Source organism: Micromonospora sp. NPDC047467, from assembly GCF_040643095.1.
Taxonomy (GTDB): domain Bacteria; phylum Actinomycetota; class Actinomycetes; order Mycobacteriales; family Micromonosporaceae; genus Micromonospora.
On sequence record NZ_JBEYTO010000003.1, the window covers coordinates 1 to 230686 of the forward strand.

196 protein-coding genes, 1 tRNA gene and 2 pseudogenes (1 of these 199 cut by a window edge) are annotated in these 230686 nt (G+C 70.4%); 88 read left to right on the forward strand and 111 right to left on the reverse strand.

Annotation, left to right across the window (positions count from 1 at the left end; genetic code table 11):
* Positions 1 to 123 precede the first annotated feature (123 nt).
* The 15 genes from chvE to ABZ780_RS08825 all read right to left on the reverse strand — a co-directional run bounded on the left by chvE (position 124) and on the right by ABZ780_RS08825 (position 19277).
* Positions 124 to 1269 (reverse strand): multiple monosaccharide ABC transporter substrate-binding protein, encoded by a 1146-nt coding sequence (gene chvE, locus ABZ780_RS08755; RefSeq protein WP_357005682.1) that lies wholly within the window; start codon positions 1267 to 1269, stop codon positions 124 to 126.
* A 260-nt stretch (positions 1270 to 1529) separates the two neighbouring features.
* A complete protein-coding gene (locus ABZ780_RS08760; RefSeq protein WP_357005679.1) occupies positions 1530 to 2519 on the reverse strand; it encodes a LacI family DNA-binding transcriptional regulator in 990 nt (329 codons plus the stop codon).
* 412 nt (positions 2520 to 2931) lie between these two features.
* On the reverse strand, positions 2932 to 5058 hold the full coding sequence (locus tag ABZ780_RS08765; protein ID WP_357485349.1) for an RICIN domain-containing protein: 2127 nt from the start codon (positions 5056 to 5058) through the stop codon (positions 2932 to 2934).
* 343 nt (positions 5059 to 5401) lie between these two features.
* Positions 5402 to 6904 carry an L-arabinose isomerase gene (gene araA, locus ABZ780_RS08770; protein ID WP_357485351.1) on the reverse strand — a complete coding sequence of 501 codons (1503 nt, stop codon included), beginning with the start codon at positions 6902 to 6904 and terminating at the stop codon, positions 5402 to 5404.
* A gap of 26 nt (positions 6905 to 6930) precedes the next feature.
* Positions 6931 to 7920, reverse strand: a complete 990-nt coding sequence (yjfF, locus tag ABZ780_RS08775; protein ID WP_357005669.1) for a galactofuranose ABC transporter, permease protein YjfF — start codon at positions 7918 to 7920, stop codon at positions 6931 to 6933.
* Positions 7917 to 8987 (reverse strand): ABC transporter permease, encoded by a 1071-nt coding sequence (locus ABZ780_RS08780; protein WP_357005666.1) that lies wholly within the window; start codon positions 8985 to 8987, stop codon positions 7917 to 7919. Before ABZ780_RS08780 ends, yjfF begins: the two co-directional genes overlap by 4 nt.
* Entirely contained in the window at positions 8984 to 10525 is a 1542-nt protein-coding gene (locus tag ABZ780_RS08785) for a sugar ABC transporter ATP-binding protein (RefSeq protein ID WP_357005663.1), read from the reverse strand. The genes ABZ780_RS08780 and ABZ780_RS08785 overlap by 4 nt, the downstream gene beginning before the upstream one ends.
* A 192-nt stretch (positions 10526 to 10717) precedes the next feature.
* Positions 10718 to 11710 (reverse strand): ABC transporter substrate-binding protein, encoded by a 993-nt coding sequence (locus ABZ780_RS08790; protein ID WP_357006775.1) that lies wholly within the window; start codon positions 11708 to 11710, stop codon positions 10718 to 10720.
* A 136-nt stretch (positions 11711 to 11846) separates the two neighbouring features.
* A complete protein-coding gene (locus ABZ780_RS08795; protein ID WP_357005660.1) occupies positions 11847 to 12539 on the reverse strand; it encodes an L-ribulose-5-phosphate 4-epimerase in 693 nt (230 codons plus the stop codon).
* Entirely contained in the window at positions 12536 to 14242 is a 1707-nt protein-coding gene (gene araB, locus ABZ780_RS08800; protein WP_357005657.1) for a ribulokinase, read from the reverse strand. Before araB ends, ABZ780_RS08795 begins: the two co-directional genes overlap by 4 nt.
* 538 nt (positions 14243 to 14780) lie before the next feature.
* Entirely contained in the window at positions 14781 to 15569 is a 789-nt protein-coding gene (locus ABZ780_RS08805) for an ABC transporter permease (RefSeq protein WP_357005654.1), read from the reverse strand.
* Positions 15566 to 16522 (reverse strand): ATP-binding cassette domain-containing protein, encoded by a 957-nt coding sequence (locus tag ABZ780_RS08810; RefSeq protein ID WP_357485352.1) that lies wholly within the window; start codon positions 16520 to 16522, stop codon positions 15566 to 15568. The genes ABZ780_RS08805 and ABZ780_RS08810 overlap by 4 nt, the downstream gene beginning before the upstream one ends.
* A gap of 33 nt (positions 16523 to 16555) precedes the next feature.
* Complete coding sequence (locus ABZ780_RS08815) at positions 16556 to 17398, reverse strand: DUF4097 family beta strand repeat-containing protein (protein ID WP_357005648.1); 843 nt, start codon at positions 17396 to 17398, stop codon at positions 16556 to 16558.
* Between the two features lie 74 nt (positions 17399 to 17472).
* Positions 17473 to 17997, reverse strand: coding sequence for a hypothetical protein (locus tag ABZ780_RS08820; protein ID WP_357005645.1), 525 nt, complete (start codon positions 17995 to 17997; stop codon positions 17473 to 17475).
* A 62-nt stretch (positions 17998 to 18059) separates the two neighbouring features.
* Positions 18060 to 19277 (reverse strand): FUSC family protein, encoded by a 1218-nt coding sequence (locus ABZ780_RS08825; protein ID WP_357485353.1) that lies wholly within the window; start codon positions 19275 to 19277, stop codon positions 18060 to 18062.
* Between the two features lie 233 nt (positions 19278 to 19510).
* Between ABZ780_RS08825 and ABZ780_RS08830 the strand changes: the two genes are divergently transcribed.
* Entirely contained in the window at positions 19511 to 21718 is a 2208-nt protein-coding gene (locus tag ABZ780_RS08830; RefSeq protein WP_357485354.1) for a hypothetical protein, read from the forward strand.
* Positions 21719 to 21726: 8 nt separating this feature from the next.
* Here ABZ780_RS08830 and ABZ780_RS08835 read toward each other — a convergent pair whose 3' ends face one another.
* Entirely contained in the window at positions 21727 to 22482 is a 756-nt protein-coding gene (locus tag ABZ780_RS08835) for an SDR family oxidoreductase (RefSeq protein WP_357485355.1), read from the reverse strand.
* A 181-nt stretch (positions 22483 to 22663) separates the two neighbouring features.
* Here ABZ780_RS08835 and ABZ780_RS08840 point away from each other — a divergent pair, with 181 nt between their 5' ends.
* On the forward strand, positions 22664 to 23314 hold the full coding sequence (locus ABZ780_RS08840; RefSeq protein WP_357005633.1) for a methyltransferase domain-containing protein: 651 nt from the start codon (positions 22664 to 22666) through the stop codon (positions 23312 to 23314).
* Here the strand turns inward: ABZ780_RS08840 and ABZ780_RS08845 are convergent.
* On the reverse strand, positions 23264 to 23836 hold the full coding sequence (locus tag ABZ780_RS08845) for an adenylate kinase (RefSeq protein WP_357485357.1): 573 nt from the start codon (positions 23834 to 23836) through the stop codon (positions 23264 to 23266). The two genes, ABZ780_RS08840 and ABZ780_RS08845, sit on opposite strands and share 51 nt — an antisense overlap.
* A 183-nt stretch (positions 23837 to 24019) precedes the next feature.
* On the opposite strand from ABZ780_RS08845, the pseudogene ABZ780_RS08850 reads away from it, so the two are divergent.
* Both ABZ780_RS08850 and ABZ780_RS08855 read left to right on the forward strand, forming a co-directional pair.
* Positions 24020 to 24115, forward strand: a pseudogene (locus tag ABZ780_RS08850) (peptide chain release factor-like protein); the annotation flags it as partial.
* Between the two features lie 106 nt (positions 24116 to 24221).
* Complete coding sequence (locus ABZ780_RS08855; RefSeq protein ID WP_357005627.1) at positions 24222 to 25049, forward strand: PIG-L family deacetylase; 828 nt, start codon at positions 24222 to 24224, stop codon at positions 25047 to 25049.
* A 54-nt stretch (positions 25050 to 25103) separates the two neighbouring features.
* Here ABZ780_RS08855 and ABZ780_RS08860 read toward each other — a convergent pair whose 3' ends face one another.
* On the reverse strand, positions 25104 to 26222 hold the full coding sequence (locus ABZ780_RS08860; protein WP_357485359.1) for a hypothetical protein: 1119 nt from the start codon (positions 26220 to 26222) through the stop codon (positions 25104 to 25106).
* A 197-nt stretch (positions 26223 to 26419) separates the two neighbouring features.
* On the opposite strand from ABZ780_RS08860, the gene ABZ780_RS08865 reads away from it, so the two are divergent.
* On the forward strand, positions 26420 to 26752 hold the full coding sequence (locus ABZ780_RS08865) for a putative quinol monooxygenase (protein ID WP_357005622.1): 333 nt from the start codon (positions 26420 to 26422) through the stop codon (positions 26750 to 26752).
* Positions 26753 to 26993: 241 nt separating this feature from the next.
* Here the strand turns inward: ABZ780_RS08865 and ABZ780_RS08870 are convergent, their stop codons facing one another.
* Positions 26994 to 28361, reverse strand: coding sequence for an endo-1,4-beta-xylanase (locus tag ABZ780_RS08870; RefSeq protein WP_357485360.1), 1368 nt, complete (start codon positions 28359 to 28361; stop codon positions 26994 to 26996).
* A 469-nt stretch (positions 28362 to 28830) separates the two neighbouring features.
* Between ABZ780_RS08870 and ABZ780_RS08875 the strand changes: the two genes are divergently transcribed.
* Complete coding sequence (locus ABZ780_RS08875) at positions 28831 to 29400, forward strand: hypothetical protein (protein ID WP_357005615.1); 570 nt, start codon at positions 28831 to 28833, stop codon at positions 29398 to 29400.
* A gap of 124 nt (positions 29401 to 29524) precedes the next feature.
* Here ABZ780_RS08875 and rox read toward each other — a convergent pair whose 3' ends face one another.
* The 3 genes from rox to ABZ780_RS08890 all read right to left on the reverse strand — a co-directional run bounded on the left by rox (position 29525) and on the right by ABZ780_RS08890 (position 33979).
* On the reverse strand, positions 29525 to 30952 hold the full coding sequence (gene rox / locus ABZ780_RS08880) for a rifampin monooxygenase (RefSeq protein WP_357485362.1): 1428 nt from the start codon (positions 30950 to 30952) through the stop codon (positions 29525 to 29527).
* 919 nt (positions 30953 to 31871) lie between these two features.
* The gene (locus ABZ780_RS08885) at positions 31872 to 33515 is read right to left on the reverse strand and encodes an MDR family MFS transporter (protein ID WP_357485363.1); all 1644 of its coding nucleotides are present in this window, start codon (positions 33513 to 33515) and stop codon (positions 31872 to 31874) included.
* Complete coding sequence (locus ABZ780_RS08890; protein WP_357485365.1) at positions 33512 to 33979, reverse strand: MarR family winged helix-turn-helix transcriptional regulator; 468 nt, start codon at positions 33977 to 33979, stop codon at positions 33512 to 33514. The genes ABZ780_RS08885 and ABZ780_RS08890 overlap by 4 nt, the downstream gene beginning before the upstream one ends.
* 107 nt (positions 33980 to 34086) lie before the next feature.
* Here ABZ780_RS08890 and ABZ780_RS08895 point away from each other — a divergent pair, with 107 nt between their 5' ends.
* Positions 34087 to 34695, forward strand: a complete 609-nt coding sequence (locus tag ABZ780_RS08895) for a TetR family transcriptional regulator (RefSeq protein ID WP_357485366.1) — start codon at positions 34087 to 34089, stop codon at positions 34693 to 34695.
* 57 nt (positions 34696 to 34752) lie between these two features.
* Here ABZ780_RS08895 and ABZ780_RS08900 read toward each other — a convergent pair whose 3' ends face one another.
* Together ABZ780_RS08900 and ABZ780_RS08905 are read right to left on the reverse strand one after the other, a co-directional pair.
* A complete protein-coding gene (locus ABZ780_RS08900; protein ID WP_357485367.1) occupies positions 34753 to 36303 on the reverse strand; it encodes an arabinofuranosidase catalytic domain-containing protein in 1551 nt (516 codons plus the stop codon).
* Between the two features lie 86 nt (positions 36304 to 36389).
* Positions 36390 to 38225 carry an RICIN domain-containing protein gene (locus tag ABZ780_RS08905; protein ID WP_357485369.1) on the reverse strand — a complete coding sequence of 612 codons (1836 nt, stop codon included), beginning with the start codon at positions 38223 to 38225 and terminating at the stop codon, positions 36390 to 36392.
* Positions 38226 to 38524: 299 nt separating this feature from the next.
* Between ABZ780_RS08905 and ABZ780_RS08910 the strand changes: the two genes are divergently transcribed.
* The 4 genes from ABZ780_RS08910 (at position 38525) to ABZ780_RS08925 (ending at position 43319) form a co-directional block, all read left to right on the forward strand.
* Complete coding sequence (locus ABZ780_RS08910) at positions 38525 to 39763, forward strand: extracellular solute-binding protein (RefSeq protein ID WP_357485370.1); 1239 nt, start codon at positions 38525 to 38527, stop codon at positions 39761 to 39763.
* 150 nt (positions 39764 to 39913) lie between these two features.
* Positions 39914 to 40753, forward strand: a complete 840-nt coding sequence (locus ABZ780_RS08915) for a sugar ABC transporter permease (protein WP_357485372.1) — start codon at positions 39914 to 39916, stop codon at positions 40751 to 40753.
* A complete protein-coding gene (locus tag ABZ780_RS08920) occupies positions 40750 to 41574 on the forward strand; it encodes a carbohydrate ABC transporter permease (protein ID WP_357485373.1) in 825 nt (274 codons plus the stop codon). The genes ABZ780_RS08915 and ABZ780_RS08920 overlap by 4 nt, the downstream gene beginning before the upstream one ends.
* A gap of 32 nt (positions 41575 to 41606) precedes the next feature.
* Positions 41607 to 43319, forward strand: coding sequence for a trehalase family glycosidase (locus ABZ780_RS08925; RefSeq protein WP_357485375.1), 1713 nt, complete (start codon positions 41607 to 41609; stop codon positions 43317 to 43319).
* 53 nt (positions 43320 to 43372) lie between these two features.
* On the opposite strand, the gene ABZ780_RS08930 is transcribed toward ABZ780_RS08925, so the two are convergent.
* Entirely contained in the window at positions 43373 to 44386 is a 1014-nt protein-coding gene (locus tag ABZ780_RS08930) for a LacI family DNA-binding transcriptional regulator (RefSeq protein WP_357485376.1), read from the reverse strand.
* Between the two features lie 211 nt (positions 44387 to 44597).
* Between ABZ780_RS08930 and ABZ780_RS08935 the strand changes: the two genes are divergently transcribed.
* Positions 44598 to 45047, forward strand: a complete 450-nt coding sequence (locus ABZ780_RS08935; RefSeq protein WP_357005584.1) for a hypothetical protein — start codon at positions 44598 to 44600, stop codon at positions 45045 to 45047.
* A 51-nt stretch (positions 45048 to 45098) separates the two neighbouring features.
* On the opposite strand, the gene ABZ780_RS08940 is transcribed toward ABZ780_RS08935, so the two are convergent.
* Entirely contained in the window at positions 45099 to 46079 is a 981-nt protein-coding gene (locus tag ABZ780_RS08940) for a DUF2804 domain-containing protein (RefSeq protein ID WP_357485377.1), read from the reverse strand.
* 152 nt (positions 46080 to 46231) lie between these two features.
* Between ABZ780_RS08940 and ABZ780_RS08945 the strand changes: the two genes are divergently transcribed.
* A complete protein-coding gene (locus ABZ780_RS08945) occupies positions 46232 to 47143 on the forward strand; it encodes a CDP-diacylglycerol diphosphatase (RefSeq protein ID WP_357485379.1) in 912 nt (303 codons plus the stop codon).
* Between the two features lie 18 nt (positions 47144 to 47161).
* On the opposite strand, the gene ABZ780_RS08950 is transcribed toward ABZ780_RS08945, so the two are convergent.
* The 4 genes from ABZ780_RS08950 to argG form a co-directional block, all read right to left on the reverse strand.
* Positions 47162 to 48301, reverse strand: coding sequence for a DUF6596 domain-containing protein (locus tag ABZ780_RS08950; RefSeq protein ID WP_357485381.1), 1140 nt, complete (start codon positions 48299 to 48301; stop codon positions 47162 to 47164).
* Between the two features lie 7 nt (positions 48302 to 48308).
* Positions 48309 to 48716 (reverse strand): YciI family protein, encoded by a 408-nt coding sequence (locus ABZ780_RS08955; RefSeq protein ID WP_357005576.1) that lies wholly within the window; start codon positions 48714 to 48716, stop codon positions 48309 to 48311.
* A gap of 178 nt (positions 48717 to 48894) precedes the next feature.
* A complete protein-coding gene (locus tag ABZ780_RS08960; RefSeq protein WP_357485383.1) occupies positions 48895 to 50475 on the reverse strand; it encodes a polysaccharide lyase family 1 protein in 1581 nt (526 codons plus the stop codon).
* A gap of 367 nt (positions 50476 to 50842) precedes the next feature.
* Complete coding sequence (gene argG / locus ABZ780_RS08965; protein ID WP_357005570.1) at positions 50843 to 52294, reverse strand: argininosuccinate synthase; 1452 nt, start codon at positions 52292 to 52294, stop codon at positions 50843 to 50845.
* A 155-nt stretch (positions 52295 to 52449) separates the two neighbouring features.
* Between argG and ABZ780_RS08970 the strand changes: the two genes are divergently transcribed.
* Both ABZ780_RS08970 and ABZ780_RS08975 read left to right on the forward strand, forming a co-directional pair.
* Positions 52450 to 53325 (forward strand): alpha/beta hydrolase, encoded by an 876-nt coding sequence (locus ABZ780_RS08970; RefSeq protein ID WP_357485385.1) that lies wholly within the window; start codon positions 52450 to 52452, stop codon positions 53323 to 53325.
* A 95-nt stretch (positions 53326 to 53420) separates the two neighbouring features.
* Positions 53421 to 54134, forward strand: coding sequence for a hypothetical protein (locus tag ABZ780_RS08975; RefSeq protein ID WP_357485386.1), 714 nt, complete (start codon positions 53421 to 53423; stop codon positions 54132 to 54134).
* Between the two features lie 77 nt (positions 54135 to 54211).
* On the opposite strand, the gene ABZ780_RS08980 is transcribed toward ABZ780_RS08975, so the two are convergent.
* From ABZ780_RS08980 to ABZ780_RS09035, 12 genes are all read right to left on the reverse strand, one after another.
* A complete protein-coding gene (locus ABZ780_RS08980; RefSeq protein WP_357005563.1) occupies positions 54212 to 54847 on the reverse strand; it encodes a GntR family transcriptional regulator in 636 nt (211 codons plus the stop codon).
* A 29-nt stretch (positions 54848 to 54876) separates the two neighbouring features.
* On the reverse strand, positions 54877 to 55626 hold the full coding sequence (locus ABZ780_RS08985) for an SDR family oxidoreductase (RefSeq protein WP_357485388.1): 750 nt from the start codon (positions 55624 to 55626) through the stop codon (positions 54877 to 54879).
* A 28-nt stretch (positions 55627 to 55654) separates the two neighbouring features.
* A complete protein-coding gene (locus tag ABZ780_RS08990; protein WP_357485389.1) occupies positions 55655 to 56815 on the reverse strand; it encodes a CoA transferase in 1161 nt (386 codons plus the stop codon).
* Positions 56812 to 57696, reverse strand: coding sequence for a hydroxymethylglutaryl-CoA lyase (locus ABZ780_RS08995; protein WP_357485391.1), 885 nt, complete (start codon positions 57694 to 57696; stop codon positions 56812 to 56814). Before ABZ780_RS08995 ends, ABZ780_RS08990 begins: the two co-directional genes overlap by 4 nt.
* Positions 57693 to 58124: a heme-binding protein gene (locus ABZ780_RS09000; protein WP_357485392.1), complete on the reverse strand. Its 432-nt coding sequence runs from the start codon at positions 58122 to 58124 to the stop codon at positions 57693 to 57695. The genes ABZ780_RS08995 and ABZ780_RS09000 overlap by 4 nt, the downstream gene beginning before the upstream one ends.
* A gap of 10 nt (positions 58125 to 58134) precedes the next feature.
* On the reverse strand, positions 58135 to 58455 hold the full coding sequence (locus ABZ780_RS09005) for a NifU family protein (protein ID WP_357005551.1): 321 nt from the start codon (positions 58453 to 58455) through the stop codon (positions 58135 to 58137).
* Positions 58445 to 59485: an amidohydrolase family protein gene (locus ABZ780_RS09010; RefSeq protein ID WP_357005549.1), complete on the reverse strand. Its 1041-nt coding sequence runs from the start codon at positions 59483 to 59485 to the stop codon at positions 58445 to 58447. The genes ABZ780_RS09005 and ABZ780_RS09010 overlap by 11 nt, the downstream gene beginning before the upstream one ends.
* Positions 59482 to 60585, reverse strand: a complete 1104-nt coding sequence (locus ABZ780_RS09015; protein ID WP_357005546.1) for an ABC transporter permease — start codon at positions 60583 to 60585, stop codon at positions 59482 to 59484. The genes ABZ780_RS09010 and ABZ780_RS09015 overlap by 4 nt, the downstream gene beginning before the upstream one ends.
* The gene (locus tag ABZ780_RS09020; RefSeq protein ID WP_357005543.1) at positions 60582 to 61361 is read right to left on the reverse strand and encodes an ATP-binding cassette domain-containing protein; all 780 of its coding nucleotides are present in this window, start codon (positions 61359 to 61361) and stop codon (positions 60582 to 60584) included. Before ABZ780_RS09020 ends, ABZ780_RS09015 begins: the two co-directional genes overlap by 4 nt.
* The gene (locus ABZ780_RS09025; protein ID WP_357005541.1) at positions 61358 to 62563 is read right to left on the reverse strand and encodes a substrate-binding domain-containing protein; all 1206 of its coding nucleotides are present in this window, start codon (positions 62561 to 62563) and stop codon (positions 61358 to 61360) included. Before ABZ780_RS09025 ends, ABZ780_RS09020 begins: the two co-directional genes overlap by 4 nt.
* A gap of 323 nt (positions 62564 to 62886) precedes the next feature.
* Positions 62887 to 63270 carry a hypothetical protein gene (locus ABZ780_RS09030; protein WP_357005539.1) on the reverse strand — a complete coding sequence of 128 codons (384 nt, stop codon included), beginning with the start codon at positions 63268 to 63270 and terminating at the stop codon, positions 62887 to 62889.
* Entirely contained in the window at positions 63267 to 64376 is a 1110-nt protein-coding gene (locus ABZ780_RS09035) for an amidohydrolase family protein (RefSeq protein WP_357005537.1), read from the reverse strand. The genes ABZ780_RS09030 and ABZ780_RS09035 overlap by 4 nt, the downstream gene beginning before the upstream one ends.
* A 477-nt stretch (positions 64377 to 64853) precedes the next feature.
* Between ABZ780_RS09035 and ABZ780_RS09040 the strand changes: the two genes are divergently transcribed.
* Genes ABZ780_RS09040 through ABZ780_RS09065 form a run of 6 tightly spaced genes read left to right on the forward strand, consistent with a single transcriptional unit; the run spans position 64854 to position 70445 of the window.
* Positions 64854 to 65597 carry an ATP-binding cassette domain-containing protein gene (locus tag ABZ780_RS09040; RefSeq protein ID WP_357485394.1) on the forward strand — a complete coding sequence of 248 codons (744 nt, stop codon included), beginning with the start codon at positions 64854 to 64856 and terminating at the stop codon, positions 65595 to 65597.
* Between the two features lie 36 nt (positions 65598 to 65633).
* The gene (locus ABZ780_RS09045; protein ID WP_357485396.1) at positions 65634 to 66743 is read left to right on the forward strand and encodes a substrate-binding domain-containing protein; all 1110 of its coding nucleotides are present in this window, start codon (positions 65634 to 65636) and stop codon (positions 66741 to 66743) included.
* A gap of 39 nt (positions 66744 to 66782) precedes the next feature.
* Complete coding sequence (locus tag ABZ780_RS09050) at positions 66783 to 67730, forward strand: ABC transporter permease (protein WP_357005528.1); 948 nt, start codon at positions 66783 to 66785, stop codon at positions 67728 to 67730.
* Positions 67727 to 68740 (forward strand): ABC transporter permease, encoded by a 1014-nt coding sequence (locus ABZ780_RS09055; RefSeq protein ID WP_357485398.1) that lies wholly within the window; start codon positions 67727 to 67729, stop codon positions 68738 to 68740. Before ABZ780_RS09050 ends, ABZ780_RS09055 begins: the two co-directional genes overlap by 4 nt.
* A 45-nt stretch (positions 68741 to 68785) precedes the next feature.
* Positions 68786 to 69991, forward strand: a complete 1206-nt coding sequence (locus tag ABZ780_RS09060; RefSeq protein WP_357005523.1) for a CaiB/BaiF CoA-transferase family protein — start codon at positions 68786 to 68788, stop codon at positions 69989 to 69991.
* A gap of 34 nt (positions 69992 to 70025) precedes the next feature.
* Complete coding sequence (locus ABZ780_RS09065) at positions 70026 to 70445, forward strand: heme-binding protein (protein WP_357005521.1); 420 nt, start codon at positions 70026 to 70028, stop codon at positions 70443 to 70445.
* Positions 70446 to 70516: 71 nt separating this feature from the next.
* Here ABZ780_RS09065 and ABZ780_RS09070 read toward each other — a convergent pair whose 3' ends face one another.
* On the reverse strand, positions 70517 to 71146 hold the full coding sequence (locus tag ABZ780_RS09070) for an enoyl-CoA hydratase-related protein (protein ID WP_357485399.1): 630 nt from the start codon (positions 71144 to 71146) through the stop codon (positions 70517 to 70519).
* 9 nt (positions 71147 to 71155) lie between these two features.
* Positions 71156 to 71923 (reverse strand): enoyl-CoA hydratase-related protein, encoded by a 768-nt coding sequence (locus ABZ780_RS09075; RefSeq protein ID WP_357485400.1) that lies wholly within the window; start codon positions 71921 to 71923, stop codon positions 71156 to 71158.
* A gap of 284 nt (positions 71924 to 72207) precedes the next feature.
* On the opposite strand from ABZ780_RS09075, the gene ABZ780_RS09080 reads away from it, so the two are divergent.
* Genes ABZ780_RS09080 through ABZ780_RS09130 form a run of 11 tightly spaced genes read left to right on the forward strand, consistent with a single transcriptional unit; the run spans position 72208 to position 83919 of the window.
* Entirely contained in the window at positions 72208 to 73362 is a 1155-nt protein-coding gene (locus tag ABZ780_RS09080) for an acyl-CoA dehydrogenase family protein (RefSeq protein ID WP_357485402.1), read from the forward strand.
* Complete coding sequence (locus tag ABZ780_RS09085) at positions 73359 to 74192, forward strand: cyclase family protein (protein WP_357485404.1); 834 nt, start codon at positions 73359 to 73361, stop codon at positions 74190 to 74192. The genes ABZ780_RS09080 and ABZ780_RS09085 overlap by 4 nt, the downstream gene beginning before the upstream one ends.
* Complete coding sequence (locus ABZ780_RS09090) at positions 74189 to 74827, forward strand: TetR/AcrR family transcriptional regulator (protein WP_357485405.1); 639 nt, start codon at positions 74189 to 74191, stop codon at positions 74825 to 74827. The genes ABZ780_RS09085 and ABZ780_RS09090 overlap by 4 nt, the downstream gene beginning before the upstream one ends.
* Positions 74824 to 76146 carry an AMP-binding protein gene (locus tag ABZ780_RS09095; RefSeq protein WP_357485406.1) on the forward strand — a complete coding sequence of 441 codons (1323 nt, stop codon included), beginning with the start codon at positions 74824 to 74826 and terminating at the stop codon, positions 76144 to 76146. Before ABZ780_RS09090 ends, ABZ780_RS09095 begins: the two co-directional genes overlap by 4 nt.
* 12 nt (positions 76147 to 76158) lie before the next feature.
* Positions 76159 to 77325 carry a thiolase family protein gene (locus ABZ780_RS09100; protein WP_357005502.1) on the forward strand — a complete coding sequence of 389 codons (1167 nt, stop codon included), beginning with the start codon at positions 76159 to 76161 and terminating at the stop codon, positions 77323 to 77325.
* On the forward strand, positions 77322 to 78725 hold the full coding sequence (locus ABZ780_RS09105) for a 3-hydroxyacyl-CoA dehydrogenase NAD-binding domain-containing protein (RefSeq protein ID WP_357485408.1): 1404 nt from the start codon (positions 77322 to 77324) through the stop codon (positions 78723 to 78725). The genes ABZ780_RS09100 and ABZ780_RS09105 overlap by 4 nt, the downstream gene beginning before the upstream one ends.
* On the forward strand, positions 78722 to 79537 hold the full coding sequence (locus ABZ780_RS09110) for an SDR family oxidoreductase (protein ID WP_357485409.1): 816 nt from the start codon (positions 78722 to 78724) through the stop codon (positions 79535 to 79537). Before ABZ780_RS09105 ends, ABZ780_RS09110 begins: the two co-directional genes overlap by 4 nt.
* Positions 79534 to 80337 (forward strand): CoA-transferase, encoded by an 804-nt coding sequence (locus ABZ780_RS09115; protein ID WP_357485411.1) that lies wholly within the window; start codon positions 79534 to 79536, stop codon positions 80335 to 80337. Before ABZ780_RS09110 ends, ABZ780_RS09115 begins: the two co-directional genes overlap by 4 nt.
* Positions 80334 to 81062, forward strand: a complete 729-nt coding sequence (locus ABZ780_RS09120) for a co-chaperone HscB (RefSeq protein WP_357005490.1) — start codon at positions 80334 to 80336, stop codon at positions 81060 to 81062. Before ABZ780_RS09115 ends, ABZ780_RS09120 begins: the two co-directional genes overlap by 4 nt.
* Complete coding sequence (locus tag ABZ780_RS09125) at positions 81059 to 83173, forward strand: acyl-CoA dehydrogenase family protein (RefSeq protein WP_357485412.1); 2115 nt, start codon at positions 81059 to 81061, stop codon at positions 83171 to 83173. Before ABZ780_RS09120 ends, ABZ780_RS09125 begins: the two co-directional genes overlap by 4 nt.
* The gene (locus ABZ780_RS09130) at positions 83170 to 83919 is read left to right on the forward strand and encodes an enoyl-CoA hydratase (protein ID WP_357005483.1); all 750 of its coding nucleotides are present in this window, start codon (positions 83170 to 83172) and stop codon (positions 83917 to 83919) included. Before ABZ780_RS09125 ends, ABZ780_RS09130 begins: the two co-directional genes overlap by 4 nt.
* 55 nt (positions 83920 to 83974) lie before the next feature.
* Here ABZ780_RS09130 and ABZ780_RS09135 read toward each other — a convergent pair whose 3' ends face one another.
* Positions 83975 to 85513 carry a non-reducing end alpha-L-arabinofuranosidase family hydrolase gene (locus tag ABZ780_RS09135; RefSeq protein ID WP_357485414.1) on the reverse strand — a complete coding sequence of 513 codons (1539 nt, stop codon included), beginning with the start codon at positions 85511 to 85513 and terminating at the stop codon, positions 83975 to 83977.
* A gap of 1137 nt (positions 85514 to 86650) precedes the next feature.
* Between ABZ780_RS09135 and ABZ780_RS09140 the strand changes: the two genes are divergently transcribed.
* Positions 86651 to 86980: a TraR/DksA C4-type zinc finger protein gene (locus ABZ780_RS09140; RefSeq protein ID WP_357005477.1), complete on the forward strand. Its 330-nt coding sequence runs from the start codon at positions 86651 to 86653 to the stop codon at positions 86978 to 86980.
* A gap of 103 nt (positions 86981 to 87083) precedes the next feature.
* Here ABZ780_RS09140 and ABZ780_RS09145 read toward each other — a convergent pair whose 3' ends face one another.
* Entirely contained in the window at positions 87084 to 87476 is a 393-nt protein-coding gene (locus ABZ780_RS09145; protein ID WP_357485416.1) for a nuclear transport factor 2 family protein, read from the reverse strand.
* A gap of 526 nt (positions 87477 to 88002) precedes the next feature.
* On the opposite strand from ABZ780_RS09145, the gene ABZ780_RS09150 reads away from it, so the two are divergent.
* Both ABZ780_RS09150 and ABZ780_RS09155 read left to right on the forward strand, forming a co-directional pair.
* A complete protein-coding gene (locus ABZ780_RS09150) occupies positions 88003 to 90036 on the forward strand; it encodes a nuclear transport factor 2 family protein (protein WP_357485417.1) in 2034 nt (677 codons plus the stop codon).
* 234 nt (positions 90037 to 90270) lie between these two features.
* A complete protein-coding gene (locus ABZ780_RS09155; RefSeq protein WP_357006773.1) occupies positions 90271 to 90906 on the forward strand; it encodes an XRE family transcriptional regulator in 636 nt (211 codons plus the stop codon).
* A gap of 88 nt (positions 90907 to 90994) precedes the next feature.
* Here the strand turns inward: ABZ780_RS09155 and ABZ780_RS09160 are convergent, their stop codons facing one another.
* Genes ABZ780_RS09160 through ABZ780_RS09220 form a run of 13 tightly spaced genes read right to left on the reverse strand, consistent with a single transcriptional unit; the run spans position 90995 to position 107104 of the window.
* Positions 90995 to 92089 carry an alpha/beta hydrolase gene (locus ABZ780_RS09160; protein WP_357485419.1) on the reverse strand — a complete coding sequence of 365 codons (1095 nt, stop codon included), beginning with the start codon at positions 92087 to 92089 and terminating at the stop codon, positions 90995 to 90997.
* A gap of 14 nt (positions 92090 to 92103) precedes the next feature.
* Positions 92104 to 93102, reverse strand: a complete 999-nt coding sequence (locus ABZ780_RS09165) for an LLM class flavin-dependent oxidoreductase (RefSeq protein WP_357485420.1) — start codon at positions 93100 to 93102, stop codon at positions 92104 to 92106.
* The gene (locus tag ABZ780_RS09170) at positions 93102 to 93431 is read right to left on the reverse strand and encodes a TIGR04076 family protein (protein ID WP_357005463.1); all 330 of its coding nucleotides are present in this window, start codon (positions 93429 to 93431) and stop codon (positions 93102 to 93104) included. The genes ABZ780_RS09165 and ABZ780_RS09170 overlap by 1 nt, the downstream gene beginning before the upstream one ends.
* On the reverse strand, positions 93428 to 94432 hold the full coding sequence (locus ABZ780_RS09175) for an NADPH:quinone oxidoreductase family protein (protein WP_357005461.1): 1005 nt from the start codon (positions 94430 to 94432) through the stop codon (positions 93428 to 93430). The genes ABZ780_RS09170 and ABZ780_RS09175 overlap by 4 nt, the downstream gene beginning before the upstream one ends.
* Positions 94429 to 94842 carry a nuclear transport factor 2 family protein gene (locus tag ABZ780_RS09180; protein WP_357005459.1) on the reverse strand — a complete coding sequence of 138 codons (414 nt, stop codon included), beginning with the start codon at positions 94840 to 94842 and terminating at the stop codon, positions 94429 to 94431. The genes ABZ780_RS09175 and ABZ780_RS09180 overlap by 4 nt, the downstream gene beginning before the upstream one ends.
* Complete coding sequence (locus ABZ780_RS09185) at positions 94839 to 96104, reverse strand: amidohydrolase family protein (RefSeq protein ID WP_357485421.1); 1266 nt, start codon at positions 96102 to 96104, stop codon at positions 94839 to 94841. Before ABZ780_RS09185 ends, ABZ780_RS09180 begins: the two co-directional genes overlap by 4 nt.
* On the reverse strand, positions 96101 to 97771 hold the full coding sequence (locus tag ABZ780_RS09190) for a hydantoinase B/oxoprolinase family protein (protein WP_357005455.1): 1671 nt from the start codon (positions 97769 to 97771) through the stop codon (positions 96101 to 96103). The genes ABZ780_RS09185 and ABZ780_RS09190 overlap by 4 nt, the downstream gene beginning before the upstream one ends.
* A complete protein-coding gene (locus tag ABZ780_RS09195; RefSeq protein WP_357485423.1) occupies positions 97764 to 99452 on the reverse strand; it encodes a hydantoinase B/oxoprolinase family protein in 1689 nt (562 codons plus the stop codon). The genes ABZ780_RS09190 and ABZ780_RS09195 overlap by 8 nt, the downstream gene beginning before the upstream one ends.
* Positions 99449 to 101500 (reverse strand): hydantoinase/oxoprolinase family protein, encoded by a 2052-nt coding sequence (locus tag ABZ780_RS09200; RefSeq protein ID WP_357485424.1) that lies wholly within the window; start codon positions 101498 to 101500, stop codon positions 99449 to 99451. The genes ABZ780_RS09195 and ABZ780_RS09200 overlap by 4 nt, the downstream gene beginning before the upstream one ends.
* A complete protein-coding gene (locus tag ABZ780_RS09205; RefSeq protein WP_357485864.1) occupies positions 101497 to 103533 on the reverse strand; it encodes a dipeptide ABC transporter ATP-binding protein in 2037 nt (678 codons plus the stop codon). The genes ABZ780_RS09200 and ABZ780_RS09205 overlap by 4 nt, the downstream gene beginning before the upstream one ends.
* A 2-nt stretch (positions 103534 to 103535) precedes the next feature.
* The gene (locus ABZ780_RS09210; RefSeq protein ID WP_357005446.1) at positions 103536 to 104423 is read right to left on the reverse strand and encodes an ABC transporter permease; all 888 of its coding nucleotides are present in this window, start codon (positions 104421 to 104423) and stop codon (positions 103536 to 103538) included.
* Positions 104423 to 105433 carry an ABC transporter permease gene (locus ABZ780_RS09215; protein ID WP_357005444.1) on the reverse strand — a complete coding sequence of 337 codons (1011 nt, stop codon included), beginning with the start codon at positions 105431 to 105433 and terminating at the stop codon, positions 104423 to 104425. Before ABZ780_RS09215 ends, ABZ780_RS09210 begins: the two co-directional genes overlap by 1 nt.
* Before the next feature lie 15 nt (positions 105434 to 105448).
* Positions 105449 to 107104 carry an ABC transporter substrate-binding protein gene (locus ABZ780_RS09220; protein ID WP_357005441.1) on the reverse strand — a complete coding sequence of 552 codons (1656 nt, stop codon included), beginning with the start codon at positions 107102 to 107104 and terminating at the stop codon, positions 105449 to 105451.
* An 825-nt stretch (positions 107105 to 107929) separates the two neighbouring features.
* Here ABZ780_RS09220 and ABZ780_RS09225 point away from each other — a divergent pair.
* From ABZ780_RS09225 to ABZ780_RS09240, 4 genes are all read left to right on the forward strand, one after another.
* Entirely contained in the window at positions 107930 to 109249 is a 1320-nt protein-coding gene (locus ABZ780_RS09225; protein WP_357485426.1) for a cellulose binding domain-containing protein, read from the forward strand.
* A 333-nt stretch (positions 109250 to 109582) separates the two neighbouring features.
* Positions 109583 to 110728, forward strand: a complete 1146-nt coding sequence (locus ABZ780_RS09230) for an SPFH domain-containing protein (protein WP_357005435.1) — start codon at positions 109583 to 109585, stop codon at positions 110726 to 110728.
* Between the two features lie 43 nt (positions 110729 to 110771).
* Entirely contained in the window at positions 110772 to 111860 is a 1089-nt protein-coding gene (locus ABZ780_RS09235) for a hypothetical protein (protein ID WP_357485427.1), read from the forward strand.
* A 198-nt stretch (positions 111861 to 112058) separates the two neighbouring features.
* Positions 112059 to 112763 carry a DUF4386 domain-containing protein gene (locus ABZ780_RS09240; protein WP_357485428.1) on the forward strand — a complete coding sequence of 235 codons (705 nt, stop codon included), beginning with the start codon at positions 112059 to 112061 and terminating at the stop codon, positions 112761 to 112763.
* 62 nt (positions 112764 to 112825) lie between these two features.
* On the opposite strand, the gene ABZ780_RS09245 is transcribed toward ABZ780_RS09240, so the two are convergent.
* From ABZ780_RS09245 to ABZ780_RS09280, 8 genes are read right to left on the reverse strand one after another with little or no spacing between them, the layout of a single operon-like run.
* Positions 112826 to 113683: an IclR family transcriptional regulator C-terminal domain-containing protein gene (locus ABZ780_RS09245; protein ID WP_357485430.1), complete on the reverse strand. Its 858-nt coding sequence runs from the start codon at positions 113681 to 113683 to the stop codon at positions 112826 to 112828.
* The gene (gene pcaC / locus ABZ780_RS09250) at positions 113680 to 114060 is read right to left on the reverse strand and encodes a 4-carboxymuconolactone decarboxylase (protein WP_357485431.1); all 381 of its coding nucleotides are present in this window, start codon (positions 114058 to 114060) and stop codon (positions 113680 to 113682) included. Before pcaC ends, ABZ780_RS09245 begins: the two co-directional genes overlap by 4 nt.
* Positions 114057 to 114836 carry a 3-oxoadipate enol-lactonase gene (gene pcaD, locus ABZ780_RS09255; RefSeq protein WP_357485432.1) on the reverse strand — a complete coding sequence of 260 codons (780 nt, stop codon included), beginning with the start codon at positions 114834 to 114836 and terminating at the stop codon, positions 114057 to 114059. Before pcaD ends, pcaC begins: the two co-directional genes overlap by 4 nt.
* Positions 114833 to 116173 (reverse strand): 3-carboxy-cis,cis-muconate cycloisomerase, encoded by a 1341-nt coding sequence (gene pcaB, locus ABZ780_RS09260; protein ID WP_357485433.1) that lies wholly within the window; start codon positions 116171 to 116173, stop codon positions 114833 to 114835. Before pcaB ends, pcaD begins: the two co-directional genes overlap by 4 nt.
* Positions 116148 to 116720: a protocatechuate 3,4-dioxygenase subunit alpha gene (gene pcaG, locus ABZ780_RS09265; RefSeq protein ID WP_357485435.1), complete on the reverse strand. Its 573-nt coding sequence runs from the start codon at positions 116718 to 116720 to the stop codon at positions 116148 to 116150. The genes pcaB and pcaG overlap by 26 nt, the downstream gene beginning before the upstream one ends.
* Complete coding sequence (gene pcaH / locus ABZ780_RS09270; protein ID WP_357485436.1) at positions 116713 to 117465, reverse strand: protocatechuate 3,4-dioxygenase subunit beta; 753 nt, start codon at positions 117463 to 117465, stop codon at positions 116713 to 116715. The genes pcaG and pcaH overlap by 8 nt, the downstream gene beginning before the upstream one ends.
* Before the next feature lie 12 nt (positions 117466 to 117477).
* On the reverse strand, positions 117478 to 118245 hold the full coding sequence (locus tag ABZ780_RS09275; protein ID WP_357485866.1) for a CoA-transferase subunit beta: 768 nt from the start codon (positions 118243 to 118245) through the stop codon (positions 117478 to 117480).
* Positions 118246 to 118283: 38 nt separating this feature from the next.
* A complete protein-coding gene (locus ABZ780_RS09280; protein ID WP_357485437.1) occupies positions 118284 to 119102 on the reverse strand; it encodes a CoA-transferase in 819 nt (272 codons plus the stop codon).
* 312 nt (positions 119103 to 119414) lie between these two features.
* On the opposite strand from ABZ780_RS09280, the gene ABZ780_RS09285 reads away from it, so the two are divergent.
* The 7 genes from ABZ780_RS09285 to ABZ780_RS09315 all read left to right on the forward strand — a co-directional run bounded on the left by ABZ780_RS09285 (position 119415) and on the right by ABZ780_RS09315 (position 126675).
* Positions 119415 to 120875, forward strand: coding sequence for a benzaldehyde dehydrogenase (locus ABZ780_RS09285; protein WP_357485439.1), 1461 nt, complete (start codon positions 119415 to 119417; stop codon positions 120873 to 120875).
* A gap of 23 nt (positions 120876 to 120898) precedes the next feature.
* Positions 120899 to 122071: a 4-hydroxybenzoate 3-monooxygenase gene (pobA, locus tag ABZ780_RS09290; RefSeq protein ID WP_357485440.1), complete on the forward strand. Its 1173-nt coding sequence runs from the start codon at positions 120899 to 120901 to the stop codon at positions 122069 to 122071.
* A 205-nt stretch (positions 122072 to 122276) separates the two neighbouring features.
* Entirely contained in the window at positions 122277 to 123251 is a 975-nt protein-coding gene (locus ABZ780_RS09295) for an ABC transporter substrate-binding protein (RefSeq protein WP_357005402.1), read from the forward strand.
* 73 nt (positions 123252 to 123324) lie between these two features.
* Positions 123325 to 124125 carry an ABC transporter permease gene (locus tag ABZ780_RS09300; protein WP_357005399.1) on the forward strand — a complete coding sequence of 267 codons (801 nt, stop codon included), beginning with the start codon at positions 123325 to 123327 and terminating at the stop codon, positions 124123 to 124125.
* The gene (locus ABZ780_RS09305; RefSeq protein WP_357005395.1) at positions 124122 to 124946 is read left to right on the forward strand and encodes an ABC transporter permease; all 825 of its coding nucleotides are present in this window, start codon (positions 124122 to 124124) and stop codon (positions 124944 to 124946) included. Before ABZ780_RS09300 ends, ABZ780_RS09305 begins: the two co-directional genes overlap by 4 nt.
* The gene (locus ABZ780_RS09310) at positions 124939 to 125751 is read left to right on the forward strand and encodes an ABC transporter ATP-binding protein (protein ID WP_357485442.1); all 813 of its coding nucleotides are present in this window, start codon (positions 124939 to 124941) and stop codon (positions 125749 to 125751) included. The genes ABZ780_RS09305 and ABZ780_RS09310 overlap by 8 nt, the downstream gene beginning before the upstream one ends.
* 36 nt (positions 125752 to 125787) lie before the next feature.
* The gene (locus tag ABZ780_RS09315) at positions 125788 to 126675 is read left to right on the forward strand and encodes a PaaX family transcriptional regulator C-terminal domain-containing protein (RefSeq protein WP_357005387.1); all 888 of its coding nucleotides are present in this window, start codon (positions 125788 to 125790) and stop codon (positions 126673 to 126675) included.
* On the opposite strand, the gene ABZ780_RS09320 is transcribed toward ABZ780_RS09315, so the two are convergent.
* The 8 genes from ABZ780_RS09320 to ABZ780_RS09355 are packed head-to-tail and all read right to left on the reverse strand — an operon-like array spanning position 126599 to position 133562.
* Positions 126599 to 128122 carry a long-chain fatty acid--CoA ligase gene (locus ABZ780_RS09320; RefSeq protein WP_357005385.1) on the reverse strand — a complete coding sequence of 508 codons (1524 nt, stop codon included), beginning with the start codon at positions 128120 to 128122 and terminating at the stop codon, positions 126599 to 126601. The two genes, ABZ780_RS09315 and ABZ780_RS09320, sit on opposite strands and share 77 nt — an antisense overlap.
* A gap of 58 nt (positions 128123 to 128180) precedes the next feature.
* Complete coding sequence (locus tag ABZ780_RS09325) at positions 128181 to 128633, reverse strand: MaoC family dehydratase (protein ID WP_357005383.1); 453 nt, start codon at positions 128631 to 128633, stop codon at positions 128181 to 128183.
* Positions 128630 to 129532: an amidohydrolase family protein gene (locus ABZ780_RS09330; protein ID WP_357005381.1), complete on the reverse strand. Its 903-nt coding sequence runs from the start codon at positions 129530 to 129532 to the stop codon at positions 128630 to 128632. The genes ABZ780_RS09325 and ABZ780_RS09330 overlap by 4 nt, the downstream gene beginning before the upstream one ends.
* A 51-nt stretch (positions 129533 to 129583) precedes the next feature.
* Entirely contained in the window at positions 129584 to 130510 is a 927-nt protein-coding gene (locus ABZ780_RS09335; protein ID WP_357005379.1) for an SDR family NAD(P)-dependent oxidoreductase, read from the reverse strand.
* Between the two features lie 51 nt (positions 130511 to 130561).
* On the reverse strand, positions 130562 to 131323 hold the full coding sequence (locus ABZ780_RS09340; RefSeq protein ID WP_357005376.1) for an IclR family transcriptional regulator: 762 nt from the start codon (positions 131321 to 131323) through the stop codon (positions 130562 to 130564).
* Between the two features lie 30 nt (positions 131324 to 131353).
* On the reverse strand, positions 131354 to 132307 hold the full coding sequence (locus ABZ780_RS09345) for a PDR/VanB family oxidoreductase (protein ID WP_357485443.1): 954 nt from the start codon (positions 132305 to 132307) through the stop codon (positions 131354 to 131356).
* A complete protein-coding gene (locus tag ABZ780_RS09350; RefSeq protein WP_357005370.1) occupies positions 132304 to 132522 on the reverse strand; it encodes a hypothetical protein in 219 nt (72 codons plus the stop codon). Before ABZ780_RS09350 ends, ABZ780_RS09345 begins: the two co-directional genes overlap by 4 nt.
* Entirely contained in the window at positions 132519 to 133562 is a 1044-nt protein-coding gene (locus ABZ780_RS09355; RefSeq protein ID WP_357485445.1) for an aromatic ring-hydroxylating dioxygenase subunit alpha, read from the reverse strand. Before ABZ780_RS09355 ends, ABZ780_RS09350 begins: the two co-directional genes overlap by 4 nt.
* A gap of 541 nt (positions 133563 to 134103) precedes the next feature.
* On the opposite strand from ABZ780_RS09355, the gene ABZ780_RS09360 reads away from it, so the two are divergent.
* A complete protein-coding gene (locus ABZ780_RS09360) occupies positions 134104 to 135522 on the forward strand; it encodes an FAD-binding oxidoreductase (RefSeq protein ID WP_357485446.1) in 1419 nt (472 codons plus the stop codon).
* Between the two features lie 327 nt (positions 135523 to 135849).
* Here ABZ780_RS09360 and ABZ780_RS09365 read toward each other — a convergent pair whose 3' ends face one another.
* Positions 135850 to 136767, reverse strand: coding sequence for an SDR family NAD(P)-dependent oxidoreductase (locus ABZ780_RS09365; protein ID WP_357005360.1), 918 nt, complete (start codon positions 136765 to 136767; stop codon positions 135850 to 135852).
* 109 nt (positions 136768 to 136876) lie between these two features.
* Here ABZ780_RS09365 and ABZ780_RS09370 point away from each other — a divergent pair, with 109 nt between their 5' ends.
* Positions 136877 to 137542 carry a TetR/AcrR family transcriptional regulator gene (locus ABZ780_RS09370; protein WP_357485448.1) on the forward strand — a complete coding sequence of 222 codons (666 nt, stop codon included), beginning with the start codon at positions 136877 to 136879 and terminating at the stop codon, positions 137540 to 137542.
* 640 nt (positions 137543 to 138182) lie between these two features.
* Positions 138183 to 139265, forward strand: a complete 1083-nt coding sequence (locus ABZ780_RS09375; RefSeq protein WP_357005354.1) for a hypothetical protein — start codon at positions 138183 to 138185, stop codon at positions 139263 to 139265.
* A 28-nt stretch (positions 139266 to 139293) separates the two neighbouring features.
* Here the strand turns inward: ABZ780_RS09375 and ABZ780_RS09380 are convergent, their stop codons facing one another.
* Positions 139294 to 139902 carry a phosphopantetheine-binding protein gene (locus tag ABZ780_RS09380; protein ID WP_357005352.1) on the reverse strand — a complete coding sequence of 203 codons (609 nt, stop codon included), beginning with the start codon at positions 139900 to 139902 and terminating at the stop codon, positions 139294 to 139296.
* Between the two features lie 191 nt (positions 139903 to 140093).
* Between ABZ780_RS09380 and ABZ780_RS09385 the strand changes: the two genes are divergently transcribed.
* Both ABZ780_RS09385 and ABZ780_RS09390 read left to right on the forward strand, forming a co-directional pair.
* Positions 140094 to 140405, forward strand: a complete 312-nt coding sequence (locus ABZ780_RS09385) for a phosphopantetheine-binding protein (protein WP_357005349.1) — start codon at positions 140094 to 140096, stop codon at positions 140403 to 140405.
* A 279-nt stretch (positions 140406 to 140684) separates the two neighbouring features.
* Entirely contained in the window at positions 140685 to 143654 is a 2970-nt protein-coding gene (locus ABZ780_RS09390) for a BTAD domain-containing putative transcriptional regulator (protein ID WP_357485449.1), read from the forward strand.
* Positions 143655 to 143666: 12 nt separating this feature from the next.
* On the opposite strand, the gene ABZ780_RS09395 is transcribed toward ABZ780_RS09390, so the two are convergent.
* A complete protein-coding gene (locus ABZ780_RS09395; RefSeq protein ID WP_357005342.1) occupies positions 143667 to 145124 on the reverse strand; it encodes an AMP-binding protein in 1458 nt (485 codons plus the stop codon).
* Positions 145125 to 145484: 360 nt separating this feature from the next.
* On the opposite strand from ABZ780_RS09395, the gene ABZ780_RS09400 reads away from it, so the two are divergent.
* The 3 genes from ABZ780_RS09400 (at position 145485) to ABZ780_RS09410 (ending at position 149435) form a co-directional block, all read left to right on the forward strand.
* Positions 145485 to 147263: a condensation domain-containing protein gene (locus ABZ780_RS09400; RefSeq protein WP_357485451.1), complete on the forward strand. Its 1779-nt coding sequence runs from the start codon at positions 145485 to 145487 to the stop codon at positions 147261 to 147263.
* Positions 147264 to 147336: 73 nt separating this feature from the next.
* Positions 147337 to 148290, forward strand: coding sequence for a TauD/TfdA family dioxygenase (locus tag ABZ780_RS09405; RefSeq protein WP_357485868.1), 954 nt, complete (start codon positions 147337 to 147339; stop codon positions 148288 to 148290).
* A 362-nt stretch (positions 148291 to 148652) separates the two neighbouring features.
* A complete protein-coding gene (locus ABZ780_RS09410) occupies positions 148653 to 149435 on the forward strand; it encodes a thioesterase domain-containing protein (protein ID WP_357005335.1) in 783 nt (260 codons plus the stop codon).
* Positions 149436 to 149514: 79 nt separating this feature from the next.
* Here the strand turns inward: ABZ780_RS09410 and ABZ780_RS09415 are convergent, their stop codons facing one another.
* Complete coding sequence (locus ABZ780_RS09415) at positions 149515 to 150105, reverse strand: helix-turn-helix transcriptional regulator (RefSeq protein ID WP_357485452.1); 591 nt, start codon at positions 150103 to 150105, stop codon at positions 149515 to 149517.
* Between the two features lie 44 nt (positions 150106 to 150149).
* A complete protein-coding gene (locus tag ABZ780_RS09420; RefSeq protein WP_357005329.1) occupies positions 150150 to 150752 on the reverse strand; it encodes a LuxR C-terminal-related transcriptional regulator in 603 nt (200 codons plus the stop codon).
* Between the two features lie 642 nt (positions 150753 to 151394).
* On the opposite strand from ABZ780_RS09420, the gene ABZ780_RS09425 reads away from it, so the two are divergent.
* From ABZ780_RS09425 to ABZ780_RS09455, 7 genes are read left to right on the forward strand one after another with little or no spacing between them, the layout of a single operon-like run.
* Positions 151395 to 152381 carry a class I SAM-dependent methyltransferase gene (locus ABZ780_RS09425; protein ID WP_357485453.1) on the forward strand — a complete coding sequence of 329 codons (987 nt, stop codon included), beginning with the start codon at positions 151395 to 151397 and terminating at the stop codon, positions 152379 to 152381.
* A complete protein-coding gene (locus tag ABZ780_RS09430; protein WP_357485455.1) occupies positions 152378 to 153193 on the forward strand; it encodes a fumarylacetoacetate hydrolase family protein in 816 nt (271 codons plus the stop codon). The genes ABZ780_RS09425 and ABZ780_RS09430 overlap by 4 nt, the downstream gene beginning before the upstream one ends.
* A gap of 31 nt (positions 153194 to 153224) precedes the next feature.
* The gene (locus tag ABZ780_RS09435) at positions 153225 to 154121 is read left to right on the forward strand and encodes an acetaldehyde dehydrogenase (acetylating) (RefSeq protein WP_357005320.1); all 897 of its coding nucleotides are present in this window, start codon (positions 153225 to 153227) and stop codon (positions 154119 to 154121) included.
* Positions 154118 to 155182 carry a 4-hydroxy-2-oxovalerate aldolase gene (gene dmpG / locus ABZ780_RS09440; RefSeq protein ID WP_357485457.1) on the forward strand — a complete coding sequence of 355 codons (1065 nt, stop codon included), beginning with the start codon at positions 154118 to 154120 and terminating at the stop codon, positions 155180 to 155182. Before ABZ780_RS09435 ends, dmpG begins: the two co-directional genes overlap by 4 nt.
* Positions 155175 to 155402 carry an acyl carrier protein gene (locus ABZ780_RS09445; RefSeq protein ID WP_357005317.1) on the forward strand — a complete coding sequence of 76 codons (228 nt, stop codon included), beginning with the start codon at positions 155175 to 155177 and terminating at the stop codon, positions 155400 to 155402. Before dmpG ends, ABZ780_RS09445 begins: the two co-directional genes overlap by 8 nt.
* A complete protein-coding gene (locus tag ABZ780_RS09450) occupies positions 155395 to 156450 on the forward strand; it encodes a histidinol-phosphate transaminase (RefSeq protein ID WP_357485458.1) in 1056 nt (351 codons plus the stop codon). Before ABZ780_RS09445 ends, ABZ780_RS09450 begins: the two co-directional genes overlap by 8 nt.
* Complete coding sequence (locus ABZ780_RS09455; RefSeq protein ID WP_357485460.1) at positions 156450 to 157379, forward strand: LnmK family bifunctional acyltransferase/decarboxylase; 930 nt, start codon at positions 156450 to 156452, stop codon at positions 157377 to 157379. The genes ABZ780_RS09450 and ABZ780_RS09455 overlap by 1 nt, the downstream gene beginning before the upstream one ends.
* A gap of 343 nt (positions 157380 to 157722) precedes the next feature.
* Here ABZ780_RS09455 and ABZ780_RS09460 read toward each other — a convergent pair whose 3' ends face one another.
* The 8 genes and pseudogenes from ABZ780_RS09460 to ABZ780_RS09495 all read right to left on the reverse strand — a co-directional run bounded on the left by ABZ780_RS09460 (position 157723) and on the right by ABZ780_RS09495 (position 178096).
* Positions 157723 to 159018, reverse strand: a complete 1296-nt coding sequence (locus tag ABZ780_RS09460; protein ID WP_357485461.1) for an MFS transporter — start codon at positions 159016 to 159018, stop codon at positions 157723 to 157725.
* Between the two features lie 5 nt (positions 159019 to 159023).
* On the reverse strand, positions 159024 to 166181 hold the full coding sequence (locus ABZ780_RS09465) for an amino acid adenylation domain-containing protein (RefSeq protein ID WP_357485463.1): 7158 nt from the start codon (positions 166179 to 166181) through the stop codon (positions 159024 to 159026).
* Positions 166178 to 172618: an amino acid adenylation domain-containing protein gene (locus ABZ780_RS09470; RefSeq protein WP_357485464.1), complete on the reverse strand. Its 6441-nt coding sequence runs from the start codon at positions 172616 to 172618 to the stop codon at positions 166178 to 166180. Before ABZ780_RS09470 ends, ABZ780_RS09465 begins: the two co-directional genes overlap by 4 nt.
* Positions 172615 to 173625: a 2,3-diaminopropionate biosynthesis protein SbnB gene (gene sbnB, locus ABZ780_RS09475; protein ID WP_357005301.1), complete on the reverse strand. Its 1011-nt coding sequence runs from the start codon at positions 173623 to 173625 to the stop codon at positions 172615 to 172617. Before sbnB ends, ABZ780_RS09470 begins: the two co-directional genes overlap by 4 nt.
* Complete coding sequence (gene sbnA, locus ABZ780_RS09480; protein WP_357485465.1) at positions 173619 to 174629, reverse strand: 2,3-diaminopropionate biosynthesis protein SbnA; 1011 nt, start codon at positions 174627 to 174629, stop codon at positions 173619 to 173621. Before sbnA ends, sbnB begins: the two co-directional genes overlap by 7 nt.
* 166 nt (positions 174630 to 174795) lie before the next feature.
* Positions 174796 to 175683: pseudogene (locus tag ABZ780_RS09485) on the reverse strand (pyridoxal-phosphate dependent enzyme); the annotation flags it as partial.
* Positions 175680 to 177152, reverse strand: a complete 1473-nt coding sequence (locus ABZ780_RS09490) for an amino acid adenylation domain-containing protein (protein ID WP_357485466.1) — start codon at positions 177150 to 177152, stop codon at positions 175680 to 175682. The pseudogene ABZ780_RS09485 and the gene ABZ780_RS09490, both read right to left, overlap by 4 nt.
* On the reverse strand, positions 177149 to 178096 hold the full coding sequence (locus ABZ780_RS09495) for an ornithine carbamoyltransferase (protein WP_357485467.1): 948 nt from the start codon (positions 178094 to 178096) through the stop codon (positions 177149 to 177151). Before ABZ780_RS09495 ends, ABZ780_RS09490 begins: the two co-directional genes overlap by 4 nt.
* 178 nt (positions 178097 to 178274) lie before the next feature.
* On the opposite strand from ABZ780_RS09495, the gene ABZ780_RS09500 reads away from it, so the two are divergent.
* The 5 genes from ABZ780_RS09500 (at position 178275) to ABZ780_RS09520 (ending at position 189735) form a co-directional block, all read left to right on the forward strand.
* Entirely contained in the window at positions 178275 to 178472 is a 198-nt protein-coding gene (locus ABZ780_RS09500; RefSeq protein ID WP_357485468.1) for an MbtH family protein, read from the forward strand.
* 181 nt (positions 178473 to 178653) lie between these two features.
* Positions 178654 to 179904, forward strand: coding sequence for a diaminobutyrate--2-oxoglutarate transaminase (gene ectB / locus ABZ780_RS09505; RefSeq protein ID WP_357005286.1), 1251 nt, complete (start codon positions 178654 to 178656; stop codon positions 179902 to 179904).
* 429 nt (positions 179905 to 180333) lie between these two features.
* Entirely contained in the window at positions 180334 to 183288 is a 2955-nt protein-coding gene (locus ABZ780_RS09510; protein WP_357485469.1) for an AAA family ATPase, read from the forward strand.
* Positions 183289 to 183369: 81 nt separating this feature from the next.
* Positions 183370 to 183531 (forward strand): hypothetical protein, encoded by a 162-nt coding sequence (locus ABZ780_RS09515; RefSeq protein ID WP_357005280.1) that lies wholly within the window; start codon positions 183370 to 183372, stop codon positions 183529 to 183531.
* A 15-nt stretch (positions 183532 to 183546) separates the two neighbouring features.
* On the forward strand, positions 183547 to 189735 hold the full coding sequence (locus ABZ780_RS09520; protein ID WP_357485471.1) for a carboxypeptidase regulatory-like domain-containing protein: 6189 nt from the start codon (positions 183547 to 183549) through the stop codon (positions 189733 to 189735).
* Between the two features lie 256 nt (positions 189736 to 189991).
* On the opposite strand, the gene ABZ780_RS09525 is transcribed toward ABZ780_RS09520, so the two are convergent.
* On the reverse strand, positions 189992 to 190354 hold the full coding sequence (locus ABZ780_RS09525) for a YciI family protein (RefSeq protein WP_357485472.1): 363 nt from the start codon (positions 190352 to 190354) through the stop codon (positions 189992 to 189994).
* 375 nt (positions 190355 to 190729) lie between these two features.
* Here ABZ780_RS09525 and ABZ780_RS09530 point away from each other — a divergent pair, with 375 nt between their 5' ends.
* The 3 genes from ABZ780_RS09530 to ABZ780_RS09540 all read left to right on the forward strand — a co-directional run bounded on the left by ABZ780_RS09530 (position 190730) and on the right by ABZ780_RS09540 (position 193417).
* Positions 190730 to 191683 carry an AEC family transporter gene (locus tag ABZ780_RS09530; RefSeq protein WP_357485473.1) on the forward strand — a complete coding sequence of 318 codons (954 nt, stop codon included), beginning with the start codon at positions 190730 to 190732 and terminating at the stop codon, positions 191681 to 191683.
* A 143-nt stretch (positions 191684 to 191826) separates the two neighbouring features.
* Entirely contained in the window at positions 191827 to 192504 is a 678-nt protein-coding gene (locus ABZ780_RS09535; RefSeq protein ID WP_357485474.1) for an HAD-IA family hydrolase, read from the forward strand.
* Between the two features lie 139 nt (positions 192505 to 192643).
* Positions 192644 to 193417 carry a maleylpyruvate isomerase N-terminal domain-containing protein gene (locus ABZ780_RS09540; RefSeq protein ID WP_357485476.1) on the forward strand — a complete coding sequence of 258 codons (774 nt, stop codon included), beginning with the start codon at positions 192644 to 192646 and terminating at the stop codon, positions 193415 to 193417.
* 104 nt (positions 193418 to 193521) lie between these two features.
* Here ABZ780_RS09540 and ABZ780_RS09545 read toward each other — a convergent pair whose 3' ends face one another.
* The 9 genes from ABZ780_RS09545 to ABZ780_RS09585 form a co-directional block, all read right to left on the reverse strand.
* Complete coding sequence (locus tag ABZ780_RS09545; RefSeq protein ID WP_357485477.1) at positions 193522 to 193695, reverse strand: hypothetical protein; 174 nt, start codon at positions 193693 to 193695, stop codon at positions 193522 to 193524.
* Positions 193692 to 193910 carry a hypothetical protein gene (locus ABZ780_RS09550; RefSeq protein WP_357005258.1) on the reverse strand — a complete coding sequence of 73 codons (219 nt, stop codon included), beginning with the start codon at positions 193908 to 193910 and terminating at the stop codon, positions 193692 to 193694. Before ABZ780_RS09550 ends, ABZ780_RS09545 begins: the two co-directional genes overlap by 4 nt.
* Complete coding sequence (locus ABZ780_RS09555) at positions 193907 to 194086, reverse strand: hypothetical protein (RefSeq protein WP_357005254.1); 180 nt, start codon at positions 194084 to 194086, stop codon at positions 193907 to 193909. Before ABZ780_RS09555 ends, ABZ780_RS09550 begins: the two co-directional genes overlap by 4 nt.
* Positions 194087 to 194419: 333 nt before the next feature.
* Complete coding sequence (locus ABZ780_RS09560; RefSeq protein WP_357485479.1) at positions 194420 to 195631, reverse strand: transcriptional regulator; 1212 nt, start codon at positions 195629 to 195631, stop codon at positions 194420 to 194422.
* 105 nt (positions 195632 to 195736) lie between these two features.
* Complete coding sequence (locus ABZ780_RS09565; protein ID WP_357485480.1) at positions 195737 to 195970, reverse strand: hypothetical protein; 234 nt, start codon at positions 195968 to 195970, stop codon at positions 195737 to 195739.
* Positions 195971 to 196154: 184 nt separating this feature from the next.
* Positions 196155 to 197039, reverse strand: coding sequence for an SdrD B-like domain-containing protein (locus ABZ780_RS09570; RefSeq protein WP_357485481.1), 885 nt, complete (start codon positions 197037 to 197039; stop codon positions 196155 to 196157).
* Positions 197040 to 197301: 262 nt separating this feature from the next.
* The gene (locus ABZ780_RS09575) at positions 197302 to 197616 is read right to left on the reverse strand and encodes a hypothetical protein (protein WP_357485483.1); all 315 of its coding nucleotides are present in this window, start codon (positions 197614 to 197616) and stop codon (positions 197302 to 197304) included.
* Positions 197613 to 198365: an AzlC family ABC transporter permease gene (locus tag ABZ780_RS09580; protein ID WP_357485484.1), complete on the reverse strand. Its 753-nt coding sequence runs from the start codon at positions 198363 to 198365 to the stop codon at positions 197613 to 197615. Before ABZ780_RS09580 ends, ABZ780_RS09575 begins: the two co-directional genes overlap by 4 nt.
* Positions 198366 to 198406: 41 nt before the next feature.
* Entirely contained in the window at positions 198407 to 199141 is a 735-nt protein-coding gene (locus tag ABZ780_RS09585; protein ID WP_357485485.1) for a PIG-L family deacetylase, read from the reverse strand.
* A 605-nt stretch (positions 199142 to 199746) separates the two neighbouring features.
* Between ABZ780_RS09585 and ABZ780_RS09590 the strand changes: the two genes are divergently transcribed.
* The 5 genes from ABZ780_RS09590 to ABZ780_RS09610 all read left to right on the forward strand — a co-directional run bounded on the left by ABZ780_RS09590 (position 199747) and on the right by ABZ780_RS09610 (position 206186).
* Positions 199747 to 200319: an OsmC family protein gene (locus ABZ780_RS09590; protein WP_357485487.1), complete on the forward strand. Its 573-nt coding sequence runs from the start codon at positions 199747 to 199749 to the stop codon at positions 200317 to 200319.
* Positions 200320 to 200323: 4 nt separating this feature from the next.
* Entirely contained in the window at positions 200324 to 201535 is a 1212-nt protein-coding gene (locus ABZ780_RS09595; RefSeq protein ID WP_357005229.1) for an NAD(P)-binding domain-containing protein, read from the forward strand.
* Positions 201536 to 201557: 22 nt separating this feature from the next.
* Positions 201558 to 202730 carry an NAD(P)/FAD-dependent oxidoreductase gene (locus ABZ780_RS09600; protein ID WP_357485488.1) on the forward strand — a complete coding sequence of 391 codons (1173 nt, stop codon included), beginning with the start codon at positions 201558 to 201560 and terminating at the stop codon, positions 202728 to 202730.
* Positions 202727 to 205834, forward strand: coding sequence for an AAA family ATPase (locus ABZ780_RS09605; RefSeq protein ID WP_357485489.1), 3108 nt, complete (start codon positions 202727 to 202729; stop codon positions 205832 to 205834). Before ABZ780_RS09600 ends, ABZ780_RS09605 begins: the two co-directional genes overlap by 4 nt.
* Before the next feature lie 187 nt (positions 205835 to 206021).
* Complete coding sequence (locus ABZ780_RS09610; RefSeq protein ID WP_357485490.1) at positions 206022 to 206186, forward strand: hypothetical protein; 165 nt, start codon at positions 206022 to 206024, stop codon at positions 206184 to 206186.
* A 159-nt stretch (positions 206187 to 206345) separates the two neighbouring features.
* On the opposite strand, the gene ABZ780_RS09615 is transcribed toward ABZ780_RS09610, so the two are convergent.
* The gene (locus ABZ780_RS09615; protein WP_357485491.1) at positions 206346 to 206519 is read right to left on the reverse strand and encodes a hypothetical protein; all 174 of its coding nucleotides are present in this window, start codon (positions 206517 to 206519) and stop codon (positions 206346 to 206348) included.
* Positions 206516 to 206734 (reverse strand): flavin reductase, encoded by a 219-nt coding sequence (locus ABZ780_RS09620; RefSeq protein WP_357485493.1) that lies wholly within the window; start codon positions 206732 to 206734, stop codon positions 206516 to 206518. Before ABZ780_RS09620 ends, ABZ780_RS09615 begins: the two co-directional genes overlap by 4 nt.
* 415 nt (positions 206735 to 207149) lie before the next feature.
* Between ABZ780_RS09620 and ABZ780_RS09625 the strand changes: the two genes are divergently transcribed.
* Positions 207150 to 207389, forward strand: a complete 240-nt coding sequence (locus tag ABZ780_RS09625) for a GntR family transcriptional regulator (RefSeq protein ID WP_088948848.1) — start codon at positions 207150 to 207152, stop codon at positions 207387 to 207389.
* 197 nt (positions 207390 to 207586) lie between these two features.
* Here ABZ780_RS09625 and ABZ780_RS09630 read toward each other — a convergent pair whose 3' ends face one another.
* Entirely contained in the window at positions 207587 to 208078 is a 492-nt protein-coding gene (locus ABZ780_RS09630; protein WP_357485494.1) for a hypothetical protein, read from the reverse strand.
* Between the two features lie 369 nt (positions 208079 to 208447).
* Between ABZ780_RS09630 and ABZ780_RS09635 the strand changes: the two genes are divergently transcribed.
* The gene (locus ABZ780_RS09635) at positions 208448 to 209215 is read left to right on the forward strand and encodes a hypothetical protein (RefSeq protein ID WP_357485496.1); all 768 of its coding nucleotides are present in this window, start codon (positions 208448 to 208450) and stop codon (positions 209213 to 209215) included.
* A 237-nt stretch (positions 209216 to 209452) separates the two neighbouring features.
* On the opposite strand, the gene ABZ780_RS09640 is transcribed toward ABZ780_RS09635, so the two are convergent.
* A complete protein-coding gene (locus tag ABZ780_RS09640; protein ID WP_357485497.1) occupies positions 209453 to 210355 on the reverse strand; it encodes a hypothetical protein in 903 nt (300 codons plus the stop codon).
* 1131 nt (positions 210356 to 211486) lie between these two features.
* Between ABZ780_RS09640 and ABZ780_RS09645 the strand changes: the two genes are divergently transcribed.
* The 3 genes from ABZ780_RS09645 to ABZ780_RS09655 are packed head-to-tail and all read left to right on the forward strand — an operon-like array spanning position 211487 to position 214466.
* Positions 211487 to 213052, forward strand: coding sequence for a replication initiator (locus tag ABZ780_RS09645; RefSeq protein ID WP_357485498.1), 1566 nt, complete (start codon positions 211487 to 211489; stop codon positions 213050 to 213052).
* The gene (locus ABZ780_RS09650; protein WP_357485500.1) at positions 213049 to 213246 is read left to right on the forward strand and encodes an excisionase family DNA-binding protein; all 198 of its coding nucleotides are present in this window, start codon (positions 213049 to 213051) and stop codon (positions 213244 to 213246) included. Before ABZ780_RS09645 ends, ABZ780_RS09650 begins: the two co-directional genes overlap by 4 nt.
* A complete protein-coding gene (locus ABZ780_RS09655; RefSeq protein WP_357485501.1) occupies positions 213246 to 214466 on the forward strand; it encodes a site-specific integrase in 1221 nt (406 codons plus the stop codon). The genes ABZ780_RS09650 and ABZ780_RS09655 overlap by 1 nt, the downstream gene beginning before the upstream one ends.
* Positions 214467 to 214553: 87 nt before the next feature.
* On the opposite strand, the gene ABZ780_RS09660 is transcribed toward ABZ780_RS09655, so the two are convergent.
* Positions 214554 to 214625 (reverse strand) — tRNA-Val (locus ABZ780_RS09660).
* Positions 214626 to 214675: 50 nt separating this feature from the next.
* Complete coding sequence (locus ABZ780_RS09665; RefSeq protein ID WP_357485503.1) at positions 214676 to 215290, reverse strand: TIGR02611 family protein; 615 nt, start codon at positions 215288 to 215290, stop codon at positions 214676 to 214678.
* A 273-nt stretch (positions 215291 to 215563) separates the two neighbouring features.
* Between ABZ780_RS09665 and ABZ780_RS09670 the strand changes: the two genes are divergently transcribed.
* Positions 215564 to 215995, forward strand: coding sequence for an SsgA family sporulation/cell division regulator (locus ABZ780_RS09670; RefSeq protein ID WP_007457244.1), 432 nt, complete (start codon positions 215564 to 215566; stop codon positions 215993 to 215995).
* Between the two features lie 116 nt (positions 215996 to 216111).
* Here ABZ780_RS09670 and ABZ780_RS09675 read toward each other — a convergent pair whose 3' ends face one another.
* Complete coding sequence (locus tag ABZ780_RS09675) at positions 216112 to 216888, reverse strand: SDR family oxidoreductase (RefSeq protein ID WP_357485504.1); 777 nt, start codon at positions 216886 to 216888, stop codon at positions 216112 to 216114.
* A gap of 203 nt (positions 216889 to 217091) precedes the next feature.
* Between ABZ780_RS09675 and ABZ780_RS09680 the strand changes: the two genes are divergently transcribed.
* Both ABZ780_RS09680 and ABZ780_RS09685 read left to right on the forward strand, forming a co-directional pair.
* Positions 217092 to 218087: an AraC family transcriptional regulator gene (locus ABZ780_RS09680; RefSeq protein ID WP_357005201.1), complete on the forward strand. Its 996-nt coding sequence runs from the start codon at positions 217092 to 217094 to the stop codon at positions 218085 to 218087.
* A 7-nt stretch (positions 218088 to 218094) separates the two neighbouring features.
* Positions 218095 to 218550, forward strand: coding sequence for an Rrf2 family transcriptional regulator (locus ABZ780_RS09685; RefSeq protein WP_357485505.1), 456 nt, complete (start codon positions 218095 to 218097; stop codon positions 218548 to 218550).
* Between the two features lie 108 nt (positions 218551 to 218658).
* Here the strand turns inward: ABZ780_RS09685 and ABZ780_RS09690 are convergent, their stop codons facing one another.
* Complete coding sequence (locus ABZ780_RS09690; RefSeq protein ID WP_357485506.1) at positions 218659 to 219219, reverse strand: flavin reductase family protein; 561 nt, start codon at positions 219217 to 219219, stop codon at positions 218659 to 218661.
* 249 nt (positions 219220 to 219468) lie between these two features.
* Here ABZ780_RS09690 and ABZ780_RS09695 point away from each other — a divergent pair, with 249 nt between their 5' ends.
* On the forward strand, positions 219469 to 219648 hold the full coding sequence (locus ABZ780_RS09695; protein ID WP_320064829.1) for a DUF4236 domain-containing protein: 180 nt from the start codon (positions 219469 to 219471) through the stop codon (positions 219646 to 219648).
* Between the two features lie 66 nt (positions 219649 to 219714).
* On the opposite strand, the gene ABZ780_RS09700 is transcribed toward ABZ780_RS09695, so the two are convergent.
* Both ABZ780_RS09700 and ABZ780_RS09705 read right to left on the reverse strand, forming a co-directional pair.
* A complete protein-coding gene (locus ABZ780_RS09700; RefSeq protein WP_357485508.1) occupies positions 219715 to 220605 on the reverse strand; it encodes a hypothetical protein in 891 nt (296 codons plus the stop codon).
* Between the two features lie 24 nt (positions 220606 to 220629).
* Positions 220630 to 221151 carry a VOC family protein gene (locus tag ABZ780_RS09705; RefSeq protein ID WP_357485509.1) on the reverse strand — a complete coding sequence of 174 codons (522 nt, stop codon included), beginning with the start codon at positions 221149 to 221151 and terminating at the stop codon, positions 220630 to 220632.
* Between the two features lie 49 nt (positions 221152 to 221200).
* Between ABZ780_RS09705 and ABZ780_RS09710 the strand changes: the two genes are divergently transcribed.
* Complete coding sequence (locus ABZ780_RS09710; RefSeq protein ID WP_357005188.1) at positions 221201 to 221662, forward strand: MarR family transcriptional regulator; 462 nt, start codon at positions 221201 to 221203, stop codon at positions 221660 to 221662.
* Positions 221663 to 221719: 57 nt separating this feature from the next.
* Positions 221720 to 223567 (forward strand): tetratricopeptide repeat protein, encoded by a 1848-nt coding sequence (locus tag ABZ780_RS09715; protein WP_357485511.1) that lies wholly within the window; start codon positions 221720 to 221722, stop codon positions 223565 to 223567.
* Between the two features lie 323 nt (positions 223568 to 223890).
* Here ABZ780_RS09715 and ABZ780_RS09720 read toward each other — a convergent pair whose 3' ends face one another.
* Together ABZ780_RS09720 and ABZ780_RS09725 are read right to left on the reverse strand one after the other, a co-directional pair.
* Positions 223891 to 225390, reverse strand: coding sequence for an ATP-binding protein (locus tag ABZ780_RS09720; protein WP_357485869.1), 1500 nt, complete (start codon positions 225388 to 225390; stop codon positions 223891 to 223893).
* A 74-nt stretch (positions 225391 to 225464) separates the two neighbouring features.
* Complete coding sequence (locus ABZ780_RS09725) at positions 225465 to 226121, reverse strand: response regulator transcription factor (protein WP_357005181.1); 657 nt, start codon at positions 226119 to 226121, stop codon at positions 225465 to 225467.
* An 89-nt stretch (positions 226122 to 226210) separates the two neighbouring features.
* Between ABZ780_RS09725 and ABZ780_RS09730 the strand changes: the two genes are divergently transcribed.
* Together ABZ780_RS09730 and ABZ780_RS09735 are read left to right on the forward strand one after the other, a co-directional pair.
* Entirely contained in the window at positions 226211 to 227347 is a 1137-nt protein-coding gene (locus ABZ780_RS09730) for a sigma-E factor regulatory protein RseB domain-containing protein (RefSeq protein ID WP_357485512.1), read from the forward strand.
* Positions 227348 to 227532: 185 nt separating this feature from the next.
* A complete protein-coding gene (locus ABZ780_RS09735) occupies positions 227533 to 229830 on the forward strand; it encodes an ATP-binding domain-containing protein (RefSeq protein ID WP_357485514.1) in 2298 nt (765 codons plus the stop codon).
* Positions 229831 to 229931: 101 nt separating this feature from the next.
* On the opposite strand, the gene ABZ780_RS09740 is transcribed toward ABZ780_RS09735, so the two are convergent.
* Entirely contained in the window at positions 229932 to 230339 is a 408-nt protein-coding gene (locus ABZ780_RS09740) for a hypothetical protein (RefSeq protein ID WP_357485516.1), read from the reverse strand.
* A gap of 194 nt (positions 230340 to 230533) precedes the next feature.
* Between ABZ780_RS09740 and ABZ780_RS09745 the strand changes: the two genes are divergently transcribed.
* On the forward strand, positions 230534 to 230686 hold the 5' portion of the coding sequence (locus ABZ780_RS09745; RefSeq protein ID WP_357485517.1) for a glycerophosphodiester phosphodiesterase family protein. The gene runs 141 nt beyond the window's last position; 153 of the gene's 294 nt are visible here — the first part of the coding sequence; it begins with the start codon at positions 230534 to 230536; the stop codon falls past the right edge of the window.

The following is a 230686-nucleotide window of genomic DNA, read 5'->3' on the forward strand; positions in this document are numbered from 1 at the left end:
CTGTTTTTTTCTCTTCTGTTTTTTTTTTGGTGGGGACGTCGGTCGCGGCGGGGGGGGGGGGGGGGGGCGGGGCGGGGCCGGGGCGGGGGGGGGGGGGGCCCCCCCCCCCCCCCCCCCGACGGCTTACTTCTTGGCCTGACCGGCGGCGACCTCTTCCGCCGTCCAGTACCCGGAGTCGATCAGCGCGGTCTTGATGTTGTCCTTGTAGACCGTCACGAACGGCAGCAGGTACGCCGGGACGACCTTGACACCGTTGTTGTACGTCTGGGTGTCGTTGGCCTGCGGCTGCTTGTCCTGCAGGAAGGCCTCGGCGGCGTTGACGGCCTGGTCGGCCAGCAGACGGGTGTCCTTGAAGACGGTGCAGGTCTGCACGCCGTCGTTGATCAGCTTGATCGAGGCGATCTCCGCGTCCTGGCCGGTCACCGCCGGGAGCTTCTTCGCGCCGGTACCGCTGTAGCCGGCGTTCTGCAGGGCGGTGATGATGCCCCGGGAGATGCCGTCGTACGGCGACAGCACGCCGTCGACCCGCGAGCCGTCGTTGTAGCTGGAGGTGAGCAGGTCCTCCATCCGCTTCTGCGCGGTCTCCTGCTGCCACCGCAGGATCGCCACCTGCTCGATGGTGGTCTGGCGCGACTTCACCTTCAGCGTGCCGGCGTCGATGAACGGCTTCAGCGTGTCCATGGCCCCGCCGAAGAAGTACTGGGTGTTGTTGTCGTCGAGCGAACCCGCGAACAGTTCGATGTTGAACGGGCCAGTCGCCGTGCCCTTCGAGCCGTCCTGGTTCTGCAGGCCGAGACCGACGAGCAGCCCGGTGGCCTGGGCGACGCCGACCTTGTAGTTGTCGAAGCTCACGTAGAAGTCGACGTTCTTGCTGCCGCGGATGAGCCGGTCGTACGAGATGACCGGGATCTTCGCGTCGGCGGCGGCCTGTAGCTGGCCGCTGAGCGCCGTTCCGTCGATCGCCGCGATGACCAGGACGTCCGCGCCCTGGGTGATCATCTGGTCGACCTGCTGCGACTGGGTGGGGATGTCGTCGCCCGCGTACTGGAGGTCGACCTTGTAGCCCTTGGCCTCCAGCTTCTGCTTCACGGCGTTGCCGTCGGCGATCCACCGCTCGGAGGTCTGGGTCGGCATCGAAACGCCGATGGTCAGGTCACCGGGCTTCTTGTCACTGGTGTCTCCGCCGCTGCCGGCACCCCCACCACTGCATGCCGTCAAACTCAGCGCCAGCATCGCGCTACCCAGAGCAACCAGGAATTTCCTGCTCACGGGCCTCTCCTCTCCGGATTTCCCCGCCGACCGCCGCGGGCGCACGTGTCACTTTGGGGTAGTGTTAGCGCTCACATAAGGCACGTCAACACTTGATCTGAAATACCGGTGTCACGGTCTCGTAACGAGAGGCTGCCCAGCCGCGCGGCCTGGGATATCACCATCCACAGTGGATCGACGGCGTCCACGCGTGCGCTCCATGGCAGGACGGCGGCCGCTACCGACAGTGATCGTGGTCGGCTGTCAGCGCGACCCGATCGTCAGCGGGAAGGCGGTGGGGCGACGCTGTCGCGGGCGACCAGGGTCGGGGCGATGGTCTGCCGCAGCGCCCCGCCGCTGCCCGACTCGATCTGGGTCAACAGCATCTGCAGACTCGCCCGCGCCACCGCGTCGAAATCGGGCCGGACGGTGGTCAGCGGCGGAATGAAGTACGCGGCCTCCGGCACGTCGTCGAAGCCCACCACGCTGATCTCGGCCGGCACCCGCCGGCCGAACTCGTGCAACGCCCGCAGCACGCCCAGCGCGAGATGGTCGTTGGCCGTGAAGATGGCGGTGACCTCCGGCATCCGCGCCAGCATCTGCCCGCACCGGTAACCCGATGCCGCCGACCAGTCCCCCGGCATCAGCGGCGGCGGGCTCACCCCGGCGGCCAGCAGAGCCTCCCGCCAGCCCTCGATGCGACCGGCGCCGTCGAACCAGTCGGACGGCCCCGACACGTGCCAGACGGTGCGGTGTCCGGCGTCGAGGAGGTGCTGGGTCGCGGCCCGGGCGCCAGCCACCTGATCGACCGTCACCAGCGGCATCGGCCGATGCGGATCGCCGTCGACGGTGACCAGCGGGACGTCCTTGGGCAGCCGTTCCAACGCCTCGCCGGCCGACTCGACCGGCGCGATGACGACGATGCCGGCGACCCGGTGCGCCAGGTGCCGCTCCACCGCGGCCGAGATCGACCGGTGGTCGAGGTCGCGCACGCTGCCCACGCTGACCGCGAAGCCCTCTTCCGCGGCGGTCTGCTCCAGCGCGGCCAGCAGCGAGGCGGGGCCGTAGAGGGTGGTGTTCTGTGCGACCACGCCGATCACCTGCGACCGGCCGGTCACCAGGGCGCGCGCCGCGCCGTTCGGGCGGTAGCCCAGCTCGGCGATCGCGGCCCGCACCCGCAACCGGGTCTGCTCACGAACGTTGGGGTGCCCGTTGAGTACCCGCGACACCGTCTGGTGGGAGACACCGGCGAGACGAGCGACATCAGTCATCGCGGGACCGTGGACGGCCATTTCACTCCCCCCGCCTCATCCGGCCCGCAGCCCGTCGACGTCGACTGGAGCGGCCCGGCCCGATCCCCCTCGCTCAGTCACCACGCCGGTGCTGAATCCCAGGTGACCAGCGCTGGATCGCCGACAGTCTACGCCAGCCAGCGGCCCGGAAAGGGCACGGCTATGGGGGAACGACACGACGGGTGACAGGTCGGCGAGCCGGCCCTGCCGCCACCCACACCCACACCGCCGAACGGTCCGGACCGGGACAGCGACGCCGCCCTGCTCCACGCTCCCGGAACGGGCGCGGAGCAGGGCGGCGACGGGCGTGAACAGTGGCGCGGGCTTCCCCATCCGAGATTCGGACCCGTCGTCCGCGCCACCGCTCAAGCCGACAACTCTGTGACAGGTGTCACGGAGTCGTCAGATCGAACCGGCGCACCGTGACCGCACCCCCGAGCGCCTGGGTGGCGTGGTTGAAGATGGCGAACCGGTAACCCATGAAGAACTGCCAGTTGTTGGCGAGGGTCAGGGCGTTGCCGAACGAGGTGAAGGTGACCCCGTCCGTGCTGTAGGAGAAACGGGCCTGCCGGCCGGACCCCGGTCTGATGTCGGCGTTTGCGCGCAACCAGATCCGGCCACCGGAGACGGCGGTGCTCGCCACCTCGCTGCCGGTGCTGGTGGTGTTCCAGTTGCCGTCCATCGTGAGGCCGTTCTGCATGACCAGACGGGTGGAGCCGTTGTCCCGTCGGACACCGATCCAGGCCGACGAGTTCCGCAGCACCGCCAGGCCCGTGCGATCACCGTCGCGCATCGTGGAGTAGTCCAGCTCGATGGTGGCGGTGGAGGTGGGGCCCTGGATGCGGTGTGTCAGCGTGTTGCGCGCGGCGTACAGGTCTCCGGTCACGGTGGCGGTCTGCAGGCGTAGCCCGTTGTTGACCGAATACCTGCTGGTGTCCGGGTTGTGGTTCCACTCCCACTGCGGGCCGAGGGTGGTGCCGGCGAACGTGTCGGTGCCGGTGAGCGGCTTCACCGCCCGGGGCGCCGCGGGCAGGTTCGGCCTCGGGTACGAACTGCCCCAGGCGCCGTTGACCGTCTGCAGGACGGGCCAACCGTCGCCGGTCCAGGTGATCGGCGCCAGGGCCGGCATCCGACCACCGGGGTACGCGTCGACGAACGCCATGTAGTACCAGTCGCCGTTCTGGGTCTGCACCAGTCCACCCTGGTGCGGCACGCCGCCGCCAGAGATCGGGCCCGGCAGGTTGAGCAGCACCTGCCGCTGCTCGTACGGGCCGAACGGGCCGTTGGTGGACTTCAGCACGTACTGGCCGTTGGCCGGGCGGGTGAGCCAGATGTAGTAGGCGCCGTTGCGCTTGTAGAAGCGGGCACCCTCGAGCGTGCCGATGCTCGACGGTGTCTGGTACACCTGCTGGGCGCGGACCTGGGATTTCCCGTCAGCGGACAGCTGGGCGACGCTGATGGTGCCGTTGCCGTACGCCACGTACATGGTGTCGTTGTCGTCGACCAGCATGCCGGCGTCGTAGTAGCAGTTGGGGATGGTGGTGTGCTTGCTCCACGTGCCGTCGACGGCGGACGCGGTGTAGATGTGGGTCTGCGCGAAGTCGATGCACCCGGCCCAGTAGTAGGTGCGGTTGCTCGGCCGGTAGTTCAGCGTCGACGCCCAGATCCCGTCGACGTACGCGTTACCGCCACTCATGTCGTACTTCGACCCGAACTCCAGGCGTGGCACCGAGTGCCCGGCGAACTCCCAGTTGACCAGGTCGTACGAGCGCAGGACGGGAGCGCCCGGCGAGTAGTGCATGGTGGACGCCGACAGGTAGTAGGCGTTGTCCACCCGGATGATGTCGACGTCGGCGAAGTCCTGCCAGATGGCCGGGTTCGTGTACGTGCCGCCCGTGGGCGGCGGAGTCGTCGGCGGCGGCGTGGTGGGGTTGCCTCCGCCCCCGACCTGGACGAGCTGCCACTGCTGGTTGTTGCCGCCCCAGTCGTCGTACTGCACGATGTTGCCGCCGTCGGCGGTCGAGGCGTTCTGCACCTCGACCGCCTTGTTGCTGTTGCGGTTGATCAGCCGTACGTAGCCTCCGGCGGAGTCCGCCAGTCGGAACTGCTGGTTCACCCCGTTGCCGTCGGCCCACTGCACCACCGCCGCGCCGTTCGCGGTGGAGAAGTTGTAGACGTCGAGCACCTTGCCCGAGTGCCGCGACTTCAGCCGGTAGTAGCCGCCGCCGGAGTCGACGAACTGCCACTGCTGCCAGGCGCCGTCGTTGCGCGCCCACTGGGTGATCCGCGCGCCGTCGTTCGTCGCCTGGTTGTACACGTCCAGTGCCTTGCCACTGTTGCGGTTCACCAACACGTACCAGGCGTTGGTGTCCACCGTCGCCGCCGACGCGGATGACGCGGCCACCGCCGTCAGCGCGCCGCCCACCAGCACCGCCGCCGCGACGGCGGTGAGCCGCCGCAACCACCCACGCCGCCGCGCTGGTGGCGCAGCCCAGGGAACCCGACCGATGGCAACCATGATCCTCCTTCGATGACGCGAACCGAGCGGCCTGGACCGGCATCCGCGGCACCGGGCGGGGCACCGTACTGGCCACGGCCCGACCTATGTGATCGCTAACATCGCTCCCGCGCCGCCACGACAGCATTTCGTCGAGACGGGGGGTGGACACGATCGCGGCCGGGCCAGCCGCAGACATTGATTGTCTTGGCTATAGACTGTGAGCGATAACACGCTCTTAGTCAAGACGTAACACAACCGGCTCCTGGTCGTGCTGGGCACCCACGCAAACGGGTGGCCCGTCCCCGGCCGGCAGTCGCAGGCAGGGGCGGGCCACCCGTCCGGGGGCGCGCGGCGCGAGGGGTCAGAAGCCGCGGGCCAACCGGTAGTAGGCCTGGTTCCACCGGATCTCGTCGGCGAAGCGGCGGGGCTTCGTGTCCGCGTCGATGACGACGAGTTCGGTGCGGCTCATCTCGGCCAGGTCGTGCAACTCCTCCACGCCGACGGCCTGGGACAGCACGGTGTGGTGGGGAGCGCCCGCGGTGATCCACGCCTCGGCCGAGCCGGGCAGGTCGGGTTGCGGACGCCAGACGGCCCGAGCCACCGGCAGCCGGCGCAGCGGCTGGGGCGGCGTCACGACGTCGATCGTGTTGGCCACCAGCCGGAACCGCTCCCCCATGTCCGCCAGCCCCAGCACCACGGCCGGGCCGGGCGCGGCGTCGAAGACGAGACGGACCGGATCCTCCCGGCCGCCGATGCTCAGCGGGTGGATCTCCACATTGGGTACGCCGGACGCGATGGTCGGGCAGACCTCCAGCATGTGGGCGCCGAGCACCAGCTCCTCACCCGGAGTGAGGTCGTAGGTGTAGTCCTCCATGAACGACGTGCCGCCGTCCACCCCCACCGACATCGACTTGAGGGTGTGGACCAGGACGGAGGTCTTCCAGTCGCCCTCCCCGCCGAAGCCGTAGCCGTCGGCCATCAACCGCTGCACGGCGATGCCGGGCAGCTGACGCAGACCGCCAAGGTCCTCGAAGTTCGTGGTGAAGGCCCGGAAACCGCCCGCGTCCAGGAAGGCGCGCATGCCGAGTTCCAGTCGGGCGGCGTACCGCAGGGAGTCGTGCCGCTCACCCCCGGAGACCAGCGCCGGAACGACGCGGTAGGTGGCCTCGTACTCCTTCACGAGGTCGTCCACCTGCGCGTCGGTGACCTCGCCGACCACCTGGACCAGGTCGTTGACGCCGTAGGTGTTGACCGACACCCCGAAGCGCAGCTCCGCCTCGACCTTGTCGCCCTCGGTCACCGCGACGTCGCGCATGTTGTCACCGAAGCGGGCCAGGCGCAGCGACCGCATCGCCGACCAGCCGAGCGCCGCGCGGGCCCACGCGCCGACCCGGGCGGCCACCCGCGGGTCGCTGACGTGCCCGGCGACGGTCTTGCGGGCCACACCGAGCCGGGTCTGGATGTACCCGAACTCGCGGTCGCCGTGCGCGGCCTGGTTCAGGTTCATGAAGTCCATGTCGATGTCGTTCCACGGCAACACGACGTTGGCCTGGGTGTGCAGGTGCAGCAGCGGCGTCTGCAGCGCGTCCAGACCGGCGATCCACATCTTCGCCGGAGAGAACGTGTGCATCCACGCGACGACCCCGATGGCGCCCTGGGCGGCGGCGTCCCGGCAGACCCGCAGGATCTCGCTGCTGTTGGTCAGGACGGGCTTCCAGACCACGCGGGCGGGAATCTGCGGCGAGTCGTCGAGCGCGGCCGCGATCTGGCGGGACTGCTCGGCCACCTGCCGGAGCGTCTCCTCGCCGTACATGCCTTGGCTGCCGGTGAGGAACCAGATCTCGGGTTCGGTGTGTGGTGCCATGGGGTTGCCTTCCGCGAGAGGGGCGGTCACTTGTAACGGATTCCGATGAGGCGCTGTAGGAGGATGAACGCGAAGAGCAGACCGCCAATCACGATCTTGGTCCACCAGGAGTTGAGGCTCCCGTCGAAGGTGATGAGGGTCTGGATCACGCCCAGGACCAGCACGCCGAGCACCGTGCCGAAGACGTATCCCGCGCCACCGGTGAGCACGGTGCCCCCGATCACGACGGCGGCGATGACGTCCAACTCCATCCCGACGGCGATCAGCGGCGCGCCGGAGAGCGTGTAGAAGGACAGCAGGATCCCGCCGATCGCGGAGCACAGGCCGCTGATCGTGTAGACCGCGATCCGGGTACGCCCCACCGGCAGGCCCATCAGCAGCGCCGACTGCGGGTTGCCGCCGATGGCGTACACGTTGCGCCCCAACCGGGTGTAGGCCAGCGTGTACGCGGCGACGGCGACCACGACGAAGGCGATCAGCACACTGATCGACACGAAGTTGCCCCGTGGGTCGCCGATCCGCTCCTGCGACATCCTGGTCCAGAACCCGTCGGTGATCGGGATGGACGAGCCGGAGATGAACGTGCACATGCCCCGGGCGAAGAACATCCCGGCGAGCGTCACGATGAACGGCTGGATCTCGAAGAAGTGGATGGCGCAGCCCATCAGCAGGCCGAGCGTCGGGCCGATGAGCAGGGCGATGACGAGCACCAGCGCAGCCGGCAGGCCCTCCTGGAGCAGCCAGGCCGACACCATCGCCGTCATGGCGACGACCGACCCGACCGACAGGTCGATACCGCCGGTGAGGATCACGAACGTCATCCCCACCGCGACGACGAGCAGGAAGCCGTTGTCGATGAAGACGTTGAAGATGACCTGCACGTTGGAGAACGCCGTGTACTGCGACACCCCGATGCCGTACATGACCAGGAGGAGGGCGAGCGTCGCCAGGACCGGTATCTGCCGCCTCGGCAGCCGGAACCGGGGACGACCAGTGGTGAGCGATCCAGTGGTCATGCCGGCACCTGCTCCTTCGGCTTGTCGGCGATGGGGCTGGGCGGCGGCGCGTTTCTCCTGCGGCGGCTGAACCGGGCTCGGAAGGCCGGCGCCTGGACGAGGCAGACGGCGATGACGACGACCGCCTTGAACAGCAGCGAGGTCTGCGGGGAGATGTTCATGGCGTACACCGTGGTGGTCAGGGTCTGGATGATCAGCGCGCCGAGGATCGTGCCGCTGAGGAAGAACCGGCCGCCCGCGAGGGACGTGCCGCCGATGACCACCGCGAGAATGGCGTCCAGCTCCACCCAGAGGCCGGCGGCGTTGCCGTCGGCGCTGGAGACGTTGGCCGTCATCATGAAGCCGGCGATCGCGGCACAGCCCGCGCTGAGCACGTACGCGAGGAAGATGACCCGGCCGGACCGGATGCCGGCGAGCCGACTCGCCACGGCGTTGCCGCCCACCGACTCGATGATCATGCCGAGCGCGGTACGGCGGGTGAACGCGGCGACGAGCAGGGCCGCCGCCAGGGCGATGAAGATGGCCAGCGGCAGCGTCAGCACGTGCCCCAGGCCGATCGCCCGGTACGGCTCGGAGTTGATGGTGATGATCTGGCCCTCGGTGACCAGTTGGGCGAGGCCCCGACCGGCCACCATCAGGATCAGCGTGGCGATGATCGGCTGAATACCGATCACCGCCACCAGCACCCCGTTCCAGGCGCCGAGCACCAGCGAGACCCCCATCGCCATCGCGAGGGCGGTCAGCACCACGGTCAGGCTGTTCTGGTCGGGTTGCTTGCTGATGTACATGCAGGCGATCGCGCCACTGATCGCGCAGACCGAGCCGACCGACAGGTCGATGCCGCCGGTCGAGATGACCAGGGTCATGCCCAGCGCGACGAGGATCAGCGGTGCGCTCAGTCGCAGGATGTCGATCGGCGTGCCGTACAGGTGCCCGTCCTTGAGCTCGATGGACAGGAACCCGGGCCGGTAGATCGTGTTCGCGGCGAGCATGACGACCAGCACGGCAGCGGGCCAGAACAGCCGGTGACCGATCATCGCCCGGTAGCGGCCCATGGTGTCGTTCATCGGTCTGCCTCCTCCCGCTGGGATCCACTCGCGATGGTCTGCATGACGCGGTCGGCGTCGAGGCTCTCGTCGTTGGCGAGCTGCGCGACCATCTGCCGGTCCCGCATCACGGCCACCTTGTGGCTGAGGCGCAGCACCTCCTCCAGCTCGGCGGAGATGAACAGCACCGCCATGCCGCCGTCGGACAACTGCGTCACGAGCTTCTGGATCTCGGTCTTCGCGCCGATGTCGATGCCCCGGGTCGGCTCGTCGAGGATCAACAGTCGTGGCTCGGTGATCAGCCACCGGGCCAGGAGCACCTTCTGCTGGTTGCCGCCCGAGAGGTTGCGGACCGGCACCTCCGGGTCCGCCGGGCGGATGTTGAGAGCCTTGACGTACTTGTCGACCAGCTCGTCCTGGCGACGGCGCGGGATGGGCCGCAGCCAGCCCCGGGCGGCCTGCATGGCGAGGATGATGTTCTCGCGGACCGACAGGTCGGCGACGATGCCCTCCGCGCGGCGGTTCTCCGAGCAGAAGCCGACGCCGTGGTCGATGGCCTGCGCGGGGGTACGCAGGCTGCTCGACGTGCCGTCGACCGCGACCTGGCCACCGTCGGCCCGGTCGGCCCCGAACAGCAACCGCGCCACCTCGGTACGCCCGGAGCCCAGCAGGCCGGCCAGGCCCACCACCTCGCCGGCGTGGATGGTGAGGCTGAACGGCTCGACCGCGCCCGCCCGGCCGAAGTTCGACACCGCCACCATGGGGGTGCCCTCCTCCAGGGCGGCCAGGTCCCGTCGGGAGTGCTCCTCGATGCCCTCCAGGACATCGAGCTCCTTGCCGATCATCTTCTCGACGAGGCTGAGCTGGGGCAGCTCGGTGGTCGGGTACTCGCCGACGAGCCCGCCGTTGCGCAGCACGGTGATGCGGTCGGCGATCTCGTAGACCTGGTCGAGGAAGTGGGTGACGAACAGGATCGCGATGCCCTCGTCGCGCAGTTGCCGCATGATGCGGAACAGCTGCGCCACCTCGCCCGCGTCGAGGCTGGACGTCGGCTCGTCCAGGATCAGCACCCGGGCCTTGATGTCGATGGCGCGGGCGATGGCGACCATCTGCTGGATCGCGAGGGAGTACGAGCCGAGCGGCGCGCTGACGTCGAGGTCGAGGTCGAGGCGGGTCAGCAGCGCGCGGGCGCGGCGGCGCACCTCACCCCAGCGGACCGCGCCGAGGAGCCGGGGCTCGCGTCCGATGAAGATGTTCTCCGCCACCGAGAGGTTGGTGCAGAGGTTGACCTCCTGGTAGACGGTGCTCACCCCGGCGGCCGTCGCCTGCATCGGCCCGCTGAAGGACACCGGCTCACCGTCGAGGGTGATCGCGCCCGCGTCGGTGTCGTAGACACCGGTCAGCACCTTGATCAGGGTGGACTTGCCGGCGCCGTTCTCGCCCATCAGGGCGTGCACCTCGCCGGGGAAGAGCCGGAAGTTGACGTCGTGGAGTGCGCGCACCCCGGGGAAGGACTTGCTGATCCCGGCCATCGTCACGACCGGACGGCTATCCGTCATCCCATCAGACCTCTTCTGGGGGTTGTCGACGCGGAAGGGCCGTCACGCTCCCGCCGATCCCGCCCGGGCCACCCTCGCGGGGTGGCTCGGGCGGGCGGGTCACGGGGTTGTCGCGGGCCATGCCCAGTCCGTTGGGGGTTGGGGGCGACGCGGCGGGGCCGCCACGCGAGCGCGGCGACCCCCCGGCGTCGATCAGTACTTGCGGTTGGGCAGGGCCTCCTTGGCCTGCTCCGTCGTGAAGGTGGTCTCCTCGGTCTCGATCCGAGGCGGCACCTCCTCGCCCGCGTGGACCTTCTTGGCCAGGTCCATCAGCTGCGGGCCGAGCAGCGGGCTGCACTCCGCGATGAAGTTGAACTTCCCGTCGGCGAGAGCCTGCATGCCGTCCTTCACCGCGTCGACCGTGATGATGGTGATGTCCTTGCCGGGCACCTTGCCGGCCGCGGTGATCGCCTCGAGCGCGCCCAGACCCATGTCGTCGTTGTGCGCGAACAGCACGTCGATCTTCGGGTTGGCCTTGAGGAACTGCTCCATGACCTGCTTGCCACCTGCCCGGGTGAAGTCCCCGGACTGCGACGCGATGACCTTCAGGTTGGGGTTGGCGGCGATCGCCTCGGCGAAGCCCTTCTTGCGGTCGTTGGCCGGGGCGGCGCCGGTCGTACCCTGCAACTCGACGATGTTCACCGGGCCTGAGGCGGCCTTCTTCTGCTCGACCAGCCACTCACCGGCGAGTCGGCCCTCCTTGACGAAGTCCGAGCCGAGGAACGTCTTGTACAGGGTCTTGTCGGCCGAGTCGACCGAGCGGTCGGTCAGGATGACCGGGATGCCGGCGTCCTTGGCCTCCTTGAGGACGGTGTCCCAACCCGACTCCACCACCGGCGAGAAGGCGATCACGTCGACCTTCTGCTGGATGTAGTTGCGGATCGCCTTGATCTGGTTTTCCTGCTTCTGCTGCGCGTCGTCGAACTTCAGCTCGATGCCCGCGGCGGCCGCCGCGTCCTTGATCGAGGTGGTGTTCGCGGTACGCCACCCGCTCTCCGCGCCGACCTGGGAGAAGCCCATCGTGATCTTGCCGTCGTCCGTGGACCCGCCGCCGGTGTCGCTGTTGCCGCAGGCCGCCACGCCGCCGACGAGTAGCACGCTGGCGAGGACCGCGACAGCGCGCCACGGAGCGGACTGCGTTCGCATCTTTCTCATCAGTTCTCCTTGGCTGGGTGTGGTGGTTGACCACGTCAACCGCCGAGGTGCCGAGGCGGCCTACGCGGGTGGTGCGTGCTGGTGCGTCGTGGTGCAGACCGGCGGGTTCCAGTTCCACTCTGGATGGTCAGGAGCCCGCCGGTGCGACTGGTTGTTGACCGTAGACGTTCTGGTAGCGGTGATACAGGGCATCGATGTCGGCCTGTGCGATCGGGAGGGGTTGACCGAGCGCGCGGGCCAGGTGCGCGGTGCGCGCGACGTCCTCACACATGACCGCGGCCTTGACCGCCGCGCGGGCGTCCCGGCCGATCGTGAAGACGCCGTGGTTGCGCATCAGCACCGCGGGCGAGCGGTGCCCGGCGAGGGTGGTGACGATGCCCTTGCCGATGTCGTCGCCGCCGATCAGCGCGAACGGACCCACCGGAATCTCCCCGCCGAACTCGTCGGCCTGCGCGGTGAGGTGGCAGGGGATGGCCTCGCCACGGGCCGCCCAGGCGGTGGCGTACGAGCTGTGGGTGTGCACCACCCCGCCCACCTCGGGCATGGCCCGGTAGACGTAGGCGTGGGCGGCGGTGTCGCTGGACGGGGCGAGGTCGCCCTCGACGAGGACGCCGTCGAGGTCGCAGACCACCATGGTGTCGGCCGTGAGATCGTCGTAGCCGATCCCGCTCGGCTTGATCACCATGAGGTCGCGCCCCGGGACGCGGGCGGAGATGTTGCCGGCCGTCCAGGCAACCAACTGGTACCGCGTGAGCTCGGAGTGCAGACGGGCGACCGTCTCGCGCAGCTCGTGGATCTGTCGGGTCACCTCGGCGGTCATGCGACGACCTCCAGCGTGGTCTCGGGCGTGCTGTCGAGGGTGGTCTCGGCCGGGGCCGCGACGGTGCCCACCGCCGCGTTGCGGATCGCCCGCAGGCGGAGCATGACGTCGTTGCCGCCACGGCCGAAGTGGTCGTGCAGCGCCCGGTACTCGGCGTAGAGGGCGTCGTAGGCGCGGGCCCGGTCGGGATCCGGGCGGTAGACGGCCTCGTGCACCCGACCCATCGCCTGCGACGCCTCGCGCACCGACGGGTACGCCCCGGCGGCGACGGCAGCGTGGATCGCCGACCCGAGTGCCGGGCCCTGCGCGGAGGCGATGATGTTCAGTGGCCGCCTCGTCACGTCGGCGTAGATCTGCATCAGCAGCTCGTTGGAGGTGAGACCGCCGGCGATCACCAGGTCGTTCACCGCCACCCCGGCCTCGACGAACGCCTCGATGATCATGCGGGTGCCGTAGGCGGTGGACTCCAGCAACGCCCGGTAGATGTCCTGCGGCCGGGTGGCCAGGGTCATCCCGACGACCATCCCGCTGAGGTCGTGGTTGACCAGCAGCGAGCGGTTGCCGTTCCACCAGTCCAGCGCGATCAGGCCGTGCGCGCCGACCGGTTGGCTGGCGGCCAGCTCGGTGAGGTGCTCGTGCGAGGCGAGGCCGGCCGGGGCGGCGTGCTCGACGAACCAGCCGAAGATGTCGCCGACACCGCTCTGCCCGGCCTCGTAACCCCATGCGCCGGGGCTGATGCCGCCGTCCACCACACCGCACATCCCGGCCACCTCGGCGAGCTGCGCGCCGTTGACCACGTGACAGGTCGAGGTGCCCATGATCGCGACGAGCCGACCGGGCTCCACGGCCTGCGCCGACGCCGCGGTGACGTGCGCGTCGACGTTGCCGGCGGCCACCGCGATCCCCTCCGGCAGGCCGGTCAGCGCGGCCGCGTCGGCGGTGAGCGTGCCGGCCCGGGCGCCGAGGGGCAGCAGCGGACCGTCCAGCTTGGCCACGAAGTCGCCGAAGTCGGGGTTGAGCGCGGTCAGGAAGCTCTCGGCGGGGTACTGGCCGTCCTGGAGGATGCCCTTGTAGCCGGCCGTGCAGACGTTGCGGGTCTCGGTGCCGCAGAGCTGCCAGACGATCCAGTCGGCGGCCTCGATGAAGCGTTCCGCCCGGCGGTAGACCTCGGGGTCCTCCTCCAGGATCTGCAGACCCTTGGCGAACTGCCACTCGGCGGAGATCTTGCCGCCGTACCGCCCGATCCATGGTTCGGCCCGCTCGTGGGCCAGCGCGTTGATCCGGTCGGCGTGTGGCTGCGCGGCGTGGTGCTTCCACAGCTTGACCCAGGAGTGTGGCCTGTCGCGCAGCTCGGGGTCCTCGCAGAGGGGCGTGCCGTCGGCGCTGGTCGGCAGCACGGTGCAGGCGGTGAAGTCGATGCCGATGCCGATCACCGCGGCCGGGTCCACCCCCGCGGCGGACACCGCCTCCGGGACGGCGTAGCGCAGCACGTCGCGGTAGTCCTGCGGGTTCTGCAGCGCCCAGTCCGGCGGGAGCGACCGGCCGCCGGGAAGCGCAGCGCTGATCACCCCGTCGCGGTACTCGTGGACTGCGGTCCCCAGCTCGGCACCATCACCGACCCGGACCACGAGAGCCCGCCCGGAGAGCGTGCCGTAGTCGACGCCGACGACGTAGCTTTCGGCAGCTCCGTCCACACGATTCATGTCCACCTCCGCTTTGACGGGGATAGTGTTAACGCTCACATCCAACCTCGTCAAGACATCTGGCCGCAACAGCTCCGTAACGGAACGCGGAGGCGCACCCGCTCGGGCGCGCCGATCGTCAGACCGGGGTGAAACGAACTATTCCGACCGCATCCCGAGAGGGTCCGGCGGGAGGCGTCGTCGGGAGGCTCGACCGAACTACCGGGCCTCCTCGGCAGGCAGCGGCGACATGACGGCCATCGCACCCGACCGCGCAGTGGAGCTTGCCCGCACCACGGCGTACCGACCGGCGACGATGGCAGCGATAACATCGTCGGACGACTCAGCACCGTGATCGAATCCCACGGACCGGTCGATGGGCGCCACCGCCCAGGCTCGGGCAGGCGGGTGAGCGAACAGCCGTCGCACCGAGTCCGACGACGACGCGGTGTTATCGATAACATTCGACGTTTCGCCGACGGCCCGGCCCCACCGGGGCCGGGCCGTCGTTCACCTCGCACTCGGACCGTCCGTCACCGCGCGTCGAGCGCGGGTCGGGTCACGCGCTCGGATTGCGGTTGTACAGCGCCCGGGCCCAGAAGAAGCACAGCACGGTGGCTGTCACGCACCAGGCGACCGCCTCGATCGCGTTGCTGCCGATACCGGTGCCAAAGAACAGGCCGCGGAGGGTCTCCATGACGGGGGTGAAGGGCTGATGGTCGGCGAACCACCGCACCGGGGTCGGCATCGAGTCGGTGGGGACGAAACCGCTGCCGAGGAAGGGCAGCAGCACCAGCGGCATCGGCAGGTTGCTGGCCGTCTCGACGCTCCTGGTGACCAGGCCGAGGGCGACCGACAGCCAGGTGACCGCGATTGTGATCATGGCGAGGACGCCGATCACGGCGACCCACTCGATCGCGGTGGCGGTGGGCCGGAACCCGACGAGCAGCGCCACACCAATGACCGCCGCGAGGCCGAGCAACGTCTGGATCAGGCTGCCCAGGACGTGGGCGGTGAGGACCGACGGCCGGAAGATCGCCATGGTGCGGAACCGGGCGATGATGCCCTCGGTCATGTCCATGGCGACCGAGATGGCGGTGCCCTGCGCCGCACTCGCCACCGTGATGAGCAGGATGCCCGGTGTGACGTAGTTGGCGTACTCGGCGCGGCCACCCGAGGGCCCGAGGCCGGCGCCGAGGGTGCCGCCGAAGACGTAGACGAAGAGCAGCAGAAGGATGACGGGGATGCCGACGAGCATGAGCGTCAGCGACGGGTAGCGCCGCATGTGGAGCACGCTGCGCCGCAGCATCGTGCTGGAGTCGCGGACGGCGAGGGTGAGGGTGCTCATCGCGCCATGGCCCCTTCCTGGTCGGTCCTGCCGGTGAGGGTGAGGAAGACGTCGTCGAGATCGGGGGTGTGCACGGCGAGGCCGGCCACGCTGATCGACGCACGGTCGAGCTGGTCGAGCAGGGAGCGCAACGACCCGACGCCGCCGTCGCTCGGAACGTGCAGGGTGAGCGCCGTGTCGTCCCGGGTCGCCTCCGCGAACGTACGGGCCGCCGAGTCGAGCCCGTCCTGGTCGGCGAACTGCAGCACGACGTGCCCACCGGGGATGAGCCGTTTGAGCGCGTGCGGGGTGCCCTCGGCGATCAACCGGCCGTGGTCGAGGAACGCGACGCGGTCGGCGAGTTGGTCGGCCTCCTCCAGGTACTGGGTGGTGAGCAGGATGGTGACGCCACCGGCGACGAGGTCGCGGATGATCTGCCACATGGCGCGACGGCTACGCGGGTCGAGGCCGGTCGTCGGCTCGTCGAGGAAGATGACACGGGGGTCACCGACCAGGGTCATCGCCAGGTCGAGCCGTCGGCGCATGCCCCCCGAGTACGTCGCCACCGGCTTGTCCGCCGCCTCGACCAGGTCGAACTGGTCGAGCAGGTCAGCGATGCGCCGCCGGCCGGTTGCCCGGTCCAGGTGGCACAGGTCGGCCATGAGGCGCAGATTCTCCCGCCCGGTCAGCAGGTTGTCGACGGCGGAGAACTGACCGGTGACGCCGATCAACGCGCGGACCGCGTCCGGCTCCCGGGTCAGGTCGTGCCCCCCGATGCGGGCCTGACCCCCGTCGGCGCTGATCAGGGTGGACAGGATCTGCACGGTGGTGGTCTTGCCGGCCCCGTTGGGACCGAGCAACGCGAAGATGGTGCCTTCGGGGATCTTTAGGTCGATGCCGTCGAGCACCACCTTGTCGCCGTAGGACTTGCGCAGGCCGGTCGCGACGATCGCGTGCCGGGTGGGGAGGGTCATGTCTCCTCGATTCGTTGGCGGAGTCGTCGGCGGTCAGGCGCGGCGGATCATGATGTCGCCGTAGGACGTGTTCGCCCGGATCTCGACGGTGTCGTCGGTCTCCGCAGGCCCGTCGGTGGTGGACAGCGCGTTGTGGACCCGACCGTGGCGGGAGCCGACATCGAGCCAGGCGGCGGTCCCGCGCCGGACGCCGACCTCGATGGCCCCGAACGAGGTCTGTAGCTCCACCGACCCTCGGACGACCTCGCCCAGCCGGACGTTGCCGTACGCGGTGCGCGCCGTCACCGAGGCCGTCGACTCGTCGACGGTGATGTCGCCGTGGGCGGTGTTGATTCGGACGTCCCCGCCGCTCCGGCCGATCCAGCAGTCGCCGGAGGAGTTCTTGATCTCGGCGGTGCCGTCGACCTCGCCGAGGCGCACCTTGCCGGAGGAGGCCTTCACCCGGGCGGGGCCGGCGACGCGCGTCACGGTGACCTCACCGTGGCTGGTGTCGACGTCCAGCGGCCCGGTCTCGTCGAGTCGGATCGCGCCGCCGGTCTTGACGTGGCACTCGCCGAGCCGACCCTCACAGCGCAGGGCCGCCCACGACGCCTCGGCGTGCACCCGCGAACCGGTCGGCACCTCGATCAGGACGTCGACCGACGGGCCGGGGCCGAAGCCGTAGCGGCGCCAACTCTTCGGCACCCTGATCGTCAGCTGACCGGCGGCGTACTCGACGGTGGTCTGATTCGCGACGCTCACGTCGGCCTTGCTCGACGGGTCGCGGGGCCGCACCTGCACCACCGTGTCGGTGCGGTCGGACGCGGAGATCCACGCGTCCCCGACGGGCAGTTCGACCCGGACGGAAATGGGTTCTGGTGTGGCGAAAACAGGCATGGCGGTCTCCCGAAAGGACGCCAGCGGGCGTTGCCGCTGGTGAGTGGGGTGGGAAGGAAAGAGGACGGGGCGGGTCAGCGCGCCCAGCCGGTGAAGTGCTGACCGGAGCGCGGCTCCGGTCGGCGGGCGGGGCGACGGTCCGCGTCGCCTGCCCCGACGGCACCGGCGACCGCCCGCACCAGCCAGGCGTTGACCGACAGCCCGGCACGGCCGGCGGCCTCTTCGACGCTGGTCTTCAGGTGGTCGGGGAGGCGGAGGTTGATCCGCGAGGTGCCACCGTCGTCGCCGTCCGGCGGCAGCACCGGCGCCGGCAGCGCGGGCGGCTCGGTCTGCTCGGCCGCGCCACCCGTCGGCGGGTTGGCCGGTGTCACCACGAAGTCGGGTTCACGCCCGCGCAGTCGGACGTGCACCGACCCCGGGGCGAGTTCGCGGGTGATCTCGTCGGCCGCGTCGGACAGCGCCTCAAGCAACGCGAGGTGGGTCGCCGCCTCCAACTGGGTGAAGAGCCGCTCGGCCAGCACCCGGCCGTCCGGGTCGACCCCCTCGGCGGCGACGGCGAACTCGTTGCGCAGGTTCTCGACGTACGGCCTCAAATCCATGACGCCATCATGGCATCACTTTGGCTCAGGATGCAACACCTGCGGCTCACCGTGATGCCAGATCATCCATCCGGGTTGGTGTCGGCGGAGCGGCCCAACTCCCCGAACGCGCGTCTGACCAGCCGGTTCGCGACGTCCTGGGTCAGCCCGGTGGCCACCAGCAGATCGCTGACGGTCGTCCGGACCTGCGCCACCACCACGGCACCGGAGAAACCGACCCCCTCCCGATAGGCGTGGCCGGCCCGGCCGACCGCCCGCAGCGCCTGCTCCCGCGCCTGCCGGGGTTCGTGACCGACGGCGAACTGCCGCTGGAGCAGCCGGACCGCCTCAGCCAGGTCGGCGACCGCCTCCGGCATCGGTTTCGGTACGGGCTCACCGTCCTCGATCAGGCTCACCGCCCGACGGATCAGCGTTCCGGTGTTGCGCATCGCCCGGTCGATCGGCTCGGCCGCCTGCGCGTACCGGGCCACCGGCCCGTGCCGCTCGCGCCAGTGGACCGGCGACAGGGTGCTGGCCTCCCGGGCGCCCTGGGTCGCCTCGATGAACGCCCGCAGCTCGTCCTTGTTCTGCCGCAGCTCCGTGAGGGCAGTCCGGGCAGGCCCGGCGTCGCCCTCGGCCAATGCGCCCGCGGTGGCGTCGAGTTGCGTGCTGAGCAGGTCCAACGCCGGCCGGGCGGCCCGGTTGAGCACCCGTAGCGGGTTCAGGGGCAGCAGCACGGCGGTGACCAGGAGCGCCACCCCTCCCCCGACGAGCGCGCCCACGAAGCGGGGGATCTCCAGATGGCCCACGGAGGGGCTGAGCGTGGCGATGAGCACCGCCGTCGCGCCGGCCTGGAGCACCACCGCCGCGCTGGCGGTGAGGAACAACACGACGAGGATCGCCAGCGCGACGATCAGCGCGAGTTGCCACCACCCGGTGCCGATCACGGCCAGAAGCAGATCACCGACCGACACCCCCACAGTGACACCGATGATCAGCTCCACGGTGCGGCGCAGGCGTTGGCCGACCGACGCGGCGAGGGTCGAGACGGCCGAGATCGGCGCGAACACCGGCTGGGCGACGTGCAGGACCTCGTGCGCCAGCAGCCAGGCCAGCGCCGCGGCGAGCCCGGCCTGCAGGGCCAGAACACCGATGGCGTGTACCCGACGCAGACGGTCGCCCAGCGTCGCCACCACTCGGTTCCGGAGCCGGACGACGGTCGCCGACGGGCCGGTGTGCGCGGTGTCGTCGGCGCGGGCGGCAGCACCCCCGCCCCTACCGCGCCGACCGGCAGCCACCATGACGGCGGCTACCCGGGACTGTCCGGCTCAACCCTGCGCAGCCGCGTGACGGGCGCGACGACCTCCGGCGGGAACGCGCTGGAATCCGCGCGGCGGGGCGGCGTCGACACGATTGGGTCCGCCCGAGCGGGGTAGACGCGGGTCTGCCACACCGGTGGCGGGGCCGTCCCCGGCAGGATCGCTGGCTGGGCTGCCGGGAGCCTCGGGGGGCGATGACGGATGGATCAGCACGGTTGAGCGCGCCCGACACCGCCGGCGACATCGTCGAGCTGCGGGTGCACGGCGTCTCCGGCGCGAGCGCCGACCAGTTGCTGGGCCTGCGGCAGACAGCGCAGGTCGCCGGTGACCGCAGCGGGGGCTTCTTCCGGATTCGTCCATCAGGGCCGGCACCCGACGCCGTACGAGGCGTGACGCTGGAGGCGTACCGCTGGGGTGACCTGCCCACCGGGACCGTGGCCCGGACCCTCGGGCTGGTGTTCCTGCTGCCGTTCATGCTGGCCAACGTGGCGATCTGGATGCGCCCCGCGAACCCGGAGTCGGAGGCGGTGGTCAAGTCCCTGTGCCGGGTGCTGGCACTGACGCTCACCGTGCTGTACGTGCTGGCCGTCGCGGGCGTCGCCCTGGACCTGATCGCCTGGAAATGCCTGACGTCACCCCGCTGCCTGGCCGGGCGGAGCTGGCTGTCCTGGCTGAGCGGGCAGCGGACCGGGGTGCGGCTGGCCGCGCTCGCGCTGCTCCCGGCCGCCGCGATCGCCCTGGTCTGGCGGCTCAGCAACCGGCCCGGAAGGTCGTTCGAGGCGTTCCGGGCACCCGACGAGGAGCTGGGCGGGCATCGGCTCAGCGCGGTCGGCAAGTGGGACGCCGAACCGCTGGTGGGGCGACTCCGCTCCGTGCACGTCGCGGCGGCGTTCGCGACGGTGAGCCTCGTCCTGCTCGCCGCCCGCGTCACGAACGGCGCCTCAGCCGCCACGCTCGCGCTGATGGTCGCCACCGGCACGGTCCTGACCGCCTGTGTGGTCCTGCTGTGCACTCCCCCGCTGATCGACCGAGCCCCGACGAACCCACGGCTCGACACGATCACCCGCACACTGCGGACGACCAGCGTCATCCTGACCCTCCTGGTCGTGGCCCACGTGCTGACCAGCCCCGACTCGTGGCAGGAGGGGCACCACCTGCCCGGCTACGACGCGATCCTGGCCGGGGTGTGCATCACCGAGACGACACTGCTGGCCACTCTGGGCGTGGTCCTGCTCTGGCAACGGGACCGTCAGCGCGGCGGCAGTCCGCTGTTCGGGCTGGGAGCGGTGGCCATCATGGCCACCGCGACCAGCGCGGCGGTGGCGTACTCCGCCGAGCTGGTCTACCGGGTGGCGGACTTCCTGGACCGCGACGTGCCGACCGGGGAGGGCATCGCCGCCGGCCCGCCCGCGGCGTACACCTGGGCGATCTTCGGGTTTTTCCGCACCGTGCTGGTCACAGCCGTCGCCGCCGGTCTCATCGTCGTGTTCTCCCGCCCCGGCCGATACCGCGCTGCGGCGGCGATCGTCGCACGCGACTACCCGGACCCGCCGGAAGAGGCGCGGCCACGGCTGCGACAGGTACGCGACGCGATAGCCAAGGCTCGGTTCACCGAGAAGCTGATGCTGTTGGCCGTCGTCTTCGCCTGCCTCGCCGGCATCGGCTCGACCACCACCACCATCGGCCTGCTGGGGCTGACTCCCGGCGACGCCGTCGAGCAGACCTCGGGGGTGCCCGCCGACGTGATCACCTTCGCCATCGCGTTCGGCAGTTGGGCGATCGCGGCGATCATCCTCGCGCTGCTCCTCGGCGGGATCTTCGCGTACCGGACCGTTCCGTTTCGGCGGCACGTCGGCGTCATCTGGGACCTCGGCACGTTCTGGCCCCGAGCCGCCCACCCGTTCGCGCCGCCCTGCTACGCCGAACGCGCCGTGCCGGAGTTGACCCGACGAATCACCTACCTGGTCGAACGCGGCGACCGGGTGCTGCTCACCGGGCACAGCCACGGCTCGGTCCTGCTCGCCGCGACAGTGCTCCAGTTGCCACCACGGATCGGCGCCCGGGTCGCGCTGCTCACGCACGGGTCACCGCTGCGGCGGCTCTACGCGCGGCTGTTCCCCGCGTACGTCGACGACGAGGTGCTGCGCGAGATCGGCGGCCGGGTCGGCTGGCGGTGGGTCAACCTGTGGCGCGACACCGACGCGATCGGTGGTCGGATCTTCCCCGACCACCGATCAGCAGAGCACGACAGCGACCCAGCGGCCACCGTTGATCGCCGACAGCGGGACCCCATCGACGTGGTGACCCCGCCGGGCGACAGCGTCCCCCCGCCCATTCAGGGACACTGGCCCTGCGAATCCGACGAGGGGTTCACCGACGCGGTGCGGGAGTTGGCGCGCCGCCTCGGCGGGCCGCCGCCGTGACGAATGGATCAAGCGGCATTCGAGGTCCGGGCGCGCCAAGCGTCAAGGCGCGTGCCGGCGATGCGGGCGCCATCGGCGGGAACGAGCGAGCGCTCGTCCAGTGTGGTGCCGAAGTACCGCGCACCGGGGTCGGTCACCACCGAGCGGGGGTCCTTTCGGACAGTGAGCACGGACCGACCCAGTTCGTCGAGGCGGAACTGCTCCGGGCCGGCGATCTCGACGATGCCGCTCGTCGGCGCGCCGACCACGACCGCCGCCACCTCGGCCGCGACGTCGTCGGCCGCCATCGGCTGGATCAGCACCGGCGCCAGGCGTACGGTGTCGCCGTCCGTCGCGGCGTCGACGATGCCCTGGACGAACTCGAAGAACTGCGTGGCGTGCACCAGCGAGTACGGCAGTCCAGACCCGGCGATGAGCCGCTCCTGGGCGACCTTCGCTCGCATGTACCCGCTGTTCGGAAGCCGGTCGCTGCCCACGATCGAGAGCGCCACGTAGTGCCGCACTCCGGCGGCTGTCGCGGCGGCGAGCAGGGTCCGGGTGGACGTCTCGAAGAACTCCAGCACGGCCGCGTCCTCGAACGACGGAGAGTTCGAGGTGTCGACGACGACGTCCGCACCGGCGAGCACGTCGGCCACCCCCTCGCCGGTCAGCGTGTTCACCCCGGTCTTCGGTGACGCCGCCACCGCCTCGTGGCCCTGCTCACCGAGAATTCGGACGAGCTTGGAGCCGATGAGGCCACTGCCACCGATGACGACGATCTTCATGATCGAACCACTTCCTGTCTTCCGCTATCGGTCAAGACGGCACGTAACGGGTCGTTTCCAGCCTACGTACCCGTGGATCCCGAGGCGGGGACATCAGGCGTCGTGATTGCCGCCGCCCGTCGCGCCTGGCTAACCTGCGGACAACTGGCAGCAGGAACCCCATCCGCATCTGGAGGTCGACGTGGCCGCGGTGTCCCACCCGGTGTTCGCCCGGGTCTACGAGCGGCTCAGCGTGGCCATGGACCGCGCCGGCCTCGACGAGTTCCGCCGCGACGTGGTCGCCGGCCTGTCCGGCCGGGTGATCGAGGTCGGCGCCGGCAACGGCCGCATGTTCGGCCACTACCCGCCGGCCGTGACCGAGGTGGTCGCGGTCGAGCCGGAACGACGGCTGCGGGCCGCCGCCGTGCGGGCGGCGGCGACCGCGCCGGTGCCGGTCACGGTCGTCGACGGCCTGGCCGAGGCGTTGCCCGCCGGGGACGGCGAGTTCGACGCGGCCGTGGCCGCGTTGGTGCTGTGCACCGTGCCCGATCAGGGCAACGCGCTCGCCGAGATCCACCGCGTGCTGCGCCCCGGCGGTCAGCTGCGCTTCTTCGAACACGTCGCCGCCGAGGACCCCGGTCGTCTGCGCCGGATCCAGCGGCTGGTCGACGCGACGGTGTGGCCGAAACTGTGCGGCGGCTGCCACACCGGCCGCGACACCACCGCCGCCATCACGGCCGGCGGCTTCGTCATCGAGGAGCTGCGCCGCTTCCGGTTCCCGGCCACCAGTTCCAGCCCGTCCTCACCTTGCGTCCTCGGCCGGGCGATCAGACCGGAGCCGGGCCGGCGCTGAGGGCAGGCCAGCCAGCCAGGCGTCCAGGGCCGCCGGGCTCTGGAACAGCAGCACCGGTGGTGCGGTCGGATCGCTCTGCCAGGCCCGCATCCACCGCCGCGCCCGGCCGAACGCGCCGACATGCCAGAGCAGGATCGAGTCCCGGGACAGCACGCTGCCCAGCGATTCCCGATTGCCGTTGCAGATCTCCTCGCGCGTCACGAGCCGGCGCAGGGTGCGACGCAGCAATCGCCAGAACGAGCACCACCGCGGGTAGTCCAGGCCCACCACCAGGTCGGCACGGGCCAGGGGTACGTCCCGCCAGCCGTGGTACGCCCCGTCGATGATCCACGTGTCCCGGCGGCAGATCTCCTCGATCCGGCTGCGCTGCTGCGCGACCGGCACCTCGACCCAGCCCGGCAGCCAGAGCTGGTCGTCCACCGGATACCACGGCAACCCGAGGCGTGCGGCCAACTGCTGCGACAGTGTGGTCTTGCCTGCGCCGTACACCCCGTAGACCAGGATGCGCCGTGGTGCGCTCATCGCGGCAGCGTACGCGCGAAAGTCGGTTGCCGCCCACGACGGGTTCGGCGAGAGTGCACCCCATGACGTACTGACGGACACCACCTGACGCACCGGGCCGCATGAGGCCGACCGGTGCCGTACTGCCGTCCGTCCCTTCCGTTCTCAGCGAGAAGTGAGCGTCGTTGCCTGAGCACCACTCCCCTGGGGACTCTGCTGCTGTCCAGCGGGCGTGGCCCGCAGGAGTGCGCCTGGGCGCTGGCCCGGTTGCTGCGCCGCCTGGAGGGTGAAGCCGCCCGGCGTGGCCTGTGGCGCATCCACGACGATTTGGTGCGGGGCGACACGGTCCGCACCGAACGGTGACCGATGTTCCGTTCTCCGACGTCGACCGCCGTAGGGTGGTGGCATGGCTGAGCGATCCCTGACCCTGATGGCGGTGCACGCCCACCCCGACGACGAGGCGACGAGCACCGGCGGCGTCCTGGCCCGCTACGCGGCCGAGGGAATCTCGACGGTCCTCGTGACCTGCACCGACGGGCGGTGCGGTGACGGGCCCGGCGGGGTGAAGCCCGGCGACCCGGGTCACGACCCGGCAGCCGTCGTGGCGATGCGCCAGGCCGAGTTGGAGGCGAGCTGCGCGGCGTTGAAGGTCACCCATCTGGAGACCCTCGGCTATGGCGACTCGGGGATGATGGGCTGGCCGACCAACGACCAGCCCGGCTCGTTCTGGTCCACTCCGGTGGCGAAGGCGGCGGACCGGCTGGCCGAGCTGATCCGCCGGTACCGGCCGGACGTCATCGTCACCTACGACGAGAACGGCTTCTACGGCCACCCGGACCACATCCAGGCCCACCGCATCACGATGGCGGCCGTCGCGCAGACCGACGTTCCCGCGAAGGTGTACTGGACCACGGTGCCCCGCAGCGCGTTCGAGGACTTCGGCCGGATCATGAAGGAGCTGGGCATCGAGTGGGCCGACCCGGACCCGTCGTCGCCCGAGCCGGCCCTCGGCCTGCCCGACGACGAGATCACCACCTGGGTGGACACGAAGGCGTACGGCGACCAGAAGTTCGACGCGTTGGCGGCGCACGCCAGTCAGACCGAGAACATCTTCTTCCTGCAACTGGGCCGGGAGAAGTTCACCGAACTGATGGGCGTCGAGACGTTCGTCCGCGTGCGGGACACCACGAACGCGCCGGTGCCCGAGGACGACCTCTTCGCCGGCCTACGCTGACGTCGCCGCTCTTTGCCGGCCGGTCGGCGCTCTTTGCCGGCGTCATGGCCGCGGTCAGGCTTGCGCACCGGGGACCAGCGGATCCACGAGCCCCGGAAACGTCGTCACGACACGTCGGGTGCCGTTGTGCGGGTCGACGACGACCAACTCGGTATTGGTTGTCGTCGTGCGTTGCAGGACGACGCCCTCGGCCACCACGCCCAGAAACCACTCCGCGGTCTGCCCAGCGATAGTCGTCATCTCGATCCTGGTGGTGGCCGCACCGGTCGTCACGTCGACGCCCAGCAGCGCCTGTTGCAGGCCGGTCGAGGTGCCGGTGGAGCGTGGATCGGAGAGGTTGACCTGCGCCCAGATGGCCGTTGGGCTCCCACCGGCGTGCCACCCGAAGACTGGCACATCCGGCACCCTGCCCGACGGCGTCTGCCCGCCCAACGTCAGCGTTCGGGTCACGAGGGTGACGACATCCGTGAGCTTGATGGTCAGCTCCGACGACGCGGACGTACCACCCAGCATCTGCCATTCGTAGACCGCAAGCTCTCTGCCGTCGATGAAGGCCACCCCCCAGGCGACGCCGGAGGTTCGCACACCGAGCGGTCGCACCTCGCCGTCCGGTAGGGCCATGGCCGCGTAGTCCCGGCTGTCCTCGTCCGGCTTGACCAGGAGCACCGACCGGGCGTCCGTGGACCACACGCTCAGCTCGTACCCGATCATGACCTCGTGCTCGGTTGTCCCCGAGAGGTCCCGTACCCGCCAGCGACCGTCCCGCTTGGTGGCCAGCCAGCGCCCGTCGGGCGACAGCGACAGGTTCAGCGGTCCGACGTTCGGGGGCGTACGCCCGATGCGGAACTGCTCACCCGACACGGTCACCAGGTAGATGTCGTGCTGCTCGAAGTTCTTGCCGGTCGGATCGAGGTCCCCCGGGTCGGTCTTGGGGTGATAGATCAGTGCCCCCGTCCCAACGCCTCGGTCGGTCGGCAGGTCCACCGCCGTCGCTGGGGGTTGTAGCTGCGGTGGCAACGTGGTGAGCACCTGCTCGACCACCGCACCGGCGGTGGACGCGGGCTCATCCCGCCGCGTGGCGACTCCCCACGCCACCACACCGGCCGCTACCAACACGACGATCACCGCGCCGACCGCGGCTGCCGGTCGCCCTCGCTCCGGCCGGGATCGCACCGGATCTTCTTTCCCTGTTGGAGATTGCACCGCACGGCCCCCGTTCCGGGCGCATGTGCGCCCAGCACAACTAAACGTGGGCGGCTCCGCCTATCAACCGGGCGGCACGATCCGTCATCGAAAAATGTCCCGGTCGTGATCGGGTCGGGGTGCGCCGAGCCACTGCCAACGTGCCGTGCGCTGCGTAGCCTGGTGCCATGATCTTCATTACCGCCAAGTTCCGGGTGCTGCCGGAGCACGCCGACCAGTGGCCACAGATCGCCGCCTCGTTCACCGAGGCGACCCGCGCCGAGCCCGGCTGCCTGTGGTTCGACTGGTCCCGCAGCCTCGACGACCCGACCGAGTACGTCCTGGTCGAGGCGTTCCGTGACGACGAGGCCGGCGGCGCGCACGTGCAGTCGGCCCACTTCCGTGCGGCGCAGAAGGACCTGCCGCCGCACCTGGCCGAGACGCCGCGCATCGTCAACACCACCGTGCCGCAGCAGGACTGGTCGCTGCTCGGGGAGATGGCCGTTCCCGAGGGCCGCTGACCGCCCGTAGGTCTCGGGGGTGTTAGCGCTAACGAAGCCGATGGGTACGCGGGTTCCCGTCCGACGCGACGGAGCCCGCACGCGGCCGCTGCCGCGTGGCCCGGCCCGGGTTCGTCCCCGGGCCGGGCCACCGTGGTTCAGTGCCGCCCGCCGCCGCGACGGGGGTACGCCGAACCGACGCCCACGACGGGCGCCGGTTCAGCGTGCCGGCAGTGTCCCTTGGTGCAGTTCGCTCAGGTGGTCAGCTGGCGGCGCAGATGGGGGTCAGGCCCGTCGCGCTGCCGTTGCCCTGGAAACCGAACTCGGTCACCTGACCGGGAGCGAGCTGACCGTTGTAGCTCACGTTCGTGAACCGCACCGACCCGGAGCTGCCACTGGCCGTGGCCGACCACGTGTTCGTCACACTCGCGCCACTCGGCAGCGTCAGATTGACATTCCACCCGCGCGTGCCGGCCGAGCCAGCCGTCACCTTCACCGTCGCCACGAACCCGCCGGTCCACGAGTTCACCGACACCGACGCCGAACAGCCGACCTGACCGGGCGGAGGAGTCGTCGGGTTCGGCGGAGGGGTCGTCGGGTTCGGCGGAGGGGTCGTCGGGATGGGCGTGCCGCTGTTGAGGGCGTTGAGCACGGCGTCGAACGCGGACTTCTTGTTGCCGTTGCAGTCGAACAGCAGCGCGTTGTCGGACCCGCGCCACGAGTCACAGTCCCGCACTCCCCACACGGTGATGCCGGTGCAGCGCGAGACGGCCAGGCAGGCGCGGGTGACCGCGCCGTAGATGTTGGCCTGGTTGCCGCCGGTCATGACGTCCAGCTCGGTGATCTGCACGTCGACGCCGAGGTCGGCGAAGCGTTGCAGGTTGGCCTGGTAGTCCCCGGCCAGCGTGGTGCCCAGGTGGGACTGGAAACCGACGCAGTCGATCGGCACACCACGGGACTTGAAGTCCCGCACCATGTTGTAGATGCCGGTCGACTTCGCGTTGATCCCGTCGGTGTTGTAGTCGTTGTAGCAGAGCTTCGCGCCCGGGTCGGCGGCCCGCGCGGCCCGGAACGCCGCCTCGATCCAGTCGTTGCCGGTGCGCTGCAGGTTCGAGTCCCGCCGGCCGCCGCTGCCACCGTCGGCGAACGCCTCGTTCACCACGTCCCAGGCGTAGATCTTGCCCCGGAAGTGGGTGGCTACCTGGGTGACGTGGTTGATCGCGGCGTTCCGTAGTGCGCTGCCGGACATGCCCTGCGCCCAGCTCGGCTGCTGAGCGTGCCACAGCAGCGCATGGCCGCGCACGCTCATGCCGTTGGCCTGCGCGTGGCTGACCAGACGATCGCCGCCGGTGTAACTGAACCGCCCCTGCTGGGGCTCGGTGGCGTCCCACTTCATCTCGTTCTCGGCGACGACGCTGTTGAACTCGCGGTTGAGGACGTTGACGTACGTGCTGGTGGAAAGCTTGCCCGTCGCGACCGCGGCGCCGAAGTAACGGCCCTTCTCGGCCGCCGACGCGCGCAGGGTCGTCCCGGCGCTGGCGGCCGGGGCCAGGGACACCATCATGGCCGCGGTGAGTACGCCGGCGCCGGCGAGGGTCACCGTCGCCCGCAGGGCTCTCTTGAGTCTCATGTCGATTCCTTCTCGGTGGTTGCAGCGGTGGTGGCGCCCGAGGTTGCTTCCGCCGTCGGTTCCGGGGGTGGGCCGCCGTGACGTCCGAGCCGGTCATCCGGAGGCGCCCGACGGGCGCGCGGCGTCCGCCGCGCGTCGCCGGCGGCTGATGACAGGGTCCTGATGCGACGTCCGCATGCCCTGGGGGGACGTCCGATCACGAGGTTCGGTCAGCGGGCTCGCCCGGTGAGCCACAGATGCTGCTGTCCTCGACATCGACTGTGAGCGATAACATGCCGTACGTCAAGTCGCTGGTGGCCGCTGGCCGGCGACCGTTCACCCGCTACGGCCTTCACCCGGACCGCCCGACCCCGCTCCCGCCGTTGGGACGGCCCGTGGCGGACCCGAGCACGCGTCGAGCGTCCGACCCTGCCGACTGATCGGGAGAGCCCCCGAATCGGCGCCAAAGGTTGGCAGGCATCATGTCGGCGTGAACTCAACCCTGGCTGCTCTGCTCGGCTCCGCGATCACCGCCTTCGCATCGCTGTTCGTGGTCCTACTGCAGAGCCGGCTGAGGCGACGGCGCCGGGAGCGGGCTGACCTCCAGCGGGCCTACATCCTGATCCTGTCCGGCGCGCTGCGCCTCGCCCACAAGGCCGAGGCGCTGCGGCAGACCAGGTACTGGCGCTCCAGCCTGCCGGAGGCGGGCAACGAGTTGTTCGCGGGGCACAAACCGCTGGGGCCGATGGTGCTGCACGACTGGCTGGCCCGGGACATGACCACTGTGGAGACCGCCTGGTCGCAGATCTGGACCCACGGCGACCAGGACGGCATCGCCCTGACCAACGGGCTCATGACCGCGTACAACGGGGTGATGGCCGCCGCCATGCAGTGCAGCGGCACGGAACCGTTCGAGCCGTCCGACGAGATGACGATCGCCAGCCGCCGCCTTGGCGAGGCACGCCGGCAGCTCGCCCTGCACGCCCGACAGGTCGCGAAGCTGGGCCCGCGGGACGTGGACCTGTTCACCGACCGCGAATACGGCCTCGCGGCGCGCTGACATCCCGTCCCGCAGTGCCGCGGCTGGTCGGGGCGGTCGCGCGTGCGGGCTATCGAGAGCGGTCGCGCGTGCGGGCCTCGCGACGGCGGTCGCGCGGGCGGGCCCTTCGGCGGCGGTCGCGGCGTCAGTCGACGGCCGCCCCGAACCAGCGACGCGTCTGGTCCAGCAGCTCCTGCTGATCATCACCCACCCATGCCACGTGGCCGTCCGGCCGCAGCAGCACGGCGGGCGCGTCCAACTCGTCGCTGACCTCGACGACGTGGTCGACCCGATCCGCCCACCCCGCAACCGAGAGCCGGCCAGTCTGGTCCAGCAACAGCCCCCGGCCGCCGTGCATCAGCTCGTAGAGCCGCCCCCTCTTCAGTCGTACATCCCGCAGGTGCCGGCCGAGCAGGTCATGCCCCGCGCCGAAGTCGTAGCAGACCCCGATCGCGGTGACCTTCTCGATCAGGTACCGGTTCACGTCCTCGAAGTCCATCAGCTCCGACAGCAGTCGACGCACCGCCCGAGCACCCGGCTCGGTGGACAGCAACTCCATCTGCGCGCGGGTGTTGTCTAGGACGTCGGCGGCGACCCGGTGCCGTTCGGCGTGGTAGCTGTCCAGCAGCCCCTCCGGCGCCCAGCCGTTGATCTCGGCGGCCAGTTTCCAGCCGAGGTTGAACGCGTCCTGGATGCCGAGGTTCAGCCCCTGCCCGCCGGTCGGCGGGTGGATGTGCGCCGCGTCGCCGGCCAGCAGCACCCGGCCCGTCCGGTACCGCTCGGCCAGCCGGGTACCGTCGCCGAAGCGGGACAGCCAGCGCGGCGAGTGCACGCCAAAATCGGTGCCGGCGACCGCCCGCAGCTGCCGCTTCACCTCATCCAGGGTCGGCGGGGCCGAACGGTCCACAGCCAACCCCTCAGCCGGTACGACAACGCGGTACACCCCTTCGCCGAAGGGCCCGACACCGAACCGGAGCTGGGTCTTGCGGACTTCGGCCACCACGGCGGCAACCGTCTCCGGCGGCACCCCCACCTCCATCTCACCGAGCAGTGTCTCGACCCTGCTGGGTTCACCGGGAAAGCCGACACCGAGCAGCTTGCGTACCGTGCTGCGGCCCCCGTCGCAGCCGACCAGGTAGCGCGAGCGCAACCGCGCGCCGTCGGCCAGCTCGACGGTCACCCCACGCTCGTCCTGGTCCAGCCCGACCAGCTCGCAGCCGCGCCGCACCTCGACGCCGAGTTCGATCGCGTGCTCGGCCAACAGGCGATCGGTGGTGGGCTGTGGGATGCCGAGGACGTACGGGTGGGCGGTGTCCAGCCCGCCCGGCGACGGCTTGGTGATGGCGGCGAAGAAACCACCGACCGGGTACTGCTGGCCGAGCGCGAGGAACCGCCCCAGTAGTCCGCGCTGGTCCAACACCTCGATGCTGCGCGCGTGCAGGCCGAGCGCGCGGACGTACCTGGTCGGTTCCGTGTCCCTCTCCAGCACGAGCGTGTGCACGCCGTGCAGCCGCAACTCGCTCGCCAGCATCAGGCCGGTCGGTCCCCCGCCGGCAATGATCACGTCAATCATGAAAACCCCCATTCGCCACGGATGTCGCCACGCCAGCGGTGCAGCGCGATCCGCACCCGCGGACCTCTCGTTTGCGCAGGCTCTGGCCTCGGCTGGGAGATTCTGCGGCACGACCCGGGTCTTGCGGCAAGACCCCCGGTGCGGTATATGTTGAGAGTGGCAGGGAGTGCGCCTCTTGCCTTCTGCGTCCGGATTTGGCCACGCGCCCCCGGCCGCCTCCCGCCCTTCCCATCGCTACGGCGTCAGCATCGTCGGCGGCCGACAGGCCCACGCGCTGACACCGCCGGGCCGGCGGACCCACGCAGTGGCACCACCGAAGGGTGACGGGCCCAAGCAGTGGCATGGCCGAAGGGTGCCGGACCCAAGCAGTGGCATGGCCGAAGGGTGCCGGACCCGAGCAGTGGCATGGCCGAAGGGTGCCGGACCCGAGCAGCGACACCGCTGACGCGGCGCCGGCTGCGGCACGGCGCCAAAGGCGGCACGGTGCCCGCGCGGCAACTGACGCGGCACCGCGCCGGGGCTCCGGCGGGCAGTGGGGGCCCCGTCGGGCCGAGATCAACACGAGATCGGCGATGTCGGGGTATCCCGCTATCAGGACACCCCCGTATCGGCGATATCGAGTCGATCATTGCTGCCGTCCTGACAGGCGGGAGGCAATGACCGAATGTTGGGAGGATGGCCGCTCAGACACAGCCCGCCAGGTCCAGGTGGGACAGCCGGCAGTCAGGACGGCCAGCCAGGCACCGTGGTTGGGCGGTGGACGACCCGGTCAGACGCGATCGGACGCCGCCAACCCGGTCACGCACCCCGTCAGGCGATGCCGACCCGTTTCGGGCACCGCAGTTGGGCGGTCGTCGGACAGCACTGGGGCCACCACCGTTGGAAGACGGTGGCGGCCCCGGGTCGTGCGGGTCCGGCGTCAGCGCCGGTGAGTCGTCTCCTTCGGCGCATCGTCCACTGAGGTCTGGTCGAACGCGGGAGCACCGTCGATCGCGTCGGCGGCCACGGCCGTCGTCGTGGCGGTGTCCGGTAGGTCCAGGCTGGTCCGCAGGGTGACCGGCCGGAGCAGGAGCGCGGCGATGACGCCGACGACCGCGATGGCGGCGGAGATGAGGAAGATGTGCCCGGTGGCGTCGCCGTACGCGGCCCGGACGATGTCCTGCACCCCGTCGGGCAGGGCGGTGATGTTGAGGTTGCTGCTGCCGTCGGAGCTGCCGGAGGCGGGGATACCGGCGGCGGTGAGGTCGTGGGTGATCTGGTCGCTGACGCGGCGGGCGAGGACGGCGCCGAGCACCGACACGCCGATGGTGCCGCCGAGCGACCGGAAGAACGCAACGCTGGAACTCGCCGCGCCGATGTCCTTGAGCGAGACCGTGTTCTGCACGGCGAGGACGAGGTTCTGCATGGTCATACCGACACCGGTGCCGACGATGAACATCGCGACGCCGACCACGACGAGCGACGTCTCGTGGTCGATCGTGCCGAGCAGTGCGAACCCGGCGACGAGGATGATCGAGCCGGCGACGATGTACGGCTTGATCTTTCCGCTCGTGGTGATCAGCCGTCCGGCGACGATCGAGGACAGGAGCACCCCGGCCATCATCGGGATGGTGAGCAGGCCGGCCTCGGTCGGGCTGTAGCCACGGCCAATCTGGAAGTACTGGCCGAGGAAGACGGCACCGCCGAACATGGCCATGCCGACCGCGAGGCTGCCGAGAATGGCCAGCGCGGTGGTGTGCTGGCGCACGATGTCGAGTGGTACGACCGGCTCGGCGGCCCGCGACTCGACCCAGACCGCCAGGGCGAGCAGGATGATCGCCCCGCCCACCATGGCCGCCGTCTGCCAGGAGACCCAGGCGAACGAGCCGTCGACGAAGGAGATCCAGACCAGCAGCACGCTGACGCCGGCGGCGATCAGACCGGCGCCCAGGTAGTCGATCTTGACGTTCTCGCGCCGCGTGGTCGGCAGGTTCAGGGTGGCCTGGAGCAGGACCAACGCGATGGCGGCGACCGGCACACCGACGAAGAAGCACCAGCGCCAGCCGAGCCATGACGTGTCGACGATGAGGCCGCCGAGCAGCGGGCCGCCGACCGTCGCGACGGCCATGACGCCACCGAGGTAGCCGTTGTAGCGGCCCCGCTCGCGCGGCGGGATCATCGCGGCGATCGCCACCTGGACGAGGGCCTGCAGGCCGCCCACCCCGATGCCCTGGAACGCGCGGGCGGCGATCAACTGGCCGGCGGTCTGCGAGAACCCGGCGATGACCGAGCCCACCAGGAAAACCACGATGGCGACCTGGATGAGGAGCTTCTTGCTGAACAGGTCGGCCAGCTTGCCCCAGATCGGGGTGGTCGCGGTCGCGGTGAGCAGGGTGGCGGTGACCACCCAGGTGTACTGGGTCTGCGAGCCGTTCAACGCTCCGATGATCTTCGGGAGCGCGGTGGAGACGACCGTGCTGCTCAGCATCGCGACGAACAGCACCAGCAGCAGGCCACTGAGCGCTTCCAGCGTCCGCCGATGGGTCATCGGCTCAGCGCCGGTCATGGTGGTGGGTGCGCTCATGGCGCGGCCTCCAGGTTGTCGTGGTTTCCGAGGGCAACCTCGATATCTCGGGCGAACCGGTCGAGGGCGCCGCTCAGGGCATTCACCTCGTCGGGAGTCCAGTCGGCCAGCGCCCGGTCGAGCACCCCGCCGTACCAGCCGAAGCTCTCGGCCAGGGCGGCACGGCCGGCGGGGGTGATCACCAGGAGGCTCGCCCGCTTGTCGGCCGGATCGGGCCGCCGCTCGACCAGGCCGTCCGCGACGAGCGCCGCGACCGAGCGGCTGACGGTGGACGGGTCGAGCCGGGTACGACGTGCCAGCTCACGGGCTTGGCAGCCGCTGGAGGACTGGTCGATCTGCATGAGCAGGCCGAGCAGGCCCGGCGCGACGGCCTGCCGTTCATCCGCCCGGCGCTGCTTCAGCAGCCGGACAGTCCGCACCAGGTCGTACAGCCGGAGGCCGAGTTCACCAGCGGTGCTGTCCACGCCTGCCCCTCACACCCAGTTGGTTGCCTCACGCAAGCATCTACTGATCTTGCCTACTAGGCAAGTTTGCTCACTGAGAAGCGCATCACCCCGCTACGCTGGGGCCGATGCACGAGATCACCGGGCTACGGGAGCGCAAGAAGGCGGCCACCCGCCTCGCTCTGCACGAGGCCGCGCTGCGCCTCGCCGCCGACCATGGCCTCGACGGCGTGACCGTCGAGGCGATCGCCGACGCGGCGAACGTCTCCCGGCGGACGTTCTCCAACTACTTCTCCAACAAGGAAGAGGCGCTCTTCCACGGCGACACCGTGCGCCTGCGCCTGCTGTTGGAGCTGGTCCACGAGCGGCCGGTCGACGAGCCGCCGTGGACGGCGTTGAGCCGGGCGGCCGAGCACTTCACGTCCGAGGCGTTCGGCGGTGACGACCTCTCCTGGCTGACCCGACGCCGACAGCTGCGCGGGCACCCCGGCCTGGCCGCACACCAGGTCGCGGCGTACACGGCGATCGAGCGCGAGCTGGCTGGGGAACTCGTACCACGGCTCACCGGCCCTGCGGTGGCACTACGCGCCCGCCTGTTGTCCGCGACCTTCCTGGCGATCCTGCGCGTCGCCACCCAGCACTGGATCAACCACCCGGACGACGACCTGCTGGAGACCATCCGGGCCGCGCTCGCCGAGGCCGCTCCCCGCGGCCATCGGAGCACCGACGGCGACTGAACACGCCACGCCGGCCACCACCGCTGTGCGGTGCTGGCCGGCGGGCGCGCTGCCGGGTCAGCGGTAGCCAGCCGTCACCACGTTGGCCTGCACCGCGTTCTCGATCGCGTCGGACGGATAGCCCGCGACCATGGCCCCCTCGTAGAAGGTGCCGGCGCTCAGGTTCGCGCCGCCGTCGGGTTTGCAGCAGTCCCCGCCACTGCCCAGGATGATCGCGCCCTGCTTCTTCATCGGGCTGTATCCCGGCGGGAGTGCGCCGTCCCAGAGCGTGAAGAGACTGCCGGACTGTGCGTTGCTGCCCTTGATGGCAAAGCGCGTGGTGCCGTTGTTCTTCAACGTCGCCGTGACGAACTTGCTGGTGAAGGCGCGCTGGTTCGGGTTCCAGGAGCTGCTGCCACCCGGGAAGAGACCCCATTCGAGGTCCGCCTGGACCCAGGGTCCGCTGCCGGAGCAGCCGCCGAACCAACACTGGGTGCCGAAGTTGATGGCGTCCATCGCCCCGGCGGCGTCGGCCTTCCTCGTCGTCTCACTGTTGCCGTAGTCGAAGCAGCAGCCGTTGTTGACGTGGGTGCCGCTGGTCACCATGTACATGCCCTCGGGAGCGGCCCCGGTGGGCACCCCGGTCAGGTGCCCGTCCCGCCAGTAGCTGTTCCCGGGGTTGATGTAGAGCGAATATGCCTTGGCCCCACCGACGGTCAGGGACTCCGACGTCGCCACCGCCGGCCTGCTCTGCGGTGAGCCCGGGACCACGCTCGACCCCTGGTACCAGAGGTCGTTTCCTCGCCCGGACTGATCGAACACGACCGTCACGACGCAGGTCGTGCCGGCGCAGAACGAATCCTGCGTCGCCGCGTTGGCGGTGCCGCCCGCGCTCGACAGCCCGATGTTGCGGGTCGTGTTGTCCGACGAGCGCCGGACCTGGTAAAGGTTGCCGGCGTACGCCGCGTAGAGCGCCCGGGTCGTGCTGTGGGCCGCCACGCACGGGGTGCCGCCGGACGCGTAGATGTCGCACGGGCGGGTGCCGGTCGGCGGTGGGGCGGTCGGCGAGGTCCACTGTTGGTTGGCACCGCCGTGGCACGCCCACAGGTGGATCTTCGTGCCGTTCGTGGTGCCGTACCCGCTGGCGTCGAGACACAGCCCGGACTGCACGCCGGTGATGGTGCCGTTGGTGTTGACGTTCCACTGCTGGTTGGCCTGGCCGTTGCAGTCCCAGATGATCGCCGCTGTGCCGTTGGCGGTGCCCCGGCCGGAGGCGTCCAGGCACTTGTTGCCGTACACCATGAGTTGTCTGCTCGATGTCCAGGTCCAGGTCTGGTTGACGCCGCCCTGGCAGTCCCAGAGTTGCGTCTGGGTGCCGTTGGCGGTGCTGGAGTTGGGGACGTCGAGGCAGCGACCGGAGGGAGTGCCGACGATCGGGGCGCTCTGCCCCGGCTCGATGGCGGCCGCCACGGGCGCTGCCACGGCGGTCGCGGGGAGGGTGCCGGGGGCCGCGCCGAGCCCGACGAGGACGCCGACCAGTGCGCCAGCCAGGGCGGTCAGACGTCGGCGTCGACCCCTGTGGATGAGATCACGGACCTGTCCTGGCCCACTACGGGACGGGGTTTTCACGAAGTGTCTCCTCGGAGTCGTCGAAGCGCGCGGGCGTGGCGACGCGCACCCTCGGGTGGTGGTGTGGGCTGCGGGTCAGGCATCGCCTACCGCCCCCAGATCCGCCACGTCTGGTTCAACGGGCTGCCCTGACCGGTCGGATTGCAGGTCCACTGGTGAACCGGCGCCCGGGCCGCTGTGGAGACCGTGCTGACATCGACACACTTGCCGCTGTGCCGGGCGACGAGTTGGTAGTCGTGCGAGTCGTTGCCCCCATAGGTCACCCTGCGGAGGGTGAACTGCTGGTTGAGGCCGTTCAGGCAGGTCCACTGGTGCACGGTCGCGCCGTCCGCAGTGGACACACCGCTGACGTCGAGGCACTTGCCGCTCTGCTGGTTGACCACCGTGTACGTGTTGGCCACGCCAGCGACCGGGCGAAAGTTCCAAAGCTGCTGGTCGCCGCCCTCGCAGTAGTACTGCTGCTGGACGTTGCCCTCGGCGGTGCCCGGGCCGGGGTTCTCCAGGCACTGCTGGGAGTGCTGGGCCACCGCCACCGACTGGAAGCCGCCGTCCGAGGGGGGCAGCAGGGTGACGGTGTAGGTGTCGGTCTGGTTGCTGTACGGCAGGGTCACGGTGGCGTTGTTGTTGGACACCCCGACCACGCTGTTCGAGACCGTGACCGGCCCCTGCACGGCGCCGCCGTTGTTGTGCGGGATGCGTTGGGTGAGGACACGGACCTGGTTGTTCTGCACGATGCCGCTGGTCGTGTCCAGTCGTTGCAGGTTGACGGTCAGGTTTCCGGTGGTACGACCGCCACCGATCAGGACCTTCGCCGTGCCGGTCGCCGTGGTGGCGAACGCGTCGTACGACTGGCTGGCGGTCACCGAGGCGATCTGCCCGCTCTGGGAGGCGTAGTAGCGGTAGGCCCACCACTCGCCCTTGGGCTGGTGCTGGCCGGCCGAGTTGCGGACCAACAGGTTGCCGAGGTCGTTGTGCAGGTTGCCGCCGCCGGCCCAGTTCGCCCGCAGGCCGTCCGCGCGGGCCCGCTCCAGGCGGGCGATGTACCAGGCGCCGTCGGCCGGGTTCTGCTCCTCGGGCGCGCCGTACTCGTTGATCTGGTACGGCCGGGGGTGGGCGATGCCGCGCGGGTCGAGGGTGGCGTTGGCGGCGGCGACGTTGGCGACCGGGTCACCTGGCAGCGAGTGCCAGCTGATGATGTCCGGCACGGTGTTGGTCGAGCGGACGAAGTCCAGGTACTGGTTCCAGAAGGTGTGCGTGGTCGACGGTACGCAGGCGCAGCTCGGCCCAACCATGAGCTGGTTGGGAAACTCAGCCCGGATGCGCTGGTAGGTGCGGCGCCACAGTTCGAGGTACTGGGAGATCGGGCGGTTCCAGAAGATGGTGATGTTGGGTTCGTTCCAGATGTCCCACTGCACGGACAGCCCGGCCGCCCGGACGTCGTTGATGAGGCGGGTCAGGAAGTTGTCGTAGTCGGTCCAGTTGCCGTTGTCGCCGGGGAAGCGGGAGATGCCGGCGCCGTCGGCACCCCACAGGTCGTGCGGCAGCAGGATGAACTTGCCGCCGAGGGCGGTGGTGCGACGTGCCTGGGCGAGGGTGGAGTTCCATCGTCGGTCGTAGGTTCCGCCGACCCAGCCACTCCCCGCGAGCTGCGCGCCGCCGGCGCGCATGTACTGGAACTTGACGTCGCGGTAGAAGTGGTCGGGCGGGCCGCTGGCGTTCTCGGTCATGCCGTAGATCCAGCCGGACGCGCGGTAGGTCGGCGTGCCGCTGGTCGAGGAGAAGTTGACACTGATCGACTCGTCGGCGGCCTGGGCCGGAGACGCGGCGACGGTTACGGCGGCGGTGGCGGCGAGCAGGCCGACCACGAGTCGGGCGACGAGCGCACGGGCTCGTCCTGACCTGCCGCGGGACGGGGTTTTCACGGGCGGCTCCTTGGTGGGGCGCGGGGGACGCTCTCCGGAGGCTGCGCTTGCGAATCGATTCGCACGGATCGTAGGGCCGGAAACTTATCCATGTCAATGAGGTGACGGCGCGATGAAGTCTGTGTTTCCCAGCGTCACCCGCACTGCCGTCGAGCACCTCTTGACCGCTGCACGCGGGCGGACCTATCTTCGTGCGAACCGATTCGTCGAATCGATTCGCCTCATGGTCGGGTTACGTCCGGCCCGCGACGGTCACCCCGCACATCCCACCTGACGATCGATGTGAAGCGAGGCAACACATGACAGGACTCAGCCGTCGGCGGCGCCTGGCCGCCGTCGCCGTGATAGTGCTCGCCGCAGTGGCAGGCAGTGCCTGCTCCTCGCCCGCCGACGGCCCCAGCGACGGCGGCGCCTACCTCGTCTGGGACCCGTATCCGCAGTTCGCCGACGACTCCGAATGGGTTGCGCTGCTCAAGAAGTGCGGCACCGCCGCGGGAGTGACGGTCGAGCGGACCGGCTACGACACCACCGACCTGACCAACAAGGCACTGCTCGCCGCTCAGCAGGGCAACTCGCCGGACGTGCTGATCGTGGACAACCCGGTCATCTCCACCCTGGCCGAGGCGGGCGCGCTCACCACCACCGACGACAACAAGCTCGACGTCTCGGCCATGGCGACGAACCTGCTCGGCGCTGGGCAGAGCGGAGGCAAGACGTACGGGGTGCCGATCGGCGCGAACACCCTCGCGCTCTACTACAACAAGGATCTGCTGACCGCCGCTGGCGTCGACCCGGCCACGATCACGGACTGGACAGCACTGACCGCGGCGCTGACCACGGTCAAGGCCGCGGGCAAGAAGGGCATCACCTTCTCCGCGATCGGCACCGAGGAGGGCAGCTTCCAGTTCCTGCCGTGGTTCTGGGGGTCGGGAGCCCAACTGACCAGTCTGGACTCACCACAGGCGGTGTCCGCGCTGACGCTCTGGACGGACTGGCTCAAGCAGGGCCACGCCCCGAACTCGGTCATCAACAACACCCAGACCACGAGTTGGCAGGAGTTCGCCACCGGCGACTACGCGTTCGCCGAGAACGGCACCTGGCAGCTGGCCAACGCGGAGAAACTCGGCTTCTCGTACGGCACCATCGCGATCCCTGCCAGCGCGGGCGGCCCGGCGCCGGCACCCACTGGCGGTGAGTTCGTCTCCATCCCGGTGCAGAAGAACACCGGCCGGTACGACGAGTCGCAGAAACTCGTCGCCTGCCTGACCAGTGCTGACAATCTGCTCACCACCGACACCACGCTGTCCTACGTCGCACCCGTCGCCGCCGTGCAGGACCGACAGGCGGCTGCCGACCCCAAGCTCAAGGTCTGGGTCGAGGCGGTCCGGGCAGCCAAGGGCCGCACCGGTGACAACCTCGGCACGAAGTACCCGAAGATCTCCGAGGCGCTGTGGACCGCGGTGCAGGCGGCCCTCAGCGGCGGGAAGTCACCGCGCGAGGCGCTGACCGCCGCGCAGGCCGCAGCCGCGACCCGGTAAGCGAGCCGAACCGACACCATGCCCTTCGCGACGAGGACCTCCACCGCCGTACGAGACCAGGGTGGGGCGGCGCCGACCGCCCCACCCGGGCCTCCCCCGTCCCGCGCCCGCCGGCCCAGCCGATGGCCGGCGTGGTGCTTCCTGGCACCCGTGACCGTCTACCTGGTGGCCTTCTACGCCTACCCGCTCTATCGCAATGTCGAGCTGAGCCTGCGGGAGTACACCGTCCGCTCGTTCGTGCAGGGCGGTGCGCCCTTCGCCGGTCTGGACAACTACCGGACGGTCCTGACCGACCCGGCCTTCGGGCCGACGCTGGCGCACACCCTGGTCTTCACCGCCGCGTCGCTCGCCTTCCAGTTCACCATCGGCATGGCCCTGGCACTCTTCTTCCACCAGCACTTCCCGCTGTCGCGCACGCTGCGGGCGTTGATCCTCGTGCCGTGGCTGCTGCCGCTGATCGTCTCGGCGTCGACCTGGTCGTGGCTGCTCAACAGCGACTCGGGGCTGGTCAACGCGGCGCTCGGCGTCGTCGGGATCGACCAGGTCAACTGGCTGACCTCGCCGGGCTGGTCGCTCACCTCGGTGATCATCGCGAACGTCTGGATCGGCATCCCGTTCAACCTGGTGGTGCTGTACAGCGGCCTGCAGGCGATCCCGGACGAGATGTACGAGGCGTCCGCGCTCGACGGCGCGACCGGATGGCAGCGATTCTGGTCGATCACCTTCCCGCTGCTGCGCCCCGTCTCGGCGATCACGCTGCTGCTGGGGTTGATCTACACGCTGAAGGTCTTCGACATCATCTGGATCATGACGAAGGGTGGCCCGACCGGCTCCTCGGCCACGCTCGCCACCTGGGCGTACCGGCTCGGCTTCGGCAACCTGCTGCCCGAGTTCGGCCCGGGAGCGGCCGTCGGCAACCTGCTCATCGTGATGGCCCTGATCGCCGGGCTCGTCTACATCCGGATCGAGCGGAGGCAGAACCTCCGATGACCCCTTCGACGCCGCGCGCCTGGTGGAAGACCGCCGTCGGCCTGGTGCTGACCGGGCTGATGCTCTTCCCCGTCTACTGGATGATCAACGTGTCGTTCACCCGGGACCAGGACATGCGGGCCAGTCCCCCGCACCTGGTTCCGACCGGTGGCACGCTCGACGGCTACCGGGCGGTGCTCGACCAGCAACTGCCGTACCTGGGCACCAGCTTCCTGGTCGGTCTCGGCACGGTGGCGCTGACCGTGGCGCTGGCCGCCCCCGCCGGGTACGCGCTGGCGAAACTCCGGCCGCCCGGCGGCCCGGCACTGAGCTTCGTGCTGCTGATCGCGCAGATGATTCCCGGAATCATCATGGCGATGGGCTTCTACGCCATCTATCTCAATCTCGGTGTCCTGAACACGTTGCCGGGCCTGATCCTGGCCGATTCGACCCTGGCGGTGCCGTTCGGCGTACTTATCTTCACGGCCTTCATGTCCGGAATTCCCGACGAGCTGCTCCAGGCCGCCGTGGTCGACGGCGCTGGACGGCTGCGGACCTTCTGGTCGGTCGTGCTGCCGGTCAGCCGCAACTCGATCGTCACCGTGTCCCTGTTCGCGTTCCTGTGGTCCTGGTCGGACTTCATCTTCGCCTCGACCCTCGCGGGCGGCGGCGACCACCAGCCCATCACCTTGGGCATCTACCACTACATCGGCAACAACAACCAGCAGTGGAACGCCATCATGGCCACCGCTGTCGTCGCCTCCATCCCGGCCGCCGTGCTGTTGGTCCTGGCCCAGCGGTACGTCTCGATGGGCGTGACCTCCGGCGCCGTCAAGGACTGACCACCCGCACCACAGAAAGGCACCCGTCACCCATGACCGTCGCCCCGTCCGGTCCGGAGTTCCCCATCCAGGACATTCCGTTCAGCTACCGAGGATCCTGGTTCAACATCTCCCCGGTGGTGGCCGAGCAGACGTACACCGAGGACCTGCACCTGGTCTCGCACCAGACCGGGCTGCACCCGGTGCTGCGCCTCGCACCCGCGGTCGCCGGCACCACAGTCGTCGCCGCACCGGCGCTGCTGACCTGGCGGAGCGGCGACGACCGGATCGAGGCGGTCTACGACGGGCCGGACACCCTGCGAGTCCGGGGTCGGCGGCTCGGCCTGCGGATAGCCGCGGCGGCGCACACCCTCACCCCGTTCAGCGGCACCTACCTCTACCTCGACCCGCTCGACGGGTCACACGTGTTCACCTCGTACGAGACCGGGCGCCGCTATCGGATCACGGTGCTCTCCGGTGCCCTTGGGCGGGCCGAGGGCGTGCAGGCGCTCGGGACCGCCGACCGGTTCCTCGACCTACCCGATGACCAGACCTGGGAAATCGCGATCGAGGAGTACGCCACCGCCCGCCGGCCGTACACCGGATCCCGCACCTTCGACGAGCTGTGCCGCGACCGGAGCAGCGAGTTCGCCGCGTTCGTCGACGCGGTCGCACCCTGGCGTACCGCGGACACCCCAGCCGCCGAACTGGCCGCCTACGTGCTGTGGTCGGCCACCGTCGCCCCAGCGGGCTTCGTCACCCGACCGGCCGTCCTGATGTCCAAGCACTGGATGGACAAGGTGTGGAGCTGGGACCACTGCTTCAACGCGATAGCACTGGCGTCCGGCGAGCCGGAGCTGGCCTGGCACCAGTTCCAGCTGCCCTTCGACCACCAGGACGAGGCCGGTGCCCTACCGGACTCGATCGCTCACTCCGAGGTCCTGCACAACTACGTCAAGCCACCCATTCACGGCTGGGCACTACGGCACCTGCGCCGACGTCTTCCCCAACCGCCCGACCGGGCGGCGCTGGCGCAGACCTACGACCGGATGGCCCGCTGGACCGGTTTCTGGCTCGACGCGCGCCGAGCCCCCGGCCACGATCTGCCCCACTACCAGCACGGCAACGACAGCGGCTGGGACAACGCGACCACCTTCGACGACGACCGGGTCCTCCAGACGGCCGACCTCGCCGCGTTCCTGGTCTCGCAGCTTCGCTGCGTGGCCGACCTCGCCGCCGAGCTGGGCGAGCCCGCCGACCGGTGGTCTCGGGAGGCCGACCGGATCTACGGCGCCATGCTCCGGGACCTGTGGGACGGCGAGCGTTTCACCGCCCGCAGCCCCGCCACCGGGCACCGCCGGGCGAGCCGCAGCCTGCTCGACCTGATGCCCGTCGCACTCGGCGCGGACCTGCCCGCCCCGGTCGCCACCGCACTGGCTCGGGGCATCGACAGTCACCTGACCAAGCACGGCCTGGCAACCGAGCCGACGGGCTCGGCCCACTACCTCGCCGACGGCTATTGGCGTGGCCCGATCTGGGCGCCCTCCACGGTGCTCATCGAGGACGGTCTGCGACGCGCCGGGCATCCCGGGATCGCCGACGACATCAGCCGCCGCTTCCTCGCACTGTGTGAGAAGTCCGGGTTCGCGGAGAACTTCGACGCCGAGACCGGCGACGGGCTCCGGGACCGCGCATACACCTGGACCGCCAGCAGCTACCTCATTCTCGCCGCCGCCCAGGAGGAGCGGCGAGCCACGGGCGGGTAGCCCGCACCGACCGCGCGAGCCCGGCCTGCCGCCGAGGTCCAGCCTCGGCCGGGTCAGCGGGTCCGGACTGGACCGGTGCTGGAGCGCAACGAGATGGGCGGGCTGTACAGCCGGTGGCGGGGCACGGACCCGGGCTCGGCGATGATCTCCAACAGCAGCGAGACCGCCTCGGCGCCCATGTCGACCATCGGCACATCCGCGGCGGTCAACGGTGGGCGGAAATCCTCCGCCCAGTGCTGGGCGGCAACGCCGGTGACGGAGAAGTCGCCCGGCACGGACAGGCCGGCGCCGGTCAGCGCACGCTGCATCCCGGGTAGCGCGGCCTCGTTGATGGTCGCCACCGCCGTGACGTCCGGATGTGTCGCGAGCAACTGTTCCACGCACGCCTCGCCGGAGACCGTGTCGTCGCCGCAGCAGACCTCCACGCCGGTCAGGCCCCGCTCCGCCGCCGCCGCCCGGAAACCAGCCAGCGCTCGATGGCTGGGGCCGTAACCCGCGGCCACCAACTCGGCGGAGCGGTTCACGAGAGCCACCTGTCGGTGCCCCAGATCGGCCAGGTGGTGCACGCACCGGCCAATCAGCCCCGCGTAGTCGATGTCGATCCAGCTCATGCCGTGCGGCTCGGCGGTCCGCCCGATCGTGACGAACGGCAGACCGGCCTTCATCAGTCGGGTCACCCGGTCGTCCTCCAACCGGATCTCCATCAGCACCACACCGTCCACCCGACGCCCGGTGACGATCCGCTCGAACGATCGGTCATGGTCGCCACCGGATGGGGACAGCAGCACATCGAGGTCATGGCGAGCCGCCGCCTCGACGACGCTGGCGACGAAGCCCAACTGCATGTCGGTCAACCGCTGGCTCGCGGGAGGGATCACCAGCCCGAGGGTGCGGGTACGGCCTTCCTTCAGCGCGCGGGCGCTGGCGTTCGGCCGGTAGTCCAACTCGTCGATGACCGCCTGGATCCGCTGCCGGGTGGCCTCGGACACGGCCCGCTTCCCGCTCAGCACGTACGACACGGTGCTGCGGGACACCCCCGCCCGGCGGGCGATCTCCCCGATGTTCATACACGCCCTCGAATCGAATCCTGCCCCGAAGCGGGGAACGCGCCATGCCTCGCCGACGCGAGCATAACCGTCTCGAATCTCGACCCGGAATCAGCGACAACGCGCCAGCCGGCGCTTCGATCAGGAATCAAGAAGCACGCCGACTGTCTCCGGCCCTAGCCTTTTCGCAGGTGGCCGGCGCACGCCGAGCCGTGAACAAGGGAGACCGAGAATGTCCGCGAAGACCTCGACCACCGTGTCCGACGGCTTCAGCCCGGAGGAGCTCGCCGCGATGAAGGAGCGCGCCGCCGAGATGCGCGCCGAGGGCCGGAAGGGCGCCAAGAAGGCCGACGGGCTGCAGGCCGTCCTGGACCGGATCGCGCAGATGGAGCCGCAGGATCGCGCGCTGGCCGAACGCGTACACGTGGCGGTCACCGCCGCCGCCCCCGAGCTGTCACCGAAGACCTGGTACGGGATGCCCGCGTACACCAACGCCGACGGCAAGATCGTTGTCTTCTTCCAGGACGCCGGCAAGTTCAACTACCGGTACTCGACCCTGGGCTTCCAGGACACGGCCAACCTCGACGACGGCGATATGTGGCCCGTGGCGTACGCGCTGCAGGCCTGGAGCCCCGCCGTGGAGAAGAAGGTCGTCGAGCTGGTGCGGGCCGCGCTCTCCTGAGCGCGGGTCAGGCGCCGCGGCGTCGGGGTCGGCGACCGGCAGTCCCCCGGCCTACCAGCGGTTGCGCGCCTCCTCGGCCCAGCCGACCAGCCCGTCGAGGCTCACCTTCGTCCCGTCGTCGGTCTTCGCCCACCCGGAGAAGTGCCCGAAGCACTGGTGCGTCTCGTTCGCGACGACACCGAGGTTGGTGCGGCCCACCTTCTCGTGGAAGGGCCGGAACTCGGCCTCGACCCGGTCGCCGCTGATCCGCCACGGGCAAAGCCAGTCCGACCGGTCGTAGGTCCAGCACACCTCGTCGCCGATCTTGTGCAACCGGCCCTCGACGAACAGGCCGTTCTCGGTGACCCCGGTGCCGTCGGTCCACCGACCGCCGAGCTGGATCGCCCGCCCCGGCGCCGCGCCGGCGGCCCAGTTCCACGTGATCGAGTACGGCCACCTGCCGCGGCCGTGGTCCAGCACGGCGAAGGCGTCCGGCCCACCGATCTCGTACGTCTGGCCGTGCAGCTCCAGCGTGCCGAGAACGGGGCGGCCGATGTCCTTGACCGTGTACTGGAACCGCGTCGGGCTCCACGGGACGACCACTGCGAGCGACTCGTGCCCGGCCGGCGACGGCACCCGCACCTCCAGCCGTACTCCGGGGGCGTTCGCCGAGATGGCGGTGCCGTCCGGGCGCTGGGCGATCCGGATGTCCAGGCCACGACCCCGCGCCCGGGCCTCGCCCGCACCGCTGCGCGCCGGCAGCACCGCGCCGCGCGCCAGCGGCACCACCACGTCGGCCTTCGTCTCGGCGCCGCTCTCCCGATCGAGCACGTAGATGCTGTGCACACCGGCGTAGTCGAGCGACGAGACGACCAGCCCGACGATGTGTCGTGGCGTGACGATGCCCCAGTATTCCCACCGCTTGGTCCGGCCCCAGCCGCGCAGGTTCGCGGTGTGCAGGGGACGCCGGGACCAGCCGACCGCCGCCGGGTTGAGCCGCCCGTCCGGCTGACACAGGTCGACAGGTGAGGTCAGCTCACGTTCGTGGGTCACGGTGGGGAGGATAACTGTCGCCGCCCCTCGGGCGCCCCGATCAGGCGACCCGGTCGGGCGTTGCCGCAGGTCTTGCCCGGTTCGCCCTAGTCTCGACCTGATCCTGTCCGTATGGGGCCGGTGCGAGCGAATCAGAGCCGCGGAGGGTGATGATGGGCGACAGCGCGACCAGCGGGAAGATCCACCGGCGTCAGTTCGTCAGACTCTCCGGGACCGCCGGCGCCACGGGCCTTCTGGGCCTGATGGGAGCAGGTGGGGCGCTGGCCGACGGAGGGCAGCCCGCCGAACCCCCCGCACCCTCCCCCGGTGACCCTGGCGCCTCGCCCTGCCCGACGCCGTCGAGCCTGTGCGGCTACCCGAGCGACACCGGAGGCAGGTACGACCTGTGGGACCGGGTGCAGGTCTGCGCGGGCACGAAGACCGGGCCGCCGTTTCCCCAGTGCCTACAGACGACCTCCACCTATGTCGTCCTCAATGGCGGGTCAGGCTCGAACCACGACTTCCTCCTCGTCCCCACCTGTCGGGTCAGCGGGATCGAGTGCCCCTTCATCGCCACCGCCAGCGCCCCGAACTACTGGCTGGACGCGTGGGTCAACGCTCAACCTGGCCAGCCGGGACACGTGGTGTACCCGCACGTCGGACTGGGGATCAACTCGGCGGATCCGATGATCCGTCAGCAGGACCAGCTCCACATCCACCTGGCCGGCATCCACTCCGGCATCCAGACGCAACTGAACAACCACGACAGCATGATCACCAACAACCCGTCGAGGTGGCGCAACCAGGTCGTTCCGGTCTGGGGCCTGACGAGCACCGGAGCACCGGCGCCCCGCTCGTACCGCGTGCTGCACGTCGCGAACCTGAACCAGAACCTCTTCACGCTCCTGCGCGACAGCGTGGTGCGACCGACCGGAGCGACAATGGCGGCGCAGATGATGGCCGTGACACCCCGCCTGGTCGGCAACGGCGGGTTCTACGTCCTGAACAGCGAGCCCGGTCTGAGCGTCCCGGCAGGCCAACCCGGCGGCACGGGCACGGTGGACTTCCTGCTCGCCTACGCGTGACCCGGATCGGCGTGGACGTCAACGGCGGGCGTTGAGCCGGGCGGCCTGGCGCGTCAGGTGGTTGCGCTCGGCGAGGTTGGGCGCTGTCCGGGCCGCGTCGGCGTACAGCCGCGCCGCCGTCGCCAGGTCGCCGTCGCGTTCGCGCAGGTAGGCCTCCACCGCCCGGTGGCGGGGCAGCGTGTCGTCCAGCGCCGCGAGCGCCGCCAGGCCGGCGCGCGGCCCGTCGGCCTGGCCGATGGCCACCGCGCGATTGAGCCGGACGACCGGGCTGTCGGTCAGCCGCACGAGCTCGTCGTACCACTCGACGATCTGCACCCAGTCGGTCTCCTCGGCGGTGGGCGCGTCGGCGTGCAGGGCCGCGATGGCGGCCTGGGCCTGGAACTCGCCGAGCCGGTCGCGGGCGAGGGCCGCCTGCAGGATCTCGACGCCCTCGGCGATCGAGACGGTGTCCCACCGGTGGCGGTCCTGCTCGGCGAGCGGCACCAGACTGCCGTCGGGCGTGGTGCGGGCGCCGCGCCGGGCGTGGTGCAGCAGCATCAGGGCGAGCAGTCCCGCCACCTCCGGATGGTCGATCACGGCCGCGAGCTGCCGGGTGAGCCGGATGGCCTCGGCGGCGAGGTCGACGTCGCCCGAATAGCCCTCGTTGAAGACCAGGTAGAGCACGCGCAGCACGGTGGCGACGTCGCCGGGCTGGTCGAACCGCACCCCCGAGACGCTGCGCTTGGCCCGGCTGATCCGCTGCGCCATGGTCGCCTCGGGGACCAGGTAGGCCTGCGCGATCTGGCGGGTGGTCAGCCCGCCGACGGCACGCAGCGTGAGCGCGGCCGCCGACGACGCCGTCAGCGAGGGGTGGGCGCACAGGAAGTAGAGCTGGAGCGTGTCGTCGACCGCCGGCGTGGGGCCGGGCGCCGGTTCCTCGTCGACGAGGTCCTCGCGCCGGCGGCGGGCGGCGTCCGACCGGGTCGCGTCGAGGAACCGGCGCCACGCCACGGTGACCAGCCAACCCTTCGGGTCCCGCGGCGGGTCGGCCGGCCAGACGCGAACCGCCTCCACCAGCGCGTCCTGCACGGCGTCCTCGGCCGCCGCGAAGTCAGCTCCGCGGCGGACGAGGATCGCGAGCACCCTCGGCAGGAGGCTCCGGAGCAGAACCTCGTTCACCTCGGGCTCAATCCGTGATGGTGGGCGACGCGGTCAGGAACGGACGCAACTCGAGCCACTCGTGGATCGGCTTCCCGCCGGCCCCCGGGGCGGCGGACAGTTCCCCGGCCAGTTCGACGGCGCGCTCGTAGCTGTCGACGTCGATCACCATCCAGCCGGCGATGAGGTCCTTGGTCTCGGCGAACGGGCCGTCGGTGACCGGCGGGCGGCCCTCGCCGTCGTACCGGACGAACGTGCCCTCGGGGGCGAGCGCCTGCCCGTCGACGAACTCGCCGGTGCCTTCGAGCCGGGTCGCGAAGTCGTTCATGTACTGCATGTGCGCCGAGATCTCCTCCGGGGTCCACTTGTCCATGGGGACGTCGTTGACCGCGGCCGGGGCGCCACGGTAGTGCTTGAGCAGCAGGTACTTGGCCATCGTGTCTCTCCTCGAAGCTGATCCGACCCATTTTGGTCGCGCTCACCCCAGGGACGGAACCAGTCCGGGGTTCTCGACATCAGCGTCCGAGAAAATTGGATCCCGCAGCGGCGACACCCGCCGTGACGCGGGCGGGCGGGAACGGCAGGACCCTGCCGCCCCCGCCCGTCGCCGGCTGCTAGCTGGCGTACGTCTCGAACTCGCCGACTCGCGGCGTACCGCTGGAGCTGTTGATCTTGAAGTTGATCTTGCTCATTGTGGTCGCGGAGAAGGTGATCGAACCCGCCCCGCCGCCGGAGGCCAGGACGGCGCCGGTGTCGTTGTTGATGAGCTGCCAGGACCCGATGGAGCCCGAGGTGCCGGACGGCTCGCGGATGACCACGCGGGACACCCGGGTGGCGGAACCCCACTTGATCGAGATCGTGCCGGTCGATCCGGCCGGAGACCAGTAGGTGCTGAGGCTGCCGTCGCGCACGTTGCCGTAGCTGGTGCCGCTGGCCTTGCTGGACCCGTCGGCACCGGCGCCGAGGCTGAGGTTCGTCCCGCCCGACGGCGGCGGCGTGGTCGGCGGCGGCGTGGTGGGAGCCGGCGTGGTCGGCGCGGGCGTGGTCGGCGCGGGCGTGGTCGGCGCGGGCGTCGTGGGCGACGGGGTCTGCGGCGAGCAGCTACCGTTCGACACCTTGAGCCCCGTGTTGGCGCCCACCGTCTGGCGGACGATGTTCGGCACGCAGCTCGCCCCGTCGAGGCTGTACGAGTACGGGATGCTGACGGTGGTGTTGGACGTCGGGTTGGGGCCGGCGGGGTAGTTCTCGCTGCCGGCGCTGGACCAGGTCACGTTGTCGAAGGTGTTGCCGCTGACCTGCCAGTAGCCGCGCTCGTTGGTGTAGAACGTACCCAGCACGTCCTTGGAGTTCTGGAAGTAGTTGTTGTCCACCTTGGCCCTGGCGCCGGCCCGGGAGTTGATGCCGGACTCGCGCAGGCTCACGTAGTGGTTGTTGTAGATGTGGGCGGTGCCACCGCGGAGCAGCGGCGTACGGGAGTCGATGTTCTCGTACAGGTTGTGGTGGTACGTGATGAAGCCGTTCGAGAGGTCGCTCTCGCTCGACCCGACCAGGCCGCCGCGACCGGAGTTACGCAGGATGCTGTAGGACAGGGTCACGTACTGGGTGTTGTCCTTCATGTCGAACAGGCCGTCGTACCCCTCCGACTCCCCGCCGGACGCCTCCAGGGTGACGTGGTCGACCCAGACGTTGCGGACCGTGCTCTCCATGCCGATGGCGTCGCCGCCGTTGGAGGTGGGCGAGCCCGACTTCTTGACGTTCCGGACTGTCACGTTCTGGATGATGATGTTGCTGGAGTCGCGGATGTGGATGCCGAGCTGGTCGAAGACGGCGCTGCCGACCCCGATGATGGTGACGTTGCTGATCTGCTTGAGCTCGATCACGCCCGCCGCGGTGTTGCAGCTCGAACCCGACACCTTGCTGGTGTTGCCGTGGTTGATGGTCCCGGTGACCTCGATGGTGATCGGGGTGCTGCTACTGGCCCGCCCACAGAGCGCCGCGTGGATCGCGGTCCCCGTGGTCGCGCGGACCGTCTGCCCGCCCGCGCCGCCGGTGGTTCCGCCGTTCTGGGTGGCGTAGCCGGTGGCGCTGCCGACCGCCGCCGAAGCCTGCGGGGTCGGCAGGCTCACCCCGATCGCGATCCCCACGGCCGCCGCGGCCAGCACTGCCTGAAGTCGCAGTGCGACTGGTCGTCTCATCTCGCCTCACTTCGTATCGGTTTGGCTTTGCCCGTGTGCGGCAGCCGTCGCGGCCGCGTTTTTCGGCACGGGGAACTGCCGACCGTCCGGAATCGTCGACGATCAGCTCGTCGGATTGCCATCGCCCAGAAAAGAGGAAGCCGTCGCGCGAAACGGCATAGAGCAAGTGGCGATGGTCGATGCGTGTCTGCCCGACCCACGAACGAAACATCGATGTGAGGCAATCGTAGGAAAGCGGTTTCCCTAGAGGCAAGGGCTGGCGCTTGCAGGTTTGTTGCAGTGTCCGCAGGCGGTCGGGCGCACCGACAGCGACGGCCCGCCACGCGTGCTGCGTGGCGGGCCGTCGGGTGACATTCGAGGGCGGCGGTCAGTCGACGCCGAACTCCATCGCGGCGCGGTCGAGCGCCTCGTCGTCAGCGGACGAGACACCCCGGGAGGCGATGGCCTCCGCGCCGCCCTCCGGCATCGCGCCGATCAACCCGGTCGACGCGGCCTGCGCGGCGCCGACCATCCGCTGCGAAGTCCCGCCGCCGACGATGCCGAGCGTCGCGTACTGCTCCAGCTTCGCCCGCGAATCGGCGATGTCCAGGTTGCGCATGGTGAGCTGACCGATCCGGTCCGACGGACCGAACGCCGAGTCCTCGGTACGCTCCATCGACAGCTTGTCCGGGTGGTAGCTGAACGCCGGGCCGGTGGTGTCCAGGATCGAGTAGTCCTCGCCCCGGCGCAGCCGCAACGTCACCTCGCCGGTGACCGCCGCGCCGACCCAGCGCTGCAACGACTCGCGCAGCATCAGCGCCTGCGGGTCCAGCCAGCGCCCCTCGTACATCAGCCGGCCGAGGCGGCGGCCCTCGCTGTGGTAGTTGGCCAGCGTGTCCTCGTTGTGGATGGCGTTGACCAGCCGCTCGTACGCGGCGTGCAGCAGCGCCATGCCGGGCGCCTCGTAGATGCCGCGGCTCTTGGCCTCGATGATCCGGTTCTCGATCTGGTCCGACATGCCCAGGCCGTGCCGACCGCCGATGGCGTTGGCCTCCAGCACCAGGTCGACGGGGCTGCCGAACTCCTTGCCGTTGATCGTCACCGGGCGACCCTGGTCGAAGCCGATCGAGACATCCTCGGTCGGGATCTCCACCGACGGGTCCCAGAACCGGACTCCCATGATCGGGTCGACCGTCTCGATGCCGGTGTTCAGGTGCTCAAGGGTCTTCGCCTCGTGCGTGGCGCCCCAGATGTTCGCGTCGGTGGAGTACGCCTTCTCGGTGCTGTCCCGGTATGGCAGGCCGCGCTCCAGCAGCCACTCCGACATCTCCTTGCGCCCACCCAACTCGGTGACGAAGTCGGTGTCCAGCCACGGCTTGTAGATGCGCAGCTGCGGGTTGGCCAGCAGGCCATACCGGTAGAACCGCTCGATGTCGTTGCCCTTGAACGTCGAGCCGTCGCCCCAGATCTGGACGTCGTCGGAGATCATCGCCCGCACCAGCAGGGTCCCGGTCACGGCCCGACCCAGCGGGGTCGTGTTGAAGTACGCCCGCCCGCCCGAACGGATGTGGAAGGCCCCGCAGGTCAACGCGGCCAGGCCCTCCTCGACCAGGGCGGCACGGCAGTCGACCAGCCGGGCCACCTCGGCGCCGTAGCTGAGCGCGCGACCGGGCACCGAGTCGATGTCGGGCTCGTCGTACTGGCCGATGTCGGCGGTGTAGGCGCAGGGGACGGCGCCCTTGTCGCGCATCCACGCGACGGCCACCGAGGTGTCGAGGCCGCCGGAGAAGGCGATGCCGACACGTTCACCGATGGGCAGGGAGGTGAGAACCTTGGACACGAGGAAGAGTATGCACCATGCCGCATGGTCATGCATAGAGAAGTGGTCGACGCCACGAGTTTTCGCCGGCCGCCACGGTCACTCGCCCAGGACCCGACCGTCCCGGGTGCGGTTCGCGCACCCCGATCCGACCCCACCGGCCGTAGTCTCACCGAATGACAGAGCCGCAGGCGCACACCCTCGCGACAACCGGCGTCGACCTGGTCTACGACGTCCGCGGTCCGCTACCCCCGGCCGACGGGCTCCCCGCGCTGCTCATGATCGGCCAGCCGATGACGGCGGAGGGCTTCGGAGCGCTCGCCCCGCACTTCACCGACCGCACGGTGGTCACCTACGACCCGCGCGGGCTGGGCCGCAGCATCCGCACCGACGGCCGCTCCGACCACACGCCGCAGCGGCAGGCGGCCGACCTGCACCTGCTGATCGAGGCGCTCGACGCCGGCCCGGTCGACGTGTTCGCCAGCAGCGGCGGCGCGGTGACCGCACTCGAACTGGTCGCCACCCACCCCGGTGACGTCGTCACGCTGGTGGCGCACGAGCCGCCGATCAACTCCGTGCTCCCCGACGCCACCGCCGCCGAGCGCGCCCGGGCCGCCTTCTACGAGGCGTACCAGGCAGGGGGCAACGGCGCGGGCATGGCCGCCTTCATCGCGATGACGTCCTGGCAGGGCGAGTTCACCGATGCCTACTTCGCCCAGCCCACGCCCGACCCGGCGATGTTCGGCCTGCCGACCGACGACGACGGCAGCCGCGACGATCCGCTGCTGTCACAGAACTCGTGGGCGATCACCGACTACCGCCCCGACGCCAGCGCGCTCACCGCGGCGCCGACCCGGATCGTGATCGCGGTCGGCGAGGAGTCGACGGGGACGTACACCGCGCGTACGGCCCTGGGCACCGCGGCGTTGCTCGGCCAGGAGGCCGTGGTGTTCCCGAGCCACCACGGGGGCTTCCTCGGTGGCGAGTTCGGCTACGCGGGCAAGCCCGAGGAGTTCGCGGCACGGCTGCGCGACGTCCTGGACGGCGGCTGAGCGACTCGGCCTCGCTCGGCCACCCCGACACGACAGAAGGGACAGTCGACGCACTACCATGGCGGTCCGAAAGGGCTCTGCTGAAATGAGGCGCAATGCGGTGGCTCCGGCGGTTGCTGGGCGGCGGGCGGGTCCAACTCGATCCGGAGCGGCAGCAGGTGCTGCTACGCGACGCTCAGCAGCGGTACGGCGGCCACACCCGGGTCCGGTTCTCCGAGCAGGTCGAGGCGATCACCGGGATGCTCGACGGCGATGACGGCCTGGTGGTGGCGGCCCGGATCGTGGGCCAGGTCGCCGACGAGGCCCACACGGACCTACTGGCGCAGGCCCACGACATCCACCGACGAACCGGCCGCCGGCTCGTGGTGAACCGCCGCAACTACCGGCCACTGTGGATGGAGGCCGGCCCGGCGCTGCGCTGGCCGCTGTTCGCGCTGCCGTCCGGCTTCCACCCGTACGCGCAGGTGGCCGCCGCCGTCACGGTGGTCGGCGGTCAGGCGCCCCGGCTCGACCGGGTGACCGACCCGCACCCCATCCTGACCCGCATGTTCGAGGTCCTCGACCTCACCACCGCCGGCTGGGAGTACGGCCGGGTGCGGGTGGACACCGACGCCGCCACCCTGGCCGATCGACTGATCTCCAGCGCCGGGCAGCTCCTCACCGCCGTGGACGACCCACCCCGGCTGCCACCTCCGGTCCGTGAGCTGATGCGCCGCAACAACACCCTCGCCGTGCACGACCCGACCGGCCCTCGCCCGGTCGGTGGCATCAACCTCGGCGCGATGCTGCGGGAGCGCCTCCTGGTCTGACGTGGCCACCCCGACGGCCTGATCCGATCACGGCACGGGCGTCGAGGCCCGGCCGGACCCGGTCACGTGGGGGTCGGTCAGGGCTTGCCGAGCGTCGCGCGGGCGGCCAGGATGTGCGCCCGCATCACCGAACCCGCCCAGGCCCGGTCACCCGCCTCCAGCGCGTCGATCAACTCCCGGTGGTGCGACATGCTGCGTGCCATCGCGGCCTCGTTGTACCGGCGGAACGTCCGGTTGACCAGCGGCGTCTGCACGACCGCGCCGAGCAGCGCGCTCAACCGCCGGTTCCGCCCAGCGCCCAGAATGATCTCGTGGAACTGCGCGTTGCACACCGCGATCGGGTCCGCCCGGTCGCTTCGCTGGCTGGCCGCGTAGCCCTCCATCTCGGTGCACAACTCGCGCAGCCGGGCGATCTCGTCCGCTGTGATCCGCGCCGCGGCCAACTCCGCCCCGTACCCCTCCAGCAGCGCCCGCAGCTCGAAGATCTCCTCCAGGTCCTGCTTGCGCCAGGCCGGGACTGTCGCACCCCGGTTGGCCTCCCAGTCCACCAGACCCTCGGCGTGCAGCCTGCGCAGCGCCTCTCGCACAGGTGTACGACTCACGCCCACCGCGGCGGCGAGATCCTCCTCGGAGAGCTTCTTGCCCGGTTCGTACGTCCCCCCGAGAATGCGGTTTTTGATCGACTCATACGCGGACTGAGTGGCTCGGCCCATGCGTCCCCCTCCGTTCACCGATGGTGAACCTACATCGACGCGGTCGATCCGGCGTTCACTGCGTACTCCGACCCGGTCACCTGCCGCGAGCGGTCGCTGGCGAGGAAGAGCACGACCTCGGCGACGTCCTCCGGCTCGTTCATCCGGCCGAGCGGTAACTTGCGCAGTTCGTGCACCACGTGGTCGGCGGCGGTGGAGACGTCGATGCCCAGCCGGTCGGCGACCGACGCCAGATACGCGTTCATGGTGGCGGTGCGCGTCGGCCCGGGTGCGACGGTGTTCACCCGTACGCCCCGGGGGCCGTACTCCTGGGCCAGGCCCTTCGCCAGGCTGAGCAGCGCCGCCTTGCTGACCGCGTAGTCGAGCATGTGCGGCTTCGGGTGCCGGGCCGCCTCGGATCCGATGTTGACGACGCTGCCGCCGCCCCGGTCGGCCATCAGCGGGATGAGCGCGCGGCACAGGCGCACGCAGGACATCACGTTCACGTCCCAGCTGCGCTGCCATGCCGCGTCGTCGATGTCGGTGAAGGCGTCCCGGTAGGGGGCGACCGCCACGTTGTTCACCAGCACGTCGGCCCCGCCGTACCGGCTCGTCACCTCCCGCACCACGGCCGCGACGCCGGCCGCGTCACCCAGGTCGGCGACGACCGCCGGACCCGCGCACGCCGAGACGTCCAGGTCGGCGGAGAGCACCTCGGCGCCCTCGGCGGCGAGCCGGCGGGCCACGGCGAGCCCGATCCCCGAACCGGCGCCGGTGACGACGGCGACCTTGCCCCTCATCTGGCTCTCCTCCTGCTGCTGGCTGCGGTCATCGGGGGCCGTCGGGGTCGACGTCGACGAGCACCTCGTCGCCGTGCTCGCCGAGCGTGGGTGCGTGCCGCCCATCCGGCGGCGGCAACGGCGACGCCGACATGCTGATCGGCGAGGCGATGCTGCGCAGCCGCCCGGCGACCGGGTGCTCGACCATCGACACGAAGCCGGACTCGGCCAGTTCCTCGTCCCGCAGGATCTCCTCGTACCCGGCCAGTGGCGCGCACGGCACGTCGATCGCCGCCAGCTCCACCAACCACTCGGCGGTCGTACGCTCGCGCAGCACCTCGGCCACGACCCGGTAGAGCCCGTCGGCGTTGGTGATCCGCTTGCCGACCGTGTCGTAGTCGGGGTGGTCCAGCAGGTCCGCCTGCCCGACCAGGGTGAGGAACCGCCGCCACTGCCGTTCGGTGTAGATGAGGACGCACAGGTGGCCGTCGGCGGTGGCGTACGGGCGGCGGTTCGGCGCGGCCGTACGCGGATACAGCGGTGGCCCGGTCGGCGGGTCGAACGTCCAGCCGTCGAGTTGTTCGAGCAGCCCGAAGGCAACCATCGTCTCGAACATCGGCACCTCGACCCGCTGCCCCTCGCCGGTGGCGTCCCGGTGCCGCAGCGCGGCCAGGATGGCGGTGGACGCCGTCAACCCGGCGATCTTGTCAGCGAGCGGTGTGGTGACGTACCCGGGCTGTTCCTGGTTGACGCTCTGCAACCGGGCGATGCCCGACGCGCCCTGGATCACGTCGTCGTAGGCGGGCCGGTCGGCGTGCCGGCTGGTGCTCCGGTAGCCGGGGATGGCGCAGTAGACGATCGCCGGATGGACCGCTCGGATGTCCTCGTAGGCCACCGCCAACCGAACCGCGGCGGCGGGGCGCATGTTGTGCACCAGGACGTCGGCGGTCGGCACCAGCCGGTCGAAAGCCGCCCGGTCACCGGGCGTCTTGAGGTCCAGGACGACGCTCTTCTTGCCCCGGTTCATGTTGAGGAACACCGCCGCCATGCCCGGGGTGCGGCAGGCGCCGAGCTGGCGGGCGATGTCCCCGCCCGGCGGCTCCACCTTGATCACCTCAGCGCCGAGGTCGGCCAACGTCAGGGTGCAGAACGGGCCGGAGAAGGTGCTGGTCAGGTCCAGCACCCGCAGCCCGGCCAGCGGCCCGGTCACGGGAACCCGCCGGCCCGGCTCAGCATCCCCGGCAGCTCTTCCCCGAACACCCCGCTGAGCCACTGGGCGTTGTCGATCGCCGCGTCCAGCGAGACGCCGGTGCTCCGTCCGGAGCGCTCCAGGGCGTACACCACGTCCTCGGTGGCCACGTTGCCGGTCGCCGCCGGTGCGAACGGGCAGCCGCCGATGCCACCGACGCTGGCGTCGATCGCCCGCGCGCCGGCCGCGACGGCGGCGAGCACGTTGGCGAGCCCCAGGTTGCGGGTGTTGTGGAAGTGACCGCGCAGGCTCGCCGCGGTGCGCTCCCGTACGGCGGTGAACGCCCGCTCGACCTCGGACGGCACGGCGACCCCGATGGTGTCGGCCAGCGCCACCTCGTCCGCCGCCACCGGTTCGAGGTCGTCGACGATGCGCAGCACCCGGTCCAGCGGGACCTCCCCCTCGAACGGGCAGCCGAAGGTGGCCCCCACCGTGACCGACGTTCGCAGCCCGTAGTCGCGGGCCCGGGGCAGCAGCCGCAGCACCTCCGCGACCGCCTCGGCCGACGACATGCCCTGGTTGCGCCGGCAGAAGGTGTCGCTGGCGATGACCACGAAGTTCACCTCGGCGACCCGCGCCGCGACCGCCCGGTTCAGGCCGCGCTCGTTCATCACCAGGCCGATCGGCACCAGGGCCGGCTCGTCGCGGACCAGCGCCATCAACTCGTCGGCGTCGGCGAGCTTGGGCACCTTGGCGGGGTTGACGAAGCTTGTCACCTCGACCCGCCGGCTGCCCGCCGCGACGGCCCGGCGCACCAGCTCGGCCTTCTGCGCGGTCGGTAGCGTCGCCGGGTGGTTCTGCAGACCGTCCCGGGGCCCGACCTCGACGATCTCGACGCTCACGACAGCGCCTTCAGGCCGGCCTGCGCGACCTCCATGTCCTGGGTGTAGTGGCCGCCGCTGACGCCGATGCCTCCGACCAGCACGTCGTCGACCTTCACCGGGTACCCGCCGCCGAAGGTGACCAACCGGTCGACGGCGGCCGGCGCGCCCATGGCGAGCGGGGCATCATCCTTGATGAAGTCGAACCAACCGTCGCTGCTGAGCCCGAATCCGACCGCGGTGTGCGCCTTGTCCTGGGCCAGTTGGACGCTGACCAGGGGTGCGCCGTCCATCCGCTCGTACGCCTTGAGCACCCCGCTCTCGTCGCACACCGCGACGGTGACCGCGAAGCCCATCTCGCCGGCCTTCTCCACCGCGGCGTCGACCATCGCCCGCGCGGCGCGGGAGGAGATCGACTGCTTCTTCACCACGTACGGGTTCTTCGCCATGACTACCTCCTCAGATCGCGCCGTCGGCGCGCGGTTCGGTGGATTCGGACAGCCCGAACATCTTCTCGATGCGGGCCTCGGCGAACCGGGAGACGGCGCCGTTACGGGACACCGAGCGGACGCCGTCGATCTTCAGGAGCGTCGGGCGTACCAGCGAACCCATGGTCACCGGCGCGGACGGGCAGGCGGCGCACCGGCCGTGGAAGGTGACGTGCGCGTCGCCGGCGGAGTCGACGTCCACGGTGATGCCGCCGCCGTGCGCCTCGACGAGCTGGCGCACCTTGCCGTCCAGGGCACGGTCGGCGGCGCGGGTGGTCTTCTTAGCGCCCATTCTTGCGGTCCTTCTTCTTGGACTTCTTGCCGCCCTTGCCGTACAACTCCTTCTTCTTGGCCGCCACGTCGACGCCGAGCAGCCGGGCGAAGTTCAGCCCGAAGATCTTGGCCTTCACCTCGTCGGTGATCTCCGGGTAGCCGTAGCCGTCCTGGAGGTCCTCGGGCATGCTCATCTCGGCGAACAGGTCGATGTACGCCTGCACCTTCGGCCAGACGAACGCCTCCGAACCCCACAGCAGCCGGTCCGGACCGACGTGCAGCAGGCACTTGCCGATGGCGTGCAGGGCGGCCCGCGGCGCCACCGGGTACTGGTTGATCCAGGCGGTCAGCGCGAGGTGGATGTTCTCGTACCGGGCGGCGATGTTGATCGTCTCGTTGATGAACGGCTCACCGAGGTGATGCACGATGAAGTTCATCTCGGGGAAGTCCTGTGCCGCGCGCTCCAGGTCGAACGGGGCCAGGTCGGCGATGTGCTGGGTGTTGAACGCCAGCCCCTTGTGGAACTGCACGTTCGTCACACCGTGCTCCAGCGCGGTCTCCCACAGCGGGTAGGCGACCTGCCGGTCGTCGATCTTCCAGGACAGCCCACCGGAGTGCGCCTGGTAGAACTTGAAGCTGGTGGCGCCCCACTCCTCGATCTGCCGGATCATCTCGGTCACCGCGCCGTAGCGGCCGTGGGTGATCGGGTCGACGCCGCCGCAGAACAGCACCCGCTCCGGGTACGCCTCCTTGAGCTTGTAGTTGTTCTCGGCCGGCGAGAAGCCCAGCTTCCAGCCGCCGTGGCTGGGCACCGTCTGGGCCATCGCCAGGTCGGTGTCGGACTCGTCGAACAGCAGCCGGTACGCGTCCTCGACGGAGAGTTCCCGGCCGGAGATGTCGTCGTACGGGTAGCCCGGCGCGGAGTACTTCTTGGCGTACTCGACGAGCGCGTTCGTCGACTTCTTGCCACCGTGGTTGAAGTCGATGTTCTCGTCGGTGAGCTTGTACATGTGGACCGCGTTGTCGAAGACGAAAAAGTCGTTCTTCATGAGGTGGTGCGTCCCTTCGATTCGGTGTCGTTCTCAAGTCGTTCGACGTGGCGGACAGCGAGTTGACGGCGGCGACGGACGGACCAGGCGGCGACCGAGACGCCGACGATGACGGCGAGGCCGTTGAAGACCCGCTCGATCCAGGTCGCGGCACCGAGGTGTTGCAGACCGGCGATGGTGAAGGTGATGAAGTACGCGGCGATCACGGTGCCGAGGATGTTGACCCGGCCCGGACGCAGCGCGGCGGCGCCGAGGAAGGCCGCGGCGAACGCGGGCAGCAGGAACTGCTCGCCGACTGTCGGCTGTGCCGAGCCGACCCGCGACGCCAGCAGGACACCGGCGAGCGAGGAGAGCACGGCGGCGCCGACGAACGCCCGGATGGTGTAACTGCGTACGTTGATGCCGGCTCGGGCGGCGCCGCGCAGGTTGCCGTCCATCGCGTACAGACGCTGCCCGAAGGGCGTCCACACGACGATGAACTCCAGCACCAGCACGAGGACCACGAGGTAGATCAGGGGCAGCGGGATGCCGGCCAGGTCGCCGCGGGCGATGCTGGTGAATCCCGGCGGCACGTTCTGGTAGAGCACCCGGCCGCTGGTGATCATGTAGAGCAGGCCCATCAGCAGGCTGCCGACCGCGAGCGTGCCGATGATGGAACTCATGTCGAACTTCAGCACCAACAGGCTGTTGAGCAGCCCGACCGCGACGCCGACAGCGAGCACGGCCAGCAGCGCGAGCCACACGGGTACGCCGTGCACCGAGATCAGCCAGATGCTGATGCCCTGCGCCAGGCCCAGCATCGGACCGACCGAGGCGTCCAGGTAGTGCGCCAGCAGCGGCAGCGTGGCGGCCATCGCCACGATCACGGTCACCGTCTGGTTGACCAGGATCAGCCGGAAGTTGGTGGTGGTGAAGTAGGTGTCCGGGGTGAGCACGGAGAACACCGCGATCACCCCGACGAGCATGCCGAGGAGCCCGAACCGGCTGACCCCGCCGACGATCCGCTCGCCAGCGCCGGCGCGGGACCGGTCGGCGTTCTGCCGGACGACCGCCCGCCCGGGCCCGCCAGGCGGGGCGGGCGCGGTGGTGGATGTGCTCATCGGGTCACCTCCCCCGCCGCCGCGAGTTCGCCGGCGACGATCAGTTGCACACACCGCTCGACGTCGAGCCCGTCGGTCGTGCCGTGGTAGACGTTGCGGCCGCCCTTCATCACCAACAGCCGATCAGCCATCGACAGGATCTCGGGGATCCGGTGGCTGATCACGATGACGGCGTAGCCCCGGTCGCGAAGCCGGCCGATCAGGGCGTTGACGCCCGCCGACTCCGTGGTGCCGAGCGCGGCGGTGGGCTCGTCCATCACCATGACGCGCGGCTCGTTCTCGGTGACCAGCGCGCGGGCGATGGCGACCATCTGCCGCTGCCCGCCGGAGAGGCCCTCCACGAGCACGTTCATGTCGTGCAGGTCGATGCCGAGCTCTTCGAGCACCGCCCGGGTACGCACCCGCATCGCCTTCTTGCGCAGAATCGGAATGCCGCGTACGCCGCCGGTCCACTCCCGGCCCAGGAAGACGTTCTCGACGATGCTCAGATTGTTGGAGAGCCCGAGATCCTGATAGATCATCTCGATGCCGGCGGAGCGGGCGTTGCCGATGGTGTGCGGCAGCAGGTCCCGGCCGGCCACCCGCAGGTGACCGGAGTCCGGGGCCAGCGCGCCGCTGACCATGCTCATCAGTGTCGACTTGCCAGCGCCGTTGTCCCCGACGACGCCCAGGATCTCGCCCGGGCGTACGTCGAAGGAGACATCGGTGACGGCCCGCACCCGACCGTAGGACTTGCCGAGGCCGACCGCTTCGAGCACCGGTGAGGCGGTGCTCACTTGGCCTCGCTCCACATCTTCTCGTAGCGCTCGGCGTAGTTCACGTAGCTGTTCCAGTCGACGGCGCCGTCCTTGGGGGCGTTGCTCTTGTCGAACACCGTCGCCGGGATGCCCTGCTCCGCGTCGGGCAGCGCGGGCTGGCCGGCGGCCAGGCGGCCCACCTGGTCGATCGCGGCGTAGGCGTTCCAGCCGCGGATGGCGCCGAAGTCGGCGAGCTGGTCACCCGCGGCAACGCTGCCCAGCCGCTCGGGCTCGGCGTTCTTGGAGAGCACCTTGATGTCGTCCCGACCGGCGGCCTTGACGGCGGCGATGATGGACTCCACGCCGTTGCCGTACGGGGTGAGGATGTACTGCAGGTCCTTGCCGTGCCGCTGGATCAGCGAGGTCGTGATGTTCTGCATCTCGATCGGGTCCACGGCCTGCGACAGGGTGCGCTCACGCACCTCCAGCAGCTGGCAGCCGGTGCACCCGGCGAGCACGCGCTTGCTGGCGTTCAGCGCCTCGACCAGGTGCGGGTAGCCGACGTCCCAGAGGAAGACGACCTTCGCGGTGCCGTTGGAGTCGGCGACGGCCTTGGCCGCCTCGAGCACCGCCTGGAAGGTCTCCCGGCTGGACACGTGCGCGTCGTAGCCGACCGCGCCGCCCTCGGCCACCGCCGAGACGCCAACCACCGGGATCTTCGCCTTCTGCAGCTCGGCGAGGCCGTCGGCGACCTGGTTCTCCGGGATCGCGACGGTGATGACGGCGGTGGGCTTGTTGGCCGCCGCGGTGGCGAGCGCCTTCTGGTAACCCTCCGGGGAGCCCTGCCCGTCCAGGATCTCGGCGCTCCAGCCGAGCTTCTCGGCGATGGCGGTGGCCCGCTTGCCGACCTCCTCGCAGGAGGTGCCGATCTTGCAGACGATGATGTTCAACTTGCCGTTCGCCGGCGGCTTGACCGACGTTGTCGGCCCGGACCACTCGTCGTAAACCTTGATCTTGTCGAGGGTGATGTCGGCTTCCTTGCCCTCGAAATAGAGCATGCCGCCAGTGCCGGCCTCGATCAGCTTGCGGGCCATCTGGGTGTACTCGTCGTTGACGGCGGCGGGGGTGCCGGACGCCGCGCTGTCGTCACCCGATCCGCACGCGGCGGTGGTGAACGCCAGCGCTGCGGCGAGCGCGACGGAGATGGTGCGGAACCGGGAAGCTTTGGGGGTGTTTGTCACGGTGCTACTCCCTGAGTGGGGCGCAGACGTCCAAGAACGAATCTGATGAGTCAGCGCATAGGGGGGGTGAAGGGACCGAGTCCAGCGCGAAACGGTGCCTCAGGTTGCATGCAATCGCAGTCCAACACGATCAACATCTACAGTCAATAGTTCACATTGCCGAAACATAGTCCCTGTTCGAGCTGGCAATATCGCCCGGAGGCGCAGAAGTCGACGCGGCTCCGCGAGGAAGGATTGTATTTCCTAGCCTCTGTCCGGCACCGTGGATCGGTCCGCCGCCAGACGGGGCGGGCCGGCCCGCCCCGAGGGCCGGCCCGGGACTGTCAGCGGGTCGCGGTCACCGCAGCGGGCCGTCCGATACGCAGGATCGCCTTGCCCTCGTCGGTCATCATCGCCTCGGACCAGTCGGTGCTGTCACCCCACTCGACCTCGACCTCGTCGACCTCGGGCACCAGCTTGCCGATCTCCTGCCGCACGCTCTGCTCGAAGAACGGCGTGTACATGCAGAACGGCCCGGTGGTGATCAGATCCACCGCCGCCCGCAACCGGCCGTCGGGGGTCCGCTCCACCCGGACGCCCCGGACCAGGCCCATGTCGACGATCCCCAGCCGCCGGCCGACCCCGAGGCTGCACGGGTCGTAGACCTTGTTGCAGGCCTCGAACAGGCGCGGCTCCAGGCCGACCACGGCACCGTCGCCGACGCTCATGCGCTCAGCCGCTCACGGTGCAGCGCCCACGGCCGGGGCTCGTGCGCGACGTACTCCGCGCGGCGCCGGGTCAGCTCGTCCCCGGCCACCTTCGAGCGCACCTCGGCCTCGTCGAGGCCGTGCAGACGCAGGGCGTTGCCGCCCAGCAACTTGCCGAGCAGCTCCGGCGTGAACTCCGGGAACCCCCAGCCGTCCACCAGGTCCCGGGGCATCTCGAAGTTCACAAGCGCGTCGATGATCGGCTGCGGATGCGCGGACGGCACGCCCGTCGCGAACATGATCCGGTCGGTCCCGCCGTGCATCATGAGCATGCCGACGATCTCGGCGAACCGGCGCGGTTTGCGCACGACCATGTTCGACACCGACTCGATCGTCGCCCAGATGTTGGGGTGCGTCCGCAGTTGCAGCGCGCAGTCCTCCAGGAACGCCCAGCCGCTGTGCACCACCTCGAACGTCAGGCTCGGGAAGGCGATAGCCGCGCAGGTCACGTCGTCGACGTGGTTCAGCACCCGCGGGCCCGCGCCGGCCGGCACCGCCTTGTGCGCGCCGATGTGGTGGACGCCGAGGTCGAGCGCCTTCTGCAGGAAAGGAAACGCCAGCTCACGGTCGTCCAGGAGCATCAGCTTGGAGGAGTTCACCTCCGGATCGATCACGCCGTTGGTCGGGTAGAACTTGAACCCGTCGATGTCGTCCTCTTCGGCGCGCTGCTGCATGAGGTCGAGTTCGGCGGGCCCGCGCAGCGGGTCCACCGGGGCGAAGAGCAGCACCCGGTCCGGGTGCCTGCGCTTCAGTTCGCGGCCGAGCTCGTAGGGCGAGGCGCCGCCGTCGAAGAATCCGTCGATCTCGACCCCGTGGTAGACCATCACGTCGACGGCGCTCTCCACGAACACGATGTCCGCGAGCTCCTCGGCCGTCCAGCCGGCGGTGAACTCGTCGCGGGTCATGGGGTAGTTGTGCGACGGCGATTCGACCGACGTGTGGCCGATGCGGTAGAGCGCGTTCACCATGCCGTCGTACGCGGCCTGCGAGCAGTGCGGCGCCCTGTTCTCGGGGCGGAAGTCGTACCCGTGGACGACGCCGTCCACGACGATCCTGTCATTGATCATGTCGCCTCCGTTCTTGTCGATAGCCCGAGCGCACCTCGACCGCTGGGGAACGGGTGCGGGTGGCGGCGCGTTGGGTGGGCACGGCCGCTGTCGCGCTGGTGCCCGTCGGCCGGGACCGTGTGACCGGGGCCACCACCCGGGTTGCGAATGTACACAACATAGGGGGGCACCCCCTGTCGGTCAAGAACAACTTGGTGCACCGCCGACCAGCGGAACCGGCACCCCCGGACGAGCCCTCTACCTCGGTAGATTCCGGCTCTAACGGCCTCTAGCTGGCGGAATGCCACACTGCTGGGACGTCGTCAGAGACCTGGCGGACATCTGCCTGACACAAATCCTTGACAGACATTGCATACATTGCTTGACTCTCACGCCATGACAGAGCAGGCAGCAGCCGCCCCTCTCACCGGGGGCGCAGAGCGCCGCCGGGACGATGTCCGGTCCCCCTCCGCGACACCGGTTCTGCAGGCGCGGAGCATGGCCCGCAGCTTCGGAGCCGTCCGCGCCCTGCGCGACGCGTCGGTGACGCTGCGTCGAGGCGAGGTCATGGCGCTCATGGGCGACAACGGCGCCGGGAAGTCCACACTGGTGAAGACCCTCGCCGGCGTGGTCACGCCGGACACCGGCGAGCTCCTGATCGACGGCGAGCCACGCCGGTTCGCCGGGCCGGCCGACGCGCTCGACGCCGGCATCGAGACCGTCTACCAGGACCTGTCCCTCATCAACTCGATGAGCGCGGCCGAGAACGTCTTTCTCGGCCGGGAGCCGCTGCGCCGTGACCCCGTGTCCCGGATGCTGCGCCTGGTCGACCGCCGCGCCATGGCGGTGCAGACACAGAAGGCCATCGACCGGATCGGGGCTCGGCTCCCCTCACTGTCCGCGCACGTGTCGTCGATGTCGGGCGGACAACGCCAGGCCCTGGCCGTCGCGCGGGCCACCATGTGGGGCCGCAACATCGTGATGCTCGACGAGCCGACCGCGGCGCTGGGCGTCACCGAGTCGGAGCACGTCCTGGAGATCATCACGGCGCTCAAGCAGCAGGACATCGCCGTGCTGATGATCTCCCACAATCTCGAACACGTCTTCAAGGTCGCCGACCGCGTCACGGTCATGCGACAGGGGCGCACGGTGGGCGATCTCGCCACCGCCGACGCGACATCCGGCGACATCGTCGCCCTGATCACCGGGGCGGCGTCCGCCGCGCCCCTCCCCCAGGCCTGACACCCGAGAACAACATCATCAGAGAAAGGTCAACGAGTGAGATTGAGATCCTTCGCCGGCGCGGCGCTCGTACTCGCGCTGGGCATGTCGGCGGCAGCCTGTTCGACCGAGGGGGCGACCTCGTCGACCCCGACCGAGGGCAAGGCCCTGGAAGCCAAGGACGTCCGGATCGGCTTCGCCAACTTCGCGGAGCCGGCCAGCCCCGTCCTCAAGGCCATCGACGTCGGCATGCGCAAGGAGGCCGAGAAGCGGGGATGGGAGATTCTCGTCCTCAACAACGACCGGGACGGCCCGACAGCGGTCGCGAACGCGGAGACCATGGTCTCCCGCGGTGTCACCCACGTCGTCGAGTTCCAGGGCGACGGCAAGGTCGGCCCGCAGATCATGGACATCTTCAACAAGGCCGGCGTCCCGGTCATCGCCATCGACATCGCCCACCCGGGCGCCCACTTCTTCGGGATCAACAACGTCGAGTCCGGGCGGCTGTCCGGCAGGGCCGGCGGGACGTACGCGAAGGAGAAGTGGGACTGCAAGCCGGACCTCGTCACCCTCCTGGAGAACGAGGAGTCGGGCGACGTGGCGCTGCTGCGTACCGAGGGCATCCTCAAGGGCCTCAACGAGGTGTGCCCGAACCTGGGTGACGCCATCACCCGACGCAACTCGCCGACCACCCCGGACGGCGCCCAGGGCGTCGCGCGGGACATCCTGGTGTCCAAGCCCAACGCGAAGAAGATCCTCGCGCTCGGCGGCAACGACAACATGATCATCGGCACCATCAACGCCGCCGAGCAGCTCAGTCGTGCCGGTGACGTGTACGGATACGGTCTCGGCGCGGACCTCATGTTGTTCGGCGTCGACACGCCCGGACTCGGCGGATCGACGGCCTTCTGGTACGAGGGTTACGCGAAGCAGATCTACACGATCCTCGACCGGATGGTCGCCGGCGAGAAGATCCCCGTGGTCGACTCCCCGAAGGACCCGAAGGCCCTGTTCAACCCGGTCTGCGCGTTCCCGAAGGACGCCGTGTCGTCCATCCCCCCGTTGCAGGACCGGATCACCGCCCTCTACGCGAACGACGCCCCGAAGAAGTCCGCCGCCGAGCAGTACTGCCCGACGGGTACCGAGACGTACGGACTCGACGGGTGAGCAACTGACATGTCTGTGACTGCCCCGGAGGCAGCCGTCGTGCGGAGCACGGGATTCTCCGTGCTCCGCCGGCACGGCTCCACACTCGCCCTGGCGGCCCTGTGGCTGGCGCTGGTGCTGGCCACCGCCCTGAAATCGTCGGCGTTCCTGTCCCACCAGACCGTCATCGCCGTCGCCTTCAACATGGCGTTCGTCGGCATCCTGGTCGTCGGCGTCAGCGTGGTCATGCTCAGCGGCGCCGAGTTCGACCTGTCCGTCGGCGTGACCGCGGTCGCGGCGGCGCTGATCGCCGCCCAACTGCTGACCGACGGCATGCCGTTCGTCGTGGTGCTGGCGGCGGTCCTGGTGTTCGGCACGCTGATCGGCGCGCTGAACGCGACCCTGATCGTGACGGTGAAGATCCACCCCATCGTCGCCACCCTCGGGACGATGTTCCTGGTCAGCGGAACCACCCGGCTGTTCATCGAGTTCGTGCCGATTCCGCGCAGCAGCTTCCTTCGCCAGCACATCTCGGGCGACGTGTTCGGCGTACCCCGGGTCTTCTGGATCATGATCGTGCTGCTCGTCGTCGCCTGGTTCGTCGTCGACCGGACCCGCCTCGGCCGACACATCGTCGCGGTCGGCGGCAACCAGCAGGCCGCCCTCGTCCGCGGGTTGCGACCCGGCCGGATCCAGGCCGGAGCGCTCGTGTTCTGCGGCCTGATCGCCGGCGTCGCCGGTCTGGTCCTCGCCTCCCAGGGCGACATCGTCCAGTCCACCCTGACGCCGGGGACCGAGTTCCGGGTGATCTCGATTCTGTTGCTGGGCGGCATGGCGCTCACCGGCGGTCGGGGCAACTTCGTCGGCGTCCTCGCCGCTCTGCTCCTGCTCAGCACGCTTCCCACCGCCATCGTCACCTGGGGGGTCTCCTCCAGTTGGCAGCCCGTCATCGAGGGCCTCGTGCTCGCCGTCGCGCTCGCCGTCAATTCCGTGAGGAGTGCGAGATGAGGACCACCCGTCCGGAGGCCGGATGGGCTCTCCTGCTGAAGCGTCCGTCCACCCCAAGCGTGCTGCTGTTCGTGATCGCCGTGGTCACCGCGGTGAGCGTCGCGCCCGATTTCCTGTCCCGCGCCAACGTCTCCAGCATGCTCGGCGACATGCTCGCCCCGGCGATCATCCTGCTCGCCGCGAGCCTGGCGATGACCGGTGGCGTGGCCGACCTGAGTGTGGGATCGGTGCTGGGCCTCGGCGCGGTCGTCTACGCCACCGTCTACACCAACTCGGGATCCTGGCAGATCGGGGTTCTGGCCGCCCTCGGTGTCGGCCTGCTGGCCGGTCTGGCCAACGGCAGCCTCGCGCTGATCTTCGGGGTCTGGCCGCTGATCGCCACGCTGGGCATGCTGGTCGCCGCCCGCGGCCTGGCGAAGGTGCTCAGCGACGGCAGCTCGGTGGCCGCGTACACCCCGGACCTCAGCACCATGCTCAAGACGACCATCGGCCCGCTGCCGGTAGCCATCCTGATCGTGCTGGGGCTCGCGCTCGCCAGCAGCGCGATGCTGCGCCGGTCCCGCTGGGGTAACCACCTGCGCGCATCCGGCGGCGACGAGGTCGTCGCCACCCGGGCGGGCATCCGGGCACCCCGGATCCAACTCGGCCTGTTCGTGCTGACCAGCACGGCCGCGGCGGTCGCCGGCTGCATCCAGGTGATGCGCACCGGCGCCTCGGCGATCACCCTCGGCGAGGGAACCGAGCTGTACGTCTACGGAGCGCTCCTGATTGCCGGCTTCCGGCTGGCCGGCGGCGGGCACGGAAGCCCGATGACGGCCTTCCTGAGCCTGCTCTCGCTGAGCATCGTGCTGAACATCTTCCGGCTGCGCGGGATGCCGCTGCCACTCGGCGACATCCTGCTCGGTCTCACGCTGCTGGGCGCGGTGTCGCTCGGTTGGATCCGCCAACGTATGGAGCGGCGCTCCCCCGAGCCCGAGCCCGACGCGCAGCCGCGCGCCATGGCGGCTTGAGTCACCGCACACGTACGAGACGAACCACGAGAGAACAGGGACGACATGAACGACTATGCCCGCGGTCCGCTGTCCGGCTTACGCGTGATCGAAGCCGGGGTGTTGCTGGCTGGCCCGTTCTGCGGTCAGATCCTCGGTGACCTCGGCGCCGATGTGATCAAACTGGAGGAGCCGGGCAAGGGCGACCCGATGCGTGAGTGGGGGCGCGAGCGCCCGTACGGCAAGTCGCTCTGGTTCCCGGTGGTCGGGCGCAACAAGCGCTCGGTCACCCTCAACCTCCGGGTGCCCGAGGGGCAGGAGGTGCTACGCCGGTTGGTGGCCGACTCCGACGTCTTCGTCGAGAACTTCCGGCCCGGAACGCTGGAGCGGTGGGGTGTCGGCCCGGACGTCCTGTGGGAGATCAACCCACGGCTCGTGATCGTGCGCGTGTCGGCGTACGGCCAGTCCGGGCCGTACGCCGGGCGGGCCGGCTACGGGTCCATCGGCGAGGCGATGGGCGGCATCCGCTACACCACGGGCGACCCCGAGTCGCTGCCCAGCCGGGTGGGCATCAGCCTCGGCGACTCGCTCGCCGGCACCTTCGCGGCGGTCGGCGCGATGGGCGCGCTGCGGGTCGCCGAGGCGACCGGCCGGGGGCAGATCGTCGACAGCGCCATCTACGAGTCCGTGCTCGCGCTGATGGAGTCGCTGGTGCCGGAGTACGCGCTCGGCGGTTACATCCGCGAACGCACCGGGTCGATCCTGCCGAACATCGCGCCCAGCAACGTGTACGTCACGTCCGGCGGCGACATGGTGGTGATCGCGGCCAACCAGGACACCGTGTTCCGGCGGCTGGCCGAGGCCATGGTCCAGCCGGAGCTGGCAACCGACCCGCGCTTCGCCACCCACACCGAGCGCGGCCGTCACCAGCGCGAGCTTGACGAGCTGATCGCGGCGTGGACCGTCGGGTTCACCGCGGACGAGCTGCTGGAGTTGCTGCACGCCAACGGAGTGCCCGCCGGCCGGATCTTCACGGCGAAGGAGATGCTGTCCGACCCGCACTACCTCGCCCGTGAAGCGATCGTTCGCCTGGACCACCCCGACTTCGGCGAGTTCCCCATGCAGAACGTCGTGCCGAAGCTGACCGCGACGCCCGGCGGGGTGCGCGGCGTCGGGCCCGAGCTCGGCCAGCACACCGACGAGGTGCTCCGCGACATCGCCGGATTCGACGGCGAGGCGATCTCTCGCCTGCGTGCCGCCGGAGTCGTCTGACTTCCCGTACCCCCTCCCAGAGAAAGGAACCTTGATGAACAACTTCAAGAAGAACTCGATCACGGTCGACGCCGCCCAGCGGATCGTCGGCGCCGCGATCGCCAAGGCGGAGCAGATCGGGCTTCCGTGTGTCATCGCCGTCGTGGACGAGAGCGGCGTGCTGAAGGCGTTCGCCCGGATGGACGGCGCCGCGCTCCTGTCGGTGCAGGTCGCGCAGGACAAGGCGTACACGGCGGCGGGCTTCGGCATGCCGACCGACGGCTGGTACGACTTCATCAAGGACGACGGTCCGCTGGCCACGGGCGCGACCGCCGGCATCGACCGGCTGGTCGTCTTCGGCGGCGGCTTCCCGGTCACCGAGGACGGCGCGGTCATCGGTGGCATCGGCGTGAGCGGCGGGCACTACAGCCAGGACATGGAGGTCGCGCGCGCCGGTCTGGAGGCGGTGGCGTGATCCCAGCGTCCGGCGCCGCCGGACGCTGCGGCACGAGGTCGGGGACGTCCGGTCCCCGGCCTCGTGCCGGATCACTCGACGCCGGCCAACCAGGACTCGTAGTCCAGCGCGGCGGTCAGGTCCGGCCGGTCGCGGCCGCGCAGCGCGCGGGCGAGTGCCGACGCGGTACCGGCGCCGATCGTGGCCACCTGGGCGGCCAGCGCGGCACCGGCCTGCGGATCGGCCGTCACCGACCCAACCATGCCCCGGTGCAGCGCCTCGTCGGCGGTCAGCGTGGCGCCGGTCCAGGCCATCTGCGCCAGCACCCCGGTGCCCACCACGCCGGCGAGCAACTGGCCGACGCCGCCGGCCAGGAACGCGGCGGGCGAACCGACGGCGAAGCTCGCCGTGGGCGCCGCGACCCGCAGGTCCGCGGCGAGCGCCAGGCCGAGCCCGAGGCCGCGTACGGCGCCGGCCAGCTGGACGATGACCGGCCCGGGCGCGGCGTGCACCCGCAGCACGAGTTCGTGCAGTTGCCCGCGTACCACCGGCTGGGTCAGGTCGTCGGGTTCGTGGCACCAGGCATCGCCCTCGACGCGGATCAGCAGCGGCTGCCCCGGCGTGCGGGCGTGCCGCTTGAGGGCGTCGCCCAGGGTGGCGCGGGCGGCCGGGCCGAGTCGTTCGCCGGCACCGGGGTCGCCAGCCTCGTAAACCTGCACCACGTGCCTCTCCTATCGGCCGGTGAAGTGGGCGGGACGCTTCTCCAGGAACGCGTCGATGCCCTCGATGTGGTCGTCGGTGGACAGCAGGGTCAGCAGCAGCGACCGCTCGTGCGCCAGGCCGGCGGTCAGGCCGATCTCCTCGGACGCGCGCAGCGCCTGCTTGCCCAGCCGGGTCGCGATCGGACTGCGCGCGGCCACCGAGCCGGCCAGCGCGATGCCGGCCTCGACCACCCGTTCGGCCGGCACGACCTGGTTGACCAGGCCCATCCGCTGCGCGGTCCAGGCGTCCACGAGGCCGCCGCCGAGGACCAGCTCGGCGGCGCGGAACCGGCCGGCAACCCGGGCCCAGCGTTGGGTCCCGCCGGCGCCCGGGATGATGCCGAGATTGATCTCGGGCTGGCCGAGCACGGCGGAGTCGGCCGCGACGATGAGGTCACACGTCAGGGCGAGTTCGCATCCGCCGCCCAGGACGTAGCCGGCCACCGCGGCGACGGCCGGTTTACCGAAGCGGGCGAACCGATTCCAGCACTCCAGCCGCTCGGAGAGCAGGTAGTCGGCGGGCGACGTGCGACGCAGTTCGCGGATGTCGGCGCCGGAGGCGAACAGTCGCGGGCCGCCGGTCAGCACCAGCGCGCGGACCTGCGGGTCGGCCTCTGCCCGGTCCATCGCGGCGGCGAGGCCGTGCAGGACATCGGTGCTGAGGGCGTTGCGCGCCTCGGGCCGATCGATCGTGGCGACCGCGACCACGCCGCTCACCGTGTAGCTGACGGGCTCCACGGATCACCTCCCTGTCATCTGGGCCAGCAGCAGAACATACTCGCCGGTATGTCGTCAAGAATTCGATGATCTGCGCACGTGACGTGCCCCTACAAGGGTGAAGAGCATCTGGGATGCTCTTGACATGATCGCCTGGAGTCCGTTTAGCATCTCGACATACTCGGCGGTATGGAGCGGGACGACCAGCCGAGCAGACCGCCGCACCGGTGGCGGCCGTCGAGCACCGCGGCGTTTCGGGGCGCGGAGACAGGCCGGGGCCGCACGACAGACTTGGGAGGCACCACGTGTCCGTGATCTGGGAGCCACGCCTGGACGACGAGGGCCGCCACTGGCGCGACCTCGCCCGGGACGTGGCGGCACGCGACTTCGTGCCGCTCGTCGAGGAGCTCGACCGCGAGCAGCGCTACCCGTGGGAGAGCGTGCGGGTGCTGGTGGAGCAGGGCCTCGCCGGACTTCTCGTCGACAAGGAGCACGGTGGGCAGGGCGCCTCGTTCGTGACCACCTGCGCGGTCATCGAGGAGGTCTCCAGGGCCTGCCCGTCCACCGGTGCGATCCTCACCGCGTACGCCCTCGGCGCCACTCCGCTGACGCTTGCCGGCACGGCCGAGCAGCGCGAGCGCTACCTGGGCGGGCTGGCGAAAGGCGCGGCGATCAGCTTCGCGCTGACCGAGGAGGGCGCCGGCAGCGACGCCGCCCGGATCCGCACCACGGCCGAGCGGGAGGGCGCGGGCTGGCGCATCCGCGGCGAGAAGATCTACATCGGCAACGGCGGCGCGTCGCAGTACTACGTGGTCTTCGCGCTGACCGACCCGCAGGCGGGCACCCGAGGCATCACCGCGTTCCTGGTGGACAAGGACGCCGACGGCGTCACCATCGACCGGTACGAGGACAAGATGGGCATCCGTGGGACGCTCACCAGCAACCTCAAACTGGACACCTGGGTGCCGGACAGCGATCTGCTGGGCGACCTCAACCGTGGCATGCGGCTGGCCATGCAGACCCTCTCCGCCGGGCGGATCAGCGTCGCGGCGCAGTCCCTCGGTGTCGCGCTGGCCGGCTTCGACGTCGCGTCCCGGGAGGCGACCCGGCGGGAGACCTTCGGCCGGCCGATCATCGACAACCAGGGCATCTCGTTCCCCCTGGCGGACGTGGCCACCGGCATCACCGCCGCCCGGATGATCACCTTCGAGGCCGCCCGGGTGCACCAGGAGGGCGGCGACGTCAGCACCCTCGGCGCGATGGCCAAGCTGTACGCCAGCGAGGTCGCGCACCGGTCGGTGGACACGGCGGTGCAGGTGTTCGGCGGCGACGGCTTCTGCAAGCCGTGCCCCGCCGAGCGGCTCTACCGGGACCAGCGGATCCTGGAGATCTACGAGGGCACCTCCGAGATCCAGCGACTGGTGCTGGGCCGGGCGATCAAGGCGTCGGTGGCGGCGTGAGCGCGTCCTGGCGACTGACCGTCGACTGGCCGTCGTTCACCGACGCGCGGGTGTTCGACCTGGCACAGCAGATGTACACCGGCATCCCGCACCACCCGAACCACCCGCCGTACAGCTTCACCCTCACCAAGCGGCACGGCGAGGTGATGTATCCGGACGGCGTCTCGGCGGCGGCCGAGATGATCACCACGGGTGGGCACGTGGGCACCCACGTCGACGGCCTCGCGCACGTCTCCCGGCTCGGCAAGGTCTACGGCGGCGTGGACGTCACCGCCAACCAGTCCTACGCCGACGGCGTGCGGGACGCGTCCGTGCACGAACTGCCGCCGCTGTTGGCCCCGGGGCACCTGGTGGACGCGACAGTCGCGCTCGACCGGCCGCTGACCCCCGCCGACTCCGTCGGGGCGGACCTGTTCGAGAGCTGGTTCGCCAGCCGGCCCCGGCCCCGCCCCGGCGATGTCGTGCTGGTGCGTACCGGCTGGGACGAGAAGTGGACCGACAACGCCGCCTACCTCGGCGTCAACTCCGGCGCACCGGGCGTCGACCTCAGCGGAGCGCGCTGGCTCACCGACCACGGTGTGGTCGCGGCGGGGGCGGACACCATCGCGTTCGAGCACATCCCCAGCCCCGCCCTGGCGGTGCACTGCCACCTGCTGGTCGACAATGGCGTGCTGATCATGGAGGCGATGAACCTCGCGCCACTGGCCGCCGAGCGGGTCTGGGACTTCTTCTTCATCGCCACCCCGCTGTCCATCCGGGGCGGCACCGGCTCGCCGATCCGCCCCCTCGCCATCGCACCGCAGGCCACCGAGTCGGAGCCGGCGCGATGACCGACGACAACGAGCCGGTCACCCGGCCCCCGGCACCCGGCCGGCGCGACATCCTGGAGGCCGCGGCGACCGCCTTCACCCGCGGTGGCTACACCGCCACCACCATCGACGACATCGCCCGCGAGATGGGCGCCACCAAGGGTCGCGTCTACCACTACTACCGGGCCAAGGCGGACGTCTTCCTCGACATCGTCACCACCGGCATGCAGGAGCTGATCGACGGGGTGCAGCCCATCGCCGGCAACACCGGCCTGGACCCCGCCACCCGGCTCTGGCGGATGGCGCACCACCACGCCGGGCTGATGATGACCCGCAACTCGTTCCAGCGGGTCGCCATGCGCGCCGTCGAGATGCGCCGGCTCGGCGAGGCGCCCGCCCAGCAGCAGGCCCTGGAGACCGTGGTCGCCATGCGTGACCGCTACGAGCAGCTCTTCGCCGACGTCATCGACGAGGGCCGGCAGGCCGGGGTGTTCCGCGACGTGGACAGCCGGCTGGCCACCAAGCCCCTGCTCGGCGCCCTCAACTGGATCAGCCTCTGGTACGACCCGCAACGCGGTGACTACAACACCCGCCAACGCGTCGCGGACGAGTACGCCGACTTCATCCTCGGCGGACTGCGAAGGAGCCCGCGATGACCACACCGTTCTCGGAGCGCTACTGGCACGAGGCCGAGACGTGGCCCCGCGAGCGACTCGCCGCGCACCAGCTCACCCAGCTGCGGACGCAACTGTCCTATGTATACGCGAACAGCGACTTCTACCGGGCCAGGTGGGACAGCCTCGGCTTCCATCCCGGCGACGTGCGTGAGCTGTCCGACCTGCGCCGTCTGCCGCTGGTGGGCAAGGCCGACTACGTGGCCGACCTGGCCGCCAACCCGCCGTGGGGCAGCGCCGTCGCGGCGCCCGTCGCGGACCGCCGCCGGGTGCACTTCTCCTCCGGCACCACGTCCAGCCCCACCCCGGTGCTGTGGAGCGCGTACGACCTTGACCGCTGGGCCGACCTGTACGCCCGGTCGGCGTACAGCCAGGGCGTCCGGGACACCGACGTGTACCAGTGCCTGTTCAGCTTCGCGTGGTTCGTCGGCGGGCTCGGCGTGACGGCGGGCTACCAGCGGATCGGCGTGACGCTGCTGCCCGGCGGCTCCAGCGACACCCAGCGCCAGATCGACACGATCTTCCGGTACGGGACCACCGCCGTCGGCGGCACGCCGTCGTTCATGCTGCACCTCGCCGAGACCGCCGAGCGCGCCGGAACCCCGCTGTGCGACTCGCCGGTCCGACGGATCCAGGTCGGCGGCGAGCCGGGCGCCGGGGTGCCAGCCACCCGCGCGCACATCGAGCAGCGCTGGGGCGCGAAGTGCTTCGACGGCTACGGCAGCCTGGAGTTCCAGCCGATCGCCTGGGAGTGCGAGGAGCAGGCCGGCGGCCATCTGGCGGAGGATTTCGCGTACGCCGAGGTGCTCGACCCGCAGACGCACGAACCGGTGCCCGACGGCACCCCCGGCCTGCTGGTGCTCACCCACCTGGACAAGCGGGCGAGCCCGCTGGTCCGTTGGGCGACCGGCGACATCGTGGTCCGGGACAGCACCGCGTGCCCGTGCGGGCGCACCCTCGCCCGACTGCCCGGCGGCGTCGTCGGCCGCGCGGACGACATGCTCGTCGTGCGCGGGGTGAACCTGTTCCCGTCCGCCGTCGAGCAGGTGGTGCGCGGCACCCCCGGCGCCGCTGGCGAATACCTGATCGTGCTGGACGACGACGTCACCGACCCGGTGACCGGCTACCTCACCGGCATCAAGGTGCGCGTCGAGGTGACCGGCGACAGCCCGGACCTCGCCGGGGAGCTGGCGCACGCCCTCCGCGCCGCGCTGACCGTGCGCGCCGTCGTGGAGACCGTCCCGGAGGGGACGCTGCCCCGCAGCACCCACAAGAGCAAGCGCGTCGTCCGCGCCGACTGAGAGGTTCCGTCCATGGGTAGGGAAGCATTTCTGGTCGGTGCCGTGCGTACGCCGCACGGCCGGTACGGCGGTTCGCTGCGCGACGTGCGGGTGGTGCGGCTGGGCGGGTTGGCCGGCGCCGCCGCGCTGGAGCGGGCCGGTGTCGCCGCGGACGCGGTGGACGAGACGGTGGTGTCCAACTGCCGCCAGGCGGGCAACGGCCCCAACCCGGGCCGGCAGATCTCGCTCGCGGCCGGCGTTCCGGTGCCCGTGCCGGCGCAGACCATCAACATGGCCTGCGCCTCCGGGCTCAAGGCGATCCAACTCGCCCACCAGTCGGTGCTGACCGGCGAGGCCGACGTGGCGTTGACGGTGGCCGCGGAGAGCATGAGCACGATGCCGTACATCGCCCCGTACCACCTGCGCTGGGAGGGCGTACGGCGCGGCGACATCCTGTTGCAGGACGGTTGGCGCGACGGCGGCACCGACCCGATCTGCGGGATGAACATGGGCGAGACCGCCGAGAAGGTGGCCCGCGAGTTCGGCATCTCCCGCGCCGACCAGGACGCCTGGTCGGCGCGCAGCCACCAGCGGCTGGTCCGGGCCTGGGAGTCCGGCACGATGGCCGACGAGGTGGTGGCGCTCGCGGAGTTGGAGCGCGACGAGACGGTCCGCGCCGACAGCACCCCGGAGCGGCTGGCCCGGCTCACGCCGTCCTTCACCGACGGTGGCACGGTCACGGCGGGCAACGCCAGCCAGATGGCCGACGGCGCCGCCGCGGTCGTGGTGGCCAGCGGCGACGCGGTGCGGCGGCACGGGCTGACGCCGCTGGGCCGGATCGTCGGCTTCGCGGCCGTCGGCGTGGACCCGACGATGATGGGCATCGGACCCACGGCGGCGATCCCGCTGGCCCTCAAGCGTGCCGGGCTGACCGTCGGCGACGTCGACCTGTTCGAGATCAACGAGGCGTTCGCCGCGCAGATCGTGCAGAACGTACGGGCGCTGGGCCTGGACGAGGAGCGGGTGAACGTCAACGGCGGGGGGATCGCCCTCGGCCACCCCACCGGCCAGAGCGGCACCCGGCTGGTCGTCTCGCTGCTGCACGAACTCGCCCGCCGCGACGGCCGGTACGGCGTGGCGAGCCTCTGCGTCGGCGGCGGGCAGGGCATCGCCGCGGTGATCGAGCGGGTGACCCGGTGATCGCCGTCGTCGTCGGCCTCGGCCCGATGGGCCGGGGCATCGCGCAGGTCCTCGCCGGGGCCGGCCACACCGTACGGGTCGTCGACGCCACCGCCGAGTTGGGCCACACCGGTCTGGAGCGGATCCGCGCCGACGGCGGCACCGGCGACATCACGGCCGCCGCCGACGTCGAGGCCGCGCTCGTCGACGCCGACGTGCTGATCGAGGCGATCGTCGAGAACATGGACGCGAAGCGCGACCTGCTCGCCCGCGTCGCCGCAGCCGGTGGACCGGACCTGCTCGTCGCGTCCAACACCTCGTCGCTGAGTGTCAACGAGATGGGCCGGGCGTTCGGCGCGCCGGAGCGCCTGATCGGGCTGCACTTCTTCAACCCGCCCACCAGGATGCGCCTGGTCGAGGTGATCGTCGGCGCGGCCACCAGCGACGCCACCGTCAAGCGATCGATGTCCCTGGTGGAGTCCCTGGGCAAGACCGCCGTGCTCTGCCGGGACTCGCCGAACTTCATCGTCAACCGGGTCTGCCGGCCGCTGTACTACGAGGCGCAACTCCTCGTCGCGCAGGGTGTCGAGCCGGCCGTGGTGGACGCGGCCGCCCGAGGCGGGCTCGGCCACCCGATGGGGCCGCTGCAACTGCTCGACTTCACCGGCCTGCACACCCACCTGGCGTCCTCGGAGACCGCGCTGCGCGAGTTCGGCGACCCGCGTTACCGGCCCATCCCCCAGGTCCGTGGCCTGGTCCGCGGTGGCATGACCGGCAAGGCCGCCGGGCGCGGCTTCTACGACTACGCCACCGAGTCGCCCCGGGACGCCAACTCCCGGGTGGTGCGGCGGCCGGGGCCGGCCGGCGAATCGACGGTACGGGTGCTGAGCTGCGGCGCGCCCACCCCGGCGCTGGTGGCCGAGCTGGGCCGGCTGGCGGAGCGGGGGAACGTGGTGCTGGACAGCTCCGACGGCGGCTGGCTGCCGGTGCTGCCCGACGGCGTCGGTTGGGTCCGGCTGCACCAGCGCACCGACGGCGCCGCGTTCGCGGAGGTCGTCGAGGACGCCACCGCCCGGGTCGCCGTACCCGGGTTCGTCGACGAGTTGCTGGACCACCTCCAGGCGCCCTCGGTCCGGGTGCCGGCGCTGCCCGGCCTGATCGTCGACCGGCTCGCCTACTGCATGGTCAACGAGGCCGTCACGGTCGTCGAGGAGGGCACCGCGACCGCCGACGACGTCGACGTCGCGCTACGGCTGGCGATGAACCACCCGCGCGGGCCGTTCGAGACCCTCGGTTCGGCCGGCGCGGTGGCGGTGCACCAGGCCCTGCTGTCGATGACCGGGGCGTTCGGCGACCCGCGCTACCGGCCGGCGCAGATGCTGCGCCGTCGCGCGCTCGGCGAGGCGAGGGCCACCCGATGACCGCGACCCGGACCGCCGACGCGACAGTGCTGCGCGAGGGCGCCCTCGCCGGCCACCACGCGGTCGTCACCGGTGCCGGCAGCGGCATCGGCCGGGCGGTCGCCGTCCGCCTGGTCGAGTTGGGGGCCGGCGTCACCGGGCTCGGCCGGCACGCCGAGACGCTCGCCGGCACCGCCGCGCTGGCCACCGGCGACGGCCACTACGAGTACGCCGTCTGCGACGTCCGCGACCACGACCGGGCCGCCGCCACGCTCGCCGAGGTGGGCGGGCGGCGGGGCATCGACCTGCTGGTGAACAACGCTGGAGGGCAGTTCTTCGCGCCCGCGACCCAGATCTCGGCGGGCGGCTGGGCGGCGGTCCTCGACCTCAACCTGACCAGCGTCTTCCACCTGACCCGGGCCGCGTACCCGTACCTGAAGCGGGCCGGCGGCAGCGTCGTCAACCTGTCGCTGTCCGGGGTGGAGCGCGGCGGGCAGGGCATGGCGCATTCCATCGCGGCCCGCGCCGGGGTGCTCGGGCTGACCCGCACCCTGGCTCTGGAGTGGGCCGTCGACGGGATCCGGCTCAACTGCCTCGGGCCGGGCACGGTCCTCACCGCCGCGCTCGACGACGAGGGGTCGCGGCACGTCCTGGACAACCTGGTGGACCGGGGCACCCCGCTGCGCCGACCCACCCGCGCCGACGAGGTGGCCGAACTGGTGGCGTTCCTGGCCAGCCCTGCCGCCGCCATGATGACCGGCCAGCTCATCCAGATCGACGGCGGCGCGCACCTCGGCGCCGGCCTGCACATGCTGCCGGAGGCGTACCGGTGAAGGGCCGCACCCTCGCCGCCGCCGTGGCCGAGTACGTCCGCCCCGGCCAGCGGGTCTACCTGGGCAACTTCGGCGCGCAACTGTTCAGCGTGGGCCACGAGATGATCCGTCAGCGGGCACACGGCGTGCACGCGGTGATCGCCTCCGGTGGGCTGCTGATGGACCAGTTGCTCGGCGCGGGCGTGTTGCGCTCGGCCACCTACGGCCACTGCTGGAGCCCGGTCGGCCCGGCGCCGGCCTGGAACTTCCGACGCGCCGCGCAGGCCGGTGACACCACGGTCGAGCTGCACGAGCTGAGCCTCGGGCTGCTCACCGCCGCCCTCACGGCCGGCGCCTGGCGGGTGCCGTTCATGCCGGTGCCGGACGTGCCGGGCACCGGTTACCTCGACGAGGACTGGAGCGGTGGCCGGCTGTCCGCCGTGGAGTCCGAGTTCGGATCGGCCCGGGTGGTACGCGCCGAGCGGCCGGACGTCGCGTTCGTGCACGTGGACCTGGCCGACCCGGACGGCAACGGGGTGCTGCGCGGCCCACTGGGCGAGGTGCTCGTCGCCGCCCAGGCGGCCCGGCGGACCGTGCTCGTCGCCGAGCAGGTCACCGACGCCGAGACGGTACGCGCCGCCGGGATCAGCATCCCCGGCCTGCTCGTCGACGCGCTCGTCGAGTCACCCGGCGCGGTCCACCCGGACGGCGCGGCCGGCCGCTACCCGCGCGACGTCGAGGCGTACGAGCGGTACTCACGCCGGTCGGCCACCGTGGAGGGTTTCGGACAGTGGCTGACCGAGGAGGTGTTCACCCCGTGACGACGGTGGATTTCCTGGCCCGGGCGGCACGCGAGTTCCGACGCGGCGGCTGGGTGTTCACCGGCTTCCACTGGCCGGTGCTCGCCGGGCAGTGCGCGTACGCGCTCGACGGCGAACCGTTCACCCAGGTCTTCGAGGCGGGGGCCAGCGTGCACCTGCCCGGCGCGGACGTGCCGACCAGCACCACCGACTACCCGGCGTACGCCAACGGGTTCGGTTGGCTGGGCAGCACGGCGGACGTGCTGCTGGCGATGGGCCCCCGGTTCGACCGGGTGGTGCTCGACGCCAGCAACGTCGACCTGCGCGGCCGGATCAACTCGTCCTACGTGGGGCCACGGGAGCGGCCCACGGTGCGACTGCCGGGCGGCGGCGGGGCCGCCGACATCGCGGCGGTCGCGCGGGAACTCGTGCTGCTGCACGGCGCGCGGGACCTGCGCCGGATCGTGCGGGCCGTCGAGCACGTGACCGCCGCGCCCGCACCGGACGCGCTGGTCCGGCTGCACACCCGGTGGGGCGTCGTCCGGCTCGGCGCCGACCCCCGGCTCGAAGAGATCACCGCGGACGGCGCGGCGTTCCGCGCACACCTGGCCGGGCTCGGCGTGCCCACGGACGGCGCGGTGACCCGCACGGCCGTCACCGCCGACGAGCGCGCCGCGGCCACCGATGTGCTGCGCAGGGCCGCCGAGCGCGGCTACTCAGTGGCGAAGGAGACAGACAACCGATGACTGGCAACGATCTGGGTGAGCTGCGCCGGCAGGTGCGTGAGCTGGTGCGGTCGTGGCACGACGACGGCCGGTTCAGCGCCGTCTGCGACGCGTGGCTGCGGTCGTACGACGCCGACTTCAGCCGGGATCTGGCGGCCCGGGGCTGGATCGGCATCACCTGGCCGCGCGAGTACGGCGGGCAGGCCCGCTCGAACCGGGACCGGCTGGTGGTCACCGAGGAGCTGCTGCGGGCCGGTGCCCCGGTCGCCGCGCACTGGATCGCGGACCGGCAGATCGGCCCGGCCATCCTGCGGTACGGCTCGCCCGCGCTGCGCAGCCGGTACCTGCCGGGGATCGCCGGCGGTGAGGTGACGTTCTGCCTCGGCATGAGCGAGACCGAATCCGGCAGCGACCTCGCCTCGGTACGCACCACCGCCCGCCCGGACGGCGAGGGCTGGCGGCTCACTGGCGGCAAGATCTGGACCAGCCACGCGCACCGCTCGACGCACGCGTACGTGTTGTGCCGCACCGACACCGACGCCGGCAAGCACGACGGGTTGAGCGAGCTGATCGTGGACATGGCGGCGGCCGGTGTCACCGTCCGGCCGATCATCGACCTGCGCGGCGAGCACCACTTCAACGAGGTCGTCTTCGACGACGTGTACGTGCCCGGCGACCACGTGCTGGGCACGGTCGGCAACGGCTGGAAGCAGGTCACCGAGCAGCTCTCCTTCGAGCGCGGTGGGATGGAACGGGTGCTCAGCACGTACCCGCTGCTGGCCGCCACGATCGACGCCTGCGCCACCCGGCGGGGCGCGGACGTCGCACTGGGCGAGGCGCTCGCCCGGCTGGCCGGGCTGCGCGGGCTGGCCTGGCGCATCGCCGGTGACCTCGACGCCGGGCAGGCTCCGGTGCACGCCGCCGCGGTGCTCAAGGACCTGGGCACCGAGTTCGAGCGGGAGGTCAACGAGATCGCCCGCACGGTCCTCGACGCGGAGCCCGACCCCGACGGCGACGGCCCGGCCGGGCTGCTCGCCCAGGGGCTGCTGGCCGCGCCCGGGTTCTCGATCCGTGGCGGCACCACCGAGGTGCTGCGCACCATCATCGCCAAGAGCGTCGCGCGACCCGCGAGGCGTGACGGCGACGACCTGCGCGAGCTGGCCGACGACGTGCTGGGCGGGCACGGCGGTGACCCGGACGGCGTGCCCGCGCTCTGGTCGACCGTGCGCGAGCTGGGCTGGGCCGGCGTCTCCGTGCCGGAGGCGGCCGGCGGCTCGGGTGGCACGCTCACCGACCTGGCGGCGCTCGCGCAGGGCCTGGGACGAAACGCCGTCTCCCTGCCCCTGGCCGAGACCGCGCTTGCCGGACGGCAGCTCGCCGCGGCCGGTCGGAGCCTTCCGGATGGTGTCGCCACCGTGGTCGTCGGCGCCGGGCTCGACCTGGCCGGCGGCCGGCTGCGCGGAACCGCGACCCGGGTGCCGTGGGCCAGCCAGGCACGAACCCTTGTGGTGTACGCGGGGGACAACGCGTTCGCCGTTCCCGCCGACCACCCCGGGGTCCGCGTCACACCCGGCCGGAACCTGGCCGCCGAGCCCCGCGACGATGTCGAGTTCGACGTGGTGGTCACCGACGACATGCGACTGCCCGGGGCGGCGCCGGCACGGACGGTCCGCGCGGAGGCGGCGCTGCTGACGGCGGCGGCGCTCGTCGGCGCGCTGGAGGCGGCCATGGAGCACACCCGGCAGCACGTGACGACCCGGGAGCAGTTCGGCCGTCCGCTGCTGGCGTTCCAGGCCGTCGGGCAGACCCTGGCGCAGATGACGTCACACACCATGCTGGCCCGCACCGCGCTGACGGCAGCCCTCGCCGACCCGGACCCGCTGAACGTGGCCACCGCCCGGGTTCTCGCCGGCCGGGCCGCCACGATCGTGGCGCGGGGCGCGCACCAACTGCACGGGGCCATGGGCGTCACCCGCGAGCACCCGCTGCACCTGTCCACCCGCCGACTCTGGTCCTGGCGTGACGAGAATGGCACCCAACAGTCGTGGGCCGAGACGCTCGGGGCGGCGCTGGTGCCGCTCGGCAGCGCGGGCGTCTGGTCCTGGCTCACCACTCAGGAGGTTTCGTCGTGAGCAAGGTTGACCTGCACAACGCGGACGGACGTTGGACGCTCACGCTGAACGATCCGGACCGGCGCAACGCCATCGACACCGAGATGCGTGACGCGCTGCGCGACGCGGTGACCGAGGTGGCCGCCGACCGGCATGCCCGCACGCTGGTCATCACCGGTGCGGGGACGGCGTTCTGCTCCGGCGCCGACCTGCCCGCCATGTTCGGCGAGGCGGGCCGGTCGGTGCAGGAGATCCGTGCCGACCTGCACCGCATCTACGACAGCTTCCTGCGGGTCCGAGAGCTGCCGATCCCCACCATCGCGGCGGTGCAGGGGCCGGCGGTCGGCGCCGGCCTGAACCTGGCGATGGCCTGCGACACCCGCATCGTCGGCCCGAAGGCGAAGTTGGTCGCGTCGTTCACGAAGATCGGCCTGCACCCCGGCGGCGGCTGCACCTGGTTCCTCACCAGGGCACTCGGCCCGGAACGGGCCCTCCAGATGCTGCTCGACGGCGGCGCCGTGGACGGCACCGAGGCGGTACGGATCGGGCTCGCCGCGACCCTCGCCGACGACCCGGTCGCGGCCGCGCACGAGCGCGCGGAGCGCTGGGCCGCGCTCGACCCGGCGCTGGCCCGCGACATCAAGACGTCGGTACGCACCGCCGACCGGTCCGACTTCGCCGCCAGCCTGGAGTTCGAGGCGTGGGCACAGGCGTCCTCAGCGACCGGCCCGGCCATCCAGGAGGCGGTCGCGAAGTTCCGCCGCTGACCACGAGGGGGCGGGCTCGGTGTGGCACCGAGCCCGCCCGTTTCGTCGCGCCCGTTCAGCGTTGCAGGGTGAGCAGGCCGGGGCGGTAGGGCAGCAGGCCGTAGTCGCCGCCGGAGTTGGGCGAACGCCCCTGGTAGAGCAGTTGCAGGTTGCAGGGGTCCACCGTCATCGTCTGATCGGCGTTGGTGCGCAGCAACTCGCCGTGGCTGATGTCGTTGGTCCACGTCGCGCCACTGTTGGCCTTACCCGCGAACGGGTTGCTCTCCGTCGCCGCCTGCGGGGTCCAGGACCCACCCAGGCTGGTGGCCGTGAACGACCGGAAGTAGCGACCCTGCGACCCGATCGCCTCGACGATCATCAGATACCGGCTCTGGCCCTGAAGCTTGTAGACCTGCACCGCCTCGAACAGATTGTTCGTCGAGTCACTCATGATCGTCGTGTAATTGCTGCCGAAGCTGCCCGGGAAGTTCCCGATCGGCATGCTCGCCCGATAGATCTTGCCGTTGTCACCAGCGAAGAACAGGTACATGTTCGTGCCGTCACCGATGACCGCTTGATCGATCGGCCCGGTGCCCGAGCCGGAGATGCTCCCGGTGAACAGCGGCTGCGCCGACGACCAACCATTCGGGTTCGTCGGGTCAGTAGAGGTCCGGTAGGAGAACGCGGTCGGACCCCACTGGTAGGCGAGCACCCAGATGTTGCGCGGCGCGAAGTAGAACAACGACGGCGCCACCGTCGCCGACGACATCGCGTTCTGGCTGGCCGACGCCATCTCCGAATAGTTCGTGAAGAGGCTGAAGTTCATCGAACCCCAACTCGACCCGAAATCGTGCGTGGTGGCGTAGACCAACTGCCGACCGTTGTACGGAGCGACAGTGAAGTCCTTCAACGACACCCACCCCGACCGCGGAGTCGCCAACACACCCGTCGACGACCACCGGTACGTCGACGGAAGGTTGCAGGTGCCGCCCGGCGGCGGAGTCGTCGGCGGCGGCGTGGTGGGGTTGCCCCCGCCATCGACGCGGACGAGCTGCCACTGCTGGTTGGCGCCGTTCCAGTCGTCGTACTGCACGATGTTTCCACCGTCGGCGGTCGAGGCGCCCTGCACCTCCACCACCCTGTTGCTGTTGCGGTTGATCAAGCGGACGTAGCCGCTGTCCGAGTCGGCCAGCCGGAACTGCTGGTTGGACCCGTTGAGGTCGGTCCACTGCACGATGCTGCCGCCGTTGGCGGTCGAGAAGTTGTAGACATCCAGCACCTTGCCGGACAGCCGCGACTTCAGCCGGTAGTAGCCACCGCCGGAGTCCACGAACTGCCACTGCTGCTGGTTGCCGTTGTTCCGCGCCCACTGCGTGATGCGCGCACCGTCATTCGTCGCCAGGTTGTACACGTCCAGGGCCTTGCCGCTGTTGCGGTTGACCAACACGTACCACGCGCTCGTGTCGACCGTCGCCGCAGCAGCGGGTGACGACACCACCGCCGCCGCGGCACCACCGACCAGAACCGCCGCCACGCCGGCGGTGAGCAAGCGCGGCAACCATCTGCGCCGCCGCGCCGGTGGCGCGATCGATGGAGCCCTACCAAAGGCAGACATGATCCTCCTCCACATGACCAAGAGCCGAACGGTCTGCCCGAGGATGGGCGCACCGCGACGCGTGGCCGGACGCATGCGTCGAGAACATGAGTGGTTACAAGACGTCTGCATCTCCTGGCGCACGCCTGAATCGAGATCGACGATGCAGGCTCGCCCGGTAAGCCACAGGTATCGTCGTCCTTGGACATCGACTGTGAGCGATAACATGCCGTTCGTCAAGTCGTAACGTTCCGGAATCATCAGGCCACGACGGACGGCTGCCCCTGGGATGACCGCCCCTCACCGACCCCCGCAGACCCCACCGGAGCGAGCCAGAGCTGGGCCGCCTGGGAGACGACGCTGGTTGGCGCTAACATCGACGCCCGCGCATCACTTGATCATCCGGACCCACCCCGGTCTGCCCGCCCGGCGGATCCGTTCAGGAACGCCCGCCGTCCACCTGCCGGGCGTCGCGGGCGCTTGGTCATTGGGCGCTCAACGCCTCGCCCGGCCCCGGAGGAATGGCGGGAATGAGCCACTGAGAAGGCAATCAGATCGGCTCGGAAATCGACGACTAGACGCGACCGTACGTTCTTTCGGGTAGTGCCGGTCACCCTGGTCCACGGCGGGCCGGGGTGACCGGATCTCGCCGGGACCGGGCATCGGGCCGCGCCCAGGGGACGAGGACGACCGTGCCGCTGGCGCTGAATCGGCGACGTCGGGCGAATGGGTAGATCCCGGCGACGGTGGCGCTCACCTCGCACTGGCCGCCGAACAGGGCAACCGTGACGCCCGCCGTCGACGACCAGCGCGCCGGGGTCGCGCCATTGCGCTGACCGTCCGCCCAGGGACGCTGGCTTTAGCGCAGACATCAACCTATGGTGGATGCATGCCGCTGGTCACGTTGCGCACGCCTACCGTCACTGAGGTGACGGCACTCGGCGCTGCCCGCGTGACGACGGCGGCGCGCCGGATGGCGTGGATGCGGGTGCCGGTTGTCCGCGCGCCGCACATCGCGCTCACACAGGGGCTGCCCAGCCCGAAGCGAAGCGGCCGAGGCCCTCCCGCGGAATCGTTGCATCCAAAACGACCGCCAGGGCGAAGCTATCCAAGCTTCGGCCCTTTTTTCTTTACCCGGACCATTTCGAAGGGCAGACCATGAGCATCGACCATCGTCCTGTCGACAGCAGTTGGCTGGCTGATCTGCGATCGTCCCTGGCCGACGACTTCGCCACGCAGACGGCGCGGCTGCGAGAACTGACCGAACTCAGCGCGGACACCGGCGACCCCAGCGAGGCCCACCACAACGCCGCGCTGCTGTCGGCCACCCGCCGCAACATCGAGCACATCACCGGCGCGCTGGGCCGGATCTCCGACGGCACCTACGGCGCCTGCGAGAAGTGCCACAGGTCCATCCCGCCAGAGCGGCTCGAGATTCTCCCGCACGCTCGCTTCTGCGTGCCGTGCCAGGAGAAGCACAAGGGGTGACGCCCGAAGTGGCTGCCGTGCCACAGCACGGCAGCCACACACCCGCGGCGCGAGGCCGCTGAGCGATGGTGATGCCGTCAGGTGACCGTGGCGAGGGCCTCGGTCACGACCCGTCCGGGGAGTTGGCCGGCTGCTGTCCCGGCCAGAAAGGCCACTCCTCGAACGACCGGCATCGCCCGTCGTCGGCGAATCGCATGACCCACAGGTCGCGGTACTCCTGGTCGACCGGGTCGCCGTAGCGGACCTCCTGGCGCGACACCGCCGTGTCGCCGTCGACCGCGACGATCTCCGTGGTCATCTGGAACGCCTCGTCGGGGCCTTGGCGCTGCTTTTCCCACATCCGGGTGATCGCCGGTAGGCCGACGACGGGTGTCCAGTACGGGCCCTGCTGGTAGCGCGCATCCTCGGTGAAGAGCGTGACCAACGCGTCCGTACCCGGCGTCCGCCACACCCTCTCGTAGCTCGCGATCCATTCGGCAACGTCCATCCTGTTCATGGACATCACCTTGCCATTCGGCGGGCGGCGACACCGGCCAAACAGCGGTGGCGCTGTGGCCGACCCAGCTCGTGGACGGCACCGCGAGCGTGCGGCCTCAGTCCACAACGGAGGATCCGGGTCGGGCCATCCGGCCATGATCTCGGCGGTCTCGTCCCGATCCGCGCGGACGACGCTGCCGGCCGGCGAGGTGCCTCTCCGCCGCCGAGTTTCCGCGATCATCATTCGGCTAGTGCGGAAAACGAACCGAATGTTCGCATAGCAATTCGGGATGGAGCTGGCATCCCGCGACCTGACGATTGTCTACCTACACACGTCGGGCAAAAGCACGGAAACCAGCCCAGCTCAGCAAGATCGGCGGCGATCCACCACGCATAAAGTTCACTAGCCGGTTTGTCCGTTGCGTTGCATGAACATGTCGCGTACGTTTCACGGCATCGCCCTCCGTCCTGGATTGGCGATGCCAAATATCCCCCCACCCCGACCGCGTGGGATTCCGCGCGGCAGCACGGATAGGGATGTGACCATGAAACCTCTGACAAGGCGGCTGACGGCAGCAGCGACAGGGCTGTTGCTGGCGGCCAGCGTGAACGTCGCCGTGCGGGCACCGCAGGCATCAGCGAACAGCAACGCCCCGGTGAGCCTCGACTCGCTCGCGCGGGACGTCGAGCGGGTCGAATCGCTGCGCGAGGTCAAGGACGTGCAGCGCTCCTACGCCCACCTGGCCCAGTTCGGGCGCTGGACAGACATGGCGAAGCTGTTCAGTGGGAACGGCACGCTGCACTGGGGCAACCAGGTCGTGACGGGCCACCAGGCCATCAAGGGATGGCTCGCCACCGAGGCCGGGGCGATGAACGGCGCCACGCCGGGTGCGCTCCACACCACGGTGATCGACCAACCACTGGTCAACCTCTCGGCCGACGGTCGCACCGCGAAGGGCCGGTGGTCCGGGATCCGCTTCCTGGGCGACGGGGCCGGCGCGGCCCGCATCGACGGCGGCATCTACCAGAACGAGTACGTGCTCGAAAAGGGCGAGTGGAAGATCTCGCTGCTGCGCTACTACCCGCTCTACGAGGGCGACTACGCGACCGGATTCCGGACGATCAACCGGCAGCCGGTGCCGGTGGTCCCCTACCACTTCACGCCCGACGTCGCCGGCGTGCCGATCCCCGCGCCGACCGGGAAGGCGCCCAAGGCCGGGTTCAACGCGAAGGAACTGGCCGACCGCATCGACGCCCTCAACGACGAGGACTCGGTGCGCAATCTCCAGCACTCGTACGGCTACTACGTGGACCGCCGGATGTGGACCGACGTGGTCGACCTCTTCGCCAACGGCGCGAAGGTCACCATCGACGGTGTGGGTGTCTTCCGCAACGCCAACGGCGTACGCCAGGCGATGGAGCGCATGGGCCCGGAGGGCCTGACGCAGGGCATCCTCAACGACCGGCCGCTGTTCGACACGATCGTCGACGTCGACAAGAACGGCACCAAGGCGACCACGCGCGGCATCGAGGTCGGCATGCTCAACGACGCGAGCGGCGCCTCCTGGCAGTTCTCCGTCTTCACGAACCGCTTCGTCAAGCAGGGCGGGCTGTGGAAGCTCAAGGAGATGCACCTGACGCCCCTGATCACCGCGCCCTACGGCACGGGTTGGGGCGACGGCGGGACCGGCCCGGTCGCATCCGTGAAGGCGCCGAAATTCCTCGACGTCGCCGGCCGCACGCCGGCATCCAAGCCCGGCAAGGCAGCCGGCGGCCCGAAGGGTCCCAAGCACGATCTCGCCGACCTGCAACGGAGGCTGAGCCGTTCGGTCGCGTACGACGGGTCCGAGAACGTCTCGGCGGCGTACAGCTACTACATCGACGACAGCCGTTGGCAGGAAATGGCGGCAGTGCACGCGGTGGAGGGCCACAAGCTGTCGCCGTTCGCCGGCTGGAACGGCACGCGCGAACGCATCCTCGGCTCGGTGGTCGCGACGTACGGCAACACCACGCCGCCGACGACGAAGTCCTTCCTCGTGCTGCACTGGCGACCGCAGCCGGTGATCGACGTGTCGCACGACGGTCGCTCGACATCGGTCCGGGCCCGGCTGATGCACGTGAACGCGTCGACCAACAACGCCGGGTACATCAACGGCGCGATGTACAACGACCAGTTCGTTCTTGAGGACGGGATCTGGCGGATCTGGAGCCTGGACATCGACGAGTTCTACTGGCAGTCGGCCAACTGGGCCCGGGGCTGGGGTGACGCGGTGCCGCGCGATCCGAGCCTGCCCGATCCGGCGCCGAGCAACCTCGTGAACATCTTCCCGCCGGACGTCCTGCACAGCGCGCTCGGCGAGCGGTCCAGGGGCTTCCGTGGCGGCAGCCCCGGGTACATCCAGTGGCCGGACATCGTGCCGATGTGGTTCCACTACCGCAACCCGGTGACCGGTCGCACGCCCGCCAACTTCTGGTACGACTGTGCTCCCTGCGAGGTGCGGCCGGACTGGAGCATGACGCGGCACGGCTATCAGCTGCCGCCGACCGGTCCCCAGGTCGACGGCTTGGAGGTGGGCTGATTCGGCCCTGACGGCGCAGCCCTCACGCTGAGCCGTTGACGAGGCGCCCCTCCCGATCGAACCGATCGGGAGGGGCGCTTCTGTCGGTGCACCGCCGGCAGGAATGGAGTCACCGCCGGCGCGGTTGACAAGAGCGTTTCGGGTGCGCCCCTCGCGCGCCCGTCGGGATGTTCGATACCATCGAACATCCGGGCGGACTTCCCGCCACCTCGACAGGAGGTCCTCGTGCGGTCCATGAACAGTCAGCCGCCGTCGGAGCAGGCCGGCCCTGGTGGCCCTTCGGAGGAGAGCACCCCGGCCGGTGTGGTCGGCGCTCGCATACGGCGGTACCGCAAGGAGCGTGGGCTCACCCTGCGCGGCCTCGCCTCGCGCGCCGGGCTGTCGATCGGCTTCCTGTCCCAGGTCGAGCGCGGCATCTCCTCCATCGGCCTGACCGCGCTCGGCAGCGTCGCCAAGGCGCTCGACCACTCGGTGGCGGACTTCTTCGATTCCGGCACCAGCTCCCCCGACAGCACCGTCTCCACGCTTCCCCGGCATTTCACGCTCACCAGGGCAGAGACGGCGACCACGCAGTACGTCTCCGGGCAGCAGACCTACCGCATGCTCTCCGACCGGGGGCCGGAGCTGGTGCTCGAGCCGATGATGGTGCACATCGCCCCCGGCGGGCGGCGGGAGAACGCGTACGGCCACAGCGGCGAGGAGTTCGCCTACGTCATCTCCGGCGAGTTGCTCTACGAGGTCGAGGGCGTCGAGCACCGGCTGCGCCCGGGGGACAGCGTGCACCTGCGGTCGTCGGTACCGCACCAGATGTACAACGACACCGACTCGGTGACGACCGTGGTCTCGGTCGTCACGCCCCGGCTGTTCTGACGCCAATCCCACTCGCGGAAAATTGTCCCTGCGTTCACACACGTGAACACAGGGACAATTTCGTGAAGCACCCGAGTAGGGGCAGGCGTCACCGAGCGACGCGGCGGTCCACGGCGCTCATCGTGGCCTGCCAGATGGCCGCGTCCGGGTCGATCACCGCGAAGTGGTCCCCCGGCTGTTCGAGGTGCTGGACGTCGTCCCCCGCGTCGCGGGCCGCCACGGCGTACCGCCGGTTCGTGTCGACGAGGTCCAAGCTGTCGTCCGTCCCCTGCACGAGGAGGGCCGGCACCCCCACGGGCAGCCGGAGCATCGGGTCGCTCTCGGCGTACCGCCGCAGGGCCGTGGTCGGCGAGCCGCCCAGGGCCTCGGCGACGGCGCCGTCGCCGAGGTTGCGCCGCTCGCCCTCGGTGAGGTCGAGAACCCCGGCCAGCGACACCGCCAGTGCGACGGAGACGGGAGCGCGTTCCCCCGCCGCCAGGTCCGCCGCGACCCGCAGGGCGAGCTGCCCGCCGGCCGAGTGACCCAGGATCACGACCCGCTCCGCGTCCAGCGGTCGGTCGCCGGCGAGGTCCCGAAGCGCGGCGACGCCGGCCGCCACGTCGCCCGTGGTGGCGTCCCAACCGTGCCGGTCCGGACGCCGGTACTCCAGGTTCCAGGACGCGTACCCACGTCGGGCCAGGTCGACGGCGACGGCGTCCATCAGGTCCGCACCCCAGGCGGATCGCCAGAACCCGCCGTGCAGCAGCACCGCGACCGGCGCCGCACCGGCCTGCGGGGAGGACGGCAGCCGCAGGTCACCCCACTGGTCCGGGTGCGGGCCGTAGGCGATCCGCGTGGCGGGTGAGCGCAGGCGGTGCACGGCGTGCCGGATGGCCCACGCCACGCCCCACAGTCCCCGGCCGGCCAGGTGGACCGCGCCGGGGACCGGCGGTTCGACCGTCGGGTCGTACCAGACCACGTGCTGCGGCCGGGCGCCGATGAGGGCACGTGCCTCGGGCGTCGGGCCGGGCAACACCACCGCCGGCGGGTCCGCCGCAGCGAGCAGGGACCGGATCTCACCGGCCGAGGTGGCGGTGACGAACCGGCCTGTGACACCGAGTTCGGCGCAGGTGGCGGCGGTGAGCGACGCCAGCAGCGCGTTGTCGGCCACCAGCTCCGGGCCGACCACGACGACAACCTCCACGGCGGACCCCTTTCTCACCTGCGGAGCAGCGGCAGGACGGCGGAACCGAGCAGGTCCACGCCGCGCTCGTCGGTCAGGCCGTGCGGGGTGCCGAACTCGACCCGGCGGACGCCGGCGTCGATGAGCGCCTGGGCCTGCGCGGCGACCTGCTCCGGGGTGCCGGAGAAGGCGAAACGGTCGAGCACGTCGTCCGGGATGAGCCGGCCCGCCGCCTCGTCCTCGCCCGCGTCGACCAGGTCGCCGACCCGCTTCACCAGGTCGTCGGGCAGCGCGACCGTCGGGTCGAGTTCCGCAACGACCGCCAGGTACATCGCCACCTCGGTGCGGGCCTTGGCCCGGGCCGCCTCGCCGTCGGTGTCGACCACCGTCACGGCGCCCAGCACGATGCCGACGTCGGAGACGTCGCGCCCGGCCTTCTCCGTACCGACCCGAACGCGTTCGCGGATCACCGCCACCATGTCGGGGTTGGCGCTGCCGCCCACCTTGATCTCGTCGGCGATCCGGCCGGCGACCGCCGCGCCCTGCGGACCCCACGCGCCGAGCAGCAGCGGCGGATCGGGCCGGTGCACGGCGTAGCGCAGGGCGGTGTCGGGCGCCAGCGAGAAGACCCGGCCGGTGAAGCCGCTCCGGTCGCCCCGCAACAGGCGGTAGACGACCTCGACGGCCTCCTCGATCGTGGTCAACGGTCGCGGCTGCGGCAGCCCGACCGCGCCCAGCCAGGTCCCGCGGGCCAGCCCCAGGTACGCCCGGCCGTGCGAGGCCAGGTCCAGCGCGGCGAGCTGACCGGCGATCTCGTACGGTGCCATGGAGTACGGGTTCAGGCAGGCCGCGCCGAGGCGTACCCGGCTGGTCGCCTGCGCCATCTCCAGCAGCGGGAAGATCGGCGGCTGGTACATCAGGTCACCGAAGACGGTCAGCACGTCGAAGCCGTGTGACTCGGCGGCGCGGGCCAGCCGGGCGTAGGCGCCGGCCGGCTTGTCGCTCTGCAGGCCGAGTCCGATCTCGACGGCCATCAGGTCAGGTCCGCCGAGTTCATCCGGCGCCGGCAGGTCCGTTCCACCTTCATGACGAGTCGCTCCTCGGGGTCGGGGCAGATGAAGTGGGAGTCCTGGGCCAGCCAGTCCCCCGCAGCCAGGTCACGCTGCTTCGCGGCGAGGAAGGGCAGCACCGACGCGAGCGCGTACACGCAGAAGTGTTGTCCCTCGGGCAGCCGCAGGTGTGCGCTGTTGGTCAGTTCGAAGTAGTCGCCCACGTCCATGCCGCACACCGACCGGCCCTCGATCCGGTCGACGGTCACCTTCAGGTCGTAGATCTCCATGTCGCCGTCGGCGCTGTCGCTCACGGGCCCTCCCCCTCGTCGATCCGTACGATGATCTTGCCGGTGGTCCGTCGTTCGGCCAGTTCGGTCAACGCCGCCGGCGCCTCGTCCAGCGAGACGATCCGGCTGACCGGCGGCCGGACCGCGCCGGACCCGCACATGTCGAACAACTCCTGGTACGCCGCCTCGACCGCCGACGCGCGCTGCCACGGGTACCGGGAGCCCCAGGAGAGGCCGACCAGGGTCGCGTTCGCCGCCATCAGCCGGACCGGGTCGACCGGTGGCGGTGGGCCGCCGGCCGCTCCCACCGCGACGAGACGGCCCTCGAACGCGAGGCACTCCCAGGATCGGGCGAACACGTCGCCGCCCACGGGATCCACGATGACGTCCGCGCCCCGCCCGGCGGTGACCTCCCGTACGGCGGCCACGAAGTCCTCCGTCGTGTAGTCGACGGCGACCTCCGCGCCGTGGGCACGGCAGACGGCCGTCTTGGCCGGGCCGCCGGCGGTGGCGACCACCCGTGCCCCACGGGCCACGGCGAGCTGGATGGCGGCGATGCCGACACCGCCGGCGCCGGCGTGCACCAGCACCGTCTGCCCGGCCGTGAGGCCGGCCCGCTCCAGCGCGAACCACGCGGTCTGGTACGTGACGGGCAGCGCCGCCGCGGTCACCGGGTCGATGGTGGGCGGCCGCGGCACGACCACGGCGGCGTCCACCGTCACGGTCGTGCCGAGCGCGCCACGCGGCAACGTCGGGCAGGCCAGGACCTCCTGGCCCAGCAGGTGCTCGGCCCCGACGCCCGCGGCGACGACCCGGCCGGCCGCCTCCACCCCGGGCGTCATCGGCGGGTCCGGCCGCACCGGGTACTCACCCCGGCACAGCAGGACGTCGAGGAAGTTCAGGCCCACCGTACGCACGGCGAGCCGCACCTGTGCGGGGCCGGGCGGCGGGTCGTCGGGCAGCTCGGCCACCGACAGCACGTCCGCCGGCTCACCGGTCCGCTCGGCGACCAGCCGGCGGATCATGCCGCGCCCACCGGATCCCGTACCAGCTCGGCGTGGTGGTGCACGATCACCCAGCGGCCGTCGATCCGGCGCAGCACGTCGGTGACCCGGGTGAGCTCCTGCTCGTCGTCCGCCCCGACCTGCGAGACCAGCATGTACCGGGCGACGCCGAAGTCGTCCCAGACGTCGATGCGCTTGTCCCGCGCGGCGAGCACCGCCAGCTGCGGCCGTTGGCCCGCGGCGTCCCGCTGCTCGCGGTAGTCGTTCAACTGGGCACGGGTGCGCAGCGGCCCGGGCAGGTGGGTCTCCCAGGTGGTCACCTCGGCGTGCAGGTGCGTGTCGAACCGCACCTTGTCCCCGGCGAGGAAAGCGTCGTACATGTCATCGATGCCGGCGGCGATCGCCGCCGCGCCTGCCTCCGCGAACGTCATCGCGCGTCCTCCTGGTTCTGGTCGTCGCGGGCGATCTGCCCGCCCTTCATCACCCACCGCACGTCCCGGAACGCCGAGGTGTCGGCCAGCGGGTCGTCGTTCATCGCGATCAGGTCGGCCAGCTTGCCGGCCTCGACCGTGCCGAGGTCGGACTCCGCCCCAAGCCACCGGATGGGCCCGAGGGTGCCGGCGTGGATCGCCCGCGCGGGCCCGATCCGCTCGGACATGTACTCCAGCTCCCGGATCGAGGCGGTGGTTCCCTCGAACTCCCAGAACGGGGGCATGTCGCTGCCGAGCAGCACCTCCACACCGGCGGCGACGGCCATGTCGAAGCTCTCCAGGTGCCGGGGGCCGGCGCCGAGCGAGCGGCACTGCATCCACTCCGGCACGCCGAGCTCGTCGAAGAACTCCTTGCACCGGGTCACCAGCAGCGTCGGCACGAGCGCGGTGCCGCGCTCGGCCATCCGCGCCGCGACCTCCGGGGTGAGCTGGTAGCCGTGCTCCACACAGTCCAGTCCCAGCTCCACCGCCGCGCCGATCACGTCGGCCGGACCGGCGTGCGCCGTCACCTTGCGGCCCCACGCGTGGGCGGTCTCGATCACCGCGGTCATCTCGTCGGTGAAGAGCTGGGGCGTGCTGATGCGCTCGTGCTCACCGGCGATGCCGCCCGAGATCATCACCTTGATGAGGTCCGCGCCGGCCTTGATCTGGCTGCGTGCGCCCCGGCGGAAGCCGACCGGGCCGTCGCACTCGAGGGTGTCGTTGCTCTCGTGGCCGTGTCCGCCGGTGCAGACCAGTGCCCGACCGGCGGTGTAGATGCGCGGACCCGACGTGCGGCCGGCGTTGATGGCCCGCCGCAACGCGAAGTCGGCGTGGTCCTTCTCCGCCACGCAGCGCACGGTGGTCACGCCGGAGTGCAGCGTGCGCCGCGCCCCGTTGGCCATGTAGTGGGCGAGGTCGTACGGGCCCATGCCCTTGACGTTGTCGCCTCCGGAGCCGGGCAGCGACAGCGAGAAGTGCGTGTGCATGTTGGCCAGTCCGGGGGTCAGGTACGCCCCGGCGAGGTCCACGTTGGTCACCGGGCCGGCGGCCCGCGCCTCGGCAGCCACCTCCGGGTACGGGCCGACGGCGGCGATCCGGTCGCCGCGGATCCACACACCGGCGTCGGCGATGGGCTCCATGCCGTCCACGACGCGGGCGTCCAGAACGGTGCAGTTGCCGAGCAGCACGCTCGACGGTTCGGGGGAATAGGCGGCACTCACGCGATCACTCCATATACGTCTCGGGCGGTCTGCGGGGAGACGTAGCCCTCGGCCACGTCCCGCCGAACCGCCTCCGGATCCCGGGAAGCCGGGTCACCGTGCCCACCACCACCGGCGGTCAACAGCGTCACCCGATCTCCCACTGCCACCGCGGTACGCCGTGTGCTCACCCGGTGCTCGCGGTCCGTACCAGGAAAAACCACCACCTGGTTCGGTTCCGGCCGCACTCCACCGGCCAACGCCCACGGCGCGCTCTTCGTCTTCTTGATCACCGTCAGGAACTCACCCGGCGTCACGAAACGGATGTCCCGCCGCAACCCACAACCACCCCGGAACCGACCCGCGCCACCGGAGTCCGTCCGGATCTCCACCCGTTCGAAGAACATCCCCGTCTTCGCCTCCAGCACCTCGACGGGCGTGTTGCGCGCCTGGGTCTGGCAGAGGTGGTTCGCCGGTCCGATGCCGTCGTGCTGCGGCGTCCCACCCCACCCGACCGGGTCGTTGTTGCTGACCGCGAACATCTGGCCGGTGTCCGGGTGCTGGCCGACCATCATGAACCCGGGCACGTCACCGCCGCTGGAGGCCGCCAACCGGTCCGGCATGCCCTGCGCCAGCGCCTTCAGGATCAGCTCCAGGGCGACCGTGCCGGTCCACTGGGTGAACGTGGCGGCGGGGTAGCGCGCGTGGAACAGCGTTCCGGGCTCGGCGCGTACCCGAAGGGGCGCGAAGTGCCCGGCGTTGGTCTGCTCCCCGGGTGTCGTGACGCCCTTGAACGCGACCCGGCAGGTGGCGATGGTGGCGCCCAGCGGCAGGTTCACCGGCCCGGGCACGGCGGGGGACGAGCCGGCGAAGTCGACCGTGAACTCACCGTCGGCGACGGTGACGGTGACCCGCATCCGGATCGGGTCGTCGGTGACGCCGTCGTCGTCGAGCCAGTCCTCGGCGGTCCAACTACCCTGCGGCAGCGCGTCGACCGCCGCGCGGGCATCATCGGCGGCCACCTGGATCACCCGCTCGATCACCGCGTCCACCACGGACGGGCCGAACTGCTGGAACAGCTCGATCATCCGGCGCTCACCGGTACGCAGCGCGGCGATCTGCGCGTTGAGGTCGCCGATGACGAGGTCCGGCATGCGCGAGTTGAAGCGGATCAACTCGTGGATCTCGTGCACCGGCTCGCCACGGGCGTACACCTTCGTGCCGGGGAAGACGATCCCCTCCTGGTGCATGTCCGTGGAGTCGAGCACGTAGCCCGGGTCCTTGGCGCCCAGGTCCATCCAGTGCGCGCGGATGCACAGGAAGCCGACCAACTCGTCGCTGTCGGGCAGGATGACCGGCGCGAACAGCGTCGCGTCGTAGGTGTGCGCCGCGTTCCAGTACGGGTAGTTGAGCAGCACCACGTCGCCGCGGTGCAGGTTCTCCCGGCCGACGTACTCCACGCCCTTGCGCACCGAGTAGTCGTTGGCACCGAGGAAGCGGGACAGCCCGGTCGACTCCGCGACCAGCCGCAACTCCCGGTCGTAGATGGAGATGCCGAAGTCGTACACCTCGTAGATGACCGGGTTGAACGCGGTGCGGACCAGCGCGGCCCGCATCTCCTCGGCGGCCGAGACGAGGTGACTGCGGACGACCTCGACGGTCGCCCCGTCGACCGTCGGCCTACCCATCGACGTCCACTCCGTAGACGTCCCGGGCCGCCTCCCGGGAGACGTAGCCCTCGGCCACGTCCCGCCGCACCGACTCCGGGTCGCGGCCGCGCGGGTCGCCGTGCCCACCGCCACCGGCGGTAAGCACCGTCACCCGGTCCCCCACCGCCACGGCCGTGCGCTTGGTGCTCACCCGGTGCTCGCGGTCGGTGCCCGGGAACACCACCACCTGGTTCGGTTCCGGCTGCAAGCCGCCATCGAGCGCCCACGGCGCGCTCTTCGTCTTCTTGATCACCATCAGGAACTCACCGGGCGTCACGAACCGGATGTCGCGCCGCAGGCCGCAACCACCACGGAACCGGCCCGCACCACCGGAGTCCTCGCGGATCTCCCAGCGCTCGAAGAACATGCCGGTCTTGGCCTCCATCACCTCGATCGGGGTGCCCCGTCCGGTGCTGCCGGAGACGTGGGTGGCGGCGTCCATCCCGTCGTGCTGCGCGGTGCCGCCCCAGCCCACCAGGTCGTTGTTGCTGACCGCGAACATCTGGCCGGTGTCCGGGTGCAGGCCGACCATCATGAACCCCGGCACGTCACCACCACTGGAGGCCGCCAGCCGGTCCGGCATGCCCTGCGCCAGCGCCTTGAGGATCAACTCCACCGCGACGATGCCGGTCCACAGCGTGAACGTGGGCTGCGGGTAGACGGCGTGGAACAGGGTGCCCGGCTCGGCCCGCACCTCCAGCGGTGCCACGGTGCCGGCGTTCGACGGCTCGTCCCGCGACGTCAACGCCTTCAGGACGACCTTGCAGATCGCCTCGGTCGCGCCGAACGGCATGTTGATCGGACCACGGGTGGCGGGGGCCGAGCCGGCGAAGTCCACGATGAACTTCCCGTCGGCGATGGTGACGGTGGCGCGCATCTTGACCGGCTCGTCGCTGATGCCGTCGTCGTCCACCCAGTCCTCGGCGGTCCAGGTGCCCTGCGGCAGGGTCGCCAGCGCGGCGCGGGCGCGGGCCTCGCCGTCGGCGATGATCCGGTCGATCGCCTGGTCCACAGTGGTCCGGCCGAACTTCTCGATGATCTCCAGCATCCGGCGCTCACCGGTGCGCAGCGCGGCGATCTGCGCGTGCAGGTCGCCGAGCACCGCGTCGGGCATCCGCGAGTTGAATCGGATCAGCTCGTGGACCTCGTGCACCGGCTTGCCCCGGGAGACCACCTTGGTGCCGGGGAAGATGACACCTTCCTGGTGCATGTCGGTCGAGTCGAGCACGTAGCCCGGATCCTTGGCGCCCAGATCCATCCAGTGGGCGCGGACGCAGAGGAACCCGACGAGGTCGCCGTCGGCGTCGGCGTCGGCCGGGTCCGGCCGGAACACCGGAGCGAACAGCGTCGCGTCGTACGCGTGCGCCGCGTTCCAGTACGGGTAATTGAGCAGCACCACGTCACCCCGGTGCAGGTTCTCCCGGCCGACGTACTCCACGCCCTTGCGCAGCGAGAAGTCGTTGGCGCCGAGGAAGAACGTCAACCCGGTCGCCTCGGCGACCAGCCGCAGGTCGGCGTCGTACATCGACATGCCGAAGTCGTGCACCTCGTAGATGACCGGGTTGAAGGAGGTACGGATCAGCGTGGCCCGCATCTCCTCGGCCGCCGACAACAGATAGCTGCGGACAACCTCGACCTGGGCTCCGTCCAGCGTGCTCATGCGGCTTCCTCCAGTGTGACGAGCAGGTATCCGTGGTCGTCGACGGTGACCCGCTGACCGCTGGGCACCACCGTGGTGGAGGTGCCCTCGTCGATCAGCGCCGGACCGTCGAAGGTGTCGCCCGGCTCCAGGCGGGCCCGGTCGTACACCGCGAACGGCACGACCGCTTGCTGTCCGAAGTCGTAGGCGTCCCGGTGGTTCAGCAGCGCCTGCGACGGGTCGCCGTCGCCGCGGGGCAGGGTCTCCAGCTCGGGCCGGTCGGTGCGGCCGATGCCGCGCACCCGCAGGTTGAGGATCTGCAACGGGTTGCCCATGGTGTGGCCGTACCGGCCGCGGTGCGTCTCGTCGAACGCGGCGCGGATCGCGTCGCGGTCCAGCTCGCGCCCGACGGTGACCATCAGGCTGTGCTCCTGGCCGAGGTAGCGCAGCTCGAACTGCCGCTCCAGCACCGCCTCGCCGGCCGGCACGCCCTGCGCCACCAGCGACGCGACAGCTTCGGCCTCGACCGCCTTGAACAGCTCGTCCAGCTCGCCCAGGTCCGCGTCGTCCAGGGTGGCCATCACGGTACGGCTGAAGTCGTTGACGATGTCGGCCGACAGCATGCCCCATGCGGAGAAACCGGACGGCGCGAACGGCACGATCACCTCGCCGATGCCCATCTCCCGCGCCAGCAGCGGGGCCAGCAGCGGCCCGGCGCCACCGAACGCGAGCAGCGCGAACTGCCGCGGGTCGTGACCCCGCTCGACGGTGATCTGCCGGACCGCCCCGACGGTGCGGGCCAGCAGCACGTCGAACACGCCCGCCGCCGCGCTCTCCACGGTCAGGCCGAGCGGCTCGGCGAGCTGCTCCTGGATGGCAGCGCGGGCCTCCGCGTCACGCAGCCCCATGGTGCCGGCGAGGAAGCGGTCCGGGTCCATGTAGCCGAGCACCACCGCGGCGTCGGTGACCGTCGGCTTCGTGCCGCCCCGGCCGTAGCAGACCGGTCCCGGGTCGGCGCCCGCGCTCTGCGGGCCGACCTTGAGCAGACCGTGGTCCAGCCAGGCGATCGAGCCGCCGCCGGCGCCGATGGTGCGGATGTCGTACGTCGGGATGAGCAGCGGGAAGTGCTCCAGCTGCGCCTCGTACGCGGCCACCGGGTTGCCGCGCTCGATCACGCAGGCGTCCAGCGAGGTGCCGCCGATGTCGAACGTGAGCACGTTGTCGCGGCCCAGCTCGGAGGCGATGTAGGCCGCGCCGACGATGCCGCCGGCCGGGCCGGAGAGCACGGTGTGGGTGGGTGCCGTCTTGGCGACCGCGCTGGTCATCGAGCCGCCGCCGGAGCGCATGATCAGGAAGCGTCCGTCGAAGCCGCGTTCGGCCAGCCCGGCCTCCAGCTCGTCGACGTACCGCTCGAAGATCGGCCGGATGTACGCCTCCAGCACCGTGGTGCTGGTCCGCTCGTACTCGCGGTACTCGCGCACGATGTCCGTCGACAGCGACAGGCTGACGTCGGGGAACTCCTCGTGGATCAGGCGCGCGGCCTCCCGCTCGTGGCTCGGGTCGAGGAACGAGTGCAGGAAGCAGATGGCGATCGAGGTGACCTGCTGGTCCACCACGAGCGTGCGGGCGGCAGCCCGGACGCTCTCCGGGTCCAGCTCCTCCACGACCCGGCCCCGGTAGTCGAGCCGGCCCCGCACGCCAGCGGTGAAGCGGCGCTGCACGAGGCTCTCCGGCCGCTGGTACTGGAAGTCGTACATGTGGTCGGACGGCACGTTGCCGCGACCGATCAGGAAGATGTCCCGGAAGCCCTCGTTGGTGATGATGCCGGTGCGTCCACCCCGACGCTCCAGCACCGCGTTGAGCCCGAGGGTGGTGCCGTGGATGAACAACTCCACCTCGGACAGGTCGGTGCCGAGCGCGTTGATCGCGGCGAGCACACCGTCCGCGGGTCGGGCCGGGGTCGTCGCCGCCTTACGGAAGCGGACCCGGTTGGTGCGCGTGTCGAGTTCCATGGCATCCACGAAGGTGCCGCCGATGTCGACAGCGAGCCGGATGGGGCGACGGGTCATGGCGTGACAGCCTGCCTTCCGATGAGGGCGGGGAGCTCGGGAACCCGCCAGCAGGCGGCCCGGCTCTCGCCGTACGACTGAAGCTCCTGCTGCTCCGCTCGGCACCGGTCGGTGACGAACGGGCACCGGGCGGCGAGTGGGCACCCGGTAGCGGCGTCGGCTTCTTCGAGGTCCTTGACCAGTTCAACGGCCTCGCCGTCGGATCCGGTCGTCCCGCCGAGACGGGGTGCGCTGCCCAGCAGCGCGCGGGTGTAGGGGTGCCGGGGGTTGTCGAAGACGACGTCCACCGGGCCCTCCTCGACGACCCGGCCGAGGTAGAGCACCACGACGCGGTCGGCGAAGCCGCGCACGGTCGCCAGGTCGTGGGAGATGAACACCGAGGCGCGGTCCGCGTCGGCGGCGACGTCGGCGATCACCGCGAGGATCTGCGCCTGCACGGTGACGTCCAGGGCCGAGGTCGGTTCGTCGAAGACGATCAGGTCCGGCTCACCCACCAGGGCGCGGGCGATGCCGATGCGCTGGGCCTGACCGCCGGACAGCTCGTGCGGGTACCGCTGGAGAATCGAGCGGTCCAGCTCCATCCGGTCCAGCACCGCGGCCACGCGTGCGGTGCGTTCCGCCGGGGACAGGCCCGCGGCCCGCAACGGCTCGGCGATGGAGTCGCCGACGGTGCGGCGCGGGCTCAGCGAACCGATCGGGTCCTGGAACACGAGCTGGACACGGGTACGTGCGCGCCGCAGCGCCTGCCCATGGGGGCGGCGCGGGCCCGGTTGCTTGACCAGGCTCTGCCCGGCGACGGTGACCGTGCCGGACGTGGGCGCGACCAGACCCATGACGAGCCTGGCCAGCGTGCTCTTGCCGCAGCCGCTCTCGCCCACCACGCCCAGCGTCTCGCCCGGACCGAGCCGCAGCGTGACGCCACGCAGCGCGTGATGGCCGCCGGAGCCGAACCGGCTGCGATAGACCACGTGCGCGTCGTCGATCTCCAGCACGGCGGGCTTCTGGCCCGGCTCGGCCGGGTCCGCGCCGGGTCCCGCCGGCGCGGGCGAGGTCGACGACCCGTCGGCGTCGAGCGGCCGGGTCTGCGGGTGGAAGCAGGCCAGCGACCAGTCACCGGCACCGGCCGCGACGGGCTCGGTGGTCGGCCGCCGCGCCGCACAGGTGTCGTCGGCGTGCGCGCAGCGGGTGACGAACGGGCAGTTGTGCGGCGCCTGGGTCAGCAGGGGCATGGCGCCGGGGGTGGCGACGACCGGCCGGCCGCCGACGTCCGGCACCGAGCGCAGCAGCGCCCGGGTGTACGGGTGCGCGGGCTCCCGCAGCACCTGCTCGGCCGGTCCGCTCTCCACGACCGTTCCGGCGTAGAGCACCACCACCCGGTCGCAGACCTCCGCGATGGAGGCGAGGTCGTGGGAGATCAGCAGCACCCCCCGGCCGTCGGTGTCGGCGGCGTGCCGGAACTGTCGCAGGATCTCCCGGGTCAGCGTCACGTCGAGGCCGGTGGTCGGCTCGTCGGCGATCAGCAGGTCGGGGGCGCACCCGGTGGCCAGTGAGATCATCACTCGCTGGGCCATACCGCCGGACAGTTCGTGGGCGTACGCGTCGAGCCGCCGCTGCGGGCTGCGGATGCCGACCGCCTCGAACAGCTCACGCGCCGCCTCCCGGGCCCGGGCGCCGGACATCTCCTGGTGGGTCGAGAGCCGGTCGACGAGCTGCTTGCCGACGGTGCGGGTGGGGCTGAGCGCCCCGCGCGGGTTCTGGAAGCAGATCGCCACCCCGCGCCCACGGTGGGCGGCCAGCGCCTCGTCGTCCATGCGCAGCACGTCCGAGTCGTCGAAGAGCACCCGGCCGGTGGCGTGCGAGCCGCCGGGGAGCAACCCGACGATGGCGCGAGCCACCATGCTCTTGCCACCGCCGCTCTCCCCGACCAGGCCGACGACCTCGCCGGGTCGCACGGCGAAGGTCACGTCGCTGAGCGCGGCCACCTGCCGGCCGGGCCGGCGGATGAGCACGGAAAGGTTCTCGATAGACAGCATGGTCACCGCCGCTTCGCGTTAGCGCGGTCCTGCAGGCCTTCGCCGAGCAGGCTGAACCCGAGGACGCAGGCGAGCAGGGCGAGGCCGGGCGGGACCGAGGTCCACCACCGTCCACCGACCACGTCTGCGGCACCCAGGCTGATCATGGCTCCCCACTCCGCGTCGGGGATGCTCACGCCCAGGCCGAGGAAGGAGAGCCCGGCCAGGGTGAGCATCGCCCAGCCGCAGTTCAACGGCGCGATCACCCGCACCGGGGTGAGGCTGTTGGGCAGCAGGTGCCGCCACAGGACACCCACCGACGACGCCCCGGAGGTGATCGCGGCGTCCACGAACGGCAGTTCGCGCAGCGACCGCACCTCGGCGCGGACCAACCGGGCGTACGCCGGAGCGTTCACCGCCGCGATCGTGATGATGAGGTTGATCGTGCCGTTGCCGAGCAGGGCGGCCACCGCGAGCGCCAGGATGAACGTGGGGAACGACTGGAAGATGTCGACCACCCGCATCAGCACGTCGTCGAGCCAGCCGCCGAAGTATCCGGCGACCAAGCCGAGCAGGGTGCCGACCACCACGGCGAGCGCGACCGCTGCCAGGGCGATGCCCAGGTCGAGCCGGGCGGCGTAGAGCATCCGGCTCCAGATGTCCATGCCGTTGCCGTCGGTGCCCAGGAGGTGGTTGCCGCCTGGGCCGACAAGCGTGTTCGCCGGGTCGATCTCGGTCTCGCCCCATGGGCTCAGCAGCGGCGCGAGCAGCGCCACCACCGCGATCACCGAGAGGATGGTCGCGCCGGCGATGATCAGGCGTCGGGCGAAACGACTGTCCCGGTCACCGCCGGCGATGACCACCGGTGCCGTCGCGGAATCGCCGGTGACGGCGGTGCGCAGCTCGGCCATCAGAGCCTCACTCTCGGGTCGAGGATCGCGTGGACCACGTCGGCGATGAGGAACACCAGCACGTAGCACAACGCGATGACCAGCACCGACGCCTGCACCACGGGGTAGTCCCGGTAGAGCAGGCCGCGCAGGGCCCACTGGCCGAAGCCCTGCCACGAGTACACGTACTCAACGAGCACGGTGGAGCCGATAGCGGTGCCGAAGACCAACGCGGCCAGCGACGGCAGTCGGACCAGCGTCGCCCGCATCAGGTAGCCGTAGTGCAGGGTCCGGCCGCGCAGGCCGTGTGCCTGCGCCGCGGCGTACGACTCGGAGTGCAGCACCTCCAACGCGGAGGCCCGGACGCTGCGCAGCAGCGGCGCGACCACGCCGACGACCAGGGTCAGCACCGGCAGCACGAGGTACGCCGCGGCGGAGGCGAAGGCCGGCCCGTTGGCGGTGAGCGCGGCGTCGAGGAGATCGGCGCCGGTGAGTGGGGTCAGGTTCGTGTCCGGATCGACGCGCCCGTTCGGCGCCGGGAACCAGCCGAGGATGCTGTAGCCGACCAGCACCAGCATCAGGCCGAGCCAGAACTCGGGGACGGAGTTGCCGACCAGGGCGAACACCCGGACGCTGTGGTCGCCGAGCCGGTTGGCCCGCCGGGCCGACCAGACGCCGAGCACTGTCGCCACCACCAGCGCGATGGTCACGGCGATGACGACGAGTTGCAGGGTGGGCCCGACCCGTAGCGCCATCTCCGCACCCACGGAGCCGCCGCTCTGGATCGAGGTGCCGAAGTCCCCGGTGAGGAGCCCGCCGAGATAGTCGAGGAACTGCTGCCACAGCGACTGGTCGAGCCCGAAGCGGGCCCGGGCCGCGGCGGCGTCCTCCGCACTGGCGTTCGGCCCGAGAATGCTCCGCACCGGGTCGCCCGGCAGCACCCGGACCAGGAGGAACGCCAGGACGACTACTCCGAGCAGAACGGGGATCAGCTGGAGTAGTCGCCTGACGACAAACCGGAAGATGCGCATGGGTGGGTGGTGTCCCTAGTCCGACGCGCTCAGGTAGCGCAGGCGGGCGAGGCCGTCGATCGGCTGCACCCAGCCGGCGACGGATTCCCGCACGGGCAGGTTGAAGTTGGGCTGGCAGATGACCGCCCAGGGCACGTCCGCGGCGAGGATCTCCTGAACCCGCTTCCAGAGCGCGTTGCGGGCGGCCTCGTCGACCGTGGTGTGCGACTTCTCGTAGATCTGCTCGATCTCCGGGTTGGTGTAGTTGGAGTAGTTGAGGTTGGCGCCCTTGACGAAGCTCGTGGCGAGCATGTATTCGACGTCGTCGACCCAGAGCTGACCGGAGGTGAGCTGAATCGGGATGTTCTTCTTCGTCCGCCGCTCGCCGAGGGTCGCGGGGTCCAGCGGGGTCAGCTTGAGCCTGATGCCCGCCTTCGCCGCCTCGCCCTGCACCTGGACGGCGATCTTCTGCTGCTCCTCGTTGTCGGACTCGAAGACCAACTCGGAGTCCAGCGACGACTTGCCGGCGGCGGCCATCGCGGCCTTCGCCTTGTCGAGGTCGTGGGTGTACGGGTAGCCGTTCTCGTCGTGCCCAGGCATGTCCAGCGGCACGGTGCTCTTCGCCGCGCGGGCGTCGCCGCCGTACACGTTGCTGATGATCTGCTCGTAGGGCACCGCGTACGCGAGCGCCTTACGGACGTTCACGTCGTTGAACGGCGCTGTGGTGACCGACATCTGGATGGCGACCTGACGGTTGCTGGCGGCCGAGATGACCTTGATGCCCGGCGCCTTCTTGAGGTCCTGGATGTCGCGCTGGCTGATGCCGAGGGCGACGTCGATGTCACCGGCCTGCAGTTGCAGCCGCTGGTTCGACGCGGCCGGCACGACCGAGATCCGGATGGTCGGGATCTTGGCCGGGTCGGGGCCCGGGTAGCCGGTGTTCGCGCTGAGCTCGATCTCCTGCCCCTGGGTGGCCTTCGCGACGTTGTAGTAGCCGCCGGTGGGCGGGTTCTTCGCGAACCACTCCTTGGCCCAGGGGTCGCTGGCGGTGGCGTGCTTCTTGGCCTCGACGGAGTCGAAGACGTACAGCGAGATCGCCTGGATCTGCCGGGTGAGGGCGCTGGGGAACGCCTGGTGGAACTCCACCGTGTAGTCGTCGACGACCTTGACCTGGTCCGGTTCGGTCAGGCCGATGGTGCGGTAGACGCCGGCCACGTTGGCCTGGGCGGCGAACGCGCGGTCCTTCGACCACTTCACGTCGGCGGCCGTCATCTCGTTGCCGCTGCCGAACTTCACGCCGCGACGCAGCTTGAGCGTCCACACCTTCTGTGCGGCGTCGGGCTCGAACGACTCGGCGAACGTCGGGGTGACGTTCTGGGTGTCGAAGATCTTGCTGTCACCGGCGCTGGTGACCCCGTAGTCGATCAGGTACGGGAAGACGTTCTTGTAGAGCATGAGCGCGGTCAGGTCGAAGCCGACGAAGTCCTGGTCCCAGCTCGACAGGTAGCTCGAGACGGCGATGCGCAACGTCTTGGCGGCGGAGCCGCCCGACGTCCCGTCCTTCGACTTGTTGCCGCTGTCCGCGGCGCAGGCGCCGGTCGCGAGAAGGAGCGCGACGCTGCCCCCCAACTGCAGGACACCGCGGCGGGAAAGCGCGGGCGAGGAGGCGCCCGGGCGGTGCGAACGAGCCATTAGTAGTCCTCCTAGAACCAGGGGGAGATGGGCCGCCCAGCGGACCCACCTGGAGTTCTACAGGATTAAGCGAGAGTGAACAAGGGGGTGAACGGCGTTCACAGGCTCTCTCGGCACCTTTGCCCGAAACCCTTCTCGAAGTGCGGGATTAGTGTGTAGCCAGCGTTCACGAAGGTTCACTAACTCGTTACCTAACACGTTCACCAACAGCCCCACCCGTCGCGAACCCGCGAGAAGCTGTCGTCGATGTTCACCAATGCGTCGGTCGGCCGCCCCACGGACGTACGTGATCCCGCGTTTTCGCCATGTCGTGCTGTGAGCGTTCACAACCAGCCGGGCCACCGCACCTCCGGAATTTTCGGCCGCCCCAGCGATAGTTACGGCGGGAAGGGGTGCCGCCAGAAGGCCCTGGACAGATCGGGTCCGCACCGTCGGGGACGACGCGCGTCGCCACGTTTTCCGCAAGACAGCGGTTGAAGGTGTTATCGATAAACTGCTATCTTTCGGCGCGGGAGCGCAGGGCACGCTCCCCGTCGCGCCGTCACTCGGCAGGGCACTCGGTGGCCACTCCGCCTCGTCGCCTGGCCGGTCGGCGACCAGTCCGGGCCGCTCCGCCGACGCAGGCTGACCGCAGGCGGCCATCGGGCGACTCCGACCCGGCCGCATGCCCAGCTCCCCACGCCCGCACGGGCGCCCCCGGCATCGGTGGAACGCACGCGCACCAACCGGCTCTCCGACGGCGGACGAGCGGGGCACTGCCGGCGGTCGTTCGGTCGACGTCGCGCGCACCACCGGCCCAGACGATCAAGGGCAAGGAGGCAAGCAATGGTGAAACGTACACAGCTTTTCTCGTCCATCGCCGCCGCGGCCGTTCTTCTCGCGGCGACCACCGGCGCGGCGCTGAGCGGCGCGCTCGGCGCCACGGCGGAGGCCGCGACGAACGGCACGCTCGCGGCCACCGCCGGCTGCGGCAAGGCGCCCACCCTGACCAGCGGGACGCGCACCATCTCCAGCGGCGGGCAGAACCGCACCTACATCCTGCGGATCCCGGACGGGTACGACCGCAACCACCCCTACCGGCTGGTCTTCGGCTTCCACTGGCTGAACGGCTCGGCCAACAACGTCGCCTCGGCCGGCTACTACGGTCTGCAGCCGCTGTCGAACAACAGCACGATCTTCGTCGCGCCGCAGGGCCTCGACAACGGCTGGGCCAACACCAACGGCCGGGACCTGACCCTCTTCGACGACATCTCCCGGCAGATCGAGAACGACCTCTGCGTCGAGACGACCCAGCGCTTCGCGCTCGGCTGGAGCTACGGCGGGGCGATGAGTTACGCGGTGGCCTGTGCCCGGCCGAACATCGTCCGCGCGGTCACCGTTCTGTCCGGCGCCAACCTCAGCGGATGCAACGGCGGCACCCAACCCGTCGCCTACTTCGGCATCCACGGCACCTTCGACAGTGTGCTGAACATCTCCATGGGTCGATCGGTGCGGGACACGTTCGTCCGGAACAACGGCTGCACCGCGCAGAGCCCGCGCGAGCCGAGCCGAGGCAGCCTCACCCACATCACCACCACCTACTCGGGCTGCCGGGCCGGGTACCCGGTGCAGTGGGCCGCCTTCGACGGAGACCACACCCCCAGCCCGGTCGACGGGTCGTCCAGCCCGAACGACTCCCGGACGTGGACCTCGGCGGAGATCTGGCGGTTCTTCACCCAGTTCGAGTCCACCCCGCCGCCCACCACCGCCCCGCCGACGACCACGCCGCCCACGTCCACGCCGCCCACCACCGCCCCGCCCACCACCGCCCCGCCGACCACCCCGCCGCCGACCGGTGGGCCGGGCGCCTGCGCCGCCACCTACCGCACCGTCAACACCTGGCCCGGCGGTTTCCAGGCTGAGGTCACCGTGGCCAACACCAGCACCACCTCGATCAACGGCTGGACCGTGCGTCTGAGCCTGGCCGGCGGCCAGGCCATCAGCAGCCTCTGGAACGGCGTCAACACGGGCACCACCGGCACCGTCAGCGTCCGCAACGCCCCGTACAACGGATCGTTGGGCCCGAACGCCTCCACCACCTTCGGGTTCACCGCCACCGGCGACGGCACCACGCCGGCCAGCAACCTCACCTGCACCAGCCCCTGAGCGACGGCGCCACGTGGGCCCGGAGCCACTCGGCTCCGGACCCACGTGGCGCACCCGTGACGGCGTCGGATATGGACGGACAATTGCGCACCTCGACGGGGACGCCCGGCGGCGTTCCCTGACCGATCGGCCACCGCCGGCCGCCCGGGACCACACCTCGGGCAGACGCCCGTGCCGGTCGGCCCGTGCGTTCGGCGGTGGCTGCCCTCATCCGTTGGTCGAGGCGGTTATCGGCGGCAGCCGATGGGCTCACAGACGTACTTTTCGCAGGTAGCGGGGGGTTGCTATCGTCGCCCGCGACGCCGAGCCTCGGCGGCGAGGGAAGGGGACGCAATGAGTCTGATGGACAAACTCCGGGGCGAGTTCGTCGACATCGTGGAGTGGCTGGACGACAGCCGCGACACGATCGTCTGGCGGTTCCCGCGCTATCAGAACGAGATCAAGATGGGCGCCAAGTTGGTCGTCCGCGAGTCCCAGACGGCGGTGTTCGTCAACGAGGGACAGATCGCCGACGCGTTCCCTCCCGGCACGTACACGCTGGAAACCCGGAACATGCCCATCCTGTCCACTCTCAAGGGCTGGAAGTACGGCTTCAACTCGCCGTTCAAGGCCGAGGTGTACTTCGTCAACACCCGGCAGTTCACCGACATGAAGTGGGGAACGCAGAACCCGGTGATCCTGCGCGACGCCGAGTTCGGCGTTGTCCGGGTGCGGGCGTTCGGCGCGTACGCGGCGCGGGTGGTGGACGCGTCGCAGCTCCTGCGGGAGCTGGTCGGCACCGATCCGCAGTTCCGCACCGAGGAGGTGCAGGAATACCTGCGGCAGCTCATCGTGGGACGGCTGGGCAACGCGCTGGCCACCGCGGGCGTGCCGCTGCTGGACCTGGCGGCGCACCAGGACGAGATCGGCCGCCGCCTGGCGGGCGTGCTGACCGCGGAGCTGGCCGAGGTCGGTATCGCGATCCCCAAGTTCGTCATCGAGAACGTCTCCGTGCCGCCGGAGGTGGAGCAGGCGCTGGACAAGCGCACCAGCATGGGCGCTGTCGGCGACCTGGGCCGGTACACCCAGTTCCAGGCGGCCAACGCCATGGAGGCCGCCGCCAAGAACCCGGGCGGCGAGGCGGGCGCCGGCATCGGGCTGGGCATGGGCATGGCCATGGGCCAGCAGATGTCCCGGGCGATGGCGGGCGGCTCGGGCGCGCCGCAGCCGTCGGCGCCCCCCGCGCAGCCGACCCCCGCGCAGCCGGCCGCCGCCGGGCCGCCGCCGCTGCCGAACCAGGCCCAGTGGTACGTCGGCGTCGCCGGGCAGCGGCAGGGCCCGTACGACCTCGGCGGGCTGGCCGAGCAGGTCGGCGCGGGCGCACTGGGCCCGGACACGCTCGTGTGGCAGGCCGGCATGGCGCAGTGGCAGCCCGCCGGGCAGGTGCCGGAGCTGGCTTCGGTGCTGGCCAGCGTCCCGCCGCCGCTGCCCCCGCAGTGAGCGCACGGCAGGCCGACGGACCGCTGCGAGGGAAGAGAAGGCAATGAGCGACACGACGGTATCCCCGGCGACGTACGGGTGCGGGGGCTGTGGTGCCCGGGTGGAGTACGCGCCGGGAGCGGCGACGCTGAGCTGCCCGTACTGCGGGCACCAGCAGCAGATCGCCGGCGCCGGACGGGAGGTGCGCGAGCACGCGTACAACGAGTTGGCGAGCCTGCCGCGCAAGCCGGTGGGCAGCGTCGCCGCGCACGCGTACGTCTGCCCGGCCTGCGGCGCCCACACCGAGAGCGACGCGATCGCCAAGCGCTGCCAGTTCTGCGCCACGCCACTGGTGGCGGAGAACGTGCCCGGCGAGCTGATCGCTCCGGAGGCGGTGCTGCCGTTCGCGGTGGACCGGTCGGGCGTGCGCACCGCCCTGGGCACGTGGTGCCGCAGCCGCTGGTTCGCGCCGGGGAGCCTCAAGAAGGTCAGCGAGGCGGAGACCCTCAAGGGCACCTACCTGCCGCACTGGACGTTCGACGCGCGGACCGTGTCGGACTACCAGGGTCAGCGCGGCGAGTACTACTACGTCACCGAGACATACACGGTGACGGTGGACGGTAAGCAGGAGACGCGCACCCGACAGGTGCGCCACACCCGGTGGCACTCGGCGAGCGGCACCGTCCGCCGGGACTTCGACGACGTGCTGGTGCCCGCCACCACGCACCTGCCGACGAAGCAGCTCGACGAGCTGGCCCCGTGGCCGCTGGCCGAGGCGGTCGCGTACCACGGCGACTACCTGGCCGGCTATCACGCGCTGCGCTACGACACCGAGCCCGAGGCGGGGCTGACCGAGGCGAAGGCGCGGATGGCTCCGGTCATCGAGGGCGACTGCCGGTCCGACATCGGCGGAGACGAGCAGCGGGTGTCCTCGGTGGACACCGCGTACTCGGACGTGTCGTACAAGCTGATGCTGCTGCCGGTGTGGATCGCCGCCTACCTGCACGCCGGCAAGTCGTACCAGATCCTGGTCAACGCCCGGACCGGCGAGGTCATCGGCGAGCGCCCGTACAGCGCCGCGAAGATCGCGATGGCGGTGCTGGCCGCGCTGGCGCTGGTCGGGCTCGTGGTGGCGTACATGATGAGCCGCTAGCGCCCCACAACGCGGCACGGGCCACCGCGAACGGATACCGGTCGCCCGTGCCGTTGGCGCTTTCCTGCCCGCCGCCGCGGTGATCCGGCGGGCGCGGCGAGGATTGCCCGAGTGGCCGATTCGCGACCGCCGTGATCCGCAGGAGGGTGACGGCATGACCACCATCGATTGAGCGGCAGCGACGAAAAGGGGCCCCCGATGGACGCACTGAGGAAGACCTCGCTGACCGCGGGCGTGTTCTACCTGCTCACCTTCGTCTCGATCCCCACCCTCACCCTGTACGAACCGGTGCGCGAGGCGGACTACATCGTCGGCACCACGTCGGAGACAACGGTCGTCGTCGGCGCCGCCCTTGAGGTGATCGTCGCCCTCGCCTGCATCGGCACCGCCATCGCGCTGTACCCGGTGCTCAAGCGGCAGGGTGAGGCCCGAGCGCTGGGTTTCGTCGGCGCCCGGGTCCTCGAAGCCGCCGGCATCTTCATCGGCGTCGCGAGCCTCCTGACGGTCGTGGCCCTGCGACGGGCCGACGCCGGAGCGGACGCGCTCGTCACCGGTCAGATGCTTGTCGCCTTCTACGACTCGGTCTTCCTGCTCAGCCAGAGCTTCCTGCCTGCCGTGAACGCCCTGCTGCTGGGTTCCCTGCTGTACCAGGCACGCCTCGTACCGCGGGTTCTGCCGCTGCTCGGGCTCGTCGGAGCACCCCTGCTCGTCGCCGCCGACCTCGGCATCCTGTTCGGCCTCTGGGACCGGCTGTCCCCGGTGACGGCGATCGCGGCCCTCCCCATCGCCGTGTGGGAGTTCTCGCTGGGCGTCTATCTGATCGTCAAGGGCTTCAAGCCCTCGCCGGTCACCGCGGACATGGCCGCCGGCGGCGTTCGGCCCGTCGAGGGCGCCACCGTCTGACCCGCCAGGAGGGCCGCCGCCACCGGTCGCGGTTCAGGCCCCGCGCCGCCGCCGGACCTCGCTCATCGGCTGGCTTGTCGAATCGGGTGGCCCGCGCCTTCGACGTGGGTGGCGGACGGGTCGGCACCTGCCCGGGTGTGGCCGCCCCGGACGTCCTCCTCGATCCGCTTCGCGGCGAGCAGCAGCGGCGGAAGCAGGTCCCGGCGGATCACCTCGAAGGACCCCCGGGAGGCGTGCGCGGAGACGTTCACCGCGGCCACCACCGCGCCGTTCTCGCCGTGGATCGGCGCGGCCAGGGAACGCAGCCCCTCCTCCAACTCCTGGTCCACGATCGCGTACCCCTGGGTGGCGATCTTCGTCAGGACGGTCCGCAGCTTCCCCGGGTCGGTGATGGTGCGCCGGGTCAACGGCCGCAGCTCCGCCTTGGCGAGGTAGGCGTCCAACCAGTCCGCCGGTTGGGCGGCGAGCAGCACCCGGCCCATGGACGTGGCGTACGCGGGAAACCGGGTGCCGACGCTGATCCCCACCGTCATGATCCGCTTGGTGGGGACGCGGGCGACGTAGACCACCTCGTCGCCGTCGAGCACCGACACCGAGCAGGACTCGCGCACCTGCGCGACAAGCGCCTCCATGTGCCGCTGCGCGACCTCCGGCAGGCTCAGGCTCGACAGGTACGCGTAGCCGAGGTCGAGGATCCGCGCCCGCAGCGAGAAGAGCCGGCCGTCGGTGTGCACGTAACCCAACTCGACCAGGGTGTGCAGGAACCGGCGCGCGGCGGCCCGGGTCAGCCCGGTCCTCCTGGACACGTCACTGAGCGTGAGCTGCGGGTGGTCGGCGTCGAACGCCCGGATCACCGCGAGCCCGCGCTCCAGCGATTGGACGAACTCCGGCGATCTGGTCGCCTCCGCGCGCACGCTCACCCGGCCTCCTGCCGCAGGGCCTCCCGGGCCACCTTGAACGCCCGGTTGGCCGCCGGTACGCCAGCGTAGACGCCGACCTGGAGCAGGACCTCCGCCACCTCCTCGGCGCTCAGTCCGTTACGCAGCGCGGCGCGGACGTGCATCGCCAACTCCTCGTCGTGGTGCAAAGTGGCGAGCACGGCGAGGGTGATGCAACTGCGGGTACGCCGATCCAGGCCCGGCCGGGTCCAGACCTCTCCCCACGCGTAGCGGGTGATGAAGTCCTGGAAGTCGGCGGTGAAGTCGTCCGTGCCGGCCACCGCGCGATCGACGTGCGCGTCACCCAGCACCTGCCGGCGTACCGTCATGCCTGCCTCGTGCCGCTCGCGGTCGTTCATCGTCCACCAGGCTCCTCGTCGAAGTGGTCCCGCAGGAGTCGGCTCACCTGCTCGGGTTGCTCGACGTTGGCCAGGTGCGCCGCCGCAGGCACCACGGCCAGCCGGGCCCCCGGGATCCGCCCGACGATCTCGCGGGCGTGCTCCAGCGGGGTGGCCGGGTCGTCCGCCCCCGCGACGACCAGCGTCGGCGCGACAACCCGGCCGAGGTCGGGGCGCAGGTCCATCGTGGCTATCGCCTCGCAGGACGCGGCGTAGCCGGCGGGCGACGTCGCGGTCAGCATGGCGCGGTACGCGGTGACCACGTCCGGGCGCGCCGCGGCGAACGCCGGGGTGAACCAGCGGGACACCACCGCGTCGGCGATCACCGGCAGGCCGGCGGCTCGTACGGTCGCCGCCCGATCCCACCACTGTGCGGGCGGACCGAGCGACGCCGACGTGCAGAGCAGCGCCAGCCGCCGCACCCGGTCGGGCGCGTGCGCGGCGAGCCACATGCCGACCATGCCGCCGAGGGACACACCCGCGCAGTGGACCTGCGGCACGTCGAGGTCGTCAAGCGTCCGCAGCAACTCCCGACCCAACAGATCCAGCGTGTACGGCCCGGCCGGCACCGCCGAGCGGCCGTGGCCCAGGTGGTCGTACCGGATGACCCGGAACCGTTGCGCGAGGGCCGCGACCTGGGGTTCCCACATCGCGCTGGTCGTACCGAGGGAGCTGCCGAGCAGCAGCACCGGTGCGGTGGCCGGGCCGTCCACGATGGTGTGCAGCCGCGACGTCACGTTCCCGGCCCCCGAACGGAGGCCAGGGCACGGTCGACGAACAGACCGGCCGAGCCGAGCCAGCGAGACGGGTCGAGCGCCTCGTCGACCTCCGCCTCGGACAGATGGGCGCGGACCTGCGGGTCGGCGAGCAGGGCCGCGCGGAACGATGGTGCGGCGGCCGCGCGGGTAACCAGGTCGTGTGCGGCGCTGCGGCCGAGGGCGGGTGCCAGCCGCGCGGCGACGGCCTCGGCGAGCACGAGCCCACCCGTGGCGTCGAGGTTCCTGCGCATCCGCTCCGGGCGAACCTGGAGCTCGGCCAGCATCCGCGCACACCGGCTGGCGGCACCGCCGGCCAGGTGCAGCAGATCGAGCAGCGGCTCCCACTCGGCGTGCCACGCGCCGGCCGCCCGTTCGTGCTCCTGCACGGCGGCGGCGAACAGCGTGGCGACGAGGCCTGGAGCGCGCCGCGCGGCGGAGCCGATAAGCACCGAGTCCACCGGGTTGTGCTTGTGCGGCATCGCCGAGGAGCCGCCCCGCCCGGCCCCGCCCTCGGCGACCTCGCCGATCTCGGTCTGGGCCAGCAGCCCGACGTCGAGCGCGACCTTGCCGGTGGCCGCGAGAAGCCCACCGAGGGCGGCGGCCAGGTCGAGCCGGGGCTGCCTGCGGGTGTGCCAGGGCAGCGGGCTGGCGGGCAGGCCCAGGTGCGCCGCGAAGCGCTCGGCGATGTCCGGGCCGGCCGGGCCGAGCGCGGCAAGGGTGCCGACCGCGCCGCCGAGTTGCGCGGGTTGGGCGGCGCCCGCCTGCCGAAGCCGGTCCCGGGCGTCGACAAGGCCTGTCATCCAGCCGGCGGCCTTGAGCCCGAACGTGGTGGGTGCCGCCTGCTGTCCGAGGGTCCGGGCGACCTGCACGGTGTCCCGGTGGGTGTCCGCGAGGCGGGCGGCGGCGTCCACTGCGGCGTCGAGGTGGCGCAGCAGCGGCCCGAGGGCCCGTACTGCCACCAGGCTCAGCGCGGTGTCGAGGATGTCCTGGCTGGTAGCCCCGAGATGCACCCAGCCCTGGGCGTGCTCGGGCACTGCGGCGGTCAACTCCCGCACGAGCGGGACGACCGGGTTGCCGGCGGCGTCGGCCGCCCGGCCGAGGGACGACGGGTCGTAGCGTTCGGCGCGGCACTGCTCGACTATCGCGTCGGCCGCCGGTGCGGGCAGGACGCGGACGTCCGCCGCGGCCCGGACGAGCGCGGCCTCCGCGTCGAGCATGGCCCGCAGCAGGGCCGTATCGCTGAGTTCCGGGTCAACGTCGGGGGCGCCGGAGAGGCCGCCAAGCAGGCCCTCAGACGGCGAAGAAGACTGTCTCACGGTCACCCTGGAGGCGGATGTCGAAGCGGAGTCCGTCCGGCGCGGGACTGGCCAGCAGCGTGTGCCGACGGTCGGCGTCCACGCTGCGCAGGACGGGGTCGTCGGCGTTCGCGGCCGGCTCGTCGGGGAAGTAGAGCCGGGTGGCGAGGCGGTGCAGCAGACCGCGCCCGAGGACCGACAGGGCCAGGTGAGGTGCCTCGGTGCCGCAGTCCGGGTCGGGCAGCGGTCCCGGCTTCACTGTCAGCAGCTCGTACCACCCCTGCCCGTCGGTTTCGCTGCGCCCGAAGCCACGGAAGCCCGCCAGCGCCGGTGGCCGCGCCCCGCGCGGGTCGTCCGGGTGGTCGAAACGGCCGTCCGGGTCCGCCTGCCAGCTCTCCACCAGCGCGTCGACCACCGGCTCCCCGGCGCCGTCGAGGATCCGGCCGCGGATCCAGAACGCCCCCGGCGTGCCCTCGGGGACGACGTACGGGCCGTCGGACCAGCGCAGACCGATGTGCAGGTACGGCCCGACGGTCTGCGCGGGCGTCACACCCAACCGCTCACTCATCGTCGTCCTCGCCCTCGAAGGGGGTGCTCGCCCGGCCCCGCAGCACGATGTCGAACTCGTACGCCAGCGCCCACTCCGGCACCGTCGTGGCGTGGTCGTACCGGGCGACCATCCGGTTGCGGGCGTCCGGGTCGCGGACCGAGTTGAAGATCGGATCCTGGAAGAAGAGCGGGTCGCCCGGGAAGTACATCTGCGTCACCAGGCGCTGGGTGAACGCGCGGCCGAAGAGGGAAAAGTGGATGTGCGCTGGCCGCCAGGCGTTGTCGTGGTTGCGCCAGGGGTAGGCGCCGGGCTGCACAGTGATGAACCGGTAGTGCCCCCGCTCGTCGGTGAGCGCCCGGCCGACTCCCTCGAAGTGGGGGTCGAGCGGTGCCGGCCAGGTGTCGCCCGCGTGGCGGTACCGGCCGGCGGCGTTGGCCTGCCAGATCTCGACGAGCGTGTGGGGCACCGGTCGGCCGTCGCCGTCACGGACCCGCCCGTGCACGATGATCCGCTGCCCCTGCGGCTCCCCGTCGTGTTGCCGGGTCAGGTCGTGGTCGAGGTCGCCGAGCCGCCCCTCCCCCAGAAGCGGCCCGGTGATCTCGGTCAGCCGCTGCGGCAGGTAGGTCAGCGGGTGCTTCGGCGCCCGCCCCACTGTCGACTTGTAGCCGGGGCTGAGCAGAGGCGGGTGGGCGTCGACGTCGTCCCGCCGGTACTGCGGCAGCACCAGGCCGGTGTCGGCCCGGTGGACGGAGTTCTGGGTCATGGTCGTCTCCCGTCAGACTTCCGGTGCCACGGCCTGCCGCTGCGGCCCTGGCTGCTTCGTCGCCTCCAGGGCCCGCAGCACCGCCAACTCCTGTGCCGTCGGCGGCTCGCCCGTGGTCAGCCGCTCCGCGACGGCGAGGTCCCAGCCGGTGGCCGCGCGTGCCTGTTCCCGGGTCACCCCGGGGTGCAGGCGGGTCAGCGTCAGCTCGCAGGTGACCGGGTCGGGTTCGAGGACGCCGAGATCGGTGATCACCAGGCGTGGCCCGCCGCCGCTTAGACCGAGCCGTTCCCGGTCACCCGGGCCCGACCCGTAGCCGACCGAGGTGACGAAGTCGACCCGTTCGGTGAACGTCCGGCGATTCTGCCGGACGATCACCACGACCTCGCGGCAGGAGGCGGCGATCTCCGGGGCTCCCCCGGCGCCGGGAAGCCGGACCTCCGGGGCGTCGTAGTCACCTCCGACGACCGTGGTGTTGATGTTGCCGTACCGGTCGAGCTGCGCGGCACCGAGGAAGCCCACGTCGATCCGGCCGGGCTGGAGCCAGTAGTTGAACACCTCGGGCACCGACACCACCGCGTCGGCCGTGTCGGCGAGGACACCGTCCCCGATGGAGAGCGGAAGCCGGTCCGGCTTGGCGCCGAGGCAGCCGGACTCGTAGATGAGCACCAGGTTCGGGGCGTGCGTGGCCCGGGCGAGATTCGCCGCGGTGCTGGGCAACCCGATCCCGACGAAGCAGGCGGTGTCGTCGCGCAGTTGCCGCGCCGCGGCGACGGTCATCATCTCGTCCGCCGTCCAGTCCGCCGGTGTGGTCTGCTCGTTCACGCCGCCGCTCCGGCCTTGTGCACGTGCTGGTCCAGCCAGTCCCGGAAGGTGTCGCGGTGCCGGCTGACGGCGTCCCACGCCCGGTAGAAGTCGTTGTCCCGTACGGAGTAGCCGTGGGCGTAGGAGGGGTGTGCGCCACCGGGCACCTCGGCCACGGCCGTGATCGCCCAGCCGGGCAGGACGACCTGCCCGGGCACGGGAGCCAACTCGTCCACGATCTCCTCGACGGTGACCAGCGAGCGGTGCGCGGCGAGCACCGCCTCCTTCTGCACACCGGTGATGCCCCACATCTGCACGTTGCCGGCCCGGTCGGCGCGCTGCGCGTGCACCACTGTCACGTCGGGACGCAGGGCCGCGACGGCGGTGAGGGTCTCTCCGGTGAAGGGGCAGGTGATGGGCCGGATGTTGGCGGTGTGCCGGGGCAGGTCGGTGCCGGTGTAGCCGCGCAGGACGGCGAACGGCAGCCCGGACGCCCCGGCCACGTAGCGGTTCGCCATGCCGGCGTGGCTGTGCTCCTCCAGCTCGAGCGGATTCGGCCAGGCGTGCTGCACGGCGTCGCGGAAGCGGTGCAGCGACCCCACGCCCGGGTTACCGCCCCAGGAGAAGACCAGGCGACGGGCACATCCCGCGCCGATGAGCTGGTCGTAGATGACGTCGGGGGTCATCCGCACCAGGGTCAGGTCCCGCCGTCCCTGACGGATGATCTCGTGGCCGGCGGCGAACGGGATGAGGTGCGTGAACCCTTCCAGGGCCACCACATCGCCGTCGCGGACCAGGTCCGCCACCCCGTCGGCCAGCGAGACGAGCGTCGCCATGAGCCTCCCCGCCTCCCACAAAACCTTGGCACCGCCGGGCGTTCGCTATGCGAACTGCCGTCCCCATATCGAACGTACGGCGGACAACGGCATCCGTCAACGACGGGTTCGTCCGGCCCGAGGCGCACCGTCCACCGTGCACGGAACTCACTCCGGGCGATGCGTTGACGCGAGCCGGACCGCGTGCCAACGTTCATGAAGAGAACGGCCGTTCGGTGAGCGAACAGCTTCCGGCCCCTTGCGAAGGCGGTCCGCCCCGCCCGGTCGCGCCCGGGATCACCCCCATCGGCCCCACGCTCCCAGGAGGACCCCATGACACTGCTGGACGCCACGATCTGGCAGGGCACGCTCCACAGCGACGGCTGGGTTGAGCCGGCCGGTGGCACGGCGCCGGTGCGCTCCCCCGCCACCGGGGAGGAAATCGGCCAGGTCGGCGTGGCGAACGCCGACGACGTGACGCGGGCCTGCGCCCGCGCGGCCGCCGCCCAGCGGGCCTGGGCCGCCACCGGTTACGCCGAGCGGGCCGCAGTGCTGCGCCGGGCCGGGCTGCTGTTCGAGCGGCACTCCGCCGAGATCGGCGACTGGATCGTGCGGGAGTCCGGGTCCATCCCGCCCAAGGCCGCCGTCGAGACTGACACCGCAGCGCAGGAATGCTACGAGGCTGCGGCGCTGGCCTCGCACCCGCTCGGCGAGATCATCCCGAGCGCGCAACCGCGGCTCAGCCTGGCTCGCCGGCTGCCCGACGGCGTTGTCGGCGTCATCGCGCCGTTCAACTTCCCGCTCATCCTGGCCACCCGCTCCGTCGCCCCGGCCCTGGCGCTGGGCAACGCCGTGGTGCTCAAGCCCGATCCGCGCACGGCGGTCTGCGGCGGCGTCTCGATCGCCCGGGTCTTCCAGGAGGCCGGCCTGCCCGACGGACTGCTGCACGTCCTTCCCGGCGGGGTCGAGACCGGAGAGGCGCTGGTGGCCGACCCGAACGTACGGGTGATCAGCTTCACCGGTTCGACCGCGGCCGGCCGCGCGGTCGGCGAGGCGGCCGCACGCCACCTCAAACGGGCGCACCTCGAACTCGGCGGCAACTCGGCGCTTATCGTCCTCGACGACGCCGACCTGGACCTCGCGGTCTCCGCCGGCGCCTGGGGGTCCTTCCTGCACCAGGGTCAGATCTGCATGACCACCGGCCGGCACCTGGTGCACGCGAGTCTGGCCGAGCGGTACGTCGAGCTGTTGGCGGAGAAGGCGAACCACCTGCCGGTCGGCGACCCTGCGAAGGAGCAGGTGGCGCTCGGGCCGATCATCGACGAGCGCCAACGCGACAAGATCCACTCTCTGGTCACGGCGAGCGTCGACGCGGGCGCCCGGCTGGCGGCCGGGGGCACGTACGAGGGGCTGTTCTACCGGCCGACGGTGCTCGCCGACGTCACCCCCACGACACCGGCGTACGCCCAGGAGGTCTTCGGCCCGGTCGCGCCGGTGATCGCCTTCGCCGACCAGGACGAGGCCGTGGCGTTGGCCCGGCAGACCGAGTACGGCCTGTCGCTGGGCATACTCAGCCGCGACGTGATGAAGGCGATGGCCCTCGCCGACCGGATTCCCAGCGGGATCGTGCACATCAACGATCAGACGGTGAACGACGAGGCCGTCGCGCCGTTCGGCGGGGTCGGGGCTTCCGGCACCGGCTCCCGGTTCGGCGGGCCGGCAGCGAACGTCGACGCGTTCACCGAGACCCAGTGGCTCACCGTGCGGGGCACCATCACGCGGTACCCGTTCTGACATCGGAGAGGAGAATGCCGCAGATGCGTACCCAGGTCGGCATCGTGGGAGCCGGGCCGGCAGGACTTCTGCTGTCGCACCTGCTGCACCTGCACGGAATCGAATCCGTGGTGCTGGAGAGCCGCAGCCGTGACTACGTCGAGCACCGGGTCCGGGCGGGCGTCCTCGAACAGGGCTCCGTCGACCTGCTGACCCGCGCCGGCCTCGGCGAGCGCCTGCACCGCGAGGGGCTGCGACACGAGGGCATCGAGCTGCGGTTCGCCGGGGAGTCGCACCGGGTGCCGATGACGGAGCTGACCGGGCGGGCGATCACCGTCTACGGGCAGCAGGAGGTGGTCAAGGATCTGATCGCCGCCCGACTCGCGGCCGGCGGCTCGATCCTCTTCGACGCCGACGTCGTACGCCTGGACGGCCTCGACTCGGACTCGCCGGTCGTCCACTTTCGACGGAACGGGCGCGACGAGGAGCTGCGGTGCGACTTCGTGGCCGGCTGCGACGGGTTCCACGGGGTGAGCCGCGGGGCGGTGCCCGACGGCGTGTTGACCACCTACGAGCGGACGTACCCCTTCGCCTGGCTGGGCATTCTCGCCGCCGCCGCGCCGGCGGTGGAGGAACTCATCTACGCCAACCACGAGCGGGGGTTCGCCCTCTACAGCATGCGCTCGCCGGAGATCTCGCGGCTCTATCTCCAGGTCGCGCCCGACGAGGACATCGCGGCGTGGCCGGACGAGCGGATCTGGGCGGAGCTGCGGGCGCGGCTGGAGACGGTGCCGGGCTGGTCGCTCAACGAGGGGCCGATCCTGGAGAAATCCGTCACTCCGATGCGGAGCTTCGTGGTCGAGCCGATGCAGTGGCAGAGGTTGTTCCTGGCCGGGGACGCCGTGCACATCGTCCCCCCGACCGGCGCGAAGGGCATGAACCTGGCCCTCGCCGACGTCGCGCTGCTCGGGGACGCCTTCGCCGCGTGGTACGACCAGGGGCGCACCGAGCTGCTGGAGACCTACTCGGCCACGGCACTGCGCCGGGTGTGGCGAGCCCAGCACTTCTCCTGGTGGATGACCTCGATGCTGCACCGGCTGGAGCGCGACGACCCGTACGAGGCGAACCTCCAGACCGCCACCCTGCGGTACGTCGCCACCTCCCGCGCCTACGCCACGAGCCTGGCGGAGAACTACGTGGGCCTTCCCGAGGTCTGACCGCCTGGGCAGCCCGAGCGGCAGCGCAGCGTTGTTCAACCTATTCCTGACGGGCGTCAGAAAATTCTTGACATTCAATGCCAGGGTGACTGACCATGGCCAGCACAGCGGCGTGCCCCCACGCAGCGGTAGTCCACCTGCAGATCCGAGGCATCCGCCGGCTCTTGACGCACCCCACCACCCCTGCCCAGGAAGGGCCTCGTCAATGAAGAAGGTTCTGGCTCTCGGGCTGATCGCCGCTACCGCGATCGCCCTCACCGGATGTACCGACTCCGACGCGTCCAACCCGTCCGAACAGACCTCTGGCGAACTGCGCAAGGTACGGGTCGCCGCGCTGCCCATCACCGAGACCGCCGCGCTGTGGGGCGGCATCAAGGCGGGCATCTTCGCCGAGCGCGGGCTCCAGGTCGAGGTGCTGCCCGCCCAGGGTGGCGCGCAGTCCATCCCCGCCCTGCTGAACGGCGACATCGACTTCGCGATCGGCCAGCCCTTCGGCCCGTTCCGGGCCGACCTGCGCAACCTCGGCGTCGTCATCATCGGCAACTACGCCTCCTCCTACGCCACCGGCGACGACATCAACGCCGTGGTGGCCTCGGCGAAGTCCGGCATCAAGCGGCCGGCCGACCTGGCGGGCAAGCGGGTCGCGGTCAACAGCCTCGGTGCCGCCGGCGATGTGACGATCATGGCGGCGGTCGAGAAGGACGGCGGCGACCCAACGAAGATCAAATTCGTGGAGGTCGCCTTCCCGGACGCCCCGGCCCAACTGGAGGCGGGCAACATCGACGCCGCCTGGGTGCCCGAGCCCTTCGTCACGCAACTGAAGAGCCGCGGTGACACCTTCGTCGTCGCGCCCTACCAGGCGGTCGTGCCCGGTCTGGCCACCCTCACCACGATCACCACCAAGGAACGGACCGAGAAGGACGCCAAACTGGTCGAGGACTTCTCGGCGGCGATGAAGAAGACCCTGGAGTGGGCCAAGGACCCCGCCAACGAGGCGGCCGTCCGACAGGCCATCAAGGACAATCTTCAGCTGCCGCCGCCGGTGGCCGAGTCGGTGAAACTCCCGGAGTTCGGTTGGGAGATCGACCGCACGAGCCTGCAGACGCTCACCGAACTCGCGCAGAAGTACAAGGTGCTCGACCAGCAACCCAACTTCGACCGCCTCATCCAACAGCAGTAACCAGCGCGCTCCCGCCCTCCCCGACTCCCCGGGCCGGGGAGGGCGTCGCCGGTCGCGCGACAACGGAGGTGACATGCGCGTCCATTCCGCCCGACGCCTGCGCGCGTTACGCAAGGCGTTTCTGGGCGTCGCCGGCCTGGCCGGGTTCCTCGTCGTCTGGCAGATGATCCCGACGCTGGGTCTGATCAACCCGGACTACCTGCCGTACGTGACCGACGTGCTGGCGCGACTGGTCGAGCAGGTCGTCGACCTCGCCTTCTGGCGGCGGCTGGGCAGCACCATGACGTCCTGGGCGATCGGCCTGACGGTGGCGACGATCGCCGCGGTCGTCCTCGGCACGGTCGTCGGGCTGGTGCCGCCCCTGCGGCGCGCGACCCACACGATGGTCGAGTTCCTGCGACCGATCCCGTCGGTCGCCCTCATTCCGCTCGCCGTCCTGATGTTCGGCATCCAGATGCGTGCCGCCCTCGTCATCATCATCTACGCGTCGTTCTGGCAGGTGTTCGTGCAGGTGATCTACGGCGTCGCCGACGTCGACGCGGTCGCCCGGGACACCGCTCGCAGTTTCGGCCTGACCCGGCGCGAACAGTTGACGCACCTCGTGCTGCCGACCACCCTGCCGTACCTCATGACGGGCCTGCGGCTCGCGGCGGCGGTCGCGCTCATCCTCGCCATCACCGCCGAGATGGTGATCGGCAACCCCGGCCTCGGGCGCATGATCGAGCTGTCCCGGTCCGCCGGAGACGCCACCGGCCTCTACGCCCTCGTCGTGGTCACCGGCCTGCTCGGGCTGCTGGTGAATCTCGTCTTCCGGTTCGTCGAGCGTCGGGTGCTGTCGTGGCACCAGTCCGTACGAGGGGAGGAGGCGCTGTGACCGCGTACACCGGTCGGATCGCCGCCACGCCGCGCGGCCGCACCGTCGGATCCCGCCTCGTGGTGAGCCTGCTCAACGCGTTCGGGCTGCCGATGCTGCTCCTGGTGATCTGGGGGCTGGCGTCGACGAGGGCGACGAGCGGGTTCTTTCCCGACCCGTTGACGATCTCCCGAGCGTTCCTGGACACGTGGGTAGGCCCCGCGTTCGTCGAGGACGTGCTGCCGAGCCTCGCCCGCCTCGGCCTCGGCGTCGCCGCGTCGATCGTGCTCGGCATCGCCGCCGGCACCGTCATCGGCCTGGCCCACTGGTTGCGCGAACTCCTCGAACCGCTCCTGGAGTTCATCCGGGCGATCCCGCCGCCGGTGCTGATCCCCGTGGCCATGCTCCTGCTGGGCATCACGGACACCATGAAGGTGGTCGTCATCGTCTCCGGCGCGGTCTGGCCGATCCTGTTGAACACGATCGAGGGCGTCCGGGCCACGGACAGCGTCATGAAGGAGACCGCGGACTCGTTCCGGGTCACCTGGTGGGAGCGGCTCTGGTTCCTCGTGCTCCCGGCCGCCAGCCCGCGCATCATGGCCGGGGTCCGCCAGGCCCTCTCGGTCGCGCTCATCCTGATGGTCATCTCCGAGATGTTCGCGTCGTCCTCCGGGCTCGGTTACCGGATCGCCTACTTCCAGCGCAACTACCTCATCGCCGAGATGTGGAGCGGCATCCTCCTGCTCGGCCTCGTCGGCATCCTGCTCGCCGTAGTTTTCGGTCTCGTCGAACGGCGCGTCCTGCGCTGGTACCACGGAATCAGGGAGGTCAACCGTGCCTGATCGGAGCACCCTGCTGCGGGTGGAGCACCTGCGAAAGGTCTACGAGTCGACGACCGGCGACGTCGAGGCGATCGGGGACATCAGCTTCACGATGGACGCCGGTCAACTCGTCTGCATCGTCGGGCCGTCCGGGTGCGGCAAGACCACCCTGTTGAAGTGCCTCGCCGGCCTGCTGCGGCCGACAAGTGGCGTGGTCGAGATGGACGGCTCACCGGTGACCGGGCCGAGCCCCGCCATGGCCGTCGTGTTCCAGGAGTACGGTCGCAGCCTCTACCCGTGGCTGACGGTGCGCGGCAACGTCGAGCTTCCGCTGCGACACAAGAAGCTCCCCCGCGCGCAGCGCAACCAACTGGTCGTCGACGCCCTCGACGCGGTGGGCCTGGCGCACGCCGCGCGAAGCCACCCGTGGCAGCTCTCCGGCGGGATGCAGCAGCGCGTAGCGATCGCCCGGGCCCTCGCGTACCAGCCGGAGATTCTGATCATGGACGAACCGTTCGCCGCGGTGGACGCGCAGACCCGGGCGGACCTGGAGGATCTGGTGCGCGAGCTGCACACGAGCCGCGAGATATCGATCCTCTTCGTCACGCACGACATTGACGAGTCGGTGTATCTCGGTCAGCGCGTTCTAGTATTGTCCAAGTCGCCGACCTGGATCCAAGAGGATCTCGCGGTCGATCTGCCGCCGGAGCGCGATCAGATCACCACCCGCGCCCTACCCCGTTTCACGCAACTGCGGACGCACGTCTACGACCAGATCCAGCGGGCCAAGCGCGGGCAGGCTATGGCGCCGGGGGCCACGTCGTGATCGCGCCGGGACAACGGGTTCGTCGGAGGGAGGGCCGTGGGTAGTCGTCAGCCGAAACAACTGCTGCTCGCCTTCTTCGGCGAGCATGTTGTCGACAACGCCACGGGGCCGATCCGGGCGAGCGCCCTGATCAGCGTGCTGGAGGGCGCCGACGTCGCCGCACCGGCGACCCGTGCGACCCTCGACCGTCTCGTGCACAGCGGCATCCTCGCGCGCACCAGGAGTGGCCGGGAGACCCTGTTCTCGCTGACCGAGCACGGGGCCGCGGTGCTCCGTGAGGCGACGGACCGCGTCCGTGGCCCACGGCCGTTCGACCCCCAGGGCAGCGGGTGGACCCTTGTCACCTTCTCGATCCCGGAGGGCCAGCGGATGCTGCGGCACCGGCTGCGCTCGATCCTCACCTGGGAGGGTTTCGCGCCGCTGCGCGACGGGCTCTGGCTGGCACCCGGAGAGATCGACCTCGCCGGGTCGCTGGAGCCGCTACAGCAGGATCTCGCGCCCAACGCCGTGGTCGCCTTCCACGCCCGCGAACTCGCCGGGTTCCCGATCGCCGAGAGCGTGCGCGCCGCCTGGGACATCGAGGCGATCCGGCGCGCGCACCTCGCGTTCATCGAGGTGTGGGACGACCCGGCCGCCGCGACCATGGCACCGAGCGCTCTGACCGTGCGGACGATGCTGGTGGCCGACTGGCTGGCGCTGCTGCGCGAAGACCCGAGGCTGCCGGCCGAGTTCATGGACGCGCAGTGGCCGGCCACCCGCTCGGCGGAGACCTACCGCCGGATGCACGACAGGCTGGCCGAGGCGTCCACCGCGGAGTTCGCCGAGCTCGTCGCCGCCCGTCCGACGGCTAGGCGCCGAAGCGGGCCCTCAGGTCAGCCTTCCGCACCTTCCCCGACGCGGTCCGCGGCAACTCGTCCACGATGACGACGTTCTTCGGCAGCTTGTAGCGCGCGATCCTGCCGTCGAGACACGCCCGCACGGCGTCGGTGTCCACGGACACCCCCTCCCGTACGGTGACGATCGCCCACGGCACCTCCCCCCAGCGGTCGTCCGGCACGCCGATGACCGCCGCCGAGGTGACCCCGTCGATCTCGCCGAGCAGGTGTTCGAGTTCGGCCGGGTAGATGTTCTCGCCCCCCGATATGATCATGTCCTTGAGTCGGCCGGAGATGTAGAGGTAACCGTCGTCGTCCAGGTGGCCCAGGTCGCCGGAGCGGAACCACCCGTCGGCGGTGAACGCCTCGGCGGTCGCCTCCGGGAGCCCGTGGTAGCCGGGGAAGACGTTGGGCCCGGCTATCTCGATCTCGCCCACGACGCCGGTGGGCACCACGGCACCGGCGCCGTCGGTGATCCGCACGTCGGTGAAGAAGTGCGGCAGACCGACGCTGCCCTGCTTGGCGCGGGTCATCGCCGGTGGCAGCGCGGTCGCACCCGGCGCGGCCTCGGTCATGCCGTAACCCTGTGAGAACGACAGGCCCCGCGCCTCGTACGCGTTGAGGATGCGGGCCGGCACCGCCGAACCTCCGCAGGTGAGCTTGGCCAGCGTCGACAGGTCGGTGCGGGCCCAGGCGGGATGGTCGGCGATCAGCTGGTAGGTGGTCGGCACGCCGCTGAGCATGGTGACACCGTGCCGCTCGATCTGCGCGAGCGCGTGGCCCGGCTCGAAGTTCTTCTCCAGGACCATGGTGGCGCCCTTGAGGATGACGGGGAGGGCGCCCATGCCGAGCGAGGCGACATGGAACAGCGGCGAGATCATGAGCGCGACGTCGGTCGAGACGACGTCGTAGTCGACCACGCAGTTGAGCGCGACCCAGGTGAGGTTGCCATGGGTCAGCACGGCCCCCTTGGCCCTGCCGGTCGTGCCCGAGGTGTAGACGATGGCCGCCGGATCCCGGTGGGTGGTGACGGCATGACCGGTGAACCCGTCAGCGGCCCGCGCCAGCGCGGCGAGCCCCGGGCTGGTTGCGGCGCCCTCGCCGGTGACGACGACGTGCGGGGTCCGGGCGGCCGGCGCGGCGGAGGCCACCGGCACCAGGAAGTCCGGGTCGTGGATCAGCACCCGCGCGCCGCAGTCGCCGAGGATGTAGGCGATCTCCGGTGGTGCCAGCCGGGTGTTGACCGGGACGAAGACGGCCCCGATCTGCGCGGCCCCGAACATCGTCTGGAGGAGGTCCGGGCTGTTCTCACCGAGGTAGGCGACGGCGTCACCCTTGCCGACGCCCCACTCCCGGAGCACAGCCGAGATGCGGTCCACGCCGTCGGCGAACTGTCCGTACGTCATGGTCGCCCCCTCGCCGTGGATGAGGGCGACCTTGTCCGGGGACTTGAGGCGGCGCTTGGCCATCCAGGCGCCGATTCCGTGCTGGTGCATCAACAACCTCCTGGTGGTGAAGGTGGTGTGCTCACCCGGCTCGGTGGACGCCCCGGGCTCAGGCGTAGAAGCGGTAGAGCCCCCGCGCGACGACGGCGGGCTTGCTGCCGCCCTCGATCTCGATCGTCTGGTCGACGACCAACTGGTAGCCGCCGCGAACCTCGACGACCTCCACGATGGTCGCCTGCATACGCACCCGCGACCCGACCACGACCGGCGCGGGGAAGCGCACCTTGTCCAGGCCGTAGTTCACCTTCGTGGACACGCCCTTGACCTCGAGCAGCTCGGTCCAGAACGGCACGGCCAGCGAGAGGGTGAGGAAACCATGGGCGATCGGTGCGCCGAACGGCCCGGACTTCGCCCGCTCGGGGTCGACGTGGATCCACTGGTGGTCGTCGGTGGCATCGGCGAACAGGTTCACCTGGTCCTGGGTGACCGTCCGGTACGCGCTGTGGCCGAGATCGGTGCCGGCGAGGTGGGCGAGTTGGTCGTAGGTGATGGTCGTCGTCATGGCGCTTCCTCTCGTCGTTCCCGGGCAAGACCCAGCAACCGGGCCGCGTTGTCCTTCAGGATGCCCGGGAGCACGTCCGGCTTGAGGTCGGTGGTTGCCACGTCGCGCAGCCACCGGTCGGGGGTGAGCAGTGGGTAGTCGGTGCCGAAGAGCACCCGTCGCTTCAGCACGGAGTTGGCGTAACGCACCAGCTCGGCCGGGAAGTACTTCGGGCTCCAGCCGGACAGGTCGATCCACGTGTTGTGCTTGTGCGTGGCCACCGACAGGGCCTCGTCCTGCCAGGGCACCGACGGGTGGGCCATGATGATCTGCAGGTCGGGGAAGTCCGCCGCGATCGGGTCGAGCAACATCGGGTTCGACAGACCGAGCCGCAGGCCGTAGCCGCCAGGTGTACCCGCCCCGATGCCGGTCTGCCCGGTGTGGAAGAGCGCCGGAACGCCCGCCCGCTCAAGGAGGCTCCACAGCGGCGCGTACTCGTCGTGGCTGGGATCGAAGCCCTGCACGGTGGGGTGGAACTTGAAGCCGCGTACGCCCTCTTCCTCGATCAGTCGGGTGGCGAGTTCGAGGGCCGCTTCGCCGGTGCGTGGGTCGACTGACCCGAAGGGGATGAGCACGTCGGCGTGCTCGGCTGCCGCGCGGGCGATGTCGGCGCTGGACAGCGGCTGGTGCCTCAGTTGCGTACGCGCGTCCACGGTGAAGACGACGGCGGCCATGGTGCGCTCGCGGTAGTACTGCGCCACCGCGTCGACGGCAGGTCGTGGCCCGTCCGTCCGGAAGTACGTCGATACGGCTGCCACGAGCGGCTCGGGCAGTGAGGCGTGACCGTGGTCGTCGACCTCGATGTGCACGTGCATGTCGATCGCCGTGACGGTGTCGAGGTCGATCGCGGGCTGGTACATGGGCGGCAACCTTCGTCGGGCGGGCCTCGTCGCGCGGCCTCGTCGGGCGGGTCAGTCGGTCGCGGGCTTGAACTCCTCGGGGAGTTCGGGGAAGTGTTCACCGACGCTCTGCGTGGCCCCGGCGAACGTCGTCGGCCAGGCGTCCTCCAGCGCCTCGTAGGTCCAGCCGCCCTCGCGGTGGGCGGAGAGCGCCGGCTCCGGGTGGGTCCAGATCTGGAGGCGGTCGCCTCCCACACCGATCACCTGCCCGGTCACCGACGCCGCCGCGTCGGAGCCGAGGAACGCGATCAGCCCGGCCACGTCGTCCGCCGTGCCGAACCCGAGCTCGTGCCGGAAGAAGGAGGGCATCGGCTCACCGTTGGCCTCGGCCCGCACCGCTGCGGCGAAGTAGGGGACGGTGGCGGTCATCGCGGTCGCGGCGACCGGGACGACCGCGTTGGCGGTGATGCCCGCCCGCTTGAGCTCAAGCGCCCAGGTGCGGACCATGCCGACGATGCCCGCCTTGGCGGCGGCGTAGTTGGTCTGGCCGAAGTTGCCCCGCTGTCCCGTGGGTGACCCGATGCAGATGATCCGGCCGCCCTCGCCGACCTGCCGCATGTGTTGCACCGCCTCGCGCACGGTCGTGAAGGTGCCGCGCAGGTGCACGTTGATGACAGTGTCGAAGTCGTCGTCACTCATCTTCCACAGCACGGTGTCGCGGAGGACGCCGGCGTTGGTGACGAGGATGTCCAGCCGCCCGAAGTGCTCGACCGCCGTGCTGACGAGTGCCTTCGCGGTCTCGGTCGGGCCGACCGGTGCGACAACGGCGACGGCTCGGCCGCCGGATGCCTGGATCGCCTCCACGGCGTCCGTGGTGACCTCGGCGTCGATGTCGTTGACCACGACGGACGCGCCCCGCCGCGCCAGCTCCTGGGCGTAGGCGAGGCCGAGACCCCGCCCGGAACCGGTGACGATGGCGACTTTGCCGGCAAGTGACATGGGGGCAACGTTATGCAGAATTTGATCGGGCGTCAACGATTTGCAGTATGTCTACACCAGACCCGCGCCCGAGCTGCCCAGCGTCCGCGAGAGCACCCGGCCCGCAGCCTGGACCAGCGGGGCCAGCGCCACCGGGTCAGCCCGGTCATGGGCGACCACCAGTGAGATCGCCGCCACCACACCCTCCGGCGCGCGGATCGGAGCGGCGACCGAGAGGGCGTCCATGGTGACCTGACGATCGCTGACCGCGTACCCGGCCCGCCGCACCTCGGCGAGGCAGCGACGCAGCCGCCCCGGGTCGGTGATGGTCAGGTCGGTGTACCGCTCCAGCGGCGCGGACAGCACCTGCTCCTGCACGTCCACGGGCGCGTGCGCGAGCAGAACCAACCCGACGCCTGTGGCGTGCAGCGCGAATCGGCCGCCGACGCGGGTGAGCACGGGTACGGCGTGCCGTCCGGCGATCCGTTCGATGAAGACGAGTTCAAGATCCTGCCGGACGGCGAGCTGGACGTTCTCGTGAGTCACCTCGTACAGGTCCTCCATGACCGGAAGGGCCAGCTCCCGCAGCCCCAGACCGCGCGGGGCGAGCGAGCCCACCTCCCACAACCGCAGACCGATCCGGTAACGCCCGTCGTCGCCGCGCTCCAGCGCCCCCCACTCGACGAGCTCGGCAGCCCGGCGGTGCACAGTGGACAGCGGCAACCCCGTGCGACGAGCCAGCTCGCTCAGGGTCAGCGCCGCGCTCGCGGGGTCGAACGCGCCGAGCAACGCCAGCACCTTGCTGGTCACCGACCGCCCCGGTTGCGCCCGCATCTCGCCATCATCCCCGCCCGCGCCGGCCGGTCACAGCTCCAGTACGAGCCGGGGCGTACGGGCCCGGGAGACGCAGATCATCATCGTGTCACCGGCGGCCCGCTCCTGTTCGGTGAGCAGGCTGTCGCGATGCTCCGGAGTGCCGGCGAGCACCGGAGTCTCACAGGTGCCGCAGGTGCCCTCCCGGCAGGACGAGAGGACCTGCACCCCGGCCTCCTCCACCGCCTGAAGGATCGGTGTGCCCGGCGGCACCGTCACCGTCCGCCCGGAGAGCGCGAGCTCGACCTCGATCGCCGTCTCCTCCCCGCCAACGGCGTCATCCAGCGGGGTGAAGCGCTCGACGTGCAGGCAGCCGGGCGGCCAGCCGCGACAGTGCTCCTCCACCGCCCTGACCAGTGGCTCCGGCCCACAGCAGTAGACGAGCCCGGTGTCGGGCCGGCCGAGCAACCCGGCCAGGTCGAGCAACCCGCACTCGTCCTGCGGGTGCAGGCTCACCCGGTCGCCGTACTTCTCCCGCAGGGCTGCGGCGAAGGCCATCGTGGCGCGGCTGCGTCCCCCGTACACCAGCTTCCAGTCGGCGCCAGTGGCGTCGGCGGCGGCGACCATGGGTCTGATCGGCGTGATGCCGATTCCGCCGGCCACGAAGAGGTAACGCCGCGCCGTGACAAGCGGAAAGTTGTTGCGAGGCCCGCGCACCCGGACGCTCGCGCCGACGGTGAGCCGCTCGTGCACCAGCCGTGAGCCGCCACGCCCGGCGGGCTCACGCTGCACCGCGATGCGCAGGGCGGCCCGGTCAGCCGGATCGCCACAGAGGGAGTACTGGCGTACCAGCCCGGCGCCGAGGTCCAGGTCGACGTGCGCGCCCGGCGTCCACTCGGGCAGGTCACCGCCGCCCGGACGGCACAGGCCGATCTCCACCACCTCCGCGGCCACCTGGTCCCGGCTGGCGACCACCAACTCCGCCCCGGCCAGATCGTCGGTCACGCTCGCACCGCCAGCCGGCTCGGCGGGCCGGGCACCGGCACGGCCGCCGCCCGGTGGCCCTCCGGGTGGGCGAGCAACCACTCCCACAACTCGACAGGTTCCTCGGCGACGCGCTCGGCGCCGCAGTGGCAGATCCCCCGCAGGGTGTCGCTGCCCGGCACCCAGTGGATCCGGTAGACCCGGTCCCCGGTGAGCACACCTGCGCGAAAACTCACCGCGTCGCTCCCACCGTCCCCGACCCGACCATCCGGGCCAGCAACCGCCGCGCGGCCAGGCCACCGGTGTCGATGTTGATGCTCAACTCCTGGTACCGGTCCGGCTCGGCCGCGATCACCTGCTCCAGGATGTTGAGCGCTGTCACGTCCTGCATGACCACTGTGTGGTTGCTCTGGTGCAGGTACTCGCTGACCGACTCGTCGTCGATCGCGAAGTCACGCGCCACCGCCCAGAAGTCGTACGTGGTGTGCTCGGTCGACGGTGTGATGGCGTACACGATCTCGGCGTGAAACGCTTCGCTGTCCTCGCCCTCGGCGGGTGGGAGGACGCCCTGCGGCGCGATCCGGCTGTGCAGGAGGTAGAGGCAGGGCGGGTGGTACTCGATGTCCTGCCACCGGGTGATCCGGCCCTGGATCCCGGTCGAGCGCGCGTAGAACGGCGGGCACTCGGCGTCGTCCATGTGCCGACTCACGTAGACGACGCCCCGGTCGTCGTCCACCTCGGTGGTGATCGGGGTGTTCGCCACCTCCGGCGTGCCGATGTAGCCACCGTGCAGATAGGTCTCGTGGGACAGGTCCATCAGGTTGTCCACGAGCAGGCCGTATCGCGCGTTCAGCGGCGCCATGCCCCGCACCACCGCGTACCGCGGGTCGGCCAACCACGGGGCGCGGGGAATCGCCGCCGGTTCGGCCCGCTCCCGGTCACCGATCCAGACCCAGATCAGAGAATCCTGCTCCACCACCGGATACGAGGCGACCCGCGCGGTCCGCGGGATCCGCTGTTGACCGGGTACGAAGACACACGCTCCCGTCGGATCGTAGGTGAAGCCGTGGTAGCCGCAGACGATCGTGTCGCCGTCGAGCCGGCTCTCCGACAGGGGGTAGCGCCGGTGCACGCACCGGTCGGCGAGCGCCACCGCCTCGCCGGCACCGGTGCGATACAGCACCAGCGGCTCACCGAGCACCGTGCGGGCGAGCAGGTTCCGCCCGACCTCGCTGCCGTAGGCCGCCACATACCACTGGTTGCGGGCGAACACCATGAGAGCGGGCCTCCTCGTGGACGTACGTCGATGAAGCCGCATCATCCCGTGCGCTGCCCCCGGCCGGGACCGGCGCTTTCACTGGGTGAAAGAGCGCCGGTCCGGCCACCGCGTCTCGTCGCGGGGGTCAGCAGCCGATCCGGCTGGCGCCCATGGCGAGGCTCTGCGCCACCCCCGGCCGGGCTCTGCTCGGGCAGTGTCGCGTCGTCGGAGGCGCGGTTTCACTGCAGGGCACCGTTCTGGCCGCCCAGCCGCAGGTCCCGGTTGCCGTCGGCGGCGTCGGTCATGGCCACCATCGTGGTGTGCTCGGTGGGCTGGGCGGGCCCGCCCTCAATCTATTGACGCGAACCTATTGAATCAAGCATCGGTCCGTGCCGGTTTCCGGGTTGACCTTGGCCCGCTGGGCAGGGCGTCGACCCTCCTGGCCAGGCGCTTCACGGGTGTGAAAAGGCTCTCAGGATGGCTCGAGTTTCGCACTATCGGCGCACGATCACATCCGGTTACGGACACGCGTCCTGACCTTGAGGAAGGCGAAGAATAGATGAATCCGCGCAACAATCCAGCCCAGGGCCGCACCCCGGTCACCGAGGCTGCCGTGGCACGGCTCGCCGCCCAGACGGCGGGACCCGTGCTGCTGCCCGGCGACGACGGGTACGACGCCGAGTGCGCGTCATACAACCTCGCGATCCCGCAGCAGCCGGCGCTCGTGGTGGGCGCCGCGGGTGCCGCCGACGTCCAGGCCGCGGTCCGCTTCGCCGCCGAGCACGGCCTGCCGGTCGGGGTGCTCGCCACCGGCCACTCCGCGCTCCCCTCGGACGGAGCGCTGCTGATCACCACCCGCCGGATGGACGGGGTGGTCATCGACGCCGAGGCGCGTACCGCCCGGGTCGAGGCCGGCGTACGGTGGCAGCAGGTCGTGGACGCGGCGACCGCGCACGGGCTGGCGCCGCTCAACGGAGCGTCTCCGACCGTCGGCGCGGTCAGCTACACGCTCGGCGGTGGGTTGGGCCCGATCGGCCGCACCTTCGGCTTCGCCTCCGACCACGTCCACCTGATCGAGATCGTCACCGCGGACGGCGAGCTCCGCACGGTGACCGCGACCGACGAGCCGGAGCTGTTCTGGGCGCTGCGCGGCGGTAAGGGCAACTTCGGGGTGGTCACCGCGCTGGAGTTCGCCCTCTTCCCGGTGCGCCGGCTCTACGGCGGTGGCCTCTTCTTCCCGGGCGAGCAGGCCGCCGAGGTGCTCAAGGCGTGGGGACGGTGGACCGCCGGCGTGCCGGACGAGCTGACCTCGTCGGTCGCGCTGCTACAGCTGCCACCGACCCCCGAGGTACCCGAGCCGCTCCGCGGCCGGCTGGTGGCGCACGTACGGATCGCCTACCTCGGCGCGGCTGAGGAGGGCGAGCGGCTGATCGCCCCGCTGCGCGCGGTCACCCCGACGCTGATCGACTCGGTGACCGACATGCCGTACAGCGCGGTCGGATCGATCCACGCCGACCCGCCGACCCCGATCCCCTTCGTGGACCGCTCGGCGTTGCTACGGGAGTTCACCCCGGAACTGGTCGACACGATCATCGCCCAGGCCGGCCCTGGCACGGGCAGCCCGCTGACCGTGCTGGAGATCCGGCACCTCGGTGGGGCCCTCGGCCGCCGTCCCGAGCCAACGAACGCGATCGACCTGGGGGACGCCGCCTTCACCTTCTATACCGTCGCGATCGGTGGCCCGGACCAGGCCGAGGCGTTCCAGGGTTACCTGACCCGCCTGCTGCAGGCCATCCAGCCGTGGAGCACCGGCGGGCGGTTCGTGAACTTCCTGGGCGCCAGCGACGCCACTGCGGAAGGGGTTCAGGCGACCTACCCGCCGCAGACGTACGAGCGGCTGGCTGCGATCAAGCGCCGCTCCGACCCGACCAACATCTTTCGCGTGAACCACAACATCATCCCGGGTTCGAACGAGTAGGGGCGGGCATGGCGGAAGGGTGCTGAGAGGCAGTCACGGCGACCACTCAGCACCCCTCGCCGCAATGCGGCCCCGGTCGCCGCCCCTGACCTGGATAGCCCTGCTACGCACGGCATTCCGCAAGTCATCTACGGGAGTGTTTGCTTGCCTGACCGCTCGTTCCCGGCGAGGACATTTTCCTCTTCCCCTCGCGACGGCCACCCGCGCGGCCGGCTGACCCCACCCGATGCCGGCGCCCGGCGCGAGGACCACTCTCCGCGCCGAGCCCGTCCCCGTCCTGCGGCACGGGCCGGATCGGCCGGCGCCCGCAGGACGGGTGAGTGAACGTCACCGTACGGAGGCCAGGGCGAAGGGGAACGTCACCCTGGTGAGGTCTTCGGAGACGGCCCACAGCCGTTGCTGGATGGCTACCTCGTACGACTGCGGGCTGGAGGTGACCAGCCGGGGGTGGCCCATGATCTCGTTGCGTCCGCCGGGGCCGTAGTACTGGCCGCCGAGCGCGGCGGGGTCGGTGGCGGCGCGCAGGGTCGGCAGCGCGCCCATCGCCGGCGTCTGGGTGATCAGCGGCGCGAGCCAGGTGAGCGGAAGTCGGAGGGCTGCGGGGGTGTTGCGGGCGAGTTCGGTGCTGGACATGCCGGGGTGCGCGGCCACCGCGACGGTCGTGCCGTGCGTGGCGAGTCGGCGTTGCAGTTCGTAGGTGAACATCAGGTTGGCCAGCTTGGACTGGCCGTAGGCGCGGACCGGGCTGTACGACTGCTCGAATTGCAGGTCGTCGAAGTGGATCGCGGCGCGGATGCGGTGGCCGGTGCTGCTGACCGTCACCACGCGTGAGCCGGGCACCGGCAGCATGAGGTCCAGCAGCAGCCCGGTGAGCGCGAAGTGGCCGAGGTGGTTGGTGCCGAACTGCATCTCGAAGCCGTCCCGGGTGGTCTGCTTCGGGGTGTACATCACGCCGGCGTTGTTGATCAGCAGGTCGATTCGGTCGAGCCGGGACCGCAGCGCGGCCGCCGCGGTCCGGACGGAGTCGAGTGAGGTCAGGTCCAGCGCCTGCACTGTCACGTCGCCGGTCATGCGGGCTGCGGCCTGCTTGCCCTTCTCGACGTTGCGCACGGCGAGCACCACTGACGCCCCGCGCTCGGCGAGTGCCTTGGCGGTCTCGTACCCCAGTCCGGTGTTGGCCCCGGTCACCACGGCCACCCGCCCGCGCTGGTCCGGAATGTTCGCCGTCGTCCACTTCTCGGCCATGACAGGCTCCCAACTAGGTAAAGTACCGAAGGTATCTTGTGCCGACAACGCTAAGGTACCTTCGGTACGTTGTCAACGTACCGAAGGTACCTAAGTTAGGCTGGTGATCGTGACTTTCCAGCGGGCGCGGACCGAAGAGCAGCGGGAGATCCGTCGACGGGCGATCCTCGACGTGGCGTCGGCGATGCTCGACGAGATGCCGGTGGCCGCGGTCACCCTGAACGAGCTCAGCCGCCGGGTCGGCCTGGCGAAGCCGAACGTGCTGCGCTACTTCGAGTCTCGCGAGGCGGTGCTGCTGGAACTCCTGAACCGCTTCCTACAGGAGTGGCTGACGGACCTGGCAGGGGAGTTGGCCGCCGGCGTCGACGAGAACCTGCCCATGGCCGAGCGGGCGACAGCGGTGGCCGAGATCCTCGGCCGCTCACTGTCTGACCGAACGGTGCTGTGCGAGCTCTTCGGCGCACAGGGCAGCGTCCTGGAACACAACGTCTCCGTCGAGGTCGTAGCGCGCTACAAGCGCGCCTCCCTGGAGCGCCTGACAACCATGACCGCCCTGATCGAGAAGTACCTGCCGGAGCTGGGCGAGAACGCCACACTGTTCAGCCTGCAAACCATGGTCATGGCCGGCGCACTGTCGGCGTACGGCACTCCCCCACCCAGCCTGCAGGCGGCCTACCAGGCCGAACCCGACCTGGCCCGCTTCCACCTGGAGTTGAGCGACTACTTGAGGCAGGCACTGATCGCAACCCTCCTGGGCGTGCTACCCCGCCGCTGACCTGTGGAGACCCGATCGACCGGACCGCCGGCACCACGATCGTGTTCGGGAGCGCCCGCGGGGCCCTGCCCGCCGGCCATGGGGCTACGCACGCCCCGGAGGGCCAGCGTGTGACTCCCGCCGCCCCTTCCGGGCGGGCTCACGGCGGCGGTGAACGCCGCGAGCCGGGCGCGAAGGGCGGGTCTGGGCATGGCGATCCTCCGGGGGACGCGGAGTCGGGCCGTTCGGTACGCCCGACTGCCGGTGCCGATTTCTCACCCTCCGCGCCCGGGCGTTCCACCCGGAGGTGGGATTGACTCACATCGATTCGAGCAATGATCGGCGCAGGACCGCCGTCCGGGATAGCGGTCGTTCACCACGCGCCAATGCCGACGTTTCGCCGTCTTCCGCCCTCGGAACGGGCATGGGGAAGTGGCGCCAATACCACCCCCGGCCCAGAGCCCGTCGGTGACGACAGTCCGGGCGGTACGCAGGCTTTGATCGGTTGCGCCAGTCGGGTCGACGCCTTGGTCCACATCGACGTGCGGGCTCGGTTGCCGGGGGTGGCCACCCGACGCTGGCACGGATGTAGCCGATTGTGACCATGGGGTCACTCCTCGCATACTCCTCCCCGACATGTTCCGGTCGAGTGGAGGAACACATGCGTCTCCGATCGTTCGTCACCGCAGCACTGGCTGCCGTACTGGCCGCCAGCGCACTCGCGCCGGCGGCACCTGCCGCGGCGGCCACCGCCGACCGGTGGGGGTTCGCCTACGTCAAGGACCCCACCGTTCCGGCCTGGACCGTGCTGGACACCACCCGGCAGTGGGGCAGCTGGAAGACGGCATTCCCGGCCGCCTGGGCCGACGGCATCAAGCTCGCGCCTGGCCGGTTCCAGGTCCGCTTCCCACAGGTGGGCACCGGCTCGCGGGGCGTGCCGCACGTGACCCCGGTGAACCGGAGCGGGCACTACTGCGAGGTGGTTCGCTGGTTCCAGTCCGGCGCCGACGAGATCGTCGACGTGCAGTGCCACAAGCCCGGCGGCACTCGCGAGGACACCCCGTTCACCGTGCTCTGGACGACCAGCTCGGGCGTGGTGCCGGCCGCCACCTCCCACGCGTACGTGCAGTGGGCCGGCGGGGTGGTGCAGTCGTACAACTCCACGGGCGTGGTGAACACGGTCGGGCCGATGGGCGTCGGGCAGTACCTGGTGCGGCTACCCGGCGTGGGGCTTGCCGGGCTGCTCGCCGGTAACGTGCAGGTCACCGCCGTGCAACCGAACGCCAGTCCCACCCGATGCAAGGTCGACACCTGGAACCCGGTCGGCACCGAGGTGCAGGTGCACGTCTTCTGCTACAACCAGGCCGGCGCGTTCGTCAACACCGACTTCGTCCTCTCGTACCACCGCCAGCGGTCGGTGATTGGCTCCCTCGGTCCTCCGTCGTACTTCGGTTACCTGGGTACCGCCGTCGGCGGGCCGACCAACGACAACTCGGTGCTCGGTGTCGGTGCGAACACGGTGGCATCGCTGGCGCCCGCCGGCCGCTACCTGGCGACGTTCCCGCAGATCGGCATCAAGGAGACGCACGCCCAGGTCGTGGCACAGGGCCGCGGCAGCAACTACTGCCACCTCACCCAACCCTGGACGTACACCACCAACGCCGACGTTGACGTGATCTGCTTCGACAACGCTGGCGTGGTCACCCCGCACCGCTTCCTGGCCACCTTCACCTCCCGGCTCTGACGCCGGTCAGCGTCGGCGGCGGCCCTCCTCAGGCCGCCGCCGACGCCGCCGGCGTTACCCGGGGTCCACGCAGGAGGCCGGCGACGCCTCGGATGCTGTAGGTGCTCATGAAGTCGTAGACGTCCAGCGCCTCACCGAACTCGTCCTCGATCCTCGAAAGGATCTCGACCGCCACTATCGAGTCGCCGCCGAGGTCCAGGAAGTCGTCGTGCACGCCGATCCACTTCAGGTTCATGGTGCCGGCCCAGATCGACAGGAGTCGTTCTTCGATGCGGTCGACCGGACCTTCGAACAGGGTGCACGTGCCGGCGATGACGGCGGACCGGATGTATTCGGTGTCGAGCGCGTCGCCGGCGAGCGGCATGGCGTCGACGAGTAGCACACCGTCCAATCCGCAGCACGCACCGAGCCGGTCCCACACGTAGCCTCGGAGTTCCGGCCCACTCACGTACTGGGAGAACTCGACCACGCCAATCGTGGCGTCCCGATCATCGTGGCGTATCGTCGTCGCCCGGGCATCACGCACGGCCGAATGCCCCCGCAGGGTGGATGCGAGCTCTGCCAAGCCAACCATCAACCGCTCCTTCAGTAACGGCGGCAGTCCGAGCCGTCGGCGCGGATTGACAACAGTCGCCAATGTGCCACGGAAGCTTGAGTGGTCGCAGAGACGAATCGGCAGAAATTCCGGAAGAGGTCGACCGCCGTTGCTTCTTCCCGCCTACCCTTGCCCGCGCCGATCGAATCGGACCACAATTCACGCCGACGGGTGGCGAGCCTGCGACCGTTCGCTATTCGACGCACGTTGTCGCCGGCCCCAGGGGGTAATGCATGATGAACGAGATCAGCTACGCACAGTCATCGCTTGTCGAGGAGGACGTGCCAAGCACTACTACGGAGCGGGTCATCGCCGAGGTGTGGGCCGAGGTACTGAACCTTGACGAGGTCGGACGGCACGACAACTTCTTCGACCTCGGCGGCCACTCGGTGCTCGCGACGCAGGCCGTGGCCAGATTGTGCGTCGCCCTGGGCCGGCACCTGCCGGAGCGAGCCTTGTTCGACTGGCCGACCGTCGCGACCCTGGCCTCGGCCCTGCCCGGTTATCCCATCGCCGAACAGGACGCACGTATCAAGCGCAGGTAAGCGACGGGTCCGGTGGGAGCCGGGACTCGGGTGCCCCGGTGGCGACGTGGTCGAAGCCGGGGTAGCCAACCCGTACCGACATGGGGCACACCAACCCCGACCATTACACTCCAGCAATAAGACCATCTATAACCTGCCAAACCGCCCCCTGCCGAATTGAGGTTACTCCGCAGTATCGCAGCTCGGCGTCCCGCTCGAGTCCGCCCGCTTGCCACCCGAACGGCGACCGAGGCAAATTGGATTGACGTTAGTCGTTCCGTGGTACCGTATGCTGCCGGCATGGTGCGAGTCGAGTTCCGGGTTCTTGGAACATTGGAAGCCGTGGTCGATGGTTCCCCCGTGCCGATAACCTCCCCGCGACAACGTATAGTGCTGGCCAATTTGCTGATGGCCGCCAACCATGTCGTGACCGTCGAGAAGCTGATCGGCGCCGTTTGGGACGATTCCCCGCCGCCCAGCGCGCGTGGTCAGATCCAGATCTGCATCTCCGCGCTGCGCCGGGCTCTCGGCAGTCCGGAGGTCATCGACACCAACCCACTCGGGTACGCCATCCGGGTGGCCCGCCAGCAGCTCGACTACCTCATGTTCGACGACGCCCTCGCCCAGGGCCGGTCCGCCGCGGCCAAAGGGCGGCTGGACGAGGCGCTGACACACCTGGACCGCGCCATCGACATCTGGTCCGGCCCGGCGTTGGGCGGAGTGCCCGGCCGGGCCGCGGAAGTCGTCTCCCACCGTCTGGAGGAGCGGCGGATCATGGCGCTGGAGGACCGCGCCGAGATCCGCTTGGGCCTGGGCGGTCATCGGGAGCTTGTCGAGGAGCTGGTCGCGTTGACCACGGAGTACCCCCTGCGGGAACGCCTGTGGGGGTTCCGGATGCTCGCTCTCTACCGGTCCGGACGGCAGGCTGAAGCGCTGGCGACGTACCGTACGGCCCGCACCAACCTCGTGGGCGAACTGGGCATCGAGCCGAGCCAGTACCTGCGCAAACTGGAACGCGCGATTCTCAGCCAGGACAGCAGCATCAGCGGCGACGTGGACGACAGACGTACCGGGACCGCCACAAGCGTGCACCGTCCGCAGGAGTTGCCCGCCGATCTGCCGGACTTCGTCGGCCATGCCGCGCTGATCGACACCCTGACCGCCACCCTGACCAGCGAGGACACCAAACAGGTACCGATCGCGGTCATCACCGGCGCACCGGGCTGCGGCAAGACCTCGCTGGCCCTGCACGTCGCGCACCTGTTACGGACCAAGTTCGTCAACGGCAGCCTCTACGCCTGCCTGTACGGGAGCACCGCGCAGCCACGCTCGACCGACGCGGTGCTCAGCGACCTCCTGCACGGACTCGGCGTTGCCCCGGCGGCGATCCCGGTCGCGGCCGGGCAGCGGATCAACCTACTACGCAGCCAGATGGCGACGCGACGGCTGCTGATCGTGCTGGACGATGTCGGCAACGAGGACCAGATCGCCGACCTGCTCCCCGGCGTGCCGGGTCCGGCGGTGCTGATCACCAGCCGCCGCAGGCTCGCCGGCATCCCGGGCGCACGGGCCGTCGATGTCGACATGATGTCGGCCGACGAGAGCCTGACCCTGCTCGGCCGAATCTGCGGGGAGCAGCGGGTCGCCGCGGCGCCCGACGCCGCGGCGGAGCTGACCCGAATGTGCGGCGGACTGCCCCTGGCCGTGCGGATCGCCGCGGTCCGACTGGCTGCGCACCCGCACTGGGCGGTTGGCACTCTGCTGGACCGACTGCGCGACGAGCGGTCTCGGCTGGACGAACTGTCCCACGGCGACGTCGCGGTCCGCTCGCTGCTCGCTGACGTGTACGAGTCACTCACCGAACCGGCACAGACCCTGTTCTGGCTCCTCAGCGCACTGGAGATACACGAGTTCAGCGCCTGGACCGCGGCGGCTCTGCTGGACTGCGACACGAAGCGGGCGACGGCACTCCTCGACGAGCTCGCGGACGTCCGGCTGCTGGAGGCCCACTTCTCCGCGCTCACCAGGCAACCCCGCTACCGATTCCACGAGTTGGTGCGGGTGTTTGCGAGCGAGCAGCGGCTGAAGCAGGACGACAAGGGGAAGTGCACAGAGGCGGTCACGCGGTCGCTCGGCGCTCTGCTCGCCTTCGCCGAGGAGGCTCATCAACGGATCTACGGCGGACGCTTCGCGGTTCTGCACGGCACGGCGCCCCGATGGGCCGGCGCACGTGCCGAGTTCGACCGCTTCCTCGGCGATCCGACGGCCTGGTTTGACGAGGAGCGCATCACGCTGGAGGTGGCGATCCGCCAGGCGGCGGAGCTGGAGCTGGACGAGCTGTGCTGGGAGTTGGCCGTCGTTTCGGTCACCATGTATGAGAGACGCGGCCTGTTCGCCGAGTGGCGTACGGCGCACAACATCGCGCTGGAGGCCACCAGCAGGGCCGGCAATCGCCGGGGAGACGCTGCCGTGTTGGCGTCGCTCGGCTCGCTGGGCGTCGCCCAACACGCCGAGGACGACGGCGACAACCTGCTGCACGCCATGAGCCTCTTCGAGGCGGCCGACGATCAGGCCGGGTCGGCATTGACGCTGCGCAACCTTGCTCACCTGGACCGAATCCAGGGCCGGCCCGCCGTGGCGGTGCTGCGTTACGAGCAGGCCCTGGAGAAGTTCCGGACAGTAGGCGACCTGGGCGCACAGGCCCATGTACTCAGTGGACTCGCTCGTAGCCATCTGGATCTCGGTTCCCCGGAACGGGCCGAAATGCTGGCGAAGGAGTCGCTCGCACTGGGTGAACAACTCGGTAACCGGCGCCTTCAGGCACAGGCCTTGTACCGGCTCGGTGAGGTGTTCGCCGACGCAGGGCAGTCGCTGGCCGCGAGAGCCGTCTTCCAATCGGCACTGGATCTGGCTCGGGAGCAGGACGATCGCGTCGGCCAGTCCTATGCCCTCAACGGCCTCGGCGGGGCCATGTTGGAGCAGAACGAATTCACCGCGGCCGAGATTCATTTCAGCGAGGCGGTCGAGATCTGCCGAATGACGCACGAGCGGAATGTGCACGCACACGCCCTGTTTGGGCTCGGGCGGGTATACATGGGCCGGGGCGAGTTCGATACCGCGGAACATTTCTTCGTGCAGGCCGCTAACGCATTCGCAATGCAGGAGAACAACCCGTGGCACTCGCGTTCCATCGAAGAGCTGGGCGCGTTGCGCCGGGCCGCCGGCCGGCTACCGGCGCGGAGTAGAAACGAGCCGACCGGAGAGAGGTGAAGCGGGCCGCCATCAGCCCCGCTGGCCGGCCAGCCGCCAACGTTCGAGCTTCCCGGCGGCCGAGCGCGGCACCTGATCGACGAACGTCACCCGCGTCGGCACCTTGTAGTTGACCAGACCGGCCCGGCAGTGCGCCATGAGCTCGGCGCTACTGACCGAGGCTCCCGGCTTGCAGACGACGTAGGCGCCGACAGTCGACCCGAGCACCTGATCCTCGGTTGCCACCACCACCGCGTCGAGCACTGCGGGGTGTTCCAGCAACTGAGCCTCGACCTCGTTGGGGTAAACCTTCTCGCCGCCCACATTGATCACGTCGTGCCGCCGGGGGGCGAGGAACAGATAGCCGTCCTCGTCGAGCCATCCGAAGTCGCCGACGCTGGCGAAACCGTCGGCCGTCGTTTCCAGCACCTGGCTGCCGAGGTACGCGTCTCCCCTGGAGACCCGACCGGCGCGCATGAACACCTTGCCGGTCTGTCCCGGGCCGAGCCGGTTCCCGGCGTCGTCCCTGATGCTGATCTTGGTGAAGAACCCACGACCCACCGTTCCGGGCCGCTGTTGCCATTCGTCCCCACGCACCAGGGTGCCGCCGATGTTCTCGGTCGAGCTGTAAACCTCGTACAGATGTTGTGGCCCGACCAGCTCGATCCACCGCTTCTTGGTGAACGAGTCGCACGACGCCGCCGTGTGCATCACCGTGCGCACGCTGGCGAAGGACGCCGGGTCAGGCTGGAGAAGCAACAGGATGGTGCGCATGTGCGCCGGGGTGAGCTGGATCCATTCCACCGCGTGGCGCTCGACCAGTTCCACCGTCCAAGCCGGCAGAAAGTACGGCGGCAAAATGGTGGTATTGCCGTCGAGGAGTCCGTCCAGCAGCGTGGTGAACGGGGCCGCATGGTGCAACGGACCCAGAATCAGTTGCCGCTGGCCGGATCGCCAACCGGCGCGACGGCGCAACGGCAACGGCACCTGGTGCCGATCGTAGTCGAGCGGTCCGGGGCGAATCGCGATCTTCGGCCGGCCAGAGCTGCCGCCGGTCGGCAGCAGGTAGGCGATCCGGCTGGCCACCGACGCGGGCGACCGCGCCGGCCGGCCCGCGTCGGCGTCGGCGTCGGCGTCGGCGTCGATGAGCTGGGCCCGTCCGTACGTCTGACCGATGAAGTTGAGGAGCTTCTCCCGCTCGGGTACGGGCGAGGCCGGGTTCAGCGGCAGCAGTGGCAGCTCCGCGGAGAGGACGGCCACGATGTCGACCACCGTCTGGATCGTGTTGTTCGCCTCGATCGCGACCACGCCCGGACCGGTACGCCGGGCGGCGGCATCCACCAGTGCGTCCGCCCGCCGGCCGCTCCGCTCGGCCAACTCCCGCCACGTCAGTACCTGCTCGACGGAGTTCCCGTCGAAGCCGACGACCGCGGGCTGATCGGTAGACATCTCCGCGATATCGGTGATCCGCTGACGGATCGATACGCTCATTCGGGCCTCCCACGATCGAGTGCGTCGTCATCCACCCGGCGGTCGGCGACATGCCGGACGGGCCGGCCGAGTGGACGAAACACAAGCCCACGCGGCAGACCGAGCCGGCGCACACATGATGGACGCAGGTCGATGGTGGCTCGCGCGGCCCGGCGCACGCAGAGAACAACCGGCAGAACAACGCACTGGATCCGATCCGCGAGTCGCTGCCGGTCCTTCTCTACTGCGCGGCGCGGACCGCTCAATAGCCTGGCGCACATGGTTTCACCAGGGCATGTCGACAGTGCCGCGCCGAGCACTCGGGCGACGCCGACCCATCAGGCAACCCGTACCCGCGGTCCCCGCCGCCGGGAGCGATCGGTGAGCCTGGTCCCCCGGCCATCGGTGACCGTGCGGTTCAGCGGAACGCGATCGGCCGAGGGGCCGCTCAATATCGGCCAATACAACGTTCTGCAGTGGCTGCGCGGTGAGTCGGAGCAGTTCTTCGCGGCCGTCGCGGGGGAACTCGACGTTCCGGCCGCAGCCGTGGTCGACGACGTCGCCGAGGCACTCGCAGTCCTTATCGAACGGCACGAAGGACTGCGTACGACGTACGTCGACGGCGTCGAACCGCAGCAGTTCGTGCACGCCACCGGCGACCTCGTCGTGGAGGTCTACGCAATCGAGGCCGCTGACCCACAACTCGTCGACCGGGCCGGCCTGTCCCGGGACCTCACCCGGCGGTTGCGCGCTGCGGGCGCGTACCGCATCGGCGAACTGCCGGTCCGGGCCGCCCTCGCGGTGCGGCCGAGTGACGCGTCCACCAGCTCCGCCTGGGTGGTGCAGGCCGCGGTGATCGGCTGCTCGCATCTCGCTGTCGACTACCAGGCAATGGAGATCATCAAGCGGGAGTTCGCGGACCTGATCCGTGATCGCACCGCACGACCGGCCGGTGGACCACCGATCCAGCCGTTGGACCTGGTCGCCCTGGAACGCACACCCGCGGCCCTGCGGCGCGAGGAATCAGTTCTGAGCTACTGGAAAGATCGGTTCTCCCGCATGCCGCAGTGCCTGTACCCCGTTCCGCGGGTCGCAGCCGGCAACGGGTCGGTAGCCGTCGAGATGACCTCCACCGCGGCCGGGATGGCGTTGCGAGCGGTGACAGCGCGCACCAGGACGAGTCGCGCCAGCGTCGTGCTGGCTGCGATCGGCGCGGTGCTCTCGCACCGGACCGGCACCCGGGAGCTCGTGCTCCCCACCCTGTCCGCCAATCGCTTCGAGCCACACCTTCGGCAGCACGTCGGCAGCCTCGCGCAGCTCGCGTTGATCACGCTCACGATCAGTGACACCACCTTCGACCGCCTGGTCCGGCAGGCGTGGGCCGCGGCGGTCGACGCGAGCCGGCACGGACGGTACGACGTGGACCGGCAGAGTGCCATCGCACGCCGGGTCGAACACGAACGCGGCGTCGTATTCGACTGCGAACCGTTGTTCAACAACCTTGTCATCGAGTCCGGTCCGGCGACCGGCAGGGCCGTGGCATCGGTACCCACGCCGGGTGAACTGGACGTCACGCGGCGCGCGACGCAGCTCCAGCGGCAGCCGATGCCCGTCGGGACCACGCTGATCCGGTTCGATCTCTACGAGACCGACGGACAGTTGCGTCTCGGCTGTTGGAGCAGCGACACCGGCCGCATCTCCGCCGACGAGGTCGAATCGCTGCTCGTAGCGGTCGAGAACCTGTTGATCGCGGCCGGGTCCGGTGACCTCGACGCCCGAGGGATCCGCGGCTCGATCCCGCTCAGCCCGGTACAGCGGGGCCCCGGCTGGCTGCTCGTGGACGGCTGCTGGGTCGAGGTGGCCGAAGTGCAACGGCTGCTCGACGATGAGCTGGCGTCCACCGGTGCCAAGGTTTTCGCAGCCGTGAACGGCGTGCCGTTGGTCGCTCATCTGGCGCGGACCGAGACCGTACGCACGCCCGAACAGGCCCACGCCGCGTGCATGGCAGCGCTGAAGGCGTATCCGACGGCAATGGCACCACAGAGCTACGTCATCTGCGAACGCGTCCCGGATGACCCCGATGACCCGGCCGCATGGATCGACGTGTGCTGCCAGGGATCCGGCCGGACCGTCAGAACCGCCGACACGGGGCTCTGCTGATCCCCACCCGACCGCCAGGTTCAACGAAGGGAGCCGACCGGTGACCACGAGCAAGATCACGCCCGCGCGCCTCATGCCCGCGGTATCAGCCGATGAGTCGGCACTGCCCGGTGTGCTGACCGCGCCCACCGACGGCGTACCGGCCGCGAGTCATCTCGCAGGGGTCCGGGACTCGGTCCGGCGGCAGCTGCGCACCCACGGCGCGGTCCTGCTGCGCGGCTTCGACATCGGCAACGTCAGCGGCTTCGAACGAGTCGTCCGGGCGGTGTCCGGCGAACCCCTGTCCTACGCCGAACGATCGTCACCGCGCAGCACCATTGAGGGCCAGGTCTATACGTCGACGGACTACCCGCCGACCGAGGAGATCTTCCTGCACAACGAGAACTCGTACCAGGCGGCCTGGCCGTTGACGTTGTTCTTCTACTGCATCACCCCGCCCGACACACTGGGCGCCACTCCGCTCGCCGACACCCGCCGGATCCTACGGTCGATCGACCCGGCCGTGCTGGAGGAATTCACCCGGCGCGGCTGGACCGTGGTACGCAACTTCACCGAGGGCTTCGGCGTGCCGTGGCAACAGGCGTTCAACACCACCGACCGGGCCGAGGTCGAGCGCTACTGTGCGCGTAACGGTGTGGAGGTTCAGTGGATCGGGCGCACCGGCCTGCGTACGACGGCCCGCCGACGGGCGGTGCATCAGCACCCTGTGACCGGCGAGACCGTCTGGTTCAACCACCTCACGTTCTTCCACGTGACCACGCTGCCCGAGGAGGACTGCGAGGGGTTGCGGGAGATGTTCGACGAGGCGGACCTGCCCACCAACACGTACTACGGAGATGGCGGACCGATCCCCGACGAGATCGTGGCGCACCTGCGCGACTGTTACCGCACCGCCCAGCGCCGATTCGACTGGCAACGTGACGACGTACTGATCGTCGACAATATGCTCTCCGCCCACGGCCGTGAACCGTTCACCGGATCACGCAGAATCGCCGTAGCGATGGCCGAACCATCGACGGTTTCGTAACGACAGGTGGCACAACGACGGAGGGCCACCTCTGTGGCGGCCCTCCGTGAACCTCTCCGGGTGAGACTGATCAGCCCCACGGAGTGTCGCCGATAACGGCGACCACCGATGTGGGCGGCGTGGCGATCAGGCGCGGACCGGAAACCATTGAGATTCGCAACTCAGTACCCCTTGTCTGCTTCGGCTCTCGTGCCGGCTGCCGCCGACAGATTCGAAGCTATGGCCGGCCGTTTTCGACTCCCCATCACGACGCTTTTCTCGCCGGCCGGGACCTGCCCGATCGGCGATAGCGATATGGAGGCGCCCGGAACGACGACTGAGCAAGAATTGCCTACTCTCCGTCAACGAAGGCGACCTTCCTCATGGCCTCATGGTTGGACCACCGGACCGATACGCCGCATGCCGGCACGGCGGCGCTGATCTGCATACCCAGCGCCGGTAACGGCGACTTCCAGTTCGATCGGTGGCCCGACACCGTCGGCCCGTGGTGCGTTGTCCGCACGCCGGCCGCTGGCGGCCTGGGCGGCGAAGCACCGGGGACGAGCTCTGCGGCCTCAGCCCCGCCGGCGTCATCAGGGCTGCCGGAGCGGGCCGCGGAGCTCGTGGCCGACCTCATGCGCCGAGGGGTCGAGCAGTTCGCGTTGTTCGGCCACGAGAGCGCCGCGCTGCTCGGCTACCAGGTCGCGGTCGAGTTGGACCGGCGGGGCGCGCCGGCACCGCTGCGCCTGTTCGTGTCGGGCTGTCCCGCACCCCAGTATCTCAGCCGATATGCCGGCGAGGCGCACACCGAACCGACCGACGACGAACTGACCGAGCGCGTGCTGGCGACCGCAGTGGCCATGGGCGGCAACCCGCTGCCATCGATCGTCGCGACCGGCGTGCATGCGCTCCGGGCCGAACTGGCTGCGTTGCGGGGCTATCGGATGCCCCGCCCGGTGCCGCTGCGCTGCCCGCTGACCGCGATTCGGTGGCTGGGCCAGGGCATCGAACCGGAAGCACTGGCCGGCTGGTCGACGTACGGGGACACCGACCTGGTGCAGTTGCCCGGATCCGGGTTGAGCTATGCGACCGAGCCGGCCGACCTGTTGCGGGTCATCGCCGACCGAGCGCCGGCCGGTGACATCCGCCGGCCAGCCGAGTGGTGACAGCGGCACCCGATCGACTCACTCCGGCCCACGCCGTGGCCTGCGGCTTCACTCCAGTGTGAAGCCGCGGACGACAGACTCAGATCAACCCGGCCTCTACCCCGCAGGCCACGGCGTGGGCGCGGTTGCGAACCTGCAACCGCGCCATCATGTCGTAGATGACGTTCTTCACCGTGTGGTTGGAACACAGCAGTGACCGGGCGATCATCGCGTTGTCCTGACCCTCGGCCATCAACGCGAGCACCCTCGTCTGCCGGGGCGTCAGCGGTGACCGGCCAGCCGCCCGGGCCGTTCCGGCCGGGTGCGGCGTACCGACGCCACCGAGCACCCCGACCAGCACCTCGTGCGGCAACCGGACCTCCCCGTCCCGGGCCGCCTGCAACGCGGCGGCCAGACGGCTCGGTGTGGCGTCGGCGAACCGGAGCATCACCAGAGTCCCCGAACGCAGTACGCGGACCACGTCCGCCGTCGAGAAGCGGTGCGCGATCACCAGCGTCCCCTGCGGCGCGGACCGCGGCTGCGGCGGGCACGCCACCAGCGCCTCACTCACCGTAGCGACCGCCGTGACGATGACGGTGTCCGGTGATCCGTACGGCTCGGGCACCGACGTGACGCCGGCCTGCCGCAGCACGGCCAGCACCTCGGCCCGAATGGTTGCGTCCGGGGCCACCACATGTGCGGTCGGCGCCGTCCTGCTCTTCTCTTGTTCGCCGTTCACAACATCCCGGCCCGCAGGGCGAAGGCCACCGCGTGGGCCCGGTTGCGCAGCCGGAACCGCCGCGTGATGTCGTGCACGACACTCGTCACGGTGCGCGTCGAGTAGCACAACTCCTGCGCGATCTCGCCGGTCTCCCGGCCGTCGGCGAGCAGCCGCAGCACCGCGCGCTCGCGGTCGCTGATGTTGGACGCGAGGGCGCCGGCGGGAACGGCCGGCGCGGCGAGCAACCGGTCGAGCATGTCCGGCGAGACCGTGCAGTCCCCCGCACCGGCGGCCAGCACGGCGCGGGTGAGCCGGTCCGCGGTCGCCTCCCGGCGCCGGAGCAGGCCGCGCGCACCAGCCGCGATGGCCCACAGCGCGTCGGCCGGCTCCACCTCGGGCACCACGAGCACCACCTCGGGCCGGTGCGCCCCGGCACGGACGGCCCGCACCGAATCCAGCGTGTCCTGGCCCATATGGTCGACCACCAGGACCGTGACCGCGGCCCTCTCCCGCGTCGTCACCACGGTGATGTCCGGGCACCCGAGCATCGCGCTCGTCACGCCCGCCTCCAGCACGGGGTCGGTCGCCACGACGTTGACCCACATCGGTTCGCCCATCACGCCTCCTTCGTCGCCGCGCCGTGGCGGGGCGTGGCGTCGGAATGTCCTGGGCGTATGGTTCCGCGACGAGCTAACCGGTCGCTCTCGGCTCGCTGTCAGCCGCTGGCGCAGGACGATAGCGGGGCATCGACTCGCTATCGTCGCGCAGCGCCGGTCGTCCTGCCCTGGTACGCCGAACGGGCCGGCTCAGACGGCGGTCGACCCGGTGGCGGCAGTCCGCGCCCACCGCCCGATAGCTGGCCCGGCCGCCGTGCGACTCACGTCCCGCGACACGATCGACGAGCGGCAGGCGACAAGAAGCAACGACAGTCGACCTCTTCCCGTATGTCTGCCGATGCTTCTCTGCGGTCGGTCGTGCCTCCGTGGCACATTGACAACCGTTGTAGATCCGTGCCGAAAACGCGGATTGCCGCCGTTGCGGAAGGAGCGGGCGTCGACGCAGAGCGCGACCATCCCGTCAGGCAGGTCCAGGTGAGGCCGACGATGTCGACGACCTTGTTGGCGTACGCCGGATCCCTGGAGAGTTCGAAGGTGTCGGACCGACGCGGGATCGCCGGCCTCCTGCATGGACGGACGCGAACCGGAAAAGCAAGGGTCGATACCGAACAATCGCCGAATCGGCGGGACGTGGGTGAATAAGTGATCAGTTCTGACGTCAGTGAAATCGCCGCGGATCTTGCTGCGAATGCCACTCTCCTGGAGATCGCCGAGAATCTGGGGCTTTCGCCGCTTCTCGATCGTGGGACGCCGTTCACGCTGGCCGAGGCAACGACCGCCGCCGGCGTTCCCGAAGCTCGCACCCTGCTCTTCCTGGGCGCCATGGTCGCCGCCGGGCTGCTCGATCGCGACGCCGAGACCGGGCCGTTCGCGCCCTGTGCGGAGCTCGCGGACCGGCGGTACGAGGCGGGTTACCTCTCCTGGTCGCTCAACGCGAACCGTCCGTACATCGATCACGCCGAGCGGTTCCTGCGCGAACCGGAAGCGGCCGGCCGGCAACACCAGCGCGACGGCCGACGCGTGGCGGTCTCGTCCCGCTGGATCGGCTCGCACGGCTTCTATCCCGGCGTGTTGTCCGAGATCATCAACCGCAAGCCCCGGCGCATCGTCGATCTCGGCGCCGGCGCGGGCGCGCTTCTGATCCGGCTCCTGACCGAACTGCCCACCAGCACCGGCGTGGCCCTGGACCTCAGCTCGGGGGCGTGCGAGGAGGCCGAACGCGCCGGTCGCCGCGCCCACGTGGGCGACCGGCTCACGGTGGTCAACCGGTCCGTCGAGACGCTCGTCGACGACCCCGGTCCACTCGACGGCGCGGACATCGTCCACGCCGGCTTCGTCATGCACGACGTCGCTCAGACTCCCGAGGTCTTCGCGGGGGTCCTGCGGGCGTGCCGCGAGCACCTCGCCGACGGCGGCTGCCTGGTGGTCACCGATGCGGTGCCGTACGTGGACACTCCGGGCGAGCGCGCCTTCAGCGCCCTGTTCAGTTACCTCCATGAGAGCTCGATGGGTGTACGGCTGCCGGCCGAGGACCAGTGGTGCGACCTCTTCCGGCAGGCCGGTTTCTCCGACGTGACCAGCACTCCGCTGCGGATGCCCGGCAGCCGCCTCTTCGTGGCCACGCGATGAGCCGGAACGGCGGATCACCGGCCCTGGCGGAGCACGACGCCGAGCGCATGGCCATGGCCCTGTACGAGGCGCGGAGGCAAAACGTGCCGATCGCTCCGCTCACCGACGCCTGCCCCACGCTCGACGCGGCGGGCGGATACGCCGTCCAGCGCAGGCTGACCGAATTGCTGATCTCCGACGGCGAGCGTGTGATCGGCTACAAGGCAGGGCTCACCTCCGCCTCGATGCAGGAGATGTTCGGGGTCCACGCCCCGGACTACGGCCCGGTGTTCGCCTCGACCGTCCGCACGGACGGTACGCGCTTCGCTCGTGGCGAGTTCATCTCGCCGAAGGTGGAAGCCGAGATCGTCTTTCGTCTGGCGAGCCCGTTGACCGGTCCCGGCGTCACTGTGGAGCAGGCCCACGCGGCGATCGGAGAGGTCGCCGCCGGTCTCGAGATCGTCGACTCCCGGATCACGGATTGGCGTATCCGGCTGGGCGACACGATCGCCGACCTCGCCTCGAACGGCGCAGCCGTGCTGGGACGCCCGATCCCGGCCCGCGCGGAGCTGGACTACCGGCTCGTGCGAATGGCCTTCCGCCGCAACGGGGAGCTGGTCGCGTCCGGCCGGGGCGCCGACGCTCTGGGTGACCCGGTGGCGGTGGTGGCGTTGCTGGCGAACCTGCTGGGCGAGAGCGGCGTCACGCTGGAGGCCGGGCAGCTGATCATGACCGGCGCCCTGCACGCCGCGGTCCCGTTGAGCCCCGGTGACACCTACACCGCCGAATTCGATCATCTGGGCACGGTCACTCTGCACGTAGCGAATGCGTAGTCACGACCCCGGCAGGAAGGCGATCCCCTCGATGAACTCAGAACGACGGCTGTCAGTTGGGGTGCTCGGCGCCGGGCTCATCGGCGTCGACCTGGCGATGAAAGTCGAGCGGTCCACCGCACTGGACCTGCACCTCGTCGCCGGCCGGGCGGCCGAAAGCCCGGGCCTCAAGCAGGCCGCTCGGCTGGGGCTGCCGGTCGCGAGCCGGGGCATACGTTCACTGGCCGACCTCGACGAACCGCTCGACGTGGTCTTCGACGCCACCAACGCCGGCTCGCACGCCGAACACGCCGAGGCGCTGGCGCCGCTCGGCACGCTGCTGGTCGACCTGACGCCCAGCCGGATCGGGCGCATGGTCGTCCCCACCGTAAACGGCGCGGACGTCGCCGCCCACCGCGACCTCAACATGGTGAGCTGCGGCGGGCAGGCGTCGGTGCCGATCGTCCGGGCGATCGCACTAGCCCACCGCATCGATTACGTGGAGGTGGTCGCGACCGCTGCGACGCTCAGCGTCGGCCGTGGGACCAGGCTGAACCTCGATGAGTACGTGGAGACCACTCAGGACGCGCTCCGCGAGTTCACCGGCGTCGGGGACGTGAAGGCCATCCTCAACATCAGCCCGGCTCGTCCTCCGGCGACCTTCAGGGTGGCCATGTCCTTGGTCGGCGAGGGGCTGACACACGATTCGGTGCGCCCACTCGTGGCGGCCGCCGCCGCCGACGTCCGTGCCTTCGCCACCGGCTACACCGTGACGAGCTGCATCGTGAACGACAGCAAGGCGTTCATCGCCGTGGAGGTGACCTCCGCGGGCGACCAGATACCCGCCTACGCGGGCAACCTCGACATCATCAACTCCGCAGCGATACGGGTCGCTGAGCGTTGTGCGGTGGAACGCCGATCGATCGAGGTCATGGAGGTGGTGTCATGAGCCAGCAAGCGGCGGAGAGTTCGCCGAGACGACCGATCCTGATCCATGACCCGACGTTGCGCGACGGACACCACGCCGTCCGCCACCAGCTCGGGCGGGAGCAACTTCGCGCGTACGCCAGGGCCGCGGACGCCGCCGGGATACCCGTCGTCGAGGTGGGGCACGGCAACGGCCTCGGCGCCTCGTCCCTGCAGGCCGGCCGAGCCCTCCTCAGCGACGAGGCGATGCTGTCGGCGGTCCGGGATGCGTTGACGACCAGCAAGCTCGGTGTGTTCATGCTGCCGGGCTGGGGCACGACCGAGAACATCCGGCAGGCCATCTCGTACGACGTCGACCTCGTCCGTATCGGCACCCACTGCACCGAGGGCAACCTGGCCGAACGGCACCTCGGGCTCCTGCGCGACGCGGGCGTCGACGCACACGGCGTGCTGCTGATGAGCCACATGGCGAATCCCGAGCGCCTGGCCGAGGAGTGTGCGCGGCTCGTCGGGTTCGGCGCGACCGGCGTGGGCATCCTCGATTCCTCCGGCCACTACCTGCCGACGGATGTGACCACGCGTATCACGGCGATCCGGTCCGCCGTCGGCGTGCCGGTGATGTTCCACGGACACAACAATCTCGGTATGGCGGTGGCGAACTCGATCGCCGCCGCCGAGGCAGGCGCCACCATCCTGGATGCTTGCGCGCGGGGGTTCGGCGCGGGAGCCGGCAACACGCAGCTGGAAGTTCTCGTACCCGTGCTCGAACGGCTGGGCTACGACACCGGCATCGACCTCTATCGGCTGTTGGACGCGGCGGACATCGCCGAACGGGAGCTGATGCCCGCGCCGCCCACCATCGATTCGATCGGCGTGGTGAGCGGTCTCGCCGGGGTGTTCTCCGGGTTCAAGAACCGGGTGCTGGACGTCGCCGCCCGCGAGGGCGTCGATCCGCGCGACGTCTTCTTCGAACTCGGCCGCCTGCAAGCGGTGGCCGGACAGGAGGACCTCATCGAGGACGTGGCGCTCGCGTTGCATGCCGGGTCCACGGGCCGGGGTGAACGGATGGCAAGCCATGTTTGACCAACTCAAGACCATCCTGGTCGAGGATCTGCAGATGCGGGCCGAGGACGTCGTTGCCACGGCCGATCGCGCCGAGGTGGGCCTCGACTCCCTCGCCGTGGTCGAGCTGTCGGCCTTGCTCCGCAAGCGGCTGGACATCGAGGTCTCCGACTACGAACTGCTGGAACTCGCGACGGTCGGCGACATCGCCGATCTGGTCGCGGAGCGCTGTCGTGCGTGAGGCCGCGGGACCGACCGCGCCCCATGCCGTCACGCGGGTCCTGTCGCGCAACGAGTCATCGCACAGCCCGTTGCCGGACATCGTCGCCGCGGTCGCGGCGAGCGGCCGGGACGTCAACCGCTATCCCGACCCGGCGTGTGCCGACCTGACCCTGGCGCTCGCTCACCGGCACGGTGTCACGCCGGATCGGGTGGCGGTGGGCGCTGGGTCCTGTGCGTTGCTCCAGGCGCTGTTCCAGCTCGCCGGGCCGGGTGCGACGGCCGTCTACGCCTGGCGATCCTTCGAGTACTACCCGATCCTCGCCGGCCATCTGGGGATCCACTCGGAGCGGGTGCCGCTGGCCGACGACGCGCACGACCTCACCGCCATGGCCGATCGCATCACCGCCACCACCCGGCTGGTCGTCGTCTGCAATCCCAACAACCCGACGGGCACGCTGGTCGGCCTCGACCATCTGCGCGCGTTCCTCGACCGCGTCCCGCCGACCTGCCTGGTGGCCCTCGACGAGGCGTATTTCGAGTACGTCGACGCGCCGGTCGGGACCGGCGGCCTCGCGCTGTGCGACACGTATCCGAACCTGGTGGTCCTGCGCACGTTCTCGAAGGCGTACGGCCTGGCAGGACTTCGGGTCGGCTATCTCATCGGCGCCCCGCGCATCGTGGCGTCGCTGCGCGAGATGTCGCTGCCCTATGCGGTGAGCGGGCCGGCCCAGCACGCGGCAGTCGCTGCCCTCGGCCTCGAGGAGGTGCTCCTGACGCGGGTCCGAGAGACGATCGCCGAGCGTACCCGCGTGCGGGCGGCCCTGCTGGCCGACGGCTTCGCGGTTCCCGTCAGCCAGGCCAACTTCGTGTGGCTCGGGCTCGGCGAGAACGCGGGCCCGTTCGGCCGTTGGTGTGCACAGGCCGGCATCGAGCTGCGGGTCTTCGACGGTGACGGCGCCCGGGTGTCGATCGGTTCGCCCTCGGACAACGACGCGTTCCTCGCGGCGGTACACCAGTGGCGCGTCCGCAGCGCACCGGAATTACTCACGACTGGAGCGGTGCGATGATGCCAGAGAACACAGCCCTTTCCCGGAAGGTGATCGTCGCGCCGGGAATGTGCAGCGGTGGCTCACTGATCTTCGGGCGAATCGGTGACTGGACGTGGGAATCGGTGGCCGCGGCCTGCCGCACCAACGTGCACGCCGCCCGTACCACCGAGGGCCAACCGACCTACCTGTCGTTCTACTACTACCGGGTGCGTGGCGGGAAGGCCGTTCATCCGCACGGCCTGGCCTTCGGCGACGAGCTCGAGGTGACGTCGAGGGTCTTCCAGTTCGGCGGCGGCTCGGTTCTCACGTTGCATCGGCTCGCGCCCGCCGGCTCCGGCCTCGGCACCGCGTTGCTCGATCCGGCGGAGGTCTACGAGACGCCGAACCCGGAGTGCATGTACGCGGAGACTCTCAACCGGTGGATCGCGCGTGGCCATCCGGACAGCAACCGGGTCCTCACCGAGACCGTCCCCCACGATTTCGACTACGCCGATCTGCCGCGACTTCCCAATCAGTTCTCACCGCGTACGCTCGTCGGCCGCGCCCGTCATGCGGGCAGCTTCTGCACTCCGGGGCCGGCGGGATTCACCGTCGCCGGGGACGGCGAGACCTTCGAGTACGCACTGGACGCCGTACGGGACATCAACGGCGCCGGGCTGGTCTACTTCGCCTCGTACTTCTCGATCTTCGACACGGCGCTGTTGCGTCTGTGGCGCGGGCTCGGCCGCAGCGAGCGGCAATTCCTCCAGCGGCGGGTGATCGATCAGAAGGTGGGCTTCTTCGGCAATGCCGACCTGGGCTCGCTCTTCACCATCACCGCGCGGAGATGGCAGAACGTCGCAGACCCCCTCTCCGAGATCGCCGACCTGCAACTCCGCGACTCCACCACCGGTCGGCTGCTGGCCATCGCGGCGATCGAGACGGAAACGCCATCGACGCCGGCATGAGGGCGGCGTCGACGGCGACAGGTTGCGGTCCCGGTCAGCCCCGCTGACCGGCCTGCCGCAGGCCACCGCATGGGCGCGGTTGCGAACCTGCAACCGCGCCCATCATGTCGTCGATGACGTTCTTCACCGTGTGGTCGCTACCCAGCAGTGGCCGGGCAGTCCCCGGGGGGGGTCGGCTATCGGGACCGTGACCGCGGCTTTCTCCCGCGTCGTCACCACTGTGATGTCCGGGTAGACCTCGACCCACGTCACACCGTCCTTGAATCGTGGGTGAACGGTTCCGCGAGGAACCAACCCGGCACTGTTGCCACACTGTCCGCCATAGGCACTGGGCCCGAGCGGGCTATCGAGCAGCTGCCGTCGCGTCCTGCGCGCTGGTCGGCGCCACGGGACTGAGACGTCGCAGCTCCACGGGACTGAGGCGCCGCAGCGCCACCACGAGGTTGACCGCCGCGAGGGTGGACAGGGCCGCGAGGACGAGCAGGGTCGTCGTCACGCCGAAGCGGCCGATCGCCATCCCGCCGGCGAGGAAGCCCAGCGGGCCGGCGATGTTGCTGATGGTCATGACCGCCTGGATCACCTTCACGCGGATGTCGGCCGCGAACCGAGTGGCCAGGATGCTGAAGAACGGGGCGTTGGACAACGGGAGCGCCGCACCGGACACCGCGAGCGCGGCGACCAGGACCGGCACCGGCACGTCGAACAGCAGCACCCACCATGGAAGAACGAGTTGGAAGGCGGCCAGGCCGAAGACCAACGCCGGGGACAACCGGCTGCCGATCAGATAGCTGACCGCCGCCCCGGCGATCGCGCCGGCGCCGAAGCCCGAGAGCAGCAGCCCACCGACCTTGGCATCGCCACCGAAGCGGTCGAACGCCAGCAGCGGCAGCGCGAGCATCAGGACCCGCATGAGGAAGCCGAAGCTGACGGTCGAGACCATCACCCGTCGAAGGAAGTCGTCCCCGCGCAGCGCGCGTACACCGGCCAGGATTCCCGTGTGGGCGGGCTGCTCCTGCTGTGGCGGCGGCGGTTGCGTCCGCCACGTGCGCGGGACGAACCACCACAGCAGCAGACCGGACAACGCGTAGGTCGCGGCGTTGAACCACAGCACCTTCTCCGCACCGAGCGTCGCGATCAACACGCCCGCCACGGCCGGGCCGGCGAGCGCGGCGACGTTGAAGCCCCCTTCCAGCACGCTGTTCGCCCGCATCAGCGCCTTCGGGTGCGGACCGGCGAGCTCGGTGGTCAGGTCGCGTTGCGCGGCGAAATAGGGCACCCCGAGCACGCCGATCACCGCGACGATCGTGAGGAGCAGAGGGAAGCTGAGCCGATCCATCGCGGCCAGCACAGGTACCGCCGCGATGGCCGCGGCCTGCGCGAAGTCGGCGACCACCATGGTTTGGCGTGCGCCGAACCGTTGAATCACCTCGCCGCCCGCGAATCCGAGCAGAGCCATGGGCAACACCGACACGGCGAAGACCAGACCTGCCCGCGGTGCCGAGTTGGTGCTCTCCAGGACCAGCCACGGCATCGCGAGCATCGTCATCTGGACCCCGAAAGCGGAGCCGCCGCCGGCGGCGTACACCGCCGCGAGTGCCCGTCTGGCGGGGGCTCGTCCGGGCGATTGCGCGGATCGCATCCCGTTCACCGTCGCCCGGCCGGCTTCTCGATCAGCGCCGTCACGATGCGGGCGAGGTCTGCCACGTACTCCTTCATGACCGAGAAATGTTCACCCTTCATTCGATGGACCCCCACCTCGGCGGTCCGTTCGCGCCACCGCTCCAGGTAGTCGCTGAAGCTCTGTCCGGAACTGACGACCTCGTGCGCGCCCAGCGCCAGTTCGTCGCTCACAATCAGATCCAGGTGACCGGCGTAGGGGCGATCACGGTAGGACAGCACCATCTCCATGACCTCCTCCCACATCCGCGCGGCGGGCAGCCACATCGTTCCCGCGCCGCGCTCGGGCAGCGTGATCCCGTCGTTGCCGACGATGTCGTCCACGATGTGTTCGAGCAGCGCCAGCGTCTCCTGCCGAAGCACCGACGTGTCCTCGTCCGGCGGCGCCGCGTCGAGCCGCTCCAGGTTCGTCACACACTGCTTGATCAGGGCGTACTCGTCCCAGAGGTGCCCCTTCTGCCAGGCGTCCTGCCCCGGGTCGAGCAGGATGAAGGTGACCTCCTCACCATCGGCCATCAGCCGGTTGGCCATCTCGCTGCTCACCCCGCCGCCGCCACACCAGCTGAAGATCCGGTACGGCCCGTGCGGAACGGCCTCCAGCAACTCTGCGACGTACCGAGCCGCCATCTCCTCCGTGGACGGGACCAGGCCGGTCGACGGGTCACGGCCCGGCCATTCGAAGGCGACCACCGGCAGATCGGGGTCGAGGTGCTCGGCCAGCCGCCGGTACCAGTGCGCGCTGCCGCCGCCGGGATGCACGCACACCAGTGGCGGCTTGTCACCGGTACGGCGCAGCCAGAGCAGTGCCGTGGCCGGCAGCCGCTTGCGATCGATCGACTCGGCGAGCGCCGCGAGCGTGCGGTGTTCGACGAAGGATCGAACGGTCGTCTCGATGCCGTGCCGGTCCCGCAACATCGCGATCGCCCGCAACGTCAGCAGCGAGTGCCCACCGAGGTCGAAGAAGTCGTCGTCACGGCCGACGCGGGGCAGGTGGAACACCTCGGTCCAGACGTCGGCCACGGCCAGTTCCGCCGGGGTGCGCGGCGCGCTGTACTCCCGTGCCGACGTTCCCGCCGCCGGCCGGGGCAGCGCGGCCCGGTCGAGCTTCCCGTTGTTGTTCAACGGGAGCCGGTCCAGGCGCACCCAAGCCGTCGGGACCAGGAAGCCGGGCACCCTGCTCCGCATCAGGTCACCGAGCCGGGCGGGGTCGGCCGGTCCGTCCTCGTCGAGAACGACGTATCCGACGAGCTGCTTGATCCCGTCCACGCCCTCGTACGCCGCCGCCGCAGCCGCCCGCACCGTGGGCAGCTCGGCGATCGCGACCTCCACCTCGCCCAGCTCGACACGGTGTCCGCGGATCTTCACCTGGTGATCGCGCCGCCCGACGAAATGGACGGTGCCGTCCGGGTCCTGGCGGACGATGTCCCCGGTGCGGTAAAGCCGGTTTCCCGGTGAGTCACCGGACGGGTCCGGTACGAAGCGTTCGGCGGTCAGGTCCGGACGGCTCTGGTAGCCGCGCGCGACGCCCGGACCACCCAGCAGCAGCTCACCCGGCACGCCGAACGGGACCGGGTCGAGGTTCTCGTCGACGACCTGCACGTAGGTGTGATGGATCGGCTTCCCGATCGGGATGGCATCAGTGGCCGCAGGCAGCGGGATCCGCGGGTGGACGGTGGCGAACGTGGTGCTTTCGGTCGGGCCGTACCCGTTGCTGACCACCACACCGTGCTCCATCGCCTTACGCACGTGCAGCGGAGACAGCACCTCACCACCGACCACCACCTCCCGCACCCCGGCCAGCGCCTGCGGCCGAACGTCCAGGATGGTGCTGAAGAGGCCGGTGGGCAGGCACAGCACCGTCACCCCGTGCCGGCGCAGGATCTCTTCGAGCTCGGCCGCGGTCGGCGTCTCCGGGGAGACGACCAGCCGTGCCCCGTTGCACAGCGCACCCCAGACCTCGAACGTCGACGCGTCGAAGGCGAGCGTGCCGGCCTGCAACAGGACCTGGTCGGCGTCCAGCTGCGCGTATTCCTGGCCGTGCACCAGCCGTACGACGCCGCGGTGCGGGACCATCACACCCTTCGGACGGCCGGTGGATCCCGACGTGTACGTGATGTAAGCGAGGTTCTCCGGTGACAGTGTCACCTGTGGCGCGGTGGTCGGCCGGCTGCCGTTCGACCACCAGCCGGAGTCCAGGCTCAGCGTGGTCAGCCCGGCACGCGCCGCGAAACGGTGCGCATGACTCGGCCCGCTCACCAGGATCCGGGCGCCGGAGTCGTCGAGGAGGTACTCGACGCGGCCGTCCGGATACTTCGGGTCGAGCGGCAGGTAGCAGGCTCCGGCCTTGAGGATGCCGAGCAGCGCGACCACCGCGTCGATCCCGCGGTCCATGCAGACCGCGACGGGCGTGTCCGGACCGGCGCCGTGCTCGCGCAGCGCCCACGCCAGTTGGTTGGCCCGGGCGTCGAGCTCACCGTAGGTCAGGCGCGACTCGCCGTACTCGAGTGCGACGGCGTCCGGCCGGGCGTGTGCCTGGGACGTGAACAGGTCGGTGATGCACACCTCGGGCAGGGCGGGCCAGGCCTGCTGCGGCACGGTGAACCGGTGCGCCGGGGTCGAGCCGAGGTCCACCGGATTAGCGCCGTCGTCGGCGATCATCGCGGTGAGCAGTTCGAGGAAGGTCTCTCCCAGGGCGGTCAGCCGCTCCTGCGTCGCCCAGCCGGCCCGGCACTCCAGTCGCAGCTCACCCGGGAAGGTCAACGTGACCAGGGTGAACTCGTTGGGGCTGTCGTCGACGACCGTGCCGAACACGTCGTGCTGCGCGTCGAGCACGTGGAAGTCGAGGTAGGAGAAGATGCCGCTGATCAGCGGCGTCCCGGAGCCCCAGGCGCGCTGCATCGCGGGGAGCGGATAGCGCCGGTGCGGCCAGACGGCAAGCTCCTCGGCGAACACGGCGCGCACGAGGTCGCGCCAACGGGGGGTGCGCAGGTCCACCGCGAACGGCACCGTGTTGAGGTACATCCCCATGACCTCGTCGCCGCGCAGCAGCTCGGGCCGGCCGTTGACGACCAGACCGCTGAAGAACCGCCGCTGGCCGGTGATGACGCCGAGCATCGCGAGGTGCGCGGTGTGCAGCACGGCCTTGAGCGAGGTCTGCGTCCGCGCGGCCAGCTCGCGCAGCCCTGGTTCGAGATGCCGCCAGGACATCCGCAGCTCCGGCACCGCGCCGTGGCCGGCCGGGGCGGTGTCCGCGGGCAACGTGACCCGGTCGTAGCTGCCGACGCGGTCCCGCCAGAACCGTTCATCCGCCTCGGACGCCAGCGATCGCCGTTCCAACCTGACGAAGTCGGCGTAGCGCCCCGGGGGCGGGGACTTCAGCGAGTCGGTGTCCGAGTCCCGGATCGCCCGGTAGGTGTCCCGCAGCTCACCGATGAGGGAGTGGTGGCTCCAGCCGTCCAGGATGGCGTGGCACTCGGTGTGGGTCAGCACCCACGTCTGCTCCCCGGTGCGGTGTACGTGCCAGCGCAGTTGCGGGGCTTGATCGATGGGCAGCATCGTCGACTGCATCGTGTGCCGATACCGCGCCAGGATCTCCTGCTGCTCGGTTTCCGGCAGCCCGCGCAGGTCGTCGAAGCCCACCTCGGCCCGCGCACCGGCATGGACGAGTTGCATGGGCTCGGAGTAGCCGGACACGTCGAACGTGGTGCGCAGGACCTCGTGCCGGTCGACCAACCGTTGCGCGGCGTCGCGCAACGCGGCCAGGGAGAACGGGCCGTCGTCGACGATGTCGAAGCTGGTGACGTTCTGGTAGGCCGGGTGCGAGCTGTCGACCAGCATCTCGTACACCATGCCGGCCTGCACCTGGCCCATCGGGTAGGCATCGACCAGGCCGTCCGGGAGCCGGTCGCGGTCGCCCGGGCCGATTTGTTCGAACGGGCCGACCATCTGGTCGTCCGCACCGGCCGCCGGCCGGTCGGCGAGCGTCGCCAGCTGCGCCGCGGTCTGGTGGGTGAAGATGTCCTGCACCGACAGGCCCAGCCCCGCGCGGCGCAGGGCCCCGATCGCGCGGATGGCGCGGATGGAGTCACCCCCGATGTCGAAGAACCGATCGTGCACACCGACCCGTTCGACGCCCAGCGCCGCTCCGAGTGCGTCGGCGACGACGCGTTCGGCCCCGGTACGGGGGGCGACGTACGCTCCGGCCGCCCAGGCGCGGCCGGGCGTCGGGGCCGGCAGCGCACGGCGGTCGGTCTTTCCACTGGTGGTCAGGGGCAGCGCGGAGAGCAGCTGCCAGTGGCTCGGGATCATCGCCTCGGGCAGTCGACCGCGCAGGAACAACGCCACGTCGCTCACATCGACGTCGGCGCCCGCGTCCTGGGCGACGAGGTAGCCGACGAGCTGACCGTCGTGCACCGTCACGGCGACCGCGGACACGCTCGGATGCTCGGCCGCCACCGCCTCGATCTCGCCGAGCTCGACGCGATGCCCGCGGATCTTCACCTGGTCGTCGAGCCGGCCGAGGTAGTCGATGCGGCCGTCCGGCAGGTACCTCGCGAGGTCACCGGTGCGGTACAACCGCCCACCGCTGGACTCCTCGAACGGGTCGGGAACGAACCGCTGCGCCGTGAGCCCCGGGCGGTTGAGGTAGCCGCGGGCCAGTTGCACGCCGCCCAGCAGCAGCTCACCCGGCACTCCGATCGGGACCGGTCGCAGGCCCTCGTCGACGATGTAGGTGCGCGTGTTGGCGATCGGCCGTCCGATCGTGATCGGCGTCCCGGGCTCGCACCGCACCGCGGTGACGTCGACGGCCGCCTCGGTCGGCCCGTAGAGGTTGTGCAGCTGGCAACCGATCCGCTCGTGGACGGCGGCGGCCAGGTCGGCGGTGAGCGCCTCGCCGCTGCAGATCATCCGGCGCACCGACGGCAACGGCCCGAACGATTCGGCCAGGAACACCCGAAGCATGGACGGTACGAAATGCAGGGTGGTGACCTGTTCGGTGGCGATCAGTTCGGCCAGGTAGTGCGGGTCGCGGTGGCCATCGGGCCGGGCGATCACCAGCGTGGCCCCGGTGATCAGCGGCCAGAAGAACTCCCACACCGAGACGTCGAAGCTGTACGGGGTCTTCTGCAGCACCCGGTCGGAGGCGTCCAGCCGGTACGCGTCCTGCATCCAGCGCAGCCGGTTGACGATCGCGCGGTGCGTGACCACGACACCCTTGGGCCGGCCGGTCGAGCCGGACGTGTAGATCACGTACGCCGGGTGGTCCGGGCCCGCCAGGACCGCCCCCGCCGGTGCCGGCCCGGTGTCGGAGATGACCGGGTCGGTGTCGGTGAGCACGATCGTGGCACCGGCGTCGGCACACATGAAGTCACGGCGCTCGGCCGGGTGGTCCGGGTCCAGCGGCAGGTAGGCGCCGCCGGCCTTCTGGATCGCCAGCAGGGCCACCACCAGCTCGGTGCCGCGCCGGCGGTGCACACCGACGATCGACTCCGGTCCGACGCCCGCGTCGAGCAGGTATTGCGCCAGTCGGTCGGCTCGCCGGTCCAGTTCGGCGTAGGAGACGTCCTCGCCCTCGAAGCGGACGGCAACGGCGTCCGGGGTGCGGGCCACCTGCCGCGCGAACAGCTCCGGCAACGTGCCGGTCGGGTACGCCACCTCGGTCTCGTTCCACGTCCGCACCACCAGCTGCCGCTCCCCCGGTGGGGACTCGACCAGCTGGCTGATCGGCGCGTCCGGCGTGCGCGCGATGGTGCCGATGAGGGTGGTGAAGTGGGTCGCGAACCGCTCGACGGTGTCCCGGTCGAACAGCGCGGTGGCGTAGTTCAGGAAGCCGGTGAGTGTGCCGTCGGGCTGGTCGACGGCCACCAGGGTCAGGTCGAACTTGGCGTCGCTCTCGCCGACCGGCAGCTCCTCGGCGCGCAGCCCGCCGACGCGGCGGGCCTCGGAGTCCCCGCCGGTCCACAGGAACATGGTCGAGAACAGCGGGGTCCGGGACGCGTCACGCACGGGGGCCAGCTCGTCCACCAGCCGTTCGAACGGAAGTTCCTGGTGGGCGTAGGCGCCGAGCGCCATCTCCTTCACCCGCCGGAGCACCTCGCGGAAGGACGGGTCGCCGGACAGGTCGGTACGGAGGACCAGCGTATTGAGGAACAGCCCGATCAGGTCCAGCACCTCGGCCCGGTCGCGACAGGCCACCGGGGTGCCGACCGTGATGTCGTTGCTCCGGCTGAACCGGCCGAGCGTGATCGCGTACACGGCCAGCAGCACCATGAACGGCGTCGCGCCGGCCTGGCGGGCGAGCTCGTGCAGGGCTCGGGCGTCCGGCGCGGGCACCGCGAACGGGACCAGGTCGCAGGCGCTGTCCCGGACCTGCGGGCGCGGCCGATCGAGCGGCAGTTCCACGGCGGTGGCGCCGGCCAACGCCTGCCGCCAGTAGTCGAGCTGGCGGTCCAGCGCGGCACCGGACATCGCACCGCGCTGCCACGCGGCGAAGTCCGCGTACTGCACCGGCAGTGGTGCCAGCGGGGACGGTCCGCCGGTCAGCGCGGCGGCGTACAACCGGTCGAGCTCACGCCACAGCACCTGCTCGGACCAGCCGTCGAAGGCGATGTGGTGCAGGGTCACGACCAGCGCGTGCTCCTCGTCGGCCAGCCGCGCGAGGGTTCCGGTCAGCACCGGCCCGGTCGCGAGGTCGACGGGTGCCCGGTCGTGGGTCATCCAGCCGGCGATCCGCTCGTCCTGTGCGGCGGGGTCGAGGCCACGCAGGTCCACCTCGTGCAGCGTGGCCGGCTCCGGAGGGTCGATCACCTGCCCCGGTTCACCGTCGACCACCACATAGCGGGTGCGCAGCACCTCGTGCCTCGCCACGATCCCGTCCAGCGCCGCCCGCAGCGCGCCGGGCTCCAGCGGCCCGAACAGTCGAAGGCCGGCGCTGGCCAGATACTCCGTGCCGCCCGGCCGGACCTGGTCGAGAATCCACAGCCGGCGCTGCGCGAACGACAACGCGGGCGGCGTCTCGCGCGGTACCCGGGCGATCCCCTCGTCCGGCGCGGCGGCCGCGGCGCCTACGAGCCTGCGCCGAAGCAACTCCGCGCGCAGACCGGCTCGATCGATTGTCTCAGTCACAGGGCACCATCCCGGGAAAGCAGTTCGCTCATCTGGGCGTCGGTCAGCTCGTCGAGCTCCGCCGCGATCAGGTCGGTCACCACCACCGCCAGCTCCGCCACGGTGGTCGCCTCGAACAGGCAGCGCAGCGGGACCTCGACGGCGAGGGCCGCCCGCAGCCGGGCCAGGACCCGAGTGGCCAGCAGCGAGTGCCCGCCGAGTCCGAAGAAGTCGTCATCGACGCCGATCCGGTCGACGCCGAGGATGTCGGACCAGATCCCGGCGATGGTCTCCTCCGCCGGGCCCCGCGGTGCCACGTACCCGCGGGCATTGTCGAGCTGGGACGGTGTCGGATCCGGCAGCGCCGCCCGGTCGACCTTCTTGCTCGGTGACAGCGGCAGGGCCGCGACGGTGACCCAGGCCGACGGGATCATGTACGAGGGCAGCGACTCCCGTAGGTACGCCCGCAGCTCGTCGATGTCGGGTCCGGTGTCATGGGGCCACTCCAGGTAGGCGACGAGCCGCTTGTCGCCGGGCCCGACGTCCCTCGCGACGACGGCGGCCGCAGGCACCGCGGGGTGCTTGGCCAACACGGCTTCGATCTCGGCGAGTTCGATCCGGAAACCACGGATCTTCACCTGGGTGTCGAGGCGGCCGAGGAACTCGACCGTGCCGTCCGGCCGGTGCCGGACCAGGTCACCGCTGCGGTAGAGGCGCGCTCCCGGTTCGGTCCCGAACGGGTCGGGCACGAACCGCTCCGCGGTCAGCTCGGGCCGGTCGTGATAGCCGCGGGCCAGGCGGACGCCGCCGATGCACAGTTCGCCGGGGACCCCGACCGGAAGCGGACGCAGCCCGGCGTCGAGCACGTACACCCGGGTACCGGCGACCGCGCGGCCGATGTGCAGGGTGGCCGTGCTGCGCTCGTCGGCGAGGTCGCCCGACACCGGGTTGAGCATGCAGGTGACGCTCGCCTCGGTCGGCCCGTAGTTGCAGAGGAACCGGCCGGGCAGGCCGGTCGCCGCCCAGCGTTGGGCGTCGGCGACGGTCACCACGTCCGAGCCGACGTTCATGAGCTTCATCCCGGCGAGCCGGTCCACGCCGGACTCCAGCATCTCCCGGTAGTACGCCGGGGTGATCTCCATGATCGTCACGCCGTACTGCTCCAGCTTGGGCGGCAGCTCGCTCGGCGTCCAGAAGACCGGGTCACTCACCACGAGCGTGGCGCCGGCGGCCAGGGTGGCGCCGATCTGATCCATGGCGACGTCGAAGGTGAGCGCCGAGAGCAGGACGACCCGCTCCCCGGGGTGGATGCCGTAGTAGTCGGCGATCACCCGGCAGTGGTGCGCGTACGACCGGTGCGAGATCATCACGCCCTTCGGGCGGCCGGTCGACCCGGACGTGTAGATGATGTACGCGAGGTTGTCCGGAACGGTCGACGGCGCCGGGTTGACCGATGGCTGGCCACTCGCCCGGTCCTCGTCGTCGACGACCAGCACCGGGCGCTCGTGCCCGGCGAACCGGTCGGCGAACTTGCCAGTGGTCACCACCAGGTGCGCGCCGGCGTCGGCGAGCATGTAGCGCAGGCGCTCCGGCGGATGTTCCGGGTCGAACGGCGCGTACACCCCGCCGGCCTTGAGTACCGCCAGCAGCACCACGACCGGCGCGAACCCGCGCTCAAGGCAGGAGCCGACGACGACCTCCGGGCCGACGCCCATCGAACGGAGATGGTGCGAGAGCTCGTTGACCCGCGCGTTGAGCTCGGCGAAACCGAGTCGCTCAGCACCGAACACCACCGCGGTCGCGTCCGGGGTCCGGGCCGCCCACCGTTCGAACAGCTCCGGCACCGATAGGTGCCGTTCGCCGGGCGGGTCGAGCAGGTCCAGCCGGTCCGCGTCGGGGTCCGGCCACCGGTGCACGATCGCGTGGCGTTCGTCGGCCGACAGCAGATCGAGCTCGCTGATCGGGGCGTGCGGGTCGGCGATCACGCCGCCCAGCAGGCGCAGGTACTGGCGGGCGAGGCGTTCGATCGTCGAGCGGTCGAACAGCGCCGTGGCGTACTCGAACCAGCATTCCAGCCGCCCGTCCGGCTGCTCCATCACCGACAGGGTGAGGTCGAACTTCGCCACCGACACGCCACTGCCCAGGCCGACCGAGGTGCACCCGGCGAGGCTGGCCTCCGCGGCGCCGGTGGTGTGCTGTACCTCGAACATGATCTGGAACAGCGGGTTGCGGGACAGGTCGCGGTCCGGTTGCAGGGCGTCGACGAGGTGTTCGAACGGCACCTCCTGGTTGGCGAACGCCTCCAGGGTGGTCCGGCGGACCCGGTCGATCAGGTCGAGGAAGGTCGGGTCTCCGCCCAGGTCGGCCCGGACCACGAGGTTGTTGACGAAGAAGCCGATCAGGTCCTCGCTCTCCGGCCGCGTCCGGGCGGCGACCGGGGTGCCGATCGCGATGTCGGTGCGGCCGGTGTAGCGGCTCAGCAGCACGTCGAACGCGGCCAGCAGCACCATGAAGAACGTGGCGCCGGTTCGGTTGCCCAGCTCGCGTACCGCCGCTCCGGTGCCCTCCGGAACATCGACGATCAGCAGGTCGCCGCGTAGGTCACGACCGGGCTGGCGGGGCCGGTCAGGGGTCAGCTCGACCGGCACGAGCCCGCCGAGCTGGGTTCGCCAGTACTCGATCTGGTTGCCGATGGTGCCGTCGGCCTGCCGGTCGCGTTGCCAGGCGGCGAAGTCGGCGTACTGCACCGAAAGCGGCTGCGTCGACCACCGGATACCGGCGAGGCCCGCCGCGTACGCCTCGTTCAGCTCGCGCAGGAAGATGCCCAGCGACCAGTTGTCGAAGGCGATGTGGTGCAGGGTGATCGCGACCAGGTGTTCGTCGGCCGCCGTGTGCACGACCGTGACCCGCAGCGGGCGCTCGTGGGTGAGGTCGAACGGCCGGGCGCTCGCCGCGTCGATGATCGCCTTGGCGCGCAGGGCGGCATCCGCGGTGCCGGTCAGGTCCACCACGTCGAAGGCCACCGGGCCGGGGGGATCCACGAGCTGCAGCGGGATACCGCTGTCCCCGACGTAGCGGGTGCGCAGCACCTCGTGCCGGGCGCTGACCTGCTCCACCGCGCCGTGCAGCGTCGCGGTGTCCAGCGTTCCGGTGAGGTGGTACACCATCGGGATCAGGTATTCCGCGCTGCCCGGTTCGAGCTGGTCCAGGAACCACAGCCGTTGCTGGCCGAACGAGGTCGGCAGTGCGCCGTCGCGGGGTACGGGCACGATCTGCGGCTCAGGGTCGGGTGTCGTGCCCGCGTCGATCGCCGCGGCGACCCGCTCCACGGTCCGCCCGTCGAACAGGGTGGCCACCGTCAGCTCCAGCCCGAACCTGCGGCGCAACCGGTGCGCGAGCCGGATCGCCAGCAGCGAATGCCCACCCAACGCGAAGAAGTCGTCGTCCACGCCGACCCGCTCAACGCCGGTCAGCTCGCCCATGACCGTGGCGACGGCCCGCTCGGTCTCCGTTCGTGGCGCGACGTGACCGGGGTCGTCGTCGCGCGGCCGGCTGTCGGGGGCCGGCAGCGCCGACCGGTCGACCTTTCCGTTGGGCAGCGACGGGAGCGCGACCAGCGGGATGATGCCGGTGGGAACCATTGCGGCGGGCAGCCGGGTGCCGAGGAATGCGGACAACTCGTCGGGCTCCACCGTCGCCCCGGCGGCCGGCACCACGTAGCCCGCGAGTTCCAGATCACCGGTGACGGATCGATAGGAGGTGACCACGGCCGCCGCGACCGACGGATGCGCCCGGAGCGCAGCCTCCACCTCACCGGGCTCGACGCGCACCCCCCGCACCTTGACCTGCGCGTCGAGGCGGCCGACGAACTCCAGGGTCCCGTCGGCACGCCACCTGGCGAGGTCTCCGGTGCGGTACCACCGCTGACCCTGCCGGGTGGCGAAGGGGTTCGGGGTGAACCGCTCGCCGGCGAGGTCGCCGCGCCCGGCATAACCGCGGGCGAGGCCGACGCCGCCGACACACAACTCACCGGGTACGCCGATGGGCGCGAGCCGGTCGGCGGAGTCCACCACGTACAGCTCGACGCCGGGCAGCGCGGCGCCGATCGGGACCGTACCGTCCGTCTCGCCGCGCTCGTAGCGCCACGCGGTCACGTCGATCGAACACTCGGTCGGGCCGTAGGTGTTGTACAGCTCCACCTCCAGCACGCCGAGCAGTCGCTCGCACAGTTCGGTCGGCAGCGGCTCGCCGGCGGAGCACACCAGCCGCAATGCCTTGCAGGCGGCCAGCTCCGGCTCGTCGACCACGGCCCGCAGCACGGAGGGGACGAGTTGCACCACGGTGATCCGGTACGCCGCGAGGGCGCCGACCATCACGGCGGTGTCGCGGTGCGCGTCCTGCGGCGCCATCACCACACAGCCGCCGGACACCAACGGCGCCAGGAACTCCCACACCGAGGCGTCGAACCCGATGGTCGTCTTCTGCAGTACGCGGTCGGTACTGGTGAGCTGGTGCTGGTTCACCGTCCACAGCACCCGGTTCCGGATCCCGCCGTGGGTGATCACGACGCCCTTGGGGCGACCGGTGGATCCGGACGTGTACATGACGTAGGCGGCGTTGGCGGCGTCGAGCGCCACCGGAGGCGGTGGCGCGGCGCGGGCGATGTCGTCCCACTGCTCGTCGAGCACCACCACCGGTGTGCGCCGTGGAATCCGCTGTCGCAGCGCCGTCTCGGTGAGGACCAGTTCGATGCCGGCGTTGTCGATCATGAACTCCAGCCGATCGGCTGGTAGGTCGGGTGCGAGCGGGACGTAGACCGCGCCGGCGGTGAGCGTCCCGAGCAGCGCGACCACGACATCGGTACCGCGGTGCATGGCGACGCCGACGGCTGTTTCAGCGCCGACTCCGCGGGCGTGCAGGAAGCCGGCCACGCTGTCCGCCCTGGACATCAGCTCGGCGTAGGTCAGCTGGACGTCACCACAGACCACGGCCACCGCGTCCGGCGTGGCCTCGGCCCGCGCCCGGAACAGGTGCGGCAGCAGCGCGTCGGTCGCCTCGCGCGGCGTGGGGTTCCAGCCGAGCAGCCGCTGCTGTTCCGCGGCCGTCACGGTCGGCACGTCGCGCAGCGGTGTTTCCGGCGCCGCCGCGAGATTCTCCAGGAGCGCCAGGTAGTTGTCGGCCATCCGCTGGACCCGGGCCCGGTCGAAGAGCGCGGTGGGATAGGTCATCCGGCCGACCCACGATCCGGCCGGCTCCTCGGTCATCTGCAACGACATGTCGAAGGTGGCGCTGAGCACGGGGGTCGGCACCCAGTCGACCTCGATGCCGGGCAGGCGCAGCGGCTCCCCCTGGCCGTTCAGGACCGCGAACCCGACCTGGAAGAGCGGGTTGCGGGACAGGCCGCGGTCCGGCGCCAGTTCGGCGGCCAGGCGTTGCAGGGGTACGTCCTTGCGTTCGAAGGCGTCCAGGGCCGTTTCGCGGACGCGGACGAGCAGCTCCACGAAGGTGGGATCGCCGGACAGGTCGGTCCGCAGCACCACCGTCTGGGCGAGCGAGCCGATCACCGGCTCCAGCTCGATCCGGTTCCGCCCACTGGTCGACACCCCGACACCGAAGTCGAGCTGGTCCGCGTAACGGCTGATCAGGAGCTGGTAGGCGGCCAGGAACACCATGAACGGGGTCACCCGGGCGGCACGTCCCACGGTGATGATTCGGGCCGCCAACGGCGCCGGCACAGCGAACGCCACCACGTCGCCGGCCGGCTCCCACACGGCCGGGCGCTGCCGGTCCGTGGGCAGCTCCAGTGGCGTCAGTCCGGCCAGTCGCTCGCGCCAGTAGTCCAGTTGCCGGACGAGCGCCGCGTCGTCCACGCTCCAGCGGCTCCGCTGCCAGTCGGCGAAGTCGGCGTACTGGAGCTCCAGCGGCTCCAGCGGCGCCGGCGGTGGCTCCTCGCCCGGGGCATGGGCCGCGTAGAGCACACCCAGCTCCCTGGCGAGGATGCCCAGCGACGGGCCGTCGAAGGCGATGTGATGCACCACGATCATCAGGATCGCGTCACTGGGGGAAAGCTGGATGACGGTCAGCCGCCAGGGCGCGGCCGCGCGCAGGTCGATCGGCGTGGTCACCGCGACCTCGCCGATTTCCCGTACCCGTCGGTCCTGTTCACCCGCCGGGTACCCGCTGAGGTCCACCACCGTGATCTCGGCCGGTGCCGGCTCGTCGATGATCTGCACCGGCTGTCCGTCAACCGTCGCGTAGCGGGTACGCAGAATCTCGTGCCGGCCGACGATCTCAGTGAAGGCCGCGGTCAGGGCTTCCCGGTCCAGCGGCCCGCGCAGACGGAATCCCCAGTGCAACAGGTACTCCTGCGCGCCGGACCGGACCTGGTCGAGGAACCACAGCTGCTCCTGCTCGAACGACAGCCGGAACTGGTTGTCGGTTTCGAGAATGTCAGTCATGCGCACACCTGCTGCTCTGTCGGTAGGAAGTCATCCAGGGTGGTGCCCAGGCCGCGGGCCGACGCCGCACGCCGGACCAGGTCGGCTACCGCCAGATCCAGGCAGCCGAGGCCGAACGGAGAGAACACCGTCACCGCGTCGTCGCTTCTGACGTACCGCTCACCGGCCACGAGGATGTCGCCCAGCGAGGAGGAGATGAAGTCGCGGTGGCCGGCCTCCTGCTGAGCCAGATCCAACGACGTCGCGGCCCGGCAAACGTGGTCCGCGTCATCGACGATGTTCACGCTGGAACGGATGGAGTCGGTGGTGAGGTCACGCAACGACAGGTGCAGCACCAGCGTTCCCGGGCGGCAGTGCTCGGTACCCAGGTGCGGGGCGCTCGCCGTCGTCGCCAGGCACACCAGTTTGTGACGGGCCAGGGCGTCGGCCGCGCTCTCGGCCACGTCGACCTTCAACGTCGGCCAGACCGACCGCGCCTCGGCGGCGAAGGACTGCGCCCGTTCGGCGCTCAGGTCGTACAACGTCACCGTGTCCACCGTTGGCAGCACGACGTGCAGATACCTCAGCACCTCGAAATTGATCGGGCCGCAGCCGACGAGCGTCACCGCGGATTCCGGGCTGGACGAGGAGAGCGTGGACGCCGCCAGAGCGGCGCTCGCGGCCGTACGTCCAGCCGAGATCGCCGACGCTTCGAGGATCGCCTCCGGCACACCGGTGTGCACCGAATTCAGGATCATCACGGCCGATGCTCGGTGCATCCCCCGCCGGAGGTTGTCGGGGAAGGATGACACCCACTTCACCCCGCAGGTCGGCGTCGCACCACCCAGATAGGCCGGTAGCGCGATGATCCGCTCGCGCTCTCCGTTCGGAAAGCGGAGGAAAACCGACTGCGGTACCCGCGTACGGCCCAACGCATGCGACCGGTACGCCGCGTCCGCCGCGGACACCACGTCGCGCTCGGCCCCGTCGAGGACGGCACGGACCTCTCCTGCCCCGAGAATCAACACGGCGTCACCTGCATGTCGGGCTTGTTCCACAGATGCGACACGTCACCGAAGTACGTCATGACCCAGTCGTCGTCGTAGATGGTGTCCAGGTACCGCTCACCGCGGTCGGGAAAGACCATCGCGCAGGTGGCCCCGGGCCGGATCTGATCGCGCATCTGCTCCAGGCCCGCCACGACGGCGCCCGACGAGCCACCGACGAGGATCGCCTCGCGGGCGGCCAGCCGGCGGCAGGCCGCGATCGCGTCGAGATCGTCGACTCGGACCACGATGTCGGCGAGATCGCTGCGGTACAGCTTCGGACGCACCGATGCGCCGTGGCCGGGAATCATCCGCCAACCGACCGCTGGGCCGAATATCGCACTGCCCAACGCGTCCACCGCCACGATGGTCACCGGCAGTTGGTGCGTCCGGATGTACTCGGCGCACCCCCGCAGAGTGCCGCAGGAACTCGTGGCGCAGAACAGGTAGTCGATCTCGGGCAGGGCCTGCACGATCTCTCGCACGGTCGTGTGGTGTGCCCGCGGGTTGAGGGGGTTCGAGTATTGGTCCGGGCAGTACGCGTGATCGATCGTCGCGACGAGCTCACGAACCCGACGGATGCGTTCGGGTAGGTACTCACCGGTGGCCGGGTCGACGTCGGTGACCACCTCGACGTGCGCGCCGAGGGCACGCATGATGGCGATGTTGTCCCGGTTGGTGCGCGCGTCGACCACACAGATGAAGCGGATCCCGTAGTACCCGCAGACCTGCGCGAGCCCGATCCCGAGATTGCCGGAGCTGGACTCGACCACCACCGACCGTCCGGGTACGAGCTGCCCGTCGCGGATGCGCTCTCGCAGCATCTCCAGCGCGGAGCGGTCCTTGATGCTGCCGCCCGGGTTGTGCGACTCCAACTTAGCGAACGTCCTGAACAGACTGTGTGGGTCGAGCTTCACCAGCTCGACGATCGGTGTCGCTCCGATGGTCGCCAGCACTCCTGACCCGGGGGGTTTTTGTTCGGTCATCGAGCCGCTCCTCGAATTGCATCCGCTCCGCGATGCGCCTGCTACGAGACTCCTCCGCACCACCGAGACAGCGCAGGGAAGAACATGCAGACTCACCGGTTGACGCCGGCAGCAGTTCTGCCGGAGGTTCTTCTGTTGTTCGGGTGCTGCCGTTGCCGGCCGTGCCGTTTCCACCGGACACGATCGCCACCGCGCGGCCGGCGGATCCGCGCCGTAGCGCGCCGGCCAGCGCCACCGCACCGCTCGGCTCCGCGCTGACACCGACGCGGCGAAGGACCCCCATCGCGTGGGTGATCGCGTCGTCGGTCACGCCGATCAGGTCGTCGACCCGGTGCCGAATGATCGGCCAGGGAACCGCACCGGGTCGTTGCCCTCGAAGTCCGTCGGCGATCGTCCGGGACGGTGGCAACTCCGTCGGCACACCCCGGGCGACCGAAACGGCGTATCGACGGGCGGACATCGGCTCCACCCCGACGACCCGCACCGGCCGGGACAGCGCCGACGCGGCCAGGCACACGCCGGCCAGCAGGCCACCGCCGCCGGTCGGTACGAAGATCGTCGACACGCCCGGCACCTCCTCGAACACCTCGAGCCCGACGGTGCCGGCGCCGGCCACCACCAGCTCATGGTCGGAGGACGGCACGAAGACCGCTCCGGTCGCCGCGGCGATGTCCTCGGCCCGGCGGTCACGTTCGACCACGCCGCCGGCAACCTGAACCACGCTGGCGCCGAACGAACGGATCGCCTGTGCCTTGCCGTCGCTGGCCCCGGCGGCCATCACGATGGTCACCCTGATGCCCAACGCGGCACCGAGCATGGCGACGGCGATGCCATGGTTACCGGACGAACCAGCCACCACCTCGTCCGCGTACCGCGCGAGCATCGCGTTCGCCGCGCCCCGGACCTTGAACGAGCCGCCGCGCTGGCGGTGCTCGGCCTTGAGCAGCACCCGCGAATCCAGGGCCAGCACCGGGGTACGGTCCACCAGGCCCGTGATCCGGTCGGCGGCCATGCGCACGTCCGCGAGGGTGGGCCCGATGCCCGTCGTCCTCATGGCCCGTCCACGGTGATCGCCCGGCGGTCGGTCTTGCCGCTGACGGTCGTGGGTACGCTGTCGATCCGGGCGAACCGTCGCGGGATCATGTGGTGGGGCAACGTCATCGCGAGATGTGCGCGCAATGCTGAGTCCGTCACCTCCGCCGACGCGCCGGCGACGTGCGCGATGAGGAAGACCCGGCCGCTGACATCGGTACCTGCGGTGACCTCCGCGCCAGTGACGGCGGGGTGGGCCAGCAGCGCGCCCTCGATCTCGGCCGGGTCGATCCGGTTTCCACGGATCTTGATCTGCCGGTCGATGCGCCCCAGGTACACGAGGTCACCGTCGGGCAACCGGCGCGCCAGGTCCCCGGTGCGATACATGCGTGTGCCGGGCGCGCCATGGGGGTCCGGCACGAACCGGGCCGCGGTCAACGCCGGCCGGCCGCTGTACCCGCGCGCGACACCACATCCACCGATCCACACCTCGCCGACGCCACCGTCGGGCACGGCGTGCAGATCATCGTCGAGCAGGCGCACGCTGACGCCGTCGATCGGTGTCCCGATCAGGTCGACCGTCGTGTCGGGGACCGGCGGCACGACGAAGCGTGTCGAGGTCATCGTGGTCTCGGTCGGACCGTACTGGTTGATCATCCGTCCGCGTACGCCGTCCCGGCCGCCGGCGACAAGGAACGGTCGCAGCGACTCACCGCTGGACACCGTCAACCGCAGGTCGGGCAGCTCGCTCTGCCGCAGCGACGTCAGGAAGGTCGGGGTGGCCGAGAGGATCGTGTTCACCCCCCACTCCCGGACGGCCGCGACGAACTCACCGGTCCGCAACAGGGTGGAGCGCGGTAGCAGGACCACCTGCCCGCCGGCGACGAGCGGGGCGAACGTGTCGCGGATCGAGGCGTCGTACCCGAACGGCGCGAGTTGCAGCACCACGGTGTCCGGACCGAGTTCGTAGTCGGCGACGATGAAACGTAGGTAGTTGGTGACGCCGTGGTGCTCCAGCAGTACCGCGTTCGGCGGCCCGGACGAGCCGGAGGTGTGACTCACGTAGGCGAGCGACCGGGGCGACAACGGTCGCAGGGTCGCCGGCACGTCCGGCGCGTCGACGAATACGGTCGGGCCGTCGATGGGGAAGTCGAGCTGCCCGGCCCGGGACGGCGTGGTGACCAGGAACCTGGCCTGGGCGGTGCGGACCATGGCCGCCAGCCGCTGATCGGGCAACTCGGCGTTGAGGGCGAGGACGGCGCCGCCGGCTCGAAGCACGGCCGCCATCGCGACGACGGCCTCCGGGCCTCGGTCGACCATGACCGCGCAGACCTGCTCCGGTCCGACGCCCCGGGCGACCAGCGCCCGGGCCAGCCGATCGGTCCGGGCGGCGAAATCCTCGTAGCACATGACGGTGTCCGGGGTGACGATCGCCGGCGCGGCGGGCCGGGACGCGGCGTGGGTGAAGATGTCGTCGAGAAAGGTGGTCACAGCCCCACTCCGCCGCTCGGCCGGTCGGCGGCGCACCACTCCAGGACCGCCCGGGCGCTGTGGTACTTGTTCTCGGCCTGGGTGAAGGCGATGCTCCCAGGTCCGTCGAGCACCGCCCCGGTCACCTCCTCGCCCCGGTGTGCCGGCAGGTCATGCATGAACACCGCGCCCGGGCAGGCTGCCATCAGCGCCTCATTGACCTGGAACGGGGCGAATTCGGAGCGCCAGTCGGGCGTCGGCTTCGTCGATCCCGTGGTCTGCCAACGGGTGGTGTAGACGACATCGACCGGTGGCAGGCCCGACAGATCGTGCCGCTGCTCGACCCGCGCGCCGCTACGCCGGGCCGACGCCGCCGCCTGATCGAGGTACCTCTGTTCGACCCCGTACCCGGGCGGGGTACGCAGATGCAGCTCGATGCCGGGATAGCGGGACAGCGCGAGCGTCAGCGCGGAGGCGGTGTTGTTCCCCTCCCCCACGTACAGCACCCGTACGCCCTCAACACGACCGAAGTGCCGGACGATCGTGGTGAGATCGGCGAGGGCCTGCGTCGGGTGTTCGACCGCGCTCATCGCGTTGATCACCGACATGCGTTTCTGCGCGGCGTACGCCCGAAACTCGGCCTCCGGCCCGGCGGTACGGGCGACCAGAACGTCAAGCATGCCGGACAGCACCGCGCCGGTGTCCTCGACGGACTCGCCGGTGGTCAGCTGCAGGTCGTCAGGGCCGTACGTGATCAGTTCGGCGCCGAGACGCAGCGCACCGGCGGAGAACGCGGTCCGGGTACGGGTGGACGTCTTACGGAACAGCACGCCGACGACCGTCCCGGACAGGGGCTGGGCGGCTCCCGCGGAACCACGCGAGTACTCGGCGCCGCGCTGGACGATCCAGCGCAGCTGGTCGTCGGAGAGGTCGTCGATAGAGATCAGGTGGCGTCGCTCAGCCATGTCGAGCCCCCTTCCAGGTGGCGATCCGGCCGTGACCAGAGCCTGCGCGCCGCAGGGGACTGTCGAACAGGGACGGGACCGCACGACGCGTCTGCGCGTTCGTCTCTATGGATGGTCCGAGTGGGCCCGGCAGTATCGGGCTCACATATTCGGATCACCCGACCACGCCGGAGGGGTCATGAGTGACGACGGTGTCTACCGCGTCGTGCGCAACGACGAGGAGCAGTACTCGATCTGGTGGGCCGACCGGGACCTGCCGCTCGGCTGGACGGCGGAAGGGACGTCCGGGTCGAAGCAGGAGTGCCTGGATCACATCGGAAAGGTGTGGTCGGACATGCGGCCGCGAAGCCTGCGGGAGCAGATGGCTCAGGCTTGAAGGCCCGAGTTCGCACCACGTCGCACTGTCACGCCGCCCCGTCGAGCGCGGTGTGTGGCGGCCGGCAGCAGAACCTCCTGGCCGCCGAGGGGCCCGCGTTCAGCGCCGTGGACGCCGGTGTCTACGTCGGCGCGACTCCAAGACCGTGGTGGACGGGCAGCTCCAACTCCGAGGAGACATCATGATCGCCCCGACAATTGAGTCCGAGGTCCGTAGTTACTGCCGGAACTGGCCGGTCGTGTTCGACCACGGGCGAGGCAGCCGCATGTTCGCCCGCGACGGCCGCGTCTACCTCGACTTCTTCGCCGGCGCCGGCGCCCTCAACTACGGCCACAACCACCCGATACTCAAGCGAGCCCTGCTGGACTACCTCGAGCAGGACGGAGTCACGCACAGCCTCGACATGCTAACCGCCGCCAAACAGGACTTCCTCACCGAATTCGCATCGCGGGTACTCGGTCCACGCCGCCTGGACTACCGCGTACAGTTCCCCGGACCCACCGGAACCAACAGCGTCGAGGCCGCACTCAAACTCGCCCGCAAAGTGACCGGACGCCACACCGTCGTCGCCTTCACCGGCGCCTTCCACGGCATGTCACTCGGCTCACTGGCCGTCACCGGAAACGCCACCGTACGCGCAGGCGCCGGCGTCTCACTCGGACACACCTTGCGCATCCCGTACGACGGCTTCGCCGGCGGCCAGATATCCGGGCTCACCCTCCTCGACACCATGCTCGCCGACAGCAGCAGCGGAGTGGACCTACCGGCCGCCGTCATCGTGGAAACCGTGCAGGGCGAAGGCGGCGTCAACCCGGCCCGCGCGACCTGGCTCGCCGACCTCGCCGAGCTGTGCACCCGCCGCAACGTACTGCTGATCGTCGACGACATTCAGATGGGCTGCGGCCGCACCGGCCCCTTCTTCAGCTTCGAACACGCCGGAATCACCCCCGACATCGTCTGCCTTTCCAAGTCCATCAGCGGGTACGGCCTGCCGATGTCCCTCACTCTCTTCCGCACCGAACTCGACGTATGGCAACCCGGCGAACACAACGGAACATTCCGCGGCAACAACCCCGCCTTCATCACAGCGGCCGCCGCACTGAAGGAGTTCTGGACCGACAGCAAACTGGAGAAGCAGACGGCGGATCGGGACATCCTGCTCGAGGAGGGCCTGGCGGAACTCGCCGGTCGGCACCCAACGCACATAGCGGCCTCACGTGGTCGGGGCCTGGTGTGGGGTCTGGCCTTCCGGGAACCGCGCATGGCCGGACGGGTCGCCCGGGAGGCGTTCTCCCGTGGGCTGCTGGTGGAGACGTCCGGGTCCGTTGACGAGGTGTTGAAGCTCATGCCGCCCCTGACATCGACGGATGAAGAACTGGCCGAGGGCCTCGGCATCCTGGAGGAAGCGGTGGCGGCAGCGGTCGATCGCTGAGTGCACCGTCCGGGCCCGCGCCGCCGCGTGACGACACCATCGGGGACGAACAGGCCACCTCGGTGGTGGTCCGGGCCGGGGCGTCCGACCAGTTCTCCCGCCGAGTCACGCCACGCGATACCCAGTCAGGCAGACCGCTGCGCGGTGTCGCCACCGCGGAGGCGGGGGCCTCGACCACACACCACCACGACACCGACCGACACACCGACACCGACACACCTCTCGACCGACCGACACCGACGACCAGTTTCCTGCCGAGCAGGGCGGCGTCACGCAGCGCGGTGTTGCCGCCGTGGGCGCCAGTCGATGAGCCCATGCAGTTATCTTAATGACTGAGATGATTTGCCAAGACACCGTGAGGGCAGCGTCGCGCCGCAACTGTTGGGGTAGCCGGTTGCGCCCGAGCATCGAAAAGCGAGATCATCACGCATGCTCGACCCCTCGCCCCAGGACGACGGGACTCCACCGACGGTTTCTACGCCGCGTTTCGTGGGACGTGATCGGGAGTTGGCGGCGCTTCGGGGCGCCTTGGCCCGGCCACCGGCGATCGTGCTGGTAGAGGGCGAGGCGGGGATCGGGAAGAGCCGACTGCTGCGAGAGTGGTTGGCCGCGCCGGACCAGCGCACTGCCCTCGTCTCGGTGTGCCCACCGCTTCGCGAGTCGCTGACGTTGGGGCCGATCGTCGACGCGTTCCGTGGGATCGACCGCCCGGTGTCGCGGTTGCGGCTCACCGAGCTTGCGGGTGCGTTACGGCCCCTGTTCCCGGAATGGTCCTCGGACCTGCCGCCCGCGTTGCCGCCCTTGGACGATGCGAAGGCGGCACGGCATCGCCTGTTCCGCGCCCTGGACGAGCTGCTGCGGGCTCTGCGTGTCGACGTTCTCGTGCTCGAGGACGCGCACTGGGCCGACGAGGTGACCCTGGAGTTCCTGCTGTTCGTCACCTCCCGACAGCAGTCGGACGGGCCGAGCCTCGTGATCTCCTATCGGCCGGAGGAGGTGGACGTCGGATCGCTGTTGCTGCGGCTGACGTCCCGGTTACCTGCTGGCGTGACCCAGCTGAGGATCGCGCTGGCGCCCATGCGACCCAATGACACGGCGGCGTTGGTGTCCTCGATGCTGGACGGCAACCCGATATCGCGGGAGTTCACCACGTTCATGCACGAGCGGACCGGTGGCGTCCCTCTGGCGCTGGAGGAGTCGGTTCGCCTCATGTGCGACCGCGCCGACCTCGTCTTCCGCGACGGGCAGTGGGTCCGGCTGAAGCTGCGTGAGTTACAGGTGCCGCCAACGGTGCGCGACTCCACCAGGGAGCGGGTGGGCCGTCTGTCGCCGACGGCGCAGCAGGTGTTGCGAGCCGCGGCCACATTGGCCGAGCGGTCATCGGTGGCCACGATCGCGATGACCGCCGGTCTGTCACCAGCCGCGTGTCGAGGCGCAATCGCGGAGGCGGCCGGCGCCGGTGTCCTGGACGGAGACGACCGCGGCCAGTGGCGATTCCGGCATGTGCTGGCCGCAACGGCTGTCTACGAGGCGATCCCGTTGACCGACCGCAGGCACTTCCACCTGCTGGCCGGCCGGGCCTTGGAGGACATCCATCCGCCGTCTGTGGCACGCCTCGCCCACCACTTCCGTGAGGCGGGCGAGACGCGGTCCTGGACGCGGTACGCCGAGCAGAGCGCCGAGCTGGCCATGGCCTCAGGTGACCACACCAAGGCGGTCGACCTGCTGGTCGATCTGTTGTCGTGGGCCGTGCTGCCACCGGTGGATCGGGCACGGGTCGCGCGCATCGCCGGAGTTGCCGCACTGGGCCGTCGTGAACCGGTCGACGAGGTCTACCACCGCGTGATCCGTACCCTGCGCTCGGTGTTGGAGACCCCCGGCCTCTCGGCCCGTCAGCAGGCCGAGATCCGCAACCCCCTGGGTCGGCTCCTGATCACCGGGGGTGAGGCGCAGGCCGCACTCAGCGAGCTGGAGCAGGCGGTGGCCAACCTCGACCATGACCCGGTCGAGGCGGCGCGGGCGATGACCTACCTCGGATGGGCCTATGCGGGGCCGTGGCCGGCGTCGACCCATCGGCGGTGGCTGGATCGCGCCGCTGAGCTCACCGCCGAATTCGACTCTCCCGCGGAGCGGCTGAACCTGGCCGGCAACCGAGCCGCGGCGTTGCTCATGCTCGGCGAGGAGGAGGCCTGGGACGTCGTCGCCGACCTGCCCGTCGACGGCACGACCTCGGCGGAGCGTCTCGACGTGGCCCGCATCCACGCGAATGTCGGGACCGGCGCGCTGATCTGGGGGCGGTACGCCGACGCCGAGAAGCACCTCGCCGTGGTCATGCGCCTTGCCGAGGCCGAGCAGGCGTCCCGGTTGCAGCACAACGTCCGGCTCGAACAGGCCAACCTGGCGTGGCTCACCGGCCGGTGGGAGGGTCTGGCGGAGGAGAGCGCGGCACTCGCCGACGCCGACCGGGACCGGCCGGCGCACTACCTCGGCAGCATCCGCCTCGCGGCCCGGCTGGCAGCCGCAGCCGGACGGCGACGCGCTGCGGAGGAGCAGTTCCGGCTGGTCCTCGAGGAGTCTGCCCGTCTCGGCGCGGCCGACGACACGATGGAGGCCGCCGCCGCGCTGGCCAGACTGTGGCTGACGGACGGAAACAGCGGCCGCGCGTTGCAGATCACGAACGAGCCGATGGACACCGTACGCAGAAAGGGCATCTGGGTCTGGGCGACGGACCTCGTCCCCGCCCGGATCGAGGCGCACCTCGCCGCCGGCGACCTGACGGCCGCGACACGCCTGGGCGACCAGTTCGCCAGAGGACTGCGTGGCCGTACGGCGCCCGCGCCTCGCGCCGCGCTCGCCGTTTGCCGTGCCCTGCTGCTCGCCGCAGCCGGAGACCACGCCCGCGCGGCGACGGCATACGAACGGGCGGCGCGTGCCTGGAGCGCGTTGCCGCGCCCCTACGACGCCATGCTTGCCCGCGAGCGTCAAGCCGAGGCGCTCATCGCCCAAGGCCAGATCGAACAGGGCCGCGAGCTGCTGGCAGCACAGTACGAGCAACTGTTCAGGCTTGGCGCTCGCGGCGATGCCGACCGTGTCGCGCAGCGGCTTCGCGAACACGGCGCCGAGGTCCCGCGACTGTGGCGCGGCGGCCGACGAGGGTACGGCGACCAGCTCTCACCTCGCGAGCTCGACGTGGTCCAACTGGTCGTCGCCGGCAAGACGAACCGGGAGATCAGCCGGATCCTGGCCAAGTCGCCGGCCACGGTGGATCAGCAGCTGCGTGCGGCGATGCGCAAGTTGAAGGTGACCTCCCGGACGGCGCTCGCGGTCAAGGCTGTGGAGGCCGGAGTGTTCGCGGAAGAGAACTCCCTCGATGACCCGTCATGAAAATTGACGTATCCGCTGGATAGCTAAGGTCACTCGTCCGCACCGAGCATGGCTGCATGATCCATAGCCATTGGGCGATGCATGCCTGAGCGACCTGTCGCGCGTGACGACTCCGCCGGCGAGCACGAGCCACCTCTCGATCTGTCGCGTAAACCGCACGACAGCGACCGCGACGCCTCCGACGCCCACGACGCCGCCGGTGCCGACGACCACGAGAGCCACGACCCCTACCAACCCCTGTAGGCGGGAAGGACCCCCATGAGACTCAAAACCCTCGCGGCAACGCTTGCCGTAGCGGTCGGCCTCAGCATGATCCAGGCACCACCGGCGTCGGCCGCCGAGCCGGATCCCGGCACGGCCGCCAAGAAGATCGCGCCGAGCCTGAAAGACCGCTTCCGTACGGAGCCGGCTTCCGACTTCTGGATCACGTTCGACACCAAACCCGACCTTGAGCCGGCGAAGAAGATCACCGACTGGAGCGCTCGCGGCACGTTCGTCTACGACGCGCTGACCGCAGCGGCGAAGAAGTCCCTGGCATCCGTCTCCCCCGAACTCGATCGGGCGGGCGTCAAATACACCTCCTACCCGATCGCCAACACCGTGCTCGTCAAGGGCGGCAGCGAAAACCTCGCCCTCAACGTGGCCTCGATGACGCAGGTCGCCGAGATCCACGCGACGCCGCAGGTCGCGCTGGTCGAGCCCGTGGAGGAGAAGAGCCCAGCTGACCGGGCTCCCCGCCCCGCCGCCCCGAAGGCCACCGCCGAGGCAGGCACCTCCACGTGGGGTCTGGACGCCATCCACGCCCCCCAGGCGTGGGCCATGGGCGCCACCGGTGCGGGCATCACCGTGTCCAACCTCGACTCGGGCGTCCAGTTCGACCACCCCGCCCTGATGCACCAGTACCGCGGCACGAAGCCCGACGGGACCGTCGACCACAACTACAACTGGATGGCCGCCCGGGGCACGTGCACGGGCGCACCGTGCGACGACAACGGCCACGGCACGCACACCATGGGCACCATGGTCGGCGACGACGGCACCAACCACGTCGGCGTCGCCCCGGACGCGCAGTGGATCGCGACGAACGGCTGCTGCGACAGCACCGGCGTCGAGTCGCTGCTGCGGTCCGGCTGGTGGCTGCTCGCCCCGACCGACGTCCAGGGCAACAACCCCGACCCGTCCAAGCGCCCCCACGTCGTCAACAACTCGTGGGGCCAGACCGAAGAGCACAGCTTCAACGACTTCTTCCAGGCCATCGACGAGGCCTGGAGCGCCGCGGGCATCTTCAGCGTCTGGTCATCGGGAAACACCACGCCGTACGCCGCCTGCGACACCGTCTCCTCGCCCGGCTCCGCCGAGAGTGCCTACTCCGTCGGCGCCTACACGTCGGACGGCACGCTCGCGTTGTTCTCGCGCAAGGGTGAGGGTGAGGGCGGCCGGGTCAAGCCGGAGATCTCCGCTCCGGGCGACGCCGTCCGTTCGTCCTACCCGGGTGACAGCTACGTCGAGATGTCCGGCACGTCGATGGCGTCGCCCCACGTCGCCGGTGCCGTCGCGGCGTTGTGGAGCTACGACCCGACCCTCATCGGGCAGGTTGAGGAGACCCGCCGTCTGCTCGGTGAGTCGGCTGTCGACGTCGACGACACCGAGTGCGGCGGCACCGCCCAGATCAACAACAAGTACGGCGAGGGCCGGCTCGACCTCGTCCGCCTGCTCGAACTCGCGCCCCGCAAGGGCGGCACTCTCACCGGTGTGGTCACCGCCGACGGCGCCCCGGTCCCCGCGGCCGAGGTGACGATCAGCGGGCCGTTCAGCCGGTCGATCGGCACCGACAAGGACGGCCGGTTCACGACGAACCTCCCGGTCGGCGACTACCAGCTCAGCACCAAGGTCTTCGGCTACCTGACCGCGACCGCCAACGTCACGATCACCCTCGGCCAGGACACCTCCGTCAAGCTGCCGCTCACGGCCGCCGCGAAGCACGACATCAGCGGCAGGGTCGTCGACGACAAGAAGCAGGCCGTGCCGAACGCCGACGTCTCCGTCACGGGCACGCCGCTGAAGCCGGTACGCACGGACGCCAACGGCGCGTACCAGATCACCGGCGTCCCCGAGGGCTCGTACACGCTGACCGTCAAGCCCAACGCCTGCTTCTCGCCCACCACCATTCCGTTGACCGTGGGCGCGCAGAACGAGTCGCCGGAGATCCCGGTCGGGCTCGTCGTCGACAAGGGCGGCTACAGCTGCGCCGTCTCCGAGGGCGAGTACCTGCGCGGCACCGACCCGGTCGCGATCACCAGCGGCGTGTGGGCCACGGTGAAGCTGCCGTTCCCGATCGCGCTCTACAACGGCAGCCACGACACCCTCGGTGTCGGCCTGCGTGGCGTGATCTCCCCGGACACCACGACCGGACCCGGTAGCGGCGGTGCGGGCATCTTCCCGTTCTACGTCAACTCCCCCATCGAGTTCGCCCCCGGCGGTGGCATCTTCACCGCAGCCACCAAGGTCGGCGGCGAGGACGCGTTCGTCATCGAGTACCGCAACGCCAAGCTGTGGGCGTACCCGATCCGGTCGGAGTACACGGAGCCGGTCAACTTCTCGGCCACGCTCACCCGCTCCGGCACGGTGATCTTCGGGTACGGCGACGGCGTCGGGACCGACGACCCGGTGACCGCCGGCGGGCACGCCATCACCGGCATCCAGGGCTGGGCCGGCGTCGACGGCATCCGGTTCTCCGAGAGCGCCCCGGTGCTGCGCGACGGGATGATCGTCACCTACGACATGCCGGACTTCGGGTACCTCGACGCGACAGTCGTCGACAAGAACGACGGGCTGCCGGTGGCCGGGGCCAAGGTCTCGTTCAGCAACAAGCTCGGGCTCGTCGAGACCGTCACGACCAACGCGACGGGCCTCGTGCATCGCCAACTTCCGGTCGGCGACTACACCATGACTGTCGACACGCCGAACTACACGACCGCGGCGTACCCGTTCTCCCTCGACAAGCTCTACGCGAAGGCCACGATCGACGCGCGTCTGACCACGGGTGTCGCCGGCCTGAAGGCCGACGGCCTCGACGCGCTGCTGGGCACCGACCAGAACGGTGTGGGCTCGCTGACGCTGACCAACAACGGTTCCGCTCCGCTGACGTACAACCTGGGCGAGGCCGCGCGTCACCCCGACCTTGACGCCGCCGGCGCCACCGCGCGCACCGGGAAGGGCGCGGCCAGCACGATCGACCTCGCCGCCTGGAAGGCCGGCGCGAGCGGCATGAAGCCGTCGAACGTCGACGGCAAGGCGGCGACGTCGAGCGCCGCGGAAGCCCAGGCGGCCGGCAAGGTCGGCGCGACCTCCGGCGGAGACGTCATCACCCGGATCCCCATCCCGGGCAAGATCGAGGACAAGGAGCCCACCGGCATCGGGTACGACGGCGACGTCTGGGTCCACGACTACAACAAGCGGACCAACACCGCCTACACGGTGACGGGCAAGCCGACCGGAAAGGTCTTCGACGCGGCGTGGAACCCCGCGTACCGGGCGTTCGACATGGCGCTCGACACCAAGACCGGTGACATGTGCCAGATGGAGGACGCCCCGGCCAGCTACATCCACTGCTTCGACCGGAACACCGGGAAGGAGACCCGGCAGGTCAAGGGTGACTGGTCCACGCTGCCACTGACCGGCCTCGCCTACAACCCGACCCGGGACGTGTTCTACGTCGGCGGTCGGGCCAACGGCATGATCGGCACCGTCGCCGGTACGTCGCACAACAAGCCGGGTGCGCTGCTGTCCTTCTGCACACCGCCGCTGCCCGAGGTAATCGGCCTGGCCTACAACCAGGCGTCCGACACCATCTGGTACACCGACCTCACCTCGAACAGGCCCACCCGCCTGTTGCAGGTCGACCCCGACGACTGCTCGCTGGTGAACGCGTGGTGGTTCCCGGGCCAGAAGGCGGGCCAGGGCGGCGGTCTGGAGACCGACTCGACCGGCGCGCTGTGGGCGGCCGACCAGCTCGCCGACGACGTCGTGCTTGTCGACGTCGAGGACGACCTGCTCACCGACCTGCCGTGGCTGTCACTCTCGTCGACCGGCGGCACCCTGGCCCCGGGTCAGTCGACGACCGTCAAGGTCTCCATCTCCTCGAAGGACGCCAAGCCCGGAGTCCTCGGCGCGAACATCGTGCTGAGGTCCGACTCCGGACGCCAGTCCAAGACCTACATCCCCGTGACGCTCACGACCACGAAGTACCAGGTCGGCGTCAACGCGGGCGGCGCGAAGTTCACCGACGGCTCCGGCTTCACCTGGTCGGCCGACCAGGCCGCCGGCAAGAAGACGTGGGGCTACGAGGGGAAGACGAAGGTCGCGTCCACGAAGGCCGCGATCGCGGGTACGACGGACGACGCCCTGTTCCAGTCGCAGCGCACCACGCCGGACAAGCAGTTGTTCTACCGCTTCCCGGACGCCCCCAAGGGCACCTACACGCTCGATTTCGGGTTCGCCGAGATCGAGAAGGTGGCCAAGGGCAAGCGGGTGTTCGACGTCCTCGTCGACGGATCGCTGACGGAGTACGCGTACGACCCGGCTGCGGTCGTGGGGCCGAACGCCGCCGACTGGCGTACCGCCGTCGTGAAGCACGAGGGCGGTCCGCTGACCGTGGAACTGCGCGGCTCGAAGGGCCTGAAGCCACCGACCATTGCCGCGCTGCGGGTGACGCTCGACCCGCGCGCTGACGTGGCGGAGCCGGAGCCTCAGCCCGAGCAGCCGGAGCCGGGCCCGGTGCCGGTGGCCCCCGCCGGCCGCTCGTACTCGGTGAAGGTCACCGAGGGGCTCTACCGTCAGGGCACCGAGGAGTCCGGCTGGCACGGCGATGACTCCTGCGGCGTGCTGTGGTTCGACTCCAGCTTCCTGTTCCCGTTCTACGACACGGCCTGGGACGGCGTGTGCGTGACGACGAACGGCGCGCTGACCTTCGACCGCGCCAGCACGTCGGGGGGCAACACGGCACTGCCGTCGCAGTACCCGATCGACGCCATCTACCCGTTCTGGGACGACCTCATCGTCGACGACGAGGCAGGAATCTACTTCGGCAAGACCGAGGTGGACGGGCTGGCGGCGCAAGTCATCGAGTGGCGCAACGTCGCCTTCTACAATGACCGGACGGCTCGCGTGAGCTTCTCGGTCACCCTGATCGCCGACGGACGGATCCAGATCGGGTACGGCGACGGCGTCGGCGGCGACAACCCGCTCACCCGCGGGTCGTCGGCGACGGTCGGCGTGGAGAGCCTGACGCGCAACCCCGCGAGCCAGCACTCCTTCGACCAGGCTGTCCTGAAGGCCGGCCTGGGCCTGGAGTACACCCTCCCGGCATCGGGCACGATCGAGGGCACGGTCACCGACAAGAACGACGGCAAGCCGATCGAGGGCGCGATCATCACGCTCAAGGGGCCGGGCGGTGAGCGGGTCATCACCACCGACGTGAAGGGCCGGTGGAAGGCCCAGGCGCTGGTGGGCGAGAACACCGTGGAGGTGTCGGTGCCGAACTACGTCACCGCCAGCCACCCCGTGACCATCGCCAAGAAGGATCAGGCCGAGGTGATCGACACGGCGTTGACCACGGGCATCGCCACCGTCACCGGAAGTGACCTCGACTGGCTCCTCGACAAGGGCCAGAAGGCGTCGACCGATGTGACCGTGACCAACACCGGCTCCGCCCCGCTCGACGTGCGGATCAGCGAGCAGAAGCGCACCGACGACGGCGAGCACGAGGCCGCCGACCTTGGATGGCTGACCCTCACGGGCGCGGCCGCGACCGGCACGGTCACGCTCGCGGCCGGCCAGTCCACCACTGTCACGGCGACCGCCGACAACGCGGGTGTCGCGCCCGGCGTACTCGTCGGGGATCTGCTCGTGGCGTCGAACGCCGGCAAGGGCGAAACCCAGCTCAAGCCGGTCCGCCTCGCGACCTCGGCGTACTGGAAGGGCGTCGACGTGGGCGGATCCGGGTACGTCGGCGCCGACGGCTTCGTCTGGTCGCCCGACCAGGAACTCGGCAAGCGGCCGTGGGGCTACGTCGGTGGCAAGACGCGGGCCACCAAGGCCGACATCGCCGGTACGACTGACGACGCGCTGTTCCGCACCCAGCGGACCGGCGAGACGTTCAGCTACGTGTTCAAGAACGCGCCCGCCGGGACGTACCGGATCGGCCTTGACTTCGCGGAGATCGAGAAGGTCAAGGCCGGCAAGCGTGCCTTCGATGTTCTGGTCGACGGCAAGGTCGCGCTCTACGACCACGACGTGCAGGCGAAGGTGGGTGCCCTGACCGCGGACATGAACACGGTCACCGTCGAGCACGATGGTGGCGATCTGACGATCGAGTTCACCCGAGAGAAGGGCGAGGGCGACCCGATCCTCAACGCCCTGAAGGTCCAGGAGGACCCGCGCCTCTGAGATAGCCAACCAGTCCGCCAACAGTGGTCAGAGCCTCCTCGGAAAGGTCTCCGGGGAGGCTCTGACCACGACTACCGAGGTTGCGGCCTCTGACCGTACTCGTCAGCCTCTCGCTCGACATGATCCCGCGCGGCCGGATTGAGCAAGTACCCCAAGGAATTCCGCCGCCAGCCGCGGCGCCGAGTGGCGCCGCCTCACCGGCACCACGCCACCTGAGGATCTGTCCTGCCGCCGTTGACCAACCGAAGCGGCGATCTCATCCCTGCAAGACGCGCGGCGGCTTGAACCGGCGAACCTCCTGCGGCCAGCCGCATGCCTCCGCGATCTTGCCGGCCCACATCCGGGCGGTCGCCTCATCCGGCACGTCCACGATGGTCAGGCCACCCAGGAACTCCTTGCTCTCGGCATAGGGCCCGTCGGTGAAGACCAGCGCACCGCTTGTGGTGTCCGCGTTGAAGACTGGGCCGTCCTCTTCCTCCAAGCCCCCGGCGAAGACGAATGCCCCGGCGGCCTTGATCTCATCAACAACCGCCCTGGCGAGTGGACCGCGCCCGCGGAACCACTCCTCGGTGTGGTCACCCACCCACTGCTGATTGAAGTAGATGAGGTACTCAGGCATGTCCGCTCCCCTTGATCGTCCCCGGGATCCGACGTCCGTCTCTGCATACGCTACGAACGGCACCCGGCAGATCCGACAATCTCCAGCTTGATTTCTGTCAACCGGTCAGCACGTGTGCGGGTGGGGTCCGGACGGGATGCGAGGCTGAGCGCGTGGCTTCCCGTTCGGCGTACACGTGGACAACCCCCGGCGGCTCGGCGGCTTGGTACGCACCCTGGACGCGTCGGTGTCTCTGAAGACCGGCGACAGCGCGGTGGGGTGTCACGGAACCGGGCTCACTCTGCGGCCGGTCGATGACGGCTTTCTCGACTCGTACGCCTCAGACGCCCGCCAGTCCCTGAGCCGGCGCGACGCCCGCCCGCCGGTGACGCCCGTATGAGCTTGGTGTCGGCGTTCGTACCGATCTGGATCCTCACCGCGCTCGGCTACGCGGCCTGTCGTTGGGGCCTGCTGGGCGAGGCGGCGGCGTCGGTGCTCGGCCGTTTCGTGTTCCACCTTGCAATGCCGTCCGCCCTGTTCCTGACCCTGTCGCGAATGCCGCTCTCCGGGTTCGCCGGCCGCTCGCTGCTCGCCTTTGGGGTGAGCACTGCCGCGGTCATCGGGTTCGGGTGGGTCGGCGCGAGCTGGCTGTTCGGTCGCAGGCCCGGCGAACGGCCGATCTGGGGCATGGCCGCCGGGTACGTAAACTCGGCGAACCTCGGCATCCCGATCGCAACGCAGGTGCTCGGCAACGTGTCGTTCCTGGCGGAGGTGGTGCTGCTGCAGGTGCTGGTGGTGACGCCCGTAATCCTGGTCGCCCTGGACCGGCACAGCGACCCGGCTGGGCGGGTACGGGTCCGCCGTATCGCCTCCCTGCCGGTACGCAACCCGGTGATCCTGGCGTCGCTGCTCGGTGTCGTGTGGTCGGCTGCCGGCCTGCATCTGCCGTCGGCGGCCGACGCGTCGCTCACCCTGCTGTCGGGCGCCGCGGTTCCGGCCGCCCTGGTCGCGCTCGGCGCGTCGCTGCATCGCACGGCGCCGTCGCGGGCAGAGCCGGCAGAGCCGGCCGTGATCACCCAGCCGGCCGAGCTGGCCGTGATCGCCGCGCTGAAGCTCGTCGCGCAGCCGGTCATCGCGTACGCGGCCGGGCTGGCCCTGCACCTGTCCGCGCCGCAGTTGCTCGCCGTGGTGGTCTGCGCGGGCCTGCCGACAGCGCAGAACACGTTCATCTACGCCCAGGAGTACGGCGCCGGCGAGGAGGTGGCCAACCGGGCGGTAGTGGTGACCACGACGCTGTCACTGGCCACCCTGGCCGTGGCGGCGACGCTGCTCGGTAGGTCCGTCAACTGACTCGTCCAGCAATCATGGTGAGTCATGCCGACCATGGTGCCGACAGCAGATCAGCCGGGTTGTTCACTCTTCGCTGCGACCTCACGGGGAGCCGGCGTGACTGAGCCCGGGTACCGGTCGCAGAGGTTGCGATACTGGCCGCCGTGACGATCAAGGCGCTGATCTTTGACTTCGACGGCCTGCTGATGGACACGGAGAGCACCCTGCTGGAGAGCTGGCGCTGGGAGTGGCTACGGCACGGCCTGGAGCTCGACCCGGTCGGCTTCTTCGCCAACCACGGCGGCGACGCGAACGAGCCGCGTTACGCCGCGCTCGCCGCGGCGGTCGGACCGACCTACGACCGCGAGTCCAGCCACGCCCTGCGGATGGCGTACCGCGCGGAACTGAATGCGGCGCTGCAGCCGGCGCCCGGCATCGTCGGCTGGCTGGACCGGGCCGCGGAGCTGGGGCTGCGGCTGGCGGTGGCGAGCAGTTCCCCGGTCACCCACGTGGGCGCGATGCTCGATCGAACCGGGCTGCGGGAGCGGTTCGAGGTGCTGGCGACCGGCGAGGAGGTGGCCGCGCACAAGCCGGATCCGGCCGTCTACCTGCTGGCGCTGCAATGGCTCGGGCTGCCGGCGGAGGAGGCTGTCGCATTCGAGGACACCCCGCACGGTGTGGCGGCGGCGCACGCGGCCGGGCTGCGCTGCGTGGCAGTGCCGAACCCGCATGCGGACCACGCCCGCTTCACGGCCGCGGACCTGCTGCTGCCCAGTGCCGCGAAACTGTCCCTGGACGCGGTCCTGGCCGGACTGGCCCGGCGCGTGGGCAGTTTCCGATGAGCGGACGGCGCCGTGAGCGGACGATGGGTGGGCGAGACTGTCAGGCGAGAAAGTCCTTCAGCGCTGCCGCCCGGCCGTCGACGCGTTCGTGCGACAAATTCGCTACCCGGCCGCCGGAGCGCAGTGATATACAGCCGACGTGCAGACCATTTTGGAGTTCCCCGAAGTGCTGCGGCTGATCGAAGACCGCTCGGCGGCGTTCCGCGCGGCGATCGCGTCCGCCCCCGACCTTGACGTCCAGGTCCCGACCTGCCCGGACTGGACGCTGCGCGAACTGGCGCAGCACTTCGGCGACGGCCGCCGCCGCCAGGCCGCCATCATCGCGGCGGGCCCGGGCGCTGAGCCCCCGGCGAGGACGGACCCGAAGGGCGCCCCGACCGCGCCCCGCGACCGCGAAGCCCTGGACGCCTGGCTCGCCGAGTCGACCGAGCTCATGCTCGAGGCGATGCGCGAGGCAGGCCCGGACCGCGGCTGCTGGACCTGGTGGGGCCGCTCGCAGGCCCCGGGGACCAGCGGAGCCGTGGCCCGGCACCAGATTCAGGAGATCGCCGTCCACACCTACGACGCCCAGCTCACCCAGGCGGCCGCACAGCCGCTGCCGACGGACGTCGCGGTCGAGGGCGTCGACGAGTTCCTGACGACCGTCTCGACGACGACCGTCCCCTGGCCGTTCAAGTCGGCGACCATCGACCTGCACACGACCGAGGGCCGCTCCTGGCGTCTGACCCTCAACGCCGACGGCGTCCGCTGCGACGACCTCGCCGCCGACGCGGAGCCGGGCGACATGGCGATGCGAGGCGCAGCAAGCGACATGGTCCTCTACTTCTACGCGCGCATCCCGCTCGATGGCCTAGAGACCACCGGCGACATCGAGCCGATGGAGCAGCTCGCAGACTGGGACCCGAACGCGTAGAACGCGCACTTGTGACGCATCTGTTGGTTGCAGTGACCTCTTCGGTGTGCACGCTCGGCAAGGCAGTCGGATCGCTTGATGCGAGGTCAGACGGCATGCTGGCGTCAGACGAGGCGCTGGATGCGGACCCTGGGGCGTTCGTTCCTGAGGTGGCCTCTCTTGTGCTGGCGGACCTGTTCGTCCCAGATCTCCTGGTCGTAGTCCGGGTCCGGTGGGATCCACCTGTGGGAGCCGTCGCTGTAGTGGAACTTCTCGTCCCCAGGGCGAAGGATGCTCACCGCAGCCAGCCGAGGAAACGCCGGTGCAGCGTCCCCGCCGGCATCCAGGTGAGGTCCTCGGACGCACGCACCAGTTGGGCACCCAGGTAGAGGGCCAGAGAAATCGGAGCGCCGTCGAACTCCGCGCGCAGTTCGCGCTGCCGGGTACGGCAGGGCCAGGGCGCATCGCAGCCACCACAGCTCCAGATAGGCAGCACCGGGCCGTGCGTGGTCATGCGCGGCCTCCGAGCACCGCCGCCGTCAGCGACCGCGCCTGCCGGCTGGTCGCCCAATCCACCTGCCAACAGGGGTACGACGTCAGCCGCGCCCACCACATCCGGCAGCCGACGCACATACCGTCGAGCCCACGAACGTGCACCGCGAGAATCACCCGCTCCGACCCGCCGGTCACTGCTCACCCTCCCCAGGCCAGTGACCACGATTGATCGGGATCCGGTGTCGGGCACGGCAGGGCAGGTCGACTCCGCAGCGGCAGACGCGCCGCCAGAGCCGCCACGACCACACCGGCCGATGCCGCCGAGCGAAAGTCAACGCGGTGGCCGACAGATACTCGTCGTACGAGACGCGCCGCACGCGCCCTCCCTCGTCGCTCACGAGGGCGGCATCATCGCCCTCTGCTGAGGGGGACGCGGCGACCAGGCGTTTGCCGCACCGCCCGCCGCATCCCGTGGGGTGACGCTACGGAGAGTCGCAGTGCGGAATGGGTAGGGTTCCTACCCATAGATCACGAAACCAGACCAACCTTCACCGCGAGGTCACGGGCATCGTCGCGGGTAGACCGTGGACCGTCGAGCAGGTCCAGGGTGATCTGTCGGGCGTACCCGTTGAAGCGGACCGTCTCGGGAGCCGACTCGTACGCCTGCCGCAAGGTTGCTACGGCTGTTTCCTTGTCGTCTTTGCCGTAGTGCGCCCGCGCGACCTCGATGAGATGGCGTGCCCGACGTGGCCTCGACGGAATCGCCGCCGAGTCGTGGCGGCGTGCCTGCCGAACCGCTTCCCCGGACTTCTGCAGCTCGACCGCCACGGTCACCGCATGAGCGCCCATGATGACCCGGGAGAACGACGTCTGCGGTTGGTAGAACCCCTGCGGCAGGCGCTGCGCCACCCGGTCCGCGCGGTCCCAGTACCGCCAGGCCCGCCCTTCCTCACCGGCACGAGCGGCCGTGTAGGCGGCCTCGAAGTTCAGCGACCCCCACAGCGCCAGCAGATTCATGCTTCCGTCGGCCGTCCGCGACTCCAGGGCCGACAGCACGTCCAGCGTCACCGCCATCGCGGTGTCCCAATCCCCGGCGTCTCGATGCACCTGGCACAGGAACCACCCCGCACCGGCGATCGCCTCGGGATCACCGGACTCCTGCGCCGCCACCATCGCCCGGTCCGCCACCCGCCACAGCAGCTCCGCAGCAGGCTGGTAGGCGATGAACATCTGCGCCAACCCGAGCGTCTCCGCCAGCAACGCTTGTGCTTGCCGCCGCTCGTCACCCTCGTACGCCAAGGCGGCACGCTGCACGTCCCGCAGCAGCCCCGGCAACAGCCCACCCAGCACCGTCCGGTGATCCGACGCCTGATGACGGGCCCGCCACGCCGCCGCAAGCCGCCCCCGGAGACTGGGCAACGACTCGACGGGGATGTCTCCGGAGATCGCGAAGCGGTTCACGGCATCCCGGACCGACGCCAGCGCCGGATGCTCCGGCCCGTTGATCACGGCCGAACGATCGCTCAACTCTCCGACCAAGGCGGACACGTCGACCTTGAGGGCACGCGCGATCCGATCCAGCATATGAATGCGTGGCGGCAGGATCCGATCCGTCTCCACCGCCTTGACCCACTCGGCGCTGCGCCCCACCAACCCACCGAGCACCGCACGAGTCTTGCCGGACCGCTCCCGGTAGACCTTCAACCGCTGCCCGAACGTCAACTCCGGCAAGGCATCCACCCGGAACCTCCTCGCGTAGCGCGGGAAATGCGCCACCGACCCATCGGCCGTCGTCACGCTCAAGGCTACCGGCCGCCATGCTGCTGACGCCGAAGGCGGAGCGGGTTATCCCTCGACGCCGGGTCGGCTGTGCACCACCAGCTCGTCGATCTCCAACCGGCCCACGCGCAGCTCCCGCACCACGGCCCGGCGAATAGCGAGCCGCCCGATGACGAGCGCCCCGACAGCCACGGCCCCGACAGCCAACGCCCCGACAGCCAGGGCGCCGAGCGACGCCGCACCCGCAGCCCGCGCGCCCGTAGCCGCCGCGCCGTCGGCGCGCGTCCCAGTCAACCGCATCAGGCGAACCCTCGCTTCATATCCCCATTGTCCGTGCACCGCGTTCAACGCGGATCCTCTCAGGACAGGTGACCTCGCGTCGCGGCCGGAGTCGCGGCGCCGAGGCTCCAGCGGGGTGCTGGGGCCTCGGCGCCCTTTGCCTTGCTCGACGTAGCGGAGGACGCTACAGCCTGCGAAGGGTCGATCAGGCCTGCAGGTGTACGCGGCGGCGCCGCGCGACGAGCACCAGCGCGACCCCGACCACGACGGCGACCGCTGCCGCACCGACGTACAGCATGGTCTTGCCGCCGGTGACCGGCAGGCCCGGGCCAGCGCTCGACGAAGCCGACGGCAACGCCGACGCCGACGCTGATGCCGACGCCGACGCCGACGCTGATGCCGACGGCGACGCTGACGGCGAGGCGCTCGGCGAGCTCACGGCGACCTTCTTCGCCGCCACGAAGACGCGCGGCTCGTCGCTGTCGTCGACACTGACCTGCGTGAGAGTGCGGTTGTCCTCGCCGTCCTGGTCGGCCAGGATTTTCCAGCCCGCCGGTGCGGTGAAGGTCAGCAGGATTTCGCCGACGGGGAGGCGGGCGAAACGGAACAGGCCCTTGGCGTCCGTGATGGTCTCGGCGTACTTCGTCTTGCCGTCGCGACTGGTGGCGACGACCTTGACACCCGGGACTCCAGGCGTCCGGGGCGTCCACTCGTCGCCCTCGGACTCGCCCTGGTAGACGTAGCCGCCGAGATCGTCGAAGGCGCCCGGCACCAGCAGCCGCACACTGGTGGTGTTGTCGGCGTCGTTGACCTCGCCGTTGTCGGCGGCAAGCGAGAAGGCGACGAATCCGTAGCCGAACTCCCACGCGAAGCGGTTGGTCTTGCCGGTGAGCTGAACGGTCTTGGTGGCGCCGGCAGCGAGATCGAAACCGGTCGACAGCACACCATAGGCGACACCCTCGACGCCCTCGCTGTCGCCGCCCGTGTAGTGCACGCGCTTAGCGTCGACGGAGCTCTTGTTCTTCACCGTGACCGTGATGGTGAAGGTCTCGCCCTCGGCGTAGTTGGCCTTGTCGGCGGCGGCGGTCACCGCGATATCCGGCTTGGGGGCGGCGGCCAGGGCGGCCGTCGCCGGCAGGACGGCCACGAACACGCCCACGAGGGCGGCGGCGGCAAGTGTGCGCATGAGATCTCCGTAATCGGGAGCGGGAATCAGCGCGATGCTAGCGCTGGGCAAGTCGCTCCGCTGCCCCTCGCCGTTACGTGCCGTGACCTACGGGATCAGGCGAACTCGGGGCGGACGACGAGCACAATCGTCGCCGGTGTACCGGAATCCACCGGAGGCTATGCGATCACATCAGCGCGGCGGCGACCCAGTAGGTGGGCATTCCAGCGAGCATCGCAACGTAGGGTTTGCCTGTTCCTGCGGTCCCCACGACAGCTGCGGCAACAGCAAGGACGACAGGTGCAGCTGCGGAGAGTCCGGTGGCGGAGAACACCAACGGGGTGAGGCTGGCCGAGGCGAGGGCGGCGAAGGCTGCTGGTGCGACCATCTCGGCGGACGCTTCCAATCGCGGAGGGACGATCAGCCGGTCGGTCAACGTCATGCAAATTCGCATCGCGTAACTGCCGATGCCGGCAACGAGGATGACGAACCAGGGGCTCATAGCTGATGCTCCTGTGCGGATGGAGCCGGCGTGGCGGTCGGGCCCGGGCGGTCTTTGAGCGACGTGAGGTATCCGGCTGCGAGTCCCGCGGTGATACCGACGACGATGCCGAGGTTCAGCGGCGCGGCGATGCACGCGCCCACCACGACGCTGCTGACAACGACGGCACGACGGGTTGCTCGCTGGCGCAGATCTGGTACGACCTGGCCGACGAGGTAGAGCGGCACGAGTAGCTCTAGGTGAAGACCCTCGGGAACGCGGGCCCCGACGACCGTGCCGACGCCGAGCGCGATCAGCCATCCCACCCACAGTACGACGGCTCCGCCCAAGTAGAAGGCGTGCGATGACCGTAGATCTCCCAAGCCCACGTCAGGGGTCAGCCGCTGGTCGCCCTGGCGGGCTGCCGCATACGCCCACCGGTGGTGCTCGTAGCGGCGTATGCCAACGACGAAGGACGGGTCGATGAGCAGGTAGCCGGCGAGCAGTCGCCACCACAGCGGCGTTCCGCGCCAGTATCGGGCGAGCGCCGCCGAGTAGAGCACAAGTCGCAGGTTGATGACGAGTACGGTCGCGATCACCGATGCTGCGGCGGCTCCGCTGTCCAGCAGTTGAATCGCGGCAATCTGGGCGCTGCCGCCGTAGATCGCTGGCCCGGTGAACCAGCCGATCGCCGAAGGGATACTCGACTGCCCTGCGGTGACGCCGATGACGAGGCCGAACGGCGCCACCGCGACCAGCCACGGCAGCATGCTTCGCATTCCAGCGGCGACATCCCGCCCCTGCTGGAGTCTCATCTGGTTGCGGGGCCGTCCGGGACCCGCGCCGCCTCCACGAACGACTCCTGACTGACCCACCGGGTGTAGCGCGAAAAGCCCATCAGTGTGATCAGTCCGCTCGTTTGGGACGCCTGTGCCGTGAGCGCATTGAGCTTGCGGGAGAGCGTCCTGTCGTCCAGCACGAGTTCCACGGCGAGTTGGTCGTGGTCCACCGCGAGCGGGTATCCGTCCTGGAAGATGGCGAATTCGTGGTGGACGTCATTCCACATTCGCGCCCATTCGTGGCTGACGGCAGCGTGCAGCAGCCGTGTGCCGGCAGGCGCGGCCCGGCGGAATGCGCTCTCGGCCCAGACTGACACCGCCTGATGGTCCGGGTGCCCCGTGTGGCCTTCCGGACCAAAGGTCACAATCGTGTCGGGCCGGATCTCGTCGATCAGTTCGGATAGCCGGGCGACCGGCTCGGCTGGGGCAACGTCGGCGCATTCGCCGTCGGAGTATCCCAGCCAATGGTGCTTTGTGACGCCGAGCACCCCCAGGCTGCGTGTCAACTCGTCCTGGCGGATCACCGCCAGTCGATCCGGCGGCCACGTCACCGAATCGGACGTGCCGCGTTCACCCCGGGTGGCCGTGACGCAGACGACCTCCGAGCCAGCGTCACGGGCCATCGCCATCAGACCGCCGGACAGGTACGCCTCGTCGTCGGGATGTGCCCAAATTCCTAGAATCGAGCCCAACTCATCGATGTTCATCACGCTCTCCGAATTGAGAATGGTGCTCCTGCACGGTGCTTCTACGTGCGATGACCAGCCGCGAACACGGCGACCGCAGCAAACGCGGGTCGGCGGCACGGGAACGCCGAGAACGGCAGCCCCACACCTGTTCACCGCGCCACCCACACCGGACCCGACTTGTGCTGTGGCGGCAACCGGAGCAGGCAACGCCGGGAAAGCTACGAGCCCCACCTTCCCGCAACCTTCCCGACGCCCACCCTGGTCCGGGCACGACCAGGCCGCCGACAGCCCGTGCGTGGCTGCCCGATCACCCCGCCACAGTTCCCGCGTCGGCTTGCCCGGAAGATCCTCACCATTCCTGACAACCTCGGGCCCGGGTAATCAAGATCTTCTGGCACGCCTCGCCGCGGGCGGCCCGGGCAGCCCCGACTGGCCCGTCGTTGTCGGCAGCTGCGGCCGAACTCCTGACACCTGACCTCGGGAAGCGTCCTCAGCTCAACCTGACAGACAAGAGCTGGGAAGGTTGCGGGAAGGCGGGGTTCGTAGCTTTCCCGGCGTTGCCTGCTCCGGTTGTCACCGCGACAAAGTCGGGTCCGGAATGGGCGACACAAGGGAGAAGGACTGTGGGTACGACTACCGAGCGCCAGCCGCTCAATGGCGTTGACACGCCGGCCCTCTTTGCCACGCTCGATGCCGTGCGTGCCCAGCCGGAGCTGGCGAAGTTCCAGTTTCGTGCGGTCAACCGGTGGGTCAGTGGCACTCATAACCGCAGCGAGATTCAGGGCTTCTACGGCGCCGGCCAGGAGGACGTGAGCCGCGCTGAGCCCTTTACCTACGATTCGGATCACCCCGAGATGTTGGTGGGCGGGGGAAACGGTCCCGCGCCGGTGGAGTATCTGCTGCACGCCATTGCGTCGTGTCTCACGTCGGGCCTGGCGAACATCGCGGCGGCCCGTGGGGTGAAGCTGCACTCGGTCGAGGCGACAGTTGTCGGCGACATCGACCTTCTCGGCATTCTCGGAATGTCCGAGGAGGTGCGTAACGGGTACCAGGGGATTTCGGTGAGCTTCCGGATTTCCGGTGACGCCCCGGACGACGTCCTGCGGGGGTTGATCGAGCAGTCACGTCGCCGTTCGGCTGTCTACGACGTGTTCACCAATGGCGTACCGGTCGCCATCGACGTGACGACTGAGTAGACCCATGAAGACCACCGATACGGTCATCATCGGTGCTGGCCATGCGGGGCTGGCGATGAGCCACTGCCTAACCGGATACGGCATCGAGCATGTCGTACTCGAACGCGGCCGGGTGGCGCAGCGGTGGCGGTCGGGCCGGTGGGACTCATGCCGGCTACTGACGCCGAACTGGCTCTCCCGGTTGCCCGGTTGGTCCTACCAAGGCGACGACCCCGATGGGTTCATGTCTGCTGCGGCTTTCGCTGACCATCTGTCCGCGTACGCCAGGATCAGCCGGGCGCCGGTGCTGGAGAACACCAGTGTCATCGGGGTTCGTGCCGACGGTGAGAGCTATCTGGTCTCCACCGACGCGGGCACTTGGCGGACGCGCTGCGTCGTCATCGCCACCGGGTACCACTCCCGGTCGCTGGTGCCGGCGCTGAGTGGCGAGTTTTCGCCGACGATCACTCAGATCGGCGCGGCTGCCTACCGGAATCCCGCGCAGTTGCCCGTCGGCGGCGTTCTGGTGGTCGGCGCGTCGTCGACCGGGGTGCAGATCGCCGATGAGCTGGCCCGGTCCGGCCGTGAGGTAACCCTGGCAGTCGGAGAGCACACGCGGATGCCGCGGCGGTATGGCGGCCGGGACGTGTTGTACTGGCTGGACCGCCTCGGGAGCTTGGACCGCACTCTTGACGAGGTGCCCGACCCGCGCCGTGCCCGCCGCGAGCCGTCGTTTCAACTCGCGGCCGGCCGGGCGCTTGACCTGGGCGTGCTGAGGGATCGCGGAGTTCGCCTGGCCGGCCGCCTGGTCCAGGTGGACGGGAGAGAACGGGCGATCTTCGCGGACGATCTCCAGGACACGACGACGCGGGCCGAAAACCGGTTGCTCCGGGTGTTGGGCACGATTGACCGGTACGCCGTTTTTACCCGCTCGGCCGACATTCCGCCTCTCGTCCTCGACGGCGGGCTACGACAGGTGACCGGTCTGAGTTCCGTCGTGTGGGCGACCGGGTTTCGACCCGTCTACCCGTGGCTGCAGATACCGGTGTTGGACAGTGCTGGTCACCTGCGTCACCAACGCGGGATCACCGACGCGCCAGGGCTCTACGCGGTCGGGTTGCGGTTTCAGCACCGACGCAACGCCACTCTGGTTGATGGCGCCCGGCACGACGCGGCGTATCTCGCCGAGCAGATCGCCGTAAGGCTCCGCCATCGAAGTATCAATTTCGCCAAGTAACTATCAGTAGGGGGAGGTCGGCGTGACGGAGGACTACGACGTAGTCGTCGTCGGGGCCAGGCCGGCGGGTGCCGCGACGGCGCTACTGCTGGCACGGCAAGGTCTGCGGGTGTTGGTGTTGGAGCGGGCGAAGCCCGGCGCTGACACGCTCTCGACTCATGCGCTCATGCGGGCGGGCGTAGCCCAACTCGCCCGGTGGGGCCTGCTGGATTCCATCGTGGCCGCAGACACGCCTGCGGTGCGGCGCACCCGCTTCCACTATCCGGGTGAGCAGGTCACAGTGTCGATCAAGCCTGCTGCCGGCGTGGAGGCACTCTATGCCCCTCGCCGCACGCTACTGGACCGGCTTCTCGCCGAAGCCGCCGAGAACGCCGGCGCCACAGTTCGGTACGGCGTCACCGTCACCGGCCTCGACCGCGACCGGTCTGGGCGAATCACTGGCGTCGTGGGGCACGACCACTCGTCGGCGCCGGTACGAGTGCGGTCCTGGCTGACCGTCGGCGCCGACGGCGCCGGGTCGACCGTGGCCCGCCTGGTGGGAGCGCCGAATGTGCGAGTCGGAAGCGCCAGCGGCGCGATTATCTATGGCTACTGGGACGGGCTTGGGGTTACCGACTACGAGTGGTTCTACCGCCCGGGTGCATCGGCAGGAATGATTCCGACAAACGACGGCAAGGTTTGTGTCTTCGCCGGAACCAGCGCGCAAAGGTTCAACCGAGAGGTGAGTGGTGATCTGTGGGGTTCGTACATCCGACTGCTTGCCGAGGCGACAGGTCCAGCGGCCGCTGGCCGGCTGCCCGAATCGCTTGCGCCGCGACGGCTTCACGGCCATCCCGGACGCACCAGTTACCTGCGCCAGGCCCACGGAGCGGGATGGGCGCTGGTAGGGGACGCAGGCCAGTTCATCGATCCGTTGAGCTCTAATGGGATCACCGATGCGTTGCGTGACGCAGACCTGCTTTCACGGCAGGTCGCAGCGATTGTGTCCGGTGTTGGGGAAATCGAGGCGCTGGCCGCATACCAGGCGGAACGGGATCAGCTCGCGACACCTATTTTCGACGTCGTCGACGAACTCGCCGGGTACCGGTGGGACGTGCCAGCGGTACGCGAGTTACTCCTGCGACTGAATTCCGCTTTCAGCGCCGAAGTGGAGGCCCTAACCGGCCCGATCGGCGCCGCTACCATTAAGCGATGAAGAATCGCGTGGGGGTGCGTCTTCTTGGTGGATTCGGAGTGACGGTCGACACGGGCGCGGTGCCGGATACGGCATGGACCCGGCGCCAACCGATCACGCTTGTCAAGCTGTTGGCGCTCGCGCCGGGCCGGCAACTCCACCGCGAGCAGGTGATCGCGGCACTCTGGCCGAATGCCACCGTCGAGGAGGCGGCACCCCGGCTGCACAAGGCAGCCCACTACGCCCGCCGGGTCCTCGGCCCCGATGGTGTGGTGCTTCACCGGGAGTTGGTCTCGCTCTTCCCGAACGCTCGGACCGAAGTCCGCATCGACGCGGTCGAGTTCGATGATCTTGCTTCCGAGGCGCTGAAGAACGAGGACGTCACGGCGGCCGGCCGGGCCGTCGACGCGTACGGCGGTGATCTTCTGCCGGAGGACCGCTACGAGGAGTGGGCCCAGGGGCACCGTGACCGACTGCGCCACACCTACCTCGAGGTGTGTCGGCTCGCCGGGCGGTGGAGCGATCTGGTTGCCGCAGACCCGACCGACGTGCGCGTAGGCATGGCGCTGATGCGGGAAAGTGCCGCGTCGGGCGACCGTCACAGTGCCCTGCGCCTGTTCGAGCGTCTCGACCGGGCCCGTCAGCTCGAGCTCGGTGCGGTGCCCGACGCGGAGGCGCTGGCGCTGCGCGATGCGCTGATCGGCCCGACCTCGCAGAGGGCCGCAAGCGAGGTCCTGGTCGGACGGAGGCGGGAAAGGGTCGCGCTGGAGCGTGTGATCGAGGAGGCCGCAACGGGACGTGGCCGTGCGGTCCTCATCGCGGGCGCAGCTGGCATGGGCAAGTCCACCCTTGCCGCATGGCTACGCGAGCGGGTCGTCGCCCGCGGCTGGCGTACCGGTCAAGGCGTTGTCTCGGCGGTCGAAGGCGCCTGGCCCTTCGCCCCCGTGTTGGAAGCGCTGGCCGACCTCGCCCGCCGCCATCCCACCCTGCTCGACGGCCTCAACGACCGCTATCGGGACGACATCGACCGGGCATTGTCAGGGGATGTCGGGAACTGGGCCGGCCAGAATGCCCCGCAACGGTTGTTCATAGCGGTGGCCCAACTGGCACGCCTCGCGGCAGCCGGGCCGGGTCTGCTGCTTATCGTCGAGGATGTCCACGACGCAGACGAAGGGACCATGCGGTTACTGCGCTACGTGGTCCGCAGCTGCAGGGACGAACGGCTGGTGCTCCTGCTTACCCACCGACGTCAGCCGACCACGGACGCCTTCGAGCGGATCCGCAACAGCTTGCTTGGTCGGTCCGGCGCGCTCGACCTCGCGCTGCCGTCACTGACCCAGTCTGAGACGGCCGCGCTCGTCGCCGAGCAGGCACCGGACCTGCCTGACGATGTCGTGGAACATATCTGGTCGATTTCTGGTGGAGTCCCGTTCACGGTCACCGAACTGGCCCGCTCGGCCGTCGATGGAGAACTTCGCGCACCGGCCGAGGCGGTGCTGGGCTCGCTGGCCCCACCCACACGTGCGGCGCTGGAGCGCGTGGCGCTCATGGGCTCCACCTTCGACACCGACGGGTTCATCGCGATGAGCGATCTGCCCGAGGACCAGGCGTTCGACTGCCTGGACGCCGCCCTGGCCGTCCTGGTCATCGAACGGACCCTACAAGGCTTCCGGTTTCGCCATCCGCTTATCCGCGAGGCCCTACTGGACGCGGTCCCGCCCCACCGGCGTTCGGCCCTGCACCGCTCCTGCGCGCGGCGCCTGATCGAGTTTGGCGCGTCACCGGCACGCGTCGGCCACCACCTACTCGCCGCAGGTGACACCGCTGCAGCCGTGCCTTTTGTGCTGCGCGCCGCGCAAACCGAGGTGGCGGTCGGCGCCTTCCGAGACGCCCTGTCCCTGGTGGAGTCGATTCTCGGGGCGGCCCGCGACGAGGATTTGGTAGCGGCCCTGACCCTGCGAGCCGACGCGCTCGCCGCGATCGGCGACCCAGCAGCACTCTCCGCCTACCGTGAGGCGCTCGCGGTGGCCGACCAACGGCAGGCTCGAGTGCTGCGGGCAAGGATGGGCCAGCTCGCGGTTCTGTCCGGGGACACCGACACCGCAGCGGCGGTCCTGCACGGTCTGGAGCCCGACGGCGGGCCCGACGATTCGGCAGTCCTACTCGCCCACGGCGCTCTCGCCTACTTCACCGGCGACATCGACGGTGCCAGGGCGGCGGTCGCCGATTCGCTACGCGCCGACCCGGTACAAGGCTCCGCCCTGCTCCAGTCAAATCTGGTCGCCCTGCGAGGGCTGATCACGCACACCCGTGGTGAATGGAACCACACGCTGCGCGCAGAGCTGATGCGTACCCGCGATGACCCCGGGCTGGCCACCACCGTCTTCGACGCGCACCTCTGCGTCGCCGAGTATCTGCTCTACGGGCCCACGCCCTACGAGGACGTCATCGACCTCGCTCAAGGCCTGCGCCGTACCGCCCAGTCCTCCGGCGTTCTCCGGGCTGTCGCCTTCGCCAGAGCCCTGGCCGGCGAGGCGGAACTACTCGCCGGCAATCTCGACACAGCCGAGCGCGAACTCAGCACGGCCGTTGACCTACACCGCGAGATCGGCGCCACCGCTGGCGAGGCCCATTCGTTGCAGCGACTCGCGGAGGTGCACCTCACGCGTGGTGACCGGCGCACCGCGACGCGGCTACTTCGTCGGGCACTTCCCTTGGCGCGTTCCTCAGTGCTCGCCCCCCACCTGATTCAGCGGATCTACGGCACTACGGTGGCCGCAGCGGACTCGCCGGAGGCCGCCCGGGCGGCCATCAACGCGGCGAAGGCTGCCATGACCCAGAACGACTCCTGCGATTTCTGCGCCATTATGTTTGAGGTTCCTGCGGCCATTACCTGCGTCCGAATTGGCGACTTGGACTCGGCGCGGACGTTTCTCGCGGCGGCGGAACGTTCAAGCACTCTCTGGGAGGGCACGGCGTGGCAGGCCGCCACGCTGGAAGCCCGCGCACATCTCCTGGCGGCCGACGGCGACGCGGAGCAGGCGCGGCAACTGCGGCACCGCGCGGCAGAAGTGTTCGACGATGTCGCACACCCCCTGGACGCGGCCCGCTGCCGCGCCGGCTGATCTCGGCGCCTCGCGGGAGCCGCGGGGCAGCCAGTCGCCGGGACACCGGCGCGGCCACCGGCAGGGCTCGGTCTTCCGGGCCGGCGTGAGTGCCTAGCTAGCCGCACTGACAGCAGTTCAGGAAACGCCGGCACCCGACGAGACGTGGTTCACCCCGGCAGCCCGGCTCGGGTTCGCCCACCCGGCGATGGACGGCGAGACACTTATCCATTCCGACCTCAACCCGGCGAACCTGATCGTGACACCACTCGGCCTACGCATCGTGGACTGGGCGTGGGCAACCAAGGCCGCCGCATGGGTCAAGCCCGTTACCGACTATCTCGGCAACGGGCTTCTGACCTGCACAAACTGAGAGTGGGCGATGCTGGTATCGAACCAGCGACCTCTTCGGTGTGAACTCTCGGCAAGCCGGTTGGATCGGGCTTGATGGGAGGTCACACGGCCTGCTGGCGCGCTTCTCGGCTCGGTTCGGCTGGCCGGGTTGCTGTACTTCGCTGCTGTACTGCTGGCGTCAGACGAGGCGTTGGATGCGGACCTTCGGGCGCTCGTTCCTGAGGTGTCCTTGCTTGTGCTGGCGGACCTGTTCGTCCCAGACCTCCGGGTCGTAGTCCGGGTCCGGTGGGATCCACTTGTGGGAACCATCGCTGTAGTGGAATTTCTCGTCACCCGGCCGCAGGATGCTCATCGGGTCCAGCCGAGGAATCGGTAGTGCAGGTGTGCGGCGGGGACGTGGGTCAGGTCCTGGGCGGCGTCGACGAGCTGGGCGGCCAGGTAGAGGGCCAGCGACACCGGGGCGCGGTCGTACTCGGCTCGCAGTTCCCGCCGCCGGGTCTGGCAGGGCCACTCCCCCGCACAACCGCCGCACGTCCAGAGCGGCTTGATCGGATGGTGAGTCGTCATCGCGTGCCGTCCTGGCTGGGCCAGTGGTCGCGGTTGATCGGGATGCGGTGGCGGCTTTGGCATGGCAGATCGCCTCCGCAGCGGCAGATGCGCCGCCAGTGTCGCCAGGACCAGACGGGTCGGTGACGGCGAGCAAGAGTCAGCGCTACCGCCAGCACGTACTCGTCGTACGAGACTCGCTTCACCGGCTCGCCTCGCCCGCTCGCACCAGGGTCTGCCCTGCCGTTGTCGATGGGAGCACTGCTGTCTCCTTGTGCCGGAGCAATCTGGAGGCGTGGATGCCCGGACGCGGGGGACGCGCCGAACATCCACGCCGGCGAGGACGGCCCACAGCGCCAACCGAGGGAATCGACCTCCTCGGCAACCTCCCATAGGTACCGTTGGGTAGTCAAGGGCTGGCGTAGGTGGTCTACTCGTGTTGCCAACCGAGGAGAACCACGTGCCACCGCGTTACCGCTACGAACAGATTGCCGACGACCTCGCCGAACGCATCGCGTCAGGCGAGTTCCAGCCCGGCTCCAAGCTGCCCAGTCGGCGAGAGTTGATCGAGCACTACGGGGTCACCGAGCCGGTGATCGACCGTGCCATGCAGGTACTACGGATCAAAGGGATGACCGAAACGCTACCCGGCGTTGGCGTCTTCGTCGCCGAGTAGATCTCCTCGCAGAGGCGGCCGCCACGCCCACGACATCTCGCTTACAAGTTCTGGGCGCTCCGTCCAGGCCGGTCCGTCCGTGTCTCTGGCCTCGACCGACAATCCGCACGTGTCCGGATTGCTCCGCCCACGTCCGGCCGTGTTGCTGTCATCGTTGCTGTCGGCAGCAGTGGTGTGTAGCGGAGTAGACAGCTCCGCTAGAAGTTCCTGAGCGTAAAGGACCCTCCCGGCTCTGCCACATCCAGCTCGGCTCGGGCGAGGCTGATGAAGTGCATACGTGCTTGTGAGAGCGAGTCGCGCAACGCTTCATGATTCTCGTCAGGTTGCTTCTTGGCGGCGTCAGCGAATTCTCTGAGTTCAGCAAGGAGCGCCTGTGCCGCCCCAGCGACGGGAGTTGACGCCAGGAGGTGCACCTCCTGGTGCCGGACGGTGAGGTCATCCACCAGCTCGCGCCACCGTAAGGCGTAGGCCCCATCTCGAGGGCTCGACCGGATATGACGGTAGAGGGCATAGGCGGCGGCTAAGAAGTTGGCGTAGACATGCCGTCTCTCGGCGTGCCAACGCCGCTGGTCTTCACGTCTGTTGCGCGCTCGTTCCAGCCTGATCGCAATGGCTTGGGCAACCGCGACACCCCCAAGCCCAAAGAGCCCGGCTAGCAGGGCAGTCCCCCACCATGGCGCGTCCGTCATGCAGCTACGCTATGAGGCTTGCGCAAGGTATTCAGTTCACCAACTACAGGTAAGAAGGCTGCGGGCGGCCTGGTCATCGGGCCGATCGCGCCTTGTCACCTGGGCAGATATCGTCACCAATGGTCGTCGTTGGTCGCTCATGATTGGCCTCCGACGGCCTGGCGACGGCCTGAGCCCGAGCCTCGTCGACGTGGGCGTGGGCGTGGGCGTGGGCGTGAAAGCACAGTCGGAAGGCATGCCACATGCGCCCCAGCAAGCGTGAGCAAGAGGCAGTCCGTGCCTATGTTCAGGACCAGGCCCATGAAGAGGTTGTCCACCTTGAGAAGGCGGCGTCTGAGCTGGTGGGCCCCGTCCGGCACGACATCTGGGATGTGCACTGCACCGGTAGTCGATGGTGGGTTGTCACAGAACCCATGCATTTATAACCAAGTCGATTTCAAGAGCCGCGACGTTGTATTGACATTCCATGTCGGCTTGGCTCTACGACTGACCTATCAGCAGGAACGTGAAGTTCCAGTCGCCGAACTTCACGCTGAGCTTCTGCCGGGCTCATGGCGACGTTGGCAGCAAGCGTTTGATGCCTATGCTAGCGGCGACGAGGCCGAGAACTTCCAGGCCGTCGGCATGCGGCTACGGGAGTGCCTCGTATCATTCATTGGCGAGGCTACCGATGAAAGTCTGGTGCCGGACGGCACTGCGCCGCCTAAAAAGGCAGATTTCAAGGGCTGGGTGGAACACTTGGCGAACCGCCTTGCAGCGGGCGATTCGTCTGCAAAACTGCGATCTTATCTAAAGGCTATCTCGGTAGAGACGTGGTCATACACCAATGGCCTAACGCATGCCAAGAACGCCGCTCGGATAGATGCGGAGATCGCGCTCAAGATGGTGGAGCACTTGCTGGGCATGTTCAGTGCTGCGCGGTTGCGCCATGCTCGACTGAGCGTCCGCTGCGAGTCCTGCCAGTCCTACCGGGTGGTCGCCGGCGTTTGCGAGCACTGTGGCTGGGTCGATGCTGAGCACGTGCCACATCCACGTCGTGAGATCAGCGAAGACGAGCAAGCGCGACGGCTGGCCGAGCCATGCACGCCGAGTTCAGACATCTCGACGTTCATGACACCGAACGACTTCGGTGGTTGAGCCGTCAGCGAGCCTGAAACCACCTGGCAACGCACTCTCAGCTTGGGAATCGGGTTGATCTACACATCAAGTAGTAGCGGTGCCTGCTGGTCGATGGCCACGGAGCGTTTATAGCCGGGCTCTCTGCGGCGCTCGTATGGGCCGGTGTTGACCGCTGCATCGGGCATGGCAACGCCGAGGCCATCTCCCAGACGCGGCCCGGCTAGCTTCGCGTCTTACGCTCGTAGATGAGTCAGATCAGACCGTCCGAGGTGCTCGTCCGATCAACTCGGCACAAAACCACTGGACCAGCGGGACAGCCACAGACACGGCTACCTGAGCTTCGTCTATCGACACGTTGCCCGGTGCTGAAGGCTGGCCGCCGTGACGATCATGCTGGCCATGCCACAGCATCCGCATCAAGCTAATGAGGACCTGGGACGATGGAGCGGAGTCATGCTCGCGCTCCATCGGCAGCCTCCAGTCCCCTTGGTCCTCAAGCTGCCTAAGCACTGTTCCGAGCGTCGCTCTTGAGTTGCTGGGCGACACCACAGGAACGGCGGCGTCCTCGACGGCCAAAATTGCCAACCGATACGCCTCGCTGGCATTGGGGGTGAGGCCGTAGAGCTCCTCCCATGCCTTGGCTAGCCGCGTGCCAGCTCGCCCAGATCGCGCCATCGCAGCGTCGGCAGCAACCTGTACGCCTAACGGGACGCGGCGTGTCAGGCCCGGCCGACCGGTTCGTACGCCAATCTGATATGCCGATTTACTCCGTACCAGTATGGCACCAAGGTCGTCCGCACCCGCATGGCTGCCATGGGCAAGGAGATAGTCGGCGATCTGGAGCGGCGCATCATGCTTCTGCAGCGTTGTGATCGCGGTCGTTAGCTGCCACTGGCCGGTTGTGTCACTGACCTTTGAGGAGCGGAGGTCGGGAAGTGGGATCTTGAGAGTTTGGCACATGTGTTCCGCCAGATCCGTGTCGAGCATCAACGCGGGTCCACTTCCGTCACGATAACGCCGACGCACAGTCAGGGCATCTCGCACCCATACCCAAAAGGAAGAACGCATCCATTTTGGGACTCCATCGTGGAGAGCATCATACTCAGCGACCTCTTCCTCTGTGTCGATGCCGAGAGGTCGCCAGGCTTCTTCGATCACGCGTGCGATTGTTCCACGGCCGCCCACGTATTGCGACCTTGCGACACTCGTCCATCAGTCCCCAGCCATCCCGTCTGCCGTCGACCCGCCCTCCTGGGGAGCGGGCCGCCGCCCGACCCGCCACGTCAAGCGGACCTTGACGCACGTTCGGACGCTGGCGGGTCGGGCGGTGGTCTGCTCGGCTTGCCCGGGTCGATGGCAGACGGGATGGCCCGCGCAACCACCCACGGACCGCGACCCGCCAACGGTCCCCGGCCATCCTGGAGCCGGAGCGCCCCCGCCGGAGGCGCAGTAACCGCAACCCCGCGACCGCCGCCAGCTCGCCGACGCGGCCGGCGTGCGCTCCCCTACGCCGCGCGGGCTCGTGACCGCGCGGCCCGGCCGGCTGCCGGCCCAACCCTCACCCGTCAACGTCTCTGTCGTTCTGCGGCGGCCCCTTGGGCTTCCGCTTTCCGCGCCAGCCGCCGGGCGTGTTGCGTGGCCGGAGTCGGAGCGCCAGCGGAGCGACGGACGCGCGCCCAGGCGGCGGCGCGTGCGGCCCGTTGCGGGCCGCCTTGATGGACGTACAGAAAGTCCTCCCACACCGCTGGCAGCCGGCCGTGGCAGCCGGCCGCCCTCTCCATCCGGCAACATCACGGCGGGTTGACGTGTCGGTACCCGGTGCTACTCTGACGCTCGTCGAGTACGCCAGCGCGGCCTTCCTGCCGGATCGCTGGACTCGACCTCGGAGATGCCGAGCGGCCTTCCTGCCGCTGATGCGGGTCACGTCCCGCCGGCTCTCGATCGCACCGGCCACCGCGCCGGTTCTCCGAATCCACTGAGCGGCCCAGCACGGCCCCACTGCCGTCCACGATGGCCCGGATTCGCACACCTACACGGGTGGGGACAGCCTGTGGCAACCGCTCTGATGCCGGCATCCCATGCCCCCACCCGTGCCGGCTTTCGTCAGCAGCTCGACGAGCGTGAGAGGACACGACCATCGGCGGGACGTGGCACCACCACGAACCCGCCCTCCGGCGTCAGCCGCCCTCCCGGCGGTGCCAGGAGACACGACGAACACCACCAGCGGACCAACGTCCACGGCTGGTGGTGCTTCGTCTCTCGTCCCTGCCACCCCCAGAGGAGAGAACCGTGTCCACCCCGCTCACCCTGTACCGGCCCGGCCTCGCCGTCGGCCGTGACGCCCAAGCCCTGCACCGCGCTGCAACGCCGGAGTTCTCCGGCTGGCTTGAGCACACTGCCGCTGCCGGCGGCTGTGCCCGGCCAATCCGCCTCACTGGCACCATCGCGGCCGTCGAAACGACCACCGGCCGCATCACTGGCCAACTCCGGACCGACGAGCTGCCCGACCGGGCGCTGTACAAGGCGTGCGGCAACCGCCGCGAGTCGCAGTGCCGAGACTGCGCCTGGGTCTACGCCGGTGACGCCTACCAGGTCATCCGCTGCGGCCTGACCGGCGGCAAGGGCGTACCCGACTCGGTCGGCCGACACCCGGTCGTCTTCGCCACCTTCACCGCCCCCTCCTTCGGCGCGGTCCACCACCGGCACGTCTCCCGCCACACCTGCGCCACCCGGCAGCGCTGCGACTGCCGGCCCGCTCCCTGCCGCGCCCGAAGTGCCGCCGGCACCTGCCAGCACGGACAGCACGCGGCCTGCTTCGCCCGCCACGACGCCGACGATCCGCGGCTCGGGCAGCCGTTGTGCCTGGACTGCTACGACCACGACCACCAGGTCGTCTGGAACTACTTCTCCGGCGAGCTGTGGCGCCGCACCAAGCAGGCCATCGAACGGCACCTCGCCGCGCTGTGCCGCCGACGCGGCATCCCCTTCGTCCAGGTCGTCACCGACTCGGGCAAGCTGCGCCGACTGTCGCCGGTTCGGGTGTCACACGGGAAGGTTGCCGAGATGCAGCGCCGGGCAGCCGTGCACTTCCACGCCCTGCTGCGCCTCGACGGTGTCGACCCTGACCTGGATGCACTCGTGCCGCCGCCGGCCGGCATCACCGTCGACGACCTGGATGCCGCAATCCATGCCGCCGCCCGGCAGATCGCCGTCACCACACCGCCGCATCCCGACCGGCCGCAGGGCTGGGTGGTGGCCTGGGGCGAGCAGGTCGACGTGCGCCGGATTAACGCCACCGACGGCGAGTTTACCGACGGCAAGGTGGCCGCTTACCTGGCCAAGTACGCCACCAAGGCCACCGAAGCCACCGGCCACCAATCCACCCGACTCACGCCCGCCACCGTCGACGACTACGCCGATCCGGAAGGCGACCATCTCGCCCGCCTCATCGACGCCTGCTGGCATCTCGGCCGCCCCACCCCCACCGACACCAGCAGCGGAGCCGCAACGGCCGACGACCGTCAAGGCAGCCTTGACACCAGACCGAGCGCCTACGCCGGGCTGCGGCGCTGGGCGCACATGCTCGGCTTCGGCGGCCACTTCCTCACCAAGGCCCGCCGCTACTCCGTCACCTTCGGCCTGCTCCGCGACACCCGCGCCACCTACCGGCGCGAAGAGGACGACGACCCGCCAGACACGATCATCGTCGGCACCCTCACCTACAGCGGGTCCGGCTGGCTCACCGAAGGTGACGCCCTGCTCGCCAACACCGCCGCAAGTCAGCGACGCGAGAGCAGACGCATCGGCCGGGAAGAACTCGCCCACGAAGCCTGGCTCACCGGAGCCGCCGCATGAACCACGACCTCCGCCCCCGCTGGTACTCCCCCACCGAGGTCGCCGTCCTTCTCGGCTTCGGCATCTCCAAAGTCAAAATGAAGATCGCTACCGGCGAGCTGCGCTCTATCAAGGACGGCAAGTACCGCCGCATCCTCCCGGAATGGGTCGACGACTACATCCGCGAACAGGTCGAGCGCCAGGAGGCCGCCTGATGCCCGGACGCACACGAGCCAACGGCGAAGGATCCATCTTCCCCTACCGCAACGGCTTCGCCGCGTACGTCTGGGTCACCAAGCCGGACGGCAGGCGCACCCGAAAGTACGTCTACGGCAAGACCCGCGAAGCGGTGCACGACAAGTGGATCAAGTTGCACCAGCAGGCCAAGGCCGGGCCGGTGGCGACGAGCGTTCCGACGGTTGGCAGCTTCCTCACCTACTGGCTCAACGAGATCGTCGAGCCGAACCGCGCGCCCCTGACCTACGCCACCTACGAGACATTCGTTCGCCGCTACATCTCCCCCGGCCTCGGCGGCAAGCGGCTGGACCGGCTCCAGTCGCGGGACGTGCAGACCTGGATCAACCAGGTGGCCCGCACCTGCCAGTGCTGCGAGCAGGGCAAGGACGCCGCCCGTTCGAAGGACAAGCGGCGCTGCTGTGCGGTCGGCCGCTGTTGCCAGGCCGTCCCCTCGACGCGCACGGTCAGCGACATCCGGGCCGCACTGCGGGCCGCCCTCACCCACGCCCAAGCCGAAGATCTCATCACCAAGAACCCGGCCGCGGCGGTCACCCTGGCCACCGTCCGCCGCCGTCGAGGCAAGTCGTGGTCGAGCGATGAGGCCCGGAAGTTCCTGGAGTCCGCCCGCCACGACGAGGACCCGCTCTACGCCGCCTACGCCCTGGTCCTCGTGACCGGCCTGCGCAAGGGCGAGGCTTTGGGACTGACGTGGGAGGACGTCGACGTCGACGCTGGGGAGCTGACAATCGGTCGCCAACTGCAACGCGTGCGCGGGCAGCTCCTGCACCGCGACACCAAGACCCAGGCGTCCGACGCCACCCTCCCCCTGCCCGACATCTGCCTGACCGCGATGAAGCTGCGACGCGAGCAGCGTGACGAAGCCCGAGCAACCGCTGGAAAGGCGTGGCACGAGAACGACCTCGTGTTCACCACCCGCTATGGCACACCCATCGAGCCGCGCAACTTCCAGCGCTCCTGGCAAGCCCGGTGCGACAAAGCAGGGGTCCGCTCGATCACCGTCCACGACGCCCGCCGCACCTGCGCCACGCTGCTGGCAGACCTGGACGTCCACCCCCGAGTCGCCATGCAGATCCTCCGGCACGCCCGCTTCTCGGTAACGATGGAGATCTACACCCAGGTCTCATCGAAGGCGACCAGGGACGCACTCAAGCGCCTCGGCGAATCACTAACGCAATAGCCGTGCTGCTGTACTTAGCTGCTGTACGCAAGCAGAAAGGCCACCTCCCGAACCCGGGAAGTGGCCTCTGACCTGCGGAACTGAGAGTGGGCGATGCTGGTATCGAACCAGCGACCTCTTCGGTGTGAACGAAGCGCTCTCCCACTGAGCTAATCGCCCTCAGCGCCGGTAACTCTACCCGATCGTGGAGCCGGACCGGAAATCCGGGGTCAGCGCGCCCCGAGGTAATCCATCGCGATGGCGACCAGGTCGATGTCGAGGCTGTACTTGAGTGACAGCCAGACCACCGTGGCCACGAACACCAGGCCGACGGAGCCGAGCACGAGGCGCACCGCAAGGGACTGCCGTTTGGCCCAGTTGGTCCAGGCGTAGACGTGTCGGCGGGTGAAGTCGAGCAGCCGACGGGCCCAGTGGTATTCGACGGCCCAGATGCCGAGCCCGGCGATGACCAGCAGCCAGCCAGGGCCGGGCAGCGGGATGAGGGCGATGCCGATGGTCACCACCAGCGCCCCGACGATCGCGATGACGACCTTGAGGGTGATCCGGCCGGTGGGGTTGGCGCGGATCAGGTCGAGGGTGGTGGAGATGCGTTGCCGCCAGCGGGGGCGTCGCGGCCGCTCGGCCACCACGAGGATGCCGCCGGTGTGACCGGCGCCACCGCCACGCGCATCACTGTCGGGGCGGCCGTCGTCGGACGCCGGCCGACCAGCCCGCTCAGGCTGCTCCATCGACACTTCGTACCCCCGCTTTTCGGCTGCTCGGACCACGACGTTCGGCGGACCAGGCACGACCACCCGATCCACTGAGGATCGGTTCGTGACCATTTCACCCCCCAGTGTCGCCCGGGCCCGTCACTGCAACGGCCGACTGGACGTTACCGGAGTAAGTCGACGACTGAACCACCCGATGCCGGGCGGGATCACGCACTGGGCAGAACCGGAAATCCTACATGAATCCTCACATTCACGCGGCCTTTCCGTCCCCCTTCCCACCACTGGGTGAAGTCAGCGTATGGCGGAGCGTAGCCAGGAGTAGCACCTGAGTATGGGAAAAGCGGGACACGCGCGTTCCGCAGCGGTGCCGGGGGGAGAACGTCCATGAGTGTCATCCGACCGACGACCGTAGAGGTCGAGACGTCGCTAAGGCTCGTCGCACCTGACGCCACCGCCTTGCCGGTGCGTGCCAGTCTGCGTTACGACCCTGCTGACCCGTATGCGGTCCATGTCCTGTTCCACGCCGAATCTGCCGGCGGCGAGGCGGTGAGCTGGTCCTTCGCCCGCGAACTGCTGGTCACCGGCCTGGACGAGCCAGCCGGCATCGGCGATGTGCGGGTCTGGCCGTGGGCCACCCCGCGCGGCGACTTCGTCGCGCTGGCCCTCTCGTCACCGGACGGCAACGCCCTCTTCGAGGTGCCGCGCAGCGTCCTGGTGCGTTTCCTTCGACGGACCTACGTCGTCGTCCCGCGCGGCCGGGAGGCCGAGCACCTGGACGTCGACACGGCGGTGAACCGGCTGCTCGCCGGTCGCTGACCACCGCCCGAACGGGCGACACCGGCCAGACGGGGCCGCGCGGATCTGCCGAGTCCGCGCGGCCCCGGCACGCCCCGGGGGTACGCGCGCCCGCCCGCCCCCGGGTCGGCCGGTGCTCAGCCGTGGGTGGTGATGCCGCCGTCCACCGGGATGACCGCACCGGTGAGGTACGCGCCGGCCCGCGAGGAGAGGTAGATGGCCGTGCCGGCCATGTCTTCCGGGCGGCCGATGCGGCCCAGGGGCACCTGCTGCTCGATGCTGGCCCGGCTCGCCGGGTCGTCCAGGGCGAACGCCATCATCTTGCTCTCGAATGGGCCGGGCGCGATCGCGTTGACGGTGATCTGCTCGCCGGCGAGTTGGTGGGCGAGGCTGCGGGTGAGCATGTGCACTGCCGCTTTGGTGGCCGAGTAGGCGTACACCTCCATCCACGGCACGCGGACGCCGTCGATGGACCCGATGTTGATCACGCGGGCGGGGTCGTCGGCGCTGGCTGCGGCGCGCAGCGCCGGCAGCAGCGCGGTGGTGAGCCGGAAGACGGCCTTGACGTTGACCGCCCAGAGCTTGTCGAACGCGGCCTCCGGGTAGCTCTCCAACGGCGCGCCCCAGGTGGCGCCGGCGTTGTTGACCAGCACGTCGAGGCGGTCGACGCGTTCCCGCACGGCGGCGGCGAGGGCCTCGGCGCCGGCGTCGCTGCCCAGGTCGGCGGGGATGGCCTCGCAGCGACCCTCGGCGGAGAGGTCCTTGGCGACCGCCTCGCAGACGTCGGCCTTGCGGGAGGAGATGATCACGTGTGCGCCGGCCCGGACGAAGCCCTGGGCGATCATCAGACCGATCCCCCGCGACCCGCCGGTGACCAGAACCGTCTTGCCTTCGACCGAGAACAGCTGCGTCATGCCCATCCCATCGCGAGTCGGCGGGGTCGCCGACCCGTTGGACGGGCGGCGGGGCGCCGGGCGGACCGCGGCCCGGACGGCACTACCGCCGGGTAACGTAGCCCGGTCGCCGGGATCCGGACAAGCCCGTGACGCCGCGCCCCGGCCGCCTTACACGCCCGTGGGGATGCAATGACCTGCGGTTCGGGCTACGGTCGCAGGCGATGGTCTCCACCGATCCCTCCCCCGCGCCATCGATCGGAACGGCGTCACCCGTAGCCGACGAGATTTCCACGTTCGCGTTGGCCGACCTCGCCGGTGACCCGGGCTGGCATCGCCCCGTGATCGTCGAGCCCGAGTTGCTGATCCTCACCACCCGGGGGCACGGCGACGCCGAGCTCGACTTCCACCTGCTGCCCTGCCGACCCGGCACGCTGCTGCGGGTCCACGCCGGTCAGGTGCTGCGCTGTCCCGGGCCGCAGTTCGACGGCACCGTGGTCGCCTGGGCCCCGGAGGCGCTGCGTGGTCTCGCCGTCGACCCGGACGCCCCACCGTCGTGGCGGCAGCTGGCCGGCGAGGACGAGGACGCGGTGATCAGCGAGGTGAGCCAGTTGGCCGTGGACTGTCAGCGGCACGGCGACGGCTCGGCCGCCGCCCGAGCGCTGCTGCGCCACCAGCTCGCCGTGCTGCTGCTGCGGCTGGCCCTGCCCGGCGTGGACCGGTCACCCCAGCGACCCGAGGTGGAGACGTTCCAACGGTTCCGCCGGGAGGTGGAGCACGGTTACCAGGGCACCCGGCGGGTCGAGGACTACGCCGTCGCGCTCGGCTGCTCGGTGCGTACCCTGACCCGGGCCTGCCTGGCCATCACCGGACGCAGCGCCAAACAGGTCATCGACGAGCGAGTCGCGTTGCAGGCCGCCCGCCTGCTCGCCGCCACCGACGAGCCGATCGCCCAGATCGGCCGGCAGCTCGGCTTCTCCGAGCCCACCAACTTCGGCCGCTTCTTCACGCGGGAGACCGGGACGAGTCCGGGCGCGTTCCGGGCAGCCCGGGACCAGCCGGCGGCCGGCCGGATCGTACGACCCCGACCGCCGGCCGACCCGCCGGGCGCCAACGGTGGGTGGTTCCGCACTGGCACCCTCGCCGAACCGGCCAACGGTGGGCACGCCGGGCGGCTCTGGTCGCCCACCGGTCCGGGCGGCGGCCCCGGGCGGGCATGATGACGGGGTGCAGATCTCCGCGCGCGGCGACTACGCGGTACGGGCGGCGCTGAGCCTCGCCACCGCGTACCCTTCGCTGCTGTCCACCCAGGCCATCGCCGCCGAGCAGGACATGCCCCGCAAGTTCCTGGAGGCCGTCCTGGCGGACCTGCGCCGGTCCGGCATCGTCCGCGCCCAGCGCGGCGCCGAGGGCGGCTACACCCTGGCCCGTCCGCCGCGCGAGGTGACCGTCGGCGCGGTGCTGCGCGCCGTGGAGGGCCCCCTCGCGGGGGTACGCGGCCTGCGCCCGGAGGAGACCCGGTACGAAGGCTCGGCGGAGAACCTGCCCGGCCTGTGGGTGGCGGTGCGCGCCGCCGTCCGGCGGGTGGTCGACGAGGTGAGCCTCGCCGAGATCGTCAGCGGTCGGCTGCCCGCCCACGTCCGCAAGCTCACCGCCCTGCCCGACGCCTGGGAGCCGCGCTGACGTCAGGCGGCGGCTACAGCGACGACCACGGTGCGACGTGGCGACGCGGTGGACCCGTCGGCGCCGGGCGTGGTCCCAGCGCGAGCAGGTCGGGCAGGGCGGGCGCGCTCACGCCAGCACCGGCGGGACGGCGGTGGTGTAGCCGCCCTGGTGGTGCAGCAGAGGCGCGCCGTCCCCGCCGTCGCCTAGGGCGAGCGGTTCGGCGATCACCAGCGTGTGGTCGCCGGCGGGGACGCGGTGCACCACCCGGCAGAGCAGCCGGGCCAGCACCCCGCCCAGCAGCGGCACGCCGAACGGCCCCGGCGTCCAGTCCGGGTACGCGGCGAACCGGTCGATGCCGCTGGTGGCGAAGACGGCCGCCGCCTCCCGTTGCCCGGCGGCCAGCAGATGCACCGCGACATGCTCGGCGCGGGCCAGCACCGGCCAGCTCGACGAGTCGACGCCGAGGCAGAACGACACCAGCGGCGGGTCCAGCGACACCGACGTGAACGAGGTGGCGGTGAACCCGGCCCGGATCGGCGCGCCGATGCCGCCCAGGCAGGCCGGGTCGGTGGCCCGGGCGACGGCGGTGACCACTGTGACGCTGGTGGCCTGCCGGCGCAGCAGCGCGCGGAACAGGTCCCGGTCGACCGGCCGCAGCTCGACGAGAGGCTCACCCCGCTGCGACATGACCTCATGCTGCCGCCGGTGCGACCGGCCGGTCAACGTCCTTCCAAAACGTGAGACTTGTATCGCTGTCGTTGTTACGTGCAGCCCCAGGCAGTGTTTATCGTCGCGCAACGCCTATCTGGTGGATAGGGATTACGATGCGGCGCCACAGCACTGTCCACCCCGGACGTCGAGGGGGTTTCGGCATTCGTCGGTTCGGGAATGTTCGATCTCGACACGGCAGGGAACGGTGACGAGGGGAGTCCTCCGATGGGCCTCATGTTTCGCAAGCGCAAGAAGTACGGTCCGATCATCCTGAACTTCACCGAGAACGGCTTCTCCTCGTGGAGCATCAAGATCGGACGCTGGTCCTGGAACTCGCGGGCCAAGGCGCACCGGGTCGACCTGCCGGGTCCGCTGTCCTGGAAGCAGGACAAGTCCCGGTCGTAACGACCCGGGAGTCGAGCGGGGTGCCGGTGATTCACCGGCACCCCGCTCGGCGTCCGAGGGTGGCTCTCAGCGGGCCAGGGTGATCATCTCGTCGCCGGCCAGCCGGCCGGATTCACGGTCACGGCGCACGTCGCCGACGTCGAGCAGATGGGCCAGCGCCCGGTTGGCGTCGGCGGCCCGGTAGACGGTCGCGGTCAGGGCGTGCCGGCGCAGCTCGGTGACGGATCGCGGCCCGCCGCGACGCAGCTCGGCCAGCAGCTCGCCGGCCAGCGGCCCGGGGTCGGGGTCACCGGCCACGTCGACCGGGGCAGCCTGCGGGTCGGCCGGGTCGAGGTAGCGCACGCCGAGATCGGCGCCGACCGCCCAGAGCGCGTCACGGACCGCCTCCAGGCTCCGGTCGGAGCGGCTGCCGAACGCGATCACGCCGCCCGCGCCGTGAGCCCCGAACACCGGCGCCACCTCGGCGACCAGCGGGAATCCGGCGGCACCGAGAGCGTCGCGGGCCCCGTTACCGGCGTGCAGCAGCACCTCGCCGGCGCGGCCGTTGGCGGCAGCAGTGAGCAGGGGCGGGGGCACGGCGTCGGGCAGGTCCAGGAAGGTGAACAGGGGTGAGCCCGCCGCCCCGGCGGCCTTCACCGCGACCGGCAGTTGCTGCGGGGCGCCGGGCAGTAGGTGCACAGCGACCTCGGCGGGCAACTCCGCCTCGACCGGGCCGAGCCGGGTCGGCAGATCGGACGTGCCGTCGGCCAGCACCAGCACCGTCACCCGCCGGCCGCGCACCTGGTCGGCGTGCGCGGCGACCACCCGCAGCGCGGCCTCCGCGCCACCGCCGTCGGCGCCGGTCCAGGCCAGCGCGACGGTGGCCCGCCGGGAACGTTGCAGGGCCGCTGGCAGCCAGGTCGTCAACTGGCGGACCAGCAGCTCGCGGAGGAAATCGGTGGTCCGGTCGGTCGGCATCGGTCCGTTCTACCGTATGGCCGGTCAGGCCGGGACGGAGATCCCCACCCCGCCCCGCGTCTGCCCGCCGTAGCGCTGCCGCTCAGCCGCCAGGTCGAGCCGGCCGATGCGCTTGCGGGCGGCCAGTGTGGCGTCGTCGAGCCGGTCGGCCGGGACCAGCCAGACCACCTCGAACTCCAGCCCGTCCGGGTCCTGCCCGTAGAGGCTCTTGGTGGTGCCGTGATCGGACGTGCCGACCAGCGCCCCGGCGGCGGCGAGCCGCTCGGCGGTGGCGGCCAACTCGTCGAGGGTGTCCACCTCCCACGCCAGGTGGTAAAGCCCGACGGTGGCACGGCCGGCCGTCGACCGCCCGGCGCCCGCGCCGATCTCGAACAGGCCGAGGTCGTGGTCGTTGGTGGAGTCGGGGGCCTGGAGGAAGGTGGCGCCCCGGAAGCCGTCCGGGGTCATCGCCACCGGGCGGAAGCCCAGCACGTCGCGGTAGAACGCGACGCTGCGGGCGAGGTCACTGACGTAGAGGACCGCGTGGTTGAGCCGGTGGATTCCCATGGCTCGAGGCTAGCGCGATTTAGTTGAGCATTCAACAACCTGAGATATGATGCCGGTCATGACGCGTTGGTTGGACCCCGACGAGCAGCGCACCTGGCGGGCGTTCCTCACCGCCTCCCGGGCGCTGATGGACACGCTCGACCGCGAACTGCAACGCGACGCGGGCATGCCGCACGCGTACTACGAGATCCTGGTCCGGCTCTCCGAGGCGCCCGGACGCCAGCTGCGGATGAGCGACCTGGCCGAGGTGACCGGATCGTCGCGCAGCCGGCTCTCGCACGCGGTGGCCCGACTGGAGACGGCCGGCTGGGTGCGCCGCGAGGACTGCCCCACCGACCGACGCGGGCAGGTCGCGCTGCTCACCGAGGCCGGCTACGCCACCCTCAGCGCCGCCGCCCCCGGCCATGTCGAGGGGGTACGCCGCCACCTGTTCGACGCACTGAGCCCGGCCCAGGTCGACCAGTTGCGCCGGATCAGCGAAACGCTGGCCGAGCACCTGACAAGATCCTGACCGATCGACACCGGCGCGGGTCTTGTACTTACCGTCGTCGGATGAGCACGATGGGGCGTGCCCTCCGGCTTCGGCGAACTGACTGATCAGGCGCACCACCTCGTGTCCGCTGGCGACCTCGCCGGCGCACAACGGCTGCTCGCCGACGCGCTCACCGACGCCGACCCCCGCCCCGCCAACGCCACCCCCGAACTGGCCGAGGCGGCCAGCCTCCAGGCGCGGGTGCTCGTCGCCCTCGGTGAGCCACACTCCGCCCGAGGGTGGGCCGCCTTCACGTACGCCGCCACCACCCGGTTGCACGGCCGCTCGGACCCGCGCACAGTCTCCGCCGCGGCCACCCTGGCCGCGGTGCTGCACCGGGTCGGCAGCCGCTCCCGGGCCGCCCGGCTCTACCAGGAAGTCATCATCGAGCTGACCGCGCAGGACGGACCGGAGTCGCTGCGGGTGCTCGCCGCGCACGCCGACCTGGCCACCGTCGAGTACGCCCGGGGCCAGTGCACCGTCGCCCGCGACCGGCTCCAGGACGCCTGGGAACTGCACCGCGAGGTGTACGGCGACGGGCACCCCAGCGGCATCAAGATGCTGGCCCGACTCGGCGCGATGCAGCGCGACTGTGGGCAGTTCGCCGAGGCGCACGACAACCTGGCTCTGGCCCGCGAGTTGTCCCGGCAGCACCTGCCCGCCGACGACCCGCTGGCCCTGCAGGTCGCGGCCCTGGCCCGGGCCGCGGCCAACCCCGATCACGTCTGCGCCGACGACGCGCCCGTCGGCCGGGACGCCCCGCTGGTGCCGGCCGCCCGCAACCCACCGCACGACGGGCCGACCGGTTCCGGCCACCACCCACCCGCACCCCCGCCGCAGCCCGCCGAGCCGGAGCCGACCGGCCCTGCCGAGCCCGATGACACCCCGGCCGAGCAGGGGCTCACGGCCGGCCCCGGTTTCACGTCCGGCCCCGGTTTCGCGGCCAGCCCAGGGTTCACGGCCGGCCACGGGTTCACGTCCGGGCCCGGTTTCACGGCCAGCCACGGAGCTACGGCCGGCGGCGGGGCGGTGCCGAATCCCCGCGTCCCGGCCGACGAACCAGGCGGAGCGGCAGGTCTCCGCTGGCCACCCGAGCGGGCCGACGAGCCCACACCCCACTCGACGGACACGCCGGTACCCCCGTCCGTGGTCGGCTTCACCGGCAGCACCGAAGAGGCCTCGGGCGTCTACCGGCTGCACCAAGCGAGCGCGGGGACCGAAGATCCGTCGGAGCGGTACCTCGCAGACGAGCCGTACCAGCCGTCCGAGCCATACCAGCCGTACACCCCCGTCGAGCCGTCCACACCGTCGGAGTCGTACCAGCCGGTCGAGCCGTACACGCCGTCCCGCCTGTTGCCGGTGCCCGTACACCGGGCGCCGGCGCCACCGCGCAACCGGCTCGTGCCGGTGCTGGTGGCCGGCGTGGTCGTGGTGCTGCTGGGCGCGGCGGCGGTGATCGCCGGAGTAGCCCGGGTCGGCGACAGCGACGACCAGCAGCCCACTCCCGACAACGGCTCCCCCAGCGCCGGCCCGACCAGTCCGGCCGCACCGGGCACCACCGCAGCGCCCACCGGCAGCGCGCCCACCGGCACGCCGCCGCCGGTGGCCGTGCCGGGCACCCCGCCGGGCGCGGTGACCCTGCGCGACAACCGGGACAACATCGCCCTGCGCTGGACGTACCCGACGGGTGGCGAGGGGCCGGTGATCATCTCCGCCGGGCGGTCCGGGCAGGACAAGACCGCGATCGCCACGCTGCCGGCCGGCACCGACAACTACATCGTCTACGCGTTGAACCGCGCCAACGACTACTGCTTCACCGTAGCCGTGGTCTGGTCCACCGACTCCGTGGCGAGCGCCGACGAGGTCTGCACCCGCCGCCGCTGAGCCCTCCGCAAGCTGGCACCAGCGTCTCGGCAATCGCGCGCACGTCGCATCCAGGCCGGCCCGAGGGCCGCCGTGGGCACTCCAGCGGCACCAGCGGCACCCGGCGTCAGCGTCATGCCTGGGCCGCTCCGTTACGCCCCGTCAGGGCCCTGCTGACCGTCCATACCCTGCTGCCATCCTTTGCTCTGCTTCACTCCACGCAACACCAAGCCTGACCTGCGATAACGTCTCGACAGCGCGCAGCGGCACCGCCTACCACTGGTGACTGTCCGTGCGTGTTGCGTGGGTTGAAGCAGAGCAAAGGGCCCGAACGCCTCGGGGGGCTACCGCCGTTCGTCACGGTCCGTCACGCGTCGGTCTTGGCCGTCCTCGATCGGCAACGCCGGTAGCAGCAGACACACCCGCAGCCCCGGCTGGACACCGACATCCGCATCAGCACTGCCTTCGGCACCGCCACGGCCGTCGGCGTCGGCGCTGGCCTTGGCGGAGGCGCTGGGGTTGGCGGTGGCAGTGGCGCTGGGGTTGACGTTGGCGGTGGCGCTGGGGTTGACGTTGGTCAGGGTGATGGCACCGCCGGCGCGGCGGACCAGTTCCCGAACGATGGCCAGGCCCAGACCGGCCCCGCCGTCGTCGCGGCCCCGCCCGTCGTCCAGCCTGGTGAACCGGTCGAAGACCCGGCTCCGGTCGGCCGCCGGAATCCCCGGGCCGTCGTCAGTCACCGTCACCAGGTGGTACGCCGCCTCAGCGCTCGGCTCGGCCGCGAGCAGGACGCTGCCGTGCGCGTGCCGGACCGCGTTGTCGACCAGGTTGGCCAGCACCCGGCGCAGCTCGTCGACGTTCCCGGCCGTCCAGAGTGGGCCGGGTGGTGGCGCGACCCGCACCGGCGGCGACGGGTACCGGACGGCGACCTCGGTCAGCAGCGCGCCCAGCTCCACCGGGCCGGTCCCCCGGGCCACCGGCGTCTCGTCCAGGCGGGCCAGCAGCAGCAGGTCGTCGACCAGCCGGCTCAGCCGCTCGGTGTCGGCGAGCAGGTTGGCAGTCACCGCAGTCCAGTCCGTCTGGTCGGCGAGTCGCTGGGCCACCTCCAACTCCGTCCGGATGTTCGTCAGCGGGCTGCGCAACTCGTGCGCCGCGTCGGAGACGAATGCCCGCTGCCGCGCCCGGGCTGTCTCCAGGCGGTCCAGCATGCCGTTGAGAGTGACCGCCAGCCGGTGGATCTCGTCGGCGGAGGCGGGCACCGGCAGCCGGCCGGCACCTGCCCGCCCGGTGATCTCCTCGGCGCCTCGACGGAGCGCCTCCACCGGCCGCAGCGTCGCGCCGACCACCCGCCACGCCACCGCCGCCAGCGCGGCCAGCAGCAGCGGGAACGCCACCAGCAGGATGGTCCGCACCACGTGCGTGCTGTGCCGGACGTCGGCCATCGAACGGGCGACCAGCACGGTGAGCGGATCGGCTGCGGTGCCGGCGGGTACGGCGACCACCCGGACCGGGCCGACGAGACCGACCCGCTCGGCGGGCGCCTCCAACCGCTGGCGGTGGCCGGCGTCCAGCCGCTCCGGGCGGACCATCGGGACCAGCCGGTCCGCGTCGATCGAGGCGGCCCGGATCCGCCCCTGCGCGTCGATCACCTGAACCCGGACCTGCCCGCCGGCCACCGGCAGCGGATCGGGCAGCGCGTCCTCGGCGGCGAGCAGGGCGACCGCGTCGGCGGTCCGGAACGCCTCGGTGTCGACGGTGCGCTGGAGCACGTACCCGAGCGCGCCGAGCAGCACCGCCCCGCCGAGGGCCAGCCCTACGGCGAGGCCGAACACACCGAGCGCCATGAGCCGCCCCCGCAGCCCCAACGCCGGCAGCCGCAGGTTCCAGAACCGACCAGCGCCCGGCTGCTCGGTGTGGGTCACGTCGCCAGCCGGTAGCCGGCGCCCCGGATGGTCTCCAGCCGGTCCCGGCCGAGCTTGCGGCGCAGGTAGCCGACGTACACCTCGACCACGTTCGGCGCCGTCTCCAGGCTGGCGTCCCAGACGTGGTCCAGCAGCTCGATCTTGGAGACCACCTGACCGGGCCGGCGCATCAGGTAGTCCAGCAGCGCGAACTCCCGCGCGGTCAGCGTCACCTCGTCGTCGGCGCGCGTGACCCGACGTTGGGCCGGATCCAGTCGCAGGTCACCGACCGTCAGCACCACCGGGCGTTCCGGCGCGCCCCGGCGCAGCAACGCCCGCAGGCGAGCCAGCAGCACCACGTACGAGAAGGGCTTGGTGAGGTAGTCGTCGGCACCGCAGTCCAGACCGTCGGCCTGGTCGTACTCGCCGTCCTTGGCGGAGAGCATCAGCACCGGCAGCCAGTGCTGCTCGGCGCGCAGCCGACGGACCAGTTCGTAGCCGGAGAGCCCGGGCAGCATCACGTCGAGGATCATCGCGTCGTACCCGCCGTGCCGGGCGGCGTCCAGCCCGGCCGGGCCGGTCGCGGCCACGTCGACGGCGAACCCCTCCGCCTGCAGGCCGCGTTGCAGGGCAGCCGCCAACCGGGCCTCGTCCTCCACCACCAACAATCGCACGGCTCAAGGGTGCCACCTGGGTCAAAGCCGGCGTCCTCAGCGCGTTCACAGGGGCGAGCGGGCAGGATGGTGCGCAGGAGGTGCCCACCATGTCCGTCCTGAGAAGCCGACCCGTCCTGCGCTGGCTGGTCCCGGTGACCGCCGCCGTCGCCGTCATCGGCGGTGGCGCGGCCGTCGGCACGTTCGCCGCCGAGGCCGAGCCGAGCCTGCCGCCACGTACCGCCGCCCAACTCCTGGTCGACCTGCAGACCTCCCGACTCGAAGGGCTGTCCGGCACGGTCGTGCAGCGCGCCGACCTCGGCCTGCCGCCGCTGGTCGGGCTGGTCCCCGGCAACGACCTGACCACCCTGCTGACCGGCACGCACACCCTGCGGGTCTGGTATTCCGGCCCGGAGCGGCAGCGAGTCGCGCTGCTGGACACCCTCGGCGAACGGGACGTGATCCGCAACGGCCGTGACCTGTGGACCTGGGAGAGCCGCGGCAACACCGCGCGCCACCACACCCTGGGCGACGCCGCGACCGCCGGAAAGCCGGCCATCGGGGCCGGGCCGAGCCTGCCGGCGACCCCGCAGCAGGCCGCCGACCTGGCGTTGGGCGCGATCGACCCGAGCACCGAGGTCAGCGTCGGCCGCTCGGCCACCGTCGCCGGCCGGGCCGCCTACGAGCTGGTGCTCCAGCCGCGCGACCGCGACTCCCTGGTGCACCAGCTACGGATCGCCATCGACGCCAAGCAGCACGTGCCGCTGCGCTTCGAGGTGCTCGCCAAGGGCAGCGACCAGCCGGCGTTCGAGGTGGCCTTCACCCAGGTCGACTACCGGCGCCCCGACGCCGACCAGTTCGCCTTCAACCCGCCGCCCGGGGTGACCGTCACGGAGGAGACCGCCGAGCGGCCGGCCGCCGGCCGCCCCGACCACGCGCCGCCGGCCGGTGACCCTCAGGTACGCGCCGAGGGCTCCGGCTGGACCACCGTGCTGGTCGCACGCCTCGACGATGCCGCGGGCAAGAGCATCGGCGCCACGCCGGAGGCGTCATCGGCCGCCAAGCCTGCCGGCGCGCCGGAGGTGGACGTGTCGAAGCTGCTCGGCGGCCTGCCGGAAGTCAGTGGGGACTGGGGCAGCGGTCGGCTGTTCACCAGCAGGCTGGTCAGTGTGCTGCTCACCGACGACGGGCGGGTGCTCGCCGGAGCGGTCACGCCGGAGCGGCTCTACCAGGTCGCGCGCGGCTGATATATCGGTGTCCCTCGCGCCGGGTCGACCCAACGGTCGGCCCGGCGCCTCGTTGCGTGGATCGCACCGGCCCGTCCGGCTTGGTGAGAGCGGACGGAACGCGCTATCTTCAACAATTCGAGGGCACAAAAAAGAACGGCTGAAAAGCCGTTCTTGCGCATTATTCTAATCTCTAGGGAGACGGCTTGTCAAGGCACTCCGGCGGTACCGGTGAATTGCCGCTCGACGACGAGATCGGCCGCGAGCAGGAGTACGTCTCCATGCTCTACGACCGACTGGACGGGCTGCGTGAGCAGGCCGCCCACCGGCTCACCGACGAGCTGCGCAGCACCGGCGGCACCCTGCAGGACCGCTCCCAGCGCGACAGCTCGGTAGCGATGTACGCCGACCAGGTCGAGCAGTTCTCGGCGGTGGAGAATGGCCTCTGCTTCGGCCGGCTCGACGGCGACGACGATTCCCGTCACTACATCGGCAGGATCGGAATCTTCGACACCAGCGGCGACTACGACCCGCTGCTGATGGACTGGCGGGCCCCCGCCGCCCGCCCCTTCTACCTCGCGACCGCCGCCAACCCGCAGGGCGTACGCCGACGTCGGCACCTACGCACCCGACAGCGCAAGGTGACCGGGCTCAACGACGAGGTGCTCGACATCGACAGCGCCTCCCCCGACGCGCACGAGGAGTTGACCGGCGAGGCGTCGCTGCTCGCCGCGCTGAACGCCGGCCGGACCGGCCGGATGCGCGACATCGTGGAGACCATCCAGGCCGAGCAGGACCGGATCATCCGCGCGGAGCTGCCCGGGGTGATGGTGGTCCAGGGCGGCCCGGGCACCGGCAAGACCGCGGTCGCGCTGCACCGGGCGGCGTACCTGCTCTACACACACCGCCGGGAGCTGTCCAGCCGGGGCGTGCTGCTGGTCGGCCCGAACGCGACGTTCCTGCGCTACATCTCCCAGGTTCTGCCGACGCTGGCCGAGACCGGCGTGCTGCTGCGTACCCCGGGTGATCTCTTTCCCGGGGTGAGTGCGCAACGGACCGAGACGGCCGAGACGGCCGCGCTCAAGGGCCGGGCGGAGCTGGCCGAGGTGCTGGCGCTGGCGGTGCGGGACCGGCAGTGGGTGCCGGACGAGCCGTTGGAGATCGAGGTGGAGCGGGAGGCGCTGACCCTCGACCCGGAGACCGTACGCACCGCGCGGGACCGGGTCCGCCGCGCCGACCGTCCGCACAACCTGGCGCGGGCGCTCTTCGACGTGGAGATCGTGCACGCCCTCGCCGACCAGGTGGCCGAGCGGATCGGCGCCGACCCGCTGGGCGGGGACAACCTGCTCGACGAGGCCGACCGGGCCGAGATCCGCCGCGAGCTGCGCGACGAGCCCGAGATCCGCGCCACCCTGGACCGACTCTGGCCGGTGCTCACCCCGCAGCGCTTGCTCGCCGACCTGTACGCCGACCCGGACCGGATCGCCGCCGCCGCGCCGATGCTCACCGACGACGAGCGGGCGCTGCTGCACCGCGAGCCGGGTGGCTGGACTCCGGCCGACGTGCCGCTGCTGGACGAGGCCGCCGAACTGCTCGGCGAGGACGAGCGGGCCGCCGCCGCCCGGCGGGATCGCATCCGCACGATGGAACGGGAGTACGCCGAGGGCGTGCTGGAGATCGCCCGGGGTTCCCGCTCGATCGACGTCGAGGACGAGGCCGAGGGTGGTGAGATCCTCGGCGTGACCGACCTGATCGACGCGGATCGGCTGCTGGAACGGCAGGAGGAGGCCGACCGCCTGACCACCGCCCAGCGCGCCGCCGCCGACCGGAAGTGGGCGTTCGGCCACGTCATCGTGGACGAAGCACAGGAGCTGTCACCGATGGCCTGGCGGCTGCTGATGCGCCGCTGCCCGAGCCGGTCGATGACGATCGTCGGGGACGTGGCGCAGACCGGGGCGCTCACCGGCACGCCGTCCTGGGCCGAGGCTCTCGCCCCGTACGTGGCGCAGCGGTGGCGGTTGACCGAGCTGACCGTCAGCTACCGCACGCCGGCCGAGATCATGGCGGTCGCCGCGGACGTGCTCGCCGAGATCGACCCGGCGCTGCGGCCGCCGCGCTCGGTGCGGGAGAGCGGCGTACCGCCGTGGGACCGGACGGTGGCCGACGAGCATCTGCCGGTGGAGCTGGTCGCGGCGGCCACCCGCGAGGCCACCGACCTGGCCGAGGGCCGGCTCGGCGTGATCGTGCCGGCCAGCCGGGTGGACACGCTGGGTGCCGCGTTGACCGCCGCGCTGCCGGAGGCCGCCGTGGGCGAGCACCCGGAGTTGGAGAGCCGGGTGGTGGTGCTGACCGTCGCGCAGGCCAAGGGGCTGGAGTTCGACTCGGTGCTGGTGGTCGACCCGGACCTGATGGTGGCCGAGTCGCCGCGTGGGCGCAGCGACCTGTACGTGGCGCTCACCCGTGCCACCCAACGCCTGGGCATCCTCCGCCCCACCACCCCCTGAACCCCCACCCCACGCGTCGATCATGAGGTTGACGTGGACTGTGGTCAGACCACAGCCACGCCAACCTCATGATCACGCCGGGGTGGGAGGCGGAGTGAGCGTCAGTCGTTGATGGACTTTCCTGGCCCGGTCGCGGACGTGGACTGGTCGCTGGTGCCGCCGCCCATCGGGGTGCTCAGGCCACCTGTCGTGGCGTCCCCGGTCGTCGTCGGGGCCACCTTGCCCCGGTGCCGCTCCGGCTGCCGGGCAACCCGCCGCACGCTCGCCGGGCCAGCCGTGCCGCCCGTGGTGGTGACCGCGCCCTGGCCCCGGGTGGGGCCACCGTCGCGCAGCACCGTCGGGTCGACCGGCTGGTGCGCCGGGTCGTACGGGTCGACCTCCTGGATCACCCGCTCGATGTCGGTGGCGGGCAACGTGACCTCGTCGACGGCACCCTTGCCGTACACGCCGCCGGCGATCCGGTCCTCGGCCTGGCGGGCCGCTTCCTGCCTCATGTCGTCCTCACGCACATCCATCACCTCGCAGAAGCTGTGGAACTGACTGCGTGCCCGGCCACCGGCCAGGCAAACCCGCCGCGGCCGGCCGGAGGTCGTCCACCCCGGTTCACCGCCACGCAGCCCGCTGGCCGCCTGTCTGCCGCCGGAGATGTCCATGCTGGCCGGCAACCGGTGGGAGACGCCCGCCGGCGGGAGGGGATGACAGCGTGCGCAGAGTACGCCGTACCGCCATCGCGGCCCTGGTGGCCGCGACGGTGACGACCGGGCTCGCGGTGCCCGCCCAGGCGAAGCCGCGCCCGGACCGGACATTCGACGTGCAGGCCCACCGCGGCGGCCTCGGGCTGCGGGTGGAGAACACC

Excerpts from the sequence above, each read along its gene's own strand:
- ABZ780_RS09695 (WP_320064829.1), top strand. The coding sequence starts at position 219,469 with ATGGGCCTCATGTTTCGCAAGCGCAAGAAGTACGGTCCGATCATCCTG.
- ABZ780_RS09705 (WP_357485509.1), bottom strand. The coding sequence starts at position 221,151 with ATGGGAATCCACCGGCTCAACCACGCGGTCCTCTACGTCAGTGACCTC.
- ABZ780_RS09000 (WP_357485392.1), bottom strand. The coding sequence starts at position 58,124 with ATGGCGAAGAACCCGTACGTGGTGAAGAAGCAGTCGATCTCCTCCCGC.
- ABZ780_RS09280 (WP_357485437.1), bottom strand. The coding sequence starts at position 119,102 with ATGGCGACGCTCGTCTCGCTGGCCGACGGGGTGGCGGACCTGGTCCGC.
- ABZ780_RS09300 (WP_357005399.1), top strand. The coding sequence starts at position 123,325 with ATGCGCGTCCATTCCGCCCGACGCCTGCGCGCGTTACGCAAGGCGTTT.
- ABZ780_RS08760 (WP_357005679.1), bottom strand. The coding sequence starts at position 2,519 with ATGACTGATGTCGCTCGTCTCGCCGGTGTCTCCCACCAGACGGTGTCG.
- ABZ780_RS09210 (WP_357005446.1), bottom strand. The coding sequence starts at position 104,423 with ATGGCCGAGCTGCGCACCGCCGTCACCGGCGATTCCGCGACGGCACCG.
- ABZ780_RS09710 (WP_357005188.1), top strand. The coding sequence starts at position 221,201 with ATGCCGGTCATGACGCGTTGGTTGGACCCCGACGAGCAGCGCACCTGG.
- ABZ780_RS08870 (WP_357485360.1), bottom strand. The coding sequence starts at position 28,361 with ATGAGACTCAAGAGAGCCCTGCGGGCGACGGTGACCCTCGCCGGCGCC.
- ABZ780_RS09200 (WP_357485424.1), bottom strand. The coding sequence starts at position 101,500 with ATGACCCGTCGCCCCATCCGGCTCGCTGTCGACATCGGCGGCACCTTC.
- araB (WP_357005657.1), bottom strand. The coding sequence starts at position 14,242 with ATGAATCGTGTGGACGGAGCTGCCGAAAGCTACGTCGTCGGCGTCGAC.
- ABZ780_RS09605 (WP_357485489.1), top strand. The coding sequence starts at position 202,727 with ATGAAGAATCGCGTGGGGGTGCGTCTTCTTGGTGGATTCGGAGTGACG.
- ABZ780_RS09225 (WP_357485426.1), top strand. The coding sequence starts at position 107,930 with ATGGTGAAACGTACACAGCTTTTCTCGTCCATCGCCGCCGCGGCCGTT.
- pcaC (WP_357485431.1), bottom strand. The coding sequence starts at position 114,060 with ATGAACGACCGCGAGCGGCACGAGGCAGGCATGACGGTACGCCGGCAG.
- ABZ780_RS09530 (WP_357485473.1), top strand. The coding sequence starts at position 190,730 with ATGAGCTTGGTGTCGGCGTTCGTACCGATCTGGATCCTCACCGCGCTC.
- ABZ780_RS09215 (WP_357005444.1), bottom strand. The coding sequence starts at position 105,433 with ATGCGCATCTTCCGGTTTGTCGTCAGGCGACTACTCCAGCTGATCCCC.
- ABZ780_RS09670 (WP_007457244.1), top strand. The coding sequence starts at position 215,564 with ATGAGTGTCATCCGACCGACGACCGTAGAGGTCGAGACGTCGCTAAGG.
- ABZ780_RS09030 (WP_357005539.1), bottom strand. The coding sequence starts at position 63,270 with ATGAGCGTCGGCGACGGTGCCGTGGTCGGCCTGGAGCCGCGCCTGTTC.
- ABZ780_RS08810 (WP_357485352.1), bottom strand. The coding sequence starts at position 16,522 with ATGACCCTCCCCACCCGGCACGCGATCGTCGCGACCGGCCTGCGCAAG.
- ABZ780_RS09335 (WP_357005379.1), bottom strand. The coding sequence starts at position 130,510 with ATGTCACTTGCCGGCAAAGTCGCCATCGTCACCGGTTCCGGGCGGGGT.
- ABZ780_RS09580 (WP_357485484.1), bottom strand. The coding sequence starts at position 198,365 with ATGCTGCCGTGGCTGGTCGCGGTGGCGCCGTTCGGCCTCGTCATCGGC.
- ABZ780_RS09355 (WP_357485445.1), bottom strand. The coding sequence starts at position 133,562 with ATGGTGTTCGCCCGCAACCAGTGGTATGTGGCGGCCTACGGCAGCGAG.
- ABZ780_RS09325 (WP_357005383.1), bottom strand. The coding sequence starts at position 128,633 with ATGACGACGACCATCACCTACGACCAACTCGCCCACCTCGCCGGCACC.
- ABZ780_RS09635 (WP_357485496.1), top strand. The coding sequence starts at position 208,448 with ATGTGCACTGCACCGGTAGTCGATGGTGGGTTGTCACAGAACCCATGC.
- ABZ780_RS08945 (WP_357485379.1), top strand. The coding sequence starts at position 46,232 with ATGGGCGACAGCGCGACCAGCGGGAAGATCCACCGGCGTCAGTTCGTC.
- ABZ780_RS09445 (WP_357005317.1), top strand. The coding sequence starts at position 155,175 with ATGTTTGACCAACTCAAGACCATCCTGGTCGAGGATCTGCAGATGCGG.
- ABZ780_RS08955 (WP_357005576.1), bottom strand. The coding sequence starts at position 48,716 with ATGGCCAAGTACCTGCTGCTCAAGCACTACCGTGGCGCCCCGGCCGCG.
- ABZ780_RS09610 (WP_357485490.1), top strand. The coding sequence starts at position 206,022 with ATGGACGGCGAGACACTTATCCATTCCGACCTCAACCCGGCGAACCTG.
- ABZ780_RS09690 (WP_357485506.1), bottom strand. The coding sequence starts at position 219,219 with ATGTCGCAGCGGGGTGAGCCTCTCGTCGAGCTGCGGCCGGTCGACCGG.
- yjfF (WP_357005669.1), bottom strand. The coding sequence starts at position 7,920 with ATGACCACTGGATCGCTCACCACTGGTCGTCCCCGGTTCCGGCTGCCG.
- ABZ780_RS09550 (WP_357005258.1), bottom strand. The coding sequence starts at position 193,910 with ATGACCACGCACGGCCCGGTGCTGCCTATCTGGAGCTGTGGTGGCTGC.
- ABZ780_RS09150 (WP_357485417.1), top strand. The coding sequence starts at position 88,003 with ATGAAACCTCTGACAAGGCGGCTGACGGCAGCAGCGACAGGGCTGTTG.
- ABZ780_RS09165 (WP_357485420.1), bottom strand. The coding sequence starts at position 93,102 with ATGGCCGTCGAGATCGGACTCGGCCTGCAGAGCGACAAGCCGGCCGGC.
- ABZ780_RS09470 (WP_357485464.1), bottom strand. The coding sequence starts at position 172,618 with ATGACTGACATTCTCGAAACCGACAACCAGTTCCGGCTGTCGTTCGAG.
- ABZ780_RS08845 (WP_357485357.1), bottom strand. The coding sequence starts at position 23,836 with ATGAGCGCACCACGGCGCATCCTGGTCTACGGGGTGTACGGCGCAGGC.
- ABZ780_RS09510 (WP_357485469.1), top strand. The coding sequence starts at position 180,334 with ATGCTCGACCCCTCGCCCCAGGACGACGGGACTCCACCGACGGTTTCT.
- ABZ780_RS08765 (WP_357485349.1), bottom strand. The coding sequence starts at position 5,058 with ATGGTTGCCATCGGTCGGGTTCCCTGGGCTGCGCCACCAGCGCGGCGG.
- ABZ780_RS09285 (WP_357485439.1), top strand. The coding sequence starts at position 119,415 with ATGACACTGCTGGACGCCACGATCTGGCAGGGCACGCTCCACAGCGAC.
- pcaG (WP_357485435.1), bottom strand. The coding sequence starts at position 116,720 with ATGAGTGAGCGGTTGGGTGTGACGCCCGCGCAGACCGTCGGGCCGTAC.
- ABZ780_RS08885 (WP_357485363.1), bottom strand. The coding sequence starts at position 33,515 with ATGAGCGCACCCACCACCATGACCGGCGCTGAGCCGATGACCCATCGG.
- ABZ780_RS09720 (WP_357485869.1), bottom strand. The coding sequence starts at position 225,390 with ATGGCGCTCGGTGTGTTCGGCCTCGCCGTAGGGCTGGCCCTCGGCGGG.
- ABZ780_RS09015 (WP_357005546.1), bottom strand. The coding sequence starts at position 60,585 with ATGAGCACATCCACCACCGCGCCCGCCCCGCCTGGCGGGCCCGGGCGG.
- ABZ780_RS09110 (WP_357485409.1), top strand. The coding sequence starts at position 78,722 with ATGACCGCGACCCGGACCGCCGACGCGACAGTGCTGCGCGAGGGCGCC.
- ABZ780_RS09060 (WP_357005523.1), top strand. The coding sequence starts at position 68,786 with ATGAACGACTATGCCCGCGGTCCGCTGTCCGGCTTACGCGTGATCGAA.
- ABZ780_RS09205 (WP_357485864.1), bottom strand. The coding sequence starts at position 103,533 with ATGCTGTCTATCGAGAACCTTTCCGTGCTCATCCGCCGGCCCGGCCGG.
- ABZ780_RS09620 (WP_357485493.1), bottom strand. The coding sequence starts at position 206,734 with ATGACGACTCACCATCCGATCAAGCCGCTCTGGACGTGCGGCGGTTGT.
- ABZ780_RS09680 (WP_357005201.1), top strand. The coding sequence starts at position 217,092 with ATGGTCTCCACCGATCCCTCCCCCGCGCCATCGATCGGAACGGCGTCA.
- ABZ780_RS09700 (WP_357485508.1), bottom strand. The coding sequence starts at position 220,605 with ATGCCGACCGACCGGACCACCGATTTCCTCCGCGAGCTGCTGGTCCGC.
- ABZ780_RS08825 (WP_357485353.1), bottom strand. The coding sequence starts at position 19,277 with ATGGTGGCTGCCGGTCGGCGCGGTAGGGGCGGGGGTGCTGCCGCCCGC.
- ABZ780_RS09430 (WP_357485455.1), top strand. The coding sequence starts at position 152,378 with ATGAGCCGGAACGGCGGATCACCGGCCCTGGCGGAGCACGACGCCGAG.
- ABZ780_RS09595 (WP_357005229.1), top strand. The coding sequence starts at position 200,324 with ATGAAGACCACCGATACGGTCATCATCGGTGCTGGCCATGCGGGGCTG.
- araA (WP_357485351.1), bottom strand. The coding sequence starts at position 6,904 with ATGGCACCACACACCGAACCCGAGATCTGGTTCCTCACCGGCAGCCAA.
- ABZ780_RS09100 (WP_357005502.1), top strand. The coding sequence starts at position 76,159 with ATGGGTAGGGAAGCATTTCTGGTCGGTGCCGTGCGTACGCCGCACGGC.
- ABZ780_RS09140 (WP_357005477.1), top strand. The coding sequence starts at position 86,651 with ATGAGCATCGACCATCGTCCTGTCGACAGCAGTTGGCTGGCTGATCTG.
- ABZ780_RS09650 (WP_357485500.1), top strand. The coding sequence starts at position 213,049 with ATGAACCACGACCTCCGCCCCCGCTGGTACTCCCCCACCGAGGTCGCC.
- ABZ780_RS09055 (WP_357485398.1), top strand. The coding sequence starts at position 67,727 with ATGAGGACCACCCGTCCGGAGGCCGGATGGGCTCTCCTGCTGAAGCGT.
- ABZ780_RS09235 (WP_357485427.1), top strand. The coding sequence starts at position 110,772 with ATGAGCGACACGACGGTATCCCCGGCGACGTACGGGTGCGGGGGCTGT.
- ABZ780_RS09405 (WP_357485868.1), top strand. The coding sequence starts at position 147,337 with ATGCCCGCGGTATCAGCCGATGAGTCGGCACTGCCCGGTGTGCTGACC.
- ABZ780_RS09175 (WP_357005461.1), bottom strand. The coding sequence starts at position 94,432 with ATGATCCGCCGGCTGGTCGCCGAGCGGACCGGTGAGCCGGCGGACGTG.
- ABZ780_RS09220 (WP_357005441.1), bottom strand. The coding sequence starts at position 107,104 with ATGGCTCGTTCGCACCGCCCGGGCGCCTCCTCGCCCGCGCTTTCCCGC.
- ABZ780_RS09655 (WP_357485501.1), top strand. The coding sequence starts at position 213,246 with ATGCCCGGACGCACACGAGCCAACGGCGAAGGATCCATCTTCCCCTAC.
- sbnA (WP_357485465.1), bottom strand. The coding sequence starts at position 174,629 with ATGACCGAACAAAAACCCCCCGGGTCAGGAGTGCTGGCGACCATCGGA.
- ABZ780_RS09145 (WP_357485416.1), bottom strand. The coding sequence starts at position 87,476 with ATGAACAGGATGGACGTTGCCGAATGGATCGCGAGCTACGAGAGGGTG.
- ABZ780_RS09360 (WP_357485446.1), top strand. The coding sequence starts at position 134,104 with ATGAATCCGCGCAACAATCCAGCCCAGGGCCGCACCCCGGTCACCGAG.
- ABZ780_RS08835 (WP_357485355.1), bottom strand. The coding sequence starts at position 22,482 with ATGAAGATCGTCGTCATCGGTGGCAGTGGCCTCATCGGCTCCAAGCTC.
- ABZ780_RS08795 (WP_357005660.1), bottom strand. The coding sequence starts at position 12,539 with ATGACCGCCGAGGTGACCCGACAGATCCACGAGCTGCGCGAGACGGTC.
- ABZ780_RS09095 (WP_357485406.1), top strand. The coding sequence starts at position 74,824 with ATGACCACACCGTTCTCGGAGCGCTACTGGCACGAGGCCGAGACGTGG.
- ABZ780_RS09675 (WP_357485504.1), bottom strand. The coding sequence starts at position 216,888 with ATGACGCAGCTGTTCTCGGTCGAAGGCAAGACGGTTCTGGTCACCGGC.
- ABZ780_RS09630 (WP_357485494.1), bottom strand. The coding sequence starts at position 208,078 with ATGACGGACGCGCCATGGTGGGGGACTGCCCTGCTAGCCGGGCTCTTT.
- ABZ780_RS09525 (WP_357485472.1), bottom strand. The coding sequence starts at position 190,354 with ATGCCTGAGTACCTCATCTACTTCAATCAGCAGTGGGTGGGTGACCAC.
- ABZ780_RS09180 (WP_357005459.1), bottom strand. The coding sequence starts at position 94,842 with ATGACGTTCGCGGAGGCAGGCGCGGCGGCGATCGCCGCCGGCATCGAT.
- ABZ780_RS08935 (WP_357005584.1), top strand. The coding sequence starts at position 44,598 with ATGTCCGCGAAGACCTCGACCACCGTGTCCGACGGCTTCAGCCCGGAG.
- ABZ780_RS09035 (WP_357005537.1), bottom strand. The coding sequence starts at position 64,376 with ATGATCAATGACAGGATCGTCGTGGACGGCGTCGTCCACGGGTACGAC.
- ABZ780_RS08790 (WP_357006775.1), bottom strand. The coding sequence starts at position 11,710 with ATGCGAACGCAGTCCGCTCCGTGGCGCGCTGTCGCGGTCCTCGCCAGC.
- ABZ780_RS09065 (WP_357005521.1), top strand. The coding sequence starts at position 70,026 with ATGAACAACTTCAAGAAGAACTCGATCACGGTCGACGCCGCCCAGCGG.
- ABZ780_RS09520 (WP_357485471.1), top strand. The coding sequence starts at position 183,547 with ATGAGACTCAAAACCCTCGCGGCAACGCTTGCCGTAGCGGTCGGCCTC.
- ABZ780_RS09455 (WP_357485460.1), top strand. The coding sequence starts at position 156,450 with ATGCCAGAGAACACAGCCCTTTCCCGGAAGGTGATCGTCGCGCCGGGA.
- ABZ780_RS08820 (WP_357005645.1), bottom strand. The coding sequence starts at position 17,997 with ATGGATTTGAGGCCGTACGTCGAGAACCTGCGCAACGAGTTCGCCGTC.
- ABZ780_RS08855 (WP_357005627.1), top strand. The coding sequence starts at position 24,222 with ATGGCTGAGCGATCCCTGACCCTGATGGCGGTGCACGCCCACCCCGAC.
- ABZ780_RS09135 (WP_357485414.1), bottom strand. The coding sequence starts at position 85,513 with ATGTCTGCCTTTGGTAGGGCTCCATCGATCGCGCCACCGGCGCGGCGG.
- ABZ780_RS09385 (WP_357005349.1), top strand. The coding sequence starts at position 140,094 with ATGATGAACGAGATCAGCTACGCACAGTCATCGCTTGTCGAGGAGGAC.
- ABZ780_RS08785 (WP_357005663.1), bottom strand. The coding sequence starts at position 10,525 with ATGACGGATAGCCGTCCGGTCGTGACGATGGCCGGGATCAGCAAGTCC.
- pcaH (WP_357485436.1), bottom strand. The coding sequence starts at position 117,465 with ATGACCCAGAACTCCGTCCACCGGGCCGACACCGGCCTGGTGCTGCCG.
- ABZ780_RS08805 (WP_357005654.1), bottom strand. The coding sequence starts at position 15,569 with ATGAGCACCCTCACCCTCGCCGTCCGCGACTCCAGCACGATGCTGCGG.
- ABZ780_RS09155 (WP_357006773.1), top strand. The coding sequence starts at position 90,271 with ATGAACAGTCAGCCGCCGTCGGAGCAGGCCGGCCCTGGTGGCCCTTCG.
- ABZ780_RS09390 (WP_357485449.1), top strand. The coding sequence starts at position 140,685 with ATGGTGCGAGTCGAGTTCCGGGTTCTTGGAACATTGGAAGCCGTGGTC.
- ABZ780_RS08895 (WP_357485366.1), top strand. The coding sequence starts at position 34,087 with ATGCACGAGATCACCGGGCTACGGGAGCGCAAGAAGGCGGCCACCCGC.
- ABZ780_RS09090 (WP_357485405.1), top strand. The coding sequence starts at position 74,189 with ATGACCGACGACAACGAGCCGGTCACCCGGCCCCCGGCACCCGGCCGG.
- ABZ780_RS09005 (WP_357005551.1), bottom strand. The coding sequence starts at position 58,455 with ATGGGCGCTAAGAAGACCACCCGCGCCGCCGACCGTGCCCTGGACGGC.
- ABZ780_RS08865 (WP_357005622.1), top strand. The coding sequence starts at position 26,420 with ATGATCTTCATTACCGCCAAGTTCCGGGTGCTGCCGGAGCACGCCGAC.
- ABZ780_RS08970 (WP_357485385.1), top strand. The coding sequence starts at position 52,450 with ATGACAGAGCCGCAGGCGCACACCCTCGCGACAACCGGCGTCGACCTG.
- ABZ780_RS09420 (WP_357005329.1), bottom strand. The coding sequence starts at position 150,752 with ATGGGCGAACCGATGTGGGTCAACGTCGTGGCGACCGACCCCGTGCTG.
- ABZ780_RS09275 (WP_357485866.1), bottom strand. The coding sequence starts at position 118,245 with ATGATGACCGTCGCCGCGGCGCGGCAACTGCGCGACGACACCGCCTGC.
- ABZ780_RS09460 (WP_357485461.1), bottom strand. The coding sequence starts at position 159,018 with ATGCGATCCGCGCAATCGCCCGGACGAGCCCCCGCCAGACGGGCACTC.
- ABZ780_RS08925 (WP_357485375.1), top strand. The coding sequence starts at position 41,607 with ATGACCGTCGCCCCGTCCGGTCCGGAGTTCCCCATCCAGGACATTCCG.
- ABZ780_RS09010 (WP_357005549.1), bottom strand. The coding sequence starts at position 59,485 with ATGAAGAACGACTTTTTCGTCTTCGACAACGCGGTCCACATGTACAAG.
- ectB (WP_357005286.1), top strand. The coding sequence starts at position 178,654 with ATGATCGCCCCGACAATTGAGTCCGAGGTCCGTAGTTACTGCCGGAAC.
- ABZ780_RS09230 (WP_357005435.1), top strand. The coding sequence starts at position 109,583 with ATGAGTCTGATGGACAAACTCCGGGGCGAGTTCGTCGACATCGTGGAG.
- ABZ780_RS08975 (WP_357485386.1), top strand. The coding sequence starts at position 53,421 with ATGCGGTGGCTCCGGCGGTTGCTGGGCGGCGGGCGGGTCCAACTCGAT.
- ABZ780_RS09615 (WP_357485491.1), bottom strand. The coding sequence starts at position 206,519 with ATGAGCATCCTGCGGCCGGGTGACGAGAAATTCCACTACAGCGATGGT.
- ABZ780_RS08780 (WP_357005666.1), bottom strand. The coding sequence starts at position 8,987 with ATGAACGACACCATGGGCCGCTACCGGGCGATGATCGGTCACCGGCTG.
- ABZ780_RS09320 (WP_357005385.1), bottom strand. The coding sequence starts at position 128,122 with ATGCACCAGCACGGAATCGGCGCCTGGATGGCCAAGCGCCGCCTCAAG.
- ABZ780_RS09195 (WP_357485423.1), bottom strand. The coding sequence starts at position 99,452 with ATGAGCACGCTGGACGGAGCCCAGGTCGAGGTTGTCCGCAGCTATCTG.
- ABZ780_RS09365 (WP_357005360.1), bottom strand. The coding sequence starts at position 136,767 with ATGGCCGAGAAGTGGACGACGGCGAACATTCCGGACCAGCGCGGGCGG.
- ABZ780_RS09410 (WP_357005335.1), top strand. The coding sequence starts at position 148,653 with ATGGCCTCATGGTTGGACCACCGGACCGATACGCCGCATGCCGGCACG.
- ABZ780_RS09575 (WP_357485483.1), bottom strand. The coding sequence starts at position 197,616 with ATGAGCCCCTGGTTCGTCATCCTCGTTGCCGGCATCGGCAGTTACGCG.
- ABZ780_RS09330 (WP_357005381.1), bottom strand. The coding sequence starts at position 129,532 with ATGTACCAGCCCGCGATCGACCTCGACACCGTCACGGCGATCGACATG.
- ABZ780_RS09240 (WP_357485428.1), top strand. The coding sequence starts at position 112,059 with ATGGACGCACTGAGGAAGACCTCGCTGACCGCGGGCGTGTTCTACCTG.
- ABZ780_RS09435 (WP_357005320.1), top strand. The coding sequence starts at position 153,225 with ATGAACTCAGAACGACGGCTGTCAGTTGGGGTGCTCGGCGCCGGGCTC.
- ABZ780_RS09500 (WP_357485468.1), top strand. The coding sequence starts at position 178,275 with ATGAGTGACGACGGTGTCTACCGCGTCGTGCGCAACGACGAGGAGCAG.
- ABZ780_RS09190 (WP_357005455.1), bottom strand. The coding sequence starts at position 97,771 with ATGGGTAGGCCGACGGTCGACGGGGCGACCGTCGAGGTCGTCCGCAGT.
- ABZ780_RS09395 (WP_357005342.1), bottom strand. The coding sequence starts at position 145,124 with ATGAGCGTATCGATCCGTCAGCGGATCACCGATATCGCGGAGATGTCT.
- ABZ780_RS09730 (WP_357485512.1), top strand. The coding sequence starts at position 226,211 with ATGTCCGTCCTGAGAAGCCGACCCGTCCTGCGCTGGCTGGTCCCGGTG.
- dmpG (WP_357485457.1), top strand. The coding sequence starts at position 154,118 with ATGAGCCAGCAAGCGGCGGAGAGTTCGCCGAGACGACCGATCCTGATC.
- ABZ780_RS09565 (WP_357485480.1), bottom strand. The coding sequence starts at position 195,970 with ATGCGGTTGACTGGGACGCGCGCCGACGGCGCGGCGGCTACGGGCGCG.
- ABZ780_RS09515 (WP_357005280.1), top strand. The coding sequence starts at position 183,370 with ATGCCTGAGCGACCTGTCGCGCGTGACGACTCCGCCGGCGAGCACGAG.
- ABZ780_RS09295 (WP_357005402.1), top strand. The coding sequence starts at position 122,277 with ATGAAGAAGGTTCTGGCTCTCGGGCTGATCGCCGCTACCGCGATCGCC.
- ABZ780_RS08985 (WP_357485388.1), bottom strand. The coding sequence starts at position 55,626 with ATGAGGGGCAAGGTCGCCGTCGTCACCGGCGCCGGTTCGGGGATCGGG.
- ABZ780_RS08910 (WP_357485370.1), top strand. The coding sequence starts at position 38,525 with ATGACAGGACTCAGCCGTCGGCGGCGCCTGGCCGCCGTCGCCGTGATA.
- ABZ780_RS09585 (WP_357485485.1), bottom strand. The coding sequence starts at position 199,141 with ATGAACATCGATGAGTTGGGCTCGATTCTAGGAATTTGGGCACATCCC.
- pobA (WP_357485440.1), top strand. The coding sequence starts at position 120,899 with ATGCGTACCCAGGTCGGCATCGTGGGAGCCGGGCCGGCAGGACTTCTG.
- ABZ780_RS08930 (WP_357485376.1), bottom strand. The coding sequence starts at position 44,386 with ATGAACATCGGGGAGATCGCCCGCCGGGCGGGGGTGTCCCGCAGCACC.
- ABZ780_RS09375 (WP_357005354.1), top strand. The coding sequence starts at position 138,183 with ATGCGTCTCCGATCGTTCGTCACCGCAGCACTGGCTGCCGTACTGGCC.
- rox (WP_357485362.1), bottom strand. The coding sequence starts at position 30,952 with ATGATTGACGTGATCATTGCCGGCGGGGGACCGACCGGCCTGATGCTG.
- ABZ780_RS08815 (WP_357005648.1), bottom strand. The coding sequence starts at position 17,398 with ATGCCTGTTTTCGCCACACCAGAACCCATTTCCGTCCGGGTCGAACTG.
- ABZ780_RS08960 (WP_357485383.1), bottom strand. The coding sequence starts at position 50,475 with ATGAGACGACCAGTCGCACTGCGACTTCAGGCAGTGCTGGCCGCGGCG.
- ABZ780_RS09040 (WP_357485394.1), top strand. The coding sequence starts at position 64,854 with ATGGCCCGCAGCTTCGGAGCCGTCCGCGCCCTGCGCGACGCGTCGGTG.
- ABZ780_RS09495 (WP_357485467.1), bottom strand. The coding sequence starts at position 178,096 with ATGGCTGAGCGACGCCACCTGATCTCTATCGACGACCTCTCCGACGAC.
- ABZ780_RS08920 (WP_357485373.1), top strand. The coding sequence starts at position 40,750 with ATGACCCCTTCGACGCCGCGCGCCTGGTGGAAGACCGCCGTCGGCCTG.
- ABZ780_RS08980 (WP_357005563.1), bottom strand. The coding sequence starts at position 54,847 with ATGGGCCGAGCCACTCAGTCCGCGTATGAGTCGATCAAAAACCGCATT.
- ABZ780_RS09665 (WP_357485503.1), bottom strand. The coding sequence starts at position 215,290 with ATGGTCACGAACCGATCCTCAGTGGATCGGGTGGTCGTGCCTGGTCCG.
- ABZ780_RS09340 (WP_357005376.1), bottom strand. The coding sequence starts at position 131,323 with ATGCGGGCGCAACCGGGGCGGTCGGTGACCAGCAAGGTGCTGGCGTTG.
- ABZ780_RS09125 (WP_357485412.1), top strand. The coding sequence starts at position 81,059 with ATGACTGGCAACGATCTGGGTGAGCTGCGCCGGCAGGTGCGTGAGCTG.